The organism is Trichococcus collinsii (assembly GCF_900107505.1).
GTDB lineage: Bacteria > Bacillota > Bacilli > Lactobacillales > Aerococcaceae > Trichococcus > Trichococcus collinsii.
The window spans coordinates 287,273-517,958 of record NZ_FNQH01000003.1 but is presented as its reverse complement, the minus strand read 5'-3'; the positions used below and the strand labels follow the sequence as shown (position 1 = coordinate 517,958).

General features: G+C 45.1%; 193 protein-coding genes, 1 tRNA gene, 1 pseudogene and 1 riboswitch (2 of these 196 cut by a window edge). Of the genes and pseudogenes, 29 read left to right on the top strand and 166 right to left on the bottom strand.

Features of this window, described 5'->3' with window-relative positions:
• Positions 1–2,237 carry the final stretch of a polysaccharide deacetylase family protein gene (locus BLV66_RS09905; RefSeq protein ID WP_086985935.1) on the top strand. 3,943 nt of this gene lie to the left of the window's left edge, so the window shows 2,237 of its 6,180 coding nt (coding positions 3,944–6,180); its start codon lies off the left edge, out of view; it ends in the stop codon at positions 2,235–2,237.
• Positions 2,238–2,344: 107 nt separating this feature from the next.
• Here the strand turns inward: BLV66_RS09905 and BLV66_RS09900 are convergent, their stop codons facing one another.
• From BLV66_RS09900 to BLV66_RS09720, 33 genes are all read right to left on the bottom strand, one after another.
• Positions 2,345–3,151, bottom strand: coding sequence for a glycosyltransferase family 32 protein (locus BLV66_RS09900; protein ID WP_086985934.1), 807 nt, complete (start codon positions 3,149–3,151; stop codon positions 2,345–2,347).
• On the bottom strand, positions 3,148–4,698 hold the full coding sequence (locus tag BLV66_RS09895) for a lipopolysaccharide biosynthesis protein (protein ID WP_176974212.1): 1,551 nt from the start codon (positions 4,696–4,698) through the stop codon (positions 3,148–3,150). The genes BLV66_RS09900 and BLV66_RS09895 overlap by 4 nt, the downstream gene beginning before the upstream one ends.
• Positions 4,699–4,774: 76 nt before the next feature.
• On the bottom strand, positions 4,775–5,749 hold the full coding sequence (locus tag BLV66_RS09890; RefSeq protein WP_086985932.1) for a glycosyltransferase family 2 protein: 975 nt from the start codon (positions 5,747–5,749) through the stop codon (positions 4,775–4,777).
• 35 nt (positions 5,750–5,784) lie between these two features.
• Positions 5,785–6,825, bottom strand: coding sequence for a glycosyltransferase family 2 protein (locus BLV66_RS09885; RefSeq protein WP_245826680.1), 1,041 nt, complete (start codon positions 6,823–6,825; stop codon positions 5,785–5,787).
• A gap of 624 nt (positions 6,826–7,449) precedes the next feature.
• Entirely contained in the window at positions 7,450–8,670 is a 1,221-nt protein-coding gene (locus BLV66_RS09875; protein WP_086985929.1) for an LCP family glycopolymer transferase, read from the bottom strand.
• 333 nt (positions 8,671–9,003) lie between these two features.
• Positions 9,004–9,219: a hypothetical protein gene (locus BLV66_RS09870; protein WP_086985928.1), complete on the bottom strand. Its 216-nt coding sequence runs from the start codon at positions 9,217–9,219 to the stop codon at positions 9,004–9,006.
• Positions 9,209–10,027, bottom strand: a complete 819-nt coding sequence (locus tag BLV66_RS09865) for a tyrosine-protein phosphatase (protein ID WP_245826668.1) — start codon at positions 10,025–10,027, stop codon at positions 9,209–9,211. The genes BLV66_RS09870 and BLV66_RS09865 overlap by 11 nt, the downstream gene beginning before the upstream one ends.
• The gene (locus BLV66_RS09860; RefSeq protein ID WP_086985927.1) at positions 10,027–10,761 is read right to left on the bottom strand and encodes a CpsD/CapB family tyrosine-protein kinase; all 735 of its coding nucleotides are present in this window, start codon (positions 10,759–10,761) and stop codon (positions 10,027–10,029) included. Before BLV66_RS09860 ends, BLV66_RS09865 begins: the two co-directional genes overlap by 1 nt.
• Before the next feature lie 12 nt (positions 10,762–10,773).
• Positions 10,774–11,514, bottom strand: coding sequence for a YveK family protein (locus BLV66_RS09855; protein ID WP_086985926.1), 741 nt, complete (start codon positions 11,512–11,514; stop codon positions 10,774–10,776).
• Positions 11,515–11,765: 251 nt separating this feature from the next.
• Entirely contained in the window at positions 11,766–12,515 is a 750-nt protein-coding gene (gene map, locus BLV66_RS09850; RefSeq protein ID WP_086985925.1) for a type I methionyl aminopeptidase, read from the bottom strand.
• 377 nt (positions 12,516–12,892) lie between these two features.
• Positions 12,893–14,602: a tyrosine-protein kinase domain-containing protein gene (locus tag BLV66_RS15795; RefSeq protein ID WP_245826667.1), complete on the bottom strand. Its 1,710-nt coding sequence runs from the start codon at positions 14,600–14,602 to the stop codon at positions 12,893–12,895.
• 177 nt (positions 14,603–14,779) lie between these two features.
• The gene (locus BLV66_RS09835; protein ID WP_086985924.1) at positions 14,780–15,937 is read right to left on the bottom strand and encodes a DegT/DnrJ/EryC1/StrS family aminotransferase; all 1,158 of its coding nucleotides are present in this window, start codon (positions 15,935–15,937) and stop codon (positions 14,780–14,782) included.
• Positions 15,938–16,146: 209 nt separating this feature from the next.
• On the bottom strand, positions 16,147–17,967 hold the full coding sequence (locus tag BLV66_RS09825; protein WP_176974211.1) for a polysaccharide biosynthesis protein: 1,821 nt from the start codon (positions 17,965–17,967) through the stop codon (positions 16,147–16,149).
• A 77-nt stretch (positions 17,968–18,044) separates the two neighbouring features.
• Positions 18,045–18,896, bottom strand: coding sequence for a glycosyltransferase family 2 protein (locus BLV66_RS09820; RefSeq protein ID WP_218131833.1), 852 nt, complete (start codon positions 18,894–18,896; stop codon positions 18,045–18,047).
• Positions 18,897–18,933: 37 nt separating this feature from the next.
• Entirely contained in the window at positions 18,934–20,469 is a 1,536-nt protein-coding gene (locus BLV66_RS09815) for an oligosaccharide flippase family protein (protein WP_086985922.1), read from the bottom strand.
• Between the two features lie 53 nt (positions 20,470–20,522).
• On the bottom strand, positions 20,523–21,752 hold the full coding sequence (locus BLV66_RS09810) for an O-antigen ligase family protein (protein ID WP_143033128.1): 1,230 nt from the start codon (positions 21,750–21,752) through the stop codon (positions 20,523–20,525).
• 45 nt (positions 21,753–21,797) lie between these two features.
• A complete protein-coding gene (locus BLV66_RS09805; RefSeq protein WP_086985920.1) occupies positions 21,798–22,886 on the bottom strand; it encodes a glycosyltransferase family 4 protein in 1,089 nt (362 codons plus the stop codon).
• A gap of 67 nt (positions 22,887–22,953) precedes the next feature.
• On the bottom strand, positions 22,954–23,979 hold the full coding sequence (locus tag BLV66_RS09800; RefSeq protein WP_086986051.1) for an SDR family NAD(P)-dependent oxidoreductase: 1,026 nt from the start codon (positions 23,977–23,979) through the stop codon (positions 22,954–22,956).
• A gap of 50 nt (positions 23,980–24,029) precedes the next feature.
• Complete coding sequence (locus BLV66_RS09795) at positions 24,030–25,196, bottom strand: nucleotide sugar dehydrogenase (RefSeq protein WP_086985919.1); 1,167 nt, start codon at positions 25,194–25,196, stop codon at positions 24,030–24,032.
• Positions 25,197–25,253: 57 nt separating this feature from the next.
• Complete coding sequence (locus BLV66_RS09790) at positions 25,254–26,756, bottom strand: ParB N-terminal domain-containing protein (RefSeq protein ID WP_086985918.1); 1,503 nt, start codon at positions 26,754–26,756, stop codon at positions 25,254–25,256.
• A gap of 45 nt (positions 26,757–26,801) precedes the next feature.
• On the bottom strand, positions 26,802–27,437 hold the full coding sequence (locus tag BLV66_RS09785; RefSeq protein WP_086985917.1) for a sugar transferase: 636 nt from the start codon (positions 27,435–27,437) through the stop codon (positions 26,802–26,804).
• Between the two features lie 210 nt (positions 27,438–27,647).
• Positions 27,648–28,520 (bottom strand): beta-keto acid cleavage family enzyme, encoded by an 873-nt coding sequence (locus BLV66_RS09780; protein ID WP_086985916.1) that lies wholly within the window; start codon positions 28,518–28,520, stop codon positions 27,648–27,650.
• Position 28,521: 1 nt separating this feature from the next.
• A complete protein-coding gene (locus BLV66_RS09775; RefSeq protein WP_086985915.1) occupies positions 28,522–29,193 on the bottom strand; it encodes an LbetaH domain-containing protein in 672 nt (223 codons plus the stop codon).
• 64 nt (positions 29,194–29,257) lie between these two features.
• Complete coding sequence (locus BLV66_RS09770) at positions 29,258–30,547, bottom strand: ATP-grasp domain-containing protein (RefSeq protein ID WP_086985914.1); 1,290 nt, start codon at positions 30,545–30,547, stop codon at positions 29,258–29,260.
• A gap of 42 nt (positions 30,548–30,589) precedes the next feature.
• Entirely contained in the window at positions 30,590–31,228 is a 639-nt protein-coding gene (locus BLV66_RS09765) for a NeuD/PglB/VioB family sugar acetyltransferase (protein WP_176974209.1), read from the bottom strand.
• Between the two features lie 14 nt (positions 31,229–31,242).
• Complete coding sequence (locus BLV66_RS09760; protein WP_086942941.1) at positions 31,243–31,467, bottom strand: acyl carrier protein; 225 nt, start codon at positions 31,465–31,467, stop codon at positions 31,243–31,245.
• 20 nt (positions 31,468–31,487) lie between these two features.
• A complete protein-coding gene (locus BLV66_RS09755; protein WP_086985912.1) occupies positions 31,488–32,552 on the bottom strand; it encodes a 3-oxoacyl-ACP synthase III family protein in 1,065 nt (354 codons plus the stop codon).
• Complete coding sequence (locus BLV66_RS09750) at positions 32,549–32,779, bottom strand: phosphopantetheine-binding protein (RefSeq protein ID WP_086985911.1); 231 nt, start codon at positions 32,777–32,779, stop codon at positions 32,549–32,551. Before BLV66_RS09750 ends, BLV66_RS09755 begins: the two co-directional genes overlap by 4 nt.
• Before the next feature lie 31 nt (positions 32,780–32,810).
• Positions 32,811–34,340, bottom strand: a complete 1,530-nt coding sequence (locus BLV66_RS09745; protein WP_086985910.1) for an amino acid adenylation domain-containing protein — start codon at positions 34,338–34,340, stop codon at positions 32,811–32,813.
• Positions 34,341–34,423: 83 nt separating this feature from the next.
• Complete coding sequence (gene accA / locus BLV66_RS09740; protein WP_245826678.1) at positions 34,424–35,188, bottom strand: carboxyltransferase subunit alpha; 765 nt, start codon at positions 35,186–35,188, stop codon at positions 34,424–34,426.
• Positions 35,181–36,053 carry an acetyl-CoA carboxylase, carboxyltransferase subunit beta gene (gene accD / locus BLV66_RS09735; RefSeq protein WP_086985908.1) on the bottom strand — a complete coding sequence of 291 codons (873 nt, stop codon included), beginning with the start codon at positions 36,051–36,053 and terminating at the stop codon, positions 35,181–35,183. The genes accA and accD overlap by 8 nt, the downstream gene beginning before the upstream one ends.
• Before the next feature lie 521 nt (positions 36,054–36,574).
• The gene (locus BLV66_RS09730) at positions 36,575–39,220 is read right to left on the bottom strand and encodes a G5 domain-containing protein (protein ID WP_086985907.1); all 2,646 of its coding nucleotides are present in this window, start codon (positions 39,218–39,220) and stop codon (positions 36,575–36,577) included.
• A 723-nt stretch (positions 39,221–39,943) separates the two neighbouring features.
• A complete protein-coding gene (locus BLV66_RS09720; protein ID WP_086985905.1) occupies positions 39,944–40,612 on the bottom strand; it encodes a VanZ family protein in 669 nt (222 codons plus the stop codon).
• A 221-nt stretch (positions 40,613–40,833) separates the two neighbouring features.
• Between BLV66_RS09720 and BLV66_RS09715 the strand changes: the two genes are divergently transcribed.
• The gene (locus BLV66_RS09715; RefSeq protein ID WP_086985904.1) at positions 40,834–41,466 is read left to right on the top strand and encodes a PepSY domain-containing protein; all 633 of its coding nucleotides are present in this window, start codon (positions 40,834–40,836) and stop codon (positions 41,464–41,466) included.
• Positions 41,467–41,602: 136 nt separating this feature from the next.
• Here the strand turns inward: BLV66_RS09715 and BLV66_RS09710 are convergent, their stop codons facing one another.
• The 24 genes from BLV66_RS09710 to BLV66_RS09590 all read right to left on the bottom strand — a co-directional run bounded on the left by BLV66_RS09710 (position 41,603) and on the right by BLV66_RS09590 (position 71,347).
• The gene (locus BLV66_RS09710) at positions 41,603–42,163 is read right to left on the bottom strand and encodes a hypothetical protein (protein ID WP_086985903.1); all 561 of its coding nucleotides are present in this window, start codon (positions 42,161–42,163) and stop codon (positions 41,603–41,605) included.
• Positions 42,160–42,699, bottom strand: a complete 540-nt coding sequence (locus BLV66_RS09705) for a hypothetical protein (RefSeq protein WP_086985902.1) — start codon at positions 42,697–42,699, stop codon at positions 42,160–42,162. The genes BLV66_RS09710 and BLV66_RS09705 overlap by 4 nt, the downstream gene beginning before the upstream one ends.
• Positions 42,692–43,723 carry a type IV pilus biogenesis protein PilM gene (gene pilM / locus BLV66_RS09700; RefSeq protein WP_086985901.1) on the bottom strand — a complete coding sequence of 344 codons (1,032 nt, stop codon included), beginning with the start codon at positions 43,721–43,723 and terminating at the stop codon, positions 42,692–42,694. Before pilM ends, BLV66_RS09705 begins: the two co-directional genes overlap by 8 nt.
• A 43-nt stretch (positions 43,724–43,766) precedes the next feature.
• Positions 43,767–44,522: a prepilin peptidase gene (locus tag BLV66_RS09695; protein ID WP_086985900.1), complete on the bottom strand. Its 756-nt coding sequence runs from the start codon at positions 44,520–44,522 to the stop codon at positions 43,767–43,769.
• Between the two features lie 70 nt (positions 44,523–44,592).
• Complete coding sequence (locus BLV66_RS09690; protein WP_086985899.1) at positions 44,593–44,928, bottom strand: prepilin-type N-terminal cleavage/methylation domain-containing protein; 336 nt, start codon at positions 44,926–44,928, stop codon at positions 44,593–44,595.
• Between the two features lie 138 nt (positions 44,929–45,066).
• On the bottom strand, positions 45,067–46,275 hold the full coding sequence (locus BLV66_RS09685) for a type II secretion system F family protein (RefSeq protein WP_218131832.1): 1,209 nt from the start codon (positions 46,273–46,275) through the stop codon (positions 45,067–45,069).
• Positions 46,276–46,310: 35 nt separating this feature from the next.
• The gene (locus tag BLV66_RS09680) at positions 46,311–47,348 is read right to left on the bottom strand and encodes a type IV pilus twitching motility protein PilT (protein WP_218131831.1); all 1,038 of its coding nucleotides are present in this window, start codon (positions 47,346–47,348) and stop codon (positions 46,311–46,313) included.
• Complete coding sequence (locus tag BLV66_RS09675; protein ID WP_086985897.1) at positions 47,341–48,966, bottom strand: GspE/PulE family protein; 1,626 nt, start codon at positions 48,964–48,966, stop codon at positions 47,341–47,343. The genes BLV66_RS09680 and BLV66_RS09675 overlap by 8 nt, the downstream gene beginning before the upstream one ends.
• A gap of 17 nt (positions 48,967–48,983) precedes the next feature.
• On the bottom strand, positions 48,984–50,459 hold the full coding sequence (locus BLV66_RS09670) for a PilX N-terminal domain-containing pilus assembly protein (RefSeq protein ID WP_086985896.1): 1,476 nt from the start codon (positions 50,457–50,459) through the stop codon (positions 48,984–48,986).
• 9 nt (positions 50,460–50,468) lie between these two features.
• Positions 50,469–50,960, bottom strand: coding sequence for a prepilin-type N-terminal cleavage/methylation domain-containing protein (locus BLV66_RS09665; RefSeq protein WP_086985895.1), 492 nt, complete (start codon positions 50,958–50,960; stop codon positions 50,469–50,471).
• Positions 50,905–51,330, bottom strand: a complete 426-nt coding sequence (locus BLV66_RS09660; protein ID WP_143033125.1) for a hypothetical protein — start codon at positions 51,328–51,330, stop codon at positions 50,905–50,907. The genes BLV66_RS09665 and BLV66_RS09660 overlap by 56 nt, the downstream gene beginning before the upstream one ends.
• A gap of 185 nt (positions 51,331–51,515) precedes the next feature.
• Entirely contained in the window at positions 51,516–53,012 is a 1,497-nt protein-coding gene (locus tag BLV66_RS09655) for a sensor domain-containing diguanylate cyclase/phosphohydrolase (protein ID WP_086985893.1), read from the bottom strand.
• 48 nt (positions 53,013–53,060) lie between these two features.
• Positions 53,061–53,735 carry a DUF4956 domain-containing protein gene (locus tag BLV66_RS09650; RefSeq protein WP_086985892.1) on the bottom strand — a complete coding sequence of 225 codons (675 nt, stop codon included), beginning with the start codon at positions 53,733–53,735 and terminating at the stop codon, positions 53,061–53,063.
• Positions 53,736–53,737: 2 nt separating this feature from the next.
• Positions 53,738–54,472: a polyphosphate polymerase domain-containing protein gene (locus BLV66_RS09645; protein WP_086985891.1), complete on the bottom strand. Its 735-nt coding sequence runs from the start codon at positions 54,470–54,472 to the stop codon at positions 53,738–53,740.
• 9 nt (positions 54,473–54,481) lie between these two features.
• Complete coding sequence (locus BLV66_RS09640; RefSeq protein WP_176974207.1) at positions 54,482–56,128, bottom strand: CotH kinase family protein; 1,647 nt, start codon at positions 56,126–56,128, stop codon at positions 54,482–54,484.
• Entirely contained in the window at positions 56,109–57,875 is a 1,767-nt protein-coding gene (locus tag BLV66_RS09635; RefSeq protein ID WP_086985889.1) for a CotH kinase family protein, read from the bottom strand. Before BLV66_RS09635 ends, BLV66_RS09640 begins: the two co-directional genes overlap by 20 nt.
• Complete coding sequence (pelG, locus tag BLV66_RS09630) at positions 57,872–59,326, bottom strand: exopolysaccharide Pel transporter PelG (protein WP_176974206.1); 1,455 nt, start codon at positions 59,324–59,326, stop codon at positions 57,872–57,874. The genes BLV66_RS09635 and pelG overlap by 4 nt, the downstream gene beginning before the upstream one ends.
• Entirely contained in the window at positions 59,314–60,750 is a 1,437-nt protein-coding gene (pelF, locus tag BLV66_RS09625; protein WP_086985887.1) for a GT4 family glycosyltransferase PelF, read from the bottom strand. The genes pelG and pelF overlap by 13 nt, the downstream gene beginning before the upstream one ends.
• Positions 60,747–62,546: a DUF2194 domain-containing protein gene (locus BLV66_RS09620; RefSeq protein ID WP_086985886.1), complete on the bottom strand. Its 1,800-nt coding sequence runs from the start codon at positions 62,544–62,546 to the stop codon at positions 60,747–60,749. The genes pelF and BLV66_RS09620 overlap by 4 nt, the downstream gene beginning before the upstream one ends.
• Entirely contained in the window at positions 62,533–63,447 is a 915-nt protein-coding gene (locus BLV66_RS09615; RefSeq protein ID WP_086985885.1) for a hypothetical protein, read from the bottom strand. Before BLV66_RS09615 ends, BLV66_RS09620 begins: the two co-directional genes overlap by 14 nt.
• Entirely contained in the window at positions 63,444–65,537 is a 2,094-nt protein-coding gene (locus BLV66_RS09610; protein WP_086985884.1) for an NAD-dependent epimerase/dehydratase family protein, read from the bottom strand. Before BLV66_RS09610 ends, BLV66_RS09615 begins: the two co-directional genes overlap by 4 nt.
• A 22-nt stretch (positions 65,538–65,559) precedes the next feature.
• The gene (locus tag BLV66_RS09605) at positions 65,560–67,560 is read right to left on the bottom strand and encodes an EAL domain-containing protein (protein ID WP_143033124.1); all 2,001 of its coding nucleotides are present in this window, start codon (positions 67,558–67,560) and stop codon (positions 65,560–65,562) included.
• Positions 67,561–67,706: 146 nt separating this feature from the next.
• Complete coding sequence (locus tag BLV66_RS09595) at positions 67,707–69,959, bottom strand: putative bifunctional diguanylate cyclase/phosphodiesterase (protein WP_086985881.1); 2,253 nt, start codon at positions 69,957–69,959, stop codon at positions 67,707–67,709.
• A 338-nt stretch (positions 69,960–70,297) separates the two neighbouring features.
• Positions 70,298–71,347 (bottom strand): GGDEF domain-containing protein, encoded by a 1,050-nt coding sequence (locus BLV66_RS09590; protein ID WP_086985880.1) that lies wholly within the window; start codon positions 71,345–71,347, stop codon positions 70,298–70,300.
• Positions 71,348–71,778: 431 nt separating this feature from the next.
• Here BLV66_RS09590 and BLV66_RS09585 point away from each other — a divergent pair, with 431 nt between their 5' ends.
• Complete coding sequence (locus tag BLV66_RS09585) at positions 71,779–72,483, top strand: EAL domain-containing protein (RefSeq protein ID WP_086985879.1); 705 nt, start codon at positions 71,779–71,781, stop codon at positions 72,481–72,483.
• 252 nt (positions 72,484–72,735) lie between these two features.
• Here BLV66_RS09585 and BLV66_RS09580 read toward each other — a convergent pair whose 3' ends face one another.
• The 4 genes from BLV66_RS09580 to BLV66_RS09565 all read right to left on the bottom strand — a co-directional run bounded on the left by BLV66_RS09580 (position 72,736) and on the right by BLV66_RS09565 (position 77,407).
• Positions 72,736–73,548, bottom strand: coding sequence for a GGDEF domain-containing protein (locus BLV66_RS09580; protein WP_176974205.1), 813 nt, complete (start codon positions 73,546–73,548; stop codon positions 72,736–72,738).
• Positions 73,549–74,684: 1,136 nt separating this feature from the next.
• Positions 74,685–75,326, bottom strand: coding sequence for a plasmid pRiA4b ORF-3 family protein (locus BLV66_RS09575; protein WP_086985877.1), 642 nt, complete (start codon positions 75,324–75,326; stop codon positions 74,685–74,687).
• Between the two features lie 36 nt (positions 75,327–75,362).
• Positions 75,363–76,043 (bottom strand): nuclease-related domain-containing protein, encoded by a 681-nt coding sequence (locus tag BLV66_RS09570; RefSeq protein ID WP_245826666.1) that lies wholly within the window; start codon positions 76,041–76,043, stop codon positions 75,363–75,365.
• Between the two features lie 302 nt (positions 76,044–76,345).
• Entirely contained in the window at positions 76,346–77,407 is a 1,062-nt protein-coding gene (locus BLV66_RS09565) for an NERD domain-containing protein (RefSeq protein ID WP_086985876.1), read from the bottom strand.
• 925 nt (positions 77,408–78,332) lie between these two features.
• On the opposite strand from BLV66_RS09565, the gene BLV66_RS09560 reads away from it, so the two are divergent.
• Positions 78,333–79,037: an EAL domain-containing protein gene (locus tag BLV66_RS09560; protein ID WP_086985875.1), complete on the top strand. Its 705-nt coding sequence runs from the start codon at positions 78,333–78,335 to the stop codon at positions 79,035–79,037.
• A gap of 337 nt (positions 79,038–79,374) precedes the next feature.
• Here BLV66_RS09560 and BLV66_RS09550 read toward each other — a convergent pair whose 3' ends face one another.
• The 11 genes from BLV66_RS09550 to galU form a co-directional block, all read right to left on the bottom strand.
• On the bottom strand, positions 79,375–79,890 hold the full coding sequence (locus BLV66_RS09550; RefSeq protein WP_086985873.1) for a YjbQ family protein: 516 nt from the start codon (positions 79,888–79,890) through the stop codon (positions 79,375–79,377).
• On the bottom strand, positions 79,887–80,591 hold the full coding sequence (locus BLV66_RS09545) for a triose-phosphate isomerase (protein WP_086985872.1): 705 nt from the start codon (positions 80,589–80,591) through the stop codon (positions 79,887–79,889). Before BLV66_RS09545 ends, BLV66_RS09550 begins: the two co-directional genes overlap by 4 nt.
• Before the next feature lie 9 nt (positions 80,592–80,600).
• Positions 80,601–81,440, bottom strand: coding sequence for a class II fructose-bisphosphate aldolase (locus BLV66_RS09540; RefSeq protein ID WP_086985871.1), 840 nt, complete (start codon positions 81,438–81,440; stop codon positions 80,601–80,603).
• A gap of 11 nt (positions 81,441–81,451) precedes the next feature.
• Positions 81,452–81,736, bottom strand: a complete 285-nt coding sequence (locus BLV66_RS09535) for a PTS sugar transporter subunit IIB (RefSeq protein ID WP_086985870.1) — start codon at positions 81,734–81,736, stop codon at positions 81,452–81,454.
• A gap of 12 nt (positions 81,737–81,748) precedes the next feature.
• Positions 81,749–83,095: a PTS galactitol transporter subunit IIC gene (locus tag BLV66_RS09530; protein WP_086985869.1), complete on the bottom strand. Its 1,347-nt coding sequence runs from the start codon at positions 83,093–83,095 to the stop codon at positions 81,749–81,751.
• 11 nt (positions 83,096–83,106) lie between these two features.
• Entirely contained in the window at positions 83,107–83,562 is a 456-nt protein-coding gene (locus tag BLV66_RS09525; protein WP_086985868.1) for a PTS sugar transporter subunit IIA, read from the bottom strand.
• The gene (locus tag BLV66_RS09520; RefSeq protein WP_086985867.1) at positions 83,552–85,504 is read right to left on the bottom strand and encodes a BglG family transcription antiterminator; all 1,953 of its coding nucleotides are present in this window, start codon (positions 85,502–85,504) and stop codon (positions 83,552–83,554) included. The genes BLV66_RS09525 and BLV66_RS09520 overlap by 11 nt, the downstream gene beginning before the upstream one ends.
• Before the next feature lie 323 nt (positions 85,505–85,827).
• Positions 85,828–86,847 (bottom strand): glycosyltransferase, encoded by a 1,020-nt coding sequence (locus tag BLV66_RS09515; protein WP_176974204.1) that lies wholly within the window; start codon positions 86,845–86,847, stop codon positions 85,828–85,830.
• A 317-nt stretch (positions 86,848–87,164) separates the two neighbouring features.
• Positions 87,165–87,635 (bottom strand): VanZ family protein, encoded by a 471-nt coding sequence (locus BLV66_RS09510; protein ID WP_218131830.1) that lies wholly within the window; start codon positions 87,633–87,635, stop codon positions 87,165–87,167.
• A gap of 67 nt (positions 87,636–87,702) precedes the next feature.
• On the bottom strand, positions 87,703–88,731 hold the full coding sequence (gene rfbB, locus BLV66_RS09505) for a dTDP-glucose 4,6-dehydratase (RefSeq protein ID WP_086985865.1): 1,029 nt from the start codon (positions 88,729–88,731) through the stop codon (positions 87,703–87,705).
• A 468-nt stretch (positions 88,732–89,199) separates the two neighbouring features.
• A complete protein-coding gene (gene galU / locus BLV66_RS09500; protein ID WP_086985864.1) occupies positions 89,200–90,126 on the bottom strand; it encodes a UTP--glucose-1-phosphate uridylyltransferase GalU in 927 nt (308 codons plus the stop codon).
• A 733-nt stretch (positions 90,127–90,859) separates the two neighbouring features.
• On the opposite strand from galU, the gene istA reads away from it, so the two are divergent.
• Entirely contained in the window at positions 90,860–92,410 is a 1,551-nt protein-coding gene (gene istA / locus BLV66_RS09495) for an IS21 family transposase (RefSeq protein ID WP_245826677.1), read from the top strand.
• Positions 92,407–93,174, top strand: coding sequence for an IS21-like element helper ATPase IstB (istB, locus tag BLV66_RS09490; protein ID WP_086985862.1), 768 nt, complete (start codon positions 92,407–92,409; stop codon positions 93,172–93,174). Before istA ends, istB begins: the two co-directional genes overlap by 4 nt.
• Positions 93,175–93,388: 214 nt before the next feature.
• Here the strand turns inward: istB and BLV66_RS09485 are convergent, their stop codons facing one another.
• Positions 93,389–93,694, bottom strand: a complete 306-nt coding sequence (locus BLV66_RS09485) for a hypothetical protein (protein ID WP_086985861.1) — start codon at positions 93,692–93,694, stop codon at positions 93,389–93,391.
• Between the two features lie 160 nt (positions 93,695–93,854).
• The gene (locus BLV66_RS09480; RefSeq protein WP_086985860.1) at positions 93,855–94,145 is read right to left on the bottom strand and encodes a hypothetical protein; all 291 of its coding nucleotides are present in this window, start codon (positions 94,143–94,145) and stop codon (positions 93,855–93,857) included.
• 350 nt (positions 94,146–94,495) lie between these two features.
• Between BLV66_RS09480 and BLV66_RS15585 the strand changes: the two genes are divergently transcribed.
• Positions 94,496–94,663, top strand: a complete 168-nt coding sequence (locus tag BLV66_RS15585) for a hypothetical protein (protein ID WP_176974203.1) — start codon at positions 94,496–94,498, stop codon at positions 94,661–94,663.
• Positions 94,664–94,844: 181 nt separating this feature from the next.
• Here BLV66_RS15585 and BLV66_RS09475 read toward each other — a convergent pair whose 3' ends face one another.
• The 16 genes from BLV66_RS09475 to BLV66_RS09400 form a co-directional block, all read right to left on the bottom strand.
• Positions 94,845–96,011: a nucleotide sugar dehydrogenase gene (locus BLV66_RS09475; protein ID WP_086986047.1), complete on the bottom strand. Its 1,167-nt coding sequence runs from the start codon at positions 96,009–96,011 to the stop codon at positions 94,845–94,847.
• A 126-nt stretch (positions 96,012–96,137) separates the two neighbouring features.
• A complete protein-coding gene (locus BLV66_RS09470) occupies positions 96,138–97,466 on the bottom strand; it encodes a sugar phosphate nucleotidyltransferase (RefSeq protein ID WP_086985859.1) in 1,329 nt (442 codons plus the stop codon).
• Positions 97,467–97,490: 24 nt separating this feature from the next.
• Entirely contained in the window at positions 97,491–99,131 is a 1,641-nt protein-coding gene (locus BLV66_RS09465) for a phospho-sugar mutase (RefSeq protein ID WP_086985858.1), read from the bottom strand.
• 209 nt (positions 99,132–99,340) lie between these two features.
• Positions 99,341–100,300, bottom strand: a complete 960-nt coding sequence (locus BLV66_RS09460) for a GDP-mannose 4,6-dehydratase (protein WP_086985857.1) — start codon at positions 100,298–100,300, stop codon at positions 99,341–99,343.
• Between the two features lie 39 nt (positions 100,301–100,339).
• The gene (gene gmd / locus BLV66_RS09455; RefSeq protein ID WP_086985856.1) at positions 100,340–101,371 is read right to left on the bottom strand and encodes a GDP-mannose 4,6-dehydratase; all 1,032 of its coding nucleotides are present in this window, start codon (positions 101,369–101,371) and stop codon (positions 100,340–100,342) included.
• A gap of 183 nt (positions 101,372–101,554) precedes the next feature.
• Complete coding sequence (locus BLV66_RS09450; protein ID WP_086985855.1) at positions 101,555–102,946, bottom strand: lipopolysaccharide biosynthesis protein; 1,392 nt, start codon at positions 102,944–102,946, stop codon at positions 101,555–101,557.
• A 45-nt stretch (positions 102,947–102,991) separates the two neighbouring features.
• Positions 102,992–104,371 carry a hypothetical protein gene (locus BLV66_RS09445; RefSeq protein WP_086985854.1) on the bottom strand — a complete coding sequence of 460 codons (1,380 nt, stop codon included), beginning with the start codon at positions 104,369–104,371 and terminating at the stop codon, positions 102,992–102,994.
• Positions 104,372–104,382: 11 nt separating this feature from the next.
• Positions 104,383–105,534, bottom strand: a complete 1,152-nt coding sequence (locus BLV66_RS09440) for a glycosyltransferase (protein ID WP_086985853.1) — start codon at positions 105,532–105,534, stop codon at positions 104,383–104,385.
• Between the two features lie 79 nt (positions 105,535–105,613).
• Positions 105,614–106,168 (bottom strand): acyltransferase, encoded by a 555-nt coding sequence (locus BLV66_RS09435; RefSeq protein ID WP_086985852.1) that lies wholly within the window; start codon positions 106,166–106,168, stop codon positions 105,614–105,616.
• Between the two features lie 16 nt (positions 106,169–106,184).
• Positions 106,185–107,291: a glycosyltransferase gene (locus tag BLV66_RS09430; RefSeq protein ID WP_176974202.1), complete on the bottom strand. Its 1,107-nt coding sequence runs from the start codon at positions 107,289–107,291 to the stop codon at positions 106,185–106,187.
• Between the two features lie 44 nt (positions 107,292–107,335).
• Positions 107,336–108,460: a glycosyltransferase family 4 protein gene (locus BLV66_RS09425; protein ID WP_086985850.1), complete on the bottom strand. Its 1,125-nt coding sequence runs from the start codon at positions 108,458–108,460 to the stop codon at positions 107,336–107,338.
• 36 nt (positions 108,461–108,496) lie between these two features.
• Positions 108,497–109,663, bottom strand: a complete 1,167-nt coding sequence (locus BLV66_RS09420; RefSeq protein ID WP_086985849.1) for a glycosyltransferase — start codon at positions 109,661–109,663, stop codon at positions 108,497–108,499.
• A gap of 33 nt (positions 109,664–109,696) precedes the next feature.
• Positions 109,697–110,941, bottom strand: a complete 1,245-nt coding sequence (locus tag BLV66_RS09415) for a glycosyltransferase family 4 protein (RefSeq protein WP_086985848.1) — start codon at positions 110,939–110,941, stop codon at positions 109,697–109,699.
• 424 nt (positions 110,942–111,365) lie between these two features.
• On the bottom strand, positions 111,366–112,406 hold the full coding sequence (locus tag BLV66_RS09410; protein ID WP_086985847.1) for a GDP-mannose 4,6-dehydratase: 1,041 nt from the start codon (positions 112,404–112,406) through the stop codon (positions 111,366–111,368).
• Between the two features lie 67 nt (positions 112,407–112,473).
• On the bottom strand, positions 112,474–113,886 hold the full coding sequence (locus tag BLV66_RS09405) for a sugar transferase (RefSeq protein WP_086985846.1): 1,413 nt from the start codon (positions 113,884–113,886) through the stop codon (positions 112,474–112,476).
• Positions 113,887–113,907: 21 nt separating this feature from the next.
• Positions 113,908–114,585, bottom strand: coding sequence for a sugar transferase (locus tag BLV66_RS09400; RefSeq protein WP_086985845.1), 678 nt, complete (start codon positions 114,583–114,585; stop codon positions 113,908–113,910).
• 995 nt (positions 114,586–115,580) lie between these two features.
• Here BLV66_RS09400 and BLV66_RS09395 point away from each other — a divergent pair.
• The gene (locus BLV66_RS09395; RefSeq protein ID WP_176974201.1) at positions 115,581–116,027 is read left to right on the top strand and encodes a NanQ anomerase/TabA/YiaL family protein; all 447 of its coding nucleotides are present in this window, start codon (positions 115,581–115,583) and stop codon (positions 116,025–116,027) included.
• A gap of 299 nt (positions 116,028–116,326) precedes the next feature.
• Here the strand turns inward: BLV66_RS09395 and uvsE are convergent, their stop codons facing one another.
• From uvsE to BLV66_RS09360, 6 genes are all read right to left on the bottom strand, one after another.
• A complete protein-coding gene (gene uvsE / locus BLV66_RS09390) occupies positions 116,327–117,583 on the bottom strand; it encodes a UV DNA damage repair endonuclease UvsE (protein ID WP_086985843.1) in 1,257 nt (418 codons plus the stop codon).
• A gap of 48 nt (positions 117,584–117,631) precedes the next feature.
• Positions 117,632–118,621 carry a Gfo/Idh/MocA family protein gene (locus BLV66_RS09385; RefSeq protein WP_086985842.1) on the bottom strand — a complete coding sequence of 330 codons (990 nt, stop codon included), beginning with the start codon at positions 118,619–118,621 and terminating at the stop codon, positions 117,632–117,634.
• 727 nt (positions 118,622–119,348) lie between these two features.
• A complete protein-coding gene (locus tag BLV66_RS09380) occupies positions 119,349–120,380 on the bottom strand; it encodes a DUF916 domain-containing protein (protein ID WP_086985841.1) in 1,032 nt (343 codons plus the stop codon).
• Positions 120,381–120,636: 256 nt separating this feature from the next.
• Positions 120,637–121,200: a WxL domain-containing protein gene (locus BLV66_RS09375; protein ID WP_086985840.1), complete on the bottom strand. Its 564-nt coding sequence runs from the start codon at positions 121,198–121,200 to the stop codon at positions 120,637–120,639.
• 99 nt (positions 121,201–121,299) lie between these two features.
• Positions 121,300–121,384: riboswitch (cyclic di-GMP riboswitch) on the bottom strand.
• 759 nt (positions 121,385–122,143) lie between these two features.
• Positions 122,144–124,645 (bottom strand): CoA-disulfide reductase, encoded by a 2,502-nt coding sequence (locus BLV66_RS09370; RefSeq protein WP_086985839.1) that lies wholly within the window; start codon positions 124,643–124,645, stop codon positions 122,144–122,146.
• A gap of 980 nt (positions 124,646–125,625) precedes the next feature.
• Positions 125,626–126,525: a nuclease-related domain-containing protein gene (locus BLV66_RS09360; RefSeq protein WP_086985837.1), complete on the bottom strand. Its 900-nt coding sequence runs from the start codon at positions 126,523–126,525 to the stop codon at positions 125,626–125,628.
• A 448-nt stretch (positions 126,526–126,973) separates the two neighbouring features.
• On the opposite strand from BLV66_RS09360, the gene BLV66_RS09350 reads away from it, so the two are divergent.
• The 5 genes from BLV66_RS09350 (at position 126,974) to BLV66_RS09325 (ending at position 131,729) form a co-directional block, all read left to right on the top strand.
• Entirely contained in the window at positions 126,974–127,423 is a 450-nt protein-coding gene (locus tag BLV66_RS09350; protein WP_086985835.1) for a flavodoxin, read from the top strand.
• Positions 127,424–127,521: 98 nt separating this feature from the next.
• On the top strand, positions 127,522–128,421 hold the full coding sequence (locus BLV66_RS09345) for a coiled-coil domain-containing protein (RefSeq protein WP_086985834.1): 900 nt from the start codon (positions 127,522–127,524) through the stop codon (positions 128,419–128,421).
• Between the two features lie 832 nt (positions 128,422–129,253).
• Complete coding sequence (locus BLV66_RS09340) at positions 129,254–130,498, top strand: aminopeptidase (RefSeq protein ID WP_086985833.1); 1,245 nt, start codon at positions 129,254–129,256, stop codon at positions 130,496–130,498.
• A 730-nt stretch (positions 130,499–131,228) separates the two neighbouring features.
• On the top strand, positions 131,229–131,543 hold the full coding sequence (locus BLV66_RS09330; RefSeq protein ID WP_086985831.1) for a hypothetical protein: 315 nt from the start codon (positions 131,229–131,231) through the stop codon (positions 131,541–131,543).
• 113 nt (positions 131,544–131,656) lie between these two features.
• Positions 131,657–131,729 (top strand) — tRNA-Arg (locus tag BLV66_RS09325).
• Positions 131,730–132,037: 308 nt separating this feature from the next.
• Here BLV66_RS09325 and BLV66_RS09320 read toward each other — a convergent pair.
• Both BLV66_RS09320 and BLV66_RS09315 read right to left on the bottom strand, forming a co-directional pair.
• Positions 132,038–132,613: an NADPH-dependent F420 reductase gene (locus BLV66_RS09320; RefSeq protein ID WP_086985830.1), complete on the bottom strand. Its 576-nt coding sequence runs from the start codon at positions 132,611–132,613 to the stop codon at positions 132,038–132,040.
• A gap of 281 nt (positions 132,614–132,894) precedes the next feature.
• The gene (locus BLV66_RS09315) at positions 132,895–133,800 is read right to left on the bottom strand and encodes a helix-turn-helix domain-containing protein (protein WP_086985829.1); all 906 of its coding nucleotides are present in this window, start codon (positions 133,798–133,800) and stop codon (positions 132,895–132,897) included.
• Between the two features lie 111 nt (positions 133,801–133,911).
• On the opposite strand from BLV66_RS09315, the gene BLV66_RS15580 reads away from it, so the two are divergent.
• Complete coding sequence (locus tag BLV66_RS15580; RefSeq protein ID WP_176974200.1) at positions 133,912–134,082, top strand: hypothetical protein; 171 nt, start codon at positions 133,912–133,914, stop codon at positions 134,080–134,082.
• Positions 134,083–135,134: 1,052 nt separating this feature from the next.
• Here the strand turns inward: BLV66_RS15580 and BLV66_RS09310 are convergent.
• Positions 135,135–136,166, bottom strand: a complete 1,032-nt coding sequence (locus BLV66_RS09310) for a GMP reductase (RefSeq protein WP_086985828.1) — start codon at positions 136,164–136,166, stop codon at positions 135,135–135,137.
• Positions 136,167–136,392: 226 nt separating this feature from the next.
• Positions 136,393–137,265 (bottom strand): LysR substrate-binding domain-containing protein, encoded by an 873-nt coding sequence (locus tag BLV66_RS09305; protein WP_086985827.1) that lies wholly within the window; start codon positions 137,263–137,265, stop codon positions 136,393–136,395.
• A 121-nt stretch (positions 137,266–137,386) separates the two neighbouring features.
• Here BLV66_RS09305 and BLV66_RS09300 point away from each other — a divergent pair, with 121 nt between their 5' ends.
• Positions 137,387–138,460 (top strand): YeiH family protein, encoded by a 1,074-nt coding sequence (locus tag BLV66_RS09300; RefSeq protein WP_086985826.1) that lies wholly within the window; start codon positions 137,387–137,389, stop codon positions 138,458–138,460.
• A 151-nt stretch (positions 138,461–138,611) separates the two neighbouring features.
• Here the strand turns inward: BLV66_RS09300 and BLV66_RS15445 are convergent, their stop codons facing one another.
• Positions 138,612–139,337: a MurR/RpiR family transcriptional regulator gene (locus BLV66_RS15445; protein WP_176974199.1), complete on the bottom strand. Its 726-nt coding sequence runs from the start codon at positions 139,335–139,337 to the stop codon at positions 138,612–138,614.
• A 58-nt stretch (positions 139,338–139,395) separates the two neighbouring features.
• Here BLV66_RS15445 and BLV66_RS09290 point away from each other — a divergent pair, with 58 nt between their 5' ends.
• A complete protein-coding gene (locus BLV66_RS09290; RefSeq protein ID WP_086986045.1) occupies positions 139,396–140,010 on the top strand; it encodes an AAA family ATPase in 615 nt (204 codons plus the stop codon).
• A 20-nt stretch (positions 140,011–140,030) separates the two neighbouring features.
• Positions 140,031–141,335: a PTS sugar transporter subunit IIC gene (locus BLV66_RS09285; protein ID WP_086985825.1), complete on the top strand. Its 1,305-nt coding sequence runs from the start codon at positions 140,031–140,033 to the stop codon at positions 141,333–141,335.
• Between the two features lie 620 nt (positions 141,336–141,955).
• Here BLV66_RS09285 and BLV66_RS09275 read toward each other — a convergent pair.
• From BLV66_RS09275 to BLV66_RS09255, 5 genes are all read right to left on the bottom strand, one after another.
• Complete coding sequence (locus tag BLV66_RS09275; protein ID WP_086985823.1) at positions 141,956–144,424, bottom strand: SH3-like domain-containing protein; 2,469 nt, start codon at positions 144,422–144,424, stop codon at positions 141,956–141,958.
• A 381-nt stretch (positions 144,425–144,805) separates the two neighbouring features.
• Complete coding sequence (locus BLV66_RS09270; RefSeq protein WP_086985822.1) at positions 144,806–146,254, bottom strand: DUF1538 domain-containing protein; 1,449 nt, start codon at positions 146,252–146,254, stop codon at positions 144,806–144,808.
• A gap of 222 nt (positions 146,255–146,476) precedes the next feature.
• The gene (locus tag BLV66_RS09265) at positions 146,477–147,277 is read right to left on the bottom strand and encodes an alpha/beta fold hydrolase (RefSeq protein ID WP_086985821.1); all 801 of its coding nucleotides are present in this window, start codon (positions 147,275–147,277) and stop codon (positions 146,477–146,479) included.
• A gap of 60 nt (positions 147,278–147,337) precedes the next feature.
• Entirely contained in the window at positions 147,338–148,561 is a 1,224-nt protein-coding gene (locus BLV66_RS09260) for a family 16 glycosylhydrolase (protein WP_086985820.1), read from the bottom strand.
• A 259-nt stretch (positions 148,562–148,820) separates the two neighbouring features.
• Positions 148,821–149,531, bottom strand: coding sequence for a hypothetical protein (locus BLV66_RS09255; RefSeq protein WP_086985819.1), 711 nt, complete (start codon positions 149,529–149,531; stop codon positions 148,821–148,823).
• A gap of 281 nt (positions 149,532–149,812) precedes the next feature.
• Between BLV66_RS09255 and BLV66_RS09250 the strand changes: the two genes are divergently transcribed.
• Positions 149,813–150,586 (top strand): sulfite exporter TauE/SafE family protein, encoded by a 774-nt coding sequence (locus tag BLV66_RS09250; RefSeq protein WP_086985818.1) that lies wholly within the window; start codon positions 149,813–149,815, stop codon positions 150,584–150,586.
• Between the two features lie 34 nt (positions 150,587–150,620).
• The gene (locus tag BLV66_RS09245; RefSeq protein WP_086985817.1) at positions 150,621–151,577 is read left to right on the top strand and encodes an AEC family transporter; all 957 of its coding nucleotides are present in this window, start codon (positions 150,621–150,623) and stop codon (positions 151,575–151,577) included.
• 187 nt (positions 151,578–151,764) lie between these two features.
• On the opposite strand, the gene BLV66_RS09240 is transcribed toward BLV66_RS09245, so the two are convergent.
• The 19 genes and pseudogenes from BLV66_RS09240 to BLV66_RS09145 all read right to left on the bottom strand — a co-directional run bounded on the left by BLV66_RS09240 (position 151,765) and on the right by BLV66_RS09145 (position 175,041).
• Entirely contained in the window at positions 151,765–152,913 is a 1,149-nt protein-coding gene (locus BLV66_RS09240) for an iron-containing alcohol dehydrogenase family protein (RefSeq protein WP_086985816.1), read from the bottom strand.
• A gap of 251 nt (positions 152,914–153,164) precedes the next feature.
• Positions 153,165–153,977, bottom strand: a complete 813-nt coding sequence (locus tag BLV66_RS09235) for an ABC transporter ATP-binding protein (protein WP_086985815.1) — start codon at positions 153,975–153,977, stop codon at positions 153,165–153,167.
• Between the two features lie 14 nt (positions 153,978–153,991).
• Complete coding sequence (locus tag BLV66_RS09230) at positions 153,992–155,047, bottom strand: taurine ABC transporter substrate-binding protein (RefSeq protein ID WP_086985814.1); 1,056 nt, start codon at positions 155,045–155,047, stop codon at positions 153,992–153,994.
• Between the two features lie 13 nt (positions 155,048–155,060).
• The gene (locus tag BLV66_RS09225; protein ID WP_086985813.1) at positions 155,061–155,909 is read right to left on the bottom strand and encodes an ABC transporter permease; all 849 of its coding nucleotides are present in this window, start codon (positions 155,907–155,909) and stop codon (positions 155,061–155,063) included.
• A gap of 38 nt (positions 155,910–155,947) precedes the next feature.
• A complete protein-coding gene (locus BLV66_RS09220) occupies positions 155,948–156,265 on the bottom strand; it encodes a P-II family nitrogen regulator (protein ID WP_086985812.1) in 318 nt (105 codons plus the stop codon).
• Between the two features lie 13 nt (positions 156,266–156,278).
• Positions 156,279–156,608, bottom strand: coding sequence for a P-II family nitrogen regulator (locus BLV66_RS09215; protein ID WP_086985811.1), 330 nt, complete (start codon positions 156,606–156,608; stop codon positions 156,279–156,281).
• 81 nt (positions 156,609–156,689) lie between these two features.
• Entirely contained in the window at positions 156,690–158,054 is a 1,365-nt protein-coding gene (locus tag BLV66_RS09210; protein WP_086985810.1) for an aminotransferase class III-fold pyridoxal phosphate-dependent enzyme, read from the bottom strand.
• Between the two features lie 556 nt (positions 158,055–158,610).
• Positions 158,611–160,422, bottom strand: a pseudogene (locus BLV66_RS15790) (ABC transporter permease/substrate binding protein).
• Positions 160,415–161,617 (bottom strand): quaternary amine ABC transporter ATP-binding protein, encoded by a 1,203-nt coding sequence (locus BLV66_RS09195; protein WP_176974198.1) that lies wholly within the window; start codon positions 161,615–161,617, stop codon positions 160,415–160,417. Before BLV66_RS09195 ends, BLV66_RS15790 begins: the two are co-directional and overlap by 8 nt.
• A 482-nt stretch (positions 161,618–162,099) precedes the next feature.
• Complete coding sequence (locus BLV66_RS09190; protein WP_086985806.1) at positions 162,100–163,425, bottom strand: 6-phospho-alpha-glucosidase; 1,326 nt, start codon at positions 163,423–163,425, stop codon at positions 162,100–162,102.
• Between the two features lie 31 nt (positions 163,426–163,456).
• The gene (locus BLV66_RS09185) at positions 163,457–165,046 is read right to left on the bottom strand and encodes a PTS transporter subunit EIIC (RefSeq protein WP_086985805.1); all 1,590 of its coding nucleotides are present in this window, start codon (positions 165,044–165,046) and stop codon (positions 163,457–163,459) included.
• Positions 165,047–165,196: 150 nt separating this feature from the next.
• Positions 165,197–165,982, bottom strand: a complete 786-nt coding sequence (locus BLV66_RS09180) for a MurR/RpiR family transcriptional regulator (RefSeq protein ID WP_086985804.1) — start codon at positions 165,980–165,982, stop codon at positions 165,197–165,199.
• Positions 165,983–166,073: 91 nt separating this feature from the next.
• Positions 166,074–166,328 carry a hypothetical protein gene (locus BLV66_RS09175; RefSeq protein ID WP_086985803.1) on the bottom strand — a complete coding sequence of 85 codons (255 nt, stop codon included), beginning with the start codon at positions 166,326–166,328 and terminating at the stop codon, positions 166,074–166,076.
• A 98-nt stretch (positions 166,329–166,426) separates the two neighbouring features.
• Positions 166,427–167,917, bottom strand: a complete 1,491-nt coding sequence (locus tag BLV66_RS09170) for a glycoside hydrolase family 32 protein (protein ID WP_086985802.1) — start codon at positions 167,915–167,917, stop codon at positions 166,427–166,429.
• A gap of 78 nt (positions 167,918–167,995) precedes the next feature.
• Positions 167,996–169,474, bottom strand: a complete 1,479-nt coding sequence (locus tag BLV66_RS09165; RefSeq protein WP_086985801.1) for a sucrose-specific PTS transporter subunit IIBC — start codon at positions 169,472–169,474, stop codon at positions 167,996–167,998.
• A 463-nt stretch (positions 169,475–169,937) separates the two neighbouring features.
• The gene (locus BLV66_RS09160; protein ID WP_086985800.1) at positions 169,938–171,605 is read right to left on the bottom strand and encodes a hypothetical protein; all 1,668 of its coding nucleotides are present in this window, start codon (positions 171,603–171,605) and stop codon (positions 169,938–169,940) included.
• Between the two features lie 65 nt (positions 171,606–171,670).
• The gene (locus tag BLV66_RS09155; RefSeq protein WP_176974197.1) at positions 171,671–172,687 is read right to left on the bottom strand and encodes an LCP family glycopolymer transferase; all 1,017 of its coding nucleotides are present in this window, start codon (positions 172,685–172,687) and stop codon (positions 171,671–171,673) included.
• Positions 172,688–172,931: 244 nt separating this feature from the next.
• Positions 172,932–173,525, bottom strand: a complete 594-nt coding sequence (locus BLV66_RS09150) for an MFS transporter (protein ID WP_086985799.1) — start codon at positions 173,523–173,525, stop codon at positions 172,932–172,934.
• A 127-nt stretch (positions 173,526–173,652) separates the two neighbouring features.
• Positions 173,653–175,041 carry a PTS transporter subunit EIIC gene (locus BLV66_RS09145; protein ID WP_086985798.1) on the bottom strand — a complete coding sequence of 463 codons (1,389 nt, stop codon included), beginning with the start codon at positions 175,039–175,041 and terminating at the stop codon, positions 173,653–173,655.
• A gap of 289 nt (positions 175,042–175,330) precedes the next feature.
• Between BLV66_RS09145 and BLV66_RS15575 the strand changes: the two genes are divergently transcribed.
• Positions 175,331–175,504, top strand: a complete 174-nt coding sequence (locus BLV66_RS15575) for a hypothetical protein (protein ID WP_176974196.1) — start codon at positions 175,331–175,333, stop codon at positions 175,502–175,504.
• A gap of 277 nt (positions 175,505–175,781) precedes the next feature.
• Here the strand turns inward: BLV66_RS15575 and BLV66_RS09140 are convergent, their stop codons facing one another.
• From BLV66_RS09140 to BLV66_RS09085, 12 genes are all read right to left on the bottom strand, one after another.
• Positions 175,782–176,786: an LCP family glycopolymer transferase gene (locus BLV66_RS09140; protein WP_086985797.1), complete on the bottom strand. Its 1,005-nt coding sequence runs from the start codon at positions 176,784–176,786 to the stop codon at positions 175,782–175,784.
• A 79-nt stretch (positions 176,787–176,865) separates the two neighbouring features.
• Positions 176,866–178,221, bottom strand: a complete 1,356-nt coding sequence (locus BLV66_RS09135; protein ID WP_086985796.1) for a leucine-rich repeat domain-containing protein — start codon at positions 178,219–178,221, stop codon at positions 176,866–176,868.
• A 259-nt stretch (positions 178,222–178,480) separates the two neighbouring features.
• Positions 178,481–179,716 (bottom strand): L-lactate MFS transporter, encoded by a 1,236-nt coding sequence (locus BLV66_RS09130; protein WP_086985795.1) that lies wholly within the window; start codon positions 179,714–179,716, stop codon positions 178,481–178,483.
• A gap of 446 nt (positions 179,717–180,162) precedes the next feature.
• A complete protein-coding gene (locus tag BLV66_RS09125; RefSeq protein WP_086985794.1) occupies positions 180,163–181,074 on the bottom strand; it encodes an AEC family transporter in 912 nt (303 codons plus the stop codon).
• A 173-nt stretch (positions 181,075–181,247) separates the two neighbouring features.
• On the bottom strand, positions 181,248–182,054 hold the full coding sequence (locus tag BLV66_RS09120) for a carbonic anhydrase (protein WP_086985793.1): 807 nt from the start codon (positions 182,052–182,054) through the stop codon (positions 181,248–181,250).
• A 165-nt stretch (positions 182,055–182,219) separates the two neighbouring features.
• Positions 182,220–183,248 carry a biotin synthase BioB gene (gene bioB / locus BLV66_RS09115; protein WP_218131829.1) on the bottom strand — a complete coding sequence of 343 codons (1,029 nt, stop codon included), beginning with the start codon at positions 183,246–183,248 and terminating at the stop codon, positions 182,220–182,222.
• Between the two features lie 401 nt (positions 183,249–183,649).
• Positions 183,650–184,639, bottom strand: a complete 990-nt coding sequence (locus BLV66_RS09110) for a LacI family DNA-binding transcriptional regulator (protein ID WP_245826665.1) — start codon at positions 184,637–184,639, stop codon at positions 183,650–183,652.
• Between the two features lie 439 nt (positions 184,640–185,078).
• Positions 185,079–186,404: a DEAD/DEAH box helicase gene (locus BLV66_RS09105; protein WP_245826664.1), complete on the bottom strand. Its 1,326-nt coding sequence runs from the start codon at positions 186,402–186,404 to the stop codon at positions 185,079–185,081.
• Positions 186,405–186,479: 75 nt separating this feature from the next.
• A complete protein-coding gene (locus BLV66_RS09100) occupies positions 186,480–187,487 on the bottom strand; it encodes a Gfo/Idh/MocA family protein (protein ID WP_086985791.1) in 1,008 nt (335 codons plus the stop codon).
• Between the two features lie 157 nt (positions 187,488–187,644).
• Complete coding sequence (locus BLV66_RS09095; RefSeq protein ID WP_086985790.1) at positions 187,645–188,346, bottom strand: DNA-3-methyladenine glycosylase family protein; 702 nt, start codon at positions 188,344–188,346, stop codon at positions 187,645–187,647.
• Positions 188,347–188,454: 108 nt separating this feature from the next.
• Positions 188,455–189,333 (bottom strand): aldo/keto reductase, encoded by an 879-nt coding sequence (locus BLV66_RS09090; protein ID WP_086985789.1) that lies wholly within the window; start codon positions 189,331–189,333, stop codon positions 188,455–188,457.
• Between the two features lie 148 nt (positions 189,334–189,481).
• A complete protein-coding gene (locus BLV66_RS09085) occupies positions 189,482–190,348 on the bottom strand; it encodes a metallophosphoesterase (protein ID WP_176974195.1) in 867 nt (288 codons plus the stop codon).
• Positions 190,349–190,593: 245 nt separating this feature from the next.
• Between BLV66_RS09085 and BLV66_RS09080 the strand changes: the two genes are divergently transcribed.
• From BLV66_RS09080 to BLV66_RS09065, 4 genes are all read left to right on the top strand, one after another.
• On the top strand, positions 190,594–192,081 hold the full coding sequence (locus tag BLV66_RS09080; protein WP_086985787.1) for a DUF1538 domain-containing protein: 1,488 nt from the start codon (positions 190,594–190,596) through the stop codon (positions 192,079–192,081).
• Positions 192,082–192,747 carry a hypothetical protein gene (locus tag BLV66_RS09075; protein ID WP_086985786.1) on the top strand — a complete coding sequence of 222 codons (666 nt, stop codon included), beginning with the start codon at positions 192,082–192,084 and terminating at the stop codon, positions 192,745–192,747.
• Between the two features lie 523 nt (positions 192,748–193,270).
• Entirely contained in the window at positions 193,271–194,161 is an 891-nt protein-coding gene (locus tag BLV66_RS09070; RefSeq protein ID WP_086985785.1) for a transporter substrate-binding domain-containing protein, read from the top strand.
• Between the two features lie 15 nt (positions 194,162–194,176).
• The gene (locus BLV66_RS09065; RefSeq protein WP_086985784.1) at positions 194,177–194,857 is read left to right on the top strand and encodes an amino acid ABC transporter permease; all 681 of its coding nucleotides are present in this window, start codon (positions 194,177–194,179) and stop codon (positions 194,855–194,857) included.
• 158 nt (positions 194,858–195,015) lie between these two features.
• Here BLV66_RS09065 and acnA read toward each other — a convergent pair whose 3' ends face one another.
• Entirely contained in the window at positions 195,016–197,709 is a 2,694-nt protein-coding gene (acnA, locus tag BLV66_RS09060; RefSeq protein ID WP_086985783.1) for an aconitate hydratase AcnA, read from the bottom strand.
• A gap of 130 nt (positions 197,710–197,839) precedes the next feature.
• Between acnA and BLV66_RS09055 the strand changes: the two genes are divergently transcribed.
• Positions 197,840–198,748, top strand: a complete 909-nt coding sequence (locus BLV66_RS09055) for a LysR family transcriptional regulator (RefSeq protein WP_086985782.1) — start codon at positions 197,840–197,842, stop codon at positions 198,746–198,748.
• 3 nt (positions 198,749–198,751) lie between these two features.
• Here the strand turns inward: BLV66_RS09055 and BLV66_RS09050 are convergent, their stop codons facing one another.
• The 3 genes from BLV66_RS09050 to BLV66_RS09040 form a co-directional block, all read right to left on the bottom strand.
• Positions 198,752–200,128, bottom strand: a complete 1,377-nt coding sequence (locus tag BLV66_RS09050) for a CitMHS family transporter (RefSeq protein WP_086985781.1) — start codon at positions 200,126–200,128, stop codon at positions 198,752–198,754.
• Positions 200,129–200,157: 29 nt separating this feature from the next.
• On the bottom strand, positions 200,158–201,294 hold the full coding sequence (locus BLV66_RS09045) for a 2-methylaconitate cis-trans isomerase PrpF family protein (RefSeq protein WP_086985780.1): 1,137 nt from the start codon (positions 201,292–201,294) through the stop codon (positions 200,158–200,160).
• Positions 201,295–201,781: 487 nt separating this feature from the next.
• A complete protein-coding gene (locus tag BLV66_RS09040) occupies positions 201,782–202,336 on the bottom strand; it encodes a methylated-DNA--[protein]-cysteine S-methyltransferase (RefSeq protein WP_281251188.1) in 555 nt (184 codons plus the stop codon).
• A 136-nt stretch (positions 202,337–202,472) separates the two neighbouring features.
• On the opposite strand from BLV66_RS09040, the gene BLV66_RS09035 reads away from it, so the two are divergent.
• The 3 genes from BLV66_RS09035 to ftsH all read left to right on the top strand — a co-directional run bounded on the left by BLV66_RS09035 (position 202,473) and on the right by ftsH (position 206,427).
• Positions 202,473–203,642, top strand: coding sequence for a MalY/PatB family protein (locus BLV66_RS09035; protein ID WP_176974193.1), 1,170 nt, complete (start codon positions 202,473–202,475; stop codon positions 203,640–203,642).
• A 441-nt stretch (positions 203,643–204,083) separates the two neighbouring features.
• Positions 204,084–204,539 (top strand): MarR family winged helix-turn-helix transcriptional regulator, encoded by a 456-nt coding sequence (locus BLV66_RS09030; RefSeq protein ID WP_086985779.1) that lies wholly within the window; start codon positions 204,084–204,086, stop codon positions 204,537–204,539.
• A 10-nt stretch (positions 204,540–204,549) separates the two neighbouring features.
• A complete protein-coding gene (gene ftsH / locus BLV66_RS09025) occupies positions 204,550–206,427 on the top strand; it encodes an ATP-dependent zinc metalloprotease FtsH (RefSeq protein ID WP_086985778.1) in 1,878 nt (625 codons plus the stop codon).
• Positions 206,428–206,711: 284 nt separating this feature from the next.
• On the opposite strand, the gene BLV66_RS09020 is transcribed toward ftsH, so the two are convergent.
• The 6 genes from BLV66_RS09020 to BLV66_RS08995 all read right to left on the bottom strand — a co-directional run bounded on the left by BLV66_RS09020 (position 206,712) and on the right by BLV66_RS08995 (position 214,038).
• Positions 206,712–207,665 (bottom strand): carbohydrate kinase family protein, encoded by a 954-nt coding sequence (locus tag BLV66_RS09020; RefSeq protein ID WP_086985777.1) that lies wholly within the window; start codon positions 207,663–207,665, stop codon positions 206,712–206,714.
• Between the two features lie 54 nt (positions 207,666–207,719).
• The gene (locus BLV66_RS09015) at positions 207,720–209,219 is read right to left on the bottom strand and encodes a glycoside hydrolase family 32 protein (RefSeq protein ID WP_245826663.1); all 1,500 of its coding nucleotides are present in this window, start codon (positions 209,217–209,219) and stop codon (positions 207,720–207,722) included.
• Between the two features lie 41 nt (positions 209,220–209,260).
• Positions 209,261–210,874 (bottom strand): ABC transporter substrate-binding protein, encoded by a 1,614-nt coding sequence (locus BLV66_RS09010; protein WP_086985775.1) that lies wholly within the window; start codon positions 210,872–210,874, stop codon positions 209,261–209,263.
• Positions 210,875–210,920: 46 nt separating this feature from the next.
• The gene (locus BLV66_RS09005) at positions 210,921–211,802 is read right to left on the bottom strand and encodes a carbohydrate ABC transporter permease (RefSeq protein WP_086985774.1); all 882 of its coding nucleotides are present in this window, start codon (positions 211,800–211,802) and stop codon (positions 210,921–210,923) included.
• 15 nt (positions 211,803–211,817) lie between these two features.
• Entirely contained in the window at positions 211,818–212,759 is a 942-nt protein-coding gene (locus tag BLV66_RS09000) for an ABC transporter permease (protein WP_086985773.1), read from the bottom strand.
• Positions 212,760–213,063: 304 nt separating this feature from the next.
• On the bottom strand, positions 213,064–214,038 hold the full coding sequence (locus BLV66_RS08995; RefSeq protein ID WP_086986039.1) for a LacI family DNA-binding transcriptional regulator: 975 nt from the start codon (positions 214,036–214,038) through the stop codon (positions 213,064–213,066).
• Between the two features lie 301 nt (positions 214,039–214,339).
• On the opposite strand from BLV66_RS08995, the gene BLV66_RS08990 reads away from it, so the two are divergent.
• Entirely contained in the window at positions 214,340–215,053 is a 714-nt protein-coding gene (locus tag BLV66_RS08990; RefSeq protein WP_086985772.1) for a C39 family peptidase, read from the top strand.
• Positions 215,054–215,128: 75 nt separating this feature from the next.
• On the opposite strand, the gene BLV66_RS08985 is transcribed toward BLV66_RS08990, so the two are convergent.
• The 19 genes from BLV66_RS08985 to BLV66_RS08895 form a co-directional block, all read right to left on the bottom strand.
• The gene (locus BLV66_RS08985; RefSeq protein ID WP_086985771.1) at positions 215,129–216,886 is read right to left on the bottom strand and encodes a methyl-accepting chemotaxis protein; all 1,758 of its coding nucleotides are present in this window, start codon (positions 216,884–216,886) and stop codon (positions 215,129–215,131) included.
• Positions 216,887–217,076: 190 nt separating this feature from the next.
• On the bottom strand, positions 217,077–218,234 hold the full coding sequence (locus BLV66_RS08980; RefSeq protein ID WP_143033120.1) for an anti-sigma-I factor RsgI family protein: 1,158 nt from the start codon (positions 218,232–218,234) through the stop codon (positions 217,077–217,079).
• A gap of 29 nt (positions 218,235–218,263) precedes the next feature.
• Positions 218,264–218,989, bottom strand: a complete 726-nt coding sequence (gene ftsE / locus BLV66_RS08975) for a cell division ATP-binding protein FtsE (RefSeq protein ID WP_086985769.1) — start codon at positions 218,987–218,989, stop codon at positions 218,264–218,266.
• A 56-nt stretch (positions 218,990–219,045) separates the two neighbouring features.
• A complete protein-coding gene (locus BLV66_RS08970) occupies positions 219,046–219,828 on the bottom strand; it encodes a flagellar hook-basal body protein (protein ID WP_086985768.1) in 783 nt (260 codons plus the stop codon).
• 20 nt (positions 219,829–219,848) lie between these two features.
• Positions 219,849–220,607 carry a flagellar hook-basal body protein gene (locus BLV66_RS08965; RefSeq protein WP_086985767.1) on the bottom strand — a complete coding sequence of 253 codons (759 nt, stop codon included), beginning with the start codon at positions 220,605–220,607 and terminating at the stop codon, positions 219,849–219,851.
• Positions 220,600–221,316: a sigma-70 family RNA polymerase sigma factor gene (locus tag BLV66_RS08960; RefSeq protein WP_086985766.1), complete on the bottom strand. Its 717-nt coding sequence runs from the start codon at positions 221,314–221,316 to the stop codon at positions 220,600–220,602. Before BLV66_RS08960 ends, BLV66_RS08965 begins: the two co-directional genes overlap by 8 nt.
• Positions 221,317–221,376: 60 nt before the next feature.
• Positions 221,377–223,467: a flagellar biosynthesis protein FlhA gene (flhA, locus tag BLV66_RS08955; protein ID WP_086985765.1), complete on the bottom strand. Its 2,091-nt coding sequence runs from the start codon at positions 223,465–223,467 to the stop codon at positions 221,377–221,379.
• Positions 223,468–223,487: 20 nt separating this feature from the next.
• Positions 223,488–224,555 carry a flagellar biosynthesis protein FlhB gene (gene flhB / locus BLV66_RS08950; RefSeq protein ID WP_086985764.1) on the bottom strand — a complete coding sequence of 356 codons (1,068 nt, stop codon included), beginning with the start codon at positions 224,553–224,555 and terminating at the stop codon, positions 223,488–223,490.
• A 15-nt stretch (positions 224,556–224,570) separates the two neighbouring features.
• Positions 224,571–225,326, bottom strand: coding sequence for a flagellar biosynthetic protein FliR (fliR, locus tag BLV66_RS08945; protein WP_086985763.1), 756 nt, complete (start codon positions 225,324–225,326; stop codon positions 224,571–224,573).
• Positions 225,327–225,336: 10 nt separating this feature from the next.
• Positions 225,337–225,600, bottom strand: coding sequence for a flagellar biosynthesis protein FliQ (gene fliQ, locus BLV66_RS08940; RefSeq protein ID WP_086985762.1), 264 nt, complete (start codon positions 225,598–225,600; stop codon positions 225,337–225,339).
• A 10-nt stretch (positions 225,601–225,610) separates the two neighbouring features.
• Complete coding sequence (gene fliP / locus BLV66_RS08935) at positions 225,611–226,345, bottom strand: flagellar type III secretion system pore protein FliP (protein WP_086628581.1); 735 nt, start codon at positions 226,343–226,345, stop codon at positions 225,611–225,613.
• A 1-nt stretch (position 226,346) separates the two neighbouring features.
• Entirely contained in the window at positions 226,347–226,718 is a 372-nt protein-coding gene (locus BLV66_RS08930) for a flagellar biosynthetic protein FliO (RefSeq protein WP_086985761.1), read from the bottom strand.
• 26 nt (positions 226,719–226,744) lie between these two features.
• A complete protein-coding gene (locus BLV66_RS08925) occupies positions 226,745–227,218 on the bottom strand; it encodes a flagellar basal body-associated FliL family protein (RefSeq protein ID WP_086985760.1) in 474 nt (157 codons plus the stop codon).
• Entirely contained in the window at positions 227,218–228,033 is an 816-nt protein-coding gene (locus BLV66_RS08920; protein ID WP_086985759.1) for an OmpA family protein, read from the bottom strand. Before BLV66_RS08920 ends, BLV66_RS08925 begins: the two co-directional genes overlap by 1 nt.
• Positions 228,034–228,036: 3 nt before the next feature.
• Positions 228,037–228,849, bottom strand: a complete 813-nt coding sequence (locus BLV66_RS08915) for a motility protein A (RefSeq protein WP_086985758.1) — start codon at positions 228,847–228,849, stop codon at positions 228,037–228,039.
• Complete coding sequence (locus tag BLV66_RS08910) at positions 228,846–229,010, bottom strand: flagellar FlbD family protein (protein ID WP_245826661.1); 165 nt, start codon at positions 229,008–229,010, stop codon at positions 228,846–228,848. Before BLV66_RS08910 ends, BLV66_RS08915 begins: the two co-directional genes overlap by 4 nt.
• 64 nt (positions 229,011–229,074) lie before the next feature.
• A complete protein-coding gene (locus tag BLV66_RS08905) occupies positions 229,075–229,959 on the bottom strand; it encodes a flagellar hook-basal body complex protein (protein ID WP_086985757.1) in 885 nt (294 codons plus the stop codon).
• 82 nt (positions 229,960–230,041) lie between these two features.
• The gene (locus BLV66_RS08900; RefSeq protein WP_086985756.1) at positions 230,042–230,422 is read right to left on the bottom strand and encodes a hypothetical protein; all 381 of its coding nucleotides are present in this window, start codon (positions 230,420–230,422) and stop codon (positions 230,042–230,044) included.
• Between the two features lie 4 nt (positions 230,423–230,426).
• Positions 230,427–230,686 carry the 3' portion of a flagellar hook capping FlgD N-terminal domain-containing protein gene (locus BLV66_RS08895; RefSeq protein ID WP_086985755.1) on the bottom strand. 160 nt of this gene lie beyond the right edge of the window, so the window shows 260 of its 420 coding nt (coding positions 161–420); the start codon falls outside the window, past its right edge; its stop codon occupies positions 230,427–230,429.

The window sequence follows — 230,686 nt, the reverse complement described above, 5'->3', positions numbered from 1 at the left end:
CTACCGATCCGGTTGACCCGGTTGATCCGGTCGAAACCGTCCTTTCGCAGTTGATCAATCAGGTAACGACAGGTGAAAAAGTTGTTTCCCTTACAATCAGCGATGCTTCGAACGCAGACAATCTCCGCGAAATATTGGCGAACTTGGCTACTCTGAATGTCAAAGCCACCTTCTTCCTGAACGGCTTGACCGATCCAACCTTGATCGATGACATCATCGCCCAAGGCCATGAAATCGGCAACCACACCTTCAGCCAGGACGATGCCACCCAAATGACGGCAGCCCAATTGACCACAGATCTCAACAATCTTGAGCAGTTGGTCCAAAACGCTTCCGGCACAAGTACAAAACCTTATTTCCGCGCTCCGATGGGGGCAACGAACACTACCGTCCTTACAACAGCCGGTACGCTCGGCTATGACTACACAATCGGTTGGACGGTGGACACACGTGACTGGTCAGGCACTATGACGGCTGCTCAAGTCAGCTCTGCCGTCGTGAACAACTTGACTCCCGGCTCCATCTTCTTGTTGCATGGGAATAGCTCAGCCGCAACTACTCCGGCAGCTTTGTTGGAAATGATTTCAGCTGCACGCGCGCTCGGTTATGAATTTACAACTATCACAGGTTTGTTGGCTCTCCAAGGAATCTATCCTGATCCAGTCGATCCGGTTGATCCTGATCCACCGGTCATCACGACACCTTCGCAATTGGTCAATCAAGTCAATACCAATCAACAAGTCATTTCCTTGACTATCAGTGATGTTTCCAGTGCTGCTAATCTCCGCCAGATATTGGCAAATTTGGCGCTGCTGGACGTGAAAGCGACCTTCTTCCTGAACGGCTTGACCGATCCAACCTTGATCGATGACATCATCGCCCAAGGTCATGAGATAGGCAATCACACCTTTACCCAAGATGATGCCACTCAAATGACGGCAGCTGAATTGACAACCGACCTGAATCAATTGGAGCAGCTGGTAAAAAATGCTACCGGTGAGAGCACAACGCCTTACTTCCGCGCTCCGATGGGTGAAACGAACGCAACCGTATTGGCAACAGCCGGCAGCCTAGGCTACACTTACACAATTGGTTGGACGGTCGACACCCGCGATTGGTCAGGAACACTTTCAGCCAGCCAAGTAAGTGCGGCGGTCCTGAACAACCTTTCTGCAGGAGCCATCTATCTGCTGCACGGTAACAGCTCAGCCAGCACAACCCCTACCGCACTGTTGGAAATGATCACAGCAGCCCGCGCCCTTGGTTATCAATTTAAGACCATCAGCGAGTTGCTTGCCTACGAGGGTGACTTCAGCTACGTAGAACCTGAACCGGAATTCGTTATCCCTGTGCTTGATGACTTCGGGAACGTCACCAATCCGGTCATCACTCGGAATGATGTGACCGATGTAACCAATCCACTGGGTACAGCCGATCCATTCATCATCCTCGTTGATGGCGTCTACCATATGTTCTTTGAAGTACTTCAGGAATACAACATAGCAACCCAAAGCTTCACGGACAGTGTCGCCCACGCCTACAGCAGTGACCTCGTCAACTGGACCTATACCCAAATTGTCCTCGGTCCGGAAACCGATGGCATTCGGGCAGCCTATCCTAGTGTTTTCGAATATAATGAAAACTACTACATGGTTCCCGATCAAGCCGGCAATGTTGAAGCCTACTTTGCAACTTCTTTCCCGCTCGATTGGGATTATCACTCCACTTTGTTGGAAGGAAACTTCGTCGACTCCAACGTCTTCGAAGTCGGCGGCACTTGGTATTTGACGACTTCCGAACAACCGTACAACAGCATCTCCTTGTATTACAACACATCTGGCGATTGGCGAAATGATCAATGGCAACTGCATCCAGCCGGTCTCATCATTGAAGAGGACTGGACGGAAAAAGGTTATCGCGGTGCCGGCAATCCATTCGTGTTTGAGGATTATGTTGTGATGCCGGTGCAGGTGACACCTGTCGCAACCAATGTCTATGGCGAATACACGAGTTGGTACAAACTTTCAGACCTGTCAACGACAACCGTAACCGTTGAATACCTCGGCGAGGCGGTCGGCGCACAAGATAATGGAGAATGGAACAATCTCGCAATGCACCATATCGCTCATGCCCCATATGGTGACGGCTACGTCTATGTTGTTGATGGGCTTGCCTATTACGCAGCAAGTACTGGTCAAGCTGAATACACAATCGGACTCTACACAGAAATTGCTTGATACTAGTTTGATTCCTGAATAGCTGGATGAAAACGCAAAACACCATCCTTGCAGCGATATGAATCGCGGTAAGGATGGTGTTTTATTTGTATCAGCTACTCGGCGGGTTATTTTCGAAAAATGCCGCCGATCTTATTCAACGCTTTCCCGATCAAACCTCCGATATCGTTCCTTTTCAGGATATCCGGTACCGATAGGACGTAATGCAGACCTGTGCCGGCCGTCTTGCCGTAGTGTTCAATCAGGCGCAGTTTGCGTTCGTAATTCTGCTTTTCCTCATCGGATAGCCAGGATGCATTGTAGTGATGGATCGTGTAGGAATTTTCAGTCAGATTCATCGCCCCAGTATAATAATCACGCGGGCAGAAATAGGCTTTCGGATAGATACTGATGCCTTCTATCTGCTGGAAAGTATCGTTCTGTTTCAGACCCTTCTCCAGCAGATAATCGGTCGTGTAATGCGGACTCGGCAAAGTGTTGAAGCTGCCGTCCGGATTGATGAAGGAGACACCTTCATAGACGTCGCGCATGGCTTTGATATGCGGATTACCTTTTGCGGCACCGAACCCCAATCCCAACGCGACAAATTTGCCGTCCTCGAAGCCCATGAATGCTTCATCTTCCAACAGCGGATCCATGTTGCGGATGATCTCCACATCCGTATCCAAATAGATGCCGCCTTGCGTATAGACGATGTCCAAGCGGGCATAGTCCGGCACGAAGCCCCACTTCTTAACGTCGTAGGCTTCCTTCATATAGCGGTTTTTTGTTATGTCATAATTGCTTTCGTTCCATTCGATGATTTCGTAATCCGGACAGAATTTCCTCCAGCTTTCGATGCAGGCTTTGTCTTTTTCCGGAATCGGCGCACCGCCGAACCAGCAGTAATGGATGATTTTTGGTATCTTCGTCATGAGTTTCCCCTTTCGTTCTCTTTTATTTGCGCAACACTTTTTTTTACGACAGCCGTACGTTCATCCCGATTCAACAGCACAATGAAGTTGAAGGCAATCGCAAAGATGCTCGTCAGGATGCCAGCAAAAATCAGCATCGCCCAACCGTCGATCGGAAGGAAGTTACGGACCAACAGCGAGAAAACCGAAGCAACAACGACCGACAGCGTGTTCTTCAGGATGGACGGATAGAAAGACGTCCATTTGATGTTCAGGCAATGCGCCCCGTAAATAGGCAGGAAGAACAAGGAACGGATCACCGCAAAGGCTGTGCTCGTCCCAGCAATGATGTACAATTTCAACGTGTCATCATTCGTAAACTGCAAAGCCACCAAGACGATGATGATCGTAACGATCGAGTTGGCGAACATGTAAATTGAAGTCTGCTTGACCTTGTTTGTCGCCGTAAAGAGGTTCCATAGCCCTTCCAACGGCAAGACGAACATAAACTCGATGCAGGACAAAATCGTCAGCATATACAGGAGATGCGCATCCTGAGTTGGCACCCATAGTTTGTAAAAGATTTCCCCGTAAGCGAACAGCGCCGCTACGGGGATACAGGCGAAGAGGCCAAGGAACTTGATTGAAGACATCAATTGGTTCTTCATTTCCTTGTAATTATTCTCCGCATAGCTGATCGTCAGCTGCGGCGCATAGACGCTCGCCAATGTCCCGAACAAAGTCAGGATTGCACTCGGCACCGTCTTGGCGACTGAAAGCACGCCCATCGCAGCAGAACTCACGTACAGATTTGTCACCAGCAGATCAAGACCGGTCGACAGGATCGAACTCAACCGCGTGAAACTGTTCCAGATACCGGATGACAGTAGCACCTTGATGACTTTCACATCAAAATAGCGCCGTTTGACTTTTATATCAGGAATCAGCTTGCGCGTATAATGGACATTCCAAACGAAGATGTAGAGCGAGGCCACGAATGCTGCCAAACCAACATACCACACTGAGGGAACGAAAAAACTGAACGCTGCGATCAACACCGCTACCCGCAGGATGTTGGAGATAATGCCCTGCAGTGAAGATAAGTACAACTTATTGCGGACGAACGTCGCCACACTATACGTTGACGAAATGATGCTGACCAGGAAATTCAGGAAGATGAATGCCCACAGCCATTGAACATCGATCAGAATCGCGTCGGACACGTTGACGATCTTGTTCAGATTCAGGATGATGATGGCCGAAGGAACGCTCAATACCAAGGCTGTCATGATGTTGGCGATGACAACAGAAGTGAAATAACGGTTCGATCCTTCCACATCATTTTCGGTGATTTTGATCGTGATGAAACGGCTGGCCATCGAGTTCAAAGCCACTGTGATGACCTGCGCGTAGCCGACAAAGTTGTTTGCCAAGCCGACAAACCCGTAGGCCTCGCTGCCGACATGCTCTACGACGAACGGGGTCAACAGGAAGCTGATACCCATCATCACGACAAAGCCGACGACCTGCGCTATCATATTGATGGCGAATTGTTTATTTTTATCCACTGTAACCCTCTTTTCGTTCAGGAAAAAAGGCTGCCTCAGAACCGGAATAATCGGAAAATGAAGCAGCATCTCCTGATTACTTCAATTTTTTATAAGTGCGGTAAGCCCAAGCAATCGGTCGTTCATAAGACAGGTAGGTATTGTACATAAAGGCCAATTTCGAACGACCTGTGCGTTTCAAAGCGTTGCGTGCCTGTTTGAGGATACCCCTGACCGTTTTTTTAGCTTCTGTCTCTTTGAGCGCATCCAATTGCAGATTGACCGATAAAGCTTCGGAGAACAATGATTTATAAGTGCGGTCGCTCAATTCCAGCCTGCCCACCTCATGGAAAAAAGCTGCCCGCTCAATCAACGCGTCCATATAATCGAGTTTGTTCTGCAGACGGAAGCCTGCTTCTCCCATGATGCTATCCTCGCGCTGCCAATAATAGTAGAGCGGCTTTTTTGAGATCACCGTCTGCGGCGCAAAATGGAACAGCTTGTAAGTCGTGAACTCGTCTTCATGCAGTCTGCCAACCGGGAAACGGATTGATTCGAACAAGCTCGCTTCAAACAGTTTTCCGCAGGCCATAACCAACTGCGGATGGAACTCATCGCCCAAGTCGATGTATTTCGCCAAAATAGAGTCATTCTTCATGACCGTCACCATTTCCGGTTCGGCCGTCTCAGGAAGCTTTTCCGTCGTTGTCTTCAGAAAATTGCAGAGAGAAATGGCGCTGTCGGTTTCCTTCAACAGATTGTACAGGTAGGCGATGTATTCTGCCGGAACCCAATCGTCACTGTCCAGGAATGTCAGATACGCACCCTTCGCAATAGCGATGCCAGCGTTGCGGGCATCCGATAAGCCACCGTTGGCTTGATGGATGACCGTTATGCGTTTATCCTTTTCGGCATAGGCATCGCAGATTTTCCCACTGTTGTCAGGAGATCCGTCGTCCACCAGGATAATGTCCAGATTTGTGTGTGTCTGTGCCAGTATCGAATCTACGCAACGGGGCAAATAAGCCTCCACCTTGTAAATCGGCACAATGATGCTGATCAATTCGCTCATCTCAATACCCTTCCTTGTTGCCTGGGGTGGCTTGATCAGCCTTTGCCCAATGCGGCCTTTATTTTATTGAATATGCTGTAGTAGAGATAAAGTGTCATGCTCGCTCTTCTCTTCATCAGGTTCAGTTCCAGTTTTTTGCGGGACTCCACTTCATTCAGATCGATTTTCTCAAGATTGGCGGCTAACTCATTATCTGCCAATATCATACCGATGTTGCGGATTTTCTCGCGGAACGGCATCGGATTGTCCTTATGCGCCTCGTTTGCCAACGATAGCAAGGCGACGATGATGTAGCGGTTTGCCAAACGCATCGACAATGCATTCTTTACACCCTCACGTGCTAGCAATGCCTGCAGCTTTGCAAAAGCTTGTTTCTGGCGTTGGTAGAATTGCGGCTTAAAGGCCATGACCGTTGAACTTTCATGAACACGGTAGTGGTAATAGGCGCCGCCATCGATGGTGATGCGCTCGCATCTCAGAAAAGCTTCCACGCAGACAAGCAAATCTTCCATGAAAGCTACATCCTTATCGAACCAGATATTCTCCTTTTCGAGCAACTCGCGGCTGACCAATAGGCGACAAACGCTGCCCATGATGTCCGTTTCGCCGCTTCGGAAGCTCGGTTTAGCGATAACGTTCGCGACGATATCACCGAGGATTGCATCCTTTTCGATGGTCCCTGTCTGTTTCATCAATACTGGAACGGTGCCTTCCTTTGTTTCCTTGACATAATTGCACATGCAGATGTCCGCCTGCGCCGTTGTAAGCGTCGTAAGCATCCGTTCGTACATGTCCGCATCGACCCAGTCGTCCGGATCGACGAAGCCTATATACTCTCCAGTCGCTGCGCGCAGACCGTCGTTTCGCGCTTCCGACACGCCGCCGTTCAGTTTGTCGATTAGGCGGATTCGATCGTCTTTGGAAGCTAGCTCCATGCAGACGGCCAGACTGTCATCCTTAGAACCGTCGTTTATCAGTATGATTTCGATTTCCTTCAGCGTCTGATTTGTCAGACTGTCTACGCACTGCTTTAAATAAGGTGCCGCATTATAGACCGGCACAATGATGCTGACCATTGGTTTCACCCTAGGTCCTCCTCCCGATTCTGCTGTGCAGAATGTCTTGACTGGCGCTACACATTCTCTTGTGGTGAGCGCAACTAGTCCATTACCTTCTAGTATAAGGTAATTACTAAGAATGAAAAAGGAAAAATAACAATCTTAACAAAATTGTAACTGCGGATCATGGATTTCTTAGCTGGATCGGTTTTGGAAATACTATCCACCATTGTCAGTCTTCGGAGAAAAGGGGCAATCTGATTGCAACAAAAAAGACAAGATAACTGATCTCGTCTTTTTGCTCTCATTGCAATTCCAGTCCTGTTTCCAGCACCTCTTGAACCCGGTTCATTTCAATACCATCCACGAAGCTGTAATGGGAGTTTTAATGCAGTCGAAATGTTTAACAATAGCCGCTTCATCTTTGATTGGATCTCCTTAACGACTTCTTTCGCAAGCATAATCTCTGTTTCTTCTGTATTTGTCCGTTTATCCTGATAACCAAACATCACGATATCACCGTCGTATATGATATAAGCGAAATCCTTAAGAAATATCTCCACAGCTGAAAAATTTTATACTTTCCTGATAACTATAAAAAAACACAGTCTCAGTTGAAACTGTGTTCCCGAATGTTTGTTCTTAATAACTTGAATCATAGGTTGATGCGTAAGGATCCTCTTCGTAGTAAACATCCGGTTCTTCATAGGAAGAGTCTTCTGTGTAAGTTTCTTCAGAATACGGATCGGAATAATTGGGCGTATAAACATCGCTTTGACCGTATGTTGACGAATCATACGTCGTATCGGTATAGGACGAATCCGTCTCATACTGTTGTGTTTCGAAAGAAGGCTCGTTGACGGAGGTTGAAATATCTTCAAGTGTCACTTCAGGTAATTCCAATTCAGCTCGTAAGATATTCGACAGACGCAAACGTTCTTCCGGATTCACGTAATAGTAGTATATCTCATCGATATAGACTTCTTGTCCTTCAACGTAGAACTGCTGGAAAGTCTCCATGGACTTGCGGTAACCGCTGGCGATCGAAAGAATTTCGTCCAATGACATATTCAATTGAACGTTGTCTTCTAGAGTTGCCAAGATATTTTTGTAGTTCACGACCGTTCCCATCGTCAAGACTTTGTCCAAAATAGCCTTGATGACCATCTGTTGGCGTTTCTGCCTACCCAGGTCGCCTTCCGGATCCTGCTTACGCATACGTGCGAATTGCAGTGCCTCAAATCCAGTAAATGTGCGCGTTTCACCTTCAATGAATTGTGGTCCATAGAAATCAAACGTCAGCGGACTTGTGACTTCAATTCCACCAACAGCATCAACGATGTCGACTAGTCCATCAAAGTTCACTTCAACGTAGTAATCGATCGGGACATTCAAAAATTCCTGGACCGTGTTGATTGACATTTCCGTGCCGCCAAACGCATAAGCATGGTTCATCTTGTCGTAGTAATCACCGTAGTAATCGTACAGGTCACTGTAGCCAACGATTTCTGCATAACTATCGCGCGGGATGCTCAAAAGTGTTGTCGTCTTCGTGTTGGGGTTCACTGTGCAGACGATGATCGTGTCGCTGCGGCCCGTTTCGGTTCGTTCCTCTTCAGCAGAGCCTGTATCGGCACCCAACAACAAGAACGAAATCGGCTGTGTTGCCGTCTCGACTTCAATCTCTTCTTCCCGCATTTCATTTACATTGACTGAGGTGTAAATCGACTCGGCCGTACTGCCGATATCGGAATAAGCCTTGAATAAGTATGCCACGGCGCCTACCATCACAATCAACAGAATGGAAAAGATCACCCTCCATAATCTTTTTCTCCCTTGCTTGCTTTTTCTGGTTTCATTCATTATGCGTTCCTCTTTCTTTTGAATGAATATTAGTGCATGTAACTATTGTCAGGCAGGAATGCTCCTGTTCTGACCATGCCTGCAATACTCTTTCATCAAGTATTTTATTGAACATAACTATATAAAATCTCTCAGTCCATGCAAAAAGAAGCCCACCTGTCTATGCGAGGGCACTTGTCATAGAATCTTAATAATATTATCAATAAACTGATGAACAATCAAGATGCTTGGGGAATAAGTAACACAACCGAAACAATTCAAATTATTAAGTAATCGTGATTATTTGAAAAAAAAGCCCGAAGAACAAATTTCTTTGTTCCCCGAACTTAGGCTTTACACATATTCATTTGCGAAAGCAATCACTTCATCATGAAGCGTATCATGTCCCAAACAATCGAGCGATTCAACAAATTTCAAGACCTGTTGGCGGTCATACGTTGTGGCATTTCCGACGAATATTTTATCGACTAACAGATTATTCTTTCTGAGTTGGCCATCAAGCATATTCAAAATAATCGCTTTTTGTTTTCTTGATAAATCAAGAGTCATTTCGACGCATTCCTGTTAAGAAACTCTTCTTGACTTTTGATAGTATTGCAATTCGTTTCCGTTTCGTGCTAACTTCAACAGGGGGTTCCGTATGGACAACATCCCCATTCAGCAAATTTTTTGCATTTTGATGGAAATAAGCCACTTGCTCTGAACCAAAATCCGCCTCCAGCTGTGTGAAAGCTTTTTTATAGTGGAAGCCCCGCCCACGTACATTGTGTGCATCAGATGCGATTACGTGGACCAGATTTGCTTCAATCAGTTGGTGGCTGAGCTTCGCGACATCTTTACCGAAGGCACCAACATAGCTGCTCGCTGTAACTTGCGCCAATGCGCCCCTTTCAATAAAAGGAAGCAATATATTTGGATCATCCATGATCGCCTGATTCCGTTCGGGATGCACGATGACCGGCGTGATGCCTTTTTGTCGTAGTTTAAAAAATAATGACTCTGCATAATGTGGTATCGACATGGTCGGGAATTCAATCAACAAATAATGTTCTTCATCGTCGATGAATAAAATGTCCCCTTTCTCGATATCTTCCAGGATTTCTCCGTTGATACGGAGTTCTTGTCCGGGGAAAATTTTCAGACCGATACCTCGGTCATCCAATTCCGACTGCAAGGCCGCCGTAGCTTCCAGAACAGCTTCTTTTGGGTTCAAATATTTGCCGTTGTTATGATGCGGTGTCACAAGGATGTGGGAGATCCCTTCGGAAACGGCTAGTTGGGCCATCGCCAAGGAATCATCCAATGTTCGAGCTCCATCATCGACGCCAGGCAACAGATGACAATGAAGATCAATCACTACGCTTCACCCTCATTTGTATAACCATATCCGTAGTAGGAATAATCTGTTTTCTTTTCTACTCCATTGAACACCACGCCCAATATGTTCGCATTCACCATTTCCAATAACTCTTTCGCGTTCAAGACAGAATCTTTTTTTGCGACGCCATGACGGATTACGAACACAACGCCGTCCGATTTTGCTGCCATGATCTGTGCGTCAGTCACCGATGTCACAGGGGGCATATCATAAATGATGATATCATACATCTCTTCGAATCGTTTCATTAATCCATTCATACGGTTTGAGTTCAACAACTCGGATGGATTCGGAGGAATCGGTCCACTTGTCAACGCGTGCAATTCTGTTCCAGTCACGTGTTGAATGACCTCGTCAATTTTTCTATCGGGTTCGCTTAAAAGTGTCGTCAAGCCCTCAACATTGCTCAACCCAAAAGTGCGTTGCACAGTCGGTTTGCGTAAACCTGCATCGACCAACAGCACGCGTTTCCCTTGGTCGGTAAAAACAGATGCCAAGTTTGCGGATGTCGTTGATTTACCTTCCCATGGACCTGATGATGTCATAACGATGGATTTCACATCGCGATCGACCATAGAGAATTGTATATTTGTACGGATTGTCCGATACTGTTCGGCAATAACGGATTTCGGCCGCAATTTTGAAATCAAACTGAGACCTTTACGCTGTTGGCTATCTAATTGCTTGATTTTTTTTCTGCTTGATTTAAACATGTATGATCCCTCCTATATGCGTCTTTTCGCTTTACGCGATTTTACGTCAGGTGTTGCCTGTATAAAACGTGTGGATGCCAAATCTTCGTCAGACATCAACAGGACAGATCCCAAATTCGGCCAGCCCAACTGTTCGATGAATTTTTCATCTTTGACCGTCTTGTCCATAAACTCAGCAAGAAATGCAAGCCCAACACCGATCATCAGGCCGACCAACAAACCAAGCACAAGGTTCATCGGAGTGTTCGGGGAAACAGGAATCGGATTCGCCACTGCTTGAGATAAGATCGTCACGCTATTCACGTCCAAGATGCTGCCGATTTTCTCTTCGAAAGAAGCAGCAGTCGCATTCGCCAATTCAGCTGCTTTAAACGGATTTTCATCTGTTATCGTGATACCAAAGACCAAGGAAGTGTCTTCGGTTTGGACAGTCAATTGATCGCGCAACTCCGAAATAGTCAAATCAGAATTGGTTTTAGCAATAACATCTTCCAAAATGATTGGTTCTTTGATGATACCTTGATACGTATTAATCAGACTCAAGTTTGTCTGGATATCTGTATTCGTGATTGCCTGTTCCGCATTTTGTGTCTGGTTAACCACGATTTTTGAAGTAGATTGGTATGTCGGTATCACAAAAAAGAATGTATAAAGTGCAGCTAACAACAGTCCAGCCATACTCCATACGATGATTGAACCGAGACGTTGCTTCAATATTGCAAATATTTCACCTAATGATATTTCTTCTTCCATGATTTCCCTCCTGATTACAAGCTTATGAATGGCAAAAATAACCAATTTATACAAAAAAATCCTTGATGCGAGATTTCCCAGTATAAAATATTGTACTATACCATTTTTGAAATAACTATAATTATTCTTATTGGAATTTTTGGTGAAATTTTCAGACAAAATCAATCTCGCGCATACTTAATAATTAAGTATGCTGATTTTGTTTACAAGAAAATAATTTATTCCCGTCTGTAAATTTATAGATATTTTTATTATTTTTGTTGCGTCAATACTCTAGCGCCTTCTTTAGTGATTGCAATCGTGTGCTCAAACTGGCAGCTCAAACCGCCATCTTTTGTGCGGGCAGTCCAGCCATTGTCATCCATTTTGGACTTCCAAACGCCTGTGTTGACCATCGGCTCGATCGTGATTGTCATGCCTTCCTTCAGGCGCAGACCCTTACCGGCATCACCGTAATGCGGAATGGACGGACTTTCGTGCATCGTTGGTCCGATACCATGGCCGATGAACTCGCGGACGACTGAGAAGCCTTCGCTTTCGACGTAAGTCTGGATCGCATGGCCGATGTCGCCGACACGGTTGCCTGCTTTCGCCTGCTCGATACCCAGATACAATGCTTTCTCAGTCACTTCCATCAAATGTTTGACTTCAAGTGTAGCCTCGCCGACCACATAGCTCCAACATGAATCGGACATGGCACCGTTGTAGTTCACGACCGTATCTACCTTGATCAGATCGCCGTCTTTCAGCACATATTTTCCCGGGAAGCCGTGGCAGATTTCGTCGTTGACGCTCGTGCAAGTCGCAAACTCGTAACCCTCGAAACCGATTTGTTCGCAGATGGCGCCAGCCGCTTCGATGCGCGACTGCACAAAGTTGTTGATTTCCATCGTAGTCAATCCCGGCTTGATGAAACCGCGCAATTCCTCATGGACTCCCGCCAAAATTGCACCTGACTCTTCCATAGCTTGAATTTCGCGTTCAGATTTTAAAGTTATCATATTTATTCTATCCTCTTCCTATAAAGTATTCTTTTTCATTATACATGAAATGCGTGGGATGACTAAATAATTTTCATCCTTTGATGAAATTCCTGCCCGCTCAGCAACTTGGCCGGAGCTGAGGTATGCGGGGGTGTGGTGGACCGGCTCCTCCGGTCAGCGACGGCTTCGCCGGAGGCACGGGGCTGTCTCGAGGTTTTCCTCCGTCGAGGGAACCCTCACCGGAGTAGCGGTTTCCCCCGCCCGCCAGCTCCGGGGAGCGATGCCTTCTCCGGAGCTGGCGCATGCGACCCGAAAGTGCCGCTTGGACCAAAAAAAAACGACCTCATTCGAGATCGCCCTGTTTCAACGCATAGTGACGCACATAAATACACAGATCATTCTTCATCCTGATAGCCGTAATAATAGCTATGCTCCTTCGCCCCGCCAGGCGCCCGGTTGTAAACGACTCCCAACACATTTGCGTTCACGATCTTCAAAAAATCCGCGGCCTTTACCACATCCTCCTTGGTGTCGACACCGTAATGTACGACAAAGATTGTCCCATCTTCGCGTCCGGCCAAAATCTGTGCGTCTGTGAATCCCAACAGTGGAGGGGTATCATAGATGATGAGGTCGAAACGTTCGGCCAATTCTTTTTCCAATTGCTTCATGCGGTTACTGGAGAGGAGCTCAGCCGGGTTCGGAGGCACCGGACCGCCTGTCAGGATGGAAAGTCCGGCTATTTCGCAGGTTTGCAGATAATCATCGACAACCTTGCCGGCATGATTGGCCAGTAAATTCGTCAAGCCTTCATTATTTGGCAGTTCGAACTCCCTGTGGACAGTCGGACGCCGCAGATCGCAATCCACTAGCAGCACCTGATTGCCCTGGAGCGCGAAGATCACTGCCAAGTTAGCGGCTACCGTCGACTTACCGGCGGATGACGAAGCCGAGAGAACAGCCAACGACTTTAATTCTTTATCCACCATCGAGAACTGGATGTTCGTCCGCAACGTACGGAACTGTTCCGACACAAGGGAATTAGGCAAGGCCAACGTGATCAATCCATGGCTGCGCCTTGTTTGTTTGCCTTTTTTCGTTTTCTTATTCACCATCTGCGCCATCCTCATTCCCCCCCTTTCATTGCGGATATCCACCGATTGGACCGATTCGCTCTGCAAAATGGTGCCGATTTTTTCTCTCGTCATTTCGGAAACCGTGACTAGCCGCTCGCGGCTGCCACCTGTATTATTGGATGGCCTTTTCTTCTGTTTTTCCGGTTCCTTCTTATCGGCAACTACGACAGGTTTCTCCTCCAACTGCGTCTTCACTTCTGTGGGAATCCGTTTCTGTACATCTTTGTGTTCTCGCTTCATGTTCTCCGTTGAGGTGGCTGCATTTTCTCTGCGCATGCCCATGATGGCCGCGCGCTCCTCCTTGTTCAGCTCGGAGATGGCACCTAGATTAGGCCAGCCGATGGTTTGTGTAATGAACTGATAATCATCGATGGTTCTGACCATAGCGGATCGAAGAAAAGCCACACCTGTTCCAAGCAGAACACCCAATGCTAGTCCAATCAACAAATTATTTAATACCACCGGAGAAATGGGTTTTGAATTGACGGCTGCAGTGGAAATGATGCTGACATTTTTGACGTTCATAATCTCTATAATTTCACTCTGAAAAGTTGCTGCAATTTCATTGGCTATCCCAGCTGCTTGGTCAGCATTAGGTCCCCTTACGATTAACGAGAACACTTGCGAATCCTCGTTCGCACTGATTGTCACCATTTCAGTCAATCGCTCGACTGAATAGTCAAGATCCAGATTTGCTTTGACTTCTCCCAATATGATTGGACCCTTTATGATATCCTTATAGGTATTGATCATCTGGACATTCGAATTGATATCATTGAGCTGGATGCCAGTGCTGCCATCACTTTCGCGATTGACCAACAATTGCGTAGTGGATTCATACATAGGTGTGACAATAAAAAATGTATAGACGGCTGTGAGCATTAAACCCAGGATTCCAAAGCTTACAATCATCACAAGTCGTTGCTTAATTATTGCCAACAAACCCTTTAAAGAATCTTCTTCCTTCATAGAATTCCCCTCCTAGTGTTCAGCATATGACAAAATCAGCTTCCTGAAAGCGGATAGGCACATAAGGTATCGCTTTTCTTTTTATCACATCACTCATCTGTATCCGTTTTCATTATATCACATATTCAAAGGCACTAGAAAGGAATCCCCTCTATAGGTTTATGCAAAAATCCCAGCTTATCTCCGCGCGGCCTCAGCACCAAAAAACCAGCTGACCCGCGTCACAACCCTTTCCAGATCCTCATCGGTCATCTTCGTATCCGAAGGCAAGCATAATCCTCTGGCGAATATGTCTTCCGCCACACTTGTTCCTTCCGGGTTGTGGCTGAAGAAATCTACGCCTTTGAAAACGGGCTGCAGATGCATCGGTTTCCAGATTGGCCTTCCTTCAATGTTTTTCGATGCCAGATAGTCCAACAGTGCTTTCGGGCGCACCTCAATTCCCGGCCTGATCGTTGCGCAGCTGAGCCAGTAATTCGGTTCGCCGTATCCCGCAATCGGCATCATTTCCAGCTCTTCTAAATCCTGAAAGGCATCCACATAGTAATCGAAGATGTATTTTTTCTTGGCGATCCGTTCATCCAGTACCCGCAACTGTCCTCGGCCTATGCCAGCTACGACGTTACTCATCCGGTAATTATAGCCGATTTCCTTGTGCTGATAATAGGGCGCGTGTTCCTTTGCCTGCGTTGCCCAAAATTCAACCTTCTCGATGATTTTCTTCTCGCGGGCCACCAGCATACCTCCGCCTGACGTTGTGATAATTTTGTTTCCGTTGAAGGAGTAGATGCCGATTTCCCCGATCGTTCCCGTTTTCACACCTTTGTAGGTGGCGCCCAGGCTTTCTGCCGCATCCTCCACTATCGGCACCTGATGTTCGTCCGCAATCGCCTTCAGCTGATCAAAATCGGCGGATTGGCCGTAAAGGTTCACGACGACAATCGCTTTTGGATGAGGATACTTCTCGAAGGCTTTCGCCAAAGCTGCCGGCGACATATTCCACGATTCCCTTTCCGAATCGATGAATACTGGTGTGGCACCCAGATAGATTATGGGATTGGCGGATGCAGAAAATGTCAAGGAAGGGCAAAATACAGTATCCCCTTTTCCCACACCGAGATACATCAGCGCCAAATGGATGGCAGCTGTACCGGAAGAGAGAGCCTCTGCATAGTTTGTGCCCGCGTAGGCACATATTTCCTTTTCGAATCCAGTGACATTCGGGCCTAACGGAGCAATCCAGTTCGTATCGAACGCCTCCTGGATATAGCTCATTTCGTACCCCGACATATGAGGAGAAGCCAATAATATTCTCTTTTCTTTCTTTTCAGTCATTAAAACCGTCTCCCTTCCGTGGGTAGCAGAATGAGGAACAGCTTATTCGTAAAAAATACTCGAAGCTGTTTTTGGGGGATTTTTTGAATGATCTCTAGAGGTTTATCATGTGGTTTATTCTTTTTATTGTTCGTTTGTTGAGGATTTCTTTCGAGGTATTTGGTGGAGATTTCTTTAGGTGGTTTATTAATTTTCTTGATGACAGGCAATTATTGATGCTCACAAGCATAGTCAATCAGGTTCTGACGGATTTCTCCGACAGGAAGCTGGATAAGTTCGTCCGCAAAAGCGAGGGTATCTTCCAATTTATAAGCGGCTGCTTTCCCGACGAATATCTTTTCGTAGGCTTGGCTGTCAAGCAAGCTTTCGTCGGCCAACAACTCTTCGTAGAGTTTTTCTCCGGGGCGGATTCCAGTTTCAACTATTGGGATATCCCCCTCCGTGTAGCCTGACAGTTTAATCATCTTTTTAGCAAGATCGACTATTTTTACGGGTTCCCCCATATCAAGGATGAAGATTTCTCCTCCATTTGCCAGCACGCCGGCCTGGATGACCAAACGACTTGCCTCCGGTATGGTCATGAAATAACGGATCATACGGAAATCGGTCACCGTCACAGGCCCACCTTTCTCTATCTGTTCTTTGAATACGGGAATGACGCTGCCTCGGCTGCCTAGGACATTTCCGAAACGTACCGCCGCAAATTTTGTTTTGCCGGGCTCATTCAACGCCGTTACAATCATTTCCGCAATCCGCTTCGTTGAACCCATCACATTGGTGGGACGAACTGCCTTATCACTTGAAATCATAACGAAACTCTTCACTCCAGCGGCTTTAGCTGCTTCCGCCATATTCTTGGTGCCGTAGATATTGTTCTTGACCGCTTCCCGAGGATTCCACTCCATCATCGGAATGTGCTTATGGGCTGCAGCATGGAAAACATATTCCGGTTGATAGCGCGCCATCACTTCAAAAATCAGCTTGCGGTCCTGCACATCCGCAATCACGGGGACAATATCTATCGTTTTCCCATAAAGGAGGCTTAATTCCCTATGGATCAAGTAAATCGAATTTTCTCCATGCCCCAATAGAATGATGCTTCTTGGTTCAAACTTAGCTACTTGCCGGCAAATTTCGGATCCGATTGATCCACCCGCACCGCTGATGAGAATATCTTTGTCCTTCAGGTTTTCGGAAATCAACTCTTTATTCAGTTCGACCTCTTCTCTGCTCAACAGATCGACTACGTCAATATCGCGTAGGCGATTGACGGATAATTTCCCTGTCATGACGTCCTCTATCTTCGGCATTTGGTTGACTGTGACGCCCACTTGGTTGCAGTAATCCAAAATGCGTTCCATTTCCTTAGGCTTCAGCGACGGAATGGCAATTGTCACCTGATCGATCTCCATCTCGGCTACCAGTCTCGGGATGTCTTCCTCCCTCCCTAGCACCGGAATGCCCATCAATCGGTAATTGCGCTTCTTCTCATCCCTGTCGACGATGCCGATAATCTCAATCTCATTCGGCCGGTGCATCAGGCTCGAGATGAAGAGCCGTCCACCTTCCCCCGCGCCGACCAACAGTGTCCTTACTTTCCCTCTGCCATCGGAATTTTTCTGTTGGGAAAGATCCTCGTTGCGTTCGCGGAAAATGCGCCAAGCTACCCGAAGCCCTGGTATAAACAATAGACTAAAAAGATAAGTCAATAGGATGTAGCGCCGACTCACCAGGTCAAAAATCCCGGTTGAAACGACTGCTGACAGCAAAAAGGCAACCGACAAAATCTGGACATTCGAGACTACATCATGGAGGTCCGTATAATGGGGCATATTCGAAAACATATGGCGAAATGTGCCCAAAATGATATAGATGACGCAAGTGATGCCAACCATCACATAATAGTAACCATCCGGCAGAGCTATGTAATTTTCCAGAAGCCAGTACGCGAGCAATGCTGCCAATGTGATACAGAGGACATCGGCAAACATCAAAACAACCATTTTCCCTTTAAAGGATACCGCTCTCATTTTCCACACCGCCTTATCTTCAAACTATTTTTTCCTATGCTACAAGAAGGTGCCAATTGACGAAGTATCGAGCTGAATCATCTTTTTCCCCTTAAGTTCTTTTGATAATAATACATGACCTTATCCGGGACCAAAGCAGATATGATCGGTCTTACCAGATACGGGTAATCGCTCAATGGAAAATGTAGCAACCGGTACCCGTATAGCCTTGTTTGCGCCCCTTGCCACGCAGACTTCAAATTCCGTTTTTTATAATCCGACAAGCTTTCATGGTATTTTAGCAAAGGTTCCTGAATATTATAGCCGCCGAATCCTTCAGCAAAAAAGCGAAACCATAAATCCCTGTCCTCGCATCGATTCGTCCTCTTCAACACCTGATAACCGCCTAAAACATCATATACCTCCTTGCGCATCATAATGGTCGGATGTGTAAAGGGTACCGTTTTTTTCAAGCATTCTTTAACGGGGTGTTCCGTCGATTTCCGGATCAGTTTATCACCCGTTTCATCAAAAACAATGACCGAACTCCCCACAACATGATATTCCGGATGGCCATCCAAAAAAGCCACTTGCTTCTCGAATCTAGTAGGGAGGCTAATATCGTCGGCATCCATGCGTGCTATATATTTTCCGTTGGCGTATGCAAGGCACCTATTTAAGGTGTAGGCAAGCTTATAATTTTTTTCATTTCTAAGGACAACTATATTATCGTACTTTTGTGCATACTTGGAAGCTATATCATAAGTATCATCCTTTGAACAATCATCACACATAATCAGTTCCCAGTCAGGATATGTTTGTGCCAGGATTGAATCGACGCATTGCGGTAAGGTATCCGCACAATTATAGATCCCCATAATCACGCTCACCGTAGCCATAGTCGCACCCCTTTCTTGATTCATATCAAAAGTATCTTGCTTCTCCTTCACTCCCCTTCATTCCTTTCGCTTCATTTTACCGAATCCCCTACAAATGCACCTTAGACTTAACTGCTTTCACCAAATAATTCCGCTCTGTTTTGTTCAGGACAATAAAACTGTTTATCAGTAATCCTAATACTCCCGTGATTGCGGCGTATGCAGCTAATTTAAGCCACGAATCGATGACAACTATATTTTCTATCCCGTAGCCGATGGCATTCAATATCAAAACACTCAGCACAGAGTATCCTACCTCAGGAAAGAACGTATTCCATTTAAGATTCAAGTATTTTGCTCCGAACGGAACGGTAAAGCAAAGATTCCGTATAATGTTTGCGACAGAGCTGACCCCGGCAATCGCAAGCAGCCCTAAATTTGTGTTCCCTAGTAAAATAAAAACGAGACCCGTACTTGCTATACCAGAAATGACGACCAGGATAGCATTTGTTTTCAACTTGTTCACCACTACAAAAACATCGAACAGCACAGTTGTTGAAACCGTGAAGATATACCCAAAAATTGTCAGAACCGACAACGTTTGCAATAATCCGGCATCTTGAGAAGGGACCCATAACTGATAAAATTCATTGCCGAATATGATGACGAGGCTCAGCGGAATCGTTAAGATAATCCCAGTTATTTTCATCGCTTTCTTCAATTCCAGCTTCAAACCTTCGATATCACCCTGCGCGTATTTCATGATGAAGGTGGGCGTAAACACCGATTTTAATGCAGTCGTCAACTGGACCAAAACATTTGGGAGAATCTTACCCAACGATAAGATGCCCATTGCTTCCGCACCGACAAAGACGTTGGCAATCAGCAGATCTAACCCGCTCAACAACAACAGCCCCAATTGATTGATGGTATTCCATATGCCCGAAGCAATTAATTCAATAAAATAGTTTTTATTGAAACTTGCTATCCTGACCTTAAGCTGAGGCATCAGTTTCTTTTTATAGTAAAAGGCGTAGCCCACCGTGTAGATTGTCGCCATGAGCGATGCCACCCCCATGTAATAAACATATGGTTTGATCAGGAAGAATAACCCCAAAAGAATGGCTACCCTGATCAATTGTGACTGCATATCACGCATGGACTGAATGTATAATTTATTTGTTACAAATGTCGCTGTATTCCAGCTGGAAAAAGTGGTTCTGACGAGATAATTCAAGAAAACCAGCGCAAACAACAGCTTTACATCCCATAGTATGTCAGCGGAAATGTTGATGAACTTTTCCAGATAGATGACACATAGAACGGCGGGAATGACCATAAACAAGGATAAAACATAATTGCCCAGTGTCACTGCCGTATAATATTTATTTGCTTCAGCCAGGTCATCCTGATAAAACTTAATTGTAATGAATCTACCTGCCATCGAGTTCAATGCAATCGAAATCAAGGAGGCATAGCCCACAAAATTACTGGCGAGCGTCACAAAACCATTCGCCTCTACCCCCAGCTTTGCAACAATATAGGGGGATAAAAAGAAACTGATCGCCAGATGTACCCCGACAGCGACTGCGCTGCTTATCATGTTAATCGCTAAAGCTTTATTTTTGCTGGTATCTTTTCCCATCACAAACTGATCACCTCCTCCGCTTAGGATGGTTCCGTTTCATTTCCTGCCGCTCACGTTCCTTCCTTTTCGCCAGAATGATTCATTATCATATAGGATGCAATAATGATCCAAAGAACGGTATTACGCAGTCCGTTATGGGTGACCCAATAAGCAGCAACTCCGATAAAAATCCCTACAGTAAACAGATTTCTCCTGATACCACTGTAAACCATCGCAATCAGCAACCTCATCCAGATCAAGAATCCAACCAGCCCGTAGGAGACAAAGACGGTGACAAACGAAGAATGAGCTTCCAGACCCGTCAAAGATTGAAACCGATAATATGCGCCTTCCCCCATTCCCCATAAAAGATGGCTGCCCATTTCAAAAATCCTGGTGTATCCTCGTCCGGAGCCTAAGTTGGAATCCCCTTCTGATCTTATATTTAAGATCCTTTCCCTGAGGGCGGATAATGTATCGTTATTAAAGAAGGAGAGGTCTCCAAAAAAGAAACTGTACAGTATGAATAATATAAAAATCACCAAGAATACAGTCATCTTCTTGCTGATGTGGACGTTAAAATATTTCTGGAATAAAATGACGTACAGGATCAAGATTGCAGAGGATAGTACAGAGGCTTTGGAAAGCGAAATGACATTCAGATAAACGGAGAGGGAAAACAATATTTGCTTGTATGGCGATCGGATATAGCCCCCGAACAGAAAGCAACTGGTCAATAACAATATCGCGTAGTATCCGAGTTGGTTAGGATTATTGAAACCCGCCACCGCCCTGATGCTCGAGCTGGCATTTTGGATGATGCTGAAAAATGCAACAATCGTTGCGGATATTAAAAAACCTTTTATGAGCTTCTGAAACAACAAGGGACCTATTCGTTCGTAGATCATAATGCAGGAAAAAACGCTAAAAAGATTGAACAAAATGAAAAAGCAACTCAGATACAGGCCATAATTCTTATTTCCGGCATTTGTATTCTCCAAAATCAGATACCAGATCAGGTTAATGAATATTTGGTAAAATGCGAACAGCACTGACCATCTGAGTATCTTCCAAATGCCTGAAGGAATCGGATATTTGATGAATCCGGTTTTTCTGGTCACCAGCAGCAAACCAAAGCACAGCATCAGGAAAAAATCAGCTGGTTGTAACGATCCGGAAGCGAATATATAAAAGGGCTTCAAAATCAAGTAGACCAGTAAAAGGTCCCCCCAAAATTCATTCGTTGTCATTTTCTCTTCGATATATCGCATGACTACTCTCACCTCTTTTGCATCCATCATGAAGACGCTACCCACAAAGCTATCCTTATCGTTAAATTCCAAATGTTAAGGGATTTTGTTTATTTCTTCTAAGTACGCATTTACAACAATATTCCGGTCAAACTCCTTTTCAACTTTCTCCCGGCCAAAAATGCCCATCTGTCGCTTTTCTTCATAATCCAAGCTTAAAAATTTCTCGATCTTGTCGATCAAGTCTTGCGCATTTTTCTGCTCGACCACATATCCATTGATGCCATCTTCGACCACTTCTCTGCAGCCCGCCCGATTCGTTGTGATGATGGCCCTGCCGCAGGCTGAACTTTCAAGCAGCACATTGGATAATCCTTCTGGATAATAGGAAGGATGGATGGTACAGTGCGTTTGTTTGATTACCTCCCGGATATCGCTCACCAACCCATGGAAGACGATCGTGCCATTATCATGCAGTTCCTGCAGTTTGCTAGCATAGTCTTCTTCACAGAATCCGCATACGTGGAAGGTTGTAGCGGGATACTTATCCTTTATGTACGCTGCTGCCTCTAGATACTGATCGATCCCTTTTTCTTTCATGATTCTGGAAATGAATACAAATTCAGTAGTGGCGCTGCTTGGGTAAGGCATGAATGCAAAATGATTCAGATTCACTCCGGATCCAGGAATCGATTTCACGTTTTCCGCTACTACTTTGTTCTTGATGAAAAACTCCTTGTTCTCGGAATTTTGGAAAAAAACGCAGTTTGCTTTTTTTAAAGCTATTTTGTATAAAGACAGCGTAATATTCTGTAAAATCCCGGCGTTTTCGACGGCAGTACCCAATCCCGTCACATTCACCAAATAGGGCGTGTTTGACAGTCTGCTGGCGATCCCCCCATAGATATTCGGTTTTATTGTGTACGTCAGGACAACAGCAGGGTGAATGTCTCTTATGACATTCTTATATGTCCGGAATAGTTTCAAATCGGTGACCGGGTTGCTCCCGCGCCGGTTCACTGGTGTATCTATAAATCTGCAGCCTTCCCGCTCAAGCAGAAATCTGAATCTCCCGTCTGGAAGCGCTACGTAAACTTCATATTCTTTGACTAATTCCTGGATGAGCTCTTTTCTGAAGTTGTAAAGCCCACCGGTGTTATTAGCTAAAATAAGTAATTTTTCCATCGTGCATGCCCCTTCCAGAACCTGTGCTTGTTTGTATCGAAAATAAACTTCTGGACCACCTTATTTTTTACTTCATCCCGTAGTATGCCACATACCAATCAGCAAACTGCTGCAAACCTTCCGTAATGGAGGTTTCCGGCTTGAATCCCACCGCTTCCTGCAGCAGATCCGTAGAAGCGTAGGTGGCCGGCACATCGCCTGGCTTGATGGGTTCAAATATTTTTTCGAACACCACTTCTCTGGCCAAAGCCTTGCTTAAGCATTGCTCCAACGTCGCTATAAAAACCATCAGTTTCTCTGGGCTGTTGTTCCCGATGTTGAAGACCCTATGCGGAACCGATTCAGCTGATGCATTGTTCAGCAGTCTCAGGATCCCTTCTACAATGTCAGCCACATAGGTGAAGTCCCGATACAAATCATGCTCAAAATCACCGTTATTGAATATTTTGATGGGTTCACCTTTAAAATACTTATCAGTGAATCCAAAGTAAGCCATGTCCGGTCTCCCCATCGGGCCGTATACCGTAAAGAAGCGCAAGCCTGTGGCTGGAATTTTATAGAGGTGGCTATACGTATGGGCCATCAACTCATTGGATTTCTTGGTTGCCGCATAGAGCGACACCGGATGGTCCACAAAATCCGATTCTTCAAAAGGCACTTTCGTGTTGGATCCGTAAACAGAGCTTGAGGACGCATAGACCAGATGATCCACCGGATAAAATCTGCAGGCCTCTAGAATATTGAAGAACCCGATGATGTTGCTTTGAATGTAGGCGTCCGGATTTTCAATGGAATAGCGGACGCCAGCCTGTGCGGCTAGGTTCACGACAACGTTCGGCTTGTATGCTTCAAATACGCCGGTGACCCTTTCCTTGTCCGCGATGTCACCTTGGATGAAAGTGAATGTATCGAAGGATTTCAGCTGATCCAGACGAGCAACTTTCAGTTTTACGTCGTAGTAGTCATTCATACTGTCGATCCCGATCACTCGGCTCCCCAGCTCCAGCAATTTCTTGGACAAATAAAACCCAATAAAACCGGCTGCACCTGTGATAAGATAGGTTTTGCTGCAATCCAACGTTCTGTAGCTCAAGTTGCTCAGCTCCTTCATTTCCTGAAAAGTTAGCTCCTATCAGGTAACGTTTAATTATCGTGAAACAAATCCCTTGTGTAGATTTTATCCTTCACATCTGCCAATTCTTGGGCAAAACGGTTCGACACGATGATATCGGACAGCGTCTTAAATTCATCCAAATCCTTGATTACCCTTGAATTGAAGAAGGTGTCGTCTTCCAGCGCCGGTTCGTAGACCACCACTTCGATGCCTTTTGCCTTGATCCGTTTCATGATGCCTTGGATGGAAGAAGCACGGAAGTTGTCCGACTCGGACTTCATGGTCAGACGATAGATGCCGACCACCTGCGGGTTGCGTTCTATAATCATGTGGGCAATATGGTCTTTGCGCGTGCTGTTGGACTGCACGATGGCTCCGATGAGGTTGTTGGGGACATCTCCATAGTTCGCCAGCAGTTGTTTGGTGTCCTTCGGCAGGCAATAACCGCCATACCCGAAAGATGGATTATTGTAATGATTGCCGATTCGCGGATCCAGTCCCACCCCTTCGATGATGGATTTTGTATCCAGCTTTCTCAGTTCGGCATAGGTATCCAATTCGTTGAAATAAGCCACGCGTAACGCTAAGTAGGTGTTTGCGAACAGTTTCACCCCTTCGGCTTCGGTGGAATCCATATACAGAACTGGAATTCCTTCCGCTGCTGCCCCCTCCACCAACAGGTTAGCGAATGCCACGGCACGTTCCGATGTATCGCCAACGATGATGCGCGAAGGATATAGATTATCGTACAGCGCCTTGCCTTCCCTCAGAAATTCCGGTGAGAATATGAGATGATCCGTCCCGTACCTCTCCCTCATTTCCTTTGTGTATCCGACCGGAACAGTCGACTTGATAATCATGGTTGCTTCAGGTCGGTAAACCAATACATCCTCAATGATGGCTTCCACAGATGACGTATCAAAAAAGTGCTTTTCTTCATCATAATTTGTAGGTGTGGCAATGACGACAATATCTGCATGCTCATAGGCGGCTTCCTTATCCGTCGTTGCAAACAAATGTAAGTCCTTCATGCGCAAATAATCTTCGATTTCCCTGTCGACAATAGGAGATTCTCTCCGGTTGATCCGTTCCACTTTTTCTGCGACGATATCCAGCGCCGCCACTTCGTTATGCTGCGCCAAGAGGATGGCCAGCGATAAGCCTACGTAACCTGTCCCTGCGACCGTGATTTTCAATGTCCTCGACTCCTTCCCTTTGCATTGACCAAATGGCCTGATTGGCTTCAGGAGCCGCTAATTTTTCCCTTTGATTCCCCGATACACCTGTCTGACGGCACTATACAACCCCAGTTGCTTCAATGCCTTGAAGGCAGCTGCCCTTATGCGGTAATTTATGATCCTGTACTCCCGGTTGAGTGCCACTCGGGATTTTGACCATCCCGCATTACTGTTCGTGTCCTCGTTGGTTAGGCCAGCGATCAATTTTAGGTCCATAAGATCCTTGTCACGGTTTCTCGCCGCCTTGTATCTTTGCAGAACATCCAGCGTAATGAATTTGATATCGTTATAGACCAAATAATTGTCAGGATTATAGATCAGATCATCTAGCTGTTTATCATAAAACCCAGCATAAGCTTGGTTGTTTTCACAGCCTTCATTTTCCAGAACTTCGTAATCAGGTTTCAGTGTGAAAAAATCGATGTCGCCGATATCCCTCAATCCATAGACACCCAATACGCCGCTGGAGGCAACAATAAAGTCATCCGGCTCATAATGATTTTCCATCAAGGCTGCCTTGAACTCGAATACTTTCTTGTTGAAATCCGTGTAAATCAATGGCTTCCCCCGGAACAGATAATCCAATGAATTCCGATTCAAAGTCAGGTTGGCCAATCTGATCGTTTCCGCTTGATTGTCCGTGATATGTATTGAGTGTGTGCCGATTTTGAAGATTTCCCTTATATTCTGTTTCATGTTGAAGATTGCCTCGAAAGTCGACGATTCCAGGATATAGATGGTCGTTTCATTTCCCCACAAGTAACAATTTTTGGTCTTGCCTTTGGACCCTTCATACTGGCTTTCCGAGGTGCCGGTCCAATCTTCCTTCATGTAGACCTGTGCTATGAAATTATTCAAGGCCTCAAAGCCCATATTTATTTTCTTTGAATAGATGATTTTGCAGCTGCTCTCCATCAATGCAAGCATCTGATCTAATTGCTGTTTTTTATCGCCGGCAGCAGGCCAGACGCTTGCAAAATAAGTGTTCGGGTTCATTTTGCAGTATTCCAGTACGAGGTAATCGATGTATTTTTCCTCCAAAAGCCGCTTACGGAAATATTCGGCATCAAACCGGAGATACAGTTCGGGAAAACGAATGATCGGGAGCTTCAATCCGAAGTAGATGGCGATTGCTGTCCTGTGGGCGCCGTCCATGATGACGTTGTCTTTCCCTACTGGAACGACAGATTTCGCTGCATCAAATCCCGTTTGCTTGATCGTGTCGATCAAATGATCGAAGGTTTCAAAGTACTTATCGATCGAATTTTTTGCCTGATTGCCGCTTTCAGCATAGATTCCAAATGCGAATGCTTCAATGTGGCTTCTGTACAGTTCCTTGATAAAATCCGTGTTTTGGCCTTTTTCTCTGCATTCAATGTATTTGATTTTGGCAACCAAATCCAACCGCTCGCCAGTAAGCAGCGTCTTGGCATCAACCTCTTCGACAATGTAATCCAGCGTCTTATCTATCTTGTACGTATCACAAAAGTACTCCGTTAATTCATCTTGGATTTTCATAAATGTCCGCCTCCTGAAATGACTTCTCTCAGTGCAAATTCGTTTTTAAAATTGCTTTCCATTGGCTTTTTTGGTCCCCTCGAATGCTTCCATCGTTACGGATTTTTCAGAACTGATGCCTTCCTTCACTACAACTTTCTTTATGGTCCTCAGAATGATTTTCAGATCCCCCATCAAACCGAGGCTCTCAATATATTTTATATCCAGATTAAACTTGTCTTCCCAACTGATTGCGTTCCTGCCGCTGACTTGCGCCAAACCAGTCAACCCTGGTCTTACTTCGTGGCGTCTTCTTTGCTGACTGTTGTAGAGTGGCAGGTACTTTACCAACAAAGGTCTAGGTCCTACAATCGCCATATCCCCTTTCAGAATATTGAACAATTCCGGCAATTCATCCAGACTTGTCGCTCTCAGAAGCCTACCGAACTTTGTCAGCCTCTCCCTGTCCGGCAATAATTTTCCGTTTTCATCTTTTTCATCTGTCATCGTTTTGAACTTATATAATGTAAAAATTCTCTCATTCAATCCGGGGCGCTGCTGCCGATAAATGATTGGACTTCCGAGTTCCAATCTAACCAGTACAGCCAAGGCAAGTAAAATTGGACTTAAGAGAACGAGTGCAATCAGTGTCACTGCAAAATCCAACAGTCGCTTCCCATAATGCTGATAGAACATCATCATCCACACCCCTCTTTTCAATCTGCTTCATTTCAAACGTGGTTTTCCATTTTGACTGGCACACAATTGTCATATATACAGTTATATGGCAATTGTCTATCAGGCAAAACGTATGCGGACTTGCGTTGGACATTGACCCAACAATAGCTGATACGGAAAAAGACAAGCATAAACCTGACTTTCTCCGCAATCCTTTTCCCCTGCGCACCATTATTAAACATTGGATCCGGCAACGCCATATTTGCCAAAGCCTGGATCCAGATTGAGCCTTTGCCGCAGTTCCTTTGATGTCATAACTTCTTTTTCATTTGCAGAAATTATTTTGTGGATTCTCTCCAGAAGTTCCATGTTCGTCGCTAATTTCGTCCGATTTTCGTCATACCAGAAGTTGTCTTCGAGGCCGACGCGTACGCCCCAGCCCATTGTGATGCCCAGAGAATTCATTTTCAATTGGTCGGTGCCCACTGCGCCCAACGAAAAAATACTGTCTTCTGGGATATCTTTCAGCATGCATCCGATATGCAGCAAATCCCCTTGGGCGCAAGCGATGTTGCCCAAAATCAGGTTGACGTAATAAGGCGCAACCACCGCCCCTTTTTTGATAAGATAGTTGCAATAATTGACCATCCCCAAATCGAAAGCCTCCAACTCCGGCCGGATGCCGTTTTCTTTCATCACTTCAGCTAAGGAAACAATCATGGAAGGTTCATTTACGCTGGTGGTCCTGTTGAAGTTGAGCGAGCTGAGTGTCAGACTGCCCATATCGGGTTTCAAATTTCCTTCAAGCGACAGAACGTCCGATCTGGCTTCCAAAGTATTGAAGTTCCTCCCGGATGTTGAAGCACAGATGACGAGTTCCGGAGCGAATTGCCGTATGCCTGCAATGATTTCCGCATAGACTTCCTTTCGGTACGTCGGTTTTTCATCGTCGCTGTTTCTGGCATGCACATGCACCATGGAAATTCCCAATTCCCAGGCCTGCTTGACCTCACGGATGATTTCTTCGGGTGAAACGGGTACATAAGGGGTATCTTTTTTTGTTGGAATCATGCCGGTCGGGGTGAAATTCACAATTATTTTATCCATGTTAGAGGTTCACCTTTAACCCTTCCTTGTGGTAACTCAAAACCCTGCTTGGATTTCCCACATTCCTTGAAAAGGGTTCCGTATTTCTTATCACGACACTTCCCGCGCCAACGAGACTCTCTTCTGAAACGGTGATTTTGTTCAGAATTGTGGCATTCAGACCGATGTAGCAATTATTCTCGATGCGGCACTCTCCGCCAATCGTGCAACCTGAGGTGATGACATTGTTGTTTCCAAGAGTAAATTCATGGCCAATATAAACTTGTTGCCGAATGATATTGCAGGATCCCATCCGTCCTCTGTGACCCAGGAATACTTGCTCAAAAATGAGATTATTATCCCCCATTTCAATAACTGGCGAAACAATGCTGGATGGACTGATATAATTCCGCAATGTATACCCTAAGGCTTTGACTTTCGTGTACATGCCTTCCCGATTGCGCATGTCGTGAAAAGATGTTGTTAGAACAATCATATCGTATGCAGAAGGCGGATACCGTTCTGTTAAAGTTTCCATCACAACCATCGGCAAGCCCAAGTAATATCCCGTCTTATCTACATACGCTTCATCGGCAGCAAAAGCCACAATGTTAAAATCTGGGTGTTTCAAGGAATCATAATACAGCATTTCCGCTAAAAATTTGCTTCCATAGACGATTACCGGATTACTCATTTTTTGAATTCGCCTCCCAGTGATCATTGCCATTTAGGCAGGTTTTTCTTCATCTGGAGCCTTATCAGCTCCAGTCAAGTAAGCATTCAACGTTTGAAACATCGAATGTAGGTATCCCCAAATGCTCTTTCACCCTTTTCCTTTCTGCATAGGCATGGTCAATAAAAATGCTCGGCTTGCTGTTGTCCATGAATGTATATTTTTCGGAATTTTCGGGCACTTCAATGATGCCAGCAAACAAAGCCTCGTTCAGATGCTGTTTCTTCAACGTCTCCCGGATATCGGGAGCATGCTTCGTAATCAAAACGATTTCTTTGTTCTCATTCAGGCATTGATACAAAAACTGCATCATTTGCGTATTGTATTTTTCCTTGTTGAAGACTATGGTATCGTCAAAACCTACATAAACACGCTCATACTGCAGATTCAATTTGTAGCGATCGATATAATTTTTATCCGCTGTGATTTCATATTTGTTGGGCGTTATGTCCACATCCATGCCGTCAAAGTCACATAATGCCAGCAACGGCAAATTTACATCCAAGTTTTTGCTGACCCCGTATGTACCTGCAAAGCGGGTTGAAATTTCCAATAATTTGTACTGGCCGTCTTTATCTTTTTTACATTGGAAAAACCAGTAACCCCTGAATTCAATTTCGGATGAAAGAACCTCGGCTATTCGTTTTATTTCTTCCGTCAACGCAATCGTTGTCGATCGTGCACTGATACCGTTGAAGATACGGCTTCTGGTGCGCGGTTGCGCGAACAATAATTCTCGCTTACTGTTGGTGAAGCAATCCACCGTGATTTCCTCACCGGGTAAGTATTCGCACAAAACATAACTTATTCTGGGATCCAATAATTTCTCCAGTTGTTCGGCCGAAGAAATCACAAAGGCGTCTCTCGATCCTGATCCAACATCATTCTTGGCGAACAAAGGAAATTCCGCATCCCCCCGCTTTATATCATAGGTTTTGGGAACAAAGGGGAAGCTTTTTAATTTCTCATAAGTCTTGCTTTTGTAGCGGCAAAGTTCAGCTGTTTTGAACGGGGAGCACACAACCGTCGCCATAATTTCATCTTGTTTTTCCATTAAGCTGAACGCAGCGGTGTCATGGGCAGGTATGATGAAATCAATGCTTTCCTTTTGAATTACCCGGTTCAATGCTTCAATGAAATGTCCCTCGTATATGAACGGCAAATCAGTGATGGCATCTTTGCTGATGAATTCGCTGTGATCGCTTCTGCTGGATCCCAAAATGGGCCGATATTGTAAGCTATTGTGAAGTGAAAAATATATCTGCGAGGCAGAATATTCTCCTCCCGGAAAGATTAAGACATTTTTTCTCATCATTCTGTTCACTTCCCCCTTTTTATTCGCTGCTCCCGTCCTCATTCAGGGAGCGGAAATTGTTTTCGCCGGATTACCGAAAACCGTTGTATTCGCTTTAACATTTTTTAGGACGATGCTTCCCGCACCGACTCTGGCGTTAGCAGCGACCCGCACACTCGGCAGCAGCCGCGCGCCGCTCCCCAAAAATACGCCCTCTTCCAAAGCGGAGAAGCCCATCAGATCGCTGAATCCGCTGATGACGCAGCCCTTGCCCACGGAAACATCGTGGCCGACGCTGACGTAGGAATTCACAACCGAAAAATCGGCAATTTTTGCATCCGTCGAAATGATGGCATACGGCCCTATGATGACGCCCTTTCCGATTTCACAAGTGTCCGCCAACAATGCGGTCGGATGGATCACCGTCGTAAAAACCGCTCCCTTATCCAAAAGGACTGGGCAAAGGTCCGCGATAACCTCCGCATCGCCGATGGCACAGATGACCTCCTCGCCGGCTTTGGGTTCATAATCTTTTACGGTTCCGACGATTTTAGCGGAAATTTTGTAGTTATCCAACGCGGGGAGATTATCATCCAAAAAGCCGATGTCATCCCATCGCTTCTCTGCCTTTTCCTGATCCAAAACCCACTGGTACGTTTCGCGGCCAAGACCGCCTGCTCCGACTATCAACAATGTTTTCAACTGGTCGTCCTCCCTTATTCGGCTTTTCTTCTTGATTGGATCAAATCTGCGATATCTCCGACAGTCGTCAGGCCTTTCAGATCATCGTTGCCGATTTTAACACCGTAACTTTCCTCTGCCATGATTTGGGTGGACAACAGCCCTAGTGAATCCCAACCTTCGTAATCATCCAATGAATCTTCCCTGTTCACTTCAGGCACTTCTAAAATTTCCGCAAACTCTTCATAGAAGTTCTCCATGATGCCTCTCCTCCTAGTCCCTAATAGTCAATCATCCGGCAAAAATCCAAATTCCCGATGTCCATCAGCATGGCGCTGCAGGAAAGGCCGACCCCAAAACCCGAAAGGCATACTTTGTAAGAATCCGTCAGTAGTTTTTCGCCCAGATTGAAGGCCATATTTACGGGAATGGTCACACTGCTTGAGTTTCCGAAGTTTTCGACCACATTATTCGGAAGCTTTTCGCGTGCCACGCCCATCTTATCTGCTAATTTTTCGAGCATAAACCGGTTCGGCTGGTGGAACATGAAATAATCAATGTCCTCTTTCGACGTTTCTGCAACCGTAAGCAAGTCCTCAACCAAAGGCGGGACTTCTGTCTGCACAAAGTTGAATACCGCTTCTCCGTTCATTTTGAGATGATCAAGGCTTCGGAAATTTCCGGCCTCATCCACTTCCATTAAACCTGTCTCGCTGGTGGTTGGCAGCCGCATGCCGCCTGCAGGGATAATCAGATCCTTGTAACCTGAACCATCCATCTTGAGGTTCGCATGGATCCGATTATTGTCGTCGGTTCTTTCCACGATTGTCACAGAGGCCGCATCGCCGATCAGCGGATAGCTGCCCCGGTCACGATTTGAAGTCCTGCGGCTGAGTACATCGGCATTCAAAAGGGCCACTTTTTTGATTGAGTCCTGTTCCAACAGGTTGAAAGCTTGGATCAATCCCACCAAATAACCGGCGCAGCCTTGGTTGATGTCCAAGCAGAGCATATCCTGCTTCAGCCCTAACTCCCCTTGGATGACGTTGCTCGTCGGAGGCATATAATAATCGGGAGTCTGCGTGACGAGTATCAGGGCATCGATGTCATCGCCGCTGATCAGACCTTCGTCCAGCAGATGCCTCATCCCGAAGACGCAGAGATCCGACACACTCGTATCTCCTACGACAATCCGATGCTTTTCATAACCCATTATTTTCTTCAGCTTCATGGACTGCTTTACGGAAAAATTATAGTTTTCCGCTTCATCCTCGAATGCCACTTCATTTTGCGGCAATACAGTCAGAATGCCGCTGATCCGTTTGTTTTCATAGTTGAAGTTCATACAATCCCACCACTCTTTCTTACCAGATCCGCAATCGATTCCAGACTGCTGAAGTTTTCTGCTAAGATATCGCTACCATCCACAGAAACCGGGTAGGCGCTCTCCAGCTCCGACACCAACACGATGATGTCGAAGGAATCGAGCATTCCACTCGCGATGAAATCACGTGCATGTTCCCAATCGCATTCCGGACGTATATCCTTCAGTATCTCCACAATTTTCCCCATGTGGTTCTCCTCCCTATCACTTTGTCCGTCACTAACTGTGCAACCACTCCGCAGCCAATGTCTTTCTGTCGATTTTCCCGTTCTTGTTTAAAGGCAACTGTTCCAGCATGATGATTTTGGTCGGTATCATGTATTTCGGCAATAGCGGGGTCAGTTCTTTTCTGATTGTTGCCTTGCCGAGATCGTTCGGCCCTTCATAAAACATCGTGATTTCCTTTCGGTCCGAGTTGTAGATGACGCAGGAATTATGGATGCCGTTCAAGCTCAGCAAAGCGGTTTCGATCTCCCCCAGTTCGATCCGGTATCCCATATACTTGATCTGGGTGTCTTTCCTGCCGACATAGATGATTTCGTTATACTCATTGATGTAGACAAGATCGCCAGTGCGATAGATGCGGTCGAAATAATGGTTGTTGAGCGGGTTTTGGGTGAATACCTGATCGCTCTTGGCGGCATCGTTCCAATAGCCCAAAGCGATGGAGCTGCCCCGCACGCACAGTTCGCCCATTTCGCTTCCGGTCACCTCCTGGTTCTCTTCATTCAGGATAATGACATCGGCGTTCCGGCATGGAAATCCGATTGGCAGCCGTTCACTGTCCTCGAAAGCCCGCTCGACCTTGTAATAAGTACAGTCCACCGTGATTTCGGTCGGCCCGTAGAGGTTGGCGAACGAGGCATCCGGAAGCTTGCTGCGCCAATAGTTGAGGTGCTTATTCGGCATCGCTTCTCCAGCGAAAAGAATCTTTTCCAAGCTGCAGGTATCGACATGATCCAACGCTTTCGTATTGGCAACATTGATCAACACCGACGGCACCCAGAAGACAAAGTTGATGTTCTTTGAGGCAACGTATTCCATCAGCTTGACCGGGAAGGCGAAATGGTGTTCCGGAATGATGACAAGGGTTGCTGCTGTGGCTAAACAGAGATAGATGTCGAGGGTTGAATTATCGAAGTAAAAAGGGGATTGGCTGCCGATGATTTCCTTTGGGCTGATGTCAAAGCACGACACTGCCCAATCGATGTAGTTGATGACGCCTTTGTGGGAGATGACGACGCCTTTTGGAGTGCCCGTCGAACCAGAGGTATGGATGATGTAGATGGGATCTGTATCGATGAGTCCGTCGAGTCTCCCGAGCACCGCCTCATTGTCAAAGAATGTGGATGCGTCGTACGCCTCTTCAATGCCGATGAGGTTTTCAGCGGCTACGCCCATCGCAAGCAGGGATTCCGTATAGGCTTGCGAAGTGATGACCAGCGGATCTTCCAGATGTTCCAGGATATTAATAATCCTTGCGGCAGGGGAATGGACATCAAGGGGAGCATAGATGTTTCCGCTGTATAGGATACCCATAAAAGCGACGAGGCTGTCGGCACTTTTCGGCAAAAATACAGCGATAGGCTTTTTCATGTCCTCCGACCTGCTTCGGATGGAAAGGCTCAGCCTTTTTGCGCATTGCTCCCAGTCGCCGAAGCTCAGTTCTCTGTCTTCATCCCTGATGGCCGTTTTGTACCTGTACTGCAAAAGCGTGTCTTCAAAGTACTCCAATACATTTTTTTTCATTCAAATCAGCCTCCATTTTGAAGTGTGGCGATAGACTCAAACAAACGAAACGCACTATCAAATGATTTTATATTATGACTGCCTCAATACTTCCGGAAACGCTCTTGCCTTTGCGCAACAATTTCGGCGGGACTCAATCGTCTCCATTTCCTCAACGAGCGAATCAGCTCCGTTTTCAGATCAGGCAACAACTCTTCCGGCCTTCTTTCCGGTATGATTCTGTCGATTATCTCCAATTTAAGCAAATCAATCGGAGTCAGCTTCATGACGAGGGCGGCTTCCTCCGAACGGGAGCTTTCCTTCCATAGGATCGAAGCAAAACCTTCCGGTGAAAGGACCGAGTACATGCTGTTCTCCAGCATCCATACCTCATTGCCCATCGCTAAAGCCAAGGCACCGCCGCTTCCACCTTCACCGAGGAAGATGGCGATCAAGGGCACTTTCACTCGGCTCATGACCAGCAACGATTCGGAGATGGCATCACCGATTCCCCGTTCTTCCGATTCCACATCGCAGAAGGCGCCTGCCGTATTGATGAAAGTGACAATCGGACGGTTAAACTTATCTGCTTGCCGCATCAACCGGATCGCTTTGCGATACCCTTCCGGATGCGGCGATCCGAAGTTCCGATAGACATTCTCCTGCACATCATGCCCCTTCTGCGTCCCGATTACAGTCACCGGCATGCCCTCCAGGCTGGCGATGCCGCCCACAATCGCAGGATCATCCCCGTAACGTCGGTCCCCATGGAATTCGATGAAACCGTCAAAAATGCCGTCAATCACCTCCATTGCCGTCACGCGTGAAATGCTCCTTGCCGCCTGAATGATTTTCTGCACATCATTCATCTTCATCACCCACTTCTTCCGGATCATGTAACGCCAAAATATGCTGCAGTGTCTTTCTTAGGTCTTTTCTCATGATAATTTTATCGATGAAGCCATTCCCCAGTGCTTTTTCTGCTGTTTGAAAACCTTCGGGTAAATTTGCTCTGATGGTCTGTTCGATGACCCTTTTGCCGGCAAAGCCCACTGTCGATCTTGCTTCAGCCAGAATGATATCCCCTTGCGTAGCAAAGCTAGCAGTCACCCCGCCCGTCGTCGGGTCAGTAAGTACGGCGATATAGAGGAGCCCCGCATCGCTATGGTTGGATACCGCTATGCTCACTTTAGCCATCTGCATCAGCGACATAATGCCTTCCTGCATTCTGGCTCCACCGGAAGCTGTGAAGACGATGATCGGCAACCGTTCTTCAGTCGCGCGTTCGAATACCTGTGTAATCTTCTCGCCGACGACTTTTCCAACGCTCGCCATAATGAAATTGGAATCCATCACGCACAAAGCGACCCTCTTCTTATCGATGGCAGCCGTTCCGGTAACGACAGCCTCATCCAATCCTGTCCGCCATTTGGCATCCTGCAATTTCTTATCATAATCCGGGAAATCTAACGGATTTTGAACAGGCATAACCGTATTCCATTCATAAAAGGTACCTTCATCAATGACCAGGTTCAGACGCTCACCCGCCGTAATCCGGTAATGATAGTTGCAGTGCGGACAGACTTTTGCTGCACCCAAGGACTTGCTGTAAATGATCGTTTGACACTGGGGACATTTTTCCCATAAGCCGACTGGAACGATAGGATTCCGCGCATCATTTTCATCGAAAGCGCGCTTTATGGGAAAGAGATGGCGGTTACGAAATGATTCCATGTTATCACCTCTTTTTGACGAACTGAATTGCCTGATTTAACAGTGAAACTGCTGGCGCTGAAAGGAAACAAATAAGAACTGCGGTTGGAGGTTGCTGTTTTTGATGGAATTTTTATGTGAGTTTTTGATGGAGTCGTTGCGCGGTGTTCCGCGATAGTTAAGGTGGTGTAAGCTGACTTCGCTTTGAAGACAAGCTGTGGTGAAAATTTCGAGGTAAGGATTAGGTGATGATGTCTATTTCTGAGTTCGTTGCGGTTGTAAACAATCTATTAAGAGGGGATTACTGAGATGGTTAGGATACTGAATCTATTATTACTGTGGATGAAAAAGAGCGAATTTATACTGGTATACTTCTATCTGAATTCTACCACATTTTTCTTATTTCTAAAACTCTTATTGCCTATTACCAGCCAAAAGATTTATTCTTGATGACTGCCGCTAATCCAGGTCAGCACAAAAAAACTGTGCCACCTCATTCATGATCAAAGTCACGAGAATGCGGTGGCACTTCCTCCAAAACTTTAGTAGAGGTCCCTTTGCTCCCAAGTGATATTATTCTGACTATCAATGGTAATCTTGGTATAGCTTCCGACTGTGTAGACATTCGGCTTCAGGATCAACCCCGGGAATTCAGACCCGAAAAACAAATCCATGTAAGTATTTGATGGATGCTCATGTCCAAAAATACCTTGCACTTTCTCAAGATTGGGGTTTGAGCTCAATGCGTTCAGAACGATTTGGTTGAACGCGTATGCGGTAGGCCCATCGTAATTATTTCTGAGATAGTTGTGGGGAGCCGTATGCGCCACAATGAGCGCCAACGGACTGGTGGTGCTGTTCAGTTGCCCCGCGGCCCAATCCAATTTCGTCTGGAATCCACTGTTATCTACACGGTTCGTATCCACATCCAGCAGCAAAAAGCTGATGCCTCCAAGCGAAATCTCCTGAGCATAACTGAATTTGTTGTTGCCGATAGTTGTCCTCGTGTTATACCCGAACATGGTAGCCACTGAAGCGTATGTCGTATTGTCAAAATCATGGTTTCCCGGCACAAATAGCTTCGGCAGGGAGATGCTGTTCCAAGCGGCCAAAAACGAATTCCAATCTGAAGGCCCGGCAGTCCCATCTCCCAAATGTAAAACAAAATCTGGCTGATCCGCATTTGCAATTGCCGCAAAAGATTGCATTCTTTGCGTGCGTTCCGAGACAGTCGCCGCCGTCACAAAGGTGCCTTCCGCCGTCATCCATACACCTTGTTCCTCCGCAGCGACGATGCTACTTCTGGAGAGGGTAGCTTCTTCGAGGGAAGCTATGCCTGTATCCAAAGAAAGATGCGTATCGGCGATGGCATAGATCACGTAGGTATCGTCTGAATAAGTCCCCACCAGAACGATCTCTTCGACCGGTGCCATTGTTACCCGCGACACCTCCGCTCTGCCCGTTTCCTCGCCGTTCGTGTAGGTCACGTCGTACGTCACCGTATCGTAGCCGTCAACACCGTACTGTTGGATCACCCTTTCGCCCATCAGCAAGGTGGCATCTTCCTGCTCCACCGTTTGGTAGGCCACAACGTTCTCCACTACGGTTGTCTGTTCTATTACGACCACATCAGGACCTACCAGGACGATTTCTTCGACGGGCGCGGTGGTTACCCGTGACACCTCTACTCTGCCCGTTTCCTCACCGTTCGTGTAGGTCACGTCATACTTCACCGTGTCGTAGCCATCAATTCCTACCTGTTGGATCACCCTTTCACCCGCTAGCAAGCTGGCATCTTCCTGCTCCACCGTTTGGTAGGCCACCGTATTCTCTGTAACGGTTATCCGCTCCGTCACGATTTGTTGGGTCCCCACCCGCACCATTTCATCTATCGGCGCCGTCGTCACCCGCGACACCTCCACTCGGCCCGTCTCTACGCCGTCCGTATAGGTCACCTCGTACGTCACCGTATCATAACCGTCAACGCCAGCTTGGATTATTTGTGTTTCTCCAGCCGGGAATGTATTGTCCAAATGCTCGACTCGTGTGTAACTCACTTTGTTTGTGGTCAAAGTTTCTGTTCTGACTTCCGTTACCGATAGCTCATGGCCATATATCTCGATTTCGACATAATGGTTCCACCCAGTCACACTGCTGCCATTGGAGTAAAACCTTGCATAACGGGCGTTCACGGCATTGAAGGAAATCATTTTTCCAGAGCTCGATTCTTTGTATTCACTGTCCGTCCCAACACCCAAGCCTGCGCTGCCGTCATTGTCGTTATTAAAGACGGTCACCACACCGGTGGAAAATGTCGGATCATTTGAAAGCCGTACGATCACATCCTTGTAGATTCTGCCATCACTAAAATAATGCCATAATTTGATGGCGTAGAGATCATGGGCTTCACCCAGATCCAGCTGTACCCAATGCAGGCCTGGCCCAGCCTTCGCAGCTTTGCTGGAATTAGTCGTCAGACTGTCGGTTATGTACGGGATGCCCGAAAAGGTGGTAGAGCTGCTGATTGTACTTCCCGGCGCCAGATTTACCGTTGGCACCACCTGAATTCCAACACCGTATACTTCGATTTCGACATAGTGATTCCACCCGGTCACATTGCTCCCGTTGGTGTAAAATCTTGCATAACGGGCGTTCACGGGATTAAATGAGAGCACCTTCCCGAAGCTCGATTCTTTATATTCACTGTCCGTGCCCACACCCAAGCCTGCGCTGCCATCCGTGTCGTTATTAAAAACTGTCACCACACCGCTGGAAAATGTTGGATCATTTGAGAGCTGTACGACCACATCCCGATAGCTTCTGCCATCACCAAAATAATGCCATAATTTGATGGAGCTGATCTCATGGACTGCGCCCAGATCCAGCTGTACCCAATGCAGACCCGGCCCCGCTTTCGCAGCTCTGGCCGTGCTGCTCGTCTGACCATCATTTATGTACGAGATGCCCGAAAAAGTGACAGAGCTGCTGATTACGCTTGTCGGTGCAAGGTTTACCGTTGGCTCCGCCAGTAAAGAGACTTCGCCGATTCCATCGAGTGGATTCGTTATAGCGGCATTGTTTGCACGAACAGACGTAGCCGCATGCACTTGAACTGTTCCTAAACCAATTGCAAATACTGAAAATAATAGAAATATTTTAAACCAGTCTATTCGCTTGAAATTATTCATTTTTAAACATCCCCTTCAATTGCCCGGCGCCAAAGAAACCGCTCCCGAAATAAAAGTTCGTTGCCAAAAGAAAAGATTGATACTTGCAGGCCCCCCTCCAAATCAGGTTGTGCGCAGCATTGATTCTGCAAAGCAAAGTTATGGATTTTTTGGCTCTTATACTAACTTGTCGAGATGATGTCAGGACGAAACTACGTTTGCTCTAACGCAATTTGGTGGGTGGCTTATTGTTTGGACATGCCTGGTAAATGGTCGAATTGCCTTTTGGCTCCTCGGAGCATGTGCCAGCGAAGTATGATGTAGCGGGATTCTATACGTTTTTTCGGAGGAGGGATGATGAGGTGTAGTGGCTGACGAAGCGCGTTATATTCTTGCTTATTCGCACCATTTTGAAGAAAAACAGCAACAAGGATAATGTCTTCTGATTGCATTGTACTACACCATTTCTCTGCAATCCAATCATAGCTACAGATAGACTTTTTTTATTGTAATCAAGGGGGGAATATGCATTCAAAAGTCGAGGAGCGCTGTTAATCCAGCGCCCCTCGGAGATTATGCCCTCCTCCTGTGAATGGTTCTTTCGCCGGAGAAGAACTCACAAACCTATCACCTCCGAACAGCAAGTCTCCGCCGGACTTGAGCTACCCGAAAATTGGTCAGCTCCGGCCTAGCATTTCCTCATCGAAGTTAAGCGTATGTAAAAAAGCCTGGAAACACTATCTTTTAAGTGTTTCCAGACTTTTTATTTTTCCAACGTATCCATACTTCTCTGACACCAACGTAAAGCAGGATACCGAGGGATGCACCCGATCCATCGATGAGGACATCCTTCAGCAACGGTCCGCGGCCGGGCACGAATACTTGATGGAACTCATCACTTATGGCATACGCCACACAAATCAGTAACGTGGTACCTCTCCGCTTCCAGGCAGTCGCGGTGAAGGACTCATTCTTCATCGCATGCGAAACCAGAAAACCGAGGATCAGATACGCGATGAAGTGGGCAGATTTCCGCATCAATCTGCCCGCATAGGCAAAACTGGTATCCTGAACGAAATCGACGAACAGGAACAAACAGATCGCCAACACCAAAAATACGGCTGTCCCGACGATGATCCAACGTTTTTTTATGCCAAAAAGCTTCGGTTCATCCTCCTGCGTTTCCAATAGATAAATCAGCAGAAGAATGCTGCTCAAAAACACGATAGTTCCCTGCGCCCGCGTGAAATACTCAATGAACGCAGCAAGCTGATTGAGCGCGTCCGCAAAGAAGCGTGTCAAGCTTCCACTCAAGATAATGGACTGGTTCGCCGGCTGGGCTGACAGGAAGAAGATAACAATCATCCAGGCAATTACCGACATCCATGCATAATAGTGTCGCTCTCTTTTCACCGGTAGCACCTCCTTTCATTTCCGACTGAATGTTCCTTTCAGTATATCAGAAAGTTGACGTGCGTTGTAGTCGGTCAGCCGAAGATTTTGCTCGCTCCTCCGGTAAGCGGCGGGTTCGCAGGAACTGGTGCAGATTTCCACGGCTGTCCACCGGCTAAGACCGTTTTGTTTGACCCAAAATGTCGTTTGTCTTATCCTTGTAAAAGAAAGGATGATGTTAAATGATGCAGAATTGGAAGTATGTCGCCTTATCCGGCTTGGCGGTTTTGACGCTAGCTGGATGCGGGGACAACGCGAACACGTCTGAGGACATCTCGAGCACAAGTTCATCCATGGCGCAGGAAGCCAGCACGGAGACGATGGATCCGGCGAATATAAGTAGCACAGCGGTCACAACCGACGCTGCCTTGCCGGCCGAAGCAGGCTACAGCAGCGTATCCTTGGATCGCGCCGTCGCCATTTTCATCGAAAAATATCCTGATGCTAGAATCAAAGAAGTCGACTTCGACAAGGATTTCGGCGACTATACCTATGAAATCAAAGGCGTCGTCGGACAGACCGAATACGAGCTGCGCATTCATTCCGAGACCGAAGAAATCCTGAAGGAAGAAAGTGAAAATAACGATTCCGATGATGACGTCTATCTATCCTTCGGCAACCTGATCAGTCCTGTCGAGGCCATCCGGATTGCACAGGATCGCATTAGCACCGATGCATCGGATTTTGAGGGCTGGAAGCTGGACAGCAAGGATGACCACGGGAATGCACCTGTTTATGAAGTCGAGTTCCAAGGACATGATGCCGAAGTGAAGATCCACGCTGAAACCGGTGAAGTTTTGGGAGTGGACGGTTGATCAGACTCCACTTTGATGTCCCGCTCCTGAATTTAAGGGGTTTCCTTCTTCCCACAACGGGCTAACAAAAACGAGCTGCACCCTCACGTATTCTTGTGAGGGTGCAGCTCGTTTTTCCAATTATGCATGAAGCAATTCAATGTTGAGCGTCTTCGGAAGCAGATACGTAATAAAATAAGTCAAAAGTAAAGGTACCGCTGAAAGACTCCTCGTCAAGCTTTTCGAACCCGAAAGAATAGATATTCCAGATGCGTTCTAGTCCCTCGAGTCTTTCAACAAGCCTCTGCATGTTCCCCGCAGTATTGCTTGTCATTTCAACTGCGTAAGTGCTCTTCATGTAACTTTCATCAAGTCCTTCGATCGGTTGAGGTTCACCGACACGTGCGATCTGTTGCACAATGACATTCTCTTCAGCAGCGATGCTTTCCAGAACAACCAGCTCTTGATTTACCTTTTCACCTTCAGGTAAAAATCCCCAGGTTTCCTCATACTTTTGTCTGTAGTCATCCAGCAAGGTTTGTTCTGGCGGATATTCAGCCTTCAAGCTCATTTGTTCCTCTACTAGCAGCGCTGCGCGAGCGGCTCGTTGCTTAATCGGATCGAGAAAATACACTTGACCGAAAATGAAAGTCGCCAGAACCAGCAACCCCAGCACAAAGGCCATTACAAATGACACGCGATTCCATTTCAGATTCATGAGAGAACCTCCTCTCTCAAAGCTGCTTCATCAAGTTCCAGCCAGAGCTCAACCGTCGAACTTGCTCCATCTAGTTGATTTTCCATACGGATGAATTGAACATCAGAGACATACACTAACGATTTAAACTTTTCGACAGCTTCGGAAATCTCCGTAACCGTCAAGCCTTCCAACACTAAGGTGATCTGATTCGTTTCATTCTTATTTAAAATGGTCACATGCTGTTCCCCATTTGGAACTTGTTCAACGATTGCTTTTGTTACGTAAGACATTGGATATTGCTTCGCTTCAAAAGTGGCTTTATTTTCTGCCACTTGATCCGTCAATTGTGCGTATTCTTGCATTTGCCGTGAAACCATTAGCTGCTCTTCCTCGGCTTGAAGCCACTCCTGGTCACGCATTTCCGCTTTTGTATAATACGCTTGCGCTGAGAAGAAATAAATGCCCACAAGAACAAGCAGAAAAAGGAAAGTACCACCAAGCACATAAGGAAGAAAATTTATCTGTTTTTTCTCAAAAAAATTGACTTCAAACATGTTCGTTTTCCTCCTGTACTTTTTTTCGGGTGAGCTTCATTTTTTTCTGAGCAACCTTCTGCGGAACGGCTGCATATTTCTCTTTCGATGCAAGCCCATATAACGGCAAAAATTTGGAACTGATTTCTTCAGAGGCCTGCAGAATATGAATCGGCAGGAAAAAGCGCCGGGACAATTGCTCCCTTATTTTTTCCAGATAAGGAAAATCGCCCGCCAAAAAGATATCCGTCACTCCACCATGGCCATTCATCACAGAATAGCGATAAAACTCCAGTAATCGTTCCAAAACATCCAACACATCCGTTATTGCTTCTTCAAACGAGTCTTGATCATCCTTCCAGATCCATTCGCCTTCTTTGGTCACATCCCATAAATCAACCAGGCGGGCCAATCTCGAGTGGCGGGAAAACTTGGGCAGATTTTGATGAAAAACCATGATTGTATGATCCACAGGGCTCCACTGCAGCACCATCACATGCTCATCTGAATTCTGTTGCAAGTCATTTTGTTGCAGGATGGTCCGGTAAAGGCACAGCGACGAAATATCCGCTAAAACTGGATTCAAGGATACTTTTTGCAATAAGGATTCGTATTGAAAAATGACTTCTTGCGGATAGAGCATCAGCAGAATGGTATGCTCCATATCACCAACTTCAAGCAACTCAAAATGAAAACGCGTCTCCTTAAACGGGGATCGGATCAGCTGACCCATATGCAGCGCGACGTAAGCCCTTATTTCTGACGGTGCCAGCTGTGCCGGTATTTTTTCTTCACGCACTATGACAAAATCGTCCGGCAAGAGGATGGCCGTTTGCGCATTTTTCCATTTTTTTTCGGTCACTAATGCATTCAAGCGGTTTTCAAGCAATGAAGGATTGATGACTCTCCCTTCATGAAGGATTTCGGTATCAAACAGGATCTCATTTTGTTCCAGGACTGTGCGGGATTGCGCATCCATGACCAAATAGCGGATCCGTCTTTCCAAAAATTCAAAATAAAGCAATGGTTTTTTCTGAAATAACATAATATCCCTCCCTCCGTATACGAACCGCAAAAAGTGATCCAACTCAGCTAAAAAGTGTTAGGTACCACTGAATGATCGTATCTCCAAAATAAAAAACAGTTACTGCAGCTAGACTGATATAAGGACCAAACGGAATGGTCATTTTTCGATCTCCGCCTTTTAGCTTCATGATAATCATCCCAGTGACTGCTCCGTAAAGCGTGGACAAGAAGAAAAGCAACAAAAAATGATAAGGTCCGAATATAAAGCCCAATAAAGTAAAGTATTTCAGATCACCTGCACCCATACCCCCATTAGATACGAGGATGATCACAAATACTAAACCAAACGCCAGAAACGCTCCGAATAAGGACACCCAAAGAGAAGGCTGCGGATCCAGGATGCGCAAACCCACAAACAATGGCGTGAAAAACAAAAGGACCTTATTTGGTATTTTCCTGTAGGCCAAATCCGATACCGTGATCGGAATAACGAGCGCAATCAGCAGCAATCCCAGAAACGTTTGTTCATTCCAACCATAAAGGTAGAAAGTAACAGCCGCCAAAATCCCGGTCGCCAACTCCATGATTGGGTACAGCAACGAAATTTGTTCTTGGCATTGACTGCATCGGCCTCTTTGGCGCAAAAAAGACCAGACCGGAATCAATTCTTTCCAAGTCAAGGTGCGCTGGCACGTGTCGCAGTAGGAACGCGTTTGAGCCAACAGCGTCCCGGTTGGCACCCGCAAACCCACCACATTAAAGAAAGACCCAAATACCAAGCCATAGACGAAAAAAATAGCGGTTATGATTGTATGCATGAAAAAACTCCTAGTAAGCAAGAAAGACTCCACGGAGGAGTCTTTCTACGTATTTAAGTTGGTGTTACGATTAATCTACTTCGTACGTTATCTTTCCATCAACAGTTGTTTTCGTCACTGTCAAATCACCATCAAAATCAGACTCAAGGAAACCTGCAGCTATTAACTCAGTAGTAGTTATTCCATCAGCATCTATATCAGCTGTTTGTAACTCGTACATTTTCGCAGCATCGATAACCAACTCTTCTTGAGCAGCTGTCGTATCTCCTTCAGCTTTTGCAATCACATTCCCGATCAAAGGAATCGAGATACCAATGATTAGCCCCAAGATCACGATAACCCCAAGTAATTCAACTAATGTAAAGCCGCCTTCTTTTTTCAACAACTGTTTGATTTGATTTCTCATATTTTTTTCCTCCGTTTTCAGTTCTATTTTATCCCTGTTTGTTTACTAAAAAAACTCACTTCTTAAACCAACAGAAGTTTATTTCTAATTCAAATCATACAACAATTATTTTGCACATGCAATATATTCAGCTCTAAATTATCCGAAAGTTTCAAACATGCTGAACATCGGTATAACGATGGAAAGCACAATCACACCAACAATGCCGGAAAGAATCATAATCATGATCGGTTCGATCAATGCTTGCAGTTTGTCGGACGACTCCTGCACTTCCTGGTCGTAGATTTCTGAAACTTTTTTCAGCATCTCGTCCAACTCCCCACTCGATTCCCCGACTTGGATCATCTGAATGATCAGCGGCGGGAAAAACCAATGATCGACCATCGGCTTAGCCAAAGATTCGCCTTGCTCGACATCTTTTTGTGCCTGCAACAGCACGTTTTCAACCACGCGATTGCCCACTACCTTACTGGTCACTTCGATGGCCTGCAGAATCGGGACGGAACTGTTGATCAAGGAACTTAACGTCTGCGTCATACGCGCTAACAGCGTTTTCTGCAAGAAAGTCCCCAGAATAGGAATCTTCAGTTGCACCACATCGAACACATATGCAACCTGATCTTTTTTCCCAAGCTGAATGATGCCTGCGACAAGCATACCCATCGACAAGAGCACCATCCACCAATAACGCTGAACCAAACCACTCAATGTCAGGACGATTTGCGTAATCGGAGGCAGCTCGCTACCCATGGATGCAAACATATCCCCGAATATCGGCACGATGAACACCAACAGGAAGGCTGTGATGAAGAAGGCCAACACCGCTACAACAAGCGGATAGGTCATGGCTGTCGTGATTTTCTGCTTGATGCGGTGCTGCTTTTCATAATAGTCCGCCATTTGTTGGAGCACTTCCTCCAAACGCCCGCTCACTTCGGCCGAGTGAATCATATGAATCAATAATTCAGGAAACAATTTCGGCTTTTTGGCCATCGCTTCAGACAAGGCAACCCCTTCCCTTATTTCCTCGGACAATTCTTCCAATGCTTCTTTCAGGGCAAGGCTCGTTGATTGGACAGCGAGCAGGTCCAAAGCGTCGACAAGCAAGATGCCTGCATTCGTCAAAGAGGAAAACTGTCTCAAAAAAACGATGAAATCCTTTGATTTCAAAGAGGTACGCAAAGTGATATCCTTGTTCAAAACAGCATTCAGCGCATCCACTTCAAAGACGATCAGATCCATGTGCTTGAGTTCATTCAGGGCTTCTTTTTTATTGGTGCTCTCTATTTTCCCCTTCATCAGTTTTCCTTCTCTTGTTTTGGCTTTGTAGGCAAAAACGGCCATCATTACCCTCCTTCCATATTCAATGATTTTTTCTTCTACTATAGTAATAGATGCGAACGGCTGATTGTTTCTTCTTCAACGAGCCGCTTGATGCTCATATCCATCGTGTGCATGCCTTGATCAAGGGATGTCTGCAGCACATTGGGGATTTGATGCATTTTTTCAGCCCGGATCAAATTCTTGATTGCTGCATTGTTGATCAACATTTCGGTCGCCGCCACGCGACCATCAGCCTTCTTGGTCGGCAGCAGCCGCTGCGACAAGATGCCCAAGAGTACATTCGCCAGCATCAAACGGATCTGATCCCTTTGCCCTACCGGGAAAACGTCGATCATCCGTTCAATGCTGCCGGCTGCATCCGAAGTATGCAGCGTCCCCAAAACCAAATGGCCCGTTTCCGATGCCGTGATGGCTGTGGAGATGGTATCCATATCGCGCATCTCCCCCACCAGAATGACATCCGGATCTTGGCGCAAACTCGCACGCAGACCATCTTTGAATGATAAGGTATCAAACCCGACTTCCCTTTGTTCAATGAGGGATTGTTTATGCACATGCAAATATTCGATGGGATCCTCCAATGTAATGATGTGTCGGTTCATCGTTTCGTTCACATAATCGATCAGCGCCGCCAAAGAAGTGCTTTTCCCGCTGCCGGTTGGACCGGTAACCAAGAAAAGTCCGTGTGGTTGTTGAACCAATTTTTTGGCGATGGCGGGAATACCTAAACTTTCCACACTGGGGATTTCTTTGGAAATGATTCGGAAAGCAAGCGAAAGCGCATTGCGTTGGTAGAACACGTTCACACGGAAGCGGGCAATGCCTGCAATGTCGTAAGAAAAATCAATTTCCCGTTTCTGTTCCAGCACCTCCCACGAGTCTTGGCTAAGGCAAGTTTTCGCAAACTGCTCCGTATCTTGAGGCACAAGGGAAGCTTGTTTTTGGGGAATCAGCTTTCCATCCACCCGGAAGACAGGCGCAGAGCCTACGACAAGGTGGACATCGGAAGCTTTTTTTTCATATGCGGCGATTAATATCGTATCCAATTGTTCCATTGTTTCCGTCTTTTTATTCATTGATTGAAGCAACCCGCAACACCTCTTCCAACGTCGTCTTGCCTGCCTTCACTTTTATCAAGCCATCGTCAACCAAAAAGCGGATACCTTGTTGCTTGATATGCTGCTTGATTTCCTGGATGGACGCCTGATTCATCATCAGCTGCCTTATTTCTTCCGTGATCACAATCAATTCATGGATGGCCATCCGCCCCCGGTATCCGGTATTACGGCAAACATCACAGCCCCTGCCGAAGGTGATCGTGTCGATTTTCTGATTGCGCCGTTCAAAGATTTCCCGCTCTACCGGCGTTGCTTCTCTGGTGTCGGCACAATCTTTACAGATGGTTTTGACAAGCCGTTGCGCTACGACACCACTCAAGGCAGATACAATCAAGTAGGGTTCGATCCCCATATCAAGCAAGCGGGGAATGGCCTCAATGGCGCTGTTGGTATGTAGCGTGCTAAACACCAAATGGCCCGTCAGAGCCGCACGCACACTGTTCTCCGCCGTTTCTTTATCCCGAATTTCCCCCACCATGATGATATTCGGATCTTGACGCAAGACGGAACGCAATCCGGTCGCGAAAGTCAGTCCAATCTGGGCATTGACTTGAACTTGATTGATGCCCTCGAGTTGATATTCAACCGGGTCTTCGATCGTGATGATATTACTTTCTGGATGGTTCAGTTCATTGATGGAGCCGTACAGCGTAGACGTTTTCCCTGAACCTGTCGGGCCTGTCAACAAGATCAATCCCGACGGCTGGGCAATCAATTCCCGATAATCGGCTAAAATATCACCCTCCAGGCCGATATCCTCGACTTTTCTGAACATGTTGGAGATATCCAATATCCGCAGCACAATTTTTTCACCAAAAACCGTCGGCAAGGTAGCTACCCGCAAATTCACCCGTTTACCCAAAACTGTTGTGCTGATACGACCATCCTGGGGCAGGCGCGTCTCCGTAACGTTCAATCCCGCTATGATTTTGATCCGAGCAACCAAAGCGTTCATCAAGGTTTTCGGCAAAGGACGCTCATTCCGAAGCAGCCCATCCACGCGGTATCGAACGGATACTTGGCGTTCCGTCTGATCCAGATGAATATCAGATGCCCGCAGCGATACACCTGTTTCCAACAGTTGATTGAAGATCCTTACTGCTGGAGCATCCTCACCCTCAACATACTCAATACTCACTTCTTTTGAGTCGTATAAACGGTTGATTGTCTGCAGTAAGTCATCTCGTGTCGCTATCACCGGCCTGACGGCATAACCAGTAGAAAATTCCAGCTCCTCTATGGCATAGAAGTCCAGCGGATCATTCATCGCTACAATCAAGCGGGTATTCTCTTTTTTGATCGGAAGCAATAATTTCGATCGTGCAAAATCTTTTGATATCAGCTCTACTACAGATATATCGATCGGATATTGGTACAAGGACACACTTTCTAATTTCAATTGGATTTCCAGTGCATCCAGCAGTTGTTTCTCGGTGATGTACCCTTGATCAACCAGCAGATCACCTAATTTCCCGTCCTGCTTTTTCATGCTGAGTGCTTCCACAATCTGCAGTTCCGTAATGAGACCCGCTTCTTTCAATAAATCCCCTAGTTTTTTCTTCCTAAAATCCGCCACGTTCTCCCACCTTTCTGCTAGTTTTCTATGATTGGATCTGAGCTGATGATGTCTTCCTGCTCCGGATCAGCAGCAGGCGCCGTCGACCCGAACGGAAAGCCAGTCGTATTGATGGCTTGATAAGACAGCCTCGTACCGCCCCCCATTTCGAATGTTTTTGCGACAACCGTACCATTTATTGAATAGGAGCCCGTTAACGTGACAGCCGCATTCGGCGCAATAAGCATCATGTTGGAGCCTGCCCCCCCACCAGACAGCTGAACAGTGCTGCCTCCAGTCAGGAAGACTCCATTAATGATAGTATTATTCGTTTTTACACCAGCATTTTTTACAATCACATTTCCGTTTATTTGTTTAATTTTCCCCAAATCCAACTCACTATTTCCTAAATAAACTAACGAAAGTTTACTTTGGGATCCATCCTTATTGAAAGAAACGCCTCCATTGTTAATGTTAAATGAATTTTTAACAACAATTGTTAGCGTCCCTTCACCTTCAATATGAATATCCCCACCCAGATCTAGTGCATCGACCAAAATCGTACGATTGAAGCCGCCAGTATCGATTGAAAAACTCCGGTTCGAGTTACTTGTCATTTCCGGAATATAAACGTCTGATTCTAACTTAAGTTCGTATCCAACCGCTTGATAGTTTGTGACCTTTACGTTGCCGTCCACATCCTGAACCATATGAGTCCCCATTTTTTTAACTGGTAGCTTTTCGGTCATATTGGGTGCAGAAATCTGATTCAACAATCCAGGATAAGTTCCAAAATCCCACACCTCATCTTTAGCTTCCAATTTTGGCAATTTGTTATACCAAGATGGATAATCCAGTAACTCTTCCGCTGTTGTCTTATTCGAGTAAAACAACGTTGCTGATGTAAAAGTGGGATTGCCTGAGATTTGGAATGATTTCGGTTCCACAGAATTAATATATAGATTGCCTTGTAACGTACCATTGGTAATTTCAATCTTTCCTTGTGTTAACAAAGCTGCATTTGCAGGAAGTGTCGGTAATCCACCGCCTCCTCCTGTGTTTTTCTCGACCCAGGTCACCGTGAATTGTTTAGTGACGGTTCTTTTTTTCCCATCCACTTCTCCGATGGAAGTAATGGTGTAGGTTTTTGAGTCTTTTTTCACTGTTGCGATTTTGGCAGTAGGCTCAGTGCCGAACTGTTCCCCAAAATCAACAGAGGCCTGCCCATTTTGTGAGGTCACAATGGTTGACACCTGATTATAGAAGGAGCCTTCTGTTGCATTATTTTCATAAGCGCCCAACACTTTACTCTGAATCTCTTCATAAGCAGCAACGGCTCCTGCCTCTGCCACATAATAAGCTGATGTATCATCGCGGTTGGCATCACTCAGACGATAGCTGCCGAGCGTGAGTGTTCCGATTGAAACACCAAGTACCGATAGCACGAGAAGCACCATTAATGTCAAAACCAGGCCACTGCCTTTTTCGTCCTTTCGGAGATGCTTGATTCCCATCCCATCCACTCACCTTCTGAAATAAATCGTAGTCTGGTATTCTTTTGGCTGGCTATTCATTTCTGACAAACTTTTCAATACGATTTTGACGCTCTTTGTTTCAGCATCGGGAGTGACAACGAAGTCCTCAACATCCTCTGCCAAAACTTGATCATTATTGTTCACAAGCTGTGCGCCTTTTTGACTAAATTCCTCGGCACCGTCAATTAAGAGGGTATCCCCTGATTCTGATATCGTGATATCAGCAAAAGGCGTCTTGCGCACTTCTCTGGAAATGACAGAAAGCGTGTAAGCGAAATCATTTGATTGACGAGCGGAATAAGATTGCGTCAGATATTGCTTTTGGCCAAACAGGTGTACAGCCCCCACCAACGAAAGCACCAACGAAAGCAGCGCAATACTGGCCAACAGTTCTATGAGCGTCATTCCTGACTCGTTCCGTAGACTAATCTTCGAGATCTTCTGCTGTACGAAATGACAGCCGCGTTTCCATTTGTGCATAAGCTTTCCCTTCCTTGGAAACCGTCACAGTTCCTGTGTAGAGTGTCTCACCTGATTTTTTGAACACTTCTGATTGAGTCTGGAATCCGGAGTTGGTGCTTGGGCTTTCAGTCTTGATCAGTTTCAGCGTTTCTTCCACAGTCTCTGTCTCTGAATAGTAGGTAAGTAATTCGATTTGTTCTTGGGCGATAAAAGTTGCTTCATTGACAGTATCGGTCTGATTATTTATTTTTGCCGCTTGAATAAAAAAAGATAAAAAAGTTGTGATGATAAGCGACAGCAGCAGAATGGATGCCAACACCTCGACGAGCGTCATTGCCTCTTCTCCTGATAACATACCTTTCATTTGTTTTCTATACCAACATTTCATGGTCTTCTTCCCTCTTTGGAAATATATTTATATATACGGCCCGCTTTCCCAATCTCAGAATACAACAATTTTGTTAAAAATGTTATTAATGAGTATATTATCTTAACGATTGACTGTCAATGATATTGAGTTCATGGAAAACAGTTGTTCTCCTACATCAGAATACGGCATCGGAAACAGCCTCATTAATCTCCATAAAGAAGTATTTTTTCTATGAATACGGAAACAACTTCAGGATCGAATTGGGACCCTGCGCATGCTCTTAATTCTTGAATAGCTTCTTCCATTGTTTTGCAGTCGGTATAGGTACGCCCACTGGTCATTGCATCATATGAATCGGCAACTGCGATGATTCGGGAAGCTAAAGGAATGTCCTCTCCTTTCAATTTTTCTGGATATCCTGATCCATCTACCCACTCATGATGGGACAAGACGATCATCGCAACAGATGCGTATTCATCTACGGACCGAAGAATTTGGTATCCCGATTCAGGATGGCGTTTGATTTGCTCTAATTCTTTTTGAGTTAATGAAGAGTCCTTATTGAGAATTTTTGACGGTATAGTGATTTTTCCGATATCATGCACTAAGGCGGCTTTCTTCACTAGTTCCTGTAAATATGGCTCAAGTTCCATTTTTTCTGCAATCTTTCCGGCATGGTCGGCAACATTTTCCGCGTGCATCGGATCCCATTTTCTTAACAACCTTGGATTCGACTTGATACCTTCAATAATCGAATTCTTGTGTTTCCGGCTTTTGCGTAACTTGTCTTCGTACATCAATCTATCTGCTTCCAAAATGATGTCTTCAACAGAGTCTTCTATCCCTGTCTTTGTTGCAACCCCCAATGAAATAGAAACCCATTCCGATGGGAATCTCCCGGAAATTTTTAAAGTATTGCTATTTTTTATTTTGTCAGCAAGTGAACAGGCAACATCATAAGATGTATACGGGAGCAACAACACAAACTCATCTCCACCATAACGGACGAAAATATCGCCTTCCCGTTGATAACTTAACATTTTCTGTGAAATCGTGCGCAGTAATTCATCCCCTTGATCATGTCCATAAGAGTCATTGATCAGTTTCAACCCATTCAGATCAACAAAAATGACGCTAAGAGGCAGTTGATAGGGCAGAACCATCGCCTCGGATGAAGATTGGATAAAACTGCGCTGATACATCCCTGTTAATGGATCTCTGTTATGATAGTACTCGAGTTTTTCCCGCGTCATAATCAGATCTGAAATATCGCGTCCTGATGCATATATCTGATTTCCAAAAACTTTCACACGCCACTCATAGTAACGGATTATTCCCTTATGGCTGAGGACGCGGTTGACAAATTTATCAAGCCCACCAGATTTCACTGACTCACTGATAGCAAATTTTGTAGCATACACATCATCATTTACGATGATTTCAAAAATACTCTTGCCAATCATCTGTGAATCTTTGTAACCCAATAATTCGCGCCATGCCCGATTGATTTTGATGATTTTTCCACCGAATGAAAAAATACAGAATAAATCTTTTGTCACTGAGACATAGCGTTGCAGTTCGATATTTTCCTCTCTCAGATTATTTTCTATTTGGTTTTGCACTGTGATGTCCTTATGGGTATCGATCTTAATTACCGAACCAAGTTTATCCGAGTCACTTTCTTGAAATCCAGCTGCCATTTTATCCTCCTATAATCACGTTCCCGGTGCATTCAAATCATTCATATGTCACGTTTGCTGAGCAAATTCACCGCTATAGGTCACTAATGACACAGAATGAACGTTCTCGATGGCGGTCAGCTTCTCGGTAAATTGAGTGTTTTCATCGTTCATGATTATTTCGACTGTCATTTCAGTCAGGCCATTTCTGGATATTTTCGAGCGCAGTATAGAATTGAATGTTTGCAATATTGCATTTACAGCCGGGAACGCATCGTCTTCGTAAGAAATCACCAACAGATATATAACATTTTTTCTTTTTAATTTTGTCATGAAAATAAAAGCTAATCCGATGCAAAGATTCCCTAACAAGACCATTACCCATAACCTGGCCCCCACAGTGATCCCTGCGGCAACAGCCCAAAACAAAAAGATCAAGTCAATCGGATCTTTTATCGCCGTCCGGAAACGTACAATGGATAACGCACCAACCATCCCCAAGGAAAGCGTGATGTTCGATGAAATCGTTGCAATGATCATAGAGGAAATGATTGTCATCATCGCAAGGGCTACATTGAAGTTGTGACTGTAGATGACCCCGATGTAGCATTTTTTATAAACGATATAGATGTATCCTGCCACCACGAGTGACAAACCCAGCACTAAAAAAATCCCCGGAATACTGATTTGGGTAGCCGAGCCTTCCAAAAAACTTTTTTTGAAAATATCAGAAAATGTCTCCATTGTTATCTTTCCTTTCTTAAAACACGTCTAGCTGGATTCCACTTTAATTGGACCATTCGACAATATACATACTTTGAAATTGCTTCTTTTTTGTGGGAATGAATCTGGAGCGCATTCAAAATATAATCCGGAATATAGTCATCATATTTAACTTCCAATATCAAAGCTTCAGGTGGAAATGCTTTGACTATTGTCATTTTCGGATCAAAAATATCTGCGGTATCTATGCCGGCCTCCAGATTTTTATCAAATGTAATCCGGACATTCCCTTCTTCACAAGTGAAGACTTCCCGCTGATAATCCACTACAACCGCGGGAGCCAATTGTCTCGTCCGGATATGCCAAAACATCTGTTGCGGCATTTCTTTTTCCGAATGTAATAGGAAATCAATGTTATCATTTTCGATTATATGGTAGAACTGTTCTTTTGAAAGTGTCAACGACTGTTTGGAAATCGTATCGCTGAATTTTTCTTTACGCTCCAGCTTAATGATATTATCTTCCTTGTTATAAATTCTGATGCGGTATTTTTGCCTGAATTGGACACCGCTTAATTTTTCATTCATTGCAGTGTCATAGAGATCATCAAAATAAAGGCTGCGGATATGATAGCCGTCTTTGCCGCTGTTTTTGTCGTATGCCATTATCCCTTCCAACCTTGCTTTAAGATATGTGTATTCATGATAATTGATGTAGTATTTAAATTCGTGTCGAAGTTGCTTCCCTTTAAAATGCATGTCTACCTCCTAATTGATTTCCACACCGCCGTAAATGGTCCTTCCGAGTCCATCCAAAGAGATATTTCCGCACACAATACGCTCTCCATCCGCCGTTACACCGACGACTCTCAAGTAGTAACTGCCCGCCATCCCATATTCGAAGCGGCCCTCGTTGATTAGAATAGTCTCGGTGATTCCTGAAAAACGCCTGTCTGCAGATATTTCCGCATAATACGTCAGATTTTCTTGGGAATCGAAGCGTAACGAGACAGTATCGCCTTTACGTATGTACGTTTCGATATACGGAGGGAGAACTGCATAATTGATGTCGTCCGCTTGCGCTATATTATCGACCAATGATGAAATATAAGGTTCCACATCTGCAGCCGGAATCGGTAGCTGGATGATTTCCGGCATACTATAAATGTAAGACAAGAGCTGCTTTGTATAGCCTGCGATGATTTTCGTTATCCGTTCATCGGTCAGCGTCAATCGGATCTCAGCGACTTTTTCACTGAGCTTCATGCGGTTTTCTTCCTCTTTCAAGTATATCCTGAACACCTTGTTGTTCATCAAGTAGGCATAACTTTGCCACTCTGGAATTTCGAAAGCATTCCGGAAATCTTCAGGTATGAAATACCAGGTTTGACTGTTCTCCGGACTGTAGATCAAATAGTCCGTCACAGTGCCTTCGACATTTCCCATCAAAATACTGAGGGCTGCATACGTCAATAGATTATCCTCATTGAAGGAACCGGACAAGAGCGCTTCACTCGTCACTTCAGGATCGTTGATGACATCCAACACCTCCATCAATTTGCTATGATCGGTTGCTTCACGTATGCCGAGTACAGATTCAAATGCTTCTTCATCATAAGCTGGATCGTCCATCGTACGAATTTCAGTTTGTTGTTCAAAACGAAAATTCTTGGCTCGGTACAACGCAGCATTTTCGTTCAATCCATGGGCTCTCAAAAAAGTTTTATTGGGTTGCTCCACTAAAGTGTAGATGCCCATATCCTCCCATTGGAGTAGGCCGCCTTCGGTTGTATCGTAGACAAACAGACGCACAAACTTGCTTCTTAAGCTGGCCACACTATCAAGCTGACTGGCTAAGTCCAAACCTAGCTTGATCTTCATCCGCGAAGCATCATCATTATTTTTAATCAGATTGAACGACTTCATGCCTTCATAAAGACCGGCTCGGTCATATAATTTCAGCTGCCAGGAACGCGATTCAATACGGTCCGTATTTCCTTTAACAGTCAACTTCGCGTTCGCTGTGAATTCTCCGAATCCAAACCCAGTCACGGATGTCGGTGCCGAATCATCGCCTTCCGTCAAAATGACATCCGTATAGGGCTCGACTCCTGTGACATCGCCTTCTGAATAATTTTGTAGATAAGAAAAAGAGAAAACATCCCCTTTCTCCGCATCTTTTCCTGGCTGAACTTTTAAGTAAAGGTGTTCCAAATCATCCTCGTACACGTCATAGATGCCCTTATCTTCTTTTAAAGCGCCGCCGTTTAAGACAGATGCCTCTGCGTTCCAGCTTTCTTCATCATAATACGCGCTCGCATCATAAAGGTAGTCCTCGGCACAGCCCGACAATAGCAGCAACAGCACGGGCAACAGGAATTTTTTGGAATGCTTTTTATTGTAATTGTATTTCACTGACATCAGCCTCCTCGATTACTCCATTTTGCACCGAAAATTTCTTCATCCCAAACCTCACTAATTCCTGATAGCCAGGCTCCAACTCGCAGCGATCAAAGGAAAACTGCCTGTTTCCATTGTTATCCACAGCAACAGCTTGCCAATAATAAATCCCACCAGCCAATACTACCTTTTCCGCAAGCACGTGATTACTCGTGGTCGTCTGGGACCAGACACTTGAAGAGGCAGGATCATCCGGATTTGTGAAAATGGATACCTCATACGAAAGCACATCATTCTGCAAGTCAACAGCATCTTCCCAGTTCATTGCGATAGCATCAGCTTCTTTTGAAATAGTATCCAGATAAAATGGCATCGGCGCTTCTAGTCGTTCATAATAGGTAGTGTAGTTATGACTTAAGGTAGCCGGCAACTGACTGATATGCTCTAAAATATCCGAAAGTTCTTCACCCTTCGCCTCTTCCAAATAGGCACGATCTGCTTCAGAATTCATGACATATTTTTCATAGATGTCCCTGTATCTCTGGGCTTTTTCTTCAATTCCATCCTGCATCATGGCTTGATATAAGCTATCAATCTTCTCACTGAGGGCAACGACGTTTTCCGGCGTCTGAAAAAATTTCCGGTGCAAGGAAACACCCCAGTACCGCTGCAGACCAAACCATTTAGCATATTCAGATGTTTCCCATTCAGAAGGACTGATCATCGAGACGTCATAATCCCACGGTAAGAAATACCACTTGTCGACGTTCGATGGCGAATAAAGCAAAAAATTGCGGGACATCGTATCATAGTTATTCAGCAGGATATTCAAAGCTATCCAGGTCAAATAGTTGTCATGATCAAAGTAATAGTCAAAATTTCCATTGAATTCCGTTCCCGGTTCATTAATGGCCATGATCATCTCCAGCAACTTTTCATCTCCGGGCCGATTGATATCTCTCAAAACCAACTCTGCATCCAGCTTCGAATGAACTTGTTCAGCTTCAGCTACCGTAAAAGCAAAGTCCACAGGTTTCAGAAATGTCGCATTCTCATTGAGGGTGCGAACCTTCAGATAATCATCATCCACATTTTCAACATGCGTAAATAGGCCGTAGTCGACATACGCTGCATCTGGATCCGTACCGTCTTTTATTTGCACATGCATAAAATTAGTCCGGACACTGGTGAAGTTCGGCAGGCCTATCATTGAATCAAATGCAAACTTCTGCGTGACCCGTGTATCATCAGAAATATGCTTGTTAAGATTTAATTTTTGTTGCCCTTGAAATAATAGCGTTTGCTTCGACAGATTGACCTTGAAAGATTTCTGTTCAAAACTCCGAGCGCTTTGTCCGCGTAATTCGATCGTTCCGTTGATGCTCTCGTCTTGTTCCCCCGCCACTACCTCACCAGTATCAGGATCCTTTACAAATACATTGACTTTCAGTTCCGGATCAAACGTGGTGCCATTTATTTGATTGAGGCCCGTCAGATCGAACATCTCACCGCTCTTGCTGTCCAAGCCGGTATAAACCGTCAGATAGACTTCGTAAACTTTAAATTGATCCTCTTCCTTATATAAGCCCAGTTTATCTTCCAGCGTTGTGTCATAAGAGATGTTGGTTGGGATGCCGATTTCAGGCTCCTGTTCTGACTCCGAGCTGTTAAGATCGGCAAAAAAATAAAACAGACTCACACCCATCCCTAAAACAAGCAGGGCAGCGAGCTCAAGCTTATATCTATTCAAAAATCGTCTCATTCTTTCTCCACCCCATCATTCAGAGCTTCCACAAATTTTTCTAATCTTCCTCGAGTTAGCGACGGTCTTAATGCACCATTTGTAAAAATTACAAAATCAATTTCCAGAAGTGTTTCCCGTAGCTTAATCATGGTATAAGATAGCGTCAAGAAGGACGAGAAAACCACACCCAGCCCATAAAATTCTCTACCCATCATCAATGTGAGCTGTCCGAAGATGAGATTTAGAAACAATCCCAGTAAAAAGCTTCGCATACTGTCGTCATAATTTTCAAAATACTGCATCAATGTTCCTCCCAAAAAGGAGAAATACAATAAGTAGATTCCAAACACCAAATAAGGAAAGACTTCAAGTGTCAGTGAGGGAGCGCCTACCTGCTTAAAAAGCAACATACCTATTATTAAGCAAATCATAGAAATCAGACCTTGCACTTCCATGCTGTACAAGAATTCTTCCCACATACTCCGCTCCATCTCTTGCTTTCGCTTCTTTATTTCAGATCCTGTTCCATAATTGATTGCATCAAGATATGCGCGATAGGTATCGTAGAAAAAAACCTCTGTACGGACTACGAAAAGAACGGCAGCCGGCAAGATCGAGTAGACTGCGAAGGCAGTAGCCAAATCAAAAGCTTCAGAGAAATAGAACACTGAAACCTGTTGTTTTGTGGCAGAATAGCTCCAAAACAAAAAATTATGAGCATACATCGTCACCGTATAGGCTACATTCGAGAAAAAAAGTTTTGGATATTTTTTAAAGTACAAGAGAAATTCGAAATAATTTCCATTCATTTGGCGGAAAACTTTTCTTACAGCCGTATACAAGCCTATCAAAGTAAGCAATGTACCCAGCGCAAAGTAAAAAATGAGATAAACAACAATATCCTCATTTTGATAAAGAAAGTTTCTCGTGATCAAAACCAATCCGATAACCGTTCCCATCCCAATGATAAAACTTTGCGCAATTTCTTTGTAGTTTTTCAATGCAGATACATACGTCATCAAGAGATAAATTAATCCCATCTGCATATACAATAAATAAGAAACGATCTTTAGGATCAGCGGTAAATCTTGCGCGCTCCCTAGCAAGAGTATTCCCGGCAAAGAAAATACAGCAATATAAAGAGTCATGACACCTAAAATAGAAGAAGCAATATCTTCATTCTTCCTATTCCATAACTTATCTGCGATATACCTGGAGAGGACAATAGTGATTCCTGAAGTGAAGATGAGCGGAAATATAAATGAATAGACAACTATTGCAGAATACAGTTGTTCTAAGTGGACCGAATTGAAGCTGTCCTGCAGTACTGTTTTTACGATCATCAATACCCCTAGCGTAATCAGTACATGCCCGATCGTAACAAAAATGGAGTAAAAGCCTCCTCTTATATGCGCAGCAACTGTATTTTTCTTATATATTTTTTTTAGCTCAAAACCTATTCCTGCCAAAGTATTTCGCCTTCTCCCAATGATTGATAAAGTTCACGATAAGCAGTAATAAATTTGTGTTCACTATAATATTTTTCAATTCTTATTTTTCCTACTTCGCCAAAAGCAGCAGCCATTTCCGGATTTTCAAGTAACTGAATGATATTGCTGGCTATTTTTTCGTAGTTCATGATCGGCGCTAAGAGACCGCATTTACCCAGCGTATCTGCCGTACTGCCCTCCAATAATTCACGGACACTTCCGACATTGGTTGACACACATGGTTTCCCAGCAGCCATAGCCTCCATCAGGGCTAGCGGTTGTGCCTCGCTCAATGAAGAAAGAACAAGAATATCCATTTTGCCGATGTAGTTACGGACTTGCACTCTACCGGTAAAAGCAACATCTTCTGTTCCTAATTCTTCCAAAAGTTCAAGGCACTCTTTGTAATACTCGGGGTCTTCATCATTCGGTCCCATAAGGTAGAAGTGTGTCTGAGGCATTTTTTGTTTGACCAGATCAAATGCATAGAGCATTGTTTTTATATCTTTGATTGGGCTCACCCTGATGATCGCTCCAACATTCAGAATGTTGGAATCCTCTTTTTGTGGCAAAACTGAAAAGTTCTTAACATTGATTCCATTTGCAATGAAATCACACTTGATTGGATCGGCCCCTAATTCTATCTGAAGAGCATTATTCATATCAAACAATGCGAGAATACGGTCGGATTTCATATACGCTGCTTTTGACAGGTTTTTAAAGTAATGAATCCAAAGCTGTTTAAAGTCCGCAGGAACCCAATCTGCTTTTATGATTTCCTCTTCTCTTTCCCGGGTGTAGATGCCATGCTCCGTAAGCAGCATCTTCCCACCCCACTTTCGCTTGCCCAGAGCAGCTGCTATCCCGGCATAACCAGTAGAAACAGCGTGGTAAATATCTGCTTGTTCGGGTGGATTATTCAAAATGTGAAAAAGAGTAAGGTACATTGAGCGCATTGTCCATAAAAATTCCGAATAGACTGCCATTTGGTGATGCTCCTGATAAATACCTTGCGTGATCGAATAAAACTCTTTGCTCATCAAGAACTGCGCTACAGGCCTTTGCTGGCGCAAAAAAAAGTCGAAAATGGAATCCCAATGTTCAACCTCGCCCATGACCAATTTTGTGAATGCCTCTACCTGCCAAGGCTGCAGCTTACCCTTACTAGTGCGTTGCACCTGAGCCGGCTGTTCTTGATAGGCATCATTCAGGAATACTTCTTGGACGAAGCCGATATTTTCAGGCAGCTCGTATCTAAAGTCCCCTTTCATGGATTCGTCAGCTGCAATAGCGTAGATAAAAAACTCATGTTCTGGAAAGAGTTTTACCAGTTGCTGAACCCAAGATGAAACACCTCCTACCACGTAAGGATAACTACCTTCGCACAATATACAAATTTTCATAAGGACTCCTTCCACCGGATATACCCTTTAGAAAAATCCGGGTAGATAATATGATAATTGCCGATACTCTTAATTTTCGCATCATCCGAAACTGGAGTCTTATCAGAACGAAGCAAAAAAGCTGACCCTTCAACAAAAAAATCAATTTCATATTCTAAGCCTTGCGCATCTTGTTCGTAGTTGAACGTCATATTTTGATACTGCTCAACTATTTTAGCGGCCTGTTCAGGAGTTCTCTTCTCTAATGAGTATGCCTGCTCGAGTTCATAGGCTCGTTCAACATCAGCAGTGAAGTCTTGAAAATCAATGGAATCAGTATATAACCTTTGGGAATGGAAGCCAAAAGAGCTGATTCCCAAGGATCCTATCGCATTCATTGTCCCCCATTGCGCTGCACCATTTTCTGAAGTGATTGTATAGAGATACTGATTCCCATCGTTTAGGGTAGTGAAATCTCCCAACAACTGATCCGGGTATTCAATGACGTAACGATTGATCACCGTCTCGACATCCGGAAACAAATCATCGATGCGACTCAAACTTTCTTGTCCGATTCGCCCCTGGGGTGGTATATAAGAGGTTAATGGATACCCTTTGTAAACATCGCCCAGATAACTCTTGGCAACTTCAATTGATTCCTTCATCTGCTTTTTATTTTTCCAAGGTATAAAATAGCCGATCTGCTCCAATTCACCTTTTAACCCGAGCGGATGATTAGAATATCCACCGGACAGGATGTCCCCTCCCATTCCAAAAATTTGGGAAGTGTACAAGCGGAACTGGGATTTTTGAAGGGTTTCCGGAAGTTTTTCATTAAACAATTCGCTGTAATCAACGGTGTAGCTCATGCTGATTTTATCACCATACGATTCTGAAATATCCTTGAATAACTTAAAATAATGGTTTAAGGTAAAGTTGTCTTGATCCACACCTGCTTGCGATAAAATGTTGCTATCATTGATTTTATCCGGCAAAACAATATCTTGCAGCACGGTCGTCGATACATTGTAGAACGGCTGTACCATCGCTTTATCATTTGGCTGGAATAATCCTTGGTACAACGCATAAGCTAACACCCCTCTACTTTCTGAAGAAGCCAGAAATTCAGAACTGCTTACCAAAAAGGTTCCCTCGCCATAATCCATGGACCATAACAAAGGATTTCCATCGGATTCAAGCAACATTTCACAATCTGCAGCCAAGCGAAGTTTAATAGCCAGATTGACGGTACGTGGAATCTCGTATATTTCGTTTGCTTCTCCCAAAATGCCGCCAAAGTCTTGTATCTGATCGATCGAGAAATCCTCATACTTACTCTCAAGGACGCCCAATTTTCTTAGATTACTGGAAAATAAGTTTTTATCAAACGGCAGATAAGGAAAGTAAGCAAGCTTACCAGAACGTACATATTCCATAACGGCATTCATAAACTGACCTTCATCAAAATCAGTAAGGAATACCATCAGCATATCGTATTGATCAAGCTTCGACACTTCGCTCACATCAATGTATTCGTATCGGTAATCCAGATGTACCAGATACTGCTCCATACCATCCACCAAATATTTTTTATTTGGATCCCCTTCGTCCGTCAGGATTCCGATTATAGGGGTATCCTTCTGGATAGTCGATTCCTCCAGTTTCGATACAGCTGGCAAAGATTCTTCATTCGCGGTTTGGTCATACTGCGCATTATCCAGAATGCCCATCCGCGATAGTTGGAAAATCATAATAATCACTGTAAAAATAGTCAAAATAACAAGTGTTTTTGCGAATTTAATTTCATGATTTGTCATCCTTCACCTCGTTCTGCAAAAAGAACTGCAAAATATCGTAATGATAATCGGTGAATACTATATTCTCTTTCCTTAATTCGGACAAATACCTTTGGAAATCATTGGTTTTTTGAAATGAATGAGTTGCTTTTAGTGCTGCGATATAAGCATCCTGACTTTTTGTCTCTTTAACAAAACGCTCAGCTAATATCAGCGCTTTTTCACTATCGCCCAAGTGCGTAAGATACTCCAGATAAATCGGGAACCATTCTTGTTTATGGGTAGAATCATGTTCTTCCCATTCCTCCATGAACATACAAAAATTCCTCTCATACTTGCGTATCATACTTACATTCAAGGCGCCACTTTCAATATATGCCTTTATCGAAACAAGATATCTGTGAGCATTCTCATCTGATGGATTGCTTCCAAAGTCTTTTTTAGTGGAAAACATCTTTCCTTCAAGTCTGTCCTTCATCCCAACAATTGCAGCCGAAGCGTAGTGGGAAACTTCGGTGTCCGAGTCCATGAGAGCAACCTGAAGTTCTTTAACGTACTGCGCTGAGTCGTAAGAAAATAAATCCATCACAACATTCCGCTTCTCATAGACACTATTGATTGCTAATACATCTTGGATCGAAATGATTTCCTTGTCTTTAGCAACATCGGTAATATATATTTTCTGGCGCTTCTGCTTAGACTCACTGCTGAAACTATCTAAACCAGCTGTATTCTGCGAATCAAAAATCGGGAATTTCAAATAGAATAAGCCTGAAAATGGAAGTAAGAACATAATTATCCATTCGTAAGCCATTGACCTGCTCACTTTATTTTTTCTTAGGAACATCACAACAGCAACCAACACTAACACGCTGTAGTACAGCACCAATCCATACAGTAAATACGTCTCCACTGTTCTCATAGTACGCTACTCTCAATTCCCAAAGATTTGATCCTGTCTTGGATGACACCGATGTTATCATTATTCGCACCATATAGAAGAATCCCAATGTTCCCGTTTTCAAGTCTGCCGATTTCATCAACATCTCGCAATACACTGCGGATTTTATCAACTTTCTTTTGATCCTCATCACTGGCTTTGATTTCTAATACCGCAAAATGAAATGTTGTTTCCTTCGAGGCTTTAAGAGCAGTTTCATAGGATGCTTTGAAAAAAGATTTTTTCATGATAGTGGTGATGTCTTCGTAGATAATTTCCGAGATGAATTCTTGTCTGATTGCTGCTTTCTGCCCAAAGCTATTGATTATCTTTCCACTAATTTGAATCAAGTTCAAATAGTAACGCGTAAATTTTTCGAATGGATAGTCCTCAATTACGGTTATAGCAATAACTTCTTCATTGACCACGATCGGAACAATAATGCTCGGCATTTCACTATCCAAATATCTGTTCAAATAAACCTCTTTCATGTCGATTACCCGTTTATAGCCTTCCATATTCACATAGCGAAAAGTTGAAGGAATAATCGTGCTTGGTTTTCCTGTAAAGACAAACCTCCGCATGAATCCGGACTGCTTCTGAATAATATATATGCTGATATTTCGTTCTCCTGTAAGCTCCTTAAAAACTTTCGGGATGTTGAATAGTACTTCTGTCACTGACTTCATTTCAAGCGATTCGAAAACGGTGTATAATTTCGATATCCCATTTTCATATCCCACCAATTTTTGTTCCTGATACTGTTTTGAAGTTGCTAATTCTCCATTAATTTCGTACAATTGGCTGTTCTCGCCAGAAAGATAAACTGTCTCTGTTTTCATTTTCAAAAGAGCGCTATTTTTTCTTTCAATCACATATCCAACGGTAAGGGCAATCGTTACGTATAAAAGATTGTCAATTAAAAATGTATAATGCAGAATAAGTGCGCTCGGACCATATCCCATTTGCCCCATTTCATAGATATGATACCCAATCGTCAGAAGACTTGCATATATTCCATGAGATATCCCCCCAAAGGCTGCTGCTGCTATTATATAGATGAGGAGAGGATCAACCCCTAAATCCAAGGGGCTTAGTTGCTGACCAGCTGCAACTAAGCCAAAAAGAAAGGTATGGGCAACAAAATTTTGAAAATTTTTACTCTTGAAACCGACTAATTTGCCCTTTACGACCCTCACAGGTTCGTCCACGAGCGTTTGTTTCACAAGCATATCCAGCATTTCTTTCGTTTCATGAAGCTGGACCCATCCGATTTCATGCAAGGCTTTCTTGCAGGATGGCACAAAGGTTACAGGTTTCACCTCTCGCATCATCACTTGCGAGCCAATTTTTTCAGCCAACTTGTTATAAAGCTCCGACCCCGTCATGACTTCAAGTCCGCATATATCGTAGATACCGTGCACATTTTCGTTTATGGATTTCAATACCGCATCAGCTAAATCCCCTTGGGAAACAGGAATTATTTCCTTTGCAGCGAGTTCTTCGGTAAGGGAATCACCTGTATTCACTGCATACAGAATGCTGCTAACATCTTCAGAAAGGTTATCTTCAGCCCACGTTTCACCGATTCTAAAAATCACATTCAGCAAATGTTCTTCATTCCGAAAACTATTCAGAAGATTCTCACACGCAATCATCGTCCTCCCCGCTAACGAAACAGGATTTGGGATAGTGTTCTCATTTTTATCGGCACGCTGTTCATTACCATATACTTCCAATGAGGATAGATACAAAAATTTTTTGACCGTTTGAGTGGCTGATTCTTGCGTCAATAATGTCATCATGGCTATTTCTTTTCGAGCATCTTCTTCTGTACGGATTGCGTCCGAATGTAAATAAACAATCATCTCTGGGGATTCATATTTCAGCACATCAGCAATCTTTTCCTGAAATTTGGCTTGATATACGCCATCTTTACTCATCGAAATAAGTTCTCTATCATTAGATTGCTCTTGCTGGTGGGTGGAAACAACCCGATGCCCAGCTCGTCTAAATTTCATGGCAAACAGTCTTCCTTGGCTTGTATCTGCATTAAAAATAATTATTTTCATCTCTCACACCCGCCTGTCTGATCTATAAGACCACTTCACTATTAGGTTGTCCAAAAATAAATCCTTGAATCAAATGAATTCCAATTTCTTTCAAAGCTTCCTTTTCGGATTCAGTTTCCACTCCCTCTGCTATACAATCTAACCCGAATTGTACACAATATCGGTAAATGGCACTTACGAACAATCTTTGCTTCTCATCTTTATCGATATCGACTATAAATTTCCTCGGAATTTTGATGGAATTAAAATTAAAATCATACAGCAACTCTATATTTGAAGATTCCGTGCCGTAGTCGTCCGCAATCAAACCGGCATGATGTTTTTTAGCAAAATATTCTCTTTCTTCTACATATTTGATACTATGTCTACTTCGCTCAACCAGTTCCAAGTAAAGCTGAAATCCATTCTCATATAAAAAATCTGCAACATAGATTATATTCTCATCCATTATGGTATCAGATGAGATGTTTACTGAATAATTGTAGACGGGAATCAATCTATTTTCCAAAGCTTTTCTCAAGCGTTTGAAAATGACTTTGTCAATTTCCCTAGTCAGCGCAAATTCTTGGATATCATCAAAAAATATGCCGGTATCTTTGTAGGCTTCATGATCCACTCGGGTCAACACCTCAAAAAATATTGGTTTCCCTTCATCAATATCGATTACCGGTTGATAAACAGCGTTTATTTTTTCATGTTGTAAGATGGTAGTCAAGAAACGCACCCTGCGTTGTTTTTTTATATACTCTTTATATTCATAATCTTTGAATTGATAATTATTCAACATACTCTCTTTTTTTAATACTGAACGGCAGTATAACAGTTGTTTGAGTATTTCCTGAGCATCGTCGTAGTTTTGGATTTCATAAGTGTGCGTATCGCGATAGCCAAGTCTATTGAAGCTGCTGACCATCATGCCGTCCATATCAATCCGCGCATTAAGTAAACGCGAGATTTCAGACTTAATATTCTCTCCTGATGCTTCCCGATCGTAGGGCAACACCAAAACGTACTCACCAAAAACAATCGAAAATATCTCTAAGTCTACAAACCGCACGCGGACCTCTTCCAGAATCGTTTTATGAAATTTCGCTTCTAATTCGATGTCATAGACAGAATAACCCGCTGTCCGGATATCAATCTGCAAAAAAATCAATAGAAAGTCTTTTTGCGTCTTTGAATTGTGCGCTTTTACCTTTTCAAGAAATCGCTCTGCAAATACAGTGCTTTTCGGGAAGTTCGTCAGGGTATCTTTCTGGGTGCGCAAATATAAAATATCTTCTTTCGAAATCCCGCGAGTGTCATCACGAACAAAACCGATGTAGTCATTTTTAAATATTTGATGCTGTTCAAAACGTATGTGTCTGACATCTCCGACTCCAGGAACTAAAAAGAATCCTTCCCGAACATCAGATTGCATATGATGATTATCATTTACAATAAATTCATTCAGGTAAAGATTCCATTCTTTCATAGAGTACGGTCTTTTTTCTAATCCAAGAAACGTTACAAGTCTATTTGAGAAATGAATACGGTCTGATTTTCCGTCATAATAGAACGTATACATTTCATTAAACACATTCAAGAACAAATCTAAATATTCTCGGAAATACATCAATTTCGTTCCTTTTTTGCTCATGAACAAAGCTATCCCTGAAATGAGCAAGATTGTTGTCGCTACAATTGCTACCGTCCACAAAACACGCCCATCATAATCATTTCTTTGTGGATCGAGTATCGCCTCAGAAAACAGAATCGGCAATACTGTGCAAAATCCTACATATATTTTGAGTGAACGTTGTTTCATTAAGGCATCCACAACAAGGCTGACAACGGAGAAGAGCAAGGCAGTCAGCATAAACCCACCATTTCCCCATGTACCAATCAAAAAAGCGAGATGAGCCAGATAGAGGTTATTTTTATGCATAGGGAGGATGATCAATAGCAACGGAGCTGCACTCATGATTACATAACCATCAATTTCCAGCAGAAATGAGGTGCTCAAAAAAAACAAATAAAACAAGAACGATTGATCCTATTCGCTTCAATTCATCAGAATACGAAAAGAAATTATCGATCATGGCCAAAACGACCGCCACAAATAACGTGTATCCCATACTGGTCAATATAAAAAATAGACTGTCCAAAACAATATCTTTCATAAATACACTACTCCTCGTAACGTCTTAAAAAGTTTATGGCATCCTCTTCATTTAAGGGTTTGCTAAGAAGATAACCTTGGATGATATCGCATCCATATTTTTGTAGATACGCCTTTTGCCGTTCGTCCTCTACACCCTCTGCTACAACGCTTAATCCAATTTTATGGGCCATAGAGATGACATCGGAAATAATCAGATTCTTTTCAGCCGTATGACTTATTTTATCGATAAAGAACCGATCGATCTTTATGGTATCTATGTTCAGTTCAGCAAGTCTAGAAAACGAGGAATATCCCGTCCCAAAATCATCCAGCGAAATGGCTATTCCCATTTTTTTGATTGCCTCTAATGTTTCGTTGATCTGGCTAAAATGGTCGAGCAACACCGTTTCCGTAACTTCGAATTCCAGACGCTTCCTGCCTTTTTCTGATAAAAAGAGTTTTTGTTGCAGATTCTCCACAAAGTCTTCCCGAAGTAATTGAATGCCGGATATATTGACTGCTACACTCATTTCATGGAAACCTTCATCCTGGAGTCGTTCCAAAAATTCACATGCAAGCAATAGAATATGGTTGCCTAAATCATAGATCAACAGTTTTTCCTCAGCCAAAGCAATAAATTCATCCGGAGCCACCTGGCCCAGATTTTCAATTCGAAGCCTAGCCAGCGCTTCGAACCCAATGACTTTATGTTTCATCAAATCGAGCTTCGGTTGGAATTCCAGATAAAAAGATTCAGTATCTGTAGCTTCAATGACTTCCCGCAATACTTTCACAATTTTATCTTGCCGCAGGAGTCGTTTCTCCATATCTTCGTTAAAGAAAGCCACTTGGTCCATTGAACTATCCTTGATATGAGAAAGTGTCAGTGTTGCATCCTGCAGGATTTTATCCGTTGAGGTATGTCTATCTTTAATCTCCACTATAGCTATTTGAACATCCACATACTGATGTTCCGTTCCTTCCACTATCGGATTCTCAAAAATGTGCATAAGTTTATCAGCGAATGCTCTAAGTTCTTTCTGGTCTGCGTAATCGTCTAGTACTAATATAAATCTGTCTCCGTCAAACCTAAAAAATAAGTCTTCCGAATCCAATAATGTCCTGACTTTAACTGCAATCTGTTTTAGTACCTCATCTCCATATAAAAATCCATAGGTGATGTTCAGTGTTTTAAAATTAACAAAATTGAGAAGCAATACCGCTTTATTTTTTTTGTATGAATTTCGTAGGACTTGATTTAGATACTCCGTAAGATATTTACTGTTACGGAGACCCGTAAGCTCATCATAGTAAGCAATTTTGATGTTGGACTTATTTTTCCGATAAGCATAATAGAGGATGCTACCCGTTATACTAATAATAATTAGGGAGACTGTAATAGCGTAACGAAACATTTGAGTAATTTTGGCATCCACTTTATCAGTTGGCCAATGTATCAACAATGACCCTATTTTTTCATTTTCGAAAAATATAGGTACAGAAACCCTAAAAAATGAAGATCCATTTATTTCATCTCTATGTACATCCGATTCATTGCCATCCATTTCCGCACGAATATCTTTATCATCGATTGTACTGCCTATATAGTTTGGAAGACTGCTCGCAATGATTTCGTACTTCGTGTCGACAAAGAATACGTGTTTTACATCTCCCCTATTTGAAATATCACTTAATAAATTTGTGATTTCAAACGCCCCAATGAAATCCTGTATATTTTCTGCCAAAATCCCTAATTGAACAAATCCACCCGTCTCATCTTTAACATAGCCAAATTTATAGTAAACGCCATTCTCGGTGTCCGGACGGATGTCTTCCACCAACATAGTCTGATCGCTCATCATGAAATCATGAACCGGATGTCCTTCATATGCTTGCCACCCGATAAATTCTTCATAAGTGCTATTGGTTATTACTCCCTCATTGTTGTACAAATGTATTTCATCCACATTGAACGTTTGAGAAATACTATCCAACACCTCATTATTATCCTTATTTTCAATAAGCATGATGGCTTGACTTGCTATCATTATTTTTTCATCCAAAAGTTCTGTAATGATCTCATAGGCTTCGCTTGTGTGAGTCAAACTGTGGGAATAGCTGTTTGCAATTTCTAAAGTCGTCTCTTCAAGCTGATTATACTGTTCATCAATTCGATTTTTGACTGTTAAACCTGTCAAAATCGAAAAACCTGTTGATATTATCAAAAAGGGTACCAAGAAATAGGTTATCTCTACCATCTTTAATTTGTCTCTTCCCATCACTCAACCCCCGATAACACTTATTGCACTATTTTTGTGTTCTGAAACTATCTCTTGAAAAGTAGAGATATCAATTCCCAACTGTTTACTTAAATGATTATATCATTTATTGTACAAAACTATAGTAACAATATTGATTATTTGCTTATCGAAAAAATGGCTTGAAATGCTAAAATGGTTTTTTGTCCAAAATCGAAAAACAGCCACAAAAGTTGTCTAATCAACAGTTGTGGCTGTTTTGTAATGGGAATGAACAGATGTCGATTATACGTTAGTTTAAAATACTTACTTAGCATAAACAAGGCTAGGTTTTATTCCACTCCTGGACAGCCCTGTCTTTAATGCGGGACCGAAATAACAACTTGGTTTCTGCCGCTTTTTTTTGCTTTATACAGCGCGACATCAGCCCGTTTGAGCGTTTTTCTCAAGGTTTCCCCTGTGCGATTGTGCGCCACCCCCACAGATATTGTAACGCTAACCGGATCACCTGAAGTTGTGCTGAAGCGCCTGTGAGCGACTATTTCCTGCAAGTCATGAATGAACTCCTCTGCATCCCTTTGATTTGAAGTATCGATGATAACGGCGAACTCCTCACCGCCGATTCTGTAGAAATCTGTATCAAAATTCGAAAGCTCATTGAACACCTGCGCTAACTGTTTTAAAAGTAAATCCCCATTGTCATGTCCGAAACTATCGTTATAGTCCTTAAAATAATCGATATCGATCACTGCCAATGTTACTACTTTCTTTTCCCGCTCCACATCCATCAGATCGTTGTTGAAGGTGCGCACGTTCTTAAGGGTCGTCAGGTGATCGGTACTCGCAGATACGATTAATTTGTAAAGATCCGTAATAAAATAGTGCATAACATAGGTTGCGGCATACCCGGAGGTAACCAGAATACTGCATATCACCAACACGAGTTTTTTATCAGCTATCAGGTGATTAGTAAACACAATTGTAGGGATGAGAGCATAAGTGACCAAGACTAGCAATTGAGTCAACTCTTTCAACTTATCCTGGGTATAATGGGCTATCAACGGTAATGTGATTGCCAGCAAAATGCTGACGACCAGATTGATTTGGGCAACATCAGTACTGCCCCAGAAAAACCTGAGGATCCCTAACAACAGGATACTTGAACTGGTTATTTTCCAATCTATATATTTTGCAGATAAACAAAACATCAGAAATCTGAAGTCATATCTTATCCCCAGAACAACCGTGGAAAAGCTTAACAAAACGATTCCTACCAGCACTTCCAATAAAATACATTTGATGAAGTAGGATATTTTCTCATTATCTTGATTTGGCGACCCAAAATTGCTTCTCAAGTAGAAGTAAATAGCAAAAAATATAATCCCAATATTTGCCAGTAGACTAATCATTGTGCACTCCTTACTTGCATACCTTAATAGAAACAAGTTATCTTTTTATTCAATCGTTGTATAACGTTTGAGTATCCCTCACATCGGAACAAACGTTTGATTTCAGTGAATATCTTCTTTTAAACAGTAATATCTTGCCAATTATAACTTACTTATTTCATATTGTATAATACTAATTAGTTTTGAAAAAAAATTACACAGCCAAAATACAATATTGTATTTTATTTTGGACTTAAAAAAATGATATTTAGGCCGATACATTAACTTTAGTTGGTAATTTTAGATTTGAAATTTCAGTTTTATCAAAAAGTAAGCGCATTCGAATAGTCATCTAGTATAATCTATCTGATTGCTGCAACTGTTTAACCGTAGGATTTGATTCAACATATTCTCAATAGTAAATTTTCAGTATTTGTGAAGGGGGAAAGTGAGTGGATGATACGCAAGAGTTGTTAGATGATTTATACATAGTGTGCCAACCGATCATGCTATGTTCAAATACAAATGTTATTGATGGGTACGAAATTTTATTAAGATCAAAAGAACAACAACGTTTTCCCGAAAAAACATTCATGTGGTTCATCGAGGAGGAGCATCGCAATTCCAAATTGATGGCTTATTATTCGAGGGAACTGGCAAAAATAATGGCTATCCACAGCAATACCAGGCTATCACTGAATCTGCACCCCAAACAGTTGCAGCATCCTTCAACTTGGGATTTTCTGGACACTATTTCATCGATGAAAAGGAATGTCTCGATCGAATTGACTGAGCACTACTGCGAATTTGATCGGTCAGATAGAGAGGATTACCTCCAATATTACATCTTAAAGCTGAAAAGAAAAGGTTTCTCTGTCGCGATTGATGACGTGGGGAGTGGTCAAAATAACTTTGAGTTAGTAGCGAGGAACATCCCGAACATTACCACGATAAAGGTTTCGCTGCTGAAGTTTAAAAATTTGAACGAAGAAGTTCTTTTCAAATTTTTAAATAGCTGGCTTTATTTGTCTGAACATTATCAGCTTAAAATGATTGTCGAAGGAATTGAATCTGAAAGCCTCAGCAATGAGCTTAAAAATTTGGGTATGATTTATCAGCAAGGCTATTACCACGGTAAAGGCCAAGTGTTGGTTTGAGGTTAGTTAGCTAGCCAAGCCCGGCTTTCGCCGGACTTGGCTATTTTTTTTGGTCGGTCCCGCTGGCCTAACAGACATGCGTATAATCGAAATAATCGATCACAAAAAGGCAAGAACTCCTCCTCATCGGAGCTGACGCCCTTATGCATTACAATTCCACGTACAAATAATCCCTGATGAGTATCGTCTCATCAGGGATCAGCTTTTTATTCTAACATACAGCTATGCTAACAGATTTTCAGATCCTCATTCTTACGCGCGGGCGGATACCATCACTCTGTTTCTGCCGTTTTCTTTTGCTTGATACAAAGCAATGTCGGCTCGCTTGAGTGTTTTTTTCAAAGTTTCACCATTCTGGCTATGGGCAACTCCCACCGAAATGGTGAGGTTGATCGTTTCGCCGACTTGTGCAGCAAAATTTCTGTGGGCGACCGTACTCTTCAGATTATGTAGGAACGCCTCAGCTTCACTTTGACTAAAGTAATCAGCAATCACTCCGAATTCTTCCCCGCCGATTCTGTAGAAAGTGGTGTACGGAGTCGCCAGTTCATTGAACATAGCTGCCATCTGCTTCAGGATGGCGTCCCCGCTGTCATGTCCATAACGATCATTGTAATTTTTGAAATGATCAATATCGATCACCGCCAACGTGACCGGATTCTTTTTCCGCTCCATTTCCATCAGATCACTGTTGAAGATCCGCACATTCTTGAGCGCCGTCAAGTGGTCTGTGTTGGCAGAGGCAATCAAACCGTATAGATCCGAAATAAAGGAATGCATCACAAAAACCGCGCCATAATTCAAAGCGAACAAAATAATACTGATCAACAGCACAAGTCCTTTATCCATTATCATGTGATTGGTAAAGAGGATTGAAGGAATAAGCGCAAAGGTGACCAAGACCAGCAGTTGCGTCAAATCGTTCATTTTGTTCCGAATAAGCTTTACGATCATCGGCAAGGTGATGGCCAACATTATGCTGACAATCAGGTTTACCTGGGCAGCCTCACTATTTCCCCAAAAAAATCTGATTATCCCCAGCAACAAAATGCTCGAACTGGTCACCCTCCAATCCATATGCTTTGCGGAAAAACAAAACAACAGCACCCTGAAATCATATCTGATCCCCAAGATAACCGTGGAAAAACTCAATAAAATCGTGCCTAACAGTACTTCCAGTAAAATACATCCGATAAGGCCAGATTTTGTTGTATGATCATGATTCGCTCCTAATCTTCCGCTTTTCAAACAGAAATAAACAGCCAGAAACATGATCCCTATATTTGCCAGTATACTAAACATTGTAAGCTCCTTATACACCTATTCCAGTAGAAATAACTCTTTGTAAATTTTGATTGGACTGCTCAAGATAGAATCTGTATCCTGATGCGTCAGCATAAACCCTTCAAGAATATAAATATTTAATCCGTACTCAGCATTAACTGATTCATTATAACCTACTTTTGTTGGTACACATATCATTATAAATTAATGGAAACTTTTATAAATCAAAAAAATACAATTTTGTATTTCATGCAAACGTAATAAGTGATATTTTACACCAATATATTGTATTTCCCATTTTTTCAAGGCTTCAGAGGTGCCGGTTTCCTCCGGTAAAGGGGTTCTCCGTCGGAGGACAACATCTAAAAAGACGATTACCTCCGACCATCGCGGCTTCGCCGGAGTACACCGCCCGCAATGCATCCTCCTCCGGCCAACAGTCTCTCCCCGGAGTTGAGCTATCTGGCGCAGGACTGTCTTCCGATGAGCGCCCGCCTCATCGGAGCTGACACACAGCTCCGGGCAGCAGCCCTCCCGCCGGAGGAAAACCCTCAAAAAGATCATCACCTTCGACCACCGCGGCTTCGCCGGAGTTCGGCCTACCCACCACGCGTCCTCCTCCGGCCAACATTCGCTCCCAGGAGTTGAATTACCCGGCGCTATCGTCTCCTCCGTCAAGAGCTTCTCTCGTCGGAGGTGGGTTGCGCTTGCCTAGATGGCAAATATATAAATGTCAAAAAGACCAGCGAGGTGAAGGCCTCACTGATCTTTTTAAGCCCGCATTCAAATGACGCATTTACATGTAACAGCAAATAAAAAAATAGCCGGATACTCGCGAAAAAATCGCATGGTATACGGCTATTTGCGGCGCGCACCTCTAGGTGAGCTTTTTTCTATATTTCGGGCTTACGATCTTTTCAATTCTTCCGATATTTGTCTTCGATGATCCGGTGATTGTCGTGGTTGATTTTGTTCCATTCAGTCTTCTTGTAGTGGAGGGATTTCAAAATGCTGTTTGTCCTATCCGGATCATATTCCCTGAACCGTTGCAATTGGGCCCATTGCTTCATTTCTTCATGCTCGGGATGCGTTTCATCACGATAGATTTTCAGAAATTCATAGAAACCATCAATGCCGCCGACGTCTTCGGGAGGTGCTGATTCGGCACCGTCCAGCAAAGTCGGATAGCCGAAATAGTAGTCTTCCACGATATTTTCGAGTGTGATTATGAATTTCCAATCACTCCCAAAGTCATAGAGGTAATGAATTTCTTTGTGCGCTTCGAGAAACTTGTCGATTTTCAATCCGGTCGGTTTGCGAATTTCGATCTTCAAGCGCTCCAGGTAGGCTTCCTCATCGTTCGTGACAGCCAATTTTTCTGGCGGAAAATCAAAACGGAACAGATGATAGCCGTCTGACGGATAGCCGCTTTGGAAATTTGTCACCGCTTGGATCACGTCATGAAGACGGTTGAACGTCGCATCCGCTGGCATGATCACCCTGCGCCAAATCAAAGGATTGGAATCCACAAGTTCTATTTTGATGATGTATGCTTTCATAAAGTATTATCCTTTCCTCCTTCAAATCCATGGGTGTCACTTCTTCCATCGCATCGCGTCGATATGCGATTGTTTCGTCTGGGCGTCAGCCAGAGCAAATCTGCTGAGATCGTTGTAGATTTGGTTGATTTCCCAGATGTTCAGTCTGTTTGCCAGAGAAGTCAGATCCTGGTTGATTTCCCTTGTCAGCACATTCCGGTTCATGACTTTCACTTCCGGTGAGCGGACGGACATTTTTTTCAGCACACAGCGTTCACTGAAAATGATGTAAGAACGGAACACTTCGCTACCCAACCCAAGGTGACTTTTCAAGTGGCTGATGTGCTTCTTATTTTGCCAAATGGGATTGTAAAATCGGTACTTTTTCCCGCCTTTGAGCGATTGGGTCCAGTTACGGCTATCTTCGTCACCGAAAATCCAGCCACTGTAATTCTTCGATTCGAACACATAAATACCGGTTTCAGAAATCATGATGAGGTCAATTTCAGTGGTGGTGCCGTCTCTTTTCGGCAAATAGACATTCGTTAATAATTTGTGTTGCCCATCCAGACGTTCTAAAGAACGATAAATCAGATACTCCCCTTTGCGACCGGGATCTGTTAGTATATCAAAAAAGCTGTGGCCACTTGCGTCTTTGTAGCCGGAAGAATTGAAACGTTTTTTCTGATACAGATGTGCAATATAGAACGCCAAGAATATAAAGAGTAATGAATCCAAATTAGTTAGCTCCTCTCATATGAGTAATGACGTTTCATTGAAGCACATGCCTATATAAAAAACATTGTATTTCATAGGAATACCAGCCCAAGTATGGCTTCTTCGGAATCGGAGCCTCTCATCTGGGCTGTCCTACCGTGAAAATTATCCTCGCCGAAGAACAGCATTTCCCACTAAGGTCACCTGCGATAAACACGGCTTCGCCAGAGGTACGGTATCTTCTACAGATGGATGCTCCCACCAAGCATAATCATTTTTTCAGTTTGGGGTACTGTGAGATTGTTTGCATGCAATCGTTGAGCTTATTTAGTTGAACCCGCTCTATATCTCTGCACTAACACAATGATTGCAGGCCCGTATTTCTCGCACTTAACCTCCCCAAATCCTGAAATCTTCCTGAGCTCATCAAGATTCCGAGGCATACCAGCAACCAACGCATCCAACTGTGCATTGCTGTAAATATGATAGGGCTTTACACCCTCCACTTTACTGGTCTCATGGCGATATCGCTTCAGTTCCTGATAAAGCGGTGTTTCTTCGACAGCAAGTTCAGCTTGAGGAGTTTCTTCAGCCTGTTCAGTATTATCTTCCTGAAAATATTTCTTTGCATAGTCGACAGTATTTTCCTTATGTAGGCTCATGAAAAAGTCAGCTATCTGATACATCTCTTTTTCCGACCATGCCAAATCTTTGCTTTCCCTAATCCGATTTTTGATGTGGGCAATCAGTTGATCGCTGCGAATGATCTGATCTTTGATTGCTTTGGTCGCGTTCTTCACGTTTATGACGGTTTTAGGGTTTGCTAGCACGATTACGGACTGGTAGCTTTTTTCGAAATATTTTTCGAATGTAGTCCGTGAAACAAAATTTTTTTGATTTGCTGATCCGATTTTTTTGATCATCTCCATATGCCGCGTGTTTTGCGTAATGGGACTATAGATGCCTTCCTTTTTGCGTTTTCCGTTGAAGTCCAGCTCGCGGATGAACTCCCCCCGGCTGTTCACTTCGAGGTTGCCGAAGAGGTTCTTGCATTCGATGACTAGGCAAATCTTCGTGGTGATGATGAGGTAATCGATCTGAACCGACAGTCCCTCGTGCTCGAGGCGCAGATTGTGCAGGACGATAATCGGCAGGTAACTATTGTTCAGTTCAAACGCGACATTCTCCTCCCCAGCGATGCCGTACGCGAGTAGCCTCATATCGCGCTCAATCTGCGGCTTCACCCTATCCGGCGCGGTGGCGTATAGCTGCTGCAATCGCTCCAGTTGCTTTTTTGCATCGCTGTCGGCTTTATAAAAATCCGGTTTCTTCAAACCTACCGGCTTTTGCGTAACCAATTCTTTGAATGAATCAAAAACTCCCATTGTAATCCTCCAATCACTTTTGCGTTATTTTATAATACACCGGCTTGTCAATCACTCGCTCGTGAATGAGCAAATGCGTTCCAGTGCCTACCTGAAAATGGCTGGCTCAACCACACAAATGCCCCTGCCTTGCAAAAAGTTCATTCAGAATAAAAACAAAATACCTTGCAAATCAGAGGGCTTATCAATTATGCTTTTCAACTTAATACAAACAATTATTTCACCCTCAATTTTACTATATTCAAACGGAATAGACTACGATTAAAAGAAATTATTGCAATACTCCTAACTAGTGATCATCGGGCAGATACCTTCCCGCCGGAAGAAAACACCCAAAAAGATGATCAACTCCGACTACGGAGGATTCGCCGGAGTTGAGCCACTTGGATAACCTTCTCCTTCCAACACTTGTATGGTTGGAGAACTACTTATTCTCGGGAAAGCACCATCACGGCAACCCCCAGCGAAAATATGGCAGTGAATGGATACGGGATTGGTTATTCTTTTAAGACTTATTTTCCCCAAATTAGGATCACAGCGGTAAAATTGTATATAAGCTCAATAATCCATAATAAAATCTCAAAGATGAATATGAAAAAAGATTCGTCCTACGGGCGTATAGAGCGCTCTCTAATCAAGCTAAATTACAGCCAGAGTAACTGCTGTTACATATAAGTTTTTCTTTTTTGACGCATGTTGATCACCTCTCTTAAGATAGAGTTCTTATGAAATGCCAATTTAATCGGGGATGCTCGGAAAGTGCGATGAGGTATTGTCTTCAATAGTTCGTAATTTTTATGCATAATTTTATTCGGATAATCATCGGATATCTTTTATTTTAATCGTTGCAATTATTTAACCGTAGGATTCGGTCCAACATATTTTCACCGATTCATTTGCAGTGATCGTAAAGGGGGAAAAGTAAATGGATAAGATGCAGGAGTTGTTAGATGATTTATACCTGGTATGTCAGCCAATCGTGCTGTGTTCACAGACAAATAGTATAGATGGGTACGAAATTTTATTAAGATCAAAAAAGCTGTGTGCTTTCCCTGAAAAAATGTTCCTTTGGTTCATTGAGAAGGAAGAACGCAATGCCAAGTTGATGGCTTATTATTTTAGGGAACTGACAAAATTAATAGATAGCCACTGCAACACCAAATTATCGCTGAATTTGCATCCAAAACAGTTACAACATCCTTCAACTTGGGGGTTTTTGGACAATATTTCCTCGATGAAAGGAAATGTCTCAATCGAATTGACTGAGCATTACTGCGAATTTGACCCAATCGAAGGAGCCAATCACCTCCAAAACTATATCTCAAATCTAAAGGATAAAGGTTTTTCATTAGCAATTGATGACATAGGGAGTGGCCAAAATAACTTTGAATTAATATCAAAAAACATTCAAAATATTCATACTATTAAAATCTCATTGTTAAATTTCAAAAACCTCAATGAAGACATCATGTTCAATTTCTTGACCAGCTGGCATAATTTGTCAAACCATTACCATCTTAAAATGATTGTTGAAGGAGTCGAGTCAGAATGCACCAGCAACAAGCTTAAAAAATTAGGGATGGTCTACCAGCAAGGCTATTATCATGGGAAAGGCCAAGTACTGAGCTGAAATTTTACGGCCGGAGCAGCGGCCAAGCATTTTGCTCTCTCTCCTCCGATGGGAGGCGCCGTCGTCGTAGTTGGCGCAGAATTCTGGGGCTGTCCTCCGGGCAGCATTCGCTCGCAGGAGTTGAGCTACCCGGCTCAGCACTGTCTTCCGATGATCGCTCTGCTCATCGGAGCTGACACCCAGCTCACGACAGAAGATCTCTCGCCGAAGAAAAACATCAAAATTGAAAAAGGAGACCATTACCGCTATATGGGTACTGGTCTCCTTTTTCGGAACTAATTTCCGCGCACTAATAGCTCACGCCTCATTTAACAAATTCTAAATCTCATTAACTATCCTATTCTCCCATCACCATCACATGGCAAGTGCGGTTGCGAACCCGATTTTGATCAAAATCAATAAAATAGATATATCCTACCGATCCAATTTCCAATTTTCCTTCACTGAGAATAAAACTTTCACTAGCGCCGAAGAATGATGCACGGATATGGGCATCACCATTCAGAATGGTTCCAGGATCACTTGGGTAATTCGGATCATCCAATTCCATCAAAAAGTCCAAATGTTTCGGTCCTGGATAGCGATAATTTGTATTTTCGGATAGTTCTCTAGGAATAATCCGATCCAAGATTCGGTTCAGGTCAACATGCAGAAATTCGTCCCCATTGAAATCCGTATCGTGAACATATTCCTCGAAAATGACAGAACAGGTTGTATGAGGGGATTGTATCACGCAAACCCCATTGGTTATGCCGCTAGTAGCGATGATCTGTTTCACGTCATCGGTTATATTATGATAAGTGACCCTACTGCCATTGGAAGTCAATGTCAGCTGCTTTTTGACGAATTTCATTTGACCGCCTGCCCTTCTTTAATTTCTACAACCTTTTCGATCATCTGACGCATGATGTCGGCTGGATCTGTTGCACATACAATACCACTCGTTCCTCCAGTGCCGTCCGCACCAGTCAGTAAAGCATCCTCCACGTCTTTAACAGAAGATATCCCCGCGGCTTGCAGCATCAGGATATCCGGATTGATTTCACGAACTACCTTGTTTGTTTCGATTTTATAAGAGTCATCACTGGCTTGGCCCGTTCCGATAAGGGCTGTAGGCTCACAAACCATCACATCCGGTGAAAGCAAGGCAATAGCGCGGGCTTCTTCAATAGAGTCTGCACAAGCAATCGTCAAGATACCCAGTTCGTCCGAGCGCTTGATTGCTTTGACCAGTTCTCCCAATTCCATCTGGTGTTCCGCGTGATTCAAGAAGGTTGCATCAACTCCAGCTTCACTTAAAGCTTCTGGCAAAATGTATCCCATGCCTCTGCCGACTTGGATTCCATCAAGATGCTGAACCGTGATAAATATATGCTCCGTGGCCTGACGAATTTTAGTGACATCCACATGCTGAACTGTAAAAAGAATATCAATATCATGTTTTTCAGCTAAAGCATCTGCTGCTTGTGCCAATGATAAAGCTTTTTCCCCATACAAATATGCCTTTGGATTCACAACGAAAAATGGTGTTCTGAGTTTGCGTTTAGTATTCATAGGTACCTCCTAGCCTTCATAAGATTCAGTATGAAAAACAGTATAGTAGTGTGTCAACATCTCTTCCATCCCTCGATTAGCGGCCAGTTTCAGTTCAAAATAATCTTTTGGATCAGCTTCTTGAATGTCATTCAGTGCTTTGGTAATGAAATCAGTGAAAATATTAATTTTGCGTATACCGCCCAATGCACAGCGCTCCAAGTTCTCATCCCCAGAAGAAGAACCCCCATGCAAAACAAGCGGGACATCAATTGCTTCATGAATATTTTTGAGTACTGAAAAATCTATCTTTGGAGTGCCCACATAATGACCATGAGCCGTTCCGATGGATACTGCCAACGAATCAACACCAGTCAACTGAGCAAAAGAGACGGCCTCTTTCGCATCCGTATAAATCGAATCACTCGTTCCGGTTGCTTCCAAACTGTTTCCGGAGCCGACATGCCCAATTTCAGCTTCGACAACAACTCCGAATTGATGCGCAAAGTCTGCAATAGCTTTTGATCGACGAACATTTTCTTCAAATGAATCTTCTGATGCATCTATCATCACCGAAGTGAATCCTAATTCAATTGCGCTCTTAATAAATGCTTCATCCTGTCCATGGTCCAAGTGCAATGCAACTGGAGATATACTTTTTTCCGCCAAATACTTCCCAATCAAAGCAGCTTCTTCCAGACTCAACACGTCGCTATGGGATTGGGCAAAAGCAAGAATCAAAGGTTTCTTCAGCTTTTCAGCTGTCTGAACATATATACGAGCACTGTCCAGATCGAAAAAATTGGCTGCTGGTATGGCAAAATTGTCTTTTTCTGCATAATCGAACATTTCTTTTGTCGTTACAAGCATATTCCGAATCCCTACTCTCTGATTTTTTTCTCAATCTCAGCGTACATCTCTTCCGTACCGAATCCAGTCAATAAAGGGAGACCCATAATGACTTTATTTTTGATGGAATCTGGCACTACCGTAGTGCTCACTATGATGTCATAGTCATCAATCCGCTTCATTTCATCTGCAATTTTGGATTGGTACAACTTCACATCATCCGTTAGCCCTTTACTGCGCAACCACTCTTTTACTTTATTCGTCACTATGGTTGATGTCGCTACACCTGTACCGCACATAATTAATAATTTTTTCATTTTGAATTCCTCCTATTTAGTTGCTTCCGCTGCCCGTCTACTAGGCATGATTTTATTGACGTACACTAACCCCATAAGTACTATCGTACCGATTAGAGCCAATCCTCCCCAACTCAACACTTGCGTCAAGCCGACGTACATCCAGGTTGTCCATAAGCCACCTTCAGCTAATGCAGTGATCATGGCATTTCCTTGTAGATCAAAGTTTGCTGCTTGTGCAGAGGCGGTTACTAATGGTGCTACCCAAGATGTGATGTACAAAATGCTGACCATGTAAAGAGAACCTGCAATCACCGTACGAATGATGTTTCCATTAAACACAGCCGCCATCAGACAGATCAGGAACGGAATCGTTGCCAAATCTCCGAACGGTAATGTTGTGTTTCCAGGCAAAATGACTGCCAACAAGATTGTGACCGGCACCAACAGCAAGGAAGAAGATAACACAGCGGGATGGCCTACCGACAAAGCAGCATCCATACCAATATATAATTCGCGGCCCGGGAAACGTTTTCTTACGAATTCATTTGCTGCTTCAGAAATCGGCGTCAACCCTTCCATCAGCAATGCGACCATTTTTGGCATGATGACCATGACAGCACCCGTTTTAACAGCCAACTGACCGGTTCCGGCTACATCATATCCCGCCAAAACTCCGATGACTAAGCCGATCATAAAGCCCATAACGGTTGAATCACCGAAAACACCAAATTTATTTTGAATCGTTTCGGGATCGGCCTTCCAATCTTTAATCCCTGGAATTCTGTCGAATAACCAGTTCATGGGAAGTGCAAAAACAAATCCTGGTGCAGCCGTCCCATGAGGGAAAGTGATGTTCGGGAAGCCATAGAACTTATTGATGACTGGCCCCAAAATGTCCCCCATCAACAAAATCATCATCAAATAAATGACTGTTGCGGCAATTCCCATCGCAAAGTTATCTGTCAACGCATAAACTAATGAAGCAATAAAGGCTGCATGCCAGATATTCCAAATATCCACGTTCAATGTTTTCGTTAACCCAACGATAATCAGGATGACATTGACAGCAACACCTATCGGAATAGCCAGACTCCCCAGAATCGTCCCATAGGATATAGCAGCCGCAGCCGGCCAGCCCACATCGATTGTAGTGAGCGTCAGCCCAAAGCGTTCCACCATTTGTTGAGCCGCTGGTCCTAAGCTGTTGCCCAATAGATCGATTACCAAGTTCAACCCTACAAATCCAACACCTACCATCAATGCTGACGTGAGTGCTTTTCCTGGCTTTGTTCCCAATATCAAACCAAAAATGAATATCAAGATCGGTAAGACAACTATGGACCCTAAATCCACAAACCATTGCAATGCATCTAACATTTCTTTTCCTCCTAGCTTAATCCATATTTTTGAATGATTTCTTGATACGCTTCCTTCTGATCAACTTTCATCAATAACTCCAAAACACCTTCTTGTTGGAACATTTCAATCAAACGTTGAAGCATTTCCAACTGTTCATGAGGCTCTTTCAGTGCCAGCATAAATAGCAGCGATACGGGGACCTCTTTGTCATTCGTTCCCATTTCTAAAAACGACAATGGTTCCTCCAGAGACATGAACCCCACCTGAGATTCTTTTACATATTCACTGTCAGTATGGGGGATGGCTACCCCAATACCGTTAATTTCCAAACCTGTGGGAAAAATTTCTTCCCGTTTGATGATATTGGCTAAAAAATCTTGATTGACACAATTGTTTTCCAATAATTCGTCTGCCAACATTTGAAATGCAACTTCCTTAGAAGACACATTCTTTTTTAACAACGCAATCTGATGGTTAAAAAACATGCCCCGTTCCTCCTCTCAGAAGCCGCTCGTACAACTCCTCTTTGTTCTTACTTTCTACAACCCACTTTATTTCCTCCGGTGAGTTAAAAAGATCATAAATCGATGCAATCAATTCTTTTGCTTCTGTCATGTCTTCCTCAGCTATTGCCAATAAGACCACCAATTGGACTCGGCTCATTCCCCACTTGATAGGTGATTCCAAAGCCATAAACGTGACCTTGGTTCGTATAACCGTTTGTGGTTCAGCATGGGGAATGGCAACACCCGTCTTCAATCCCGTACTGCCCAACTCTTCCCTTTCAAAAAGTGTCTTTTTGAAGTCACTCGTCACAAACCCTCGCTCAAAATAATCATCGGCCAAGTAATTCAGAATTGATTCTTTCGTTTCGAATGCCTGCTTCACATACAGGAAGTCCTCATCCAGATACTTACTGAGTACTGTCGAATTCTGATATTGTTTCGAATGAAAACTCTTTTCATGCTGACTCAAGTTGCTTATATAGGCAGATATTTTGCCGATTTCTTCCGGTGTAGGCAGAGCTGAAACATACATAACTTCTACTGGCAAAGTAGCCAAGGGAATGGTCGAAATGATCAGATCCACATTCGTCAAAGATGCCTTATGCAGTTTATCAGAACTGGTAATTTCCAATATCACATCAGCCGTCACATTTTGCTTCACGCGATTAAAAATCAATTCGGATGTGGCCAGCCCTGAATGGCACACGATCAAGATATGCTTTGTCACCCTGATTCTTTCAAATGCCAATTGAAAATGGATTGTCAAAAAAGTCACTTCATCCTCGGTCAGCGATACTGCATATTCCCTCTCGAGATCCCCAATCACAAATTTGGTCAACGTAAACATCGTTGAATATTGCTTCTTGATGCTATCCCTAAGTGGATTGATGACAAGAATGTTATTTCTAAGGCGATGGATCATCGGAACGATGTGGGCTATCAAAGCCTGGACAAGCAATTCGTTGTCTGTCAGATCAGCATCCAATAATTCCGACATTTTCCGGATCAGCTTATTGGTGACCAACAACATTTTGTCTTTATTGTTTGTGACCTTCAGATAAGGCTCTACACCATGAGCCAACAACAAGGAACAAATATATTGCACATCTTCATCCGTCAATTGAATCAGCAGTTCGACAGCAGCTTTTTCTGCAAAGGAAATTCCCTGCATATAGAGTTTCATCCGATTCATTTCGTCAAAAACCAATTTTGACTGTTGGACGATATGATAGCCCAATTGCGCACGTGACAAGAAAATTTCAAGCGAAAAAAGTAATGAATCCACAAAGTAACTATTCAACGGACGCCCCAACAAAATGGCCAAATCTGAGACAAAGAGTGAGACAAGAGCCACCGTCTTCTCTTGAAAAATACTCTGAATAGCAGGTGCATCCAGATTTGAATTATCGATGTAATGATCCAACAGTGACTTGAACACACGTTGCCTTGAACACTCGTCCGAGTCCAGAATCAAGTGTGAATGGGTCAGATATGCGTTCACTTCATGATCCTGGCAAAACCGGATAATTTCATCCACATCTTTCTTGATTGATTGATGACTGACGAAAAAATAATCTGCAAGACCTTGATACGTCATCGGTTTATCGGAAAAAAGATAGTTTGCGAAAATAAATACTTTTCGATATTCCGGTGAGTATTCATCGAATGATATTGTATTTTCGACAAATAAGCTCGTCACCTTTTTCCTCGCATTGCTTTCGCCTTCGATTTTGATGCCCTTTCGTGGTAAGCGGGAGATGTGTAACCCTGTTCCCTCCAACTTCTCTTCCAAATGAGTCAAATCTGTATAGATTGTTTTCGAAGAAACGTATAGTTTTTTTTGAAAATGTACCGCTGGTAAATACTCTGTTTCTTCCAACAGCAATTGCAATAACCCTTGTTCTCTTTTACTTAATAACATTTTCCCAAACCACCTCCGGAAGCGCTTCCTTGATTCTCATACTATCCCACAATAAGTATTCCGTAAATAATATCTCGCTACCACATTAATGTGGAAACACGAACAATCGCTTATGCCATCATGTTCCTGCGGTTGATGTTGTTCTATCTATTTATTTATTTAACAGAGTTCCACACGTCAAATACCCCTGATAAAATGTCCACAAAAGTAATTGCGTCCCATCATATCGGAGGTATTAAAAGTACTGTACTATTTTTTGTTGTAGATGCTTTGCTCCTTTTTGGGGTGAGCCTCATCGGAAATCGGCGCAACTTTAGCGTTTACTAGACGTTCAGAGTTCGAATGATGTCGCCCGTTGCATTCTCGTACTTATCCAGATTCTCTCTTACGATGTTCTCCGCGATAAGATCCGTGATTACTTGCATATCTATGCGTTTTAGATCGGATTTTTTGATCGATACCGCGACGCCGCGGCGCTTCAGCTCTTCGATGTTTTCGGTGTCTTCCAGTACGCCTTCCATTTCGATCAGCACCAGATTCCTCTTGGAAAGCAGGGCTTCGGAGATGGTACCCCAGCCGGCTTTGGCGATGACGATGTCGCTGGCGGCGAGGTAGTTGTGGGTGTCGAAGGTTTCGATTGGTAGTTGGATGATTTTGGCGTTTCCGGTTGCGGTGATATTGATGCCGCTGGTTGTGAAGATGGTGCCGTCGTAGTTGTCGATCTTGATATTTTTCAGGTCTGCTGATTTACCGCAGGTGATGAAGACGCTCGGGCCGTATTGGGCTCTGATGGCTGCAATGCGGTCGTTATCGAAGCGGCGGCAGATGAAACCGATTTGTTTTCTTGGGACGGGCATTTTGGGCGCCGGCAGCATCAGGTCGTATTCGATCAGCATGTCGAGTTTGGCGTAGACTTCCCGGAATCTGTCGATGATGGTGTCGGAAAGACCAAGGAATTCGTACTGCTCGCACCAAGTGAAGTTGGCGATGCCGATATTGCGCACCCCCAGTTGTTCCCCGACTTGGATGCCGATGGCGCTGATGTCACTGATGACGCAGGCGACGGGCAGATCGCGCAAAATGGCGACTTCCGCGGCGACGGCGGTATCCCAGCTGACCATGAAATCGGTCAGCTCGTGCTCGAGTCGCGGGATGTCGACCTTCAGACTGTTGTCCTTGTTGACGAGGCCGACCTCGGTGCGGATGTCCCTATAGGTCACGCGGTCGCCGAAGCGCTCGAGATAAACGCGGGCGAAACTGTTCTGAAAGGCGCCGCTCGCCAGATAAATCAGATGATCGGTCGTCTCCAAAAGTTCCTCGATGATCGCCAGGCAACGGGTCATGTGACCGAAGCCGTGGGATGATGCGTAAAATGCAAGGTATTGGTTGTTCATGGCGGGTCTCCTTTTTTGTATATTTTTTTTATCGGGCGGCCGACCTCCTCCGATGAGGATGACCTTCGCCGGAGGAGAGCATCCAAAAAGACAATCACCTCCGACCACCGCGGCTTCGCCGGAGTTCAGCCGACCGTAAGACTGTCTCCTCCGGCTAACGTTCGCTCGTCGAAGTTGAGCTATCTGGAGCAATGTCGTTCTCCGGCGGGAACCCGCTCATCGGAGATGCGCATTCGGCGCGGCCACGCGCCACACCATCGGGTGTACTATAAACGCTTCTGATTCATTTCTTTCCATCTGTTTTCCACAAACAGAAGATAAATACTAATCCCGAGTGAAGCGCCGCTGCTGTCTATCAAAACATCCAGCAATTTGGGTGTGCGGCCGGGGACGAAGGCTTGGTGGAGTTCGTCGGTGATGGCGTAGCCGATGCAGAGCAGCAATGTGAATAATAGACCCTGCTTACCCATCAACCCAATCCGCCTCATTGCAAACAAAACAATGATTCCCAACACGAGATAGGCCAGGAAATGGGCGCATTTGCGGATGAAGTAATTCAATGATACGACATTCACGTCAGGCCGGAATTGTTGCGCCAGTCTGACGATGACTGTCGTCACTTTTGTGCTCAGGATATTCGACTGTTCTCCGGGCTGTGCTGAAAGCTTGAAGATGATCGCCATCCAGAAGACGACCGCCAGCAGGATCAGCAGTTTGCGTTGTTTGGCTTTCATCATATCCACAGGCCTCCTTTATTTTCCATTTAATCAAAAAACGGGCTCCAGAAGAGCGTTTCGCTAATCCCTATTGATTGTTTTTCGCATACTTCGCTTCAACAGCCTCTTTTTCGGCTGCCCACCAGTCTTTATTTTCGGTATACCATTTGATGGTATCAGCCAAGCCCTCACGGAAATCAGTGAATTGCGGGATCCAACCCAACTCTTCGCGTAACTTCCTTGAGTCGATGGCATAACGCAAATCGTGCCCCACGCGGTCTTTTACATGATCATAAGCATCTTTTGGTTGATCCATAAGTTCCAGAATTAATTCAAGAACGTGCTGATTGTTTTCTTCCCCGTCGGAACCGATCAAATAGGTTTCTCCGATCCGGCCTTTCGTCAAAATCGTCCATACCGCCGAAGAATGGTCATCCACATGGATCCAATCACGTACATTTTTACCGTCGCCATACAGTTTTGGGCGCATGCCGGATAGGATATTGGTGATTTGGCGCGGGATGAATTTCTCGATATGTTGGTAAGGGCCATAGTTATTGGAACAGTTCGAAATGGTCGCGCTCAGCCCGAATGAACGCATCCACGCTTTGACCAACAAATCCGAGCCTGCTTTTGTGGCTGCATAGGGACTGGAAGGATTGTAAGCTGTCTCGGAGGTGAATTTCTCCCCAGGACCTTCCCCTTTTCCAGGCAAGTCCTCACGCAATGGCAAGTCACCATACACTTCATCGGTTGAAACGTGGTGATAACGAACGCCGTATTTTCGGCAAGCTTCAATCAAGGTGTAGGTCCCGATGATGTTTGTCTGAACAAACGGGAAAGGATCCTTTAGGGAATTGTCGTTATGCGATTCGGCAGCATAATGCACGACTGCGTCTGCCTCTTTGACAAGCTGATCCACTAACTCAGCATCCGTAATATCCCCTACAACGAGTTCGACCCGATCTGCCGGCAACCCTGACAGGTTTTTCCTATTCCCTGCATAGGTCAGTTTGTCCAGAACGGTGACGTGCACTTCGGGATGGTTATTCACTACGTAGTGAACAACATTCGATCCGATGAATCCGGCCCCTCCAGTAACAATAATATTTTTCATTTTTAATCTCCCAGTACTTCATTTCCACTGTAAAGGACTTCGGCTTATAGTCCAATACTAAAAATGTTTCCATAATATAAAAGATAGGCGCAGGCTGGGAATCCCAGCCTGCACCTCTCACTCCATTCAATATCCAGTCACCGCATACGCGAAAATAACTGGCTGCCGTGCCGCTTATCCAACCAGCTCATCGGATGTAAAGATTCGTCTCTGATGATCGGTTTTCTTTCCTGAACTGAGAATCCGAAAAGACGATTACCTCCGACCACAACGGCTTCGCCGGAGTTGGGGCGTCTGCAAATGGGCTACCTCCGACGAAAACTTTCTCCTCGGAGGTAGCTCATCGGCGGGAGTGTCTCCTCCGATAAGAGCGCGCTCATCGGAGCAGGCGCCCCTGGCACACCCTCGGGCGTGCTTTCGTTTATGGCAGACACCAAAAAAACCGCATCTTTCTTTTACCGGGCACTCCTACAACGCTGAAACGGTCGTATCAGCCAATGTCGTATCACTTTCGTTCTCACCGGACAGTTCTTTCCCAAGCGCAATAATATATTCCTTCAACTTATGCTTAATTTCCGGGTGAGTCAGACCATAGCCGATGCTGGTGGTCATGAAGCCGAACTTGTCACCGACGTCGTAGCGGGTTCCTTCGAAACGTTTCGCGAAGACGCGTTGGGTTTGGTTCAGGGTGTCGATGGCATCGGTCAGTTGGATTTCGCCGCCTGCTCCAGGAGTCTGGTTCTCCAGGATTTCGAAGATTTCAGGTGTCAGCAGGTAGCGGCCGATGATGGCCAAGTTGCTTGGCGCTTCTTCCGCTTTCGGTTTCTCCACGAAACGGCTGACATTGTATAAGCCTGGTTCCAATTCGGAAGCGATGTCGATGATGCCGTACTTGGATGTTTCTTCCTGCGGTACCGCCATGACAGCGATATTCGATGCATGCGTGCGTTCATAAGCGTTGATCAGTTGTTTCGCCAATGGCACTTCATCCTCCATCAGATCATCTCCAAGCATGACGACGAAAGGCTCTTGGCCGACGAAAGCTTTCGCCTGCAGGACAGCATGGCCCAGTCCCAAAGGATAGGCTTGACGCACAAAGTGGATGCGCACGCCCGTCGTTTCCTGAACAAGCGCCAACAATTCGTGCTTGCCTTTTTCGCGCAAGTTCATCTCCAACTCGACATTGGAGTCGAAATGGTCTTCGATGGCGCGCTTACTTTTGCCTGTTACGATCAAGATCTCTTCGATTCCGGATGCGATGGCTTCCTCGACGATGAATTGGATGGTCGGCTTATCGACGATCGGCAACATTTCTTTCGCCATGGCCTTTGTAGCCGGTAAAAAACGCGTGCCGAAACCGGCCGCTGGAATGACTGCTTTTCTGACTTGCTTCATAGTATTATTAGCTCCTTTAGTGTTCATTCGGTCAATGATACAAAATCCACAAACTTTAAAAATGATCTTATTCTGATTTCAAAATACCTCATATTATTATTTCAACTCGCCCCTAAATTTTACTTCATTTCAATTGAAATAACTATATCGATTTGCAATCCGGGGCAATAAGGAAACGATTACTTCTAATGAAAAATCAATCTCATTGAAATATGCAGATAAAAGTACGCACCAGCTTTCCGAGCCCGAGAACGCAATCGTCCGCTCTCCCATCAGGGTTGTTGCTCCGATAAGCGACCTTGCACCGGAGCAGGGCAGCACGAAAACTCATTACCTCCGCAAAGCGAGGCTTCGCCGGAGTTTGGCCGCCCTCACCCTAACCCTAACCAGCTCTGGCTAAAACATTTTCATCGGAGTTGCATCACCGGCATGAGTGTTGTCCTCCGGCAAGCAGGCGCTCTGCGGAGGGAGTGCCTCAGTCACACCCTTGGGTGTGGCCACTGTCGTGAAGTGGAAACTTCGTTGGTGCATATTTTTAATTGCAGTGTCCTTGGGTAGTAACATTGCCAACCCAAATTACCAGCAGTGACAACCGAGTTACTGTCAGTGCTAAACTAAGTTGAACAGTTTTCGATGAATAAGATTGAACACTTTCGCCAAAGAATATCTCCAATCCTGTATACTTTTAAAGGTATCTTAGGTTATTGGAGGACGAAAGGTGAAGAAAAAGTTAATGTTATATTTGGAAATTCAACAGATGAAGGAGCGGGACTTTTCGATCCAACAAATCGCAAGGCAGTTGAAGATATCTCGCACAACAGTTTATACCTACCTGGAGATGACGCCGGAAGAAGCTTTTGAATGGGTCAATTCTTTAGGCTCTCGGAAGAAGAAATTGGATCCCTACAAGGATTGGATTGTTGCTTGGCTTCAAGAGTATCCGCATCTGAATGCTTCTCAGATACAGGATTGGCTGCTCGAGAAATTCCCAGACTTCACCGTTGGTGAAAGCACGATGCGGTTATATGTGAATCAAATACGCGAAGAATATCAGATAGCTAAAACTAAAGTTGTCAGGCAATACGAGGCTGTTGAAGAACAACCGATGGGAAAACAGGTGCAAGTCGATTGGGGCGAAACCCGTCAAAAGACGCAGGATCAAAGAGAAATCAAATTATACTGCATTTGTTTCTTACTTTCCCATTCACGCTACCGCTATGTGGAATGGCAAAACCGCCCTTTTACAACACGTGATGCCATTCGTAGTCATGAGAATGCCTTCGAATACTTTGGTGGCATGCCGGAAGAAATCGTTTATGATCAGGACCATCTCATCACTGTGCGCGAGCACGCTGGAGATATGATCCTGACCGCTGAATTTCAAGCGTACAAACAGCAACGGAAGTTCAGAGTCCATTTATGCCGCAAAGCCGACCCCGAATCCAAAGGAAAAGTAGAGAGTACGGTAAAGTATGTGAAACGAAATTTCGCCGATAGCCGCATTTATACGACAATCGAGAACTGGAATGAGCGCTGTTTAGCCTGGTTGGAAAGAACGGGCAACCAAAGGGTTCATGGAACAACAAAAAAGAGACCGGTAGAAGTGTTTCTCCTCGAAAAGCAACACTTAAAACCAGTCTCTAAACTACTCTCAACCGAGAGTATCACCGGTTCAAGTATAACAAGAACGGTAAACAAGGACAATACGGTTTTTTATAAATCCAACCGTTATTCCGTGCCCCTAGGCACTTACAGACCGAAAGGCCTGAATACAGTGGCTATTGAAATCAAGGAAGATAAGAATGATCAAAAACGGCTTATTATCAGAAAACAGCCCGATGGGGAAATTCTGGCGAACCATCTGCTGGAAACTTCAACAGGCAAACTAATCAAAAATAAAAACCACTGCCGCGACCGTTCCAAAGGCATTCAAAGCTATAAGGAAACCGTTGCGCAGCAGTTCAAAGATTTGGAGCTTGCCTCACGGTACATTGATATCTTGATGGAGAAGTATCCGCGCTATAAAAGAGACCAACTGGCCGTTCTGCAGAAAGCGGCCCTCGAATACCCCACTGTCATTGATGAGGCCCTCCAGAAGTGTATGTCCGAACATCTGATGAGTGCGAATGACTTTACGGATGTGGCTAAATACTTGGCTGCCCCTCGGAAAGAGACGCCACCTGTTCCACCAGTAAAAGCGGTCCGATCGGACAGTGCTGATATCACCGTAGAGACGCACCCAATGAGTACCTATACGGAAATTCTGGGAGGTGCAGCTTCATGAATGATAGCATGGACGCGCTGCAAAGCCAGTTCAGACAGCTGCGCTTGGTGGAAACTGCGAGCGAGTTGCCCGAGCTGTTCCGTAAAGCCGAACAGGCCTCCTGGACCTATCGGGAGCTGGTGCAGGAGATTGTGTGCTTCGAATTAAGAAAGCGCGAGGAAAAAAGTGTTCAGAAACGATTGAAATGGGCTAAATTCCCGTACCACAAAACACTGACGGAATTCGACTTATCAGATCAGACTTCTCTGAGCAAACGGCAGCTTACCCAGCTCCAAGAACTTACTTGGCTGGAACAGCAGTATAATCTCATCTTTTTGGGTCCAAGCGGTGTGGGGAAAACGCACTTATCCATTGCCTTAGGCATGGAGGCCATCCAGAAGGGTTTTCAGGTGACATTCGTGACAATGGGAGAACTGCTCTCCCTTCTGAAAACGGAAGAATTCACGCGGAAATCGCAGGTCCAGCTCAATCGGATTCGAGCGTCTGATTTAGTGATCATTGATGATTTGATGTATATGGCAATGGATCAAAGAGAAGCTACCCTGTTTTTTTATTTGATCAATCATCTATATGAACGAATTTCGATCATTTTGACCTCAAATAAGAGCCCCGACCAATGGGGAGAATTATTGGGCGATGAGGGGGTCGCAATGGCTATCCTAGATCGTATTCTGCATCGAGCAGAGATTGTTCACATGAACGAAGCTAGCTACCGTATGAAACATCGCCAGAGCATGTTTGTGAGCGAAAGTGTTCAAAATTAATTGGCGTTAACTGTTCAATTCTACTTGACGCTGACAGTTACCACCAAATGACACCCAGGTTACCGCTGAACGCTACTCAAATTACCAGCAAGGCAAACATCATAGTTGTTTCACATTCATACCATTCAGCGGCGTGGCCAACCCTGCTATACAGCAATAGGCACAGCCCGGGTTATCAGGTTGTGCCTATTGCTTATGTGAACTTATGATTGCATTAAGCTTCGATTGCTAATGAGGCTGTAGGTTCGGTTGGATTTGTGCGGATGCTCAATTTATGGTCGACTTCTCTGAGCAGCAGATCCAGGAATTCTTGGTGGTAGGCTTCTTTCTTGCGTACAGGAACGTTTTTCATGAAGGCGGTCAGGTTCTCGATGGCATGGCTGAAATTACTTACGTCTTCATCCGTATTGAATATATACTCGCGGCGTATGTTCTCTTCTGTCTCCAAGTAGTAGACGAAAAATCTTTTGTCATATTTGCTGACACCACAGTAAGGTGCTACTAATTTAAAATTTGCCATTCTGTTGTAATCCCCCAATTATGTTATTTTTTTCAAGTTCATATAAAACGCTTACATTCAATGCAAAAGTAATAGTCCTTATCAGTTACCCCTCCCTATCAGTTATTCAGGATTGAGCATTCCATCTGTTGAATAGTTCCCCCCAAGTGATTTGTCGGTGTCAGCTTGCTTCTCTTTCTTCCTCAGGAATCGCCTCATGAACAATCAACTCGTACGCTTTGTCTTTGATGGTTCGTTCCAGGAATTCTTGGTGATAGAGTTCTTCTTTTCCATTCGGAACGTTGACCATAAACTCGAGCAAATTTTTTGCTGCGTTGTAGAAGTCCTGCGCATCCTTGTTGTTGCCAAAGACATATTCCCTCGCTAAATCTTCTGTTTGCAGATAATAAACGTTGACAGCATTACCTTCCATGTATAATCCACAGTAAGGCGAGACTACTTCAAAGTTCATTATGCATCCCCCCTAACAATAGTTTTAGAGCCTGCCAAAGGAAAGTATGCGCTTTCGTAGTATCGCAAAAATATAAATATCACCGGAAAACTTAAGCAACTTGCTATACTCGGGGGTATCGGAACACAGCCCTAGTTTAATTAAGTTTATTGAAATTCTATTTTTGCATTTACAATTTAGTTCGCTTTTCTTTCCTCAGTTGACCCTGTAGTTATAATAGCATAAGTATATACTGAATAAAATCAATTTTTCGTTTTTTTTTAAATTAATATTTTTAATATACAAACCATATAATTATGTCTATTATATCTAAACGGTACATTTGTTCAATCTAAAAAGAAATCAATTTAATGATGGTAGATCAAATTATTTGGATAAAATCAAGAGAAATAAATCAACAAAAATCCAGGAATAAAGTAAATGAGGAGTTAGTGTGTCATCACCGTATTGGTCAGATGCACTTTTCCTGGCGTTTTGAAAGTGGCACACAGCCGAAAAATGGCGTTTTTAATGCTTGACAAAACCAATCAGGTATTTTCAATTCACTTAAAAAGTAGCGTCAGCAAGAACAGTAACATATTTATTCTCGAAGGTTATATTTTCCCCAGCCTTATTGTAAAACGCTTACATCTAATGGGATAAGTACTCCAGAACAAGCGCAAAGTTGCAACTTATTCTGGATTCTTCCTAATCTACCGTTTAATTCTCATGGAACAAATCTCGAGTATATACCTTCGCTTCAACATCCTGCAGTTCAGATGCAAAACGGTTAGAGACGATGACATCTGAAAATGATTTAAATGCATCCAGATCTCTGATGACTTTTGAACTATAGAAAGTTTCGTCATCTAATGCTGGCTCATATACAACGACTTCAATCCCTTTTGCTTTGATGCGTTTCATGATTCCTTGAATAGAAGATGACCTGAAGTTATCTGAATCAGATTTCATTGTTAAACGATAAATCCCAACCACTTTTGGATTACGTTGAATAATCATATCAGAAATGTGATCCTTACGCGTACGGTTAGAATCGACAATTGCACCGATGATATTATTCGGAACATCTTCAAAGTTCGCTAGTAGTTGTTTTGTATCTTTTGGCAAGCAGTAGCCACCATATCCAAATGATGGGTTATTGTAATGCGTTCCGATTCTAGGATCCAGACCTACACCATCAATGATTGCTTTTGTATCCAAACCTCTAACTTCAGCATAAGTATCAAGTTCATTGATGTATGCCACACGCAATGCCAAATAAGTATTCGCAAATAGTTTAACTGCTTCAGCTTCCGTGGATTCCATTAATAATACGGGAATGTCCTCTTTCAGAGCGCCTTGTACTAGTAGACTTGCAAACTTTTCAGCGCGTTCTGATTTTTCGCCGACGATAATGCGTGAAGGATATAAATTATCATACAAAGCTTTACCTTCTCTTAAAAATTCAGGCGAGAAGATGATATTGTCTACTCCATATTTTTCTCTGATTTCCTTCGTATATCCAACAGGAATAGTTGACTTAATGATCATAGTTGCTTCCGGTCGATACTTCAGGACATCTTCAATGACTGATTCCACGGAAGACGTATTAAAGAAGTTTTTCTTCTCGTCATAGTTTGTTGGAGTAGCGATGACCACAAATTCAGAGTCCTTATAAGCATCAACTTTATCAGTGGTGGCTGTTAAGTTTAACTCTTTTTTAGCAAGGTATTCTTCTATCTCTCTATCTACAATAGGAGATTTTCTCTGGTTGATCAGATTAACTTTCTCTTCAACTATTTCCAAGGCTTTAACTTCATTGTTTTGTGCAAATAGTATTGCATTTGATAATCCTACATATCCTGTTCCTACTACTGTTATTTTCACTTTAACATCTCCCGTATTCCGGTTAATATCCATCGACTCAATGTAATGATATCCCTCCTCATTTACAAAACGAGGAGGGACATCATTACATTATATTTATTTTATAATTACAAAATACGATTACAATCATTTCCAAGCCCATTCCATATTTTTAACATCGTCATCCACAATCTCTGTTCCAATCTCAACTTCAATAAGTCTTAGATTCGTTATAGCTCGAATTGAATGCTTTTGACCTTTCAAAATATAGGCGACATCTCCACGTCTCACATTACGAACGTGATCGTCGATTACAACATCTCCTGAGCCATCAATGATTGTCCAAATTTCATCTCTTACAGCATGTTGCTGGTAATGGAGTGATTCTCCAGCTTTAATGAAAATACTTTTGGTCAAAGTTGAACTGCCATCTTCATTTTCACTAAAGTCAAGAACCTTGGAATCTCCCCAACCGGACTCTTCATACATGGGTCTTTTAGATAGACCTTCAACATAACTTTTCAATTTAGAACTTTCGTGTTTATCCGATACTAAAATACCATCCGGGCTTGCAGCTATTACCATGTTGTTTGCACCTAAAACAGTAATTGGTATATCCAATTCATTTATAACATGAGTATTATTAGAATCTTCAGATAGGACAACTTTACCAATAGCATTACTATCCATAACCTCCGTTAAGGTATTCCAAGTTCCTAAATCTTTCCAGATACCGGAATATTCAACCATTGAAATAGACTGTTCGTGCTCAATGACTTCGTAGTCGAAGCTTATTTTAGGAAGTTCTGCATACTGATTTCTGACATCTTCAAAATTACTAAATGAAATGTACTTCCGCAGAATATTCATGATATAGCTGGCCTTAAATGCGAAAACTCCACCATTCCACATAGCACCGTCTTCAATCAAAGATTTAGCGAACTCTTCAGTTGGCTTCTCTTGAAACCCCTGAACCTGTCCTGTTACTTGATTTCTTAGGATATAACCGTACTTCGCTGAAGGATAGGTAGGTTCAATACCCATCAGACCTATTTTTGCACTGTCACTTTCAATCATACTTTTCAGACTTTTCAGCGTATCAAAATATTCCAGTTCTGCGTAAGGGTCAACGGGAAGCACCACAATTGCCTCATCTTCATCCATATTTTTTTCAAAATATAAATAAGATGATGCCAAAGCTATCGCTGGGAACGTATCCCTTCTCTCTGGTTCCAGAACAACATCTATCAAGTCTCCGAGTTGACTCTGGATAGAATCTTTTTGGTTTTTGCCAGTTGCTATGACCAAATCAGCATCTATACCTGTTTGCCTGATTTGTCTATACACGCGTTGAACCATAGATTCTGCTTCGCCATTATCATCTTTTAAAAGCTTTAAAAATTGTTTGGAACGAATATCATTTGAAAGAGGCCATAATCGTGTTCCTGATCCTCCAGACAATAGTATAATCTTCATCACATATCCACCCTCTCCAAGTAATTATAATTCCAAATCTAAGTTCTGTTTAATTTGTAATTTTATATCTTCTAATTTTATTTGAGCAACATTCTCATCTGTAGCCTTAATAGAATAATAGATCTTTATTTTCGGCTCAGTACCGGATGGCCTTATCGCTACCCAAGATTCATCCTTCAACAAAAATTTGATTACATCCTCTTTTGGAAGACCATCGATTCCTACAGAATAATCTTTTACTGCTTCGATATTCTTAAAAAACTGATTGTCTAGCTTTCTAGTTTCAGCCATCAAAGTCTGTATTTTGGTCGCTCCATCTAACCCTTTTAATGTAACCGAGTCCAAGACGTCCATATAGTAACCATATTCCCCATAAATACTCTGTAACCTGTCCATCAATGATAATCCTAAGGTCTTATAGTAAGCTGCCATTTCACAGATTAATTTAGCCGCAACAACAGCATCCTTATCCCTTGCATGTGTCCCGATTAAATAGCCATAACTTTCTTCATATCCCATCACAAATTCGTTGTCCGAATCAGGAGCTGCTTCAAATTCATTAATTTTTTCACCGATGTATTTGAAGCCTGTCAATGTATCTAAAATTTTAAGACCTTTGTTGCTTGCAATATTAGCACCCAAATCATTTGTAACAATAGTTTTCACTAAAGTAGATTTAGCATTTACTTCTCGATTGTCCGTTACGAAATCAACCAGTAGCGCCCCTATTTGATTACCTGTTAACAATTTGAATTCTTCATTATGTTTAACAGCAACCCCTATACGATCACAATCCGGGTCTGTACCGATCACGATATCTGCATTTTCTCGTATTGCTTGATTTATAGCCATCTGCAAAGCCTTTTTGTCCTCCGGATTTGGTGAAACAACTGTACTGAAGTTACCATCAGGCAGTTCCTGCTCTTTAACAACAGATACATTATAATTTGTTAACGCTTGTCTTACAGGAATATTTCCTGCACCATGGATCGGAGTGTAAACTATATTTAATTCACCTTTAAAGATTGATTGTCTTCCTATTTCGCCAACAAATGAATCTAAAATTTCAGCACCGATTAGTTCGATTAATGCCGGATTTGAATTTATGGAAGTTATCCATTCAAAGTCAGTTACTTGATTGATGAAACTCGTGACCTCATTTGCATTATTTGGTGTTAATTGGCCACCATTATGATCATAAACTTTGTACCCGTTATATTCTTTAGGGTTATGACTTGCCGTGATGACAACCCCAGCATCGCACTGTAGATGCCTTACTGTATATGACAGCACGGGAGTAGGCATAGGAGCATCGAATAAATACGTTTTTATTCCTAAAGAGCTAAAAACGGAAGCCACATCTTCAGCAAATTGTTGTGAATTATTACGAGTATCAAATGCAACCACAACGCTTGGATTGGCTTTTTTTTGAGATTGAATGAAGTTAGCCAACCCTAAAGTTGCTTTTTTAACTGTGTAACTATTCATCCGATTTGTACCAGCACCCATAATACCTCTTAATCCACCAGTACCGAAAGACAAGTCTTTATAGAATCTTTCTTTGATTTCAGTATTATCCTCAATAATTGCCAACAGTTCTTCTTTTGTTCTATTATCAAAACCAGAGCCTTCACACCAATTTTTATATCGTTCTTTGTAATCCATCTGAAATTACACCCTCCTTAATCGTAGACATTATAAATTCATGTTTTTGAAATAGAATATTATCTACTCTTGGCTCTATTTATATTTGAAACCATCATTATTTTAAAAAATAATGATGGCTCATTCAATAAATAATAAAATTGACTATCATTTTATTAATCAAATCGGGATATAAGATAAGTAGTCGTCTATTGCAAATATTCTTCGGGCTATTTAGTGATTTGGTTGCTGATTGTATCTCTCCAATATTCTAAGTTATCCATAATAGTTTTATCAAGATCGATTGTTCTTTCCCAACCTGTACAATCTTGTAATTTTTGAATATCAGCCTCGATTATAGGGACATCCACAGGTCTTAATTTATTTCTATCAATTTTGACCTCAATATCTGCTTTAGAATAAGACAAGATCTTCTTTAGAATTTCCTCAATTGCAATAGCCGTACCGCTTCCCACATTATAGGTTTCCCCTGATTTACCATTCTGAATTAATAAAGAATACGCACGCACAACATCACGTACATCTGTAAAGTCCCTCTTGGCGCTTAAATTACCCACCATCAGTATTGGTTCATGTAAGCTCATTTCAATTTCTGCTACTTGTTTGCAAAAATCTGCAACAACAAATAATGGTGCTTGCTTAGGACCAATATGATTAAACGCTCTAACCATTACAATATCCATTTGATATGCGTCAGCATATACTTTCCCTAACATATTTTGGCAAGCCTTAGTTGCTGCATATATATTCCCCGGACGCGTAATCGTATTTTCTTCGATTGGTGTCTCGCTAGGTAAAATATGTCCGTATTCTTCACCTGATCCAATCAACATAATGCGTGGCTTGTAGTTTAATTCTCGCACTGCCTCTAATAAATTAACGCTTCCTTTGATGTTAACATCTACTGTAAGAGAAGGATTCTTCCATGATAGAGACACAGAACTTTGGGCAGCCAAATGAAAAATATAGTCAGGTTTAATGTTTAGTAACAAATTTAATATTGACTCTTTATTGAGAATATCCAAGTCATATATTGATATATTACGATCATTCTCAATTTTTTCATGTTCTAACTTTGTTACAGCAACCGACCATCCACAATCATCAGTGAGATGATTAATGAGGTAATCCCCCACGAAGCCGGCACCTCCGATAACTAACGCTTTCATGAGATACCTCCATCCATAGTAATTAATTTATCGATAGTATTATAAGTTACCTACTTTAATTTCTTGTTCTACTAATTTTAAATCATTTGTTACCATTCTTTCGACAAGAGATGAAAATGGTATTTCACGTTTCCATCCTAGAGCAGTTTCAGCTTTTGTAGCATCCCCCAATAGTATTTCAACTTCAGCAGGACGGAAAAAGTTCTCATTAATAGATACAACCGTTTTACCTGTTTCCTTATCTACACCAATTTCGTTAACTCCTGTTCCACTCCATTCTACAGTGATGCCAACATGACTGAATGCAATTTCCACAAATTCACGTACAGTTCTAGTCTCGTTTGTAGCAATTACATAATCATCAGGCACATCTTGTTGAAGCATTAACCACATAGCTTTTACATAATCTTTGGAATGACCCCAGTCACGTTTAGAATCCATATTACCCAGTTCTAAGTGATCTTGAACACCTAATTTAATTCTGGCAACCGCATCAGTAATTTTTCTCGTTACAAATTCCTTGCCTCTTCTTTCACTCTCATGATTGAATAATATACCGCTACAAGCGTACAGATCATAACTTTCACGGTAGTTAACAGTAATCCAATGTCCATATAATTTTGCTACTCCGTATGGACTTCTTGGATAAAATGGAGTTGTCTCTTTTTGTGGGATTGCTTGAACTAATCCGAACATTTCACTGGTAGATGCTTGATAAAAACGTGCCTCAGGTTTTACAGTTCTAATTGCTTCCAACATATTCGTAACCCCAATGGCATCGATCTCGGCAGTTGCGATAGGTTGCTCCCAGCTTGTCCCTACGAAGGATTGTGCAGCAAGGTTATATACTTCATCCGCTTGCGAAATTCTCATTGCGTTGATTAGAGAAATAACATCTGTCATATCTGCATAGATAAAATGAATTTTATCTTTAATATGCTCAACATTCCCATAATCAGTTACACTTTTTCGTCTCATGATTCCATAAACCTGATAATCTTTTTCTAACAATAATTCTGCTAAATATGATCCATCTTGTCCTGTTATTCCTGTAATTAATGCTGTTTTCATAATAGTTACCCCTTTTATTTTATTATTATTTTATATAAATTAAATTATATATCCATTTTTATCAATAATCTATAACTTTACTATTCTTAATATACTGAATTTTACATATCGTTAAGAATATATCGTTAGGCCTGCAATAAGACTTTCATCATGAACTCCCAAACTGCTATTTCCTCGGAATTTCTATCGTTTTAATAATTTTACAACATTTTCTTTGTTAGTAAATAACATATAGCCAATATCTAGCACATTTAGAGTAAATCCTACTAAAATAAACCATGGATTTTTCGATACATAGGCTATACAGGAAATAACGAGTACTGCGAGCGGAATCAAAATCTTAGAAATTTGAAATTGGAGAGGTACAATCTTCTGCACAAATAGATACCTGTAAACAAAGAGCAGGAAAAAGGAAATCAAGCTAGAAATTGAGGATGCATACAGTTGAAAATTCTTCAACATCATAAGATGTATAAATATATTACACAAAGCAGCTAAAGTAGTTGTTATGCTAACATTTCTTGTACGGTTGTACGCAATGAAGATACTGCCTATGGTCGCTGCCATTCCTGAAAAAAACATGCTGCATAACAAAATAGGGATGTGATTATACGCATCTGCATAAGCCTGATTGACCAGAACATCGAATACAAACGGCAATAAATTTATCATACCTGTAATCAGAAGCAAATATATATTAAACGTCATCATGACCATCTTAGACAAATAATCCACGCTATCTTCATCGTCCATGCTTCGAACAACACTCTCTGTCCATGCAAGATTATACATTCCAAAGAACATATTTGTGAGGTTCGAAAATTTGTTGGCAAGTGAATAAATTCCATTTATGCCGATTCCAAGGTAAGAAATTATAATTAATCGATTGGAATAGTTGATTCCCCAGCTAGAAACTTGATTTAATACAAGCGGAAATGAGTAATTCAGCAATTTTACACATTGATCACGCTTGATTCCTTTCAGCGTCACGTATCCATGCACCTTAGTCTTCCACAACATAAAGAGAACGCTCACTAACTGTGCAATGATTGACGCGTAAATAATGCCTTCAACCTTCCAGTGGAATCCAACAACGAAAAGAGCATTTAGAACTATCGCCACACCTGAGCTGACGAACGATGCCATTCCATATGCAGCATTATTCCCCTGCGCACGGCATACCTGCAAAAGGACTGATGAGAGTGCCATGGAAAGGTAATATAGGTATAGTGGAATTCTATAGTTTATAGGGATAAAGATAGTAATGATAAAATACATTATACTCACAATCAGAATATCCAAGGTAATCATAGCAAAACTGGATGAAATAATATCTGTCTGCTTCGCTCTATCTTTGGCTGTAATATAAAAGAGAAACAATCCCATTTCAATCTGCAATGTGAGAAATGGGATTACAATCATTGCAAGTGATGTATAGATATCGATTTCACCATACTGCTCAGTCGACAGCAATGCCGTATACAATGGTAAAAGCAAGAAACTAACAACCTGAGTTGACATTTTAGCAATGATCAAAATTCCAGTATTCTTTAAAAGATTTTTTGTTCTTGACATAATATCTCCTTGGTTTTATTTCATTATCCATACGGCTCTTAATGCTCATATTATTTTACGTCCGTTAGGATAATAACAGCTCTTTCTGTTTTTATCTCTATTGTTCAATGATAAGAAGACAAGTAAAATCATCGGTTCATAGAGGTACCATACAGACAAAATAGATGTCGCATATAACAGAAAAATCACAAGAAGTAGAATTCTTGGTGCATCCAGTGTAATCCTACACACATGTTTCATAAAAATAAAATAGGTCAGGCATCCAGCAACACCCAACGTTGCCAACGCACCTGGAATGATTCCATAACCTCTTGTTGTGCCAATCCCATAACCAAATAGCGGCTTATCATAGAAAGCATTATATGCATATTCATTCCCAAATTGACGAATGCTCCCCGACAAATAACCATCTATTTTCTCTGAACTAATATATGTAGTCGTCTTTTGTACAACAGAATCAATGAGAGTTAAGATCGTATCTGAACTACTATAGACTATGACAACTATTCCACCAATAATTGCGTACCAGAGCAGTAGCTTGGATGCATTGGTTTTTCCTAGTGTTTTTTTCAATGATAGTTCACCTGACCATATAGTCGCAAATACTGCTAACGGAATCAGGAGCATTCCCATCGATGAACCGGACAACATCAAAGCGATCATACCGATAATATTCCAGATGATGTCTTTGCTTTTTTTTTCGGCGGTAGTTGCCATCATCATAAAATAAGTTATAGAGACTACGAAATAGGATGGCTCACTAAAAAGTACCATGACAGATTGCATACCATTCCGTTCCTGAGAATAATCATATCCTCTCATTGGAGTGCCAAAAATCCCCATTGTAATTGTTCTGATTAGATTTGCATCGATCAAATTATTCACTAAAAATTCGATGATAGCTATAACAAAGAATATACGAAAAATTTTTATAATTATTGACTTCGTTTTAGAAATCCATTGTGGAGCAGTAAAAAAATCTTCAGATAGAATAACAAAGATGCAAAAAATCAAAAGAATAATTAGATGCTCCCAATTTGCATGACCAACCATAGGCAGAGTTGCACTTTTAGTTCCAAAATACACATCATCCATCGTGATGGAATACGGAATTATAGGCAGATAATCTTTGAGCAACACTAAGAATAACAACCCCACTGCTATGCTACATAGAAATAGCCCCATTTTTCTGATTGTTGACTTCCTCAATTTACACTTGAGAAAGATACTTATACAAATATAGATGATTTGTACGATTATTGTGTATGTAAATGTTATTCCTATTGTGCCCACAGTTCCTATATTAATGAAAGTTGAAGTGCCTATTGCTAAAATATATAATCGCCATCTGCCTTCTATATGTGATTCAGCAGTTATATAAAGAAGCAAACTAATTACACAAACCAATATGAACCCTATTGACATTCCACACCACCTTACTTAATTAGTAAATTACATATACTATGTAAATCCTCCTCTTGGCGTACTTGAATCCACTCTACGCGGGATTTCACCTTTTTTGTTGAAATTGGCTTAGAAATAGCGTGCAATAGACGATTCTGCATCTCCATTAAATCATACGGGTTACAATAATAACAAGAATCTCCGTATACCTCAGGGAGCGAACAAATACCTGAAATTACGCAGGTTTTTCCGTACTTCATTGCCTCCATCGGTGGCAACCCAAACCCTTCATTAAGGGTGGGATAAAAGAAAACACTGCAATTTTGGTATGCCGTTTCCAAATCTTCCGACGAAACATAATCATAAAAGTCAAAATTATCCTTGCAAACTAGATTTCTCCGAATGCTTTCCGGAACACTGCCGTAGATCCGAGTACGAACTCCTTCCAATAGACCTTTTTGGTATAGACGATCTATTGAAACAACTCCACGATAGCTATTTTTCAACCACCGATTTGCGCTAATCATCAGAATGTATGGCTCATCTTCAATGACTTCGGACTCAGGAAGGTTTACGCACTTTGATGGAGCATAATAGATTTTGATGTCCTTCTGTTTTGTTTCATCAGGAAAATTTACCTTGATGGAATATGCCGAATGCTCCGAGTCAGTTATGATAGTATTGAATTTACTAAAAAGGTTCTTGAACATTGTTCGGCTAGCATTGATTTTCCGCTGAGGCAAAAAGGTTCTTACCACCCATTCTTTTGCCTCAGCTTTTGAAGAAATATATCGCCAGGCCTCTGCATCATATGGCTTTTCAAGCCCCCTCAATCCGTGGCAAACACCAATCGAAGAACAACCTTCTGGAAATGTAAGATTTTCATACTGATAAATCATCCCAGTAAAAAATCTTACATTTTCTGGATTTCTCATTTTCCATAGCACATACTGAATATCCCGTACATTCTTCACCTGATGAACTGTAATATTCTTTTCCTGAATCACGTTTAAAATCCAATCGTCAAGAAAAGCGTCCTTATCGAAACAGACCTCCACTTGGAATTGACCTAGCATACAATCTGACAAAGCGTTAAATACGCTCTTAATATATTCACCTCCTCCATGGAATTTTGTTTCGCCCACAGGTTGGGCATGAAGTAAATCAAAAACAACAGTATTCATAATTCCCTCTCCTTAATCTCAGCTACGGTAATCAACACACTCCATTGTAGTTTCCCTTAATGACTGCACTAAGAGCAACTCATGTATAAACTTTTGCATTATTCCCACCAAATTTCAGTAAGTTTTCCATCTTGTGTTTTCTTATTTCATAAATCAAAGTATCATCTGGTATATTACCTTTCACTATTGTTCCAGCACCTATTACACAACGATTTCCAATAGTAGCTCCTTTGAGAATTATAACGCCAGATCCAATCCAAACATCATCTCCAACTTTAATTGGACTTTCCTCAAACTTGCTACGTAAATGTTCTGGACCACTTCGGTAACTATGGTCATGGTCATACATCAAGATGTTTTGTCCTAAAATTGTTCTATTGCCAATAGTAATTTTCTTTCGAGAATTAAGCATACATCCATCGCTTATGAAAGTATTCATTCCAATCTCAATTTCCCCACCGCTAGCATGGATTACTACATTGTCTCTAGTGGAAAAACCTTTTTGAATTGACACACTTCCATTTCCGCTTATCTGAATTTTTATCTGCCCTAAATATGTTTGAATTGGCATTTTCAGTTTCTTTCCAAACTTAATTTTTAATCTCAGCCAGCGTATTTTTTTTATTATGTTCATGTTATTCCCTCTATCTTTAATTGGTCAAAATATTAAATAACTTCTGATAGTTATACACCATTGTATTAATAGAGAAATTTTGTGTTACATAATTATGATTATTAACTATTTCTTTCTCTACATAAGCCTTTTCCATATTTTTTATCCGCAATATTTCTATTGCAAGATTATCCGGGTCATCAATAGCAAAAAATCGTTGACAGTCTGATCCTACTTCTTTATTCATTGGAATATCACTTGCAAGGCACAAACGACCATACATATAGCTTTCTAACAGCACATTGGAAAATCCCTCTGAAATAGAAGGTAATATAATTAAATCGCTATTACGATAAATATCAATAATATCCGTTGTATATGTAGCAAATTCAATCCTTTTCTCTACACCTAAACTGGTTGCTAACTCATTCAATTGCTTCAAATACCCTGAATCTTCCGTTTTTCCAATAAAACGGATTTTTATGTTATCATCTTTCAATAAGCTTGCAGCATGAATAACTATTTCCTGGTTCTTAACCCTTGCGATACGAGCTGGCACAACAATTTCATACACATCTGTTTCACTTAAAGGAAGTATTTCACTTTCCATAATTCCATTGGGAATATACTTTGCATTAATTCCATTCTCTTTAATGTTCTCCTGCGCTGGCTTTGAATTACAAATAAATTCTGATAAAGATTTCAAGAAAATATTGTTATTACGATAGAATCTATATGGATATTCTCCTGAATTTCGTTCGCTGAAAATAACTTTTAATCCTCTAAGTTTACATAGATACGATATTTTTAATCCTAACAAGGTATATACTAGAACAATATCTGGTTTAATTTGTTTCAATAATGGAACTACTTTACAATTTAATTTAAATGCAGAAATATAGCGCAAAATAGCATTGCCATTCTCATGAAGCCCATTAAGGAAGAAAAACTCTACATCCGGGTTTTCTCTAATAAATTCTAGCTCAATTTCTTCATTATCATTACTATAAGAGTTAGATATAATAACAAACACTGAAAAATGCTGTTTATTTATTCGAGATATTATCTCTCTAAACTGCTTTTCAGCTCCCCCATGAAAAAGTTCAGGCATCAGAAGCAGAATTTTCTTTTTTTCATTTCCCATTGACAACTTCCTATTCATAATATTCTGATACTGAGTAATAAAGATCAACTATTAATTACACTATGTAATGTTTCATAAGTTTCTTTGCAATAATTTTGACTGTCAAAAAATGCAACTCTTCCCAATCCTTTTATTAAAATCTGTTCCCGGTGGTTTTTATCCATATTTTCCACTTCAAAAATATGTTCCGATAGTTCTTCCCAACTGTCAATATTATTTAGATACACGGCTGCATCTTTAGCAATCTCTGGCATACAAGACACATTGCTCGTAATAACAGGAATTCCAGCTTGCATCGCCTCCAGAAGAGGAAAACCAAACCCTTCTAGCCTAGATGGAAAGAGCATCATGGCTGCATGATAATACAGGATACGTTTTTCCTTTTCAGATACATAACCTGTCAAAATAATATCATCCTTAAAAGAGCTATCTTCAATGAATTGTCTTACATTTTTGCTTTTGTCAGCTATATTTCCAGCTAATACAAGTTTTTTCTGCCCGCCATGCTCCCTATACTCAATATAGCCTTTAATTATAACATCTGCATTTTTTCGTGGGGACAAAGTTCCTACAAATAGTAAATAATTCTCCAAGGCAATATTGTATTTATTTAAGAACCTATCACATTCCTCTTGTGTAGCATCAAGTCCATTCTCAAACATTTTTTTACCAATATATATTGTCTGAATCTTGGAACCTGTATTCTTTAGATTTTGGACAATTTCCTCCGCACCATTATTCGAAATAGCCAGAATCCTGTCCGCCATTTGACAAGTTGGTTTCAAAAAAAGTTTATGTGTAATATTTGTCTTAACCGATGCATATTCAGAATAAGCATATGCGGACATATCATGCACCGAAACAACATTTCTCATTCCCTTAATGCGGAAAGGTAATATAAAGTTTGGCTGCCAAAACACATCCAGTTGATCTCGTTTAGCATACTTTGGTAATTTTGTCAAAAGCCAGAGCAAATGATTGCTTCCTTTATCAATATGTAAGGTAAAACGATTATCAAGATTCAACTCAGTTGCTAGTTCGCGATCTGCATACAGAAAAAAACTATCATCCGTAGTATCGTTCTGAACATAACTGAGTACTTCCATTAGATAGGCTCCAATACCATCCCATTGATTACATAACACGCTGACATCTATTCCAATGCGCATAATTCTTTCCCCCTTACAACCATAGCATCAAAAAATTTACCTAATTTCATCACATAATGCTGAAATAGCTTTACGTGAAACCTCATAGCTGAAGTGTTCCAGATAGATGTCCTTATTTTGCACTGAAATTTGCTTCAACTCTTCAAGGCTTGTCCCGCAAAAAAGATCTATGGCCAACTTGTATTCGTCTGCTGTATTAGCACGTACAATTCCGTGTAATTTATCTTTCTCAATAGCATCTTCATAGCCTATAAGTGCCTCATCACTAGCAGCAATCATCAACCCCATACTTAACGTCTCTGCAACCTTAACTTTCATTCCGGCTCCATGCTGTATAGGTGCAATCACCATGGAGTCAAGCGGTACGACATCTATCAATGATGAAAAATTACTGTGTAATTTGCAATTCCCAATACTTTCGATAATTTGTAACAGTTGTTGTGGCGGATTGCTACCCCCAATGATTAATTCCAAATCCGAGTCATTCATAAAGAAAGGTTGCCATACTTCCGTTAAAAACATCTTCAAAGCTTCAATATTTGATCCGTAACTCAGACTACCTATAAATACTACACTCTTTTTCTCAGAATTCTTCATCAATATAGTGCTTTTTTCAATGCAGATTGGAAGAACTATTTCATGTTGACATTGATACTTATATAATGCTTTTGCTCTCTCCAGATCTCGTCTAGTTAAAAAAGCCACAGAATCTGCATTATCAAGTGCCATTTGTTCATCTCGTTTTGTGCACCATTTTTCTAGAACAATATACATTTCCTTTAGGATACTGCTACTATTTGCAAAATAGGCATCGACATAATCATATTCAATATTCTCAAAGTTACAGATAATTCTACAGTGCTTCATATTTCGCCTCAAATCACGTTCGATAAACCCCATCCGTGAACGCGATAAAAAAACAACATCAGGCTTGTAATGATATACTTTTCTAGAATGCTTTTTCCATTCAAAGTACATGTATGTAGAATGCCCCATTACGCGTGCCAGAACATCCTTAACCCTACTTTTTTTCACGACAACCGGGAATGAGGCTTCAGTCTTTTTCTCATCTAGAGAAATAACCTTAAAATCATCGCCCTTCTGAAGTGAGTATTCCTTTAGTCCATCATAATATTTTTGTCTTTCGATGCAACCTCCACCATAACCGAAAATCACCTCGTCAGAAATAAATAGTATCTTCATCTTCACTAAACTCCTTATATTCTGCTAAACAAATTAAAGCAATACCCTGAACTGGTCTTCAGCTACTTTCCAAGAAAAATTCTTTTTAACAAAATCCCGACCATTTCCCCCAAATAATTGACGTAGTTCTGAATCTTCCAACAGAGTGATAACCTGGTTAGCAAAGATCTCACTATCATCAGCAACAAACCAATCCTTACCATCATCAGCATCAATGTTTTCTGCACCTATGGATGTCGTGACAATAGGTACCCCCATTGCCATGGCCTCTAAATTTTTGGTTTTTATGCCACTCCCAAATCTCAAAGGGCATATAAAAGTTTCACAAGATGATACTGCTACTCGAACATCTTCCACTCGACCAGTAAGTACAATATGCCTCGAAGCCAATTTTTTGATTGCTTCAGTAGCTCCTCCACCAATAATGTACAATTTAGCTTCTGGAATTTTTTCTTGAATAAGTGGAAATATATTTTTTACAAAGTATATGATTCCATTCTCGTTATGTGCAACATTCAAAGCCCCCATGAATGCAATCGAGTGAGGAATTTTATCCACATGAAGTTCTTCAGAAAAATGTTCATAATCCACTCCCAATGGAGCAACTAGAGCCTTTTTTTCGCCCAACATCTGATTATATTTTTCGCCCTCATTTTTCGCCACGAACATAATTCTATCGTATCGCTGACCAACCTGTTTTTCATATTTTTTAAGAAGCTTGATTTCAGTTCTCATTACTAGCTTCTTTATCGATGTTATGCTCAAAGTTTTCTGTATAACTACCGGAAGCCTGTACAGATAAGCACCGTATGGGTTTAAGGTTGCTAAATCCATTCTGAGCTGACGCTCATACCTTAAGGAAAAGAGATCTTGAAGGTCTGCTATTTTAAATCCTGCAAAATCATTGAGGTATTCTGTTGTACGAATCAAATCTGCAATAACATAGTCTGGTTTTTCGATTGCTAATATACTATCAATTTTTTCCTTTATTCTCTTATCCCAAAATAATGAAACCTGTATCGGATATTTTTGCTGAATCAATGTTTTTAGTAGTAGATTTTTCACTTTTGCTTTACCACTAGGATTCGGAAGTTCATATACTTTCGATATAAAATCCGGTTTAAGTGAAATATCATCTTCATTTTCCATAAACGAGAGATTTACAACTTCTAATCCAAGCTTCTCATGCAGAATCTTGCAATAGTTAAACATAAGATTCTTAGTCCCTGAGGTTGGCGGGAAAGGGAGTCGCTCACTCAAAATAACGATTTTTTTCATACTGTATAGCCCCTTATTTCATTGTAAATCAACATTTTTTTATACATCCCTTTTACAGTGTCAAAGATGTTATATTCCGGTTCCCATCCGAGTTCAGATTGAATGTAACTATAATTACAACATATCCTCAGGTTATCACCAGATTTAAAGCAATCTTGATCAATTATTATTTAAAGGAGTTACGAATTCAATGGAATTATGTCCTCCAACATTTCAATAAAACTATACGCATTTCCAGATTCCACGCTAATAACTTAAGTACACTCATCGCTGCCTGTGATCATTTGATATGTTCTGACAATATACTTAATATTACTAAAGTAGCGCTCACTTGAGAGATTATCGGCTTTTATAATATCTTAATGAATACTTTCCGTTTTCATTAACAACGAAATAATTCTATTGTTATAGATTAATTTAAACCTTATCCCATGTAATATTCGCGATACCACTTTGCAAATTTCCTTAATCCTTCTTCTAGACTAGTACTTGGTTTAAATCCAAAATCACGAGTTAAGTCATCAACATCTGCAAATGTCTGATACACGTCTCCTTGTTGCATTGGAAGAAGTTCTTTTTCAGCAACTTTATCAATTATTCCTTCTTCCATAAGACACGTTTCCAATGTTTCCACAAAATACATAAGACTTTCTGGTTGATTATTCCCAATATTATAAATTTTATATTTCACATTATCTTCAGTCAGCTCTGGACTTTTCTGTAATACCAAGGCAATGCCTTTTACAATATCATCAATATAAGTAAAGTCACGATACATATCGCCATAATTAAAAATCTGAATTTTCTGCCCTGCAACCAGCTTATTGGTAAATCCAAAATATGCCATATCTGGTCGTCCGGCTGGTCCGTATACTGTAAAAAAACGTAATCCTGTCGTTGGAATATCGTACAACTTGCTATATGCATGAGCCATTAATTCATTCGACTTCTTTGTTGCTGCGTATAGAGAAACAGGATTATCCACTTTGTCCTCTGTAGAGTATGGAACTTTTTTATTGGAACCATATACCGAAGAACTACTTGCATATACTAGATGTTCCACAGGTGTATTTCCTGCATCGTATGAATGACGAACTGCTTCAAGTATATTAAAAAATCCGATCAGATTTGATTCGATATAGGCCTCTGGATTTGTAATACTGTACCGAACGCCCGCCTGAGCGGCTAAATTGACCACAATATGTGGTTTGTATGTATTGAAAATAGTATCAATTGTTTCCTTATCCGCAATATTACCCTGAATGAAAAGAAAATTAGGATCCCTTTCTAATGCTTCCAACCTAGACTCTTTTAGCTTGACATCGTAATAATCATTCATATTATCGATGCCTATAATTTTTATACCCTCTAAAGTATTAAATAATTTCATAGCTAGATTGGAACCAATAAATCCAGATACACCAGTAATAAAAATTGTTTTGTTGTTTAAATCTACATTTGTCATGTCTATTAACTCCCTTTAATGGGTCTTTCTAAAATTTATCTAAAATTATAAACAATATATATCCACTTTATACTGAACCCTTTTTGCCCAGCACAACCGCTACTGTCTTAAAGAGAATCTTCATGTATAATCCCAATGAGAAATTGCTGATATATTCTGTGTCCAGTTTCACGACTTCTTCAAAGTCGGTGATATCGCTTCTGCCGCTGACTTGCCACATGCCGGTAAGTCCAGGCTTTGCCGCAAGGCGTCGTTTATGATGCAATTCGTATTGCTCGTATTCATCCACTGTCGGAGGTCTTGTTCCGACTAGGCTCATATCCCCTTTGAGGATATTGATGCTTTGCGGCAATTCGTCTATCGACACGCGGCGGATGAACTTACCGATTGGCATGATGCGTGGATCGTCGTCCATTTTGAACATCAGGCCATCCATCTTGTTATGGGCCATCAGTTCCTTCTTGCGTTCTTCGGCATCCATATACATGGAGCGGAATTTGTAGATGCGGAACCGTCTGCCGTTGCGGCCGACCCGTTCCTGCGAGAAGAATATCTGGCCAGGGGACTGTTTGTAAATGATCGGCGCGAAAATGATGAAAGCAATGATGGTCGCCAATAGTCCGGCCAGCCCACCGCAGATATCAATGACTCTCTTGATGAACAGCTGGCGTTTCGTCGCCATTTTGATGCTTGTCGTCAGGACAGTGCAGCCGTTGATTTCTTGTACCACTTTATTCGGCATTTCGCTTGATACATGATCCAAGGAAATATGGACCGTTATTCCCATAGCCAACAAACTATCCGTAATCGCTACAATTTCATCATAAGAATTGCGTACATGTATAAAGACGCCATCCACAGTATTCGTCCTCAGGTATTCATGCAGTGTGTCATCAGTCGCAACTACGGGAACGCCATTGACCGTTTGACCTATCATATCGGCATCAACAATCGTAAGTCCTTTAATGATGTAATCACTGTATTTCTCTTTTTGCAGTTGATTGATCGTTCTTTCGGCAACTGCTTTTGAGGTCACGACCAACATATAGGATAGGTTCCTCTCGTTGGAATAAGCCATAAGCAAAACTCTCTTCAGTAACACTCTGCCCAGCCACAAGAAAACGATGTTGATTCCCCAGAACGTGAAGAGCATGCTGCGGGAATAGTCCATTGATTGCTGCGTCATAAACATGTAGAAAGTCACCATCGCAACCAATATGCTGTTATGCTTAAGGACCGCTTTGAACTCCTTCAGATAACCCCTTCTGAGGATACCGGAATACTCCTCTGTAAAAAAGACTATAAAAATGTGCAGGATCGGGAGGATAACCCCCAACACTGCATAGATGGACGTCGCGAAGGGCGAGGAGAACCCGAAACGAATCATATAGGAACTAATAAATGCTGCTTCCAATAAAAATAGATCAATTACCATAAAATCAAAATGCTTTAACCAACCACTGTTCGCTAACTTATACATTCGACATACCCCTCAGCCTTTCTAATAAGCGCCATCACCCTTACACACTACTCTGACCGTCTTGAACAGGATCTTGATGTCCATCCAGTAAGAACGTGTGGTGACATACTCCAAGTCCAATTCGACCATCTGCGCGAATGTTAACCGGCTCCGTCCGCTCACTTGCCACAATCCGCTTATGCCAGGCGTGACCAATAACCGCTGCTTATCATAGTTTGTGTATTCGTCGACTTCCCTAATCAATGCCGGACGCGGCCCAACCAGGCTCATGTCCCCTCTCAGGACATTGAGGAGCTGGGGCAGTTCGTCAATGCTGCACTTACGGATGCAGGTGCCTATCTTCGTGACGCGCGGATCTTCCTTCATCTTGAACATCGCTCCGCTGACTTCGTTGTACTTCAGCAGATTAGCCAATCGCTCTTCAGCATCCACATACATTGAGCGGAACTTGTACATTTTGAACAGCTCACCGTCTTTCCCGACACGTTCTTGACCGAAGAAGACTGTCCCCTTCGGATCATCCCACTTTATTAGGAACGCCACAATCAGGAACACCGGAGACAAAATAATCAGCCCGATCAGTGCCAGGAAAAAGTCAGTCATGCGCTTTAATCCTAAGTAAAATGGCTTGCTTCTTGCGACCACACTGTTCTCCAATACAGTAAAAGCCGCGACATTTAAGTTTTCTTCAATCTCCATACACAATATCCTCCTTCAGAAAATAAAGCTGTATCCTCGCCCGAACTCCGTTTGCTTACAAATAATAAAAGTAATATTATCTAAATATTTACAAAAAATAAATTTATACTGTTTCCAAAAAAATAACCGGAAACACTTTGTGTTTTTGATTAAAAACAAATTAACGAAGTCAATATTAAACAAGTTCCACACATCTCAAAAATCATTATAAAATCTTTTAATTGCTTGATTTAAATAGCAACTTGAGATAAATATTTCTAAAAATTATTAAACTAGTTTGAAATATCTTACAATACTAATAATGATAACACTCCATTCTCAAAATTTACATAAAATTTGAATTTTTTCTCCACAGAAACTAATAATTTTCATAAAAAATACGGAAATTTTACAAGTAAGCGCTTCAAACGTTAACATTAACTATTTATCCATTTGCTTCTCAACATATATGACAGTCTTATGTCCCCTCCATGATAATCCCGTTACGCTTTACATACTCCCTCTATTCTCAGTCATCTTTTAATGGTCGTCAGCTGGGCACAATCCAGACAAATTTTCTGAAATAATTTCCGCCAACCACCGAGAGACGTTCTCCTTGCATGTTATTTCATTACTTTTTTATTTTGCAAAAGATACACTCTATTATAGTCCTTTCCTGACAGGTTTCTTCTTTATATTCCAATAATCATAATTTCAGGCAGCACCTTTCCGGAATGATTGTTACCTCCGGCTAAGGCGGTTTCGCCGGAGTTGCGCTTCCGGCGAGACACTCTCCTACGGTCAACACTCGCTCGCAGGAGGTGGGATAGCTGATGTTGTAGTGTTCTCCGATGAGAAGGATCTTCGTCGGAGTTGGTCGGAATAGGCTGAAGTCGCGGCACCGCTCGTATTTGCGACAGAAATCGCAACATTCTGATGTAAGCCTATCCAACCGGCTGAATCCGGCCTATACTGGAACTAGTGTTTCACAATTGAATGAACGGAGGAATGTTTTCGTGATTATTGAGGCATTGGCGAATATGGAATTTTATCAGGGGTTGAATGAGCAGCTCTACAAAGGGCTGGCATTTTTGAAGGAGACAGATGTAGCATCGTTGCCAGTTGGGCGTTACGAGATCGATGGTGATGCGGTGTTTGCGCTGGTGCAGGAATACGATACGCGTTCAGCAGACGAATGCCGTTGGGAGGCGCATTATAGGTACACGGACATCCAGTACGTCGTAGCTGGCAGAGAAAAGATGGGCTGGAAAACGCTGGATAGCGTCGTGAAAACGGAGGATCGTCCGGAAGATGACGTGTATTTCTTTGATGCGGAGGGCGATCATTTCGTTGTGCACGCAGGACAGTTTGCTGTCTTCACCCCGCAGGATGCCCACCGTCCCGGAATGGCGGTTGATGGACCGGCACCGATCAAGAAAGTTGTCGTTAAAGTGGCGCTGTGACAGAAGATAATTGAAAAGCCAGGACAGATTTGCTTGCGCAAATGTTGGACTGGCTTTTTTTGATTTTATTACGGTGTTCCGCATCTTGGGATTCTTGAAACTCTATTTTAGATATTTCATAGTTTAGCTACAGCGAAGAATCTTATTTAAGTATAAGTTCCCACGGCATAATAACATGTATACAGCATTAGTAGATTTGCTGATGGCATATTGGCACAAACTAAGTCTTTTCTGAAAATAAAAATCTTAACGCAAACGAGCCTAGCAAGTATTCATCTTGTTAGGCTTGTTTGCGTTCTCTAAATATAGAAATACAACGACTGCATCAAATATTTTTCTTCATACTTCATCACCAACTTAAGCAGCTGTCTTTTCAACGTTTCCAAGCCACCTTTACTGTTGCGGTAATCTTCCATACTTTTCTCGAAGGCTTTGCGTTCCTGTGGAGTCGCTTTGTTCTTGAAGTATCCCCAAACATGCTGGGCAGCATTCTCGGCGGCGCCGGGTTGTGTTTCTTTCGCAAGAGCATCTTCGATGAGGCAGTAGAATTCCCGGACCGGATAGTTGCTCTTGTCCTTCAACAGCGTCCTGACGGATTGGTAGTCGGCTGCCGATTTTTCGAGGATCGTGTATTTGTAGCGACCCCACTCCTTTTCGAGGAGTTTTAGGTGCTTGGTTTCGGTTGTTGCGTTCTGGCACTTGATGGCGGAAAGGTTTTTATCCTTCACTTCCAGCATGATGTCGATGGTTTGGTCGTCGAGTTGTTCGTAGAACTGCAGGAACGTCTCCAGTTGGATCGTATCGGTGTGGGCGCCGGGACGCTTCCCTGCTGCCTGTTGGGAGTAATGGATTTTCTGTTTGCCGTCCGCTTCTTTCCAAGTCTTTTTCGTTTTGGAGATCCAATATTGGTCTGCGCCTCCTGAAGGAGGTGGGTTAATGTCATGGTGCAGATTATCGTAGACGGCTGGAATCTGAAGTCGGTTCGCCAGTTTGAGAACTTCCTCGATGTTGTATAGCCTATCGTCGTTTTCGATGACAAGGCGGTTTTTGACGCTTTCCGGGAGGAGCTGGAAGTTCGCGGCGAAGCGATCTAGTGCCGCCTTTTTGTCCCCGTAGATACCGCCGACATGCAAGACGATTTTGTTGGCCGTGTCGGTGCCGAGCGCGGTCAGAATTTTATCGTGGTAAATCAGGTCCTCGATGGCGCGCTCCACGACGTCATCCGTCGGCGAGTTCAGGACGGTGTATTGGCCCGGGTGCAAGGATACGCGCATGCCGTTTTTGCGGATTTTGGCGCCGATGCGTTCGAAGGCTTCCTTGTGGATTTCCGGCCAATCGAGTGTGTTGACCGGACTCGATCCGAACGGGATCAGGTCCGAGCTGATGCGGTAGAGACGGATGTCATTGGCGATGTTGTAGTCGACCATCTTTTCCAGCGCCTCGATATTGTGCGCGGTCACCTCAGTCAGTTTATCCGGGGTCGCGTTCCGCTGCATGACACTGCGGATATTTGTGTTTGGTGTCCCGATGTTCAGACAGGCATAGCCGATGCTCATAGAGGTCCTCCTTTGGGTTTTCTGTTTGATGTTTTTGGTTTCTTGGGCTCAGCTCTCGTATCTTTCGCGGTACTCCTTCAGCAATTCGTCGAACATGCGAATGCCGTTGGCTGCGCTGGCGGCATCGGCTGGACTTTTCGCTATGCCGTTCAATTCGTCGACGACGGTCTGGATGAACGGCATGGCGACATGCTCCGGCGTTTCGAAAGTGTAGGTCGTAGTTTCTCCATCCCTGATAAGGCGGATCCATTCGAAGCTCGTGCCTTCGAAGACCATGGTCCCTTCCGAACCGATGATTGTCACTTCATCCAAGTCGAAGTCTGCGACATAGCACCAGGCGGCCGATCCAACGACGCCGTTTTCGAAGCGGAAAGATGCCGAAACAGTGTCCTCCACTTCATAGAGTCCAGCCCGGTTTTCGACGATGCCGGTCATCGCGTTGATGTCCCCGAAATAGTAGGCCAAGTAATCGAGCACATGCACTTGGATATCCAAGTCCTTTCCGCCTCCTGCAGCTGGCACCAGACGCCAAGGCAAATTGTCCTTGTCGAGGTCTTCCGGAGCCGGCTGTTGGTATTGGCGGATTTCCACCAGTTGCGGTTGCCCGATGGCTCCTTCGTCCAACAGCTCTTTTATTTTCTGGAATTTTTCGAGCGCCCTTCGGTAGAAGCTGACGAATACCGGCAAGCCGTTCTCCTCGGCCGCATCCAGTATAGTCTGGCATTCCGCGAACGTGCGCGCCATCGGCTTCTCGATCAACGGCACCTTGTTCGCCGCGATTACCTGCATGGCTAAGTCGAAATGGGTGGCCGGCGGTGTGGCGATGTAGACGGCGTTGATTTCTTCATCCGCCAGCAGCTCCTCGACTGTTGCGTACACTTGGCCGTGTCCATGGCGTTTCACCCAATCATGCGCCTTGGCTTCCGTGCGATTGTATACCCCTTTCAATCGGGACCCGTTCGCTTTATACAGGCCTGGCCCGCTTTTCTTCTCCGTTACGTCGCCACAGCCGATCATTCCCCATACTGTTTCTTTCATGTTATGTCCTCCTCTTCTTAGCTTGCTTTATGTTCGATTATATCATTTAGGCGCCGTCCGGACTTTAAGTTGGCATCCGCTGGGGTAAAAATACGGTGCTGCCTTGGCACAAAACGTTCACTTTCGGGATACCGTCCTGATCATTCGCCCGACAATGCTGCCTTTCGTCGGCCATTCGGCTGGCTTCACTCTTCGTTCAGTCGACGGATTAGGCTTGTGTTGACTGTTCCGCATTCTTCGTCCTTCGTTCAGCCGACGACCTTGCTTTTCGGCAACTATTACACATAAAAAAATGGCTCCCGCCGCAGCGGGAGTTAGAAATGCGTTGCTTTAGATAAACAGGTTCAAGTTCGCATCCATCGTGTCGCCGATGTTAGCTACGTTTGCGTCATCGGAGGGACTTTTTCCCTTGGCCGCTCAAAGAGCACCCCGACCTCCTTCAGGACTATCTGCCACGGGCTCCCAATTTCATTAAAAAATGCAAATAACCCTACTGCAATGATTACATTGTAGCAAGGGTATTTGGATCGTCCTATATACTTGATTATTTTCCAAAATAGAAAAAGAAAGTCAACAGTTTTATCATGTAAAAATGTGTGGGACCCAATTTTTGAGGGACTGCGTTATCAGGTATTCAAAGCTTGTGAGTGGCCGTTATTATTCTATTATTTATATTTTGGACCGATTTCCACAGTTTGTTGCTGTCATCTCGTTCTGCTGTAGTTTACTATTTTCTCTTCTTTACGAACCAAAGCACAAGGCCAACGGTAATAACCGTTGCAACAATTACTACCCAATAAGGAATTCCTGTCTGAGTTTTGACAATTGGCTGGTTAGCTCTTTCGCCATAAGCTATAATTGCGGCATTGTTGATATCGAAATTCTCTTCTACGAACATTTCTTCTCCTGCCACATCGGCAGTAATGGAAAGAGTGTATTTTCCGGATTCCAGTAAAGAACTATCCCACTGAATAGGGAAATTTATTTTTGTTTTCGGTGCCATGATTATGGGCTCAAACTTGCCTGAAAAGAGTTCTTGTCCGTCTTTGTCAGAAACTTTATACACACCTGAAATCTGCCTTTGAATCATTGGGGCATCGTTCCGCATCTCAATAAATACGTTTGGGCCAACTGCATTAAAGCCCGCTTCACCAAATGAAAAAGCTGATTCTGCTTGTTCGGGTAAATCGAGTTGTATGGCTATTGCAAAAGCGGTTTTTGTAATAACTTTAAACTGAGCGGTATCCTTTTCAACGGTTTCGCTTGTCTGTTCACTAGCATCTGTTTTTTCTCCAATGAGCACTCCCCCTATAATCGTGCCCTTACTCATATCGGGTACCGTAACCTCGATGGGAACTTCAACAGTCTTGTTTGCTTTTATCGCCACTTCGCTATCCATTGAAATATTTTGGGACAATGCAAAAGAATCATCTAATAAACTCGTCTCGGGAGATTCTACATCCACATCGTAAAATATTCCGCCGCTGGGTTGTGTATAAGCGTTTGTCGGCATTAAGTTCACCGTAATGTCTTCGCTTTTATTATTTTTGATCTCAATATAAATTATTTGCTTTTCAGCTGGATTTACCTGCAGGTTAAAATACCCACTGACTCCATCTTTTTGGTTGGCAGGCAATATGGCTTTTATCGACATGGGCAGTTCTGTCGCCTCGGATGCTGTTACCGGTGGGGATATTGTTATTCCTAAAACTGTCATTAGCATGAACAAAAAAACTGCACGAATTCTATATTGCTTCATGTATTATCCTCCATAATTTTATATAGTGTATTTCAATGCTCACCTTGGCCCTTTTAAAGCTGAAGAGCGCGCATAAAAACATTTAGACCCGACTCACTGGCGCGAATAAACAGAGATCGGTCATCGACCATCTGAACGTTATTTGCGAAGTGTCATCGGGTCTGTTTTTTGGAATACATTTACGATTAATTGGCAGGAATAAGAAAGAGGCTGGGACAAAGATCCAGCCCCGTTACTAAATTGTGTTTATGTTAGATTAGATACTTGGCCCTTGTGTTAGAGTCATCGTGATAGTTGAAGTATAGCTGCCGGCCTTAGCGTCCTTAGGCAGCAAAGTCAACGTCATAGGAGCCACACCTACTGTATAGGTTCCCATCCCCTCATTTATGCCTGCATTTAAAATTGTGACACCGCTAGCGTTATCGATTGCACCGGTTGCTGTCGTTATATTCGTAATAGCTGTAGAATCGCCTACTGCTGTGATAGTTACCGCCCCTAGTGCTAAAGAACCCTCGGGTAATGTATTCAGGGTGTTATGAGTAGCCCCAGCATTTGTAAATGCTGTTGCCTTCAAGTTTACATCCCAACCAGCACCAGTACCTGTGGCGTCAATAAGTGTCATATCGGTCACTGTGGAAGTTGTTGTTTTAGTCGTACCATCTAAGGTTATGGCAGTAAAGTTAGCAGCTGTCAAATTATCAATAGTAACATTTCCAGTACCTGTAACTCCTGCGGTAGGTTCTGCAGCAAAGGCTGTGCTCGTTCCCATTACGCTTAACAACATTGTGATAGCTGCTATTTTATTCATTTTCTTCAACATTTTAATCCCGCCTTTTCTTTTTCGATTTGGTCGTACGATTTTGTAAACTTTATACAGATTAACCAATTTTTTCTAATATTTCCTTATATAATCCCGCCTTTCCGTAACGGGCTGCTACCCGTTTTTAACAGAATGCCCTCTTGCTTTGCATCCCACCATTTCGGGTAGGTTGCCTTTATCCCTGTATTCCCTCAAATTTATAATGAGGTGTTCGGAAAAAACCGATGTTATCAATATTTTAAAAGTTTTTCCAATATCAATCCGCCTAGTTATAATAATTTTTTATAAGGAGTGAAGACTTAACTGTTTCCAAGGCTTGCAGCCATTCTCGTTATAATAATTCAGAAAGCAGGTTTATCGCAGAGAAACTATTTGAAAATATTTTACTATTCAATAGAATAATCTGAATTTGTCATATATTTTGACAAATAATCTTTCTATATTCACCATATCTCTAAATTGCTCAATTGTCAAATTAGGCTAGACAAAAGTGAAAATATCTGATATTATGCCCAACACTTTTGCCGACACGAAAAATAGCGCCCACGAGCGAGAGTCCGAATAAAAGACAAGCCAGTATCCAACAGGTGTGTTGATTTCTCGATACGAAACTACTCTTTTCCGCTATGCGTTCAGCCGAGAGATCGACAGGCTGTCGGGTGTTCCGGATACTGTCCTGGGTGTACACCCGACAGATAAGCGTTCTGTCGACTGCTTGGCATTCTTCACTCTCCGTTCAGTCCACAGATTTAGTTTGTGTTGGTTGTTCGGTGTTCTTCGCCCTTCGTTCAGCCGACATCCCTGCTTTTCGTCGGTTGTTCGGTATCATTCACTTCACGTTCAGTCGACGACTTCGCATTTCACCGTCCAAACCAACCATCCAAAACAACTGAATGCCAAAAGAAAAAGCCCCCGCCGCAGCGGGAGCCGTAAAGTTCTTTCATTAGATGAACAAATTCAAGTTGGCATCCATCGTGTCGCCGATGTATGCTGCTACACCGCCGAAGTCCACGCCTTCGATGATTTCCTCTTCTTTGATGCCCATGATGTCCATGGACATTGTGCAGGCTACCATCTTCACGCCCATTTTTTGCGCTTGGGCGATCATGACCGGCAATGGGTCAACGTTCTTCTGTTTCATAACGGCTTGGATCATTTTCGATCCCATGCCGCCCATGTTCATTTTCGAGATAGGCAATTGACCTGCGTGGTTCGGCAACATGATGTCGAACATTTTTTCCATGCCGCGTTTCGCTACGCTGACTTTCTCCGGACGCTTGATGACGTTCAAGCCCCAGAAAGTGAAGAACATCGTCACTGGCTTGCCGTAAGCCGCTGCTCCGTTGGCGATGATGAAGGAAGCCAAGGCTTTGTCCAAGTCCCCGCTGAAGACAACCATCGTTGCCCCGTCTTTCGTTTCCTGCAGGACAGGTGCTTGTGCCGCTTGGGCTGCCAATGCCGCAGGGGTGAAGCCAGTTGCTGGAACTGCCGGAGCTGTTTTCCCTTTAGAAATATGCGCTCGGACGATTTTGCCGTCGATTTCTTTCGAGATCATTGTGTTGCCGGTGTTCTTCGTCCAGGCGGCGATGTCGGCCAGGAAGCCGAAGTCGGATGCTTCGATGATCAGTTCTTGGCCGTCGACCATCTTATCGATGTTTTCTTTCACTTTCAGGATCGGGCCTGGGCACTGCAGTCCGCAGGCATCGACTTGAATCGTGTTGCCGACCGGTTGTGCGGCAGGTTTAGCGTGTGTTGGTTCGACGTGGACCGCTGCTTCCGGCACGTCCTCTTGATAGGTCAAAGTCGTTTTGGCTTGTTTGTAGGTCTTGTAGCCGCCGTCCAGGTTTTTGACGGTGAAGCCGTTCTGCATCAGGATGCGGGCCGCGTTGTAGCCGCGGTGGCCGACTTGGCAGAACACATAGATCGTTTTGTCTTTCGGCAATTCGCTCATGCGGGCACGGATGTCGCCTAATGGGATCGTGTAGGCATTGCCCAGCACGCCGGTCGCCAACTCGAAGTCTTCACGGACATCCAACAGGAAGGCGCCTTTTGCAATCAGGCCATCGACTTCATGCCATTGGAAAGTGTCGATCGTACCCTCCAACATGTTGGAAGCCACATAACCTGCGATGTTGGCAGGGTCTTTTGCGGATGAATACGGCGGTGCGTATGCCAATTCCAAATCCGGCAAATCGTAAACGGTCGCGCCCAATTTCATGGCCGTCGCGATGACATCGACACGTTTTTCGACGCCTTCCATCCCGACTGCTTGCACACCCAAAATTTTTCCGTCCAAGCCGAACAACAATTTGATGTCCAACGGGGAAGCGCCTGGGTAATAACCGGCATGGGAGTTCGGATGGATATGCACGACTTTGTAGTCTGTATCCGATCCATTCAATGTTTTCTCGTTGTTTCCGGCTGCCGCCACCGTCAATTCGAAGACCTTCGCAACAGAAGTTCCCATCGTGCCTTTGTAGCGGACATCCATGCCGTTCAAGTGATCAGCCACCAAGCGGCCTTGACGGTTCGCCGGCCAAGCCAATGGCACTACTGTCGGTTTGCCGTTGACGAAGTCGGTCACTTCGATGACGTCGCCTACCGCGAAGATATCCGGATCGGAAGTCTGCAGCTGGTCGTTCACGACGATTGCGCCTCTGAAGCCTGTCTTAAGGTCGGATTCGATTGCCAAGTCGTTCTCTGGCGTCACGCCAATAGAAAGGATCGTCATGTCCGTGTTCAGGACTTTGCCGCTGTTCAAGCGGACTTTTGATCCGTTGTTTTCGAAGGCTTTAACGCCATCGTTCAAGATCAAGTTGACATTATGCATATCGATATGCGCATGCACGGATTGCGCCATTTCGAAGTCGATCGGTGCCATGACCTGGTCGCTCATTTCGATCAAGGATACGTGGATGCCCAATTCCCATAGGTTTTCCATCATTTCCAAACCGATGAAGCCGCCACCGATGACAGTCGCGCGTTTGACTTGGTGCTCAGTGATGTAGGCTTTGATCTTGTCCATGTCCGGGATGTTGCGCAATGTGAAGACGTTCTCCGCTTCCTCGATGCCGGTGATGGCCGGTTTGATCGGCTTCGCGCCGGTCGAGATGATCAACTTATCATAGCTTTCTTCCGTCGTTGCGCCGGTCAATACGTGTTTCACTGTGATTGTCTTTTTGCCGCGGTTGATCTTCACGACTTCGCTGAAGTTCTTGATGCCGATGTTGAATTTCTTCGCCATGCCGCCGACTGTCTCCAACAACAAGTTGTCGCGCTCTTGGATTACGCCGCCGATGTGGTACGGCAAGCCGCAGTTCGCGAAAGAGATGTATTCACCCTTTTCGAAGATGACGATTTCATCCTCTTCATTCAATCTTCTCAAGCGTGCCGCTGCAGTCGCTCCGCCGGCTACGCCGCCGATGATCACAATTTTACGTTTCATTTATATAATCCTCATTTCACAAAGTTTTTAGGTTTCGGTTGTATGCTGATAATAATACCCCGGTAGGTATAATTTGTAAAGGGAAATGTGTCGATAATGTTAAAAACTTTTTGCACAAACTTTCGGTGGCGGCCCGTCGGTGCCGCCCAGCTCCGACGAAAAGCACTCTCGGCGGAGCTGGGGTTCCGGTGATCTACCGTCCTCCTGTTACCGGACTCTGGTCGGAGCTGAGCGTGTGGACGGATCCTGTCCTCCTGCGAGCGATGGCTCGTCGGAGGTGAGAGCTCGGCGCTCGCATCTGCTCCGGCGAAGCAAACCCTAACAGGAGCTGGTGCCTTCCTCCGGTGAGCGCCGTTCTCAACGGAGTTGGGCTCTTCGGTATTCATCTTCCTCCTGCAAGCGAATGCTGGCCGGAGCTGAGCGTGTGGACGTATCCTGTCCTCCTTCGAGCGATGGCTCGTCGGAGGTGAGAGCTCGGCGCTCGCCTCTGCTCCGGCGAAGCAAACCCTAACAGGAGCTGGTGCCTTCCTCCGGTGAGCGCCCCTCTCAACGGAGTTGGGCTCTTCGGTATTCATCTTCCTCCTGCAAGCGAATGCTGGCCGGAGCTGAGCGTGCGGACGTATCCTGTCCTCCGACGAGCGATGGCTCGTCGGAGGTGAGAGCCCGGCGCTCGCATCTGCTCCGGCGAAGTAACCCCTAATCGGAACTGGTGCTTTCCTCCGGTGAGCGCCCTTCTCAACGGAGGTGGGCTCTTCGGTATTCATCTTCCTCCTGTTACCGGAACCCAGCCGGAGCTGAGCGCGGATTAACAGCCTGTCCTCCAGCGAGCAACCTCTCATCGGAGGACCTGTTCCCATCTCGCAACAGCTCCGGCGAAGCCAGTCCCCGTCGGAGAACAGTGTCCTGCCACTATACAATCCCTTATATAAGCAAACAGGCAAGAACTCCGACGAGCCGTAGCTTTGTCGGAGTTCTTGCCCTTATACGTAATAGCGCCCGTGACACTTTCCCACAGCTTTATAGTTCTTGCGGAGAACCCGATAAATCCGATCTTTATTGTCCATCCCGCACCACTCAGCCATCCGCGGCGTCGTCACTTTCGCATCCGGAAAAAGCAGCCGGAACTCTTCGATATTGTGCAGAATCATTTTCGTCGTCCGCCTCCTTTTTTTGCAAACCGGACAATAGACCGACTTAACCCCATCAAGACGCACCGCCGAACCGCAATCCAGGCAGAACAGCTCTTTTCGCAACTTCGCGTAGTCGATTTCCGGTAGTTCCTCGGCAAAATGGCGAGGATTGTGCATCCGGATCAACGAATCCGCCAGCCGCTGTTGCTGCGGCCCAATTGCTCCTTTCACCCGGAAATTCTGGAAATGACGCGGAATCTGCCCGGGAAGCAAGTATTCCTCAATTTTACGGGTACTCAGCAAATTGAACTCAGGATTGATGAAGACGACAAAGCCTTCAATCGGCATCTCTATATTCAGATCCGCAAGCAGCACACCCAATCTTGCCATCGTTCGATTCAGCTGGACAGACGGATTTTCCATTGTGGCGCCGCTTGGTTTCCGGAGTGTCAAGGATCCCCACTGATGATCCCCCTTGTAGTTTTTCGTTTCATACACCAACAGCTTATCGGGACAAATCACCAACGTATCGATCTGAATCGAGATGCGATTGTGCCGCAACTGCAGATCATTCAGCACCAAACAGCGCGAATCCAGTGCATCCGTATACACATCCAGCCCGCATTCACCCCTGAAGCCTCCATCCATATGCAACAAATAATATTGATCCCCCGGCCCCAATTTCATCCGTTTGGCCAACGCTTCATAAATGCAGAGCATCCGCGGCTTTTCGCGTTCCTTATATGCCATTCTCTCTCCTCCTTCTGAATTCAATCGTCACCAATAATATCTGCACGCCATCGTCATTAGCTTTTTTATTACCGAAGTGACTTCCGACGACGTGTCCTTTTGCAGGAGGTGTGGTGCCGGTAATCTCCCCCCCTCCTGTGAGCGAATGCTGGCCGGAGCTGAGTACGCAGACGGAGACTGTCCTCCTTCGAGTGATGGCTCGCCGGAGGTGATAGCTCGGCGCCCGCGTCTGCTCCGGCGAAGACAACCCTTGTCGGAACTGGCGCTTTCCTCCGGCGAGCGCCCTTCTCAACGGAGGTGCTGCCCTCCTCCGGCGAAGGCCGCGCTCCTCGGAGCTGCGCGGCCGCAGAACGCCCTGTCGCAATTATGCGATTATTAGATGCCAACCCGACGGAACTTTGGTATACTTTGAATAGAAAGCAATCGTGAGAAGAAAGAGGGAAATACAATGGCATCAGCATTGATCGTATACGCAAGTTTGACAGGGAATACCGAAGAAATCGCCGATATCGTCGCAGACCAATTGGAAGCATTGGGCGTTGACGTGGAAGTAAAAGAATGTTCACAAGCCGGACCGGAGGACTTCTTAGCATATGACATGAACATCATCGCGACTTACACATACGGATCCGACGGCGACTTGCCGGACGAATTCATGGACTTCTATGAAGAGATGGAAGATGTTGACTTCACTGGCAAAATTGCCGGAGTCGTCGGATCTGGGGATACATTCTATGAATATTACTGCAAAGCAGTCGACGATTTCGAAGCCCAATTCAAGAAATTCGGGGCAACAATCGGCGCTGAAAACGTCAAGGTCGACTTGAACGCCGAAGAAGAGGATATCGCGAACCTGCAGAAATTCTCTGAAGCGATGGTAGCGGCGCTGAACAAATAAGCAACACCCTTCATTACCGCAATAACAAAAGCAAGAGTCGGCATTCGGGAATCCCTGCAGTTGGCTCTTGTTTTTTACAACAGAAAGGAGGCGGTTCCATGGATGTCGGAATGGAATATGAAATATTGATGCTCCAGTTAGGGTCGTTGGCCCGCAAGCTTTTCAACGCCGAGGAGAATCTTTCGAAATACCAAGAAGCACTGGAAAAAGCCATTGCGACTTTGGAAAAGGAGAACCGCGACCTGGAACGGCTGCGCAATGACAGTTTCTCGAACACGCTCCTGAAGCTCTTCGGCAACTTCGACCGCCGTTATGACAAAGAGTACCGGGAAATCATCAGCGCCAAAGTCGAGTTCGACAAAACCTATGCGATGAAAATCGCCGCTGCGCGCAGAGTCAAAGAAGTCGAAGCAGATATCGAAGAGAAAAAGCTGCGGCTGCGCAACATCAAGGAAGACGTCCTGCGCAAACATCCGGACATGAATAAAGTCATCAGCGAGCGCCAACAACAGATTCTGGCAATTCAGCACGAATGGCGCGAAACGAATGAAGCTGAACAAGCCGGTATCGCGGTGCTGGAATCCCTATCGGATATCATCAGCGGCCTCGATGCCGCCGATGCCATTTCGACTTGGGATCTGATCACCGACAGCAGCCTTATCCTGGATTTCCTGAAGCACGACAAACTGGATGCTGCCGAAGCCTCGCTCCTGCATCTCGAACAGACCGTCTATACTTTTGCGCGGGAACTGCGCGACCTGGATTTCGTCTTCGAGAGCGACCTCGAGACCATCTCATCCACCCAGCGCGCCCTGGACATCTTCTTCGACAACCTCTTCTCCGATTGGGGAACGAAAGTCATCATTGAGAAGAACATCGAAAACCTAAAGAAGCTACAGGACAGCACCGAGGATGTCATGGAAAGTTTGGCGGCGAAGAAGCGCGAGTTGGAAACGACGCTAGAAGTGTTGGCGGTTGAGGATGATAAAGTGATTTGAATTGTATATGAATGTGAAGAACCGATTAGTCTGAGGACTCTCGGTTCCTTTTTTTTGTTTCGCGTGGGCGCGAAACTTAAGGTATGCCGGTAGTACTCGCTGCTCCGACGAAGGCAATCCTGATCGGAACTGGTGCTTTTCTCCGGTGAACGCCCTTCTCGCCGGAGGTGGGGTTCCGGTGATATGCTCTGCTCCTGCGAGAGAATTTTGGCCGGAGCTAGTGGCTAGGTAGCTCGCTCTTCTATGGTGAGCAATCCCTCGTCGGAGCTGACGTACCCTTAGGCACGCCTACTCCGGCGAAGACACCTCTAATCGGAGCTGGTGCTTTTCTCCGGTGAACGCCCTCCTTACAGGAGGTGGGGTTCCGGTGATATGCTCTCCTCCTGCGAGCGAATGTTGGCCGGAGCTAGGGACTGGTCAGCTCGCACTTCTTCGGGGAGCGGGTCGTCGTCGGAGCTGACCTACCCTTAGGAGCGCCTGCTCCGGCGAAGCCACCTCTAGTCGGAGCAGCGAGGGTCTTACACCCTTCGCCGGCAGTCCCCCTGTTTACTTAACCAATTTGTTCATTATCATAAAAAATATATTGCATTCTTGTGGGGCATATGAGAATATAGAACATGTAATCGATTTTATATCAATTACAGGAGCCCTTGTGGTTCCAGCTTCTGTTTAATCCCCCCAAGGTTAAATAGACAAAGCTCAGCTTCGGCTGAGTTTTTTTTGCGTTCTGGGGTCAATTTTGTACAAATACACGAGAGAATTATCTATTCTCTAGAGGTAAGTTGTGCTATGATAGTGCCATTACGTTTTAAAAAATAGGAGTGAATACACAATGGTATTACCGAATTTTGAAGAAAATCTGCAAAAATACGCCAAATTGTTGGTTTTGAAAGGAATCAACGTTCAAAAAGGCCACACGATCGTCCTCAACATCGACGTCGAGCAGGCCCCTTTCGCCCGTCTGTTGACGAAGGAAGCGTACGCGCTGGGCGCCGAGGAAGTCATCGTCAAGTGGACCGACGATTTCGTCACCCGCGAAACGTATCTGCACACGTCCGAGGAAAGAATGACGAATATCCCGCAATATAAAGTGGATGAAAGTCTTGACATGATTGAGAAGAAAGCGAGCCGCCTTTCTGTCCGCTCGGCCGATCCGGATGCCCTGAATGGCATCGACGGAAAGAAATTGGCCGCTGTCCAAAAAGCTAATAACGTCGCCTTCGATGCGCAACGCATCGCCACCCAAGCCAACAAAGTGAGCTGGACGGTCGCTGCCGCAGCCGGCGCGAAATGGGCGGCGAAAGTCTTCCCTAATCTGGCGACCGAAGAGGAACAAGTCGACGCCTTGTGGAACGAAATCTTCAAGACGTGCCGCGTCTACGAAGCCGATCCTGTGGCGGCTTGGGATGCGCATGAAGCGCGCCTGCTGTCGAAAGCAGATGTGCTGAACGCCGAACAATTCGACATGCTGCATTACACAGTACCGAACGGGACCGATTTGACGATCGGTATGCCGCAAAACCACGTCTGGGAAAGCGCCGGCAGTGTGAACGCGCAGAACGAAAAGTTCATCGCCAACATGCCGACCGAGGAAGTCTTCTCAGCGCCTGATTTCCGCCGCATCGATGGTATCGTGAAATCAACGAAACCGTTGAGCTACGCCGGCAACATCATCGACGGCATGACTTTCCGCTTCGCAAACGGCCAAGTGACCGAAGTGACAGCTGAAAAAGGCGAAGAAACGATACGCCGCTTGGTGGAAGAAAACGACGGCGGACGCAGCCTAGGCGAAGTTGCCTTGGTTCCGGATCCGTCTCCGATTTCGCAATCCGGCATCGTCTTCTTCAATACCCTGTTCGATGAAAATGCCTCAAACCACTTGGCGCTGGGCTCCGCTTACGCATCGAGTGTGGTGGGCGGCACGGAAATGACCCAAGAAGAGCTGGCCGCAGCCGGCTTGAACCGCTCAACTACGCACGTGGACTTCATGATCGGTTCTGCGGATATGAACATCGATGGGATTCGCAAGGATGGATCTGTTATGCCAATCTTCCGCAAAGGGGATTGGGCGTTCTAAGATAGTTTGTTAGATTGGGTTGCCTCCCGGGGACGGGAGGCTTTTTGTGTTGTTGGGGATTGCCCTAGCTCCGACCGAGGGTGCGTGCGCCGGAGGTGACGTTTATAAGGGTTCGTCAACTCCGACGAGGACCCGCTCCCCGAAGAAGAGCGCGTCTCCCAACTCTCAGCTCCGGCCAACATTCCCTCACAGGAGAAGAACTATTACCGGAAACCTCTACTCCGGCGAGCAGGCCTTTCGCCGGAGCAAACCGGCGTCTCACCCTGTTCTACGGTAAGGGCTGGCTTCGCCGGAGCTGGTAGCCCGCGGAGGCTGCCTCCTCCGGTAAGTACGGTTTGGCCGTAGGAGACGAATTGTCCACCACCCCAGCTCCGGCCAACATTCCCTCGCAGGAGAAGGACTATTACCGAAACCTCTACTCCGGCGAGCAGGTCTTTCGCCGGAGGAACTGGCGCCTCACCCTGTTCTACGGTAAGGGCTGGATTCGCCGGAGCTGGTAGCCCGCGGAGGCTGACTCCTCCGATAAGCACGGTTTGGCCGTAGGAGACGAATTGTCCACCACCCCAGCTCCGGCCAACATTCCCTCACAGGAGAAGGACTATTACCGGAAACCCCTACTCCGGCGAGCAGGTCTTTCGCCGGAGGAACTGGCGCCTCAACAGCAAGCGGTTTCTTAAGTTTTCCTAACCCCACAGTACATTGCTTTAGTTCTGATTTTGGATGGGCTATAATGTGGATAGATAGTCAGACAAGTCTTTATGAAAGCAGGGTGTTTACCGTGATCGATCGAAAGAAAACGATGGAACAGCTCGAGGAGGTTTCGCATGCAGTGGAACCGGAAAAGCCGTCCAGCAAAAGTTGGTTGTATATTTTCGGGGCAGTTATATTGATTTTTGGCCTCACCTTCATCTTCCAACAGATGAGCGGTATATCGGATGGTGAAGTCCGGCCTGCCGACATCGAGAGTCTGCAAACGGAACTCTCTGAGCTTAAGGGTACTGTCTCCGATCTGGAAGCGCGCATTGATGCGTTGGAAAATGAATGAGTTTCGGGCAGCCATTTGCTGCCCTTTTTATGCTTTCCGCTGATCCGGGGAACTTTTTTCAGATGGGTATGGAAATTGCACGCAATAAGTGATACAATGGTTAGTGTTCTGTTGGTCCTATAGCTCAGCGGATAGAGCACTCGTTTCCTAAACGAGGTGTCGGAAGTTCAATTCTTCTTAGGGCCGTCATATTTCAATAAACAAAACTTCCGACAATTTATTCATTTGTCGGAAGTTTTGTTTGTTTTGGCGCTTGATGTTTTTACATTTCAGGATGGTTGTCGGAAGTTTTACATACATTCGAATCGCCGACTGATGTGCGCGGCGGCGACTATTCGTTACCGTTCACCTTGCGTTCAGCAAACTGATTCGGCTTTCGTCGGCTGTTCGTCGTCCTTCATTTTGCGTTCAATCGACACCAATCAACAAAAAGATCGGATATCCTTCGCGGGTATCCGATTTTTTTGCGTATATTATCAGTGTTGGTTAGATGTTTAATGGAAGATGCCGAAGCCGCCCGCCCAAGTGATCTTATCGGCAGCAGCGAGCGAAATCTGCAGGAATCCCATTGCTTCGAGTTCGCGGGCTCGTTTCAGCAAGCCGGCATCGATGAAGGCCAGTCCGCTGCCCTCCAATGCATCAACCAATTTGTCTTTGGCTTCCTTGTCGTCGGACGCCAACAACACTGTCGTTGGGTGGACACCCGCTACTTTTTTTGTTGATAAGGTGGTTGCGAAATTCGTATTGAAGGCTTTGATGACAGACGCATCCGGTATTTCTTTGGCGATCTCAGCTGCGGCTGAGCTATCGGCTGGCACAACCAGGCTGTCGAACGTTTCAAAATTCAATGGATTGGTGATATCGATGACAATCTTTCCGGCAAACAAGTCGCGATGGGCAGTCAATATACCGGCAATAGCTGGATACGGAACCGACAAAACCACGATATCCCCAAATTTTTCAATAGCTGTATCCTTTGTGATATATGTTACTTGATTCCCTGCGGCTTCAAAATTACCCCCAATTGCACTTCCCATATTCCCTTTGCCAAAAATACTGATTTCAGCCATCTTCCATTCCTCCTTCTGGATTTCCAAACGTAGCGCACCAACTTTTTGTAATCATGTACACGCTTATTATAGCTATCTGCCGGGCGGAAAGGAAATTTTTGCTCTTGAAGAATGTTATCGGATGTTGAACATACTTTTCTTTTCGAATCGTCGACTTATGTGGGCGGCGTCGACTGTTCGGCGTCCTTCACTTTACGTTCGACCGACACCACTCAATAAAAAAATACGCCTATCCATTTGATCTGGATAGCCGATTTCTTGTACTTTTTAAGCGGAACACCCTATTCCTGCAACGAAATCTCTAGCTGTAGCGGACCTTTGCTTCCCATACCCAAATAATACGAAAGTTCTTTTTCTAAATCACCCATTAATTTCATGTCTTCGATCGCGATTAATATTGAGTATGCTTTCTTTATATGCTTGGAGCCTTCATCAATTTCCCCTGTTTTTTGTAAGACGATCCCTTTTCTGGCATAGGCAATTGCTAGTTGATTATATTTTTGATATTTCTTGCATAAAGGAATCACTTTTTCCAGATAGGAAAGGGATTCAGGATATTTTTTATCATCAATTAGCAAAACAGCTAAATTAACATCTATATTAATTAATAGAATATCAGCTTCCTTCAGATTGTGGTAAGGGATTAATTGATTGGTCGCTCTTTCACCAATGTTGACGGCTACATCAGTGGGGAAAATAAATAAAATGGTGTTTATTAATCGGATATCCAGTAAGTACCATTTGTCAAATTTTTCCAAACGTTCCCAAATCTTTTTTGCAAATAATTGTGCTTTTTCTACGTCTTGAGTCGTATTTAATGCAATCAAGCTTTCACAGGCGTAGAAAATGTCTCTCAACAAGTAGTCTTCCTCTACTTGTAAGTAGGCGGATATCTCGCCTTTAAGTAATTTCAAATTATCAGGGTGATTATAATTCAACGAAAAAAATTCATTGATCAGCTTTTCTTTTTGGGTCAATTTTTCTTTATTTAATATGTAACGGAACTCATCTACTGATATATTAAGTTTCTCAAGGATTGCTAACCATTTTCGAAAAGTAGGTTCTATTTCATTTCTTTCTATTTTTGAGTATGCAGATTGCCCCATGATGCCTTCTGCGACATACTGTTGGGAATAACCCCTATCTATCCTTATTTCTTTCAGGACATCTCCGAATTCTTTCGCCAAAACTTCACCTTCTTTTTTATAGTATTATACGACTAATTGGTTCAGAATGCATTTTTCTTCTTTATAATATAATTATTAATAGAAATATTATTTAGAAAAGGGGTCTCTATCATGAAAAAAATTATTGCTTTGTCCTTAGCCATAGGAGTACTGGTTACTAATACTTTTATTTTAAAGGAATTATCTTCTGATGACAACCTGTCCAGCAAGGACATTCAACATGAACAAGTAGCAAAAGCACCAGAAAAATATTCCACTAATATGATTTGGTTTATAGGATAAGAATTATTGGCAGCTTCAAATTTCTCGGAAAAAGGAAAAAACAGGTCAGGACACGGTCCTAACCTGCAGACTGCCTTTAGCAGTTGTTTTACTGATAAATCCAGAAATTTTATAATATAAGATGAAATAAAATAAGGCCGGATTCAGACTCCGGCCTCAGACTTTTCGCAGTTGTTTCGTTCCTTCAGCATATTTTCACTAATGCCCATCAACTTAACCCTAAAAATGTAGCGAGGAAATCATATTCGTTCATTATGTATTGGAGAAGTATGTATTACGATCATTTCTTAAAAAAGATGGGGTACTGCGGGGAGGGTTTCGGCTACGGGTTAGACAGAAGCGAAACTTCAGACTGCTCCATTAGTAATTGGTTGATATAAACCTACCTCCAGCGATTGCTTAAATATTTGTTGTTCAATTGGCTTAGGATCCTTTCGATTCAAACAAATGTTATTCACCTTAGTAAGATCGCTCCTACTAAAGCAAGTATAGCACCCGTACGCCCTTTTTTCTATTTATTTTTTAATGTCTCCAAAAAAAGGCAGTGTCACTCAATATTGAACGCTATGAAATTACAAGTTACGCCAAACGTTGCTATATCAACAAAAACAAACTGGTATATTGAATTTACTTACTGTTTAGTTAGGAAAAACTTGGTCGTTATATTAGCCGAATGACCAGATAAAGTCCAATACTATTACACCGTTTCCGGAGAAAATACAAAATTGTTTTTCGTTAGACAGTCTACTTTTCATTGCTATCTTGTAATTAATTTTGTTAAAAATCGCACAAACTTTACAAAATATAGCCACCATAGATGGCAACCTTTGGAATACACAAACTATTGTTTATTTATTAATATATACTTTATATTCTTACAAATGCACCTTCCAGAACATCATTATCTGTTTAGGCAATCATCAATTATTTCTTTGAAAACGAATTCAAAAAAATGTCTTTTTCCTTCTGATTTTGCCGCAATAAAATAGGCCCCAACGTCATCCGGTAGTTTCCGGGCGCCGTTGAGGGCCTGCTTTTGTTTGTTTTATTTCTTACAAAATCGTATCGCCTTCTCCGTATGAGCTGCGGCCGGCTTCGATGATGCCTTGGTTGCTGTCGCCGTTGTAGATGGAGTTTTTGACCAACACATAGTCGCATTTGCGGATCGCTGTGATGTCTTTTCCACCCGCGTAGGAAATGGATGACTGCAGGTCTTCACGCATTTCGTTCAAGGTGTCTGCAATCGTGCCGCGGTAAGGCGTCAGGATCTTCTTGCCTTCAACGTTTTTGCGTTGGCCTTTTTGGTATTCGGACGCGCTGCCGAAGTACTCTTTGTACAGACGGCCATTGATTTCTTTCGTTTCACCCGGTGACTCGTCGTGGCCTGCCAATAACGAACCGACCATGACCATTGTCGCGCCGAAGCGGATCGATTTGGCGATATCTCCGTTTGTGCGGACGCCGCCGTCAGCGATGATCGGTTTGCTTGCTGCTTTCGAGCACCAGCTAACGGCTGCCAATTGCCAGCCGCCTGTACCGAAACCAGTCTTGATTTTGGTTGTGCATACTTTACCAGGTCCGATTCCGACTTTCGTCGCATCAGCACCGGCGTTTTCCAATTCACGAACGCCTTCAGGAGTGCCAACGTTACCAGCAATCAAGAAAGTTTCCGGCATCACTGCTTTGACGTGTTTGATCATACGGATGACTTCATCGGAATGACCATGTGCCACGTCGATTGTTGTATATTCAGGAACGGCTTTTTTTGCCGCTAATTCATTTACGAAATCGAATTCTGCTTCTTTGATCCCCAAACTGATGGAAGCAAACAAACCTTTCTCATGCATATGTTGGATGAACGGCAAACGGCTCGCCTCATCAAAACGGTGCATGATGTAGAAATACCCTTCCCGCGCTAATTTTTCAGCAAGTTCTTCGTCCAGGATCGTCTGCATGTTCGCAGGCACCACCGGCAATTTGAACGTACGGCCACCAAGTACGACAGTCGTGTCGCATTCTGAACGGCTTTGCACAACGCTCTTATTCGGAATTAATTGTACGTCTTCATAGTCAAAAATTTTCATTTTCTATTTCCCTCTTTCTGTTAGTGCACTTTTCCTCTTGGGAATCGCTTTACACAGACACGGACGTGAAGGCAAAAAATGTCTTCTATCGTAAAGTCCCTATAGTAAGTTACACTACTCCCCCAGGTTTGTCAAAGATTTATTGTTGATGAAAAGTTAGTTTTGCTTTTGAGCGTCACGAAAAGCCGAGGAATAACGCATCCCAGCAAAGATCCGTGCATCTCTATCAACAATAAAAAGACAGCAATTCCTGGAGTGGCCCGCGATCACGGAAATCCTTCAGATGGACAACATGGAACGGATGCGCCACAGCAAAACCACGGATCGGAATCTCCTTCAGCGTCCCCTCCTCCAGTTCCTTTTCGACCGAGATGCGGTAGAGGAAGGCGATGCCGCGGTTCTCCGCCACCAACTGCTTGATCGGGCCGATGCCACCGACGACGGTCGTCCGCCCGAAACTGCTGAGGTTCGCTCCCTCTTTCAGGAGGGCATTTTCCAGAATCCGCCGCGAACCGGAGCCTTCCTCGCGGACAAACAGGTGCTCGCAGAACAGCGCCGCCAAATCTTGTTCGCTACGCCACAATGGGCTGGCAGTCGCACAGACGCCTATGAATGGCTCGTCGGACAGCTTTTCGAAGCCGAGTTGGCTCTGGTTGAAGTCGCCTTCGATCAGCGCGAAATCGATTTTCCCCTTCTGGATCAAGCCGGTCAGCGTGGCCGTGTTGTCGACGATCATCGATAAATGATGCCGCGGATGCTGCTCCAAGTAGCGCCCGATCAGTCCGGGCATGACGTACTCGCCGATCGTCAGCGTCGCCCCGAATGACAGCGTCGGCGCATCGTCCCGCTGCAGTAGATGCGTGCGGATCCGCTCCACATCGCGGTTCAGCAGCGAGAGTTGCTCCTCAAGATAGCGCCCCTTTTCAGTGACCAGCAGCTGCTTGCCTTCATATCGGAACAGCTGGACGCCCAGCTCCTCCTGCAGATGCTGGATGTGCTGGGTGACTGCAGGTTGGGTGATGTTTAATTTCTTGGCGGCTTTCGTGTAGCTGCCCTCCTCGATCAGCGTGAGAAATGTTTTATAGCGGTTATCCAGCATATTTGGTGCCTCCTATTAATTTTGCTTATACCTCGATAATAAATCATTATTTTTATTTATGCAAAAAGTCGGGTAAAATGGGTTACTGTAAAGCAATATTTAGGGAGGTTTTCGACAACTCATGAAAATAAATGCACTCAAAAAAGAACTGGATGGGGTACTGCCAGGTCTCGCCGTCAGCATCCTCATCTCTTTGGTCAGCCAGTTTTTGGCTCGCTTCTTGCCGACTTTGGGCGCCGCACTCATCGCCATTTTACTGGGCATGCTGCTGGGCAACACCCTTTTGAACCGGCCAGAATTGAGCCAGGGAACCAAATTCTCAGAGAAACGGCTTCTCGAATACGCCATCGTCCTGAACGGACTGATCCTTGATTTCCAAGTGCTGAAGTCAGCCGGAATCAAGGGCTTCGCCTTTATTATGTTGCAGATGGGGCTGACAATTTTTGTCACCTACCGGTTGGGCAAATTCTTCGGCTTCGGCAAACGCTTCTCTCTGCTGATGGGTGCCGGCAACGCAGTCTGCGGCTCTTCTGCCATCGGCACCGTCTCGCCCATCATCCAGGCCGATAACAAGGACAAAGGCATCTCGATCACAATCGTCAACCTGACCGGAACGGCGTTGATGATCCTGCTGCCGATCCTAGGCGCTGTTCTGTACGACAGCGACACGCTCCGGACCTCCGCCCTCATCGGCGGCACCGTCCAATCCGTCGGCCAAGTCGTAGCTGCTGCCAAGCTCGTCAATGACGACGTCGTCACCCTGGCGACCGTCTTCAAACTGATGCGCGTACTGCTTATCATCGGCGTTGCCGTATTGTACGGGCGCATGAACATGAATGAAGGCGAGCCTTTGTTCACGCGCAAAAAACGCGCTTCAGCTGCTGTAGATGCATCAGCCGAAGAAGCGGGAGCATCCGCCAACCCGGCCGCCGTCTCCTACGGCGTGCCGTGGTTCCTTACCGGATTCGTCGTCTTCTTCCTGATCCGCAGCTTCATCGGAGTCCCCGATAGCATCCTGATCGGCTCAAAAGCCATCAGCACCCAATTCGAAGTCGCCGCCCTAGCCGCAATCGGCATGCGCGTCAAATTCGCCGACATCATTCACGAAGGACCCAAAGCCATGCTGTACGGCTTGACCGTTGGAGTGGTGCAGGTTTTGATAGCTGTGGCATTGATACGGGTGTTTTTCGGATAATAGCATCAAAAAGCATCGGTTCCTATGGGAGCCGATGCTTTTTGTGCCTCTATCTGATTGATTTTGTGAACGTGTTTTTAGATTTTAAAACAGGTTTTTGAATGGCCTGATAGGCTAGGATAACGCGTGTTAGCCTGTTAAGATGAATTTATCAGCTGATGATTTGCTTTAAATATTTGCTTAACAAGAATTCGAAAATAAGTAAAATGGATCCGTAAAAAAGATGTGGTTCATGAGGATTCTTTGAAAATTGAATATCATCATTGGTCGCTATAGCTAATCGGGAATAATCCGCAATAGCCGAATTCGCATTACCAACGAAACTTAACACCTCAACCCCATTTTCATTTGCTTGTTTCACTAATTCTTTCAACCGGGATGTTTCCCCCGATTCTGTGACTACAATAATCAGTGTCTCTTTTGCATACTCCTTTTGAATCAATTCTAAGTGAGAATTCGATATACTTCGAAAGCCGTTGATGATGAGAGACTCATTTATATAATTCCCAATAATCTGAGAAAAACCAGAACCTAAAATCATAATCGTTTTGTCTTGATAATCGTTCATTATCTTCTCAAAGTCCTCGTAGTAGCGTTCTGCTAACTTTTTATAAAATAATGTTTTCGTTGTTTCAGACAAAGCCAGTTCCTTGTCCATTACCTCATTTTCTTTGATTTTGAAAACCAACTCACTGTACCCGGAAAAATTCATTTTTTTTGCTAAATTGATGATGGTGGCTGGCGAGGTATAACATTGTTTCGCAACACCGCGGATTCCTAAAATTTTGATGTCTTTAGCATGTGTTTCGATAAATAAGAGAATGTTTTTTTCCGTTTCATTTAAATTATATTTATTTGACAAATTTTCAATATTCATGCTGGTCACCTCTTTAAAACCTATCATATCACAAGAAAAAGAAATGGAGACGATACCTATGAAAGAAAAGTATATTGCCGATCCGTGGGCCAGAACAACCACGAGAAATAATTTGAACGGTGATGAAGTCATCTCAAGTCTGCAAAAATGCATCCGTCGCGGTTTGACTAAAGAAGCTTGTGAATTTGCATATGAAATGTACATCACTTCGCCTCAATTCGAAGAAAAGCTCTGGCGTAGACTGTTGGCCATCTCTGTTGAAGACATCGGCATGGGAAATCCTAATGCAGCAGTGATGGTGAATAATTTCAACCAAATGCGCAAAGAATTTGCCTACAATGAATCCGATCGTGCGATGTTTTTCTTTCACGCAATCCGTGTTCTGACTGAATCCGAAAAAGATCGCTCAACCGATTTGCTGAAAAATATTGTCATCAAAAGTTTTGCTATGGGATATGTTCCTGAGGTACCGGACTTCGCTTTGGATAAGCATACGACTCGCGGTATGGAAATGGGTCGCGATTCATTCCATTTCTTACACGAAGCCAGCAAAGTCATCCCTCAAATGGAAGTGACCAATCACTATAAAGAAGACTACGAAGCCATTTTGAAAGAGTATGACCCTAATAAAACTGTTCCGAACGCATTCGTATTCAATAGCTGGCAAATATAGGATAACAAGGAGACGTTGTAATGAACAAGAAGGATTCCTTTTTAGAAAAACTAGACCGCATGCTAAGTCCGATAGGCACAAAAATAGGTAATCAAATTCATTTAAAAGCCATTTCCTCCGGTATGATGTTCGGGCTTCCTTTTATCGTTGTAGGATCGCTTTTCTTAATCTTTGCCAATCCACCCATAAATATGGATCTGTATGACCCACAGACAGCAAATATATTCGTTCGCTTTTTGGCAGCTTGGAAAAACTTTGCATCTGCAAACTATGAGCTTCTGACCGCTCCTTACAATATGACAATGGGTATTTTCGGTTTGATTTGTGCTTTCGGAATCGCCTATTCATTGGCTCGGGAGTACAAGTTGGATACTGCCATGAACGGTATGATCTCTCTGGCAGTCTTTATGCTTGTGGTTGCAAGCAGTGTCGATGGCAAGATTTCAACTGAGTTTCTTGGCACGAACGGATTGTTTGTAGCCATCATCATCGGATTGATCGTCGTGGAAGTATCTCGGTTGGTGGAAGTTCGGAACTGGAAAATTTCTATGCCGGACACGGTTCCTCCTGCTGTCACATCATTCGTCAATTCGATGCTGCCGCTGTTTCTGAATATCATTCTGATTTATGGACTAAATGTACTTATTATTGCATTGACCGGCAGCACGTTCCCGCAATTCGTCATGTTGCTGCTGACCCCTGCATTAAGTTTTTCGGGAAATTTATGGGGATTCATTGCGATTGTCACATTTGGTAATTTTTTATGGCTTTTCGGAATCAACGGGACGTCCATCATTTTCCCCATCGTATTTTCAATTGGGATCACAAATACTGGTATCAACAGTGAATTGATTGCTAGCGGTCAAGAAGCAACGGTTGCCATGAACTTACAGATGTTCAGAATTTCTGTTTTGGGCGGAGCCGGTGGAACATTAGGCTTGATTATCTTGATGCTGCGGAGTAAGTTGGTTCATCTTAAGACATTGAGTAAAATTTCAATCATACCAGGTATCTGCGGCATTAATGAACCCGTAATTTTTGGTTTGCCAATTGTCTTTAATCCAATCTTGGCGATTCCGTTCCTTCTGACACCGATCATCAATCTTGTTTTGACTTATTATGCCCAAGTAAGTGGTATCATTTCTATGGGACATATTATTGATCCATCTTTTACGCCCTTCTTTGCACAAGCTTACTTAGCTACTATGGACTTCAGAAACGTTCTCTTTTATTGCGGGTTGGTTGTTTTAAGTATCTTCATTTATTACCCATTCTTCAAAGTATATGAGAACAGCCTTAGTCGTCAGAGCATTATTGAAAATTAGTAACAGTTAAAGTTTATTGCATAACCTGCAGCTATACCTCGGTTTTTTATTAACTGAAACCATACAAAACCAGGCTGCCGCCTCTCTTATTTTTAGAGAGGCGGCAGCCTGGTTTTATAGTTATATGCAAGAGTAGTTATTAATTAGATAAATAACTACCATCCCAAATTGGGTTTTCCAGGTTGAGGCGCTGTATTAAAGAACACGTCTCCATATTCCAAAGTTTTTGGTGTTTCAGACTTCAACAATTGGATACTGTAGCTTCTATTTGTTGATTGACCTGACCTCAAACTGTTGAACCCGCCATATTGATCCCTGTTAGAACCATCAGACAGATACAAGACAAAGCTATTCTGATCTACCCGTGCCTGTGTATTGTTTGTTTCCCTATAACTAACTTTCAGAGTGTTGGAAGTTGCTCCCTCAATTAAAGTAACATTTTTGATTTTAACAGTCAATCCATTAGGGGCTGTTTGTTCTGCATTGCTAATTTCCGGCAGCTTGGTTCCAACTGCAAGTATCTCACTAAATTGAATGCAAAGAGACCGATCATCCTCCCCCAAAAATTGGAAGGAAAGTCGGCCTCTTTGTCTTTTCTAAATGTTATGACACCCCAAGGTTCATCGCCCGAACAACGTAACCAAAACCTGTTCTGCGCTCATGTTCTTGATGCCGTCCGGATCGTTCAACAATGCATTACCGGATACATCCCACGACATCTTATCAAATTGGGTCAGATAAGAATAATCAGCTTTCGTGTTCGGAAATTTTTTGTACCATTCCGGATAGCAGGTGCTCATGTACCAACTAGCCAACTGTACAGCTTTGCTGTTGACTACCCCTGACGGTGTCGGAGTTCCATTAATCTGTACACCAGCCGGGGAGGAGTGGATGATCACAAGACTGCCGTCCGATGCTGTGCCCAGAACCATGTATACATGACCGGAGGAACTCAAAATATCCCCAGGTTTGTACCCGCTGATTTGATTGCGGTAAGTATACGCTCCCCACCCACGATCCGCGAATTCCTTGGACATTTGATCTGCGTACAAGACGTAGCCATCCTTATTGTTCTCACTGTTTACAGTATTATAAATGGTCCAACCGATGAAGCCGGAACAATCCAAACCGTTATGGATTTGATACAGCGTATTAGTATAATTATAGTTCGAGCCATACCGTTGGAAGAATGAATGCCATTGCGGATTGATCCCCATCGTAATCGCCTCTACTCCGGAACCATTATCCGCTTCGTTCCAACCGCCTCCCCAGACATAGAGCGTGCTTCCCAAAGGTTCCAGCGCTGTCTGCAGCAGGTGCTTCAGCGTCAACTGGTTTGTCTGCGTCCAATCCCGTTTATAGAACAGACGCTGGCCATCGCTGTACAGTTTTCCCAAAATAGTATTCTGGGAAATAGATTTGTCTGTCCATAACTGCTCGGAAGCGCCATCGACTACCGCTCTGATCTGATACGTTTCTCCTGGATTCAGATCCTTCTCGTTGAAGCTAAGGTTCGACCACAAACCATCTCCTGTTTGCGATACCGCTAATTCAATTCTGTGTCCACTTGTTGTGGATTGTAGGTAACCGGAAATTTTATCACTAGCTGCCTTAGCCCTTGTGCCATTTATATAAGTTGCATAGCTGATTTGCGCGGTCAGTTGGATGTTGGTGGACAGCGATTGCCATGCTGAACCAAATTGTGTAGCAATACCTCCGAAGTCCTTTTGCAGTGCAGCTTTCGCGATCCAACCTAATTCTTTGCCATCCAATGAAATCAGTGCCCAAGTCACGCCATAATCCATCACTTTTTCCTGACTGACCGTTACTGTCTTGCCTAAATAGTTGGCGCTTAAGCCCAACGTTCTGAAGCCCTTCACTCCCCAAGGCTGTGTGTTGATGGCATCTGTTCCTCTTACGATTAACGCAACATAATCCACTTCTGTCGTCGATGTGACTTGTGAGTAGCTACCTTGAGTCAAAGCATCCTTCGCGATCCACCCCAGCACTTCGCCGTTCAACGACATTTGTGCCCACGTCACGCCGTAATCCATTACCTGTTCCTTGGTTACTTCCACTGTTTTTCCAACGTAACCTGCGCTTGAGCCGACAGTTTGATAACCTTTCGCTCCCCACGGTGCCGTGTTGATGGCGTCCGTTCCGCGGCTGATCGTCGCTGGGTAATCTACAAGTGTTTCTTTTATGATTTGTGCGTAGGTTTGGACTTTCAAAGCATCCTTGGCAATCCAGCCCAATACTGCACCGTTCGATGAAATTTGTGCCCACGTAACGCCATAATCGGTTACTTGCTCTATGGTTACATCCACTGTTTTTCCGACATAGTCTGCGCTTGAGCCGATGGTTTGATACCCTCTCGCTCCCCATGGCGCGGTGTTAATGGCATCCGTGCCGCGGCTAATGGTTGCTGGGTAATCAACGACAGTTTCTTTTGTGATTTGTGCGTAGGTTTGGACTTTCAAAGCATCTTTAGCGATCCAGCCCAATGCTGATCCGTTCGATGAAATTTGTGCCCACGTAACGCCATAATCCATTACCTGTTCCTTGGATACATCCACTATTTTGCCGACATAATCTGCACTTGAGCCGATTGTTTGATAGCCTTTCGCTCCCCATGGCGCGGTGTTGATGGCGTCTGTGCCGCGGCTGATCATTGCAGCGTAATTCACAGCTGTTTCGGATGTGATTTTAGAATAATTTTGGACAGTCAAAGCGCCCTTCGCAATCCAGCCTATTTCTTGGCCATCTTTAGAAATCAAGGCCCATGTCACACCATTATCCGCCACCTGTTCTTGCGTAACCGTCACTTCTGTTCCAAGATAAGTCTGACTGGAGCCGACCGTTTGAAATTCCGCGGTTCCCCACGGTTTTGTGTTGATGGCATCGGTGCCTCTCGTGACGATTGCCGTGTAGGAAACTTCCTGAGTCGAAAGGATCTGAACGTAGGTTTCCGTTCCAGTTTCCTCAGCAGCTACAGTGGGTGCTGTTGCCGTACCCAGCGCTATGACGGCTGCCACTAAAAACGTCCAGGTATAGCTTTTTGATTTTATTTTGCGTGTGAAAGTGTTCATGTTTTCCTCCTGCGGAAATTGAGATGGCGAGACATTATTTAGCAGATTTTAACATTTCATTGAAGTTATTGATACTATTTTGTTATCTTTTTTTAATTTTCGGATAATAGTTTGGATTATTTCCGATTGAAGTCAACTTGTACGCAACAAGGCAGCCGCCTCATCCATCGGTGGAGAGGTGGCTGCCTGGGTTTTTGTGTAATTGTAGAGCACAAATGTTGTTCTCGGGGGGGGTTCGATGGGCGGGGTTAGCCAGACATACATGCCTTTCGTCGTCTGTTCGGTATTCTCCGCTATCCGTTCAGTCAACACATCGTGCGGTTGTCGGCTCTTCTGTATCTTCCGCTCTTCGTTCAGCCGACATCCTCAATCCATAAACGGTTATTCTCTATCGTTTTCCCCGGATTTCCGTTTAAAGAGGATTCCCAGCACTTGCACGGCGATGAGCGGGGTTATTGCCGCCAGCGCGATCATGCCGAGGCTTTCAGCCAAGAGATTTTCCCTTCCCATGGCTTCGCCGGCACCTTGGATGAAGGACAGGATGAATGTCGCAGTCATCGGGCCCGAAGCGACGCCTCCGGAATCGAAGGCGATGCTGACGAAAAGTGTCGGGGCGAAATAGGTCAGCGTCAATGCGATCAGATAGCCGGGCAGCAGATAGTGCCATAATTGAATCTCGGGAAAGACGATCCCAAGCATCACGAGCGCCACCGCTAAGCCAATCACCACGGAAAGCACCGCTAACACTACCCTTCTTTTCAGGAAGCCATCGGTAAGTTCCTCGATTTGGTGGGACAGGAGGTGAACTATAGGCTCTGCCAGGACGTTCACAAATCCCAATGCGAAGCCGATGACGATCAGATAACCTTTATTTTCCAGAGAGGCAACGCCGTATCCGACAGCTTTTCCGACAGCCATGAAGCCGGCGTTGGCACCGAGCATGAACAAGAATAAACCCGCATACGTCAGCATCAACCCGAATAGGATTCCCTTTTCATCCTGCCTTGACATGTCAAAAGAAATCCACTGGATCAGCAGAAAAATCAAAAAGATCGGCAACAGCACCACCATTACTTCCTTTGCTGTGATCGGCATCTGTCCAATGAAAGGGGAAAGGACACCTTTTTCTAAATTGTCAGGTGCCGTTCGGACCGTCGCGTCTGCGCCGCTGTTTCCAAAAAGGTCCATGACCATCACTGAGATGAGCGGACCAATCGAAACGACACCGATCAAGCCGAAACCACCTTTGCTGGAATCTTCATTTGCCTTCTTCACCTGCGAGTTTCCCAACGCAATCGCCAGAATGAACGGGATCGCCATGACGCCGGTTGTGGCATTGGTGGCATCAAATGCCAACAGGAAAACGGCGGCGTACAGCAGCGCCAACATTTTGTAGAGTGAGAGATTGCGGGCTATCCGGACTAGCCCCAGTGAAAGCAACATGGCGGTTCCGAACGTACCGGCGAATATGATTCCCCACTTGATCAGCACTCCGGATGTTAGCCAATCAAGCTGTTCTACCAGGAGATGCAGATCGGGTTCTGCGATTGTGATGATAAAACCAAGGGCCAATCCGGCACCGGCCAAAAAAGCGAGGTCGTCAGGTTTGGAAACCGTTGCACCCATGGCGTTACCGATGCGGCTGACGCTCAAGTTTGCCCCGTAAAGGAAAATGGATAGGCCGAAAATGATGAGTACGGCACCGATCAGGAAGCGGATGAGCTGCAGATCGGCAAGGGGCGTCAAGGTAGCATGTAACAACAGGACGATAATCGTGATGGGAAGGACCGCATACAGCACTTCCATAGCTTTTGAAAGCAGCAGCTTCATCGGATTCACCCCCTCCCAAAGGTTCCCTGAATAACGGCTGGTTTTTGTAAACAGCATTTTTATCATCAAAACCCGCTGGAAGGACAAATATTTGTCGGCGGTTAAGCGGGTTTATTCGGCATGTGTCTTGATTTCGTTTCGGAAAAGCGTGGACGTTTGCCGTCACGCAGGCCTATTTTGCTTGATTTGGCGAAATATCAATTTTATTCCGGCACTGTTGTTTCATTTTTGGTCAGGGACTGATATACCATTCAAGAATGTGACGATATCCTTTGCAATCAATGTGGGTTCTTCCCAATAGAGCATATGGCCCGATCCGGGATGCGCGATGAGCTTGGACCCTTTGATTGCTTCAGCTAGCGCGAGTTGGTCCTCATTCGTGATGATGGGATCCTGTTCGCCCCAGACGATGAGCGTGGGCACTTGGATTTTGGCGAGCTCGCCGGGAAAGGTTTCTTCAAACAGACCATTGCCGGTTTCCTCCCATACGCGCGCGGGCGCCTTCAGGTTTTCGGCTAACATGTTGGCCAAAGCTTCCGCAGGTGCCGACCGGGAGAGGACACTCTCCGCGAAACTTTTCACGAATCCGGGATCGATTGGATCCTTCAGATCCGCAAACGGATTCGGCCGCCCTGTCAGCATGGCAGGCGAACCCAATAGTACCAACCCCGCCGTCCGTTCCGGATGCGTTGCAGCGAAGCTGCGGGCTACGAAACCACCGCTCGATGCCCCTATAATGATTGCCTTCTGAATTTGCAGTGCATCCATGAACAACCGCAGATCCTCAACGAAATCGCGGGTGCGGTAGCCAGTCGCTGGCCGATCCGAATCGCCGTGTCCGCGTTGGCTCAAGGCGTAAGCATGGACGCTATCTGGAAGTTCCGCAAACAGCGGTTCGAAAATGCGCCAAGAATCCGCGATTCCGGGCAATAAGATGATTGGCGTACCCCAGTTTTCACCCTGTTCAGCGTAGCTAAGGTGCAAGCCGTTCGCCAGTTTGACATGCTTTGCGATAGGTTTCATTGGGCACTCCCTTTCATTAGATTACTTTTAAACGTGAGTGAAAGTGGGAGTATATTCTGCTCAGTCACTTTGGGTGACGACGATTTTTATGATTGCTTTCCGATTGCCCACGATGGCTTCGGGCAGGCCGATGATTTCCCCTTCGATTTCGAAGGTGCCGAATCTGTCGAGCTTGCTTAGGATAGCGGGCGTCAGCTCTTGCCATTTGACCCATTGCTGTGTATCCGTGCCGTCGTTGTAGCGGAGGGTGACGTAGGACGGGAACCCAACGAGCTGGCTGTGCTCAATGTCATATTGGCCGGCTTCCAGCGAGAAGGTCGCTTCATCCTGGGAGACGATTTTCAGTTTAGCGACTTGTTCGTAGTCTTCCGGTACCTTTTTCCAGACTTTCATGTAGTCAATCTGGAACATTTTCGGATACGGTGCTGCAGGGTCGAACGGACCCACCCACCAATTCTCGCGCCCTTCATAGGCTGACAGGATGGAAATCATCGGATAGACGACCTCTGCATCAAAAGTCCCAATCTCTTCATCGTCGAAGTAAAAGACGAAGCCTTCCGGTGTCCATTCGAAAGTGTAGAGATGGAATTCATTGCTCAAATCGGCATCGCCCACATCATGGACGAAATGTTGTTCTCTCGCTAACGGGTCCCGGTGCGCATAAAGCGAAGCCGTGACGACATTGCCGAAATTGAGGGCATTCTCGAAGACATCCACTTCCACATCCTGTTCCGGCGTGTCCTGGATCCCGACGAGCCACCAGGCACACATATTGCCGAGGCTGTTCATCATTTTCGCCCGGATTTCGAAGACGCCGTACTGCGAAATGAAACCCATAAATGGCTCGATATCGTTGCGTACCTCCAGGCCCTCCTTGAATTCATGAAGCCCAGTCCGGTTCCCGGTCATCACGCTGGATGTGCGGACGGTCCCGTCGAATTCGGGATTCCACGGCTGGGTATCCTCATTGATGATCAGATTCAGATTACCGTCCTCCACCTCGTAGATGGCACGCGCGGCCTCCATATCCGGCGTCCAAGAGGCGAGATACTGGTCATTCCAGATGGCAGGATCGAGCGGACTTTCGTCAAAATTCTCATCGAATATCAGGCGATAATCTCCGTTGTAGACCGGGGTCATGTATGTTTCATCCCCAAACGTCACCCACCGACTCAGCCGGGACTCCAATACAGCAGTCAAAGATGAGAAATCTGCCTGACGGAAACCGAAAAAGATTGCTGCAGCGACACTACAGGTGATCAGGACTTTCGTTGCTTTTTTCACAGTAGACCATCTTCTCTCGTGGATTTGCTTGCGATGATAGCGGTATGCGAGATGATATTGAATGGATGGTTGGGGAAGTTGAATAATTATGCGCTTGACGGAGTATCGTTCATCTCCATTATAAGTCCGCCTGATTCGGCACGCTAATTTTAGGACTTTTCCCGACCATATTTTTGAGGCGTATTCTGAATGCAAAAAGCATCGCGACCTTCAACGTTTGAAGGCCATGATGCTTTTTATGTTTTTTATACTTTTATGTTCACGGAAGCATTTCATAATTCTCTGGAAGGGCAAAATACTCCGGTGCTACGGTGTCGCTCATATCGATCACATCGAGATTGAACTGATTTTCCCCGGAAGCTGAGCGGATCCTTTGCAGGACATCACCCTCGAAATAATAAAACATCCGGTCCCCATTTGCGGCGTAGTATTCTTCATAGATGAGGTTCCCATCCTCCCAACTGCCCACATAGGTGCTGCCGATGTCCTTGAACGGCGGCGCTTCGATGATGCCATCATCTTTCGCTTCTTCAGTAGGATCCGCACTTTCATTCCGCGCAATCGTCTGATTTAAGTGATCGATTTCATAGGCCAACCCGTTCAAAGTGAGGTACGTCATGTCTGTGTTCGCCCCGCTTATCCGGATTGCCTTATCCGCCCCGTCAACAGCGACTGTCATCGACCGGTCCTCCAGCTGATCCCCTGTGAGCTCTTGGAAATGGTATTGCGCCACATATTGTTTGCTAGCAAAAATCGCGAAATAAGGATCGGCCAAATGGGTGCTGGAAATGCTCGTATCGGCCTCCGTAGATGCTTGGCTGTCGCTTCCCGCAATTGATTCGATTCGTTCACTTTGGCTGCTTGCCGTGATGCCGCTTGATTCGTTCGAAGCTGTTCCGTCTTGTACACAGGCGGTTAAAAATACGGAAATTGCCGTCAACGTCCCTATTAAAGCAATTTTTCTTTTCATTTTTCATAACCCTCCTTACGCCAAGCAAAAGGTTCGGTCTGTCTTTCTGGCTTTCGTTTCCTTGTGTTCATTATACGCCGGAATCATCTTGGTCACTATGAAAAGCCCTCGACATTCAAAAAGATGGCGAATGCGGGTGGCCGAATCATATCTTATCATTTGCATCTGCCTCTCCATTGGGCGCACAATAGAAATGAAGAAACGAATGATCTCTTACGTACCTGCAGCAACTACCTTAGTTGGCTCTTTTCATATACCCTCAAGCAAAGGTTGTGGAAACAATGATGTATGTGATTGTCTGCTTTGTTGCCCTTGGCGCATCTTTTTTGACCCTTTTCTCCGGATTCGGGCTGAGCACCCTGCTTATGCCGGCATTCGCACTCTTTTTTCCGTTGGAAACGGCCGTAGCCATGACGGCAGTCGTCCATCTAGCGAACAATATCTTTAAGCTGGTGCTTGTGGGACGTAAAGTGGATAAGGTGGTACTGCTGAAATTCGCTCTTCCTGGCATCGCTGCGGCTTTCGTTGGCGCGTGGCTGCTGACCTATTTTTCAGAATTGCCGCCAATCGCATCCTATGACATCGGCCAGAGGGAGTTCCAGATCTCGGTGGTTAAGGTAGTCATCGGACTCCTGATGATTGTTTTTGCCCTGATTGAGTTGCACCCGCGCTTCGAAAAGATGGCATTCGCTAAGAAATGGTTGCCGTTGGGAGGAGCCGTCAGCGGCTTCTTCGGCGGCCTGTCAGGCCATCAGGGTGCCCTCCGCTCCGCCTTTCTCAGCAAAGCGGGCCTCGAGAAGGAGGCCTTCATCGCGACCGGCGTTGCCGCAGCCTTCCTGATCGATCTTACCCGGCTTTCCGTTTATGCAAGCCACCTGGACACCATAGGCACGGATGCCGACTGGGCGTTGGTTTTGGCCGCAATTGTTGCCGCTTTTGCGGGCGCCTTCGTCGGCTCACGGCTTCTGCAAAAAATCACCTTGCGGGTGGTGCAGATTATCGTGGGCGTTATGCTTGCCCTGGTTGGTGTTTTGCTTGCTGTCGGGCTGATCTGAAGGCGCCATTGGTTGATGAAGGAGGTAGTGTTTCATGAATGAAATCATAACCATTGCCTTGAAGGCATTTCCGGTCATTGCGCTGATAACGACAGGGGTTGTTCTGGAGAAGACGGCCTTCATCAGCGCTGATGTCGTCAAAGGCATGAAGAAGCTGATCATGAATCTGGCTTTGCCTTGCCTTTTATTTCTGATTTTGTTGGATTCCGATCTGCAAGCGGACTATTTATGGGGATCCGTTGCAGTTTTTATCGCTTGCCTGTTGGCTTTTTCGATGGGTTTTTTGTTCAAAAAAATGTGGAAATCACCCAATGCGTTCTTCCCGTCGGTCTATTCCAGCTTCGTCACAGGCATCATTGGCTATCCGCTCTTCATCTCCACTTTTGGTGCCGAGCACCTGTACAGATTGGCCATCCTGGATATCGGCAATCTGTTATTCATCTTCATCGTGCTCGCGACATTTTTGGACAAAGTCGGCTGCAATCAAACCGGCAGAAAAAGGATGAGCCTGAAGGATCAGGTCAAACATATAGTCAAATCCCCTTTCCTGATAACCATGTTCTTGGGAATCCTGGTCTCTATGCTTGGCGGACAAACGTTTTTCCACACGAACCCTGTGCCTTCCGCCTTTGTGGCTGCCGCCGGAATGCTCGCAGAAATCACCTTGCCGCTTGTTCTGCTTGTGATCGGCTATGAGCTTCACTTTGATCTGAAACAGCTTTTGGTTCCGCTCCCGGCGGTATTGCTCAGAATCAGTATGATGCTCCTGTTCGCCTATCTGCTGAACACATTCGTCATCGACAGGTTGCTCGGCTTGGACCGGCTGTTCCAGATGGCCGTCTACACGATGTTCATCTGCCCGCCCTCCTTCATCATTCCTGTCTTCATCGAAGGCGATTGCCCAGACAAAAGCTTCATCCTGAACTTTCTTTCACTGAACGTCATCCTCTCCATAGTAACGTTCATCATCCTGATGACGGTGCTGCTCTGACGATCTGAATTGAGCGGGAGTTTCCCCGCCAAACAGTCTTTGGCGGTTTATTTCAGGCCTCATGATGCTGATTTAGCCCGCCAAATCGGTTTTGGCGGGCTATTTTGAACTACACACAATAGAAATACCCCGTCGAAACCGGTTTTGATGGGGTATTCCTTGTTATGTGAAAGAAAAAAGCAGCCGGTTACGGCTGCTCCACATACATATTTTTCTTGGTCAAGGTCCCGAACAGATCATAGAGGATATCATCCGTAATCTTGACTGGATTGTTATCGAGGTTCGGGTGGTGGGACAGCTGGACCAATTCATCCAGCTGCGCATCGGACAAATCCAGATCCACCAGATCCGTCCGCAAACCGATCTGTTTTTTCAGCGCTGTGATGGCTTCCGCCATCGCAGGTGCATCGGCGAAGCCGAGTGCTTTGGCGAAGGCTGCCACGCGGCCATCCGTCTCCAGCTGGGCGTTCACTTTGGCGAAGTAGTCGATTGTGAGACCGCAGGCTTCCCCGTGCGGGATGCCGTAAAGATTCGTCAACGGATAGGATACGGCGTGCGAAGAAGTCGTCTTCGGCAGCGCGAAGGCTAGGCCGGCGATGACGGATGCTTCGGCCATCTTCTCACGTGCCGTGGCGTCATATGGATTCGTATAGGCGAGCGGCAAGTATTCGAACACCAATTTGGCGGCATGGATCGCCAACGCATCGCAGATTGGCTGGTGATTCACGCTCCAGTAGCCCTCGATCGATTGGCAAAGGACATCGATTCCGGAGCAGGCGGTCACGGTCGGCGGGCAAGTATAGGTCAATTCCGGATCGACGACGGCATAAGCCGGGAAGAAGTTCGGCGAAAAGATCGGCGCTTTTTTCCCGGTTTCGTGGTCAGATAGGACCGCGACGCTCGTGACTTCGCTGCCGGTTCCGGAAGTCGTCGGCACGGCGATCAAAGGTAGGAATGTTTCCGGCAAAGCTTTGCCGGTGCCGTGGTAGAGACTGATCGACTCGTCCACCGTGGCGATTGTCGCGGCGGCCTTGGCTAGGTCCATCACGCTTCCACCGCCCAAAGCGACCACAAATTTGGAGCCCTTCGCACGCATCAGTTCGGCGCAGGCATCGACTTCGGCCACCTCAGGATTTGGCGAAACGTCACTGTAGACGGCGGTCAGCAAACCCTCAGCTTCCACGATTACTTTGTCGGCCAAACCGGATTTGCGGAAAGAGCGCGAACAGATCAGGATCCCATCCGTTTCTCCAAGCTCTGCGATGACCTCCTTCAAGGCGGAAATTTTGCCGTTTCCGAATATGATTTTCACTGGTTGTTGATAATTCCAATCCATTCCATGCACCCTTTCTATAGTTCATTTTGCTCTTTCAGACAGCTATGGGGCTGCCTCATGCGAGGCGCCCCATATTTTTGATGCTCATCTTAAATCAGATTGTCCACCTAGAATCGAAACCATGGATTCATGACTGCTATCCATGGTTTTTCCCGCGGGCTGGCCCGCTGAGACGGATACTTGCTCTTTATTCATCTTTTTTGCCATCGCCGGACCGAAGCCCGGCCTCACCTCTCATTATGCCATCCAACCTAAACAGCCAGCTCTTCTTTTTGGTTGATGACGTTCAGGATCGATTCGCGCATTGTCATGTATTGCTTGGAGTAGCGGGCGCTTTCGCTGTTGGCGCCGTCCATGTCGTAGGTGAAGTCGGTGTCGAGCACCTTCACGATGCGGCCGGGACGGCTGGACATGACGATGACTTTCGTCGCCAAAGACAACGCTTCGTCCACGTCATGGGTGATGAAGAAGACAGTGCTCTGGTTCTTCATCCAGACGCGGCGGATCAGCGCCTGCATTTTGTCGCGGGTCAGAGCGTCGAGCGCGCCGAACGGTTCGTCCATCAGGATCATGCCGGGTTCATTGACCAATACTTTGGCCAAGGAAGCGCGTTGCTTCATCCCGCCAGAAAGCTCATAAGGCTTTCGGTTGGCAAAGTCTGTGAGTCCGACAATTTCCAGGTATTCTTCCGTGATCGCTTCGCGTTCCTTTTCCGGAATGTTGCGCATGCGCAAGCCGAAATTGACGTTGTCTTTGATCGTCAGCCACGGATAGAGAGGCGGTGACTGGAAGACGACCCCGCGCTGCCAATCCGGTCCTTCGATCGGCTTGCCGTTCATCAAGGCTTGCCCGTCTGTGGGTTGCATGAAGCCCGAGATGATGTTCAAGAGCGTGCTCTTGCCGCAGCCGGATGGTCCCATTACGCAGATGAACTCGCCTTCTTGGATGTCGAGATTGACTTGGGCCAAGGCCGTCACTGTACCGATTTCGCTGTTGTAGACCAGTTCGACATCCTCCAGTTTTACCACTGTCTTTCCGTTTATTCCTTCATAAGCTCTCTGCATCGCGGTTCCCCCTATTATTTGGAATCCAAGTAAGCTTGGATGTATGTTGTGTTGATGCCTTCAGCGAAAGCTTCTTCGCTCGGCAAATCGGTGATGTTGCCTTGATCCAGGTAGAACTGACCCATGTCAAGCATTGTAGCGGCCATTGCGCCGACTTTCTCGGACGTGCCCAGATTGGCTGCATCCAATTGTTCTTCTGCGGAAATCCAGTTTTGGCCTTCCATTTGCAACTTAGCGGACTCTTCGGTGATGTTCAATTGCTCCGCGATGATGGAGATGGCTTGATTAGGATCTTCTCTGTAAAGCGTTACGGCTTTATCGACGGCAGCGATGTATTTCTCAACGATTTCCGGATAAGCTTCGCCGAATTCGCTGTGGACGATTTCGACGTTGGCTGTCATATACCCCATTTCAGCGACGTCTCCACTATGCAGAACGATGTTGCCGTCAGCCAGCAATTCGCTGAGGGTAGGCTCCCAAACATATGCAGCATCGATGTCGCCACGTTGCCATGCCGCAAAGATATCGGAAGGCTGCAGATCGATCAATGTGAAATCAGTCTCTTCAAAACCGCTGGAAGTGATGGCGCGCAGCAGGCTGTAGTGGGCGGTACTGGCGAAAGGAACGCCGATATTTTTGCCTTTCAGGTCTTCCAAGGAGGTAGCGTTCAGTGCGCTTTTCGCTGCTAAAGCCTCTACCGAACCGAGCGTCTCATGGATCCAGATCATTTCGATTGGGATGCCTGAAGCGATGCCCAATACGGCCGAGCCCGAACCGGTCAATCCGAAGTCGACGGCGCCGGAAACCATGGCCTGGTTGATTGCTTTTCCACTTTCGAATTGGACGATTTCGACTGGCACACCCATTTCATCCTCAAAATAGCCTTCCGCTTTCGCGATGCCTTCGTCATTCGGCATTTCCAAAGTTGCGATGATGACTTTCTCAGGCAAATCCCCATCCGCTGATGCGGTGGAAGAATCGGTCGCGCTGTCTGCGCCTCCGCAAGCCGCGAACAAAAGTGCTGAGCAAGATAAGAACAGTAGTTTAGAGAACATGTGGTTTTTTTTCATAAAAAGCCTCCGATTATTTTCCTGCCCATGGGACAAATTTATTTTGTATGATGACGATGATTTTATCCAAGAGAATGCCGGTGATGCCCATGATGATGATGCCGACGAAGACGATGTCGCTGCGCAGGTAGTTGCTGGCATCGAGGACCAGCCAGCCGATTCCGGTCATGGCCGCAACCATTTCAGCCGAAACGAGGGTCGTATAGGCGACGCTGAGTGCGGTACGCAAGCTCGTCAGGATATCCGGCAAGCAAGACGGCAGGATGACATGGAAGAATACTTGCGTCTGGCTGGCGCCGACCGTTTTCGCACTGTTGATGAAGTCTGTGTTGACTTTCGCAACGGCAGAGACGCAGCTGACGTAGATCGGTGCAAAGGCTGCCAGGAACAATAAGGCGACTTTCGAAGCATCCGCAATTCCTAGACCCATGACCAACAAAGTGTAGTAAGCCAATGGTGGCAACGGGCGGTAGAAGTTGATGATTGGATCCAATACCGCTTTGATCTTCGTGTTGTAGCCGCTGAGCAGGCCCAACGGAATCGCGGCGACGATCGCCAATCCGAAGGCACTGAGCAGGCGCCATAAGCTGGTACCGATGTGCTGCAGCAAGGAGAAGCCTTTATAGCCGTTGAAGAGGATCTCCACGAAGGCCGTCCAAACCGCCAATGGGCTTGGCAGTAGCATCGGGCTGACCAGCCCTAGCGCGGTAACGACATACCAGAGCACCATGATCGCTGTGACGGTACCGATGGTGATCATTTTTTCCGGCTGGACCCTCTTTCGTCTTTTCTTAACCGCGATCGCGGACGTGCTTTGCTCGGGAATCACTGCATCGCTTGTGAGCGTATCTGCTTTCTTCATAAAATTGTCCTCCTTGGTCTCTTTTCGCCTAACCTGTTTCATGCACGGCGTACCTGATATTCACGGGCGATTGTCTGTACGAAAATTTTCCCGTCCCCCGACTGGCCAGTACTGTTGACCGCCAACAAGATGCCGATTACGTTTTCCACATGTTCATCCTCCGTCACGATTGTAAACATCCGTTTCGGCATCAGCACGCTGTGACCGACTGCTTCGCGGAAGTCTCTGCCTATCAGCGGATTCTTGCCGCGTCCGAAGACTTTTCGGCAAGTGAAGCCCGGAAAGCCACCTGCAGCCAGTTTTTGTTTCGTTTCCGTCACCTTGTTCAGGCGAATGATCGCTGTCACTTCCTTCATACAATTCCCACCTTTACAGTCCTTCTGCGCCGCTACTGATCGTATAGGCATTTTCGATTGCGTGCACGAATATTCTGCCGTCGCCGTAATTTCCCAAATCGCTTGTGCGCGCCTGGGACGTAATGACGTCGATGATTTCTTTCTCATAGGCTGCTTCAGCCACCAGGAACAGCAATTCCTTCGGCAGTTCGTCGTAGAAGACGTCGCCGATATGGATGCCGGCCTGTTTCCCCCGTCCGTACACGTCCATCCGCGTCACGGCGGTGTGCCCTTTTTCAGCGAGCTTCGCCAAAATCTGTTCGGTCTTCTCCGGCCTCACGATGGCCTCAATTTTCACTAGCATGCGCTCCACCCCTTTAGGCTGTTTTCTTCATTGAAATAGTAGATTTTTTAGAAATGTGTTGCGGCCAGGAGCCGGCGCAGTTTACAAATAGGTTTTATCGACAAGCGTCAGCACTTCATCCAGTATCGGCAGTACTTCAGCCAACTCTGCTTCGGTGATCGTAAGCGGTGGGCAGACACTGATCGTCGTTTCGCGGCCGAAAGTCGAGAAGCCTCGGTCCTTCAGTTCCTTGTAGATGGCCGGCATGATCCGGTTCGGCGTGTTGAAGGGCACGAGCGGTTCGCGCGTTTCCTTGTCGAGCACCAGTTCCACCCCGCAGAAGAGGCCGTAAGTCCGGACATCGCCGACGCAAGGATGCTTGGCTTTCATCTCTTCCAGGTAGCCCTTCAATAGTGCGCCGATCTTTTCGACGTTGGCGGCGATGTTTTCATCCTCGTAGACTTCCAATGTCGCCAAGCCGGCCGCGCAAGCCAATGTGTGGCCGCTGTAGGTCAACCCGCATTGGAGTTGATTCTCGGTGAAGTATTCGCTGATCCATTCGGAGACGATCACGCCTCCCAGTGGCACATAGCCTGATGTCACCCCTTTGGCGAAGGTGATCATGTCCGGTGTGAACCCGTATTGTTGGAAAGCGAAAGCTGTTCCGGTCCGGTAGAAGCCGGCCATGACTTCATCGAGAATCATCACGATGCCGTAACTGTTGCAGAGGTTGCGCACCCCTTCCAGGTAGCCTTTCGGATAGGCAATGATGCCGTTCGCTCCAATGACCGTTTCCAACAGAATGGCCGCCACATTGTACGGTCCCTCGTATTGGATCTGTTCATCCAGTTTCTTCAGGTAGAAAGCTGTCAGTGCCTCTTCGGTTTCAAATGGAAGATTGTCGCGGTAAGGAGAAGGATTGGAAAATTTCACAAAGCCGTTCGCTCCGCCAATTTCAGCAGCGAACCTGCGGGAATCCCCGGAAGCATTCGAAGCCGCAAGCGTGGCGCCGTGGTAGCTGTGGTAGCCGCTGAACACTTTCGTGCGCCCCGTAGCGATCCGTGCCATCTTGATCGCATTCTCGTTCGCGTCGGCTCCGGCATTCGTGAAGAACACGCGCGCCATATCCCCGCCGGCCAGCTCGACCAGTTTCTTCGCCAATAAAGACTTCACATCGGTCGCATAACTCGGTGCCATGAAGCACATCTTTGCAGCCTGATCCTGGATCGCCTTCACGACTTTCGGATGCTGATGACCGATGTTCGCATTCACCAATAAGGAGGACATATCCACTTGACGGTTGCCTTCATAGTCCCAGAAATAAATGCCTTCCGCCTTTTCGACTGCCATTGCCGCTTGGCCCTGCTTCGACCAGGCCCGCATCACGTACTGTTGATCCATCGCTATTACTTCTTCTCCGGTTAGAGATGTTGCTGTCGTTGTATTCCATGTTGCGTTCACTGTCATGCTGTTCCCTCCCGATGAAATTTCTTTTAATCGTTTTTTAATATATCCACATAATACGGGGATTTAGATTCATCGTAAATAAAAAGCTCTAATTTCATGATAGCATTTATGACATTTCTGCTTTCATCCGGAAAATATTCCGCTTACAACGGGGTTAATTTGCTGTCCTTTGTCAGTTATGTAAGGTTTCTCTGAAAAGAAACTGACTTATTCTTCCGGATAATTGTGAGGGGTTTCAAGTTTGTTTTGAGTGGAATGAGGCGAAATAACTATCGATATATTTAAGTGCCGTTACAGAAAACGACGCCAGTTCCCAGGAATTCGCGTCAGCTTTACTGACATGCTTCGATGGCGGAAGACTTTTTTAACGGTTATGAAGAGGAATCATGTGAGGTATCCTGCCGTTGTTAGGGTCGGGTTTGGGAGAATTGTCGGAAGTTCACCTAATTAATAAAAGACAAAATGTTCAAAAGAACGCAAAAAAACAAAAGGGCCCTGCCCAAACTAGACTTGGTTTGTCTAGTTTGGGCAGGGCCCCACTCATTCACTATTCTGTTTATTTAGCTACGCCGGCAGTCCATTCTGCGACTAGATCCGGATTTGCTTCAACGAAGGCTGCAGCAGCGTCTTCGGCTGATTCGCCTTCATAGATTTGGAGCATCAATGCTTCAACATCTTCGATGGTCCAGTGGAATTGATCCAATACTTGATAAGCTTCAGGCATGTCGGTTTCGAGTCCTTCACGTGCCATCGTGTGGATCGTTTCTTCGCTGCCGAAAGTTCCCTTGGGATCATCCAGGTATTTCAGGTCATAGGACGAGAACATCCAATGCGGGTTCCAGGCTGTTATGACGATGTCTTCTTTATTTTCGATTGCTTGTTCGAGTGTGACGGTCATTGCGCCGGATGAGGATGTTTCGATTGCCCAATCACTCAGATTTGAGTAATCCGTGATGGCACGCTCAGCAGCTGCCACGATACCTGCACCTGGCTCGATTCCGGTGATGGATTTGCCGGCTTGATCGGTCAAATCTTCGATCGAGTCGACATCCATATACGCAGGAACGGCCAGACCGATTTTCGCGCCTTCAAGATTTCCACCTAAGTCGACCATCTTATCGCCATATTCTTCCAGTTGCGCGCCGTGCGTTCCTGGCAGCCAAGCGCTCAGCATGGCATCCGCTTCGCCTGTGGAGACGGCTTCCCACATGATTGCGTTATCCAATGGGGTCAAGGTCACATCGTATCCGAGGTCTTCCAGAACTTTTGCGACAACTTGGTTTGTGGCCACTGCGTCATCCCATTCGACGTAAGCCAGTTCGATTTTCTGGCCTTTGCCGACTGTATCTTCCATAGATGCTTTATCTTCTGTTGCACCGCATCCGGCGGCGAGCAGAGTGACTCCTAAGCTCAATCCGGCGGTAAGTCCGAGGCGTTTCCAGTTATGTTTTATTGATTTTTTCATAGGTATGTTTCTCTCCTTTTTGTTTGGCAATTAGGAACGATTAAGTCTTTATGTTGAACTTTTTTTACTGAATTTCTGGGTCAAGCGGTCAATGATGATGGCAAGCACAACCAAAGCCAACCCGGATACGAATCCAGAACCGATTTTGGCGCGTTGCAAAGCGGAAAGGACATTCCGGCCCAATCCGGGTGCACCGATCATCGAAGCGATGACGACCATCGACAAGGACAGCATAACGGTTTGGTTGATGCCGGCCATGATCGTGGATTTCGCCAGCGGCAATTCGACTTTGAATAATCTTTGCGCGCCGGTGCTGCCGAATGATTCGGCTGCTTCAACCAATTCGGTGGAAACTTGTCTGATCCCCAGATTCGTGAAACGGACGGTCGGCGGGATTGCGAAAATAAGTGACGCAAGCACCCCGGGAACCATGCCGATTCCGAAGAACGCTACGGCCGGGATCAGATAAACGAAAGCCGGCATCGTCTGCATGAAATCCAAGACCGGATTGATGATGTTGTTCGCGATTTTGTTTTTCGCCATCAGGATACCGAAAGGCACACCGATCAGGACGGACAGCAAGCTCGAAAACAGGACCAATGTTAAGGTAAACATCAAGTCTTCCCAGAGCCCTTGGTTATGAACGAACCAGAGTCCGACGACGGAAAAGATGGCCAACCCGAATTTTTTACCCGAGGCAAAGAACGCCAACAGCGCCACTAATGCGATCAGAATGACTGCCGGGATGGCAGTCAGCGTTGAGGTCATCAAATCGATCAATGTCTGCGAAGACTCTTTGATCGGATCGAAAAGAAAACTAAATGTATCAGCGGTCTTGTCTGTGATATATTCAGCAAAATCGGCAACCGGTAATTCAGGTATGAAATTCAATAGATTATCCATTTACGGACACCTCACTTTCTCCCGCCAAAGCAGCTATGACAGCTCCTCGGACAAGGACACCCACCAATCTGTCGTTTTCGATGACAGCGACCGGCGAGCTTGAATCATGGATGATTGGGAAAATATCGCTCAAGGTAGTATCTTTGGAGACGGTCGGGATATCTTCTCTGAGGATACCATCCACTCTAGTAGTGTTGGCTTTCAGCGCTTTCGTAGCGTCCTCGGCAGTGATGTACCCTTTCAGTCTGCGGCGATTGTCCACCACAAGGATTGTAGAAATCCCTTCTTGACGCAATAATTCCAATGCAAAGAGCGGACCATGTTTTTCAATATTCATGACGATCGGACGCTTCATGATGTGTTCGGCAGTCAATACTTTCGAACGGTCGACGTCCTCCACGAATTTTTCGACATAGCGCGTTGCCGGATTGGTCAAAATTTCCTCCGGCGTACCGATTTGGACCAATTCCCCGTCTTTCAGCAGCGCAATTCGGTCACCGATGCGCAAAGCTTCATTCAGGTCATGGGTGATGAAGATGATGGTCTTGCTGACATTTGCCTGCAGATCCAACAATTCATCCTGCATCTCACGGCGGATCAGCGGATCCAAAGCCGAGAACGCCTCATCCATCAACAGAATTTCCGGGTCATTCGCCAAGGCACGGGCCAATCCGACCCGCTGCTGCATCCCACCTGATAATTGGTTAGGATACTGATGGCTGTAATCGCCCAGGCCGGAATTTTCCAATGCCTGTTGCGCTCTTTCCTTGCGCTCGGCTTTTGCTACGCCTTGCACTTCCAGACCGTACTCGGTGTTCTCCAATATGGTGCGGTGTGGGAATAAGCCGAAGTTCTGGAAAACCATACTCATTTTTTCCCTGCGGACTTGGCGCAATTCCTTCTTGTCCATGATTGATAAGTTCTCTCCGTCGATCAGGATGTTTCCCTTCGTCGGTTCGATCAAACGGTTGAACATCCGCACAAGTGTCGACTTTCCGCTTCCGGAAAGCCCCATGATGACGAATATTTCCCCTTCTTCTATGGAAAGACTGACGTTGTTGACCCCGACCGTCGCTCCAGTGGCGCGCAGGATATCTTGCTTGCTCTTCTTTTGTTCAAGCAGTTCCAAAGCCTTATCTGCTTTTTTTCCAAAAATTTTCGTTACGTTCTCTATTTCTATTTTCGGCAAGTGCATTGCTCCTCTCAAATTTTCGATGCTGTATGTGTGGATTCTGTTGGTAATGGGAATGAAATCCCGAATCCGATTGTGCGTCTCCGTAATGTACAAATATAGTGTTACATTTTCATTTATTCCGAAAATATAAATTGAAGATAATTTCGTTACATCACAAAGGTATAACCACTATTATCCAGTTATGGCGCGGATATGCAAATCAAAATTGAATTATTTGTGAATTTTTTGCGAAAAAGGATGCGGTTACACACGCTTCCTAAAGGTAACCGTGAAGAATCCGATTTTTTTTTAAAACAGTTGTTTGCAGAATCAGTATGTTGCTATTCCGTGCTTTCAATATAAACACAAGCCGTGCTGATGGCTCCCATTTTGCACACGCAAAAAAGGATCCCCGTCTCTTAATGAGCAGGAATCCTTTTTCAATCAGTTATTTTTCCAGTTGATGCCTTCCGCATTACATGCAAGTCGGGCTACATTTACAATCAGTGCAATTCCGGCCAGTAATCTTTGTTGGCTTCAATCAAGTCATCCAGAATGTCCTTGGCAACTTTTGCGCTTGGGATCGTTTTTGATAACGTCAAGGCTTGCCAGAGTTTTTGATAGCTCTGTTCGACATAGGCTTCCACCACTAGTTTCTCGACCGTCACTTGCTGGAACATCAAAGCCTGCTCAAATGCAGGGATTTTCCCTTGTGCCAATGGTTCCGGACCGTCATTCCCCACGATACAGGGCACTTCCACCATCGCATCATCAGGGAAATTGGCGATTGCGCCATTGTTTTCCACAATCATCAGCATTCTTTCATGTGTGTTGAACGCAATCGCGCGGGCCAAGTCCACGATGAAGGAGGCATGGCTGTCGATATGGAATCCACCATCAATGGCTGTCCCAGTTTCGATGATAGTGCGTGCGGCAGAAAAAACTTCTTTTTCCCGGCCATTCATGACTTCATTGGCACGCGTGTAGTTGCGATCGGAATGCGCCACCTCATAATCCGGGTACAAATAATATTTCAAATAGGTATTCGGCAGATACCGCGGATTGACGGCTAATAAATCTTTTGCTTTTTTATGCGTTTCTTGCCAACTCTGATCCATATGCTGCGTGTCGACTTCAACTTGGGTCAAGTACCCGTTCTCTGCCACATAGTCGCGGATCTGATCAAGATACTCGTGCCCTTCCTTGTCTTTCACGCTTGTCCACCAGCCAAAGTGGTTCAGTCCAAAGTAACGGACTTCCAGGTCTTGCGGATCTTTTCCGATGATTTGGGACATTCTGCGCAACGTTCCTACCGGCATATCGCAGATATTCAGCACTTTAGAATTTGGGCGCAGGACGCGGCAGGCTTCTGCCACAATCGCAGCTGGATTTGAATAGTTCAGCATCCAGCAATCAGGCGAGTAGGTTTCCATATGGTCGATGATTTCCAGCATTCCAGTGATGCTCCGCATGCCATAAGCTATCCCACCGGGTCCGCAGGTTTCTTGGCCGATCACGCCATGACGCAACGGAATCTTTTCGTCTTTTTCGCGCATTTCATATTTTCCGACCCGGATGTGCGCCATGCAGAAGTCTTTATCTGTGAACGCTTCTTTTGGATCGGTTGTGTAGGAGAACTTCAAATCAGGGGCTTTTTCTTTCAACAAAATTTCTAGAGCTTCACCCAGTACGGCTTGACGTTCTCCATCGTTGTCGTACAGCACCAATTCGCGCATCGGGAACCGATCTATATTATCCAGCATCATCATCACGATTCCTGGCGTAAATGTGCTGCCACCACCAGCGATGACTACAGAAAATTTCTTCATAAACAATTCATCCTCACTTTTTGAATTCAGATTATTCTTCAACAATTGCTCTATTTAAGACAGTATCTACCGATTTCCGGATCGCATTTACTTGCAAACCATATACGACTTGCACATTTTGACCTTTCTTGATGATGCCACTGGCTCCGGTCTCATTCTTCAAGATCCCTTCATTTACTTTTTCAGGATCGGTCAAAGTGAGTCGCAAGCGCGAGTAGCAATTAGTGACCGTTTCGATATTTTCTTCACCGCCCAAGGCAGCCACAATCGTGTGCGCCAAGCCCAAATCGTTTGCGGGCTCTCCTGATTGAGAGTTCTTCTCTTGATAATCTTTTTTCGTATACAATTTCGTTTCCTGTCCCGACTCTTCGCGACCGATCGTCTTGTAGTCAAATTTCGTGATCAAAAAACGGAACAAGAAGTAATAGACTACAAAGAAGAACAATCCAACCACAATGTACATCGGCCACGCGGTCCGTTCTGTTCCAAGCGGCACATTGTACAGCAGGAAATCGATAAAGCCATTCGGGCCGATTGCTCGAACATTCAGAATATTCAGCAAGACCATGCTCAAACCGCTCAAGCCGGCATGGACAATGAATAACAGTGGTGCAACGAACATAAATGAGAACTCGATTGGCTCTGTTACGCCAGCGATAAAGGAAGTGACGGCTGCCGGGATCAAAATGGCGCGAGCTTTTGCTTTATTTTCAGGGCTTGCTTTATGGTACATAGCTAAGCAGGCACCAATCAGACCGAACATTTTCGAAATTCCGCGGGCATCCCAGATGACGCTCGGCGCCAGCAAGCCACCGTCCGCATTGGCGATTTCAGCAAAGTATATGTTACGTGCACCCTCAAAAATTTCGCCTGCGACCTCAGCGACTCCGCCCAGTTCGGTGTACAAGAACGGTGTATACACTAAGTGGTGCAGTCCGGTCGGGATAAGCAAACGTTCCAACATCCCATACAGGAAGATGCCGAAGTTGCCACTTTGGTTGATCAAGGTCCCTAAGCTGCTGATGCCGCCTTGGAAGAATGGCCAGATGTAAGTGAACAGGATACCCAACAGCACAACTACCGGAATCAACACGATAAAGACAAACCGGGTTCCGCCATAAATTTGGAAAGCATTGTTGAATTCTTTGTCGGCGTAGCGGTTATGAACAATCGCAGTAACAATTCCTAGGAATATTCCCAAGAAGACACCCATGTCCAAGACCTGGACGCCTAGGACCATCGTTTGTCCTGTCCCTTGTAAGTTGCCTTCTACAAGCATGCCTTGCAGGCCCATGAAGCGGTTCATGGCATTGATGAAGACAAGGTAGCCGAGCAAGGCAATGAATCCGGCCTCTGATTTTTTCTTGTTGGCTAATCCAACGGCCAGCCCGACACAGAAGACGACGCCTAAGTTCACTAAAATCGAAACGAGTGATCCAGATAGGATCGTTCCGAATCCGGTTGTAACCGGGTTGTTCAAAAATGGCAAAACTTCCAATAATCGCGCGTTAGTGAAGAGATTTCCTATCGCGATCAAAATACCGGCTATCGGCAAAATTAAAACGGGAATAAACATCGCTTTTGAAAATTTCTGCATCGTATCCATGACTCTCTCTTTCATTTGTTTCCCTCCAATATGATTTCTCTAACCTGACTACAGTGTAGCGAGAATCAATCGGAAATAAAAGGCTTTCATAACGTTAAAAAACGTGTTCCGCCAAGACGAAACACGTTTCACTGACTATTCTGTTTGCTTCTGCTACCCTGCTTTTTAAGCTTTTCCTTCTTCTGTCTGCTCGTCAACTTCATTGATTTCTTTCAGGTAACGGCTCAACAGGTACTCCATCAACAACAGCGTAAAGGGAAAGAATGTATTGGGCAATAGATTCCTGTCGTCAAGCTTGTGTTGATCCGTAACCTTAAAATTCAGATCGCTGCATTCACCTAGCCGATTGGGCGTTTCCTTCGTGAAGGCTACAGTAAAAATGCCGGCATTCTTCGCTTTCAGTAGCTTTTCGGTGACACTTTGCGTCTCCCCTGATTTGGAAATGGCTACGAAAGCTCCGATGTTCTTCAGATTATTCTCCAACACACCAATGGAATCCAGCGTTGTAGCAAGGATGACTTGTTTCCCGAGGAGCAATAGTTTTTTGTAGAGATATTCTGCTGCAATCGCCGAAAAACCTGCAGCATAGATGAAGATAAATTTTCCTTCCAAACACAATGCTTTTCCGATGAATTCGTCCATATCCTCTATTGAATTATGTTGCAGAACGAGCGCATGATCCAGTTGAAAAAATTCATCTTCCGAGGTACTTGCAGGCATTGTTTCCGCATTGACCAGCGGCAACAGGTGATAATAAAGATCGATGAAGCCCGTATAGCCTAGCTTTTTTGACAAGCGGATGACACTTGCTGGTGAGGTGTAATTTTCTTTAGCAATCTGACGGACACCCATTTGTAAAACGGTATCCATATTACTGATGATGTAGGCTAACAGTTGCTGATCTGATTCGCTCAATTCCTTACCTTGAAATAACTTCGCAATATCTACCAATTACGGATCCACCCCTAAAGTTTTTTGTCCTCTCCAGTATAACAAAAAAACTAGCTTTTTTTATCCCTTAAAACATCCGATCAACTCCAGATTATTCTCCTATGGAAGCATAGCGGTAGATATCCGAGTGGAACCGTTCGACATAATTCACCGGATCAGCAAAATCAGCAATCCAGTTGGCCGTGCCCAAGCGTTTTTCCCCGCCAAAACAGTTTTGGCGGGTTTCCAGGAGCAGATTTCCTCGGGATAACCTTCCAACGCGCTCTCGGCGGGGAAATTCAGTGGAGCGCCCTGCATTTTTCCCCGCCAAATCGCTGTTGGCGGGTTTTTCTGCATCTCCGCGCACCCTTCTGCGCTTCCCACGCCCCAACGCAAAAAACGCACCACGCCTTACTCTGCAAGCAGAGCTAAGGATGGTGCGTTCAACTGTTATATCCTGCTTCTTCAGGCCAATTCCCAAAGTTCGAGGCTGTAATCGATTGTGCTGCCTGCCGCGAGCGACAGACCGGTTTCTCCCGCTTGCGGGAACACGCGGGAAGTGGAGGTGCCTTCGCCGTCGTTGACGAAGATTTCGATCGAGCTGGTGTCGACGAAAATCTGCAGTTTCACTGCATCCATCTGTTCGACCGTCAGCGTGCGAGTCGTGCCGAAGTCTTCTGCGAACGGGATGCCGCTGTGGCCGCGGTCAATCGTGATTTTCTTAGTGGCTGGATCCAAGGTGATGCGGAAACGTTTGTCGTTGGCGGCATCTTCACAGAGATCCAAAGTCACAGGCGAGTGGTCGGCTGACGCCGGGAAAGTTACATCCAACTGAATTTCGTAACAGTTACCACCGTTGCGCTCGATTGTCTTTTGGCCAAATAACAAGCCGGATTCAGACACAGACTTCTCTTTGCGCAATGCAACCAATTCATGGACCGGTTTCTGGATCAATTTGCCATCCTTGATGGACAGTTCGCGCGGCAATGTCAGGCAGTGCGCCCAGTCTTCACTGTCGGTCGGATACGCGACATCCGGCAATCCCATCCAGGCCGTCAAGATGCGACGGCCGTCCGGGCTTTCGGCGGTCTGGGTGGCGTAGAAGTCGAAGCCAGCATCCAGTTCCTGAAAACCATCATGCTCCAATTTCAGTTCATCCATCCGGAAATCATCAGCGATGACATAGCCGGTCTGGAAAATGTTGTGGTAACGGTCGCCTTCCGGCTCCAGTCCCTGCGGCGAAAACAGCAACACCGTCTGTCCATCGATTTCGAACAGGTCCGGGCATTCCCACATGAAGCCAAAGTCCGGCAAGCCAGCATCAACTTCACCCATCAATTCCCATTCCAAGGCATCCTTGGAACGGTACATCAGGATCGTTCCGGTTTCGTCGGTGCGTTGGGCACCGATGACGGCGTAATAGATGCCGTGCTGCTCCCAGACTTTGGGATCGCGGACATGGTCGGTGTAGCCTTCCGGATTGCCGGCGATAGCAGGCGGCAGGAACTTCGTGAAGCTGCCGTCTGCCTCCATGCGGGCGACGATTTGGTTCGGCACCCTTTCCCATTCTTCAGTGCGGACATTGCCGGTGTACATGATGTGCAGCTGGCCGTCTTTGACGAAACCGCTGCCGGAATAGACTCCGTGGCTATCGTACTCCGTGTCAGGCAACAGCGCGACGCCCTCTTCATTCCAATGCACGAGGTCGGTCGAAGTCATATGGTACCAATGCTTCAGGCCGTGGACCGCGCCCATCGGAAACCATTGATAGAAGAGATGCCATTTGCCGTCGAAATAGGTGAAGCCGTTCGGATCGTTCAAAAGGCCTGCGTTCGGTTGGATGTGGTAGTTTTGGCGGAAGGGCGACTGCGCCACCCTTTTCGCCAATTCTTCCAGATAGTCGTCGGAATAATCCGAGAGTTTTTTATAGCGCTCCTCGCGCGTCCATTCTTTCATCGTTTTATTCCTTTCCGTATCAAATTAGTCGTATGTCCAGCAGTCCAAGACTGCCTCTCGGAAATTAGACCGATTGGGTCACAGTGTTTCCTTATTCAGAGCTGAATGAGCCTGTTCCGCTTTTTTTGTTTTCGCTTCGTTTTTTGTCCAGTCGCGTTTGCTGAAGACGTATGTCATGGATACTGTCGTGAGTGTCGCGATCAGCATGCCCAAGATGTAGATCCACAAGTCTTCTTGTTTGATCGAGATGACGCCCGGCAGGCCGGCTGCGCCCATTGCGATTGCTTTGACTTTGAAGAAGGAGATGAACGCGCTACTGACTCCGGAACCGATCATTGCTGCGTAGAACGGGTAGCGGTATTTCAGGTTGATACCGAACATCGCAGGCTCAGTGATCCCCAAGTAAGCGGAGATCGCAGAAGCGGAAGCCAAGCTTTTCGCTTTTTGTTCCTTGATAATGAAGAACATCGCCAATGCAGCAGCTCCTTGAGCCACGTTTGACATAGCGGCGATTGGGAAGATGAACGTACCGCCTGTTTTGGCGATATCAGCCAACAATTGCGTTTCGACTGCGATGAAGCTATGGTGCATACCGGTAACGACCAGTGGAGCGTAGAAGAAACCGATGATGGCCCCGCCGATGGCACCTGTAGTGTCATACAACCAGACTAGGCTGCTTGTCATCACGTCGCCGAGTGTACGCGTCAGAGGTCCCACCAATGTGAATGTCAGAAAACCTGTAATGATGATAGCAAAAAGCGGTGTAATCAGGTTATCCAATGATGTGTGCACGCGTTTGTGCAGGAATGTTTCGATTTTCGCCAGGATGAATGCCGCAAACAGGATCGGCAGGACAGTTCCTTGGTAACCGACTTTAGCGATTTCGAAGCCGAAGATATTCCAGAAAGGCACTTCGCCTGCAGCCAAAACTGATGGATAGGCGTAGGCATTGACAAGATCCGGGTGGACCATCAACATCCCCAAAACAGCTCCCAAGTAAGGGTTACCGCCGAATTTCTGCGTTGCGCTGAAACCGATTAGGACTGGCAAGAATACATATGCCGCGTTGGAGAAAGTGTTGATCATCGCTGCAAAACCTTCGATAGCAGGAAATGCTTCAATAAGTGATTTACCAGCAACGAACAAATCCTGTGCCGTGAATACGTTGTTCAAACCCATCATCAAACCGCAAGCTACGATGGCCGGTATGATCGGTACGAAGATATCCGAAAGCAACTTGACGCCTTGTTGGATCGGATTCAATTTTTGCGTGCCGGCTGTTTTGACTTCCTCTTTGCTCATGGCATCGATGCCGGCCATCTTGATGAACTCTTTGTAGACTTCATTTACAGTTCCGGAACCCAGGATGATCTGGTATTGACCAGCCGTTGAGAAAGTTCCTTTGACTTCATCGCGTGCGTCCAATCCCGCTTGATCGACTTTGCTTTCATCCCTCAAAACCAAACGTAGTCGTGTCGCGCAGTGCGTCGCCGCTTGTACGTTGTCTTTCCCGCCGATGTCCGTCAACAATTCTTCTGCAATCTTTTTGTAATCCATTTTTTCTCCCTCTTTCCTTTTATCTGTTCTGCCTAAAAATAAGTGCAATAAAAACTTTATTTCTCTTTGTTTCGGAACCGGTTCCTTTCTGGTTCAAAATGATAAGGAGCAGGTTTTCTGTATTGGTGAAACCGGTTCCTCTTGATATGAATAGTAAACCCTTTCAGAAATAAAGTCAAGCGTTTTCTAAAAAATATTTTATGTTTTTATCGATCCGTTGAGTCTGAAGATAATGATGTGTGATGATAAAAAGAAACTCCCGACAATTCTGATAAGTTGTCGGAAGTTGAACAGAACTATTCATTTGTGTTCAGCCGACATATTGTGGGCTCGTCGACTGTTCGGCGTCCTTCTCATTACGTTCAATTGACTGATAATGGGATCGTCGATAGTTCGTCAGCCAATATGTTCTGTTTGACCGACGCCATCAAAATGAGACAGCCCCGCCTTCTTCACCTTTAATCTATTCCACTATTTCCCAGGTAGCGGCCACTGGATCGTTGCTGGTGGCCACCCACTCAGCAGGTTCTCCGTCAACGGGTGTGTATAATTTTGCTATGTCTCCCGCGAAACCGGGTACGCTAGTTGTTGTGGGATCAGAATCCACGTAGATGATGCGGCTGCTGACTATTTGGGTTGTGCCCAACCTTTTATCGACAGCATATCCTGCTGTCGAGCTATCCAATATCATATTTTTAAACTCCACAATGATGTACGGCTTCGTATTCGTGTAGCCCAAAAAATGATAGGGAGACGCGTTCATGCCGACATATTGGACATTATCGAGCACCATTTTAAAGATTCTTGCCCATTCCAAAGGCTGCATCGCGATCGCAATATCACTTTCAAAGGTTACATTGATGAGGTCAGAATAGGCAACGCCTAAATTGTAATAGCCAGTCGTGAAGCCTTTCCCAATAACACAATCATTCAGCGCGATTTTGCCAAAATACCCTTTTAGAGCATTCAGTTCATGATCCATTTCAACAAGGTTGTCCTTGTCCACGCGTTCAAAGATGCAACGATTGAATTCTGCATAATAATTTTGTTTCGGTATCAGATCAAAGTCATCCCCAACCGCCGCAAGAACTCCGCTGCTGTCATCCGTTGTGTCGGGTGTTATCACAAAAGTGGTATCGTTGAACACACAGTTTGTGGCATTGCGCATTTCCACATTTCCAAGCACGGAGTTGTTGATCGTCACTTCACTTCCGAAGCCATAAATATAAGTGTCCCCGCCGATGACCGTCAATCCCTCTACCGTGATCACCGATCCTGGTTGTGCGGCTAAATCAACCCCACCATAGGCAATCATCGAATCGATGGTAACATTTATTGGAGCAGTTGGGGAGGTTTCTACTTCAACATCCAGCACTTTCCCAAACTGCCCTTTTTCACCTACATAATCCGATATTTTGACGTTTGCAGGAGCGCCTGTAGCGACGACACCTCCTCTGAAGCAATTGATGGACGAGCATCCGACCACTTCAACGTCTGCATTCGTATAAATATGCACACCGTCAGCAGCCCAATTCTGGAAACGGCAATTGATCACTTTCCCGCGCAACATCCCTGTATTGGCAGTCGAACCCATATACATGATGGCAAATTGCTGCTCCAATTCGTAGTTTAGGAAGGCGCCTTGATTCCAGACGTTTCCGTCAAAAGTCATCCCCTCAAAAATCAAATAATCAGAGTCCTCCGCGGATTCCCACTGCCTACTCGTAGTCGTGAACATCCGCGTGAATTTCGGTTGAGCATCCGCTAAGGTAAAGGTAGCCCCATAACCGACAATCCGCAGCCCTGCCTCAACATTCACTGACCGCAAGATATACGAACCATCGCTTGGGAAGAAAAGATCCTTATCATTTTCTATGCAATAATCAACTGCCCTTTGGATGCGTTCCGTATCATCTCTGTCGGTCTCCAATTTCGGGAAAGTGTCAATGCTTATCTCGGTTTCTTCCACCTGTGTATACGTTGCTTTTGTGTTATCAAACGATGATGTTATGTTTTCGCTCGCTTGAAAACGCATAATGTCCAGTTCTATCATTTGGATAATATCCGGCAGTCTGCTGTAAAAAAAGACCATTATCAGTAAAGGGAGCAACGCCAGTAGTTTTTTCCTCATGCCTTCCCTCCTTTTTGACGGCCAGGAGTCGTGCCGGTTGCCTCTGGATTATTTTTTGCGTTCCGTTAATTCAGTTCGAGTTCTCCTTGCATCAACGCTTGGACACGCGCTAATTCGGCGTCATCCACAAAGTTATAATAGATGCCGTCCATCATGCCGCCAGCTCCGCCCAATTGTTCTTGCTGGATATTGTTTGCGGCTGCTAAATAGTCGTTGCTTCGCAGCGACAGGTAATCGGTCATCTGGAAATTCGTCTGCACATTGGCGGAAAGCGAAGTCAGGATAGCCTGATAATTCATCAACGTTTCGGGTGTCGCCAGCTTTCTGAGGACCGCTTCAATGACCAAGCGTTGTCTGCCTTGACGGCCCGTATCCCCTGCCGGATCTTCATAGCGCATTCTGGAAAATGATAATGCAGCCTCTCCATCCAAATGATTGGTGCCTACTACGAAGTCATAGCCATTTTGATTGAAGGCAATTGGGCTGTCCACTTCGACTTCGCCGACCGCATCCACAACTTCTTTGATGCCTTCCATGTTAACGGACACGTAGAAGTCAATTGGGATATTCAACAGATTTTGGACGGAATTGATGGACATGGTTGTCCCTCCGAAGGCATAGGCATGATTGATTTTATCCCAGGTGCCGTAGCCCACGATTTCTGCGTAAGTGTCCCGCGGAATACTCAGCAAGGTGGTCTTTTCGGTGTTCGGATTGATGGTTGCCACAATCATGGAGTCAGAACGCCCCTGTTCAGTCCTGCCCAAATCCCTGGTATCGATCCCCAACAACAGAATCGATATGGATTGCCCTTGCTCCACCAGTTCGGAAGGATTGGTAGCTGCTTCTGTATTTGACGTGGCTGCAGCATCGGAAGCCGCTGTTGAATCCAAAGTTGCTGTCGTTCCGGAAAAATTCCGATAATCCTCCGTTTCGACGGGGGTATAGATAGCTTCCGCCGTATTGTTCACATTATGATACACTGAATACACATAAACAGAAACACCAAGCACTATCACAAACAATAAGCCAAAGACGATTTTCAAACCTCTTCTATTCTTTTGGTCAGGCTGATTTTCCAATTTATTATCCTTCTTTCCTACCCAAAGATAAACAGACCGCAGAATGTATGCGCTTTCCTACATTTTATAAAACAATTCCGCTAAAGTCACTTCAGAACACTCTGAAAAGAAATTGAACCGCAAAACAGGTTAAATTTACATCTGTTTTAGGCTGCAATTATACGCTTTTTCCTGAATAAACAAAAAAAGGCCTGCAACACAGAAAGTTATCATCTCCATACTGCAAGCTGTTTCCTGAAAGTTCTTATTTTGCAATTTCTGCTGCCAAGCTTGCAGCAGTTTTTCTTTGCGCGTAGACGAGACTCAAGCCCAGTCTGATGAGGACTACAGCAATCGCGACATAGAAGGCTTTCGTGAAGTCGCCATTGTTCGCGGCAGCCAATGAGGCCGTCACTTTCGGAGCGACGAAGGCGGCGCTCGAAAAACCGATGAAGACGATGCCGTAGTTGACGCCCTGATTTGCTGGACCGAAGTTATCCATGACCAATCCCGGGAAGACGCCCATGACGCCGCCGAAGCAGAGACCCAAAGTGACGACACCGACAGCAAACGCCCAAACTGGGTTGACGCTGACGAGCAGGACGAAAGCAAAAATGATGGCACTGTAGATGATGATTACCGCACGGATCTGACCGATGCGATCAGAAACCGCGCCCCAGAATACCCGGCCAGACGTGTTGCTCAAGGAATACAGACTGACGTAAGCGGCTGCTGCCGATGCCGACAAACCAAACATGGACTGCCCGATCAAAGAGGCGTTCGAAGCGATCATCAGGCCGGAAAAGGCGCCCATCGCGAACATCAGGATCAATAGGTAGAAGGCTGGGGTCGCCAACATTTCCTTCCAGTTTTTGTTTGCGGTTTGGCGGGGTATGTCTGCCCATAAACATAGAAAAGGGAGTGCTTCAGAACCAGAAAAGTATTTTCTGGTTCTGAAGCACTCCCCTCTTTCTTTGTTTAATTAATTAATCTAAATTAAGCTGCTCTGAAATTTTATTCGACTGTACTCTCACAGCAATGAACCCTGTCACAAATGCTCCTGCAATGACAATCAGGTACTGGATCATAGATGCGAAACTACTAGTGTACAGCAACAGCCCAGGAATAAAGGTGATTCCCATACCTGTAGCGGATAGGCTAAAGATATACGTAAGCAGACCACCCACAGCTCCTCCCAACATGCCGGAAACCAGTATTCTCAAACTTCTCAGATTCACACCGAAGAGAAGAGGTTCTGTAATTCCGAATAACGTAGATGTGGAAGAAGAAATAGCGTTAGTTCTCTTTAGTTTAACATTCATTAGTAAAGCTGCACTGATCGCTGCCCCTAATTGCCCGGCCATACTGGCTGTAATAAGTGGATTCAGCACATTTTCGCCCGTATCGGCAAGTAGCTGAAGCTCAATGATTGACAAAGTGTGATGAAGGCCTGTAATAACCAAGAGTTGTTGAAGTGCGCCAAAAATGATATATCCAATACCTAAAGGTGCATTGATCAGCATAACGATAAAGTCACTGACTGCAATCTCGAATGTATGAGTGATAGGACCTAAGATAAAGAGCATTAGAAAAATGGTTACTGTTAATGTTACAAACGGCGTTACAAGCAAGTCGATGATCTGAGGAACAACTTTTCGTAGCTCTTTCTCAATTCTTGATATTAGATACCCTGCTACGATAGCGGGGATGATGGACCCCTGATACCCTACAATAGGAATATTAAGTCCCAAGAAAGAAACGTTGATTGCTTCAGCGCTTCCACCGGCTACAGCCCAAGCATTAGGCAAATTAGGAGATACCATCATGAGGCCGACGACGATACCGATGATGGGATTTCCACCAAATTTACGAGTGGCACTATAGGCAATAAGTACTGGTAGGAAAGCAAATGCGGTATCTGTCAGCATCTGGAACATGCTCAACATAAATGGGCTAAATTCTACACCCAACTCCACAAGAAGTCCTCTTAAACCCATTAATAGTCCTGTTGTAACCAGTGCAGGAATTAGAGGAATCAGAATATCCGCCAAAGTTCGAACGACTCTCTGAACGGGAGTCATGTTGGAGTAAACATCTTCTTTAAATGCTGTATCCGCTGACTCATCCATCTTTGTGTATTTTTTAAATTCATCATAGACTTCATTTACCTTTCCAGTTCCGAAAATAAACTGGTGTTGCCCTGTATTAAAGAAATAACCTTTGCTTCCAGTGACAGCTTCCGCTTTTTCCTTGCTCACCTTGCTATTATCTTTTAAGATAATCCGAAGTCTGGTAGCACAGTGTTCAAAATTTTTGACATTATCTTGGCCTCCCACAGCGTCAAGTATGTCTTTGATAGTTTGTTCATTTTTCATTAATGATTCCTCCTTTTGTTCTGTTGTGCCTAAGAATAAGTGCAATACAAGCTGTGTTGCAGCCTGTTACGGAACCGGTTCCTTTCCGGTTCAAAAATGAGAGGAGCACGTTTCTTATCAGTGAAACCGGTTCCTCTTGATTCAAATAGTAAACCCTTTCATATTTAAAGTCAAGCGTTTTCTAAAAAAAATTTGTGTTTATTATGGAACGGCTGGCGACGGCCTTTCCTTGGCAAAAGCGTTAAAATGAAGGCAAGGAACGACATGACATAGGTATGGGAGGTTTTTTTTGACCATAATGATAAATAAAAAAATATCCGAAAAATTTGATGGTTTGGTGGCTTTGATCGGCCACACCACAATGTTGGAAATTTCTTTGCTTTACAAAGATGAACCACGGATCGTCTACGCGAAGGCGGAATACTACAATTACTCAGGCAGCATCAAGAATCGTGTCACCTGACTCATACGCCTGACGGAGGATGTGGCAGGCGACCCACTCTGAAGCCGAACCTACAACCTCCGTATACAGTCGAGCAGTATCACCTTTGAAAGCAGGGACATCTGACTTCGTCGGATCAGCGGTCATATAGATCAAGCGACCACTGACGATTTTCGTCGTGCCGATCTGTCCAGCACCGGCATAGCCGGCTTGCCATCCGTTTATTCATCTACGTTCCCCCTTTCAGAGGTACAGCCCGCTCAATATCCACTAGCCATTTGGCAGCCTTGCCACCTGTCTATTCCAATTCCAATTCTGTCTGCAATAGCTCATGGACGCGCGTCAGTTCGGCTTCTTCCACAAAGCTATAGTAGATATCGTTCATCATCCCGCCCGTACCATCGAGTTGTTGTTGTTCGATGTTGCCGACTGCACCGAGGTAATCTTGGTTTTGGAGCGCGTAGAAATCGGGCATTTGGAAGCTTGTTTGCATATTAGCTGAAAGGGAGTCTAAGACCGTCTGATAGTTCAGCAAGGTTTCCGGTGTCGCTAATTTTCGGATGACGCCTTCGATGACCTGGCGTTGTCTGCCTTGGCGACCGGTATCGCCGGCTGGATCTTCATAGCGCATGCGTGAGAACGCCAATGCTGCTTCACCATCCAGTTGGTTCGTTCCCTCGACGAATTCAAAATTATTTTGATTGAAGGCAAGTGGGCTCTCGACGGTGATGCCGCCAACAGCGTCAACGATTTCCTGGATACCGGCCATGTTGACCATCACGTAGAAATCGATGGGGATGTCCAGCATTTGCTGCACGGTATTGATCGACATCGCTGTGCCGCCGAATGCATAAGCATGGTTGATTTTGTCTGAAGTGCCATTGCCGACGATTTCAGTGTACGTGTCGCGCGGGATGCTCAATAGTGTGGTCTTTTGGGTGTGCGGATTGATAGTGATGACCACCATAGAATCGGAACGGCCCTGCTCCGTGCGGCCCAGGTCTCCTGTGTCGACTCCCAACAACAGGATGGAAACCGGCTCTCCAGCTTCCAGAAGTTCCGAAGGCGTCATTGCTTCAGCTTCGGCCTGACTTTCTTCATCAGTCACATTCGAGGAATCGGCTACAGTAACGGTATTTGTTGTCCGTAAGGTCTCGGCTGCGACAGGAGTGTAGGCTATGTCCATAGTGTCTTTCACATTTGCATAAATTGAGTAGGCATACCAGAGGATCCCGATCACCAGAATAGCAAAGATGCTGCCGACTATTTTCAAACCTTTTTTATTTTCTTTATTCGATCTCATTGTTTTTTCTCCTCTCCTCTGAAAGCCATCCATAAGATAATTGTTTTTATATTACATTTCCAGTTTTGTCCTTATGGGATCATTCTGCGTGCCAACTGATGTCGCAGTCCGGCAGAGCGTTCTGAAGTATTTCTTGTTGTTCGGCGTTGATGCCTGCCTTACTGATATTCAGTTTCCCCAACTTAGCCAAGCCCGACAAAGGTGCAATATCACTGATTGGATTTCCCTTCAAATCGAGGTACCAAAGCTCGGTTAAATTCGCTAATGCGCTGGCATTGCTTATTTGATTTCCTGATAAATTCAGATGTCTTACTTTTGTGAGACTGGCCAGGCTGTCGATAGTGCTGATCCTATTCTGGGCCAGGTCGAGATAGACCAATTCCGTCAAGTTGGCCAATGCAGCGACGTCGCTCACTTGCACCCCACTGATTTCGAGATGTGTCAGCTGGGTCAATTCAGCCAAACTGCCGATATCCTCAACTTGGGTGCCTTTCAAATCCAAGCGTGCCAGCTTTTTCAGGCCTGTGAACGGCGAAAGATCGCTTATATTGGTGCCATTCAAGTTGAGCGTCAACAAATTTCCGAGCCTCGCAAACGAGCTTGTATCGGCTATTTCAGTACCGCTCATATTCAACTCCATCAGTTGCGTCAAATCCGCTAAGGCTGCGGCGTCACGTATAGGCGTGTCGTTCATTTCCAAGACGGTCAGCTGAGTCAAGCCGGATAGCGCCTTGATGTCTTTGACATTGGTGTTCCCTAGGCTCAGGTAGCGTAGCTGAGTCAAACCTGCCAATTCGCTTACATCTTCAACTTCGGTGTTACCCAGCTTCAGAGACTGCAGGCTGGTCAATTCGGCTAACGGGCGGATGTCAACGACTTGTGTGTCATTCAGATAGAGCACCTCAAGTTGCTTCAATCCGGCGAGTGCTGTGATGTCCTCCAATTGATTATTGTTGAGGTAAAGGGTTTTTAGTTTCGCCAAATCCGTTAAAGCTATGAGGTCGTTGACTTGGGTGCGGCTGATATCGAGATATTCCAGTTGCGTCAACCCTGCCAGCGCGCTGATGTCATTGATTGGCGTGTCATTCAGGTGGAGTATCCGCAAATTCGTGAAATATTCAATCCCGCTGATCGTGCCGATATCCTTATTGCCTAAATAGAGGGCATCGACCGACTCGATATCGCTTGTAGTCAGGTCGCCTTCTTGTTTGCCAATCAGCTTGCGGACATAAACTTCCATATCTTCATCGGCAAAAGTCAGAGAAACGTTTTGTGCTGCTGTTGTTTTGCCTGATTCTCTTTCCGCTGTGTTTTCAGATTGTCTTGTGCTCTCTTGGCTGCTTTTTTCTGGATCTTGGCCCAATTCCATTTTCTCGGCGCAGCTCGCCAAAAAAATCAAGGTAAAAAGGGTCACCAGTATCTTTCTATTTCTCATATTAATCACTCCTCAAAAATGGGCATTGGAGCTGATGATGGAATCCAATATGGCTTAGATTCTCCCAGGAGATAGTCATGTGAACTTGAGTACGTTATAACATGATTATAAGCCTCCTATGCTCGGATCGCTAACTTTAGGGGCTTCTTAACATAGACACTTATTGGCAAATTTTATGCTACAACTCTTTTCATTCAGAAAAATAGCCCGCATTTCGGAGAACATTTCTCCTCAACGCGGGCTATTTTCAATGGAGTTTCTACTGGACAGTTTCCGTAGCAAGCTTGGTCGCGGATTTCCTGATTGCGTAGACGAGGCTCAAGGCCAGACCAAGCAGAACGACTGCAATGGCGACATAGAAGGCTTTCGTGAAGTCGCCATTGTTCGCAGCAGCCAATGATGCCGTCACTTTCGGAGCGACGAAGGCAGCACTCGAAAAACCGATGAAGACGATGCCGTAGTTGACACCCTGATTTGCCGGTCCGAAATTATCCATGACCAATCCTGGAAAGACGCCCATCACACCACCAAAGCAGAGCCCCAGAGTGACAATTCCGACAGAGAAGGCCCACACTTGGTTGACGCTTACAAGCAGGATGAAGGCAAAAATGATGGCACTGTAAATAATGATAACTGCGCGAATTTGGCCGATGCGATCAGAAATTGCACCCCAGAATACCCGCCCTGACGTGTTGCTCAAGGAATAGAGGCTGACATAAGCGGCTGCGGCCGATGCCGATAAACCGAACATGGACTGACCTATCAGCGAGGCATTCGAAGCGATCATCAGGCCGGAAAAGGCGCCCATCGCGAACATCAAGATCAACAAGTAGAAAGCCGGAGTGCCCAACATTTCTTTCCAGTTTTTGCTTACGGTGATTGATTCTGCTGGTGCCTTTTGCTGGGTCGCAGCCTCTTGTGGAACAATTTGTTTCGGCGCCGAGCGGATGAACAGGCTGAAACAAAGACCCACCAGTGCATACGCCAAGCCCATACGCCAGAAGGCTTGGCTCACACCGTAACGTTGGATCAGCGTATTCGCAATCGGTGCCGCTATGATCGCCGCTCCGCCCATACCGCCCGTGATCAGACCGGAGGCCAAGCCTTTTTTATCCGGGAAAAAGCGGATTGTGTTGCTCAAGCAAGCAGAATAAGCAAAGTTCTGCGCAAATCCACCGAAGATACCGTAGATCAGATACAGCTGAAAGATGCTGGTCGCTTGCCCGGTGAATGCAAAGCTGATACCAAAAAGCACGACACCGATGCGGGCAATCCATTTTGCCCACCCGCGGTCCGTGAAATAGCCACCGAAAATCATCGGAATCGGCCCCACTGCAGAATTGATGGCGAACGCCATCATGATGTCCGGCACCGCCCATCCCCGCAATTCCGCCAACGGTCCCGCGAAAACACTGAACGTGTAGACGATACCGGTGCACAACAAGATCCCCATCGAGCTGATCAGGACCACCCAACGATTTGTTTCTTTCTTCATTACTGTTCCTCCTTTTCCTAATTCTTTTGTATTTACAGGAATAGCGGGCTAACGCAACGTCACTATCCCAATATTTGCTGATGCCTTTCATTTATGGAGATTGTTCCAGTATGCCATGGAACCGGGTTATAAGGTAACACTTAATTGATATATACAGTTATAGGTTAATCTTATATGAGTGGGGTTGGGGTCGGGGTTGGGGTTGGGCGGTCGGAGCTGAGCAGCTTGCGCGGCTCCCTGCTCCGGTGAGAGGCCGCTCACCGGAGCACGATGGTAGCTCGCGGTATCCATCTCCTGTAGGCACCTCCTTGTTGGAGTACAAGACTAGTATGTGAGCCGAACTTCGGCGAAGCCTGCGTTCGCCGGAGGAAACCGCGACTCGTCCGCCCAACAAAAAAACACCCGCTACAAGAACGGATGATTTTGATTTTTTTCATTTGACATTTTTATCCCATGACCGCCAAAACGAGCGGCAGCGCGAAGATACCGATCAGGATGGAAACAGAATTCATGAAGGCGGAGGTTTCGACGTCCCCGCCCGCTTCGTCGGTGAATCTGGTCGCCATGGATGCAATCGGCGAAAAGAACAGCATGCAGAGGATCGTCTTCACTACCATTGAGACCGGCAGGAAGAGCACGGTCAGGATGGAGAAAATCAGCGAAAAACCGTAGCGGATAGCCAAGTATTTGAAGGCCAGCTTGAAGCGGTGCGCATCCAAGCCCAATTCTAAGCCGATCCCGATCATCAGCATCGCCAGGAAAGTATTGGCGCCACCCACAGTGGATGTAAAGGTGATGACTGCATCCGGCAATTGCAGCTCGAAGAGGCGCATCAACAACAGAATCAAGTAGGTATCGAACAGCGGCGAAAGGAACATGAGCTTGAGGAAGCCGCCTAAGGTTGTTTTTTGTTCCTCATCCGCAACCGACCTGGACCAGCCATAGCCGATTCCGGCAGCTCCGAAGGAATTGCCGACATCGAAAAGGGATGCGAAAATAATCGACTGCGGGCCCATCAATCCGGCGATATACGGCATCGCAAAGGCCCCGACGTTGTAGCTGCCGAGGTTGATGATTCCGAAAGCCTGCGCTATGCCACCTTTCCGCTGATTCACCAGATAGCCGGTGATTTGCAGGACCAAGTTAGCGAGGAGGCCGATTGCGGTCAAAAACAACAGGTTGTAGGTGATGTCGAACGTGTTGAAACTGGTGATCAGTGCGCAGGGCAACGTGATCCGCAGTACGATTTTCGAAAATTTCGGAAAATCATCCGCGCTTACCCACCCGACCCGTTTGATGATATAGCCGATCACGATGATCAAAATCAGTGATGCGGCTTTTGCTGCTATTTCCCCCATTACGTTCCCCCTGCTCGCGTTTTTCATTCAATTATAACAAAAAAATACCATTGCATCCGATCTTTCTGTATTTTGTAATCGCATTACGGATTCCTTTGAATACGGTCGGAGAATTAAAAAAAGTTCCGTCTGCCCCAATATGAATCGGGGGACGGAACTTTGAAAAAAGCTTGCTATTCTTCATACTTCAAAACGGAACGATCGCCCAATGGTTGGACCTCTCTGTTGTTGCCTTCATAATATTCGTTGAAGGCCGCAATCTGTTCCGCGGATACCTCAACAGGATTCGCCATCACATACCACTCGACATTTTCGGTCAGCGGCGGGGTAGTCAAGGAGCCTAGGTAATGGTAATAACTTTTGTTCGCTGGAAGTAGTTCAGCAACATTCAAGCTGAGTCCGCTCGCAACAGCAACTTCTTCATTCGCCTTCACATCATCCAAAATTGCTTGAAAGGCAGCATTTTCTGCGCCTTCTTTAAAAAAGACCGCGATAACCGCTAAGCGTCCGTCCTGTGCTTTGTGGACAAAATGCAGTTCGATCGGGAAATTTTCCCCATTTAGCGTATGCTCACTCGGAGAATGCAGATGGAATTGCTTCAGCTCAAAACTGCGTCCGGCGATCGTCGCTTGGCCGCCGTCTTCAATTTCAATGCTGTGCCCGTTATCGACTACATCGATGATCTCTTCCGCATAGTCCAATGTCAACGCTCCATCTGTCGTCATCGTTTCAGCTGCACTCGTTTCGATATTGATTGGGGATTGCATCTCGCCGGATTCGAAGTCCCATTCATCCTGGTTATCATAATCCAAAGTTTCTTCAGTTGATTCATGTGTTGCAGTTTCGGAAGTCTGTTCCGTCGTCGTCTGCACGCTGCTGTCTGCTTCAGATACTTCTTCTTGGCCGCAGCCGCTCAATCCCAATAAGACAAATACCCCCAAAACCGCCAAAACTTTTTTATACCCTTTTGTGTCAGTCATTTTTTGCTTTTCCTCCTCTAAACAATATCTGTTTATTATATAAAAAAATTCACAAACAAGTTGTCGAATGAATAGCTAAAAACAACAAATCAACAGAACATCCCTTCCACACTATACATTCAAAAGAATATTGCGAAGAGGATAAGGCGGGGCTATACCGTCCCATCAGTCATCGCACAGGACCACCTCGTACCCAATTTCGCCCAACATGCGCATATCCTGTTCGATTGTGATGCCGTCAGTCGTCAACATATCGCCGGAAATTGCCGCATTGGCGCCGGAAAGGAAACACTGTCTGCCTTTATCCGCAAGCAGCCCCCTTCCGCCGGCCAACCGGATATAAGCATCAGGAGCCAGTAACCGGAAAATCGCGATGATGCGGCTCATCTCCTCGTCGTTGATGACTTCGTTTCCCTCGAACGGTGTGCCCGGGATGGGATTCAAAAGATTGACAGGTATCGAACGAATGCCCATTTCGCGCAAGTCGATGACCATATCGATGCGGTCCTCCATCGTCTCGCCCAAGCCGATGATGCCGCCGCTGCAGACGGTCAGACCGGCCTGTTGGGCTGCGCGGATAGCGGCGATTTTGTCGTCGTAGGTGTGGGTCGTGCAGACGTTCGGGAAATTCCTTCGCGAGGTTTCCAGATTGTTGTGGACGCGCGTCAATCCCGCCTGCTTCAGCTTGGCGAATTCCTTTTCCTCCAAAAGTCCGAAAGAGCCGCAAAGCGCGATGTCCGATTCCTTCTGGACAGCCTGCAGACTTTCGCAGACATTGTCCACTTCCTTGCTGGACAATGCTCTGCCCGAGGTCACGATGGAATAACGCAGCACACCCCGCTCTTCGTTGTATTTCGCCTGCTCGACGATCGTTTCCGACCCGATGAGTGAGTAGGCATCAACTTTCGTGCGGTAATAGCGCGATTGGGAGCAGAACTTGCAGTTTTCCGAGCACTTGCCGCTCTTGCCGTTGATGATTGTGCAGACATCGAACACATTACCGCAGAAATGCTCGCGCACCTCATTGGCGGTTGCGCACAGCTCTTCGAGCGGCACCCGGATTAATGCCATGGCCTCTTCTTTGGTGAGTTGTCCGCCGGCATAAAGTTTGCTTTTGATTGCTGCCATTGTCGCCAGGTTGTTGCTGACAGGCTCTTCATTGTTTAAGGATAAAGTAGGTTCTTTTTCGCTCATCATTCTTCTCCATTCTATTTGTTATAGTCATTGAATCAATGATGGCACATGCGGAAAAAAGTGTCAACCACAAAAATTATAAGGTTGACAATGAAAAAATGCAGAAAACGTGCGAGTTCTGAGTTTCGTGTGTTTTGAAGCGATGGTGAAGGATTGTGCTTTTCCTGTGTATTGCGGACGGCTCAAAAAAAAAACGATGGGCTGTATAAAAATGAAGCAGCCTCGTCTTTCCGTTTAGGCGGTGGAATTTCTCCGCCAAATAGGTTTTGGAGGGGAATCTCTAAACGTAAATTCAATTCCCACATATAAATCGAGACTGCCTCAAAGCCAGAAAATCCTGTTCTGGTTCTGATACAGCCTCGTCGTTTTTTGTTGTTTAATAATTGTTGCATACGTTATGTCTAAGCATTTTTTTGGGTCGATTCCCTGATCAGCAACTCATTGTCCAGCGTTTGGATTTGGGCGACTTCTTTTTTCAAAATCAATTCCATCAGAATTTTCGCTGCCAATTCGCCGGACTCCTGGAAATGGTAATGGACCGTCGTGATGCGCGGATAGACAGCCTCGGTGATTTCATAGCCCCCGAAGCCCGCCAAGGAAAACTGGTTCGGGATTTCCAGCTGCAGTTCATGGGCGGCGCGCATGATCCCGATTGCGATATTGTCGGTCGCGCCGATCACGAAAGTCGCTTTGGATTGCGGCAGGATTTCCAGTGCTTTTTCGTAGGCATCCTTCATGGCAAAGCTCGTTTTGACGAAGGTGTAGTCGATGTCATGGCCTTCGAAAGCCTGCTCGATGCCGTTGCGCCGGGTCACCCCGACAGCTTTATCGGATTCGTCGACCCCGAAGACAAGAATGTTCCTGTGACCGTTCGCCACTGCGTAGGCTCCGACCGAACGGCCCGCCTTCTCATCATCATGAATAATGCAGTGGAAATCGGGATGCGATTGCCCAACGATGACGACGGGAACATCAGCCTCTTCGAAAGCCTTCACATGAGCCGGCGTGATGGCCGCCGCGAAGAAGACAATGCCGTCGACGCGCTGCTTCGCTAAGGTAGAAATGGCTTCGATTTCGCGCTCGCGGCTCTGATCCGCATTCGTGATCAACAATTGGTTTTTGGATAGGCGCAGACTGTTCTCCAAGCCCCGCAACGCTTCATTCGTCGCAAAGGAGTTCAGACGCGGAATAATCGTCCCGACCATGTGCGTGCGTTTCGCTTTTAGGCTTTGGGCAAATTTATTTGGTTTATAGTCGTTCTCGGCGACAATCTCATCCAGTTTCGCCTTTGTTTTTTCGCTGACCGCCCCGCCGTTCAGATAGCGGGAAACGGTGCTCTTCGCCACACCGGCCATTTTGGCGATGTCATTGATGGTGACCATAGTTAGCATGCACCCCTTTCTTCTGCTGCATAGCGGACTCTGTTCCGTATCCGTATACATATTCATTCTCTGACTTTGATTATACAGGTGCGCGGGGTTCGCCGCAACGGACCGGGGAAGGAAATCTGCTTTCTGGGCTGTTGGGACTAGATCCTGGCAGGACTGGGTCGCCCGACTGGCCGGAATTCCGGGCCGAATTTTGAGCGTCAGCTCCGACCAAGGGATGCGCCCCCGGAGGAGAGCCCGTTTGTTACCATGCTCCTCCGGGGATGCCGGCCTCGCCGGAGCTGGGCGCAGTTTGTTACGCTGTCCTTCGGCGACCGCCAGCTTGGCCGGAGTTCCGGCCCGCACATTTCATAAAACTCAAAAAATCCGCACGCCACCGCGGACAGCCCCCGCAAGCGCGGTTTTGGGCTGTCCTTCCGGCAGAATGCGGAAAGTTCATCAGTTATTCAGTTGGCTTTGGTTCTGTTGGCTTGCGGCGCGCGCCTTTGTTTTTCTGATCTTTGGAGCGGATTTTTTTCTTTTTCGTTTTTTTGGCAACTGCTTCCTTCGCAGTCTCTTCCTCTTTCAAAGCAGCTTTTTTCTGGATTTTGGCTGCTTTGGCTGCTGCCGGTTTCTGCGCATCGCGAATGGCGTCACGTGATTCGCGGCTCGGCAGTTCGTTGACGAGCTCACCGCCGTAGATGAAGAATTCTTTTACTTCATCTGGATGCGGCGCGAAGCGTTTGATATCGCGGCTGTTGCGATCATTCACCAAGGACAGCACGATCCCTTTTTTGCCCATCCGGCCCGTACGTCCGGAGCGGTGCAGGTAGGTTTCCTTCGAAAGTGGCAGATCGTAATGGATAACGTACGGCAGATCCAGGATGTCGATCCCGCGGGCGGAAACGTCCGTCGTCAGAAGGAACGTCGCATTGCCTTTACGGAATTCTTCCATGGCGCTTTTACGCTGTGCCTTTCCGTAATCGCTGTGCAGCATGCGGACATTGATGCCCTCGAACTGCAGTTTCTGCGCCAAGTAATCAAGTTCCTGCGTAGAATTAACGAAAACGAGCGCCTGCATGCCTTCCAAGTTGCCCAAGCGGCGCAGCATTTCAGCACGCTTACGCGTCGGCGCCTCGATGAAGCCATGGACAGTCTGGTCCATGAATTGGCCTTCCTTGGTTGTATCGAACCAAAGCGGTTCCGTGTTGAACCATTTCTGGATGTCCTTCAGGTTTTCGCTGTTCGTAGCCGAGAAGAAGCCAAGTTGGCGGGACCCCGGCGTTTTTTTGATCAATTCGCGCAAGGCGCTCAGATGTTCTTCCTGCATCAAATAGTCCGCTTCATCCAGGATGACCGTCTTGATGTTGTGCAGCTTCAATTTTTTCTGGTTGGCCAATTCCAGCAATCGTCCCGGTGTTCCGACCACGATTTCCGGTTTTTCCTTTAACTTGTCGATCTGACGGCCCACGTTAGCACCACCGATGATCACTTGCGCGGTCAGATCTTTCAGGGAACCCCATTCCGCCAAAACGTGCCCTACTTGGTGCGCCAATTCTTGCGAAGGCACGAGCACCAACAATTGTAACTCCTTGTTGGCATCCGTTTTTTGCAACAACGGGATGGCATAAGCCAAGGTTTTGCCGGTACCGGTCGGCGATAAGCCAACGACATCTTTGCCTTCCATCAACGGCTTGAAGACATTTTCTTGGATCGGTGTCGGCAACTGAAAACTCATCTCGTTCCAGTATTTTTCGAATGGCATTGCCATTTCTTCCATCATCATCATTTATTTCCTCATTTCTTATAGTGCAGCCTATTATTAAGCTGCGGTGCATTCCTCGCGCGGAAGCATCCGGCTGACCTATGCCTCATCTAAATCCGCTGGATAAACGATGCCCGCTTTTTTGCGTAAAGCTTCCATTGTCCGGTTGACGTCTCGGCTGATCTGCGTCCAACGTTCATAGTCTTCTATAGTATCAGGATTTCCCGGATCATTCAAGACGCGCGCGAATGCACGAACCTCGTCATCCATGAAATGTCCGGACGCTTTTTCGGCCAATTGGTAACGCTCATCGGTCTCGCCGTCCACCAATTCGACCGACTGGATCAAATTGACGCCATCGAGAATCAACGTTTTTTTGCCGCTGTAGATTTCCGAATCAGCGAAGGAATTGTAAATTTTTGACGTGTGCAGGCTGACTGTGAAATACGGATATTTCAACAGCATCGTGCCGGCTCCATCCACGCCCGTCTGGATTTTTTTGGCGGCATAATCGACTTTCTCAGGCACACCGAACCAAGCGATGGCAGCGTACAGCAAGTACACGCCCAAATCGGAGAGCGCCCCGCCGGAAAAATCCAGCGAGAAGATGTTCGGTTCCTCGCCGGCCAAGACCTGGTCGTAGCGGGAGGAATATTTGGCATACGTGAAGCTGGCACCGTCGATTTCGCCCAATTTGGCTATCTCGTTCTTAACGAGCGCGAAGTTCGGTTCATGTAGGTGGCGGGCGGCTTCAAATAGGAAAACATTGTTGGCTTTCGCTGCGGCGAAGGCTGCCTCCCATTCTTTCGTGTTCGAGAAGATTGGCTTCTCGACGATGAGATGCTTACCGTTCGCGATGGCAGACATGGCTTGCTCAAAATGGAGGCTGTTCGGCGATGCGATGTAGATGGCATCCACTTCCTCCAAGGCTGTGAATTTATCTAACTCCGTTACGAATAAATCCGCGCCGTAGCCCTCGCCGAAACTCTGGGCATTAAACTGGGTGCGGCTATAGACCGCTTTTATTTCAAATTGTCCGGATGCTTTTGCCGATGTGGCGAATTCATGCGCGATGCTGCTCGTTCCGATGATACCTAATCTGATCATGGTTTTATCCCCTCACTCATTGTTGTCTTTTGAACATTCTATCCTTATTCTACACTAATCGGGAGTGGATTGCTTAGCGATAACATTTTTTTGAGGCGTAAATCCCAATAGAAGCGAAAACAGCATCCCGATGCAAATGGGATGCTGTTTTTATACCTTATAATAGCTGCTTTTCCGCCCGTTTTAATTCTTGGCGCTGCTTCAGACGCTTCTTCTTTTCGGCTTCGGTCAGTGGCGCATAGTCCTTCAGACCGGGCAGGACGCCAACGGACACTTCCCACAGATAGAGGCTCGCAATCGAACCGTATGGCGCGTAACGCCGTTTATATTTTTGGAACAACGGCTTCGTGATTTTGCGGTGATGATACACCATCCGCAAGCCGCGATGGATGGCGAGATCGTCCCAACTCAAAACATCCTGACGGCCCATCGAAAAGATCAGCAGCATCTCGGCTGTCCATTTGCCGATGCCGCGCAGTTGCGAGAGCTCGGCGATGACCTCTTCATCGTTCATATCCTTCAATGCCTCCAGGTTGCATTCGCCGGAAAGAACTTTTTCAGCTGCTTCAAGGATATAGGTCGCTTTGCGGGTAGATAAACCGCACTGCTGGATTTCTTCGACGCTCGCTCGGCAAATATTCTCCGGCGTAATCGCCCCGAAAGCAGCAAGCATCCTTTTCCAGACGGTCTCTTGGGCCTTCATCGAAATCTGTTGGCCGACGATATTGTTGATGAGCGCCGAAAACAGATCCTCATCGATTGGCCGTTCGATGGGCCCGACCCGGTCGATGATGTCCGCCAAAATCGGATCTTTGGCCTTCAGATAGCGGATCGCTTCTTCATCATAGTAAAAATTCATCTTATCCATCCTTGTTCTGCTTTATTTTATTCCATTATACAGTTTCTTTTCTCAGCGCACACGGAAAAGCTGGAGACCCGGAAGCCCCCAGCTTTGATTTGATTGGCATCACTTGATGTTGTGGGTATCGACCCCGATTCTCTTGCCGAGGTTGTGGTCTTGGTGTCCTCTCACAAAATTACTGGCTTGTTTGATGCGGGTGATTTTTTCCATTTCCTCATCCGTCAACATGAAGTCGAACAGGTCCAGATTTTCCTTCATGCGGTCGGGATCCTTTGTTTTCGGAATCGGAATGATATCGCGTTGCACAGCCCATTTCAATACAATCTGAGCCGGTGTCTTGCCATATTTTTCAGCGATTTTGATGACTTTACCTTCTTCCAAGGCTCTGCCTTTTGCCAATGGGCTGTACGCCATCGACACGATGTTGTTGTCGTAGCCGAAATCATCCACCTCTTCCATGTTGTGGAATGGGTTGATCTCCAATTGGTTAACGGCCGGTTTGATGCGGGAATTTTCCATCAATTCCTTCAATTCGCCGCGTGAGAAGTTGGAGACGCCGATGCTTTTCACGCGTCCGGAATCTTTCGCATCTTCCAGCGCTTTCCAAGTTTCGATGTTCACGCCATCTTCTTTGCTAGGGCGGTGAATCAAGAATAAGTCGATTTGTTGCAACCCTAAGCGGTCAAAGCTGGCTTTGATGGCATCGGTAGCTTTGTCATAGCCCATTTCGTCTTCCCAGAGCTTTGTGACCACAAAAATGTCATCTCTGGAAATACCAGCATTGATTGCTTTATTAATTCCTCGGCCTACGCCGGCTTCATTTTTGTACATGCTCGCTGTGTCAATCAGGCGGAAACCGCGCATGATGGCCATGAAGACTAGTTCTTCGGCTTCACCATCGCTGACATCCCATGTTCCAAAACCAATGCCAGGGATTGTAAAACCATCGTTCAAAGGCATCCTATCCATTAAGCTCTTTACCATGATAATCCACGCTCCTTCTACTTATTACCTTAAGTGTAACCCAATTTGGTAAGAAATACAAAAATTATTAATGCGCTTACATAACAAACCGGAGGAAATAATCTTCCCCACGCCGTCTCAGCATTATTGGAGCATGCACCTACAGTTTTTAGGAAACCGAGCCATTCGTCAAAGTCACGACGACCATTTCCGGACGGTTGTTGATGCGGAACGGGAAGGACGATCCGCCTATGCCGCGGCTGACGACCAGTTTCTTTTCCGGATCCGTGGGCAACAGATAAACCCCTTCGGTATGCTGCGGCATACGGCCTTGTCCCGGTGCATAGAGTCCGCCCAGTCTAGGGATGCGGATCTGACCGCCGTGCGCATGCCCGGAAAACGTGATGTCAGCTGATTTCTCCGGATTGATATGGTACTTCAGGAAATGCTCAGGCCGGTGCGCCAACAACAGGTACGTTTGGCCTTGCCAATCTTTTCTCAGTTTAATTTTCTTCAGGAAATCCTTCGTGATTTTCTGGATGGCTGCACTTTTGTCGCTCAGACCCATGATGACGACAGGCTTTCTGCCTTTCGCCAGGACGCTGATTGCTTCATCGTCCAGAAATCGGATCCCTGTTTTCTTGTACAGATCCAACGCAATTTGGAACATGGGCGAATGGCGGTCATGGTTGCCGTTGATGGCATAGGTCGGCGCGATCGCTGTCAATTGCCGGAACAGTTTTTCCGCCACCGAGGGATCAAAGGTCTGATCACCTTGAATCTGGTCGCCGGTCAGAAAGATAAAGTCCGGTTCCGCTTCTTTCGTCATGTCGATCAGCTTGTTCAGATTGATTTTCTCTTTCGGCAGATGGAGATCGGAAATCTGAACGATCTTCAGACCTTCATTTTCCGACGCCAAGTTCTTGACCGGAATCGTATACTCGGTCTTTTGGATCCAAGTATTTTGGAGATGCAGGTACGCCGCCGCGCCCGCCAAAACGGCAGCCTTCAGCAAACCATTGTTTTTTACGCTCATATTTATCATCCTTCATGAAACCCTATTGTTTCCTTTATTCTAATGCTTTGGAGCGCTTACGTCAAAATAAAATGGTTGGCGCTTTTGGCCGTCGTGGCCAGGATATTTTTCTGGAAGTATAAGGATGTTGTCTGATACCTTTCAGAACGGTGCGTTTCACTTCCTATTTATTAGTTGTCATGTTATGTTTAATATATCAATATTACCCTTCAACATTATAACAGCATCATGAAAGGAATGAATCTATGCGTATATTTACAGAAAAATTAAGGGAAGTCCTGCAGTCCGTAATGCCGATTACGTTGCTTGTCGTCCTGCTTCACTTCACATTGACCCCACTCGAAACGATCGATCTGCAGCGATTCCTGTTCGGAGCGTTTTTGATCATCATCGGCTTATCCATCTTTCTTTTCGGCGTGGATCTCGGCATCACGCCGATCGGGAAATTTCTCGGAAGAGGCTTGGCTCGCAGCAACAGCATGAAATACGTACTCGGGATGGGGCTTGTGCTCGGCTTCTTCATCTCGATCGCGGAACCGGATCTGCATATTTTGGCGACGCAGGTCTCCGAGGTCACGAACGGTATGTATCCGAAAAATCTGCTCCTGGTCGTCGTTTCTGTCGGCATCGCCGTGATGCTGACGATCGGCCTTTTCCGGATCGTTTACCGTTATCCGCTGAACAAGGCTTTCACGTTCCTCTACCTCGCCATCTTTGGCTTGGCTTACTTTAGCACAAACGACCTGTTCGCCATCGCTTTTGATGCCTCGGGATCGACGACCGGTGCTTTGACCGTGCCCTTCATGTTGGCATTGGCGGTCGGGGTTGCATCCCTGAACCGGCGAACGCAGTCAGCTGAAGAGGACAGCTTCGGCCTGGTGGGGATCGCCTCAGCCGGCGCCATTCTGGCCGTGTTGATACTGGGTTTGTTCGTCCGCTCCGATGAACCGCTCTCGGGCTCGATACCTGCCAGCGCGGCTGCTGTGACCCACTGGCTCGTGCCTTTCATGCATGAGTTTCCGAAGATCGCGGGCGAAATCTTGTTGGCCGTTTCGCCGATATTGATCATTTTCGTGCTCAACCATGTCTTCTTTGCGGATGAAAAACTCTCCAAACGCGCTTTTCGCCGTATTTTTTTAGGGATGGCTTATCTGTTTGTCGGATTGGTCCTGTTCCTGACCGGTGTGAATGCCGGTTTCATGGAAGTCGGACGCAAGCTCGGCATGCTGATCGCCGGGATGGACAGCTCCATTCCGGTCCTGATCGTCGGTTTTGTACTGGGGGTATTGGTCATTTTGGCGGAACCTGCGGTATATGTGTTGACGCATCAAATAGAAGATGTTACAACAGGATATGTAAAGCGCGGTATTGTGCTGGGATTCCTGTCCATCGGAGTCGGGCTCGCTGTCCTCTTGTCGGTCGTGCGTGTACTCGTCCCTTGGCTCCAGCTTTGGCACTATCTTGTCCCCGGCTATCTGATCATCCTCGCCCTTTCCTACAAAGTCCCAAAGTTGTTCGTCGGGATCGCCTTTGATGCGGGCGGCGTTGCTTCGGGGCCGATGACAGCCACTTTCATCCTGGCGTTCATCCAAGGTGTTGCGGAAATTACACCGGATGCTAATGTACTCTTGGAAGGTTTTGGGATGATTGCGATGGTTGCGATGATGCCGATCATCTCGCTGCAATTGTTAGGCGCCATTTACCAGCGCAACAGTGTAAAGGAGGGTCTTTGATTGACCAAACAAGTTGAAAACACACGATTCTACGATATCATTTTTGTCGTCGTTAACATCGGCAAAGCTAGCCGAGTGCTTGAAGAAGCAAAAAAATGCGGCATCACCGGCGGGACCATCATGCATGGTTCCGGAACTGTTTCCAGCGCTTTATTGCGCACTATCGGTTTTTATGAAGTTAAAAAAGAGATCCTCTTTATGGTCTGCGCGCGCGAAAAGACGCAGCCCGCCATCGAACACATCAGCTCACTCTTCCATTTCGAGTTGCCGAATCGCGGCATCCTCTTCACAAGTCCGGTATCGCACTTGCTGGGTACGCACGGTGAACGCTTGCACTTGGACGAAAAGGACGCCCATCCATTTGCCGATCATGAGGCTTTCTTTACCATTGTTCCCGCCGGTTTGGGTGACGATGTCGTCGAAGCAGCGGCAGCGGCAGGCGCACGTGGCGGCACCCTTTTCCGCGGGACCGGTGCCTTCGCAGAAAAATGCCGGAAAGTGTTCGGGATCGAACTCGAAAACGGCAAAGATATCATCATGAACCTCGTCACTTCAGATGTTGCTCCCGCCGTTGAAGCTGCGATCGTCGAGCGGATGCAGCTGGATGTACCCGGAAACGGCTTCCTGTTCAGCTTTGATGCTGAAAATGTGCGCGGGGTGCGTTAAGAAAAATACGATTGATAGACAAACTTAATAGACCCGGATTGGTGTTTGAGCCGATCCGGTTTTTTTTTGCATACTTAAGGAGCGAGATTGTCGAATGTTCCTCTAATATTCGATAAATTTGCATCGCTCTGGGGTCAAATTGTCGAATGTTACTAAGCATTCGACAATTTCGTCCCGCGACGGAGCCAAATAATCTGATGTTCCTCGAGTATTCGACTATTCCGGCTCGCTACGAGGTAAAATTCCCTAATGTGCCTTCCGCTTGTTTTCAGTAACTTTCGTTGCATATTGCGGGGGCTGTTCCCCACTTCACAAACTGTGTTGCGAACTGTATCAACATCCCGAGCGAATGTTCGGAACCACGCAACAAGACATGTTCATTTTGTTCAATCTTTCCTATGAAAATGATTTATAACAGCATATGAAACTGTATCATTTTTACAAATAAAACGATTGCTTTCAGCCCGGATACGTGCTATCTTATGTCTAGTTCTTATTCGAGGAAAAAGGAGAGGTTTCACGGATGGTTAAGAAAAAGAGATTTTTATTTGGCGGTTTGACAGCATTACTAGGTTTGACATTGGCGGCCTGCGGGAGCGGCGAAAATGCCGACAGCAGCGCTACTGATACAGCGGTGTTAACTGATTCAGAAACAGCATGGAACAAGATTGAGGAAGCCGGCGTTTTGAAGGCAGCCACTTCCGGAACGCTTTACCCTAATTCTTATCACGATAAAGAAACCGACGAATTGACCGGTTACGAGGTGGAAATCCTCCGTGAAATCGCTGAGCGCATCGGTGTGGAAGTGGAATTCACGGAAATGGGCGTAGACGGCATGCTTACTTCCGTCAATAGCGGCGCAGTGGATGTTGCAGCATTCGGGATCGACCGCAATGGCGAAAATGCTGACAAATACAATTACACAACTCCTTACAAATACTCATTCGGTGCCATGGTCGTACGTGAATCCGATAATTCCGGCATCGAAACGCTGGAAGATTTGAAAGGCAAAATTGCTGCGGGTGCGGCAACGACAACTTACATGAAAGTCGCCCGTTACTTCGGCGCAGAAGAAAAAATCTATGACAACGCGACAAACGATATGTACTTGTCTGACGTTGCGAACGGCAGAACCGACGTTATCCTGAACGATTATTACGCACAAAAATTGGCGACTGCCGCTTTACCTGATATCCCTGTTAAAGTGCATGACATTTTCTACAACCCATCCGAAACTAATTTCTCCATCAAAAAAGGCAATGACGAATTGACTGATAAATTCAACGTAGCTTTGGATGAAATGCGTGCTGACGGCACTTTAGCAGAATTATCAAAACAGTTCTACGACGGTGCGGATGTAACCGTACAGATCGAATATGACTTCCCTGTGATTGACGTAAGCGACGTAGAATAGAAAGGTGGGCAAGACATGTCAGGCATCCAATGGCAGTATATCTTTAATCCGGAATTGGCTCTAGACAGCCTCCCGTACGTCCTGAAAGGGATGGGCTATACACTTGGAATTGCGTTGACCAGCATGGTGAATGGCACGCTGCTTGGCTTTTTCCTTGCCCTCCTGCAGCTGGCCAAGTGGAAACCACTTCGCTGGCTGGCGCGGCTCTACATCTCCTTCATGAGGGGAACCCCTACTTTGGTCATTTTATTCCTGCTCTACTTCGGCTTTCCGTTCATCGGCATCCAATTCACCGCAGTCACGGCCGCCATCATCGGCTTTAGCATGAGCTCGGCCGCCTACAGTGCGGAAATTATTCGCTCATCGCTGAATTCCGTCAACCACGGACAATGGGAAGCGGCCTATGCGCTGGGTCTGAAGTGGTCGTTCATCATGCGGAAAGTGATCGTGCCACAAGCATTGCGGATCGCCATTCCTCCGATGAGCAACGTGCTGTTGGACCTGATTAAAGGATCATCTTTGGCGGCGATGATCACCGTTCCGGAAATGTTCCAGAACGCCAAGATCGTCGGTGGCCGCGAGTTCGACTATATGACGATGTACATCCTGGTCGCGCTCATCTATTGGGCGGTCTGCAGCGTCTTCGCTGCTTTCCAGTCACGCATCGAGAAGAAATTATCTTTGTATGTGGAATAAAAAAAGAGGCAACCTCACTTTTCGAGGTTGCCTCTTTTTTCAGTTTAATACGCAAAAAGCAGGCTGTTACGGGCCTGCTTTTTGCGTATTCTGGAAGCCGGAGTCGGGGCCGGCTTCTTCTATTTATCGATTTCTCGGATTAGCATGTTAAGAAAAGCTTATTTGATCTTGTTTCTGAGCACCATCGGCAAAATACCTTTGTTGCGGTAGTAGTCGATTTCGATTTCAGAATCCAGTCTTGCGATTGCCTGGAATGTTTTTTCCGTTCCGTCCGCAGCTCGAGCTGTGACAGTGATCACTTCATTCGGTTTTACTTCATCCGTGATCGCGATCGCGTATTCTTCCAATCCTGTCAATCCCAGTGTGTCTGCATCTTCGCCTTTCAGGAATTCCAGCGGAAGCGCCCCTACCATGATCAGGTTCGAGCGGTGGATCCGTTCGAAACTTTTCGCGATGACCGCATCGACGCCCAACAGTCTGGCGCCTTTCGCTGCCCAGTCACGGGAAGATCCCATTCCATAGTCGTCTCCGGCCAGGATGACCAAACTGGTGCCATCTTCTTTATATTTCACGCTGGCATCGAAAATCGGCATGATTTCGTTGGTTGGGATGTATTTGGTGAACCCACCTTCCAAACCATCCGCCAAAGCGTTTCTGAGGCGGATGTTTGAGAAGGTTCCGCGCATCATCACTTCATGGTGTCCTCTGCGGCTACCATACGAGTTGAAGTCTTTCAGCTTTACGCCACGCTCCATCAAATATTTTCCGGCAGGAGACTTCATAGCGATGGCTCCAACCGGCGAGATGTGGTCGGTTGTTATGGAATCCTGGAATTTCCCTAAAACGCGCATCCCTTTCAGACTCGTTATCGGCTCCGTTTCCAATTGGAAGTTTTCGAAGTATGGCGGATTTGCGATATAGGTTGAATCAGCATTCCAGTCGTAGACTGGTTTATCTGCTGATTCGATTTTGTTCCATAAGTCGTTTGAATCGAATACGGAACGGTATTCTTCTTTGAACATATCCGCCAACACAGATTCATTCACGACTTTTTGGACTTCTTCGTTGCTCGGCAAAATGTCCTTGAAATAGACGGGCTGCCCTTCTTTATCTGTCCCGATTGGATCGGTACCTAGATTCACTTTGACATTCCCGGCTAAGGCATAGGCGATGACCAAGTGCGGCGCAGCCAGGTAGCCGGCTTTCACTTCCGCATGGATGCGTCCTTCGAAGTTGCGGTTACCGCTCAAAACTGCTGAAAGCAAGATGTTGCCCTCTTTGGCCGCTTCGCTGACTTCCGGTCTCAGCGGTCCGGAGTTCCCCACGCAAGTCATGCAGCCGTAGCCGATGATGTTGAAGCCTAGCGCTTCCAGGTAAGGCAATAAGCCCGATTTTTCATAATAGCGCGCCGTCACTTTCGATCCCGGCGACATGGAGGTTTTGACGTAGCGTTTGACTGATAGTCCTTTTTCCACTGCATTTTTGGCCAATAAAGCGGCGCTGAGCATCAGGTACGGATTGCTTGTGTTCGTGCAGCTGGTGATGGCTGCGATGGATACCGCTCCGTTTTCCAGCTCTTCTTGATAACCGTCTTCATAGGTGATCGTTACTTTGTTGTCGATATCGGCTGCATCCAACCCATAGCCTTGATTCCCCATCGGCGCTGCATAGGCTTCGGTGAATTTTTGGCTGACATCGGATAGTTTCACTAAATCCTGCGGTCTTTTCGGACCTGCCAAGCTTGGTTCCACTGTTGAAAGGTCGATTTCGATCAGCTCTGAATACTCTGGTTCGATTGCATCATTGTAGAAAAGGTTGTTCGCTTTGACATAGGCTTCGATTCTGTCCACTTTTGCATCTTCTCTGCCGGTGAAGCGCAGATAGCCCAATGTTTCGTCATCAACCGGGAAGAAACCGCAAGTCGCTCCGTATTCCGGCGCCATATTGGCAATGACCGATCTGTCGGCAATCGTCAAGTTCTTCAGGCCTTCACCGAAATATTCGACGAATTTCCCGACTACTTTTTGCTCACGCAATACTTGGGTCATTTTTAAAGCTAAATCAGTTGCCGTTGCGCCATTTTGAAGCTTGCCTGTAAAGCGGACTCCAACGACATCCGGAAGCTGCAGGTAGCACGGTTGACCCAACATGCCTGCCTCCGCTTCGATACCGCCGACGCCCCAACCTAGGACACCCAAAGCGTTGATCATCGTCGTATGCGAATCGGTCCCTACCAAAGTATCCGGGTAGAGGATACTTTCCCCATCGGTTTCGGCTTCCTTGACCACATCAGCCAAGTATTCTAAGTTCACCTGATGGACAATCCCTGTTGCTGGCGGAACAACACTGAAGGAATCAAACGATTTTTCCGCCCAGCTGAAGAATTCGTAACGCTCGCGATTCCGATCGAACTCAATTTCCGCGTTCATTCTGAAGGCATCATTGAATCCTGAGTAGTCGACTTGAACGGAATGGTCAATGACTAAATCCACCGGTATGTCCGGATTGATGATCGCGGAGTCTTTACCCAATTTATCGGTCACATAACGCAATGCCGCCAAGTCCACGATTGCCGCTCCACCGGTCAAATCCTGCAAAATGACACGGGATGGTTTGAAGGGGATCTCCGTTTTCAACTCATTGGTGGGTTTCCAGTTGGCCAAGGATAAGACGTGTTGTTCAGTGATGACCTTGCCGTCTTCTTGTCGCAACAAGTTTTCCAGCAAGACACGGATGGAGTATGGCAATTTGGCGATCGTCACTTGTCCATTTTCCAATGATTTCAGATCGTAGAACTTATACGCCTTCCCATTCGTAGTGATGGTTTTGATTGATTTCTGCTTGCTGTTCATAGTATAGTACCTCTCCAATTTATATATTCTTGTATTTACTTAACGTGATTGTATCCCTATAATAAACATAAATGAAATATATATTTTTTATGTATATCATAATCAAAACTTATGATAAGGGGGTAATTCTATGGAAATGAAAGATATCGAATACGTAAAGGCGATCAACGACTGCGGCAGTTTGACAAGGGCAGCTGAGTCTCTATACATCTCACAACCCTCATTGAGCATGTACATCAAAAATATGCAGGCCCGATTGGGATTCCCAGTCTTCAATCAAATCGGAAAGAAATATGAATTGACTTTCCTTGGTGAACGTTTTTTGGCTGCTGGAATCGAGATTCTGCGTATGCGCGAAAACTTTTATGATGAAGCTGCCCATATATTGGACAACAAAATCGGCCGTCTACGCGTTTCCATTCCATTCATGCGCGGTTCCTATCTGGCTCCTGATATCTTGCCGAAATTCAATGAAATCTACCCAAATATTGAAGTCGAGTTGCTCGAAGAATCTTCCAAAGTTGTAGAAGAAAAAATCAACAACGGCGAAGCGGACATCGCGATCATGAACATGCCGCACCACGCTTTGAATCTGGACTATGAAATCATCAAATCGGAAGAGATCCTGTTAGCTGTACCCTCTGGACATCCTTGCATTAATCAAGGGAAGCCTAATCCGAAGAGCAGCTACCCTTCCATTGATCTGCATTTGTTCAAGATGGATCGTTTCATTCTGCATTTCCCTGATCAGCGCACCGGTCAGATAGCCGAAGCGATTTTTGCGGAACATAACTTCGTCCCCAATAAAGTTACGCATACTCGGAATATCGAGACAGCCGTCAATCTGACGATGACGGGATACGGGATCTCCTTTTTGAACGAGACCCATATCCGTCACTTGAAATTCGGCAATGCTCCGCGCTTTTTCTCTTTCGAGGGCAAGCCGCATTATGCGGACATGATTGTGGCTTACCGCAAAGGGCGAAAACTGCCTCCTTACATCAGAACCTTGATTGACCTTTGCCGAGAAGTCGTTTGATGATTAATTAAACAAGAATGGTAACGGAATCGCACCAATCAGAATAGCGATAACCGTTTGGATCACAAAGCTCGGAAGACCCCATTTCAGGTATTCTTTTGAGTAATCACCAAAGCTGACTTCTGTTCTGTCAACCAAAACATAAAGGAAGGCTACTAAGGGACTTGCAAAACGGATGGCTTGACCCATCATGGAAGCGACACCGATTTCAGTTGGTGTTGCCCCGTATTGGTAAGCAATTGGTGCCAATACCGGCAGGATACCGAAGTAGAAAGCGTCATTTGGCAAGAAGAACAAACCAGGTAAAGAAATCAAAGCCAGGAAGAATGGAATGTAGGCACCCATATTTTCCGGAATCATGCCAGCCATTTGTTGTGCGATGGCTGTGCTCATGCCGCTGCCGTTCAGGACACCCATGATGATACCTGCACCATAAACCAAGCTCACGGGTCCTAGTGCTTCTCCACCATTTGCGATCAGACGGGAAGACTGCAGATTCAACTGTCTGTAGTTGACCAACAACGCGATAGCTGTACCAAGCACGAAGAGGATGCCGCCATTGATGATGTCCATGATCAACATTGTCATGATTGCAGCGGTAAGTAAAAAGTTGAACCAAATCAATTTAGGGCGTTTCAAATACGCATCTTTTTCGTTGATTTCTTTAATGATGTGTTCCAAGTCGCTGTCAGGGATGATGCCGCTACCTTGAACGTAGCCCAGACGAGCGCGTTCTTTTTTACCATAGTAGTAACACATATACATCGCTAGAATAGTTGCGCCTATCATACCTGGGATAACGGGTACGAAAAATTCTTTCGGTGTCAAGTTCAACACCGGCATAGCACGCGCCATCGGACCACTCCAAGGGACTAAGTTCATTACCGAGTTACAGAATCCGATGATTACCGCCAAATAAAGCTGGTTCATCCTCATTTTCTTGAAAAGCGTCAGAACCGCTGTCGTTACGATCAACACAGTCGTTGTTCCATCACCATCCAGTGACACGATTAAGGAGATAACACCAGTAGCGACACAAATCTTCATTGGATCGCCTTTTGCCCATTTAATCATCTTCGTAGCCAATGGATCGAACAGACCGACATCCAACATAACCGAGAAGTAAAGGATGGCAAACAGCAATAATGTAATCGTTGGGGCTACACCTTTACCGATAAGTGTCTTGTTCTCATCCAGCGAGTAATACAAACCTCCAAAGATCCAATCAAATACTTCCAAAAGTGGTGTTCCGGTTATAAGTGCTGCGGCAAAACCAAAAACGACGGGAACTAAAATTAATGCTGCAAAAGGTGACATTTTCTTGGTTAATAACAAAACCATGAAGGTAACGATCATTCCATAGCCTAACAATGCTAACATTTCAACACTTCCTATTCTTTGTGTTATTTCTATCCTTTATAGAAGACTTTACCGACCATGATTTTTCTTGCGGTCCGGTGGCTTGATACAGATTCGATTTTTATCGTTCCATCTTCATTTTTGTACTTCATGGCTACTGAAATGAGGCCATCGCTGTGCCCAAGTACAATCTCATTCTTCACATTTTCGTTCCCCAGCACTTCATTCGGGATGGTGCCCGGAATCGCACAAGCTGCTGCTGTACACAAAGCTCCTGTCAAAGCGATGGTTTTGTGGGCTTTTTGCATGCTCATCATTCGGATGGAAAGATCATATTCGGATGCGTTTATTTCTTTGCCGCTATCCGTAATGTAATCCTGTGTCGATGATATGATCGTCATTTTGGGTACTCCCGGCGTTACTGTAGCGGCTTCTTGCCACTTATCGGCCAAGCCCATTTTGACGGCTGCTGTACCCCTGATTTTTTCCAACAGTTCAAGATTCGCTGGATCAGCATCGATCACGGCTGCTGTTTCGGATCCGATAAAGCCGATATCTCCCGCTCGCACATATACCAAAGGGTTTGCCGCATCGACGATCGATACTTCAACAATGCCGTAGTTCTCGATGTTCAGCAGATCTTTCGGTTGTCCTGTCGGCAACAGTTTGCCGGTGAAGGAACCTTCCGGATTCAAAAATTCCAATTCGATCTTCGAGCCAGTTCCGGGAACGCCGGAAATACTGAAGTCGCCATCATAGGTGATCTCTCCGTTAGGTGTAGGAATATGTTCGTGAATAATTTTCTTTGTGTTTGTATTATATACTCTGACGGTCGTGATCGGCGCGCTAATTTCCACCAGCGCATTTTCAAGTGCGAAAACCCCAACAGCAGATGAGATGTTCCCGCAGTTTCCTGCATAGGAAACAAAAGGCTTATCGATCTGGACTTGCGCAAAAGTATAGTTGATGTCCCAATTTTCAGTTGTTTCTTTTGAAATGATGGCGACTTTGCTGGTCGTGGAGACTGCCCCACCCAGACCATCAATTTGGCGTTGATCAGGGCTGCCCATGATTTTTAGCAGGATCTGGTCACGTTCCTCTTTATTTTCCGGTAAATCTTCTTCCATTACGAATGCACCTTTGCTCGTGCCGCCACGAAAGATGCTGCATTGTAGTTCTTTTAGCATGTCGTCCCTCCAAATGTTTACGTTTTCAAATATCCACGGATTTGTGGTTATCCAGTTGAATCCTCTGAGTAACAAGTTCCTATAGACTGCAGTTCTATTGATTGCTCATTACTCAACTTGATATCTGAAGTATAAATTCTGGTTAACCAAATATCCAATCAATCATTTTTATCCAAATCATAGGTTTAACTTATGATGATAACGATTACAATCATTGGTATTAAATATCTGATTTTTTGCGCGGTTAAGCATCAATTTCCCCTGACTCGAATCAGACATTATATACATTTCCACAAAGCAAAAAGAGCCGGGAACAATAGGTTCCTGGCTCTTTTCTGAATTTCCCGATTATTTTCTGTTGTATATCATTTCAATTTACTACTATATAGCAACGTTTCCCCTTTGCCTTTACGACAGCATGGATACCCATTTATCATCCTCTTATTGAGAATAGCCATCATAATTGAGAATCCCTTCTCCCGACGATTCAGATATCCGTTTGGGGCGAGCTGTTTTCGATTGCAACTTTTGTCTCATGATTCAGCAAATATTCCTTCAAATGCAACCCGCCGGCATACCCCACCAGTTTCCCGTTCGTGCCGATGACACGGTGGCAAGGGGTGATGATCGATATCGGGTTGCGGTTGTTGGCCATGCCAATCGCGCGCACGCCTTTTGGATTTTCGACAGCGATAGCTATATCCTTGTAGCTTCGCGTCTCACCGTAAGGGATTTGGCGCAAGGCTTCCCACACTTTCAATTGGAAAGGCGTCCCAGCTGCATCCAACGGCAAATCGAACTCCTGACGTTCACCGCGGAAGAACTCCTGCAGCTGACGCTCGCCTTCCAGCAACAAGGGCGTATCCGCCTCAATCATTTCTCCAGCCGCTATTTCCTTTTCGATGTGCGGATCCAATTCCAATGCAACATGCTCCAGAAACGTAATGCCCTTGCCATTTTCAGCCAACAAGTACTTCCCGAGCGGTGTTTGGATATATTTATATGCTTTCATACTGATCATCAGTCCTTTTTTCGTAATCATACACTCTCTCTGCTCCATTATACACAGCGGTGGCAGCAACAGGAAGCATTCTCTATTTGTCACTCCTCCAACAACACCGTATACTGGTGTTGTTAACACAGGCAATCCCAACATATACAGAAAAGAGAGGATTCTATTGCGTACATTTGATACCCCATTGGACAGGCGAGGGAACGGATCGAAGAAATGGGATAAGGATTACATCCAGCGTCGTTTCCAAACATCGCGGGAGGACATTTATCCCCTTTTCATCGCCGATATGGATTTCCGTCAGGATGAGTTGGTGCTGCAGGCTTTCCACTCGTTCATCGAAGCCGGGGATTTCGGTTATTTTGATGTGCTGGACAGCTTTTATGACAATATCCAATCCTGGTACAAGACTAAACTGGAGACACCGATCAAAAAAGAATGGATCGTTCCAGCGAACGGGACCATCGCTTCCATGCATTTCGCGGCCGACCTTGTCAGCAAAGGCCAGCCGATCATGTTCCTGACGCCGGTCTACGGCGTCTTCAAGGATATCGCGATGAATTTCGGCGGGATGGTGACCGTGCCGTTGCTTGAGGTGGATGGCGCCTACCGGGTCGATATGGAACGGATGGAAAAGGAAATCGTGGCTCAGAATGTCGGGACGCTGCTCTTCTGCAACCCGCACAACCCTTCCGGCCGGATCTGGTCATACGAAGAGCTGCAAGAAATCGTCCAACTTTGCAAAAAGCACAGCGTCACAATCCTGTCCGACGAAATTCATGGCGAACTGAATCTTTCGGAGAAACCGTTCGTTTCGCTGATTTCATTCATGGATGAATACGAAGACATTATCGTCTGCAGTTCGCCGAACAAAACCTTCAACTTGTCTGGATTGACAGCCTCCTATGTAATCATCCGGAATCCCGAGTTGCGGCAAGCTTATCAGCGCGAACTGGTCCGCTTCCACATCACCATCAACCGCGCCGGCATGGCTTTCATCTCTGCTGTCTATGGGCACGGCGGCGATTGGCATACCAACCTGCTCGTCTATCTCAAGGGAAATATGGCTCTTATGGAGGAACAGTTGGACGGTTTGAATTTGGAATGGATGCGCCCTGAATCAGGCTTTCTGGTCTGGATCCGTTTGAACAAAGTCACCGATATTGATCCCTTCGTCCTGGAATTGGCACAAGAAACTGGCGTCCTCATCGAAACCGGCAGCCGTTTTGTGGCGGACTACGAAAACTACGTGCGCTTGAACTGCGCTACCAGCCGTAGTTTCCTTGGTGAAGCTCTCCATAAATTCCGATGCTTCTACAAGAATTACACAGAATGAATATTTTGTCGCACGCAAGCGCGCGGGGGCTGCCCCGCTGAATCGCTTGCGTGCGTTTTTTTCCTCCGGTGAACGCAGGCTTCGCCGCAGTTCGTCCCGCATTCTGAATGATTTCCTCCGGGGAAACGGTCTTCCCCGAAGGAGAGACAATTTTTTTGAGCGCTCCTCCGACGAGTGCGCTCTCGCCGGAGCTGAATCCCCGTCCGGCCGTCGCGCTCCTCCAGAGAGCGGCGCACGCCGCAAACATTTCTTATGAAATTATTTCAGTCATCTTCACGATTTCTTCACACCCGCGCTCTATAGTAGGTTCACATCATTCCGGTTGGGGGTGAATCTTTAGGATTTGTTTAAGAGTAAGTTGAACCGCTTGCACAAATAATGGTTTTGATTTAGAATAGTTTTACATCACAACTATTATCCGGAAAAGGAGCGGATTTCAACATGAAAATTGATTTTTTGAAAAAAGAAATCTGGGATCTAATGCGGACCATCCAAGTTTCCAAGGATACCGTGATGTGCCCGGTCGCTAAAGACTATTGCATCACCCCGCTGCAATTGCGGATTTTGATGGAAATCAAGCTGAGTGAAGATCTGTCACTCAACCGTTTGGCGAAAGTGATGGATATGAACAACGGCAACGTCTCCACCATATGCAAAAAGCTGGAACAGCAAGGCTATCTCACACGCGAACGGCGTGCGGACGACGAGCGTTTCATCACGCTGAAACTCACTCCAAACGGCCAAGCGATCCTTCAGAAAATGGAGCAAGATATCGAAAGCAAATACTGCTTGCTGATGGAAGGCGTGTCCGAGGAACGGCTTGAAAAAATCGCAGTCGGTATCAAGGAACTGCAGCTTTTGATAGAGGAAATGAACGAACAACAACGAGAGGATTGAACAGACATAAATGGCAGATGACAAAAATAAAAACAATCGAAAATGGAATGTGAATTTGAACAACGAAAACCCCGATAAACGCAGAACGACAGCCTATTACTTGTTGATGGCATTGAGCGCCCTGATGTTCCTGAACTATTTCGTATTGCCTAGCTACATGAACCGAAGCGTGGAGGAAGTGACTTATAGCACGTTCCTGAACCAGGTGTCGACGGGCGAAGTATCCGAAGTCAAACTGGAAGAGAACCAAATCACCTTCGTCGCAACTGATGACGCTGGCGACAAACAAGTCTATATGACCGGCCTGATCGATGATCCGACACTCGTCACCCGTCTCGAGGAAGCCGATGTGACCTTCAGCAAGGACATTCCGACTGAGGCCTCTCCGATCCTTTCCATCTTGGTTTCTTGGGTCTTACCGCTCCTGCTGTTCTGGGGATTGGGTAGCCTGTTAGGGAAACAGATGGCGAAACGGATGGGCGGTGGCGGTGCCGGTGGCGCATTGTCATTCGGAAAATCGAATGCCAAAGTCTATGTGAAGGCAGGCGATTCGAAAACATTCAAGGATGTCGCCGGACAGGACGAAGCCAAAGAAGCGCTTAGCGAAGTCGTCGATTACCTGCATCAACCGAAAAAATACCAAGATATCGGTGCCAAGAATCCGAAAGGTATCCTGCTGGTCGGACCTCCCGGAACCGGCAAAACCTTGTTGGCCCGAGCTGTCGCAGGCGAAGCCGATGTGCCGTTCTTCAGCATATCCGGTTCCGAATTCGTCGAAATGTTCGTCGGACGCGGTGCTGCCAAAGTCCGCGACCTTTTCAAGGAAGCCAACGAGAAAGCCCCCTGTATCGTCTTCATCGATGAAATCGATACGATTGGTAAGAAACGCGATAACGGCAGCTTCGGCGGGGGTAACGATGAGCGTGAGCAGACCTTGAACCAACTGCTGGCGGAAATGGACGGTTTTGAAGCCAATAAAGGCATCATCCTCCTGGCCGCCACCAACCGTCCGGAATCCCTTGATGCTGCCCTACTGCGCCCGGGTCGTTTTGACCGTCGCGTACCGGTTGAACTGCCGGACTTGGCAGGACGCGAAGCCATCCTGAAAGTGCATGCAACGAACTACAAGATGGATCCTTCCATCAATTACAATACGATTGCCCGCGCCACATCCGGTGCTTCCGGTGCCGAATTGGCGAACATCATCAACGAGGGTGGCCTGAGGGCAGTCCGTGAGGGCCGCAACGCCGTCACCCAAAGTGATTTGGAAGAATCAGTGGAAACCGTCATCGCCGGTTACCAACGCAAAAATGCGGTCATTTCTCCGAAAGAAAAGGAAATCGTTTCTTACCATGAAATCGGCCATGCGCTGGTAGCGGCCAAACAGACGGAATCTGCGCCGGTCCACAAGATCACAATCATTCCGCGTACTTCCGGTGCTTTGGGCTACACGATGCAGATCGAGGAAGGCGAAAAATCGCTGATGACGAAACAGGAATTGTTCAATAAAATCGTGACGCTGGCAGGCGGTCGCGCCGCAGAAGAGATCGTCTTCGGGAGCATCACGACCGGGGCCTCGAACGATATCGAGCAGATGACCCGGATGGCGCGCGCCATGATCACGCGCTACGGGATGAGCGACACGTTCGACATGATGCAGATTGAAACCCAGACCAACAAATATTTGGGCGGCGACACTTCCATGAATGTGTCCGCCGGGATGGCCGAGCAGGTTGACCGCGAAGTGCTGGACATCATCAAGCAGGCCCACGAAAAAGCCATTGCCATATTGAACGAAAACAGCGAGAAGCTGCATGAGCTGTCCCACCACCTGCTGGTCGAAGAGACCATCACCGGTGCGGAGTTCATGAAGATATTAGGGGAATAATGTCTTCAACTGATACTCAACCACAAGAAACCGGGTTGCCTCAAAAGAGGCAACCCGGTTTCTTGTGGTTTGATGATCTGAGTGTCTAATTGTTTGTTTTTGGGTTCGAGTTCGTCTCGAGATTCCCCGTGAAGGTGATTTTGATGGGGAATATTGAGGTTACTGTGGACAATTTCCCCATCAAGTCAGTTTTTGGCGGGTTTTCTGACTGTTATTCGAACTGATTTCCCCGCTAACATGGTTTTTGCAGGTTATTTCTGAGCATAAATTCAGTGCTGCATTTATTATACTTCTAATCCTAACACTTGCTGCATGGTCGGGATGGATTGCATGCCGCCTGGTCGCGTCGTCACCAACGCTGCCACACGATTGGCGAACGTGCCCATCTCGCGGATTTCATCCAAACTGCAGTCTTCCCAAGCATCCTTGCCGGCGATCTGATAGAGGAAGGCACCGATGAACGAGTCGCCTGCTCCTGTCGTATCAACCGTTTGGACGCTGATCCCTTCAACGCTGGCCTTATCGCCTTTGAAGTACAAGTCCGCTCCGTTTTTCCCTTTTGTATAGATCAACAGTTTCGGCTCCGTCTTCAGCAATGCCGCTAGCCCAGCTTCTTCTGAATCCTTGCCCGTTATGAAAGCCAATTCATCATCGCTGATTTTCAGGATGTCCGCATACGGGAGGAATTCTTGGATCGTCTGTTTCAGCATTTCCGGATTCGGCCAAAGATTCAAGCGGACATTCGGGTCAAAAACGATCGTCCCGCCTGCCTGCTTCATTTTTTCCAAAGCTGCAAGATGCGCATACTTTACTGGGGCTTCAATCAGATCGACCGAGCAAAAATGCAGGATGTCTGCATCGCTGAAAACAAGCTCATTCAGCTCTTCCTTGTCCAACAGCATATCCGCGCTGGGATTGCGGTAGAAACTGAATTCGCGTTCCCCATTCTCCTTGAGCGACACAAACGCCAACGCCGTGTTTGCCTCAGCGGTCCTGTACAGGTGCCGGATGTCGACCTGGTTCTGTTTGAGGACATCTGTCAGATAATCCCCGAAGGCATCCTGACCAACTTTGCCGATGAAGCTCGCATTTCCACCCAGGCGGCTGACCGTCACAGCTACATTTGCCGGCGCCCCTCCCGGTTGCTTGGTGAAACTCTGGACCTCTTTCAAGGGCACGCCGATTTCACTCGGGAAAAAATCAATCAGTATCTCTCCAATCGTATAAACTCTCCGCATAACGTCTCCTTCATTCCTAAACTATTTGTCTGGCACACCTAACTGCAACTCCTATTAGACGAATGGCGTGAAAGTCGCTTCCTCAAAAACAGCTTTTCCGCTACATTCAAAAGAAATGCCCGTCGCTTCCTCGGTCGGATAAACGTTTGCAGTCATGACCGCTTCACCGTTTCGCTCAAATACTTCAACCGACGAATGGTCCAAGTAAATCGCGAGTTCAAGATAATCCCGATCTCCGGCCAATGTGACTTTCCGGCTGACAGGAGGTGTTGCTTCTTCACCTTTCAGTTCGATGCCGCTTGTGGATCGGTCGATTCCCAATTCATTCTTTTCTTTATTGAAGGAGACCACTGTTCTTTCATTCTCATTCTCACGGAGATAAATATTCAAGTTGTCCAATTCGGACGTGTCCACTTTCAGCGTCAGCAGTCCGCAATCCCCTTCGATGCCTGGAATTGTTTCTTTGGCATCTTCCAGCGTGATGATCCGGCTGTTTTCTCCCTGCTGAACAAGTTTGGCCTCGATGCCGATCGGATATTGCTTCAACTGGCCATCTACCCATTTCAATTCTCTCGGGATCGTCATGGAGCCTGTCCATCCGTGGCCTAGCGTATCAGTCGGGAAATCTCTTCCCCACATCTGCATCCAGCCGATGCAGATCCTTCTGCCTTTATCATCTTCCAGGCTTTGGGGAGCATAGTAATCCAAACCGTGATCCAACTCTTGATAGCTTGCCGGTTGGAACTGCTTCGTCGTCCAATCCACCTCGCCGACAGCCAGTACCGATGAATTCAAATTCTGATAATCATCCCCATCTTGTGGCCATTGCATCGGCGAAAAGATCAGGCAATCCTTCCCATCCAATTGGAAGAAGTCCGGGCATTCCCACATGATCCCTTGCTCCTTGGTCCCCTTCAGGAAGACTGAGGCAAACTCCCATTCCACCAAGTCTTCAGATTGGTAAAGCAAAATCTGCCCTGTCTCATCGGAAGCCTTGGAGGCGATCACCGTGTAGTACATACCTTCGTGTTCAAATACTTTCGGATCCCGGAAATCGATCTGGGAAGCATCTTCCGGCAAAGCCGCGATCGGGATGACCGGATTTTGCTGCACTTTATCAAAGTGCAGCCCATCCTCCGACACCGCCAGGCACTGCACCTGGTGATGCACGCCTTCTTCATCGGCTTCAGTTACGCCTGTATAAAGCAGATATAGTTTTCCGTCCCGTTCGATGGCGCTTCCTGAGAAACAACCGAACCGGTCATACGCCTGATCCGGCGCCAAGGCGACAGGCAAGTCTTCCCAATGGATCAAGTCCGTCGACTTCATGTGTCCCCAATGCATCGGGCCCCATTTCGCATCATACGGGTGAAATTGGTAAAACAGGTGGTACGCACCTTGGTACTGGACGAAACCGTTTGGATCGTTCATCCAGCCCACTGGCGGTGATGCATGATAGCGATTCCGGTAAAGAGGATTCACTATTCCTTTATTTTCTGCTATATATCGGTTGGCCCGCTCTGTTGAATAGGCCACTTGACTTTGAATGCTCACGCTATCACTCATTTCTTGGATTTGATTTATTTTCTTTCTTGTTATTTGTTGTTTGACAAGTATGTATCATAAGCATCTTGTTTGATTTGCATCCATTCTTCCAATCCTAAACGGTTCAATTCCTCTACGTAGGCATCCCATTCTTCGGCGATTTTCCCGTTTGCGATCCATTCAGCACGTTTTCTGTTGACGAACGGCATCAAATCCGCTTCAATCTGAGCGATCCGGTCTGCCTGTTCCAATGACAAGAATACGCGTGGATAATTGAATTGATTATGAACATCAGCCAAGTATGTGTCTTTGAAGATGTCCAAACGCCATTGCGCATCATCCGGCATCGTCGTCACAGTTCCGTAGTATTCATCCAAGATTGCCAAAGGTCCGCCAGCTTCTGTTTTTTGGCGCAATTCGCCCGGTGCAGTGCCTTCCAGCGGCAGGTGTTTCAATGAATTGGTTGCTTCAACGTATTCAAAGATATTTTGCTGCGTCTCATCTCCGTAAGTGCCCCAGTTGTTCTGCACAGATTGGATTGGCACGTACATTTGATCTGCCCATTTGGCAGTCAATTCCAGATTTTTGTTGGCGCTTGTGATGACGAAACGGTCACGGCTGAATCCGAAGCCGTTCGTACGCGTAACATGTTTTTCTCCGCTCGGACCAGCCAGTGCAGGAAGCGGCTCGTAGGAATCGTTCGCTCCCGAAACGTTGGCTTTATCCCATGAGAAATACACGCCGAACAGTTGCTCTTTCCCTTTCGCTACGTAGGCATTCCAATCCTGTTCAAAAGCTTCCACATCAATCAGGTTTTTGTTGTACAGTTCGTTGAAATAATTGACGCCATTTTTGAATTCTTCGTTGTCGGCAGTAAAGTCGATTGTGCCGTCATCATTGACGACCAAGTGATCATCGTTGTCGCCGATGCCAAATGCGCCGAAGAGGAACTTCATGTCTTCATTTCCGCCATCGTTGATGAAGGACATCGGGATTTCATCCGCTTTGCCATTGCCGTTCGGGTCTTGGGTTTTGAATGCTTCCAATACAACCATCAATTCTTCCGTTGTTTGCGGCATCTCCAAGCCCAATGCTTCCAACCAATCCACATTGATCCACGGAATATCATTTACGGTATGGATGGACTCTTTATCCTGGCCCAATTCTTCGATCCATGGCAGCGAGTAGATATGGCCGTCCGGCGCTGTGATCATGGCCAGGTATTCCGGGTTTTCGTCCAATACCTTTTTGAAGTTCGGCATATGTTCATTGATCAGGTCTTCCAAGGGAATGATGATGCCGTCTTCCGCCCAGGAAAGCAGATCGTAGTCGCTGGCGCCGGCATTCCACATGGCATCAGGCAAGTCGCCGCTGGAAATGTCCAGATTCCGTTTTTCAATGTAATCCGAAGAATAGTTTTTCCATTCGACTTGCACGCCCGATTGCTCCTGCAAACGCTGGAAGATCAACTTCTCATTCGGATCAGCCGGTGCCAACGGAGAACTGGAAGTGGACATCTTCAAGGTAACTTCTTCCTCCAAAGGGAACGAGACATTGGTCAATTCGTAATCGGGGGAAGAGGCCCCGCCGGAAGAACCGCATGCTGCTAAAGTCAGGACTGTTGCTGTGGATAATAGTGCTGTGCCAAGGTATTTTACTCTCATTTTGTATTTCTCCTTTATAGTGTATTTATTTTGTGTTGCGTATTGCCTAACCTTTGAGTGAACCTGCCATCATCCCTTTATCGAAGTACTTCTGGAAGAATGGATACATGATCAGAAGCGGTAAGCTGGAGATGACGATTGTTGAGTATTTGATCAGTTCGGCTAACTGGGCCATTTCCGCCATTTGAGTCGCCGATCCGATCATATCTTGTTGTGGTTGATTTTGAATCAGTATTTTTCGCAGCACAATTTGGAGTGGCTGCAGGTCCGCATCATTCAGATAAATCATGGCATCGAAGTAAGAATTCCACTGACCCACGAAAGCGTAGAGGAACAGCACGAAAATGATTGGTTTCGCCAATGGCAGCATGATCTTAAAGAATATCTGCAGTTCATTCGCGCCATCAATGATGGCTGCCTCCTCCAACTCGGCGGGCAATTGTTGAAAGTACGTCCGGGCCAAGATAATGTTCCAAACATTGATTGAGCCTGGAAGGACAATTGCCCAGACGGTGTTCAACATGCCCAGGTTTTTCACTAATAAATAAGTAGGAACCAACCCGCCACCTACGAACATCGTGATTATAAAAAAGATTGTTAGCGGTCGTTTGCCTACCAGTTTTTTTCTTGATAAAGGATAGGCAGTCAAGATCGATACCCCCACGGTCAATGCACTGTAAGTGAACGAATAGAAAATCGAATTCACAAAACCTCTTATGATTGCCGGGTCCTTCAGCACCCGATTATAGCCATCCAAACTCCAATTCGCAGGATTCAGACTCAGGCCTTGCGAGCGGAGGATGAAGGGATCCATGAAGGAAGCAATCAATACATACAGCAACGGCGATAGAGTGATCAATACCAGAAGCCCTATCAGAATGCGGTTCAGCAGCAGGACGCTGCGGTCAAATTTTGTCAACGTTATCATTTTGTTCTCCTCTCTCTATAAAGCCGCGTCATCATTGTTTACTTTGTTCGCTATCATGTTTACGGCCAACAGCAAGATGACATTGATGACTGTATTGAATAACCCGACTGCCGTTGAATATCCGTAATCCCCCATTTGCAGACCGACTTTATAGACGTAGGTCGAAATGATTTCCGAAACAGGCAGGTTCATCGATGTTTGCATCAGGAAAGCTTTCTCATAACCAACGTTCATGATCCCACCGACAGAAAGGATGAACTGGATGACCATGATCGGGCGCAGCGCCGGAAGATCGATGTACCAGATGCGGTACAAGATATTGGCGCCGTCCATGTGGGCCGCATCGATCAGATCTTGGCTGACGTTTGCCAGTGTGGCTGTGTAGAGAACCGATGCCCAGCCCATACCTTGCCAAATACCGGATAGGATGTACAAAGTCCGGAAATAATTTGGATCCGTCATGAACGTGATCCGCGAACCGGTGATGGTTTCAATAAATCCGTTGATTGGGCCATCTGCGGCCAGGAACATGAACAGCATCCCCACAACGATCACCAAGGAAATGAAGTTCGGTGCATACAGAATCAGTTGGAATCGCTTCTTCCATTTTGTGCTGATCAGATGGTTCAAGGATAATGCCAGGAGGATTGGTGGAAAGAATCCCAAAATCAGTCCGTAAATGCTTATTTTGAGCGTATTCTCCAGCAGCATGGAGAAATTCGGCGAGTCGATGAACTGTACGAAGTTTTCCACTCCCACCCATTCGCTTCCCATGATCCCCCGCAGCGGGTTGTAATCCTTGAAGGCCAAGAGAATGCCGTACATCGGGAAATACTTGAATACCAGCGTGAGTATCAGTCCCGGAAACAGCATATAGTAGAGCATCCGGTGCTGTTTGATGAATTCCCATTTGGACTGTGTGATTCTTTTCGGTTTGCTTGTCTGGCTTTTTTTCATGACTTTTATGACTCCTCCTTTTGAAAATTGAAACGTTTCCACTTTAGTTCAAAAAAATGTGGAAAGGTTCTTGTTCAAGAATTGAAACGTTTCCACTTTAGTTCAAAAAAATAAAATTCTGAAGAATCGGCATGCTACTTTTGAAATCGGTGCGGTTGATGGATCATCAGACTGCCCGCGATTTCAAAAATAGGGAAACGTTTATTTGGTAATTGAAACGTTTCCACTTTGCTTCAAAAAAATATGTTTTTGATTTAAACATATAATAATTCAGTAACCGTTTTCTGTCAATACCAAAAACATATTATTTTAAAATTTCATTTTTCGTTGTCGGCCCTTCTACATAATGGACAGGCAAAGTGATCTTCGTTTTGACGGGTTCGCCATCGATCACCTGGATGATTTTTTCGACTGCGGCTTTGGCCATCAAATCCACAGGCTGACGGATTGTCGATACGATCTGTTTGCGCCCTGCTTCCATCTTGATGCCATCGCATCCGATGATCTGCACTTCCTCCGGCACTTTACGTTTCATTTCCTCCAAAACTTCCAGTATATCTAAAGCAATAAAATCTGTGTGGGCAAATACGCCATCCACATCCGGATTTTCTTCGAAAAAGGATCGTATGTCTTTTTTTAATTCCATAACGGGGTCTTGCCCATCATAGATGGCATAAGGCATTCCCATCAGTTCAGCCTGCGCTACAAAGCCAGTCCTTCTCTTTGTCGTCTCAGTAGGAAATCGTGAGTGCGTTCCGATATACCCAAGTTTTTGACAGCCCTTTTCAACCAACTTTTCTACAGCTAGCTGGCCTGCATGAAAGTTGTCAGATGTGACACAAACTGTTTCTTCCTTGAAGTGACGGTCAATAGTGACGAAAGGCAAATGCGATGAGACAAAACTATCCAAGTCCGAATAGGTGATGCCGATGATACCATCCACTTTGTTTTCTTGAACCATTTGAATATATTCCAACTCCTTGTCATTGCTAACATCAGAGTTGCACAACAGCATCTTGTATTTATGTTCGGATAAATTCCGCTCCACATAGTAGGCAAATTCGGCAAAAAACGGATGCCAGATTGTCGGAATAATCAATGCGATCGTGTGGGTCTTGTTCATCTTCAGGCCGCGCGCATAGGCATTCGGAATATAATTCAACTCTTTCATCGCCGCCTCCACTTTTCTGCGCGTCGATTCTTTTACAGGCCCAGAATTGTTCAGCACACGCGATACGGTACCGACACCCACCTTTGCTAAAGCAGCTACGTCTTTCATTGTTCCCAAATGGATTACCTCCTTTCCTGTATACACTTACAATCTAATTATCATGATAGCAGAGTCCACAAAATAAGTATAGCTGTTATTTGGGAGCATTCCTTTCTAAAGGATCGTGCAATGCTTTATTCCTTTCAATTATTTCAGCGAATCTTTCGGGAGAATGGCTTAACTATATTCGATTGCTGCCGACTATTGTATAGGTATTTTTAATTTCGGGTTAATCAGCTATTACATCAATATTGCACAAATAGTTTATTGGTATTTATGTGCATGCATCAAAACCCTAAGGAGGCTAATTATGAGGAAACGAACGCTTTTTAAAAGAAGCTTGTTGATAATTTTTATCGTCAGTACATTATCCATCAGGCTTGCTCCGCCTGAAAGCGCATCTGTTTTGGATGATCTGGCAGCTGTAGCAGAAGCCCCAAAAGAAGTTTTATTGGATGTCCCTTTATTGAATCAAATGGATTATCCAGTTCTATATAACGGTTGCGAGGTAACCTCGCTTACAATGATACTGCAGTACAACAACGTGGATGTATCGAAAAATGATGTCGCTGCTTGGCTCCCTTCTGTTCCGATCATTTATGAAAACGGCTTGCGCGGCAACCCAAACGATGCTTTCGTAGGAGACATTACCGGTTATAATTCTGGCTTCAGTGTATACCATAGGCCGATAGCTGTCTTAGCTGCTAATTTCGTGTCATCGGACCGCATAAAGGATATCACCGGCAGCCCATTTGAGGCTGTGATTGCTGCCTTGAATCAGGGATACCCAGTCTGGACAATCACCAGTACAAGCTATGCCCCAGTAGCTGATATGGAAGTGTGGCAAACGCCTACCGGTGAGGTTAGCATCAGTTATAGTGAACACAGTGTCGTAGTAGTTGGCTATGATGATAATTATTTTTACGTAAATGATCCTTATGGCCAAAAAAACCAAGCTGTGGAAAAAAGTGCATTCATTGCCTCTTGGGAGCAATTCGGCAGTCAAGCCATCTATATCCAATAAGTGAATGAACCATTCATGAATAAAAACTCTCCAGTAAGCTTGAGCGGCTTACTGGAGAGTTTTCTGTTTTTTGGATTAAAATTTAAATTCTTTGACCAACAGATTCAGCAGGTCTGCGAGGCCCGCGATTCTTTCGGAGTTCATAGAAACTTCTTCCATGGAACTGCTGATTTCCTGGCTGGCAGCCGAGGTCTCTTCGACTCCAGCAGCGGATTCTTCCGAGATTGAAGCAATCTCTTCGATGGATGTACTCATGTTATTTGTATTCTCAGCCAGCAGCGCCAAATTATTGGTTACCCCAGATATATTCGTCACCATACTGTCCAATTGCATTTTCATCTCACTGAATGTATGACTCGTCTTATCAATCTGGGCAGCGCCCGACTTCACTTCGGTATAGCCCGATTGTAAGGATGAACTTACATTTTTGGATTCTTTTTGGATAGTGTCCACAAAACCTGTTATGTCCATGACGGAAGTGGCGACTTGTTCAGACAGCTTTCTGACTTCATCGGCAACGACAGCAAAGCCTCGGCCATGTTCTCCAGCTCGTGCAGCCTCTATGGCAGCATTCAATGCCAGTAAATTCGTTTGATCCGCTACATTTTGGATTAGTCCGACCAATTTGTTGATTTCTTGGGTCTGATTTTCCAAAATATTCATCTTATCGACAGCCTCTTGCATGATGTCCTGAATTATGTTCATCTGCAGACTTGATTTTTGCATCAGTTCTTCGCCTTGATTTGTATTTGCAAGGATTTCTTTAGAACCTTCTGCAATTTGAATGGTGTTCTGATTAACAGCTTGGAACTCATCATTGAAGACGTCGATGACAGTCGCCAAGTTGCTGGCGCTGCTTGCTTGGGTTTCAGAACCTGTCGCCAACTCCTGCATTGTGATAGCCACTTGTTCAGTGCCTAACTTCACTTCTTTTGAAGCTTGATGGAGGTCCCTACTGTTCTCCTCAAGTGTATGTGATGCTTCTGAAATGCTTACAATAATGGCTTTCAACTGTTGCTGCATTTGATTGATCGCATCACCGAGTTTGCCTAATTCGTCAAAATGTTTGATGTCGATAGGTTCTCCATTCAGTTTTCCAGTTGTCAGTTCGGTTGTTTTGTCCATCAATAGTTTGATACGCTTCATCAAATCGGAAGAGATCAATAATGCGATAGCGATACTCAGCAATAGTGCAATTATGGATATGATGAAGGTCACTCTCATTGCTTGATTTCCATGGGCAATGACGTCATCGCCTTCTTCCTGAATGGAAACGATCCTCGCGTTAAGCGATCGTTCCATAGCACTTATATTCTCATTTCCTAGTTGCTCTGATTTTTCAAACAACGTATTTATCGCTTGTTGCTGATTACCTGCTTGGTAGACATTTATGACTTCTTCCCGCGTGATCCGGGTCCATTCATCGATTCCTGCGAACAAATCTACAATCACCTGTTTGTTGCCGTTTGCCTCCAGAATCTCCGCCTGGATTGCTTCGCTTTGTTGTGTATACAAATCAAATAATTCCACATAAGTTGTATCCCCGGACAATAAATAGCTGCGAACGACTGACATCCGGCTTGCCACTAAATAGTTGATTTCGGCGCCTTGTTCCAGAATTGGAACACCTACATTAACAATTTGATCAGTTTCCGCACTAATATCATTTGATGTTTTGTAACTATTGTATCCCAACAAAAAAATGGCGATTAGGATTATCGAAAATCCGACTAGTAAGTTTGTACGGATACTTTTAAATTGCAATAATTGGATCTTAAATTTTCTTTTTGTTTTAGACTTTACGCTTGTTGCTTCTGTATTCGATGCTTGCACTTATTTCACTTCCCTTTACTGTTTCTTTCCCATTCCAATCCGTAAAGAATGAATTAGGCTCTTAACATTTATTCGGTATTGTTTGTGAATACTTAATAGCGGACTCGTTGGAAACTATATATTTAAATTGCCGCATCATTACGAAGCAACGAAAAAAAATAGCCGGAACGATAACGTCCCGGCCTTTCTCTTATTTGTTGGCAGCCGCTCCACCTTTTTGACCTGGTGCATTGCCATTGCCGTTCACGTTGGCCTGTGCTTGATTATCGGTTGCTTGACTTTGGGCTTCATTGGCTTCAGCAGTTGCTTCGGATTGTTTTCCCGCTACTTTGGCATTGGCCTCTGCTTGTTTTTCAGAGGCTTGCCCTTGTTGTTCTGCCGCTTTCACCTCTGCTTCCCCCTGTTTTACGGCTGCTTGTATTTGCACTTCATACGCTTTGACATCGACTTCAGCAGATTGCTCTGCCGCCTTTTCCTCCACTACGGCTTGATTTTCGGTAGCTTTAACTCGATTTTCTTCCGATTTGACAGCTACTTCGGCTTGTCTCTCTGCTGATTTCATTTCGGCTTCAGCTTGTTTTTCGGTTGCTTTGACTTGGGATTCACTTGCCTTTACGGTTGCTTCAGTTTGTATTTCAGTCGCATTTTCCGATTTCTTCATCACTTTTTCAGCCATTTTTATCAAGGCTTCATCTGAGTACCCCACAGATTCATGGAGGTCGACGTTTTTCGAGTGGATGATTTCAGACAAGGCTTCAACATTCATTGCAACTAATTCTTTTTCTGACAATCCTTCACTTTCTCTCAATATTTTTTGGATAAAGGCTGCTTTATTCACGGAGATCCCGTACTTTTTCGCAAAGGCTTTAACATTCGTATCACTGGCGCCCTTACTATCCACAGCCTGAGTGAAGACGATAGGTGCTATATCATTTTCGGCTAAGGTATCAGTAATTTCGGTCGTGATGAGGGACTCTAGCTCTTGCTGTTTGCTTTCGTTTTCGTTAGCGACCGTTATAAGAACCGCATTTTTCATTTCATCGATGTAGCCGTTTTGAACCATGGACCCGATGATGGCATTCATTGCCACTTCCACTTCCACATCATTCAAATCCATATCGCCGATGATGATTTCCGCGTCTTCATTTAGCGCCGTCACTTCAATGACCTCATCTGCTTTGTTGACCGTGATTTCGATGCTAGGATTCACATCTATTGAAATCGTGGTATCTACTTGGTCAGCGAGCGCCACGAACCGGCCTGTTGCAGCGAGAATCCCTATCGCACTGAGAGCCAGTGCTGTTTTAATGATTTTGGGCGACATACTTAAATTCTCCATTATTTTCATATTCTTCTCTCCCTTCCTTCTTAGATAGTTCAAACAATAAAATATTCTTTCCTTTTAAAATCATATTGGAGCGTATTCTGTTGCTTCTTTTCTTGATCTTTTATCAGATGGCCCTCCTTCATTTCGAGAGTCCGGAAACGAAAATTTTCGATGATTCCTTGGTCATGCGTAGCCATCAGGATAGTTGTGCCGCTTTTGTTGATTCTGTAGAATAAACGAAAAATTTCCAAAGAAGTCCGCGGATCCAGATTTCCTGTAGGTTCATCCGCAAGAATAATTTTCGGAGAATGTACAATAGCACGCGCAATCGCAACCCGCTGCTTTTCACCGCCGGACAGTTGGTCTGGGTAACTGTTTGCCTTATCCGCCAAGCCGACTGTTTCAAGCGCGTGATAGACCTTATCCGAAATGGCCTCCGAATCTTCTCCCATGACTTCAAGCGCGAAAGCGATATTCTCAAAAACTGTTTTACCAGTCAACAATTTACAATCCTGAAACACAATGCCAATTTCGCGTCGCAGATGGTGTATGACGTGATTATTCATTCTGCCGACATCGTGTCCACAAACTGTCACTGTTCCTTTTGTGGGTTTGATGTCCCGGTAAAGTAATTTAATGAAACTGGACTTACCTGATCCGCTGGCGCCTAATACATACACAAACTCTCCTGCTTCGATGGTAACCGATACATCCTTTAGGCTTGTAATGCCTCTAGGATATTCTTTTGTTACGCCTGTCACTTCGATTATTGCCATCTTCTCTCTCTTCCTCCATCTTTTGCTCCCACAGGAGATACCTTCACTCTATTGTATTATCTCTTGAATCCGTTTATGACACCCATAATCTCATCTGAAGTTTGCGCTACTTTCAGATTCATTGAATACGCGCGTTGGGTCACGATCATATCGGTGAAGGCAGCTGCCAAATCCACATTGGAGGTTTCCAAAAAATGTTGCTGGATGCCTCCCATTTGATAACCTTCTGCCGAGGAGTACATACGCGTTCCCTCCGCCACTATATATTGGTTTTCTCCGGCTGGCACAAGGGCATCAGCAGACGCCGGATAAAACAACGGAATCCTTCCTGCCAATGTCGCAGCGCCTTTGCTTCCTACCCAAATTTCGCCATTGTCCGAAATCGATACGTTCGCGTCGGAAAGATCAAGCGTCGGCAACAGATTTTGCTCGATTGCGAGAGTATTCCCTGCTGAATTTTTAACCACGCCATTTGGTCCCACTTGGAATGCGCCATCCCGTGTATAAAAAACATTTCCATTTTCATCATTGACTCTGAAGAAGCCATCTCCTGAAATTGCCAAATGGAAATCCCCAGCACTTTCGACCAGCCCCCCCTGAGAAAAATCCATCCCGGAAACAGTGCTCGATACCCCAGCAGAAATCGTTAATTCCCCAAAATCTTCAGAAAATAGTAAATTTTGATTTTCGGTTTGATTATTGATTAGCAGTTCCTGGAAATTCACATTTTTTTCTTTATAGGAATTAGTATTTACATTCGCAATATTGTTCGCAATATTATCCATCCCTGTCTGGAATGCTTTCATCGCTGTTTTTGAAATACTCATGGGTAGACTCATCGTTGTCTGTCTCCTTCTTCCTACACTTTTCCGATTTCATTGACTGCTTTGCTTAACGTCTCATCTGAAGCATGCAATATTTTTTGATTCGCTTCAAACTCTCTTGTCAGTTGCATCATTTCGACCATATGATCTGTCATGTCAACATTGGAAGTTTCCAAATATTTTTGAAGGACAAGCGTGTCATCGTCCGTTGTCATCCCTACCTGATAAGAAAATAACGTCTCCCCAATCGATTGAAGGTTTTCTGCTTCCACATTATCCGTCAACAAAAAACGGACGCCGGTAGCGTTGACATTTCCTGTCTGGTCGACAGTAAATGGCACACTGCCTGCTGGAATAGTAGCTATTTGTCCAGCTTGGTTTCTGCCGAGCACCAAGTAGCCTTCCTGAGTAGTCAGATTACCCGTTGCATCAACCGAAAAGTTGCCATTTCGTGTAACAGCTTGTCCGCCGTTGGGCATCTGAACTGTAAAAAAACCATCCCCCATCAGCGCAAAATCATTGGTTGAATTCGTGCCCTTGAGACCACCTTGGCTCAGATTACGGTAAGCTGTATCTATCTGATTTCCAAAATTCAGTCCATCGATCGGATTCTGCTGATTCAGCATCGGACCGTTTAAGTTATTCCCAAATTGAAAAGTTTCAGTTGTACTTTGGACAAGCTCTTGATATTTGTACCCGCTAGTATTCACGTTGGCGATATTTGTGCTCAGATTTTCTTGCTTTTTCTGCAATAAGTTGAACTGATGGCCAACTGTATCCAAACTTCTAATCAAGTTCTTCCCTCCTCATTTCTTCTTTCAATTTCAATATCATTTTCCCATGGATCTGAGAAACTCTGGGGACGGAAACTTCCAGTATAAACGCAATTTCCTTAAGCGGTAATTTTTCCACATAATACAGTTGTAGAATCAATTGTTCGCGTTCCTTCAAGCGACCGATTGCGTCTTTCAGTGCTTCCATCTGCTCGTTCTTCAGCAACTCTTCCTCAACGGAAATGGCATGCGTATCGACGAGCATATCTCCCAATTCTACTCCATTTCCTTCATCATTGAAGATCATTTTTTCCAATGACTGAGTAGCCAGATATGACGCCGTATCATATACCTGGCCTAATTGTTTGGCAGTGATCTGAAGTTCTTGGCATATTTCCTCTTCAGTGGGGATTCTTTTTAAACTGTGTTGGAGCGACTCTACTGCAAGCCTGTAACCCTTCAACTTATTCATCCCCGTGCGAGAAACCGGACCATTACGTCGAATCTCATCTATTATGGCCCCTTTGATCCGAATAAATGCATAATTTTCAAAAGGGACTTTCTTTTCTTCATCGTATTTATCGATAGCATCCATGAGCCCGATGACACCGATATTCACCAAATCGCTCTTCTCGTAATCAGGATTACTCAATCCAATGTGTCGGACCACTTTTTCGACTAGAGGCACGTACTTCAATATGATGGCTTCTCTGTCCTCTATATTTTGCATATCCTGCTCCCATCTTCAAGTGATTGAAAATTCATTTTGTATACCGACCCTCGAGTGAAATTAAATAGCAATATCCTCAACCATACCGACTGATTCGATTGCGATTTCGTTCGGTACTTCATTCAAAGATAATACTGCTATTTCCGGAAAATTAAATGTCAACAGATTTTTTAAAGAGGGTCTTATTTTTGGAGACACCAGCAGGACATGCGGTCTTCCCTCAGCTTCAAGATGGTTATGGATTTTCTTTATGCTGTCGAATAATTTTGTGACATTATTTCCTTGAATCAGTGGAATCGATCCCGATGAAGATTTTTGGATATTTTTACCGAGCATTTCCTCAGTGTTTGGATGGATCGTAACGACATTCAGCACTGCATTTTCATCCAAATAATTTTTCACAATGGTTTGCTTCAGTGCTTGACGGACGTATTCCGTCAGTAGTTCAATGTCTTTTACCGTGGTGCCATAGTCAGCCAACGTCTCCAATACAGTCACCATGTCGGTGATTGGTATATTTTCCTTCAGCAAGTTCTGAAGCACTTTTTGCACTTCGCCCAATCTAAGGATATCCGGTATCAACTCATCGATGACAACGTTATGCGTTTCTTTCAGCGTTTCCAATAGTTGCTTCACTTCTTGCCTGCCGAGCAGTTCCTGACTATGCTGGAAAATGGTTTCTTTAAGGTGTGTAACGAACACAGTAAGTGGGTCTACCACCGTATACCCTTGCAAATCTGCCATTTCCCGATCATTCCCGATTATCCACATGGCATCCAATCCAAAGGAAGGCTCTTTTGTTGCAATCCCATTGAACGCAAACTCCGTATCTCCTGGGGACAATATCAGGAAGCGATCCATATATAACTCGCCTTGTGCGTAGACGTTCCCTTTTATTTTGATTACGTATTGATTCATGCCAAGCTGCAGATTATCTTTGATACGAATCGGCTTCAAAAGGATGCCGATTTCCGTAGCACACTGTTTTCGGATGCTATGTATTTGGTTCATCAGATTATCGTCTTTTGTTTCATCAGCTATTGCGATCAGACCGTAGCCGATTTCAATGGATATGGGATCCACTTGATGGGCAGTGACCGTTTCTTCATTTGATTGGTTTTGAAGCATGCGCTCTCCTGCCAGAATGCGTTGTTCTTCGGTTATTTTTTCAAATTGTGCTTTCGACTCATTTTGCTGGATAAGATAGCTCGAACCGCCCAATAGTATCGCCATCATTGAAAAGGTGAATGTTGGAAACCCTGGCAAAAGTGCGAAAACGAGTAAAATAGCGGAAACCAGATAGAGTACCTTTGAACTGGACATCAATTCCGGTATCAAAGATGTTCCGAATGTTTTCGCGTTTCCGGACCTTGTGACCAAAATACCTGAACCGATTGAAATCAATAAGGAAGGGATCTGACTCACCAGACCATCTCCGATTGTCAATCTTCCGAACTTATTCAACGCTTCCATAATGGGCATGCCTTGTTGCAGAGAATAAATAAGCGTTCCACCTATCAAGTTGATGAAGGTAATAATGATTCCGGCGGTAGCATCGCCCTTAACAAACTTACTTGCTCCATCCATTGCCCCAAAAAATTGTGTTTCCCGTTCTAAGTCGTTGCGTCGCTGCTTCGCTTGCTGTTCATTGATCAAGCCGGAATTCAAATCTGAGTCGATCGACATTTGCTTTCCGGGCATCGCATCCAATGTGAAACGTGCGGATACTTCCGATACCCGACCCGCACCATTCGTCACGACGATCATTTGGATAATGAAAATGATGATAAAAATGACGGCACCGACTATGATATTATTTCCGGCAACCAAATTCGCGAATGTATCGATAACCTTACCGGCATCGCCCTCAGTCAGAACCAACCGCGTTGAAGAGATATTCAACCCCAACCTGAACATGGTCGTCAGTAAAAGGAGTGTCGGAAAAGTTGAAAATTCCAGGACATTTTTAGTGAATAACGTCAACAACAGGATCGTCATGGACAAGGCTAGATTCACAATCAACAGTAAATCAAGAAGTGGTGCAGGTAATGGAATAATGATCATTGCCAAAATGAGGACTACAAACGTTGCAATCCCTACATCCATAAACGCTGAAGCATTCCGATTTTTTTTGGTTAGTTGTGCAGCCATTACATCACTCTTTCTCTCACTTATATTTTCCTCTTGTTGCTTTCATCGATCTGATAGATCAATGCAATCATCTCAGCTATGGATTCATAAAAGTCCAATGGTATCGGCTGGCCGATCTCAACTGATCGGTACATGGCACGTGCCACTGGTTTGTTTTCCATAATCGGAACATTATTTTTTGAAGCTGCTTCCCTGATTTTTTCTGCCACATAGTCTGCACCCTTGGCTACGACTACGGGCACTTGGTCGCGTTTTTTATCATAACGCACGGCAATTGCCAAGTGCGTTGGGTTTGTGATGATGACTGTCGCAGACTCCACATCCTTCAGCATTTGTTTACTGAACTGTTTATATTTTTGACGTCGTAACGATTTTATATAAGGATCGCCTTCTGATTCTTTGTATTCATCTTTTATTTCTTGTTTGGTCATATTCAAATTCTTTTTATAGTCATATTTTTGGTAGATGAAATCCACCATCCCTAAAAGAAACAACAAAATGGCAAGATTCGTACTGATATCTTTGACAAGTTCCAGAATCAAAAAATAGAGTTTTTCGGTTCCAACTGCAGCTGAGTTGATGATGTAGTAACCCGATTTTTCGAACGATATGTAACAGACGTAACCAATCAGGATCATCTTAAGAATATTTTTGATCAAAGTGAATAGCGCCTTTTTACTGAACATATTCTTTAGGCCACTCACTGGGTTCAGTCTGCTCATTTTAAATTTTAGGGCTTCTGTAGAGAACAATAATCCTGTTTGGATTATATTTGCAATCAAAGCCCCTATAAAAGCAATGCCTAAGAAAGGTCCCGCTAGGATGAAGATGGATAAAATAGCCTTCATCCCAATATCATTGAGATTATTTTCAAGACCACCCACATCATAATTAACCGCCAATTCTCGTTTCAGATAAACATACCCAAATTGAAGGGCGTGCGTGGATAGCGCGATCGCAAACATCATGAACATGATATAAGTAAAGGCGGAATTGAATTCTTGGCTCTTGGCTATCTCTCCACGTTTTCGGGCATCCTTCAGCTTTTTGGGGGTGGGTTTTTCAGTCTTTCCATCTTTCTCACTCACATGATCACCTCTTCATCAGCTTAGTGACTGGATAAATTCAGTCATGTATTTCACCATTAATGGTAGCATCTCGGTCATACTGTCCATTAAATTAGGCAACAGAACCAACATAAGTGACATACTTACCAGAATCTTTAAAGGCATACTAAGCATCAACACATTTATCTGAGGCACAGTACGAGAGAGCACTCCCAAAACGACTTCCGTCAACAAGGCCACAATAACGATAGGGGCCGAGAGATTCAACGCTATCTCAAACATCATCGAGAACAGCGTGACAATCCCTTTCACTCCAAAATCCCCTACGGAGAACGCTTCGATGGGGAAAACTATGAATCCTGATACTAAAGCCCTCAGAACATGATGGTGCATATCCGTAAAAAAGAATATGGACAGCGCCATCCAATAATATATTTTCCCGAAATAAGAAGCCTGAAACCCTAAAGCAGGATCGAAGACGGCCGACATCGAAAAACCGACCTGGAAATCGGCAAAATTTCCGGCTATCTCAACCGCATAAAAGAAGAGGTTTGTGATATAGCCTAGCGCCAAGCCGACCAGCGATTCCTTCAGCGCGAAAAGTGCCAATTGCATAAAGCCTAGTTCGGACTCCATGGCGGGTATCAGGGCGTAAACCGGTAAACTCAAGCCCAAAGAAATAGCAATCTTCACAACAGTTGGTACACCTTTGAATGAGAATCCCTTACTTATAAAAACGAAAGAACCTATCCGCATAAAGATCAATATGAGTTTCTGTAATGTAATCAGCATCCTTTACCCATCACAATCCAGCAATCAACTCGAATATTTTTTCTGTATAAGCGATCAATGCGTTCAGCATAAAATTGCCGAACACAATCAAAGCTCCGATTACGGCCAATATTTTTGGAACAAAACTCAATGTTTGTTCCTGCAACTGTGTTGCTGCTTGAATAATACTGATGATCAAGCCTACCACCAATGCGATGGCCAGCGTTGGTCCGGCAACTATCAGAATGGTCATGAAGCCTTCTCTCAAAACATCTAAAACTTTTTCTATCGACATTCATGCACCCCTATTGAAAACCTAATACCAGCGACTCAACGACCAAATACCATCCATCCACCAAGACGAACAGAAGTAACTTAAACGGCAATGAAATCATTACCGGCGACAACATGAACATCCCCATGGACATCAAAATACTTGCCACCACGATGTCTATCACCAGAAAGGGAATGAAAATCAAAAAACCGATCGTAAAGGCCGTCCGCAATTCGCTGATCGCAAAGGCCGGAATGAGACTGAGCAAACTTACATCTCCCGTATTGGTTGGCATGTCATCCCCCTGCAGATCCAGAAAGAGGGTAAGATCCTTCTCCCTCGTCTGCTTCAGCATAAAGTCCCGGATCGGGTCCTCTGCTATATAAAAGAACTCTTCGATGCCGATCTGATCCTCCATCAATGGAACCGCCGCCTCATGGTAAACTTCCGTATAGGCTGGTCTCATGATAAAAAATGTCAAGAAGGCCGCCAAGCCTATCAAGACAGTGTTGGGAGGATTTTGCTGTGTGCCTAACGAACTTCTCAAAAAAGAAAAGACAATGATGATCCGCGTAAAACACGTAGTCAAAATCAAAAATGCCGGTATGACACTCAGAAGACCTATCAACACATACATTTTTACAGCATCCGATGTCCCGCCCAGAGCATTTTGAACCGTGTCTACGATTTCCGCCGCATGAACTTTTTGAGGAAATGTCAGAAATAACAATCCAACGCCGCTTGTGACAATCCCTTTTTTCACCATCCTATTTCCTCATCCCTCTTCGTGAAATTCTGCCACTCTCATCGACTTCATCCAAAACCACTGGACTGGCCGGGCGGAATTTTTTATGCTGCGCGATGTCCAAAATAGTTTTTTCTGCCTTGATGTCTTCAATGCTCAATTCCTTCAATATCTCATTCTTTGTATCTGTACAGCTCATCAAATAATAGGATTCCGAGACTTTAACGATACAAAGCGACGATGTGCGGTTCAATGGAACACGTTCTATCATGGTGATGTATTTGCCGTTCTTGTTGACGAATCGTTCCAATAATTTCAACAGATAATTTATCGCAAAAATCACAAAAATCAACACGATAAAACTTTTTCCGATGTATAATAGTTCATTTTCCATTTCCTTGACGCACACCTTCCACTTCGCTATTGCATGACGATATTTGTAATGTATAACTCACTCGCGACTTCCGAGCCCAAACTTTGATTGATTTTTGAAATGATTTCCTGCTTGATGACTAGAACACCCTCCGATTCATCAAAAATGTTGGCTGTAGATTTATTTCTTAGCACACTGATGATTGCATCGCGCACAATTGCCGCCTTTTCGGTCAGGATTGTTTCGTTTTCTACATCGATTGTTTCTATGGACATTTCAATTTTCAAAAAATCATCCAGATTGCCGTCATTGGATTTTAAGTTGACCACAAATTCCTCTTGGGGAACAAGGATGCTTTCCACTTCTTTTTGGTTGAAGCTAGTGATCCACTCTTTTCCTAACCCAGTAGTTATCAAAGAACCGATCGTTCCGCCACCGATCATCAAAATCACTAAAATTACAGCTATCAGAATAAGCCGCGGAATGCTCTGCTTCTTAGGCAACTGTGCTTCTTTTTCCATTATTCTGCTCCCTCCGGTTCATAAACCAATACAATATTGACTCTTCGATTTTCAGCACGATGTTCAGCTGTGTCATTTGGAACAAGCGGATTGTATTCTCCATAGCCGACAGCGGATAAACGTGTGGGGTTGATATTTTGTTGTTCAGTTAATTGTCTGAGTACGGAAATGGCTCTGCCGGCCGATAATTCCCAATTACTCTCAAATTTTTGATCGTAGTGGGGAACATTATCTGTATGTCCTTCGACCACAACCTTGTTTTCGAAATTGCTGATCAGTTCCGCTACTTTTTGTAAAGCTGATGTACCACTTTCGGTTATGACCGCGCTGCCCGGATGAAACAAAATGGCTTCCTTCACAGTCATGTAGACACCCTCTGCATCCATACTCATGCTTATTTCTTCACTCAATCCATTCTTTTCGACAAAGTCTTTAACTTCTTGAAACATTTTGATCACTTCAGGATCTACTGCAATCATAATTTGACCATCTGAGGCAACCAATTCATCCTGTTGAGTCGCCTCTTTTGCCGCTTGTATAACTGCTGACTCTTTTTCTGATAAGGAGGAATCTGCAGTAGCGTTCCCATCACTTACAGGAAGCCCTTGTACGTCAGGTAAAATACTATTTTGACCGGAGCCTATAAAGGAATTTTGTAAAGAATCTGAGGCTTGGGTGAACTTGTCATCGCTGACACTGGACATCGAGTAGAGTAAGATGAAGAACGTCAGTAAAAGGGTCATCAAATCCGAAAAAGTGGTCATCCATTCCGGAGCCCCTCCTGATGCAGAACTTCGTTTCCGCCTTTTACTCATATTTTAATTTACCTCGCTTTGAACAGCAGAAACGTTCGGATTCATATTTTTCTTCTTAGTTTTTACAGGTTTGTTATCCAAGTATCCATTCAACTTCTGTTCGATTGTTCTTGGATTTTGTCCCGCTTGAATGGACAGGACTCCTTCAACGATCATGTCGCAAACTTCCAACTCGGCTTCGGTCTGCATTTTAAGATTGGTCGCTATCGGAATGAACAATAGATTAGCAAAAAAGCTCCCATAAAAAGTCGTTATCAAGGCTACCGCCATTCCGCTCCCGATTGTGCTGGGATCATTCAACTGACTCAACATATTTATTAACCCGATCAACGTTCCGATCATACCAAACGCAGGAGCCAATTCCCCCCATTTCAAGAAAATTGCTTGTCCGACTCCATGCCTTGATTCCAGATTTTCAATTTTTATTTCCAGAATACTTTTTATATCGGTAGGATCCATTCCATCAACTGCCATTTGAATCCCATCCTGCAAGATCGGATTGGCTATTTGACTGATTTCTTGTTCTAAAGTCAAAATCCCTTTGCTACGGGATAACCGAGAAAGTTCTGCAAATTTTTGAATCAGCTCATTTTTATCCTCACTAGGAGCGCTGATCACTTTCTTGATTATTATCGGAATTTTTTTAATATCAGAAAAGGGAAAGCTAATCAGTAAGGCACAATATGAACCCACCAACGTTATTATGATGGAGGGCACATCGATAAACCCACCGATACTTCCTCCCTGATTAATTGACCAAATGATTAAAGCTACACCTGCGATAAGCGCAACAAGCGGAATCGGATTTTTTTTCATTTTCCAACCTCCGGTAAAGCATGATAGATTTTTCTTTTATAGTCCACAATTCTTTCTACGATTTGGTTTGCCTGTTCGCTCACGCGGATATGCTGACCATCGGACAAAGTTATTATCGTATCGTATGCTTCATCGATACGGTAAATCAAATCACAATTCAAAAAAATGGCTCTCCTGAAACACTGGTTAAAGCTATCATGGGCTCTCCTCATTTCTTTTTGAAGTTTAGCGTTTCAATGCCAATAACTCTTCCAACATCGAGTCAGAAGTCGTTATGCTTCTTGAGTTTGCTTGATAGGCTCTGTTGGCGATGATCATTTCAGTGAATTCATTCGCAAGATCGACATTTGACATTTCCAAAAAGCCTGACCGGATTACACCATAACCATCATCTGCCGGAAAACCTAGTTCTGGAGCTCCAGAGTTGGCTGATTCAACATATAGATTGCCGCCGGATTTTTCCAATCCAGCCGCATTAGCGAACTTAGCCAGAGCGACTTGTCCGATCACATAGGATTCTCCATTCCCATAATTCCCGGTGATGACACCTTTACTGTCAACTGAATGACTCTTCAAACCAAAAACGTTTGTTGCTCCATCCGGGATACTGTCTGATGCTGTAATAGATCCGTCAGCATTGACTTGGATATAGGCAGGTACACTCAATTTTTCCAACGTTTCAGCCCCATCCGGCTCAGTATTGTTGACACCCATCACACTGTAACCAGCACTCGTCACCAAATTATTCTCGGCGTCGAGGTAGAAACCGCCATCTCGGGTGTAGTAATTATTGACACCGCCATCTCCACTCACAACAAAGAAAGAGCTGTCGCCATTCTCTATCCCAAAATCCAGTTCCCTTCCTGTCGCTTGTAAAGATCCACCATTCATGATCGTGTCAATAGCGCTTGTCTGGACACCTAGTCCAACTTGCTTCGCATTTACGCCTTCTTGGGCACTCGCCATTGATTGGCTGATCATATCTTCAAAACGTACCCTTCCGCTCTTGAATCCAGTTGTATTTACGTTAGCTATATTATTTGAGATTACATCCATCTTTGTTTGTAAGTTTTTCATGCCTGTAACGCCAGAGTATAATGATTTTAACATTTGATTTCCTCCTAGTAGTTAACATCTGGACCCTATCAATCATTCAAGGATCGCACGGCTTCCTTTTCGGTCCGGCCGTTTTCTAGTCTTTGATGAATTTGGTGCTGTCGATGTTCATCACTGTATCCAACTCATTTTTATTCAATGCAGTAATGATCGTGCGGTTGTCGATGCTTGCGATCAAGGCCATATCTTTATAAAACAATAAAGAATTTTTTGAACCTTTGTCATCCAGTTCATCCATCGCTTGGCTCAGGTTACTCATATCTTCACCCGCCAAAGAGAATCCTCTTTGATCCAGACGTTTTTGAGCATGGTTGGAAATCTTCAACTCTTTGTCATCTTTACTTTGGATCAGTGCCTTTTGTATGATCGTTTGGAACTCTCTTGAAACCTGCTGTTTCCTATTGTTCTGTCGGAGTGGCTCAACCCTCTTGATATCGGCATTTGCTCTTATGTCCATTCGGTTACTCTCCAATCGACTGTACGTCATTCAAATAGTAGTCCTTTCCGCCGATCATCAGCGTTGCAAATCCATTTGAAAATTTCACCTTATCCACTACTCCTGTGACGATGCTTGCTTCCCCAGTCACAGTGACCGTTTTTCCGATCATTGCTAATGCCTGCTGTTGTTGGGTCATCAGCATGGTAGTGTTCAATGATTCAGTCAAATCCTTCAGTTGTTCCATCGTACTGAATTGGATCATTTGGGTCATGTAATCTGTGG

Excerpts from the sequence above, each read along its gene's own strand:
- BLV66_RS09705 (WP_086985902.1), bottom strand. The coding sequence starts at position 42,699 with ATGTTTGAAGTCAATTTTTTTGAGAAAAAACAGATAAATTTTCTTCCT.
- BLV66_RS09885 (WP_245826680.1), bottom strand. The coding sequence starts at position 6,825 with ATGGTCAGCATCATTGTGCCGGTCTATAATGCGGCACCTTATTTAAAG.
- BLV66_RS09560 (WP_086985875.1), top strand. The coding sequence starts at position 78,333 with ATGGATAAGATGCAGGAGTTGTTAGATGATTTATACCTGGTATGTCAG.
- uvsE (WP_086985843.1), bottom strand. The coding sequence starts at position 117,583 with ATGAGCATCGGCTATGCCTGTCTGAACATCGGGACACCAAACACAAAT.
- flhA (WP_086985765.1), bottom strand. The coding sequence starts at position 223,467 with ATGGCTGCACAACTAACCAAAAAAAATCGGAATGCTTCAGCGTTTATG.
- BLV66_RS09165 (WP_086985801.1), bottom strand. The coding sequence starts at position 169,474 with ATGGATTACAAAAAGATTGCAGAAGAATTGTTGACGGACATCGGCGGG.
- BLV66_RS09815 (WP_086985922.1), bottom strand. The coding sequence starts at position 20,469 with ATGGGAAAAGATACCAGCAAAAATAAAGCTTTAGCGATTAACATGATA.
- BLV66_RS09305 (WP_086985827.1), bottom strand. The coding sequence starts at position 137,265 with ATGCTGGATAACCGCTATAAAACATTTCTCACGCTGATCGAGGAGGGC.
- accD (WP_086985908.1), bottom strand. The coding sequence starts at position 36,053 with ATGGAATCATTTCGTAACCGCCATCTCTTTCCCATAAAGCGCGCTTTC.
- pilM (WP_086985901.1), bottom strand. The coding sequence starts at position 43,723 with ATGTTATTTCAGAAAAAACCATTGCTTTATTTTGAATTTTTGGAAAGA.
- ftsH (WP_086985778.1), top strand. The coding sequence starts at position 204,550 with ATGGCAGATGACAAAAATAAAAACAATCGAAAATGGAATGTGAATTTG.
- fliR (WP_086985763.1), bottom strand. The coding sequence starts at position 225,326 with ATGCTGATTACATTACAGAAACTCATATTGATCTTTATGCGGATAGGT.
- acnA (WP_086985783.1), bottom strand. The coding sequence starts at position 197,709 with ATGAACAGCAAGCAGAAATCAATCAAAACCATCACTACGAATGGGAAG.
- BLV66_RS09030 (WP_086985779.1), top strand. The coding sequence starts at position 204,084 with ATGAAAATTGATTTTTTGAAAAAAGAAATCTGGGATCTAATGCGGACC.
- galU (WP_086985864.1), bottom strand. The coding sequence starts at position 90,126 with ATGAAGCAAGTCAGAAAAGCAGTCATTCCAGCGGCCGGTTTCGGCACG.
- bioB (WP_218131829.1), bottom strand. The coding sequence starts at position 183,248 with ATGAGCGAAAAAGAACCTACTTTATCCTTAAACAATGAAGAGCCTGTC.
- BLV66_RS09730 (WP_086985907.1), bottom strand. The coding sequence starts at position 39,220 with ATGAATAATTTCAAGCGAATAGACTGGTTTAAAATATTTCTATTATTT.
- BLV66_RS09415 (WP_086985848.1), bottom strand. The coding sequence starts at position 110,941 with ATGAAAAAAATCGTTATTTTGAGTGAGCGACTCCCTTTCCCGCCAACC.
- BLV66_RS09225 (WP_086985813.1), bottom strand. The coding sequence starts at position 155,909 with ATGAAGAAAGCAGATACGCTCACAAGCGATGCAGTGATTCCCGAGCAA.
- fliP (WP_086628581.1), bottom strand. The coding sequence starts at position 226,345 with ATGGTGAAAAAAGGGATTGTCACAAGCGGCGTTGGATTGTTATTTCTG.
- BLV66_RS09510 (WP_218131830.1), bottom strand. The coding sequence starts at position 87,635 with ATGATGAAAGCCAAACAACGCAAACTGCTGATCCTGCTGGCGGTCGTC.
- BLV66_RS09650 (WP_086985892.1), bottom strand. The coding sequence starts at position 53,735 with ATGGAGACATTTTCTGATATTTTCAAAAAAAGTTTTTTGGAAGGCTCG.
- BLV66_RS09290 (WP_086986045.1), top strand. The coding sequence starts at position 139,396 with ATGAAAGAAAAGTATATTGCCGATCCGTGGGCCAGAACAACCACGAGA.
- BLV66_RS09710 (WP_086985903.1), bottom strand. The coding sequence starts at position 42,163 with ATGAATCTGAAATGGAATCGCGTGTCATTTGTAATGGCCTTTGTGCTG.
- BLV66_RS09135 (WP_086985796.1), bottom strand. The coding sequence starts at position 178,221 with ATGAGAAATAGAAAGATACTGGTGACCCTTTTTACCTTGATTTTTTTG.
- BLV66_RS09055 (WP_086985782.1), top strand. The coding sequence starts at position 197,840 with ATGGAAATGAAAGATATCGAATACGTAAAGGCGATCAACGACTGCGGC.
- BLV66_RS09855 (WP_086985926.1), bottom strand. The coding sequence starts at position 11,514 with ATGGAAGAAGAAATATCATTAGGTGAAATATTTGCAATATTGAAGCAA.
- BLV66_RS09755 (WP_086985912.1), bottom strand. The coding sequence starts at position 32,552 with ATGAACTTCAACTATGAAAACAAACGGATCAGCGGCATTCTGACTGTA.
- BLV66_RS09340 (WP_086985833.1), top strand. The coding sequence starts at position 129,254 with ATGGTATTACCGAATTTTGAAGAAAATCTGCAAAAATACGCCAAATTG.
- BLV66_RS09000 (WP_086985773.1), bottom strand. The coding sequence starts at position 212,759 with ATGAAAAAAAGCCAGACAAGCAAACCGAAAAGAATCACACAGTCCAAA.
- BLV66_RS09690 (WP_086985899.1), bottom strand. The coding sequence starts at position 44,928 with ATGAGAAATCAAATCAAACAGTTGTTGAAAAAAGAAGGCGGCTTTACA.
- BLV66_RS08925 (WP_086985760.1), bottom strand. The coding sequence starts at position 227,218 with ATGGAAAAAGAAGCACAGTTGCCTAAGAAGCAGAGCATTCCGCGGCTT.
- BLV66_RS09695 (WP_086985900.1), bottom strand. The coding sequence starts at position 44,522 with ATGCATACAATCATAACCGCTATTTTTTTCGTCTATGGCTTGGTATTT.
- BLV66_RS08970 (WP_086985768.1), bottom strand. The coding sequence starts at position 219,828 with ATGAGTCTACCCATGAGTATTTCAAAAACAGCGATGAAAGCATTCCAG.
- BLV66_RS09185 (WP_086985805.1), bottom strand. The coding sequence starts at position 165,046 with ATGAAAGAGAGAGTCATGGATACGATGCAGAAATTTTCAAAAGCGATG.
- BLV66_RS09670 (WP_086985896.1), bottom strand. The coding sequence starts at position 50,459 with ATGGGAATCAAGCATCTCCGAAAGGACGAAAAAGGCAGTGGCCTGGTT.
- rfbB (WP_086985865.1), bottom strand. The coding sequence starts at position 88,731 with ATGAAAAATATTATTGTTACTGGAGGGGCCGGATTCATCGGATCGAAT.
- BLV66_RS09665 (WP_086985895.1), bottom strand. The coding sequence starts at position 50,960 with ATGCACAAATGGAAACGCGGCTGTCATTTCGTACAGCAGAAGATCTCG.
- BLV66_RS09125 (WP_086985794.1), bottom strand. The coding sequence starts at position 181,074 with ATGGGGGAAATAGCAGCAAAAGCCGCATCACTGATTTTGATCATCGTG.
- BLV66_RS09270 (WP_086985822.1), bottom strand. The coding sequence starts at position 146,254 with ATGAAGCTGCTGCTTTCAAAAGCTATGGAAGTGCTGTATGCGGTCCTT.
- BLV66_RS09825 (WP_176974211.1), bottom strand. The coding sequence starts at position 17,967 with ATGAGAGCGGTATCCTTTAAAGGGAAAATGGTTGTTTTGATGTTTGCC.
- BLV66_RS09160 (WP_086985800.1), bottom strand. The coding sequence starts at position 171,605 with ATGAGGAAAAAACTACTGGCGTTGCTCCCTTTACTGATAATGGTCTTT.
- BLV66_RS09620 (WP_086985886.1), bottom strand. The coding sequence starts at position 62,546 with ATGACAAATCATGAAATTAAATTCGCAAAAACACTTGTTATTTTGACT.
- BLV66_RS09485 (WP_086985861.1), bottom strand. The coding sequence starts at position 93,694 with ATGGCAAATTTTAAATTAGTAGCACCTTACTGTGGTGTCAGCAAATAT.
- BLV66_RS09195 (WP_176974198.1), bottom strand. The coding sequence starts at position 161,617 with ATGCACTTGCCGAAAATAGAAATAGAGAACGTAACGAAAATTTTTGGA.
- BLV66_RS09425 (WP_086985850.1), bottom strand. The coding sequence starts at position 108,460 with ATGCGCATTGGAATAGATGTCAGCGTGTTATGTAATCAATGGGATGGT.
- BLV66_RS09370 (WP_086985839.1), bottom strand. The coding sequence starts at position 124,645 with ATGAAACGTAAAATTGTGATCATCGGCGGCGTAGCCGGCGGAGCGACT.
- BLV66_RS15795 (WP_245826667.1), bottom strand. The coding sequence starts at position 14,602 with ATGAAGGAAGAAGATTCTTTAAAGGGTTTGTTGGCAATAATTAAGCAA.
- BLV66_RS09010 (WP_086985775.1), bottom strand. The coding sequence starts at position 210,874 with ATGAGAGTAAAATACCTTGGCACAGCACTATTATCCACAGCAACAGTC.
- BLV66_RS09440 (WP_086985853.1), bottom strand. The coding sequence starts at position 105,534 with ATGAATACTGTTGTTTTTGATTTACTTCATGCCCAACCTGTGGGCGAA.
- BLV66_RS09360 (WP_086985837.1), bottom strand. The coding sequence starts at position 126,525 with ATGGCATATAAGGAACGCGAAAAGCCGCGGATGCTCTGCATTTATGAA.
- gmd (WP_086985856.1), bottom strand. The coding sequence starts at position 101,371 with ATGAAAACAGCATTAATTACAGGAATAACAGGACAAGATGGATCATAT.
- BLV66_RS09480 (WP_086985860.1), bottom strand. The coding sequence starts at position 94,145 with ATGAACTTTGAAGTAGTCTCGCCTTACTGTGGATTATACATGGAAGGT.
- BLV66_RS09275 (WP_086985823.1), bottom strand. The coding sequence starts at position 144,424 with ATGAACACTTTCACACGCAAAATAAAATCAAAAAGCTATACCTGGACG.
- BLV66_RS09685 (WP_218131832.1), bottom strand. The coding sequence starts at position 46,275 with ATGATGGCCGTTTTTGCCTACAAAGCCAAAACAAGAGAAGGAAAACTG.
- BLV66_RS09070 (WP_086985785.1), top strand. The coding sequence starts at position 193,271 with ATGGTTAAGAAAAAGAGATTTTTATTTGGCGGTTTGACAGCATTACTA.
- BLV66_RS08995 (WP_086986039.1), bottom strand. The coding sequence starts at position 214,038 with ATGAAAGACGTAGCTGCTTTAGCAAAGGTGGGTGTCGGTACCGTATCG.
- BLV66_RS09565 (WP_086985876.1), bottom strand. The coding sequence starts at position 77,407 with ATGGGAGTTTTTGATTCATTCAAAGAATTGGTTACGCAAAAGCCGGTA.
- BLV66_RS09090 (WP_086985789.1), bottom strand. The coding sequence starts at position 189,333 with ATGGTAAAGAGCTTAATGGATAGGATGCCTTTGAACGATGGTTTTACA.
- BLV66_RS09525 (WP_086985868.1), bottom strand. The coding sequence starts at position 83,562 with ATGTTTTTTAACCATCAGATTGCGTTGTTAAAAAAGAATGTGTCTTCT.
- BLV66_RS09310 (WP_086985828.1), bottom strand. The coding sequence starts at position 136,166 with ATGAAAATTTTTGACTATGAAGACGTACAATTAATTCCGAATAAGAGC.
- BLV66_RS09890 (WP_086985932.1), bottom strand. The coding sequence starts at position 5,749 with ATGAGCGAATTGATCAGCATCATTGTGCCGATTTACAAGGTGGAGGCT.
- BLV66_RS08980 (WP_143033120.1), bottom strand. The coding sequence starts at position 218,234 with ATGAAAATAATGGAGAATTTAAGTATGTCGCCCAAAATCATTAAAACA.
- BLV66_RS09400 (WP_086985845.1), bottom strand. The coding sequence starts at position 114,585 with ATGGAGATTGAAGAAAACTTAAATGTCGCGGCTTTTACTGTATTGGAG.
- BLV66_RS09435 (WP_086985852.1), bottom strand. The coding sequence starts at position 106,168 with ATGAACATAATAAAAAAAATACGCTGGCTGAGATTAAAAATTAAGTTT.
- BLV66_RS09515 (WP_176974204.1), bottom strand. The coding sequence starts at position 86,847 with ATGACCCGTTGCCTGGCGATCATCGAGGAACTTTTGGAGACGACCGAT.
- BLV66_RS09375 (WP_086985840.1), bottom strand. The coding sequence starts at position 121,200 with ATGTTGAAGAAAATGAATAAAATAGCAGCTATCACAATGTTGTTAAGC.
- BLV66_RS08960 (WP_086985766.1), bottom strand. The coding sequence starts at position 221,316 with ATGCAAAATATAGAGGACAGAGAAGCCATCATATTGAAGTACGTGCCT.
- BLV66_RS09875 (WP_086985929.1), bottom strand. The coding sequence starts at position 8,670 with ATGAATGAAACCAGAAAAAGCAAGCAAGGGAGAAAAAGATTATGGAGG.
- BLV66_RS09215 (WP_086985811.1), bottom strand. The coding sequence starts at position 156,608 with ATGCTAGTGAAAATTGAGGCCATCGTGAGGCCGGAGAAGACCGAACAG.
- BLV66_RS09235 (WP_086985815.1), bottom strand. The coding sequence starts at position 153,977 with ATGCAGAGAGCTTATGAAGGAATAAACGGAAAGACAGTGGTAAAACTG.
- BLV66_RS09410 (WP_086985847.1), bottom strand. The coding sequence starts at position 112,406 with ATGACAAATGTAGATTTAAACAACAAAACAATTTTTATTACTGGTGTA.
- BLV66_RS09230 (WP_086985814.1), bottom strand. The coding sequence starts at position 155,047 with ATGAAAAAAAACCACATGTTCTCTAAACTACTGTTCTTATCTTGCTCA.
- istB (WP_086985862.1), top strand. The coding sequence starts at position 92,407 with ATGAATGATAGCATGGACGCGCTGCAAAGCCAGTTCAGACAGCTGCGC.
- BLV66_RS09380 (WP_086985841.1), bottom strand. The coding sequence starts at position 120,380 with ATGAAGCAATATAGAATTCGTGCAGTTTTTTTGTTCATGCTAATGACA.
- BLV66_RS09590 (WP_086985880.1), bottom strand. The coding sequence starts at position 71,347 with ATGATTAGTCTACTGGCAAATATTGGGATTATATTTTTTGCTATTTAC.
- BLV66_RS09655 (WP_086985893.1), bottom strand. The coding sequence starts at position 53,012 with ATGGCAGCTGGATTTCAAGAAAGTGACTCGGATAAACTTGGTTCGGTA.
- pelF (WP_086985887.1), bottom strand. The coding sequence starts at position 60,750 with ATGAAAATTTGTATATTGTGCGAAGGTAGTTATCCTTACGTGGTAGGA.
- BLV66_RS09110 (WP_245826665.1), bottom strand. The coding sequence starts at position 184,639 with ATGCTAACTATGGTCACCATCAATGACATCGCCAAAATGGCCGGTGTG.
- BLV66_RS09220 (WP_086985812.1), bottom strand. The coding sequence starts at position 156,265 with ATGAAGGAAGTGACAGCGATCATTCGCCTGAACAAGGTGACGGAAACG.
- BLV66_RS09520 (WP_086985867.1), bottom strand. The coding sequence starts at position 85,504 with ATGTTATTAAGTAAAAGAGAACAAGGGTTATTGCAATTGCTGTTGGAA.
- BLV66_RS09100 (WP_086985791.1), bottom strand. The coding sequence starts at position 187,487 with ATGATCAGATTAGGTATCATCGGAACGAGCAGCATCGCGCATGAATTC.
- BLV66_RS09405 (WP_086985846.1), bottom strand. The coding sequence starts at position 113,886 with ATGTATAAGTTAGCGAACAGTGGTTGGTTAAAGCATTTTGATTTTATG.
- BLV66_RS09750 (WP_086985911.1), bottom strand. The coding sequence starts at position 32,779 with ATGGGGAAAATTGTGGAGATACTGAAGGATATACGTCCGGAATGCGAT.
- BLV66_RS09300 (WP_086985826.1), top strand. The coding sequence starts at position 137,387 with ATGAAAATAAATGCACTCAAAAAAGAACTGGATGGGGTACTGCCAGGT.
- BLV66_RS09245 (WP_086985817.1), top strand. The coding sequence starts at position 150,621 with ATGAATGAAATCATAACCATTGCCTTGAAGGCATTTCCGGTCATTGCG.
- map (WP_086985925.1), bottom strand. The coding sequence starts at position 12,515 with ATGATAACTTTAAAATCTGAACGCGAAATTCAAGCTATGGAAGAGTCA.
- BLV66_RS08930 (WP_086985761.1), bottom strand. The coding sequence starts at position 226,718 with ATGGAAAATGAACTATTATACATCGGAAAAAGTTTTATCGTGTTGATT.
- BLV66_RS09250 (WP_086985818.1), top strand. The coding sequence starts at position 149,813 with ATGATGTATGTGATTGTCTGCTTTGTTGCCCTTGGCGCATCTTTTTTG.
- BLV66_RS09595 (WP_086985881.1), bottom strand. The coding sequence starts at position 69,959 with ATGGGAAGAGACAAATTAAAGATGGTAGAGATAACCTATTTCTTGGTA.
- BLV66_RS09190 (WP_086985806.1), bottom strand. The coding sequence starts at position 163,425 with ATGAAGAAATTTTCTGTAGTCATCGCTGGTGGTGGCAGCACATTTACG.
- BLV66_RS09530 (WP_086985869.1), bottom strand. The coding sequence starts at position 83,095 with ATGTTAGATGCATTGCAATGGTTTGTGGATTTAGGGTCCATAGTTGTC.
- BLV66_RS09255 (WP_086985819.1), bottom strand. The coding sequence starts at position 149,531 with ATGAAAAGAAAAATTGCTTTAATAGGGACGTTGACGGCAATTTCCGTA.
- BLV66_RS09575 (WP_086985877.1), bottom strand. The coding sequence starts at position 75,326 with ATGAAAGCATACATCATCAAAATAGAACTTGTGGATTCCAATCCTTTG.
- BLV66_RS09330 (WP_086985831.1), top strand. The coding sequence starts at position 131,229 with ATGTGGATAGATAGTCAGACAAGTCTTTATGAAAGCAGGGTGTTTACC.
- BLV66_RS09420 (WP_086985849.1), bottom strand. The coding sequence starts at position 109,663 with ATGAAGATACTATTTATTTCTGACGAGGTGATTTTCGGTTATGGTGGA.
- ftsE (WP_086985769.1), bottom strand. The coding sequence starts at position 218,989 with ATGGCAATAATCGAAGTGACAGGCGTAACAAAAGAATATCCTAGAGGC.
- BLV66_RS09170 (WP_086985802.1), bottom strand. The coding sequence starts at position 167,917 with ATGAAAGAATGGACGCGCGAGGAGCGCTATAAAAAACTCTCGGATTAT.
- BLV66_RS08920 (WP_086985759.1), bottom strand. The coding sequence starts at position 228,033 with ATGAGTAAAAGGCGGAAACGAAGTTCTGCATCAGGAGGGGCTCCGGAA.
- BLV66_RS09790 (WP_086985918.1), bottom strand. The coding sequence starts at position 26,756 with ATGAAAATCCAAGATGAATTAACGGAGTACTTTTGTGATACGTACAAG.
- BLV66_RS09745 (WP_086985910.1), bottom strand. The coding sequence starts at position 34,340 with ATGAAAAAAAATGTATTGGAGTACTTTGAAGACACGCTTTTGCAGTAC.
- BLV66_RS15580 (WP_176974200.1), top strand. The coding sequence starts at position 133,912 with ATGAAAAAAATTATTGCTTTGTCCTTAGCCATAGGAGTACTGGTTACT.
- BLV66_RS09040 (WP_281251188.1), bottom strand. The coding sequence starts at position 202,336 with ATGATTACGAAAAAAGGACTGATGATCAGTATGAAAGCATATAAATAT.
- BLV66_RS09900 (WP_086985934.1), bottom strand. The coding sequence starts at position 3,151 with ATGACGAAGATACCAAAAATCATCCATTACTGCTGGTTCGGCGGTGCG.
- BLV66_RS09145 (WP_086985798.1), bottom strand. The coding sequence starts at position 175,041 with ATGAAAAATGAACAAACTATCAAAGACATACTTGACGCTGTGGGAGGC.
- BLV66_RS09615 (WP_086985885.1), bottom strand. The coding sequence starts at position 63,447 with ATGAGAACAGTGGAGACGTATTTACTGTATGGATTGGTGCTGTACTAC.
- BLV66_RS09860 (WP_086985927.1), bottom strand. The coding sequence starts at position 10,761 with ATGTTTAAATCAAGCAGAAAAAAAATCAAGCAATTAGATAGCCAACAG.
- BLV66_RS09775 (WP_086985915.1), bottom strand. The coding sequence starts at position 29,193 with ATGAGTAATCCGGTAATCGTCTATGGAAGCAAATTTTTAGCGGAAATG.
- BLV66_RS09285 (WP_086985825.1), top strand. The coding sequence starts at position 140,031 with ATGAACAAGAAGGATTCCTTTTTAGAAAAACTAGACCGCATGCTAAGT.
- BLV66_RS09085 (WP_176974195.1), bottom strand. The coding sequence starts at position 190,348 with ATGAGCGTAAAAAACAATGGTTTGCTGAAGGCTGCCGTTTTGGCGGGC.
- BLV66_RS09470 (WP_086985859.1), bottom strand. The coding sequence starts at position 97,466 with ATGAAGATTATACTATTGTCTGGAGGATCAGGAACACGATTATGGCCT.
- BLV66_RS09660 (WP_143033125.1), bottom strand. The coding sequence starts at position 51,330 with ATGAAATGTTGGTATAGAAAACAAATGAAAGGTATGTTATCAGGAGAA.
- BLV66_RS09780 (WP_086985916.1), bottom strand. The coding sequence starts at position 28,520 with ATGGATAAAATAATTGTGAATTTCACCCCGACCGGCATGATTCCAACA.
- BLV66_RS08905 (WP_086985757.1), bottom strand. The coding sequence starts at position 229,959 with ATGTTAAAATCATTATACTCTGGCGTTACAGGCATGAAAAACTTACAA.
- BLV66_RS09760 (WP_086942941.1), bottom strand. The coding sequence starts at position 31,467 with ATGGAGAACTTCTATGAAGAGTTTGCGGAAATTTTAGAAGTGCCTGAA.
- BLV66_RS09550 (WP_086985873.1), bottom strand. The coding sequence starts at position 79,890 with ATGAAATTCGTCAAAAAGCAGCTGACATTGACTTCCAATGGCAGTAGG.
- BLV66_RS09770 (WP_086985914.1), bottom strand. The coding sequence starts at position 30,547 with ATGATGAGAAAAAATGTCTTAATCTTTCCGGGAGGAGAATATTCTGCC.
- BLV66_RS09430 (WP_176974202.1), bottom strand. The coding sequence starts at position 107,291 with ATGGGAAATGAAAAAAAGAAAATTCTGCTTCTGATGCCTGAACTTTTT.
- BLV66_RS08990 (WP_086985772.1), top strand. The coding sequence starts at position 214,340 with ATGAGGAAACGAACGCTTTTTAAAAGAAGCTTGTTGATAATTTTTATC.
- istA (WP_245826677.1), top strand. The coding sequence starts at position 90,860 with ATGTTATATTTGGAAATTCAACAGATGAAGGAGCGGGACTTTTCGATC.
- BLV66_RS09240 (WP_086985816.1), bottom strand. The coding sequence starts at position 152,913 with ATGGATTGGAATTATCAACAACCAGTGAAAATCATATTCGGAAACGGC.
- BLV66_RS09140 (WP_086985797.1), bottom strand. The coding sequence starts at position 176,786 with ATGAGATCGAATAAAGAAAATAAAAAAGGTTTGAAAATAGTCGGCAGC.
- BLV66_RS09350 (WP_086985835.1), top strand. The coding sequence starts at position 126,974 with ATGGCATCAGCATTGATCGTATACGCAAGTTTGACAGGGAATACCGAA.
- BLV66_RS09120 (WP_086985793.1), bottom strand. The coding sequence starts at position 182,054 with ATGACTGACACAAAAGGGTATAAAAAAGTTTTGGCGGTTTTGGGGGTA.
- BLV66_RS09080 (WP_086985787.1), top strand. The coding sequence starts at position 190,594 with ATGCGTATATTTACAGAAAAATTAAGGGAAGTCCTGCAGTCCGTAATG.
- BLV66_RS09610 (WP_086985884.1), bottom strand. The coding sequence starts at position 65,537 with ATGAAAATAATTATTTTTAATGCAGATACAAGCCAAGGAAGACTGTTT.
- BLV66_RS09320 (WP_086985830.1), bottom strand. The coding sequence starts at position 132,613 with ATGGCTGAAATCAGTATTTTTGGCAAAGGGAATATGGGAAGTGCAATT.
- BLV66_RS09715 (WP_086985904.1), top strand. The coding sequence starts at position 40,834 with ATGATGCAGAATTGGAAGTATGTCGCCTTATCCGGCTTGGCGGTTTTG.
- BLV66_RS09150 (WP_086985799.1), bottom strand. The coding sequence starts at position 173,525 with ATGTTGGCGACCCCAGCCTTCTACCTATTGATCCTGATGTTCGCGATG.
- BLV66_RS09445 (WP_086985854.1), bottom strand. The coding sequence starts at position 104,371 with ATGTCAATAGGGTTCATATTGGTTTGTGTAATTAGTTTGCTTCTTTAT.
- BLV66_RS09460 (WP_086985857.1), bottom strand. The coding sequence starts at position 100,300 with ATGAAAGCGTTAGTTATCGGAGGTGCCGGCTTCGTGGGGGATTACCTC.
- BLV66_RS15585 (WP_176974203.1), top strand. The coding sequence starts at position 94,496 with ATGATGGTAGATCAAATTATTTGGATAAAATCAAGAGAAATAAATCAA.
- BLV66_RS09020 (WP_086985777.1), bottom strand. The coding sequence starts at position 207,665 with ATGCGGAGAGTTTATACGATTGGAGAGATACTGATTGATTTTTTCCCG.
- BLV66_RS09535 (WP_086985870.1), bottom strand. The coding sequence starts at position 81,736 with ATGAAAAAATTATTAATTATGTGCGGTACAGGTGTAGCGACATCAACC.
- BLV66_RS09805 (WP_086985920.1), bottom strand. The coding sequence starts at position 22,886 with ATGGAAAAATTACTTATTTTAGCTAATAACACCGGTGGGCTTTACAAC.
- BLV66_RS09540 (WP_086985871.1), bottom strand. The coding sequence starts at position 81,440 with ATGCTTGTAACGACAAAAGAAATGTTCGATTATGCAGAAAAAGACAAT.
- BLV66_RS09050 (WP_086985781.1), bottom strand. The coding sequence starts at position 200,128 with ATGTTAGCATTGTTAGGCTATGGAATGATCGTTACCTTCATGGTTTTG.
- BLV66_RS09130 (WP_086985795.1), bottom strand. The coding sequence starts at position 179,716 with ATGAAGAAAGAAACAAATCGTTGGGTGGTCCTGATCAGCTCGATGGGG.
- BLV66_RS08915 (WP_086985758.1), bottom strand. The coding sequence starts at position 228,849 with ATGAAAAAAAATCCGATTCCGCTTGTTGCGCTTATCGCAGGTGTAGCT.
- BLV66_RS09450 (WP_086985855.1), bottom strand. The coding sequence starts at position 102,946 with ATGTCAAGAACAAAAAATCTTTTAAAGAATACTGGAATTTTGATCATT.
- BLV66_RS09680 (WP_218131831.1), bottom strand. The coding sequence starts at position 47,348 with ATGAATAAAAAGACGGAAACAATGGAACAATTGGATACGATATTAATC.
- BLV66_RS09785 (WP_086985917.1), bottom strand. The coding sequence starts at position 27,437 with ATGATGATGTTCTATCAGCATTATGGGAAGCGACTGTTGGATTTTGCA.
- BLV66_RS08900 (WP_086985756.1), bottom strand. The coding sequence starts at position 230,422 with ATGGACATAAGAGCAAATGCCGATATCAAGAGGGTTGAGCCACTCCGA.
- BLV66_RS09810 (WP_143033128.1), bottom strand. The coding sequence starts at position 21,752 with ATGATGGATGCAAAAGAGGTGAGAGTAGTCATGCGATATATCGAAGAG.
- BLV66_RS09835 (WP_086985924.1), bottom strand. The coding sequence starts at position 15,937 with ATGACTGAAAAGAAAGAAAAGAGAATATTATTGGCTTCTCCTCATATG.
- BLV66_RS09105 (WP_245826664.1), bottom strand. The coding sequence starts at position 186,404 with ATGATGATGATGGAAGAAATGGCAATGCCATTCGAAAAATACTGGAAC.
- BLV66_RS09210 (WP_086985810.1), bottom strand. The coding sequence starts at position 158,054 with ATGACAGTGAACGCAACATGGAATACAACGACAGCAACATCTCTAACC.
- BLV66_RS09095 (WP_086985790.1), bottom strand. The coding sequence starts at position 188,346 with ATGAATTTTTACTATGATGAAGAAGCGATCCGCTATCTGAAGGCCAAA.
- BLV66_RS15445 (WP_176974199.1), bottom strand. The coding sequence starts at position 139,337 with ATGAATATTGAAAATTTGTCAAATAAATATAATTTAAATGAAACGGAA.
- BLV66_RS09345 (WP_086985834.1), top strand. The coding sequence starts at position 127,522 with ATGGATGTCGGAATGGAATATGAAATATTGATGCTCCAGTTAGGGTCG.
- BLV66_RS09465 (WP_086985858.1), bottom strand. The coding sequence starts at position 99,131 with ATGGATTACAAAGAACGATATAAAAATTGGTGTGAAGGCTCTGGTTTT.
- BLV66_RS09265 (WP_086985821.1), bottom strand. The coding sequence starts at position 147,277 with ATGAAACCTATCGCAAAGCATGTCAAACTGGCGAACGGCTTGCACCTT.
- BLV66_RS09005 (WP_086985774.1), bottom strand. The coding sequence starts at position 211,802 with ATGATAACGTTGACAAAATTTGACCGCAGCGTCCTGCTGCTGAACCGC.
- BLV66_RS09635 (WP_086985889.1), bottom strand. The coding sequence starts at position 57,875 with ATGAGACGATTTTTGAATAGATATAAGCTTGAGCTCGCTGCCCTGCTT.
- BLV66_RS09645 (WP_086985891.1), bottom strand. The coding sequence starts at position 54,472 with ATGCATTTTAAAGGGAAGCAACTTCGACACGAATTTAAATACTACATC.
- BLV66_RS09045 (WP_086985780.1), bottom strand. The coding sequence starts at position 201,294 with ATGCTAAAAGAACTACAATGCAGCATCTTTCGTGGCGGCACGAGCAAA.
- BLV66_RS09385 (WP_086985842.1), bottom strand. The coding sequence starts at position 118,621 with ATGAAAGAAACAGTATGGGGAATGATCGGCTGTGGCGACGTAACGGAG.
- accA (WP_245826678.1), bottom strand. The coding sequence starts at position 35,188 with ATGAATGATGTGCAGAAAATCATTCAGGCGGCAAGGAGCATTTCACGC.
- BLV66_RS09870 (WP_086985928.1), bottom strand. The coding sequence starts at position 9,219 with ATGACTCTTGATTTATCAAGAAAACAAAAAGCGATTATTTTGAATATG.
- BLV66_RS09065 (WP_086985784.1), top strand. The coding sequence starts at position 194,177 with ATGTCAGGCATCCAATGGCAGTATATCTTTAATCCGGAATTGGCTCTA.
- BLV66_RS09545 (WP_086985872.1), bottom strand. The coding sequence starts at position 80,591 with ATGAATACTAAACGCAAACTCAGAACACCATTTTTCGTTGTGAATCCA.
- fliQ (WP_086985762.1), bottom strand. The coding sequence starts at position 225,600 with ATGTCGATAGAAAAAGTTTTAGATGTTTTGAGAGAAGGCTTCATGACC.